The 230,686-nt window shown below is 65.1% G+C and carries 195 protein-coding genes, 1 tRNA gene, 1 pseudogene and 3 riboswitches (1 of these 200 running past the window's edge); of the genes and pseudogenes, 84 read left to right on the top strand and 113 right to left on the bottom strand.

What is annotated here, in order from left to right; genetic code table 11:
- Positions 1-3,584, bottom strand: the 5' portion of a protein-coding gene (gene purL, locus BVH73_RS15245) for a phosphoribosylformylglycinamidine synthase (protein ID WP_079420140.1). 424 nt of this gene lie to the left of the window's left edge; only the first 3,584 of its 4,008 coding nucleotides appear in the window; the start codon lies at positions 3,582-3,584; its stop codon lies beyond the left edge, outside the window.
- A 139-nt stretch (positions 3,585-3,723) separates the two neighbouring features.
- On the opposite strand from purL, the gene map reads away from it, so the two are divergent.
- From map to BVH73_RS15215, 6 genes are all read left to right on the top strand, one after another.
- The gene (gene map / locus BVH73_RS15240) at positions 3,724-4,542 is read left to right on the top strand and encodes a type I methionyl aminopeptidase (protein WP_079420138.1); all 819 of its coding nucleotides are present in this window, start codon (positions 3,724-3,726) and stop codon (positions 4,540-4,542) included.
- 46 nt (positions 4,543-4,588) lie between these two features.
- Entirely contained in the window at positions 4,589-7,207 is a 2,619-nt protein-coding gene (locus tag BVH73_RS15235; RefSeq protein WP_079420136.1) for a [protein-PII] uridylyltransferase, read from the top strand.
- A 28-nt stretch (positions 7,208-7,235) separates the two neighbouring features.
- The gene (locus tag BVH73_RS15230) at positions 7,236-7,550 is read left to right on the top strand and encodes a nucleotide pyrophosphohydrolase (RefSeq protein WP_079420134.1); all 315 of its coding nucleotides are present in this window, start codon (positions 7,236-7,238) and stop codon (positions 7,548-7,550) included.
- A 159-nt stretch (positions 7,551-7,709) separates the two neighbouring features.
- Entirely contained in the window at positions 7,710-8,249 is a 540-nt protein-coding gene (locus BVH73_RS15225) for a septation protein A (protein WP_079420132.1), read from the top strand.
- A complete protein-coding gene (locus BVH73_RS15220) occupies positions 8,249-8,563 on the top strand; it encodes a BolA family protein (protein WP_079420130.1) in 315 nt (104 codons plus the stop codon). Before BVH73_RS15225 ends, BVH73_RS15220 begins: the two co-directional genes overlap by 1 nt.
- 45 nt (positions 8,564-8,608) lie before the next feature.
- Positions 8,609-9,397 (top strand): peptidylprolyl isomerase, encoded by a 789-nt coding sequence (locus BVH73_RS15215; RefSeq protein WP_079420127.1) that lies wholly within the window; start codon positions 8,609-8,611, stop codon positions 9,395-9,397.
- Between the two features lie 155 nt (positions 9,398-9,552).
- Here the strand turns inward: BVH73_RS15215 and kch are convergent, their stop codons facing one another.
- Genes kch through BVH73_RS15195 form a run of 4 tightly spaced genes read right to left on the bottom strand, consistent with a single transcriptional unit; the run spans position 9,553 to position 14,518 of the window.
- Positions 9,553-10,800: a voltage-gated potassium channel protein gene (gene kch / locus BVH73_RS15210; RefSeq protein WP_079420125.1), complete on the bottom strand. Its 1,248-nt coding sequence runs from the start codon at positions 10,798-10,800 to the stop codon at positions 9,553-9,555.
- Between the two features lie 43 nt (positions 10,801-10,843).
- Positions 10,844-11,605, bottom strand: a complete 762-nt coding sequence (locus tag BVH73_RS15205; RefSeq protein WP_079420123.1) for an ABC transporter ATP-binding protein — start codon at positions 11,603-11,605, stop codon at positions 10,844-10,846.
- A complete protein-coding gene (locus BVH73_RS15200) occupies positions 11,602-12,555 on the bottom strand; it encodes a FecCD family ABC transporter permease (RefSeq protein WP_079420120.1) in 954 nt (317 codons plus the stop codon). The genes BVH73_RS15205 and BVH73_RS15200 overlap by 4 nt, the downstream gene beginning before the upstream one ends.
- Positions 12,556-12,574: 19 nt before the next feature.
- The gene (locus BVH73_RS15195) at positions 12,575-14,518 is read right to left on the bottom strand and encodes a TonB-dependent receptor plug domain-containing protein (RefSeq protein WP_079420118.1); all 1,944 of its coding nucleotides are present in this window, start codon (positions 14,516-14,518) and stop codon (positions 12,575-12,577) included.
- Positions 14,519-14,674: 156 nt separating this feature from the next.
- Positions 14,675-14,906, bottom strand: a riboswitch (cobalamin riboswitch).
- A gap of 51 nt (positions 14,907-14,957) precedes the next feature.
- Here BVH73_RS15195 and BVH73_RS15190 point away from each other — a divergent pair.
- From BVH73_RS15190 to BVH73_RS15180, 3 genes are all read left to right on the top strand, one after another.
- Entirely contained in the window at positions 14,958-15,200 is a 243-nt protein-coding gene (locus tag BVH73_RS15190; protein ID WP_169836788.1) for a hypothetical protein, read from the top strand.
- The gene (locus BVH73_RS15185) at positions 15,197-15,529 is read left to right on the top strand and encodes a cell division protein ZapA (protein ID WP_079420114.1); all 333 of its coding nucleotides are present in this window, start codon (positions 15,197-15,199) and stop codon (positions 15,527-15,529) included. Before BVH73_RS15190 ends, BVH73_RS15185 begins: the two co-directional genes overlap by 4 nt.
- A gap of 223 nt (positions 15,530-15,752) precedes the next feature.
- Positions 15,753-16,196 (top strand): PIN domain-containing protein, encoded by a 444-nt coding sequence (locus BVH73_RS15180; protein WP_079420112.1) that lies wholly within the window; start codon positions 15,753-15,755, stop codon positions 16,194-16,196.
- A 9-nt stretch (positions 16,197-16,205) separates the two neighbouring features.
- Here the strand turns inward: BVH73_RS15180 and lgt are convergent, their stop codons facing one another.
- Positions 16,206-17,033, bottom strand: a complete 828-nt coding sequence (gene lgt / locus BVH73_RS15175; RefSeq protein ID WP_079420110.1) for a prolipoprotein diacylglyceryl transferase — start codon at positions 17,031-17,033, stop codon at positions 16,206-16,208.
- A gap of 160 nt (positions 17,034-17,193) precedes the next feature.
- Between lgt and ilvD (BVH73_RS15170) the strand changes: the two genes are divergently transcribed.
- The gene (gene ilvD, locus BVH73_RS15170) at positions 17,194-18,879 is read left to right on the top strand and encodes a dihydroxy-acid dehydratase (RefSeq protein ID WP_079420108.1); all 1,686 of its coding nucleotides are present in this window, start codon (positions 17,194-17,196) and stop codon (positions 18,877-18,879) included.
- Between the two features lie 38 nt (positions 18,880-18,917).
- On the opposite strand, the gene BVH73_RS15165 is transcribed toward ilvD (BVH73_RS15170), so the two are convergent.
- The 3 genes from BVH73_RS15165 to BVH73_RS15155 are packed head-to-tail and all read right to left on the bottom strand — an operon-like array spanning position 18,918 to position 21,495.
- Entirely contained in the window at positions 18,918-19,733 is an 816-nt protein-coding gene (locus BVH73_RS15165; protein ID WP_079420106.1) for a metal ABC transporter permease, read from the bottom strand.
- Positions 19,730-20,605, bottom strand: a complete 876-nt coding sequence (locus BVH73_RS15160; protein WP_079420104.1) for a metal ABC transporter ATP-binding protein — start codon at positions 20,603-20,605, stop codon at positions 19,730-19,732. The genes BVH73_RS15165 and BVH73_RS15160 overlap by 4 nt, the downstream gene beginning before the upstream one ends.
- Before the next feature lie 2 nt (positions 20,606-20,607).
- A complete protein-coding gene (locus BVH73_RS15155) occupies positions 20,608-21,495 on the bottom strand; it encodes a metal ABC transporter solute-binding protein, Zn/Mn family (RefSeq protein WP_079420102.1) in 888 nt (295 codons plus the stop codon).
- Between the two features lie 130 nt (positions 21,496-21,625).
- Here BVH73_RS15155 and BVH73_RS15150 point away from each other — a divergent pair, with 130 nt between their 5' ends.
- Entirely contained in the window at positions 21,626-22,393 is a 768-nt protein-coding gene (locus BVH73_RS15150; protein ID WP_079420716.1) for an exodeoxyribonuclease III, read from the top strand.
- A 163-nt stretch (positions 22,394-22,556) separates the two neighbouring features.
- On the opposite strand, the gene ntrC is transcribed toward BVH73_RS15150, so the two are convergent.
- From ntrC to BVH73_RS15125, 5 genes are all read right to left on the bottom strand, one after another.
- Complete coding sequence (gene ntrC, locus BVH73_RS15145) at positions 22,557-24,029, bottom strand: nitrogen regulation protein NR(I) (RefSeq protein WP_079420100.1); 1,473 nt, start codon at positions 24,027-24,029, stop codon at positions 22,557-22,559.
- 31 nt (positions 24,030-24,060) lie between these two features.
- Positions 24,061-25,146 (bottom strand): nitrogen regulation protein NR(II), encoded by a 1,086-nt coding sequence (gene glnL / locus BVH73_RS15140; RefSeq protein ID WP_079420098.1) that lies wholly within the window; start codon positions 25,144-25,146, stop codon positions 24,061-24,063.
- A complete protein-coding gene (locus BVH73_RS15135) occupies positions 25,143-25,697 on the bottom strand; it encodes a hypothetical protein (protein WP_079420096.1) in 555 nt (184 codons plus the stop codon). Before BVH73_RS15135 ends, glnL begins: the two co-directional genes overlap by 4 nt.
- Positions 25,698-25,830: 133 nt before the next feature.
- A complete protein-coding gene (gene glnA / locus BVH73_RS15130) occupies positions 25,831-27,246 on the bottom strand; it encodes a type I glutamate--ammonia ligase (RefSeq protein ID WP_079420094.1) in 1,416 nt (471 codons plus the stop codon).
- A gap of 248 nt (positions 27,247-27,494) precedes the next feature.
- Positions 27,495-28,265, bottom strand: coding sequence for a competence/damage-inducible protein A (locus BVH73_RS15125; protein WP_079420092.1), 771 nt, complete (start codon positions 28,263-28,265; stop codon positions 27,495-27,497).
- A gap of 147 nt (positions 28,266-28,412) precedes the next feature.
- On the opposite strand from BVH73_RS15125, the gene BVH73_RS15120 reads away from it, so the two are divergent.
- The 8 genes from BVH73_RS15120 (at position 28,413) to mutS (ending at position 41,276) form a co-directional block, all read left to right on the top strand.
- Positions 28,413-29,960 carry a class I adenylate-forming enzyme family protein gene (locus BVH73_RS15120; protein WP_079420714.1) on the top strand — a complete coding sequence of 516 codons (1,548 nt, stop codon included), beginning with the start codon at positions 28,413-28,415 and terminating at the stop codon, positions 29,958-29,960.
- A gap of 45 nt (positions 29,961-30,005) precedes the next feature.
- Positions 30,006-30,257: an acyl carrier protein gene (locus BVH73_RS15115; RefSeq protein ID WP_079420090.1), complete on the top strand. Its 252-nt coding sequence runs from the start codon at positions 30,006-30,008 to the stop codon at positions 30,255-30,257.
- Between the two features lie 7 nt (positions 30,258-30,264).
- A complete protein-coding gene (gene nadE, locus BVH73_RS15110) occupies positions 30,265-31,260 on the top strand; it encodes an NAD(+) synthase (RefSeq protein ID WP_079420088.1) in 996 nt (331 codons plus the stop codon).
- Positions 31,257-32,216 (top strand): peptide chain release factor N(5)-glutamine methyltransferase, encoded by a 960-nt coding sequence (gene prmC, locus BVH73_RS15105; protein ID WP_079420086.1) that lies wholly within the window; start codon positions 31,257-31,259, stop codon positions 32,214-32,216. Before nadE ends, prmC begins: the two co-directional genes overlap by 4 nt.
- A 327-nt stretch (positions 32,217-32,543) precedes the next feature.
- Entirely contained in the window at positions 32,544-36,881 is a 4,338-nt protein-coding gene (locus BVH73_RS15100; RefSeq protein ID WP_079420084.1) for an EAL domain-containing protein, read from the top strand.
- Between the two features lie 128 nt (positions 36,882-37,009).
- Positions 37,010-37,636 carry a LysE family translocator gene (locus BVH73_RS15095; RefSeq protein WP_079420082.1) on the top strand — a complete coding sequence of 209 codons (627 nt, stop codon included), beginning with the start codon at positions 37,010-37,012 and terminating at the stop codon, positions 37,634-37,636.
- A gap of 43 nt (positions 37,637-37,679) precedes the next feature.
- Entirely contained in the window at positions 37,680-38,648 is a 969-nt protein-coding gene (locus BVH73_RS15090; RefSeq protein ID WP_079420712.1) for a threo-3-hydroxy-L-aspartate ammonia-lyase, read from the top strand.
- A 75-nt stretch (positions 38,649-38,723) separates the two neighbouring features.
- Positions 38,724-41,276 (top strand): DNA mismatch repair protein MutS, encoded by a 2,553-nt coding sequence (gene mutS, locus BVH73_RS15085; RefSeq protein ID WP_245800360.1) that lies wholly within the window; start codon positions 38,724-38,726, stop codon positions 41,274-41,276.
- 69 nt (positions 41,277-41,345) lie between these two features.
- On the opposite strand, the gene folE2 is transcribed toward mutS, so the two are convergent.
- From folE2 to BVH73_RS15070, 3 genes are all read right to left on the bottom strand, one after another.
- Positions 41,346-42,134, bottom strand: a complete 789-nt coding sequence (folE2, locus tag BVH73_RS15080; protein ID WP_079420708.1) for a GTP cyclohydrolase FolE2 — start codon at positions 42,132-42,134, stop codon at positions 41,346-41,348.
- Positions 42,135-42,257: 123 nt separating this feature from the next.
- Complete coding sequence (locus BVH73_RS15075; RefSeq protein ID WP_079420706.1) at positions 42,258-43,058, bottom strand: metal ABC transporter permease; 801 nt, start codon at positions 43,056-43,058, stop codon at positions 42,258-42,260.
- The gene (locus BVH73_RS15070; protein ID WP_079420080.1) at positions 43,051-43,854 is read right to left on the bottom strand and encodes an ATP-binding cassette domain-containing protein; all 804 of its coding nucleotides are present in this window, start codon (positions 43,852-43,854) and stop codon (positions 43,051-43,053) included. Before BVH73_RS15070 ends, BVH73_RS15075 begins: the two co-directional genes overlap by 8 nt.
- A gap of 48 nt (positions 43,855-43,902) precedes the next feature.
- Here BVH73_RS15070 and BVH73_RS15065 point away from each other — a divergent pair, with 48 nt between their 5' ends.
- Positions 43,903-44,877 carry a zinc ABC transporter substrate-binding protein gene (locus BVH73_RS15065; protein WP_079420078.1) on the top strand — a complete coding sequence of 325 codons (975 nt, stop codon included), beginning with the start codon at positions 43,903-43,905 and terminating at the stop codon, positions 44,875-44,877.
- A 4-nt stretch (positions 44,878-44,881) separates the two neighbouring features.
- Here the strand turns inward: BVH73_RS15065 and dxs are convergent, their stop codons facing one another.
- The 4 genes from dxs to BVH73_RS15045 are packed head-to-tail and all read right to left on the bottom strand — an operon-like array spanning position 44,882 to position 48,572.
- Entirely contained in the window at positions 44,882-46,798 is a 1,917-nt protein-coding gene (gene dxs, locus BVH73_RS15060; protein WP_169836786.1) for a 1-deoxy-D-xylulose-5-phosphate synthase, read from the bottom strand.
- The gene (locus BVH73_RS15055) at positions 46,792-47,301 is read right to left on the bottom strand and encodes a disulfide bond formation protein B (RefSeq protein WP_079420076.1); all 510 of its coding nucleotides are present in this window, start codon (positions 47,299-47,301) and stop codon (positions 46,792-46,794) included. The genes dxs and BVH73_RS15055 overlap by 7 nt, the downstream gene beginning before the upstream one ends.
- A 46-nt stretch (positions 47,302-47,347) precedes the next feature.
- Entirely contained in the window at positions 47,348-48,319 is a 972-nt protein-coding gene (locus tag BVH73_RS15050; RefSeq protein ID WP_079420074.1) for a polyprenyl synthetase family protein, read from the bottom strand.
- Complete coding sequence (locus BVH73_RS15045) at positions 48,306-48,572, bottom strand: exodeoxyribonuclease VII small subunit (RefSeq protein ID WP_079420071.1); 267 nt, start codon at positions 48,570-48,572, stop codon at positions 48,306-48,308. The genes BVH73_RS15050 and BVH73_RS15045 overlap by 14 nt, the downstream gene beginning before the upstream one ends.
- A 167-nt stretch (positions 48,573-48,739) precedes the next feature.
- Between BVH73_RS15045 and BVH73_RS15040 the strand changes: the two genes are divergently transcribed.
- From BVH73_RS15040 to BVH73_RS15025, 4 genes are all read left to right on the top strand, one after another.
- The gene (locus BVH73_RS15040) at positions 48,740-49,846 is read left to right on the top strand and encodes an aromatic ring-hydroxylating oxygenase subunit alpha (RefSeq protein ID WP_079420069.1); all 1,107 of its coding nucleotides are present in this window, start codon (positions 48,740-48,742) and stop codon (positions 49,844-49,846) included.
- Between the two features lie 105 nt (positions 49,847-49,951).
- A complete protein-coding gene (locus tag BVH73_RS15035; RefSeq protein ID WP_079420701.1) occupies positions 49,952-50,815 on the top strand; it encodes a sulfurtransferase in 864 nt (287 codons plus the stop codon).
- A 148-nt stretch (positions 50,816-50,963) separates the two neighbouring features.
- Complete coding sequence (locus tag BVH73_RS15030; RefSeq protein ID WP_079420067.1) at positions 50,964-51,398, top strand: universal stress protein; 435 nt, start codon at positions 50,964-50,966, stop codon at positions 51,396-51,398.
- Between the two features lie 73 nt (positions 51,399-51,471).
- Entirely contained in the window at positions 51,472-51,906 is a 435-nt protein-coding gene (locus BVH73_RS15025; protein ID WP_079420065.1) for a universal stress protein, read from the top strand.
- A gap of 7 nt (positions 51,907-51,913) precedes the next feature.
- Here the strand turns inward: BVH73_RS15025 and BVH73_RS15020 are convergent, their stop codons facing one another.
- From BVH73_RS15020 to BVH73_RS15005, 4 genes are all read right to left on the bottom strand, one after another.
- Positions 51,914-52,963 carry a purine-nucleoside phosphorylase gene (locus BVH73_RS15020; protein WP_079420062.1) on the bottom strand — a complete coding sequence of 350 codons (1,050 nt, stop codon included), beginning with the start codon at positions 52,961-52,963 and terminating at the stop codon, positions 51,914-51,916.
- Positions 52,964-53,114: 151 nt separating this feature from the next.
- A complete protein-coding gene (locus BVH73_RS15015) occupies positions 53,115-54,104 on the bottom strand; it encodes a dienelactone hydrolase family protein (RefSeq protein WP_079420059.1) in 990 nt (329 codons plus the stop codon).
- Between the two features lie 75 nt (positions 54,105-54,179).
- A complete protein-coding gene (locus BVH73_RS15010) occupies positions 54,180-54,752 on the bottom strand; it encodes a DUF1415 domain-containing protein (protein WP_079420057.1) in 573 nt (190 codons plus the stop codon).
- Positions 54,752-55,807: an adenosine deaminase gene (locus BVH73_RS15005; RefSeq protein ID WP_154048510.1), complete on the bottom strand. Its 1,056-nt coding sequence runs from the start codon at positions 55,805-55,807 to the stop codon at positions 54,752-54,754. Before BVH73_RS15005 ends, BVH73_RS15010 begins: the two co-directional genes overlap by 1 nt.
- A gap of 133 nt (positions 55,808-55,940) precedes the next feature.
- Between BVH73_RS15005 and BVH73_RS15000 the strand changes: the two genes are divergently transcribed.
- Complete coding sequence (locus BVH73_RS15000) at positions 55,941-56,642, top strand: pirin family protein (RefSeq protein ID WP_079420699.1); 702 nt, start codon at positions 55,941-55,943, stop codon at positions 56,640-56,642.
- 62 nt (positions 56,643-56,704) lie between these two features.
- On the opposite strand, the gene BVH73_RS14995 is transcribed toward BVH73_RS15000, so the two are convergent.
- The 7 genes from BVH73_RS14995 to BVH73_RS14965 all read right to left on the bottom strand — a co-directional run bounded on the left by BVH73_RS14995 (position 56,705) and on the right by BVH73_RS14965 (position 65,291).
- Positions 56,705-57,799 (bottom strand): BMP family ABC transporter substrate-binding protein, encoded by a 1,095-nt coding sequence (locus BVH73_RS14995; RefSeq protein WP_079420052.1) that lies wholly within the window; start codon positions 57,797-57,799, stop codon positions 56,705-56,707.
- 63 nt (positions 57,800-57,862) lie between these two features.
- The gene (locus tag BVH73_RS14990) at positions 57,863-58,783 is read right to left on the bottom strand and encodes an ABC transporter permease (RefSeq protein ID WP_079420049.1); all 921 of its coding nucleotides are present in this window, start codon (positions 58,781-58,783) and stop codon (positions 57,863-57,865) included.
- 86 nt (positions 58,784-58,869) lie between these two features.
- The gene (locus tag BVH73_RS14985; RefSeq protein WP_079420046.1) at positions 58,870-59,925 is read right to left on the bottom strand and encodes an ABC transporter permease; all 1,056 of its coding nucleotides are present in this window, start codon (positions 59,923-59,925) and stop codon (positions 58,870-58,872) included.
- Positions 59,912-61,456 (bottom strand): ABC transporter ATP-binding protein, encoded by a 1,545-nt coding sequence (locus tag BVH73_RS14980; RefSeq protein ID WP_079420044.1) that lies wholly within the window; start codon positions 61,454-61,456, stop codon positions 59,912-59,914. Before BVH73_RS14980 ends, BVH73_RS14985 begins: the two co-directional genes overlap by 14 nt.
- Before the next feature lie 115 nt (positions 61,457-61,571).
- A complete protein-coding gene (guaD, locus tag BVH73_RS14975; RefSeq protein WP_079420042.1) occupies positions 61,572-62,936 on the bottom strand; it encodes a guanine deaminase in 1,365 nt (454 codons plus the stop codon).
- Between the two features lie 34 nt (positions 62,937-62,970).
- Positions 62,971-64,278: an NCS2 family permease gene (locus tag BVH73_RS14970; RefSeq protein ID WP_079420039.1), complete on the bottom strand. Its 1,308-nt coding sequence runs from the start codon at positions 64,276-64,278 to the stop codon at positions 62,971-62,973.
- Between the two features lie 86 nt (positions 64,279-64,364).
- Complete coding sequence (locus BVH73_RS14965) at positions 64,365-65,291, bottom strand: LysR family transcriptional regulator (protein WP_079420037.1); 927 nt, start codon at positions 65,289-65,291, stop codon at positions 64,365-64,367.
- A gap of 144 nt (positions 65,292-65,435) precedes the next feature.
- On the opposite strand from BVH73_RS14965, the gene xdhA reads away from it, so the two are divergent.
- The 3 genes from xdhA (at position 65,436) to xdhC (ending at position 70,498) form a co-directional block, all read left to right on the top strand.
- Positions 65,436-67,028 carry a xanthine dehydrogenase small subunit gene (gene xdhA / locus BVH73_RS14960; protein WP_079420035.1) on the top strand — a complete coding sequence of 531 codons (1,593 nt, stop codon included), beginning with the start codon at positions 65,436-65,438 and terminating at the stop codon, positions 67,026-67,028.
- Positions 67,029-67,038: 10 nt separating this feature from the next.
- On the top strand, positions 67,039-69,462 hold the full coding sequence (xdhB, locus tag BVH73_RS14955; protein WP_079420033.1) for a xanthine dehydrogenase molybdopterin binding subunit: 2,424 nt from the start codon (positions 67,039-67,041) through the stop codon (positions 69,460-69,462).
- Positions 69,463-69,649: 187 nt separating this feature from the next.
- Complete coding sequence (xdhC, locus tag BVH73_RS14950; protein ID WP_079420030.1) at positions 69,650-70,498, top strand: xanthine dehydrogenase accessory protein XdhC; 849 nt, start codon at positions 69,650-69,652, stop codon at positions 70,496-70,498.
- A gap of 23 nt (positions 70,499-70,521) precedes the next feature.
- On the opposite strand, the gene ilvD (BVH73_RS14945) is transcribed toward xdhC, so the two are convergent.
- The gene (gene ilvD / locus BVH73_RS14945; protein ID WP_079420027.1) at positions 70,522-72,363 is read right to left on the bottom strand and encodes a dihydroxy-acid dehydratase; all 1,842 of its coding nucleotides are present in this window, start codon (positions 72,361-72,363) and stop codon (positions 70,522-70,524) included.
- 120 nt (positions 72,364-72,483) lie between these two features.
- Between ilvD (BVH73_RS14945) and BVH73_RS14940 the strand changes: the two genes are divergently transcribed.
- From BVH73_RS14940 to BVH73_RS14930, 3 genes are all read left to right on the top strand, one after another.
- On the top strand, positions 72,484-73,383 hold the full coding sequence (locus tag BVH73_RS14940) for a LysR family transcriptional regulator (protein WP_079420025.1): 900 nt from the start codon (positions 72,484-72,486) through the stop codon (positions 73,381-73,383).
- Positions 73,384-73,500: 117 nt separating this feature from the next.
- Entirely contained in the window at positions 73,501-73,779 is a 279-nt protein-coding gene (locus BVH73_RS14935; RefSeq protein ID WP_079420023.1) for a type II toxin-antitoxin system Phd/YefM family antitoxin, read from the top strand.
- Positions 73,779-74,099, top strand: a complete 321-nt coding sequence (locus BVH73_RS14930; RefSeq protein WP_079420021.1) for a type II toxin-antitoxin system RelE/ParE family toxin — start codon at positions 73,779-73,781, stop codon at positions 74,097-74,099. Before BVH73_RS14935 ends, BVH73_RS14930 begins: the two co-directional genes overlap by 1 nt.
- A 125-nt stretch (positions 74,100-74,224) precedes the next feature.
- On the opposite strand, the gene BVH73_RS15875 is transcribed toward BVH73_RS14930, so the two are convergent.
- The 4 genes and pseudogenes from BVH73_RS15875 to clpS form a co-directional block, all read right to left on the bottom strand.
- On the bottom strand, positions 74,225-74,758 hold the full coding sequence (locus tag BVH73_RS15875; protein WP_154048509.1) for a hypothetical protein: 534 nt from the start codon (positions 74,756-74,758) through the stop codon (positions 74,225-74,227).
- Positions 74,759-74,793: 35 nt separating this feature from the next.
- Entirely contained in the window at positions 74,794-75,120 is a 327-nt protein-coding gene (locus BVH73_RS14925; protein WP_218919037.1) for a DUF2845 domain-containing protein, read from the bottom strand.
- 247 nt (positions 75,121-75,367) lie between these two features.
- A pseudogene (gene clpA, locus BVH73_RS14920) lies at positions 75,368-77,676 on the bottom strand (ATP-dependent Clp protease ATP-binding subunit ClpA).
- Between the two features lie 10 nt (positions 77,677-77,686).
- Positions 77,687-78,013, bottom strand: coding sequence for an ATP-dependent Clp protease adapter ClpS (clpS, locus tag BVH73_RS14915; protein ID WP_055450246.1), 327 nt, complete (start codon positions 78,011-78,013; stop codon positions 77,687-77,689).
- Between the two features lie 319 nt (positions 78,014-78,332).
- On the opposite strand from clpS, the gene BVH73_RS14910 reads away from it, so the two are divergent.
- Positions 78,333-81,737 (top strand): EAL domain-containing protein, encoded by a 3,405-nt coding sequence (locus tag BVH73_RS14910; RefSeq protein WP_079420018.1) that lies wholly within the window; start codon positions 78,333-78,335, stop codon positions 81,735-81,737.
- A gap of 38 nt (positions 81,738-81,775) precedes the next feature.
- On the opposite strand, the gene icd is transcribed toward BVH73_RS14910, so the two are convergent.
- Positions 81,776-83,026: an NADP-dependent isocitrate dehydrogenase gene (gene icd / locus BVH73_RS14905; protein WP_079420015.1), complete on the bottom strand. Its 1,251-nt coding sequence runs from the start codon at positions 83,024-83,026 to the stop codon at positions 81,776-81,778.
- A 324-nt stretch (positions 83,027-83,350) separates the two neighbouring features.
- On the bottom strand, positions 83,351-89,296 hold the full coding sequence (gene uvrA, locus BVH73_RS14900) for an excinuclease ABC subunit UvrA (protein WP_079420013.1): 5,946 nt from the start codon (positions 89,294-89,296) through the stop codon (positions 83,351-83,353).
- A gap of 202 nt (positions 89,297-89,498) precedes the next feature.
- Between uvrA and BVH73_RS14895 the strand changes: the two genes are divergently transcribed.
- Genes BVH73_RS14895 through BVH73_RS14885 form a run of 3 tightly spaced genes read left to right on the top strand, consistent with a single transcriptional unit; the run spans position 89,499 to position 92,808 of the window.
- Complete coding sequence (locus BVH73_RS14895) at positions 89,499-90,467, top strand: M23 family metallopeptidase (RefSeq protein ID WP_079420010.1); 969 nt, start codon at positions 89,499-89,501, stop codon at positions 90,465-90,467.
- 9 nt (positions 90,468-90,476) lie between these two features.
- Complete coding sequence (locus BVH73_RS14890; RefSeq protein ID WP_079420008.1) at positions 90,477-90,959, top strand: bactofilin family protein; 483 nt, start codon at positions 90,477-90,479, stop codon at positions 90,957-90,959.
- Positions 90,960-91,002: 43 nt separating this feature from the next.
- Positions 91,003-92,808: an ABC transporter transmembrane domain-containing protein gene (locus BVH73_RS14885; RefSeq protein ID WP_079420006.1), complete on the top strand. Its 1,806-nt coding sequence runs from the start codon at positions 91,003-91,005 to the stop codon at positions 92,806-92,808.
- A gap of 36 nt (positions 92,809-92,844) precedes the next feature.
- Here the strand turns inward: BVH73_RS14885 and BVH73_RS14880 are convergent, their stop codons facing one another.
- Complete coding sequence (locus BVH73_RS14880; protein ID WP_079420002.1) at positions 92,845-93,465, bottom strand: LysE family translocator; 621 nt, start codon at positions 93,463-93,465, stop codon at positions 92,845-92,847.
- Positions 93,466-93,496: 31 nt separating this feature from the next.
- Positions 93,497-94,699: a tryptophan synthase subunit beta gene (trpB, locus tag BVH73_RS14875; RefSeq protein ID WP_079419999.1), complete on the bottom strand. Its 1,203-nt coding sequence runs from the start codon at positions 94,697-94,699 to the stop codon at positions 93,497-93,499.
- 111 nt (positions 94,700-94,810) lie between these two features.
- Between trpB and BVH73_RS14870 the strand changes: the two genes are divergently transcribed.
- From BVH73_RS14870 to BVH73_RS14855, 4 genes are all read left to right on the top strand, one after another.
- Positions 94,811-95,650, top strand: coding sequence for a thymidylate synthase (locus BVH73_RS14870; protein ID WP_079419996.1), 840 nt, complete (start codon positions 94,811-94,813; stop codon positions 95,648-95,650).
- 166 nt (positions 95,651-95,816) lie between these two features.
- Complete coding sequence (locus tag BVH73_RS14865) at positions 95,817-96,314, top strand: dihydrofolate reductase (RefSeq protein WP_079419993.1); 498 nt, start codon at positions 95,817-95,819, stop codon at positions 96,312-96,314.
- Positions 96,315-96,500: 186 nt separating this feature from the next.
- Entirely contained in the window at positions 96,501-97,808 is a 1,308-nt protein-coding gene (locus BVH73_RS14860; protein WP_079419990.1) for an MFS transporter, read from the top strand.
- A 44-nt stretch (positions 97,809-97,852) separates the two neighbouring features.
- Positions 97,853-98,299: a DUF3617 domain-containing protein gene (locus BVH73_RS14855; protein ID WP_079419987.1), complete on the top strand. Its 447-nt coding sequence runs from the start codon at positions 97,853-97,855 to the stop codon at positions 98,297-98,299.
- A gap of 111 nt (positions 98,300-98,410) precedes the next feature.
- Here the strand turns inward: BVH73_RS14855 and aceA are convergent, their stop codons facing one another.
- On the bottom strand, positions 98,411-99,718 hold the full coding sequence (aceA, locus tag BVH73_RS14850) for an isocitrate lyase (protein WP_079419984.1): 1,308 nt from the start codon (positions 99,716-99,718) through the stop codon (positions 98,411-98,413).
- A 241-nt stretch (positions 99,719-99,959) separates the two neighbouring features.
- Here aceA and BVH73_RS14845 point away from each other — a divergent pair, with 241 nt between their 5' ends.
- The 5 genes from BVH73_RS14845 to BVH73_RS14825 all read left to right on the top strand — a co-directional run bounded on the left by BVH73_RS14845 (position 99,960) and on the right by BVH73_RS14825 (position 105,925).
- Positions 99,960-100,574: a chromate transporter gene (locus BVH73_RS14845; RefSeq protein ID WP_079419981.1), complete on the top strand. Its 615-nt coding sequence runs from the start codon at positions 99,960-99,962 to the stop codon at positions 100,572-100,574.
- Positions 100,574-101,107 carry a chromate transporter gene (locus BVH73_RS14840; protein ID WP_079419979.1) on the top strand — a complete coding sequence of 178 codons (534 nt, stop codon included), beginning with the start codon at positions 100,574-100,576 and terminating at the stop codon, positions 101,105-101,107. The genes BVH73_RS14845 and BVH73_RS14840 overlap by 1 nt, the downstream gene beginning before the upstream one ends.
- Before the next feature lie 17 nt (positions 101,108-101,124).
- Positions 101,125-102,765, top strand: coding sequence for an NAD(P)H-hydrate dehydratase (locus tag BVH73_RS14835; RefSeq protein WP_079419977.1), 1,641 nt, complete (start codon positions 101,125-101,127; stop codon positions 102,763-102,765).
- 372 nt (positions 102,766-103,137) lie between these two features.
- Entirely contained in the window at positions 103,138-104,850 is a 1,713-nt protein-coding gene (gene leuA / locus BVH73_RS14830) for a 2-isopropylmalate synthase (RefSeq protein ID WP_079419975.1), read from the top strand.
- Positions 104,851-104,974: 124 nt separating this feature from the next.
- A complete protein-coding gene (locus tag BVH73_RS14825) occupies positions 104,975-105,925 on the top strand; it encodes an ion transporter (RefSeq protein WP_079419973.1) in 951 nt (316 codons plus the stop codon).
- On the opposite strand, the gene BVH73_RS14820 is transcribed toward BVH73_RS14825, so the two are convergent.
- The 3 genes from BVH73_RS14820 to wrbA (BVH73_RS14810) are packed head-to-tail and all read right to left on the bottom strand — an operon-like array spanning position 105,855 to position 108,285.
- Positions 105,855-107,297: an FAD-binding oxidoreductase gene (locus BVH73_RS14820; protein ID WP_079419970.1), complete on the bottom strand. Its 1,443-nt coding sequence runs from the start codon at positions 107,295-107,297 to the stop codon at positions 105,855-105,857. The genes BVH73_RS14825 and BVH73_RS14820 overlap by 71 nt on opposite strands.
- On the bottom strand, positions 107,284-107,673 hold the full coding sequence (locus BVH73_RS14815) for a DUF2069 domain-containing protein (RefSeq protein ID WP_079420695.1): 390 nt from the start codon (positions 107,671-107,673) through the stop codon (positions 107,284-107,286). Before BVH73_RS14815 ends, BVH73_RS14820 begins: the two co-directional genes overlap by 14 nt.
- A 12-nt stretch (positions 107,674-107,685) precedes the next feature.
- A complete protein-coding gene (gene wrbA / locus BVH73_RS14810) occupies positions 107,686-108,285 on the bottom strand; it encodes an NAD(P)H:quinone oxidoreductase (protein ID WP_079419968.1) in 600 nt (199 codons plus the stop codon).
- A gap of 17 nt (positions 108,286-108,302) precedes the next feature.
- Here wrbA (BVH73_RS14810) and BVH73_RS14805 point away from each other — a divergent pair, with 17 nt between their 5' ends.
- The 11 genes from BVH73_RS14805 (at position 108,303) to cobA (ending at position 121,717) form a co-directional block, all read left to right on the top strand.
- Positions 108,303-109,568: a YihY family inner membrane protein gene (locus BVH73_RS14805; RefSeq protein ID WP_079419965.1), complete on the top strand. Its 1,266-nt coding sequence runs from the start codon at positions 108,303-108,305 to the stop codon at positions 109,566-109,568.
- Positions 109,561-109,953 (top strand): sirohydrochlorin chelatase, encoded by a 393-nt coding sequence (locus tag BVH73_RS14800; RefSeq protein ID WP_079419962.1) that lies wholly within the window; start codon positions 109,561-109,563, stop codon positions 109,951-109,953. Before BVH73_RS14805 ends, BVH73_RS14800 begins: the two co-directional genes overlap by 8 nt.
- Before the next feature lie 72 nt (positions 109,954-110,025).
- Positions 110,026-110,661, top strand: a complete 636-nt coding sequence (locus tag BVH73_RS14795) for an ANTAR domain-containing response regulator (RefSeq protein ID WP_079419960.1) — start codon at positions 110,026-110,028, stop codon at positions 110,659-110,661.
- Positions 110,662-110,983: 322 nt separating this feature from the next.
- Positions 110,984-112,264 (top strand): CmpA/NrtA family ABC transporter substrate-binding protein, encoded by a 1,281-nt coding sequence (locus BVH73_RS14790; RefSeq protein WP_079419957.1) that lies wholly within the window; start codon positions 110,984-110,986, stop codon positions 112,262-112,264.
- Between the two features lie 27 nt (positions 112,265-112,291).
- The gene (gene ntrB, locus BVH73_RS14785; protein WP_079420693.1) at positions 112,292-113,221 is read left to right on the top strand and encodes a nitrate ABC transporter permease; all 930 of its coding nucleotides are present in this window, start codon (positions 112,292-112,294) and stop codon (positions 113,219-113,221) included.
- Between the two features lie 20 nt (positions 113,222-113,241).
- Positions 113,242-114,042: an ABC transporter ATP-binding protein gene (locus tag BVH73_RS14780; RefSeq protein ID WP_079419954.1), complete on the top strand. Its 801-nt coding sequence runs from the start codon at positions 113,242-113,244 to the stop codon at positions 114,040-114,042.
- 44 nt (positions 114,043-114,086) lie between these two features.
- Positions 114,087-116,546, top strand: coding sequence for a nitrite reductase large subunit NirB (nirB, locus tag BVH73_RS14775; RefSeq protein ID WP_079420691.1), 2,460 nt, complete (start codon positions 114,087-114,089; stop codon positions 116,544-116,546).
- Positions 116,543-116,947, top strand: coding sequence for a nitrite reductase small subunit NirD (gene nirD, locus BVH73_RS14770; protein WP_079419951.1), 405 nt, complete (start codon positions 116,543-116,545; stop codon positions 116,945-116,947). The genes nirB and nirD overlap by 4 nt, the downstream gene beginning before the upstream one ends.
- Complete coding sequence (locus BVH73_RS14765) at positions 116,947-119,802, top strand: nitrate reductase (RefSeq protein WP_245800359.1); 2,856 nt, start codon at positions 116,947-116,949, stop codon at positions 119,800-119,802. Before nirD ends, BVH73_RS14765 begins: the two co-directional genes overlap by 1 nt.
- Positions 119,803-119,835: 33 nt before the next feature.
- A complete protein-coding gene (gene ybiB / locus BVH73_RS14760) occupies positions 119,836-120,909 on the top strand; it encodes a DNA-binding protein YbiB (RefSeq protein ID WP_079419949.1) in 1,074 nt (357 codons plus the stop codon).
- Entirely contained in the window at positions 120,893-121,717 is an 825-nt protein-coding gene (cobA, locus tag BVH73_RS14755) for a uroporphyrinogen-III C-methyltransferase (protein WP_079419946.1), read from the top strand. Before ybiB ends, cobA begins: the two co-directional genes overlap by 17 nt.
- A gap of 27 nt (positions 121,718-121,744) precedes the next feature.
- Here cobA and BVH73_RS14750 read toward each other — a convergent pair whose 3' ends face one another.
- The 5 genes from BVH73_RS14750 to BVH73_RS14730 all read right to left on the bottom strand — a co-directional run bounded on the left by BVH73_RS14750 (position 121,745) and on the right by BVH73_RS14730 (position 126,727).
- Positions 121,745-122,107, bottom strand: a complete 363-nt coding sequence (locus BVH73_RS14750; protein ID WP_079419943.1) for an Mpo1-like protein — start codon at positions 122,105-122,107, stop codon at positions 121,745-121,747.
- Positions 122,108-122,164: 57 nt separating this feature from the next.
- A complete protein-coding gene (locus BVH73_RS14745) occupies positions 122,165-123,124 on the bottom strand; it encodes an NAD(P)H-dependent flavin oxidoreductase (protein ID WP_079419940.1) in 960 nt (319 codons plus the stop codon).
- Position 123,125: 1 nt separating this feature from the next.
- Positions 123,126-124,910 (bottom strand): acyl-CoA dehydrogenase, encoded by a 1,785-nt coding sequence (locus BVH73_RS14740; protein WP_079419938.1) that lies wholly within the window; start codon positions 124,908-124,910, stop codon positions 123,126-123,128.
- A gap of 97 nt (positions 124,911-125,007) precedes the next feature.
- Entirely contained in the window at positions 125,008-125,940 is a 933-nt protein-coding gene (locus BVH73_RS14735) for an electron transfer flavoprotein subunit alpha/FixB family protein (protein ID WP_079419936.1), read from the bottom strand.
- Positions 125,941-125,977: 37 nt separating this feature from the next.
- Entirely contained in the window at positions 125,978-126,727 is a 750-nt protein-coding gene (locus tag BVH73_RS14730) for an electron transfer flavoprotein subunit beta/FixA family protein (protein ID WP_079419934.1), read from the bottom strand.
- A gap of 166 nt (positions 126,728-126,893) precedes the next feature.
- Positions 126,894-127,082: riboswitch (yybP-ykoY riboswitch) on the top strand.
- A 9-nt stretch (positions 127,083-127,091) separates the two neighbouring features.
- On the opposite strand from BVH73_RS14730, the gene BVH73_RS14725 reads away from it, so the two are divergent.
- Entirely contained in the window at positions 127,092-127,664 is a 573-nt protein-coding gene (locus tag BVH73_RS14725) for a TMEM165/GDT1 family protein (RefSeq protein WP_079419932.1), read from the top strand.
- Between the two features lie 22 nt (positions 127,665-127,686).
- On the opposite strand, the gene BVH73_RS14720 is transcribed toward BVH73_RS14725, so the two are convergent.
- The 7 genes from BVH73_RS14720 to BVH73_RS14690 all read right to left on the bottom strand — a co-directional run bounded on the left by BVH73_RS14720 (position 127,687) and on the right by BVH73_RS14690 (position 138,435).
- Positions 127,687-129,330, bottom strand: a complete 1,644-nt coding sequence (locus BVH73_RS14720; protein WP_079419930.1) for an acyl-CoA synthetase — start codon at positions 129,328-129,330, stop codon at positions 127,687-127,689.
- Positions 129,331-129,386: 56 nt separating this feature from the next.
- Positions 129,387-130,727: a mechanosensitive ion channel family protein gene (locus BVH73_RS14715; protein WP_079419928.1), complete on the bottom strand. Its 1,341-nt coding sequence runs from the start codon at positions 130,725-130,727 to the stop codon at positions 129,387-129,389.
- A 70-nt stretch (positions 130,728-130,797) separates the two neighbouring features.
- Complete coding sequence (locus BVH73_RS14710; RefSeq protein ID WP_245800358.1) at positions 130,798-131,553, bottom strand: hypothetical protein; 756 nt, start codon at positions 131,551-131,553, stop codon at positions 130,798-130,800.
- Positions 131,550-132,647 (bottom strand): cell division protein ZapE, encoded by a 1,098-nt coding sequence (gene zapE / locus BVH73_RS14705; protein WP_079419925.1) that lies wholly within the window; start codon positions 132,645-132,647, stop codon positions 131,550-131,552. The genes BVH73_RS14710 and zapE overlap by 4 nt, the downstream gene beginning before the upstream one ends.
- Before the next feature lie 8 nt (positions 132,648-132,655).
- Positions 132,656-134,089: a dihydrolipoyl dehydrogenase gene (gene lpdA, locus BVH73_RS14700; RefSeq protein ID WP_079419923.1), complete on the bottom strand. Its 1,434-nt coding sequence runs from the start codon at positions 134,087-134,089 to the stop codon at positions 132,656-132,658.
- 84 nt (positions 134,090-134,173) lie between these two features.
- Positions 134,174-135,466 (bottom strand): 2-oxoglutarate dehydrogenase complex dihydrolipoyllysine-residue succinyltransferase, encoded by a 1,293-nt coding sequence (odhB, locus tag BVH73_RS14695; protein ID WP_079419920.1) that lies wholly within the window; start codon positions 135,464-135,466, stop codon positions 134,174-134,176.
- A 116-nt stretch (positions 135,467-135,582) separates the two neighbouring features.
- Positions 135,583-138,435, bottom strand: a complete 2,853-nt coding sequence (locus tag BVH73_RS14690) for a 2-oxoglutarate dehydrogenase E1 component (protein WP_079419917.1) — start codon at positions 138,433-138,435, stop codon at positions 135,583-135,585.
- Positions 138,436-138,660: 225 nt separating this feature from the next.
- Here BVH73_RS14690 and BVH73_RS16100 point away from each other — a divergent pair, with 225 nt between their 5' ends.
- Positions 138,661-139,602: a hypothetical protein gene (locus tag BVH73_RS16100; RefSeq protein ID WP_245800357.1), complete on the top strand. Its 942-nt coding sequence runs from the start codon at positions 138,661-138,663 to the stop codon at positions 139,600-139,602.
- Positions 139,603-139,605: 3 nt separating this feature from the next.
- Here the strand turns inward: BVH73_RS16100 and def are convergent, their stop codons facing one another.
- The 3 genes from def to murB form a co-directional block, all read right to left on the bottom strand.
- On the bottom strand, positions 139,606-140,139 hold the full coding sequence (gene def / locus BVH73_RS14675) for a peptide deformylase (protein ID WP_079419910.1): 534 nt from the start codon (positions 140,137-140,139) through the stop codon (positions 139,606-139,608).
- 172 nt (positions 140,140-140,311) lie between these two features.
- Positions 140,312-141,784 carry a hypothetical protein gene (locus BVH73_RS14670; RefSeq protein WP_169836785.1) on the bottom strand — a complete coding sequence of 491 codons (1,473 nt, stop codon included), beginning with the start codon at positions 141,782-141,784 and terminating at the stop codon, positions 140,312-140,314.
- 229 nt (positions 141,785-142,013) lie between these two features.
- Positions 142,014-143,039 carry a UDP-N-acetylmuramate dehydrogenase gene (gene murB / locus BVH73_RS14665; protein ID WP_079419907.1) on the bottom strand — a complete coding sequence of 342 codons (1,026 nt, stop codon included), beginning with the start codon at positions 143,037-143,039 and terminating at the stop codon, positions 142,014-142,016.
- A gap of 42 nt (positions 143,040-143,081) precedes the next feature.
- Between murB and BVH73_RS14660 the strand changes: the two genes are divergently transcribed.
- Positions 143,082-143,567 carry a YajQ family cyclic di-GMP-binding protein gene (locus BVH73_RS14660; protein ID WP_079419904.1) on the top strand — a complete coding sequence of 162 codons (486 nt, stop codon included), beginning with the start codon at positions 143,082-143,084 and terminating at the stop codon, positions 143,565-143,567.
- 9 nt (positions 143,568-143,576) lie between these two features.
- Here the strand turns inward: BVH73_RS14660 and plsY are convergent, their stop codons facing one another.
- A complete protein-coding gene (gene plsY / locus BVH73_RS14655) occupies positions 143,577-144,209 on the bottom strand; it encodes a glycerol-3-phosphate 1-O-acyltransferase PlsY (protein WP_079419901.1) in 633 nt (210 codons plus the stop codon).
- A gap of 63 nt (positions 144,210-144,272) precedes the next feature.
- The gene (locus BVH73_RS14650) at positions 144,273-144,767 is read right to left on the bottom strand and encodes an aminoacyl-tRNA deacylase (protein WP_079419899.1); all 495 of its coding nucleotides are present in this window, start codon (positions 144,765-144,767) and stop codon (positions 144,273-144,275) included.
- Between the two features lie 39 nt (positions 144,768-144,806).
- On the opposite strand from BVH73_RS14650, the gene BVH73_RS14645 reads away from it, so the two are divergent.
- The 4 genes from BVH73_RS14645 to BVH73_RS14630 all read left to right on the top strand — a co-directional run bounded on the left by BVH73_RS14645 (position 144,807) and on the right by BVH73_RS14630 (position 148,314).
- Positions 144,807-145,658 carry a 3',5'-nucleoside bisphosphate phosphatase gene (locus BVH73_RS14645; RefSeq protein WP_079419896.1) on the top strand — a complete coding sequence of 284 codons (852 nt, stop codon included), beginning with the start codon at positions 144,807-144,809 and terminating at the stop codon, positions 145,656-145,658.
- A gap of 9 nt (positions 145,659-145,667) precedes the next feature.
- Complete coding sequence (locus BVH73_RS14640) at positions 145,668-146,303, top strand: L-threonylcarbamoyladenylate synthase (protein ID WP_079419893.1); 636 nt, start codon at positions 145,668-145,670, stop codon at positions 146,301-146,303.
- Positions 146,304-146,383: 80 nt separating this feature from the next.
- The gene (locus BVH73_RS14635; RefSeq protein ID WP_079420683.1) at positions 146,384-147,043 is read left to right on the top strand and encodes a site-2 protease family protein; all 660 of its coding nucleotides are present in this window, start codon (positions 146,384-146,386) and stop codon (positions 147,041-147,043) included.
- A 101-nt stretch (positions 147,044-147,144) separates the two neighbouring features.
- Positions 147,145-148,314, top strand: a complete 1,170-nt coding sequence (locus BVH73_RS14630) for a tryptophan--tRNA ligase (protein WP_245800502.1) — start codon at positions 147,145-147,147, stop codon at positions 148,312-148,314.
- 29 nt (positions 148,315-148,343) lie between these two features.
- Here the strand turns inward: BVH73_RS14630 and BVH73_RS14625 are convergent, their stop codons facing one another.
- Both BVH73_RS14625 and BVH73_RS14620 read right to left on the bottom strand, forming a co-directional pair.
- Positions 148,344-148,901: a DedA family protein gene (locus tag BVH73_RS14625; RefSeq protein WP_079419888.1), complete on the bottom strand. Its 558-nt coding sequence runs from the start codon at positions 148,899-148,901 to the stop codon at positions 148,344-148,346.
- 96 nt (positions 148,902-148,997) lie between these two features.
- Positions 148,998-149,201, bottom strand: a complete 204-nt coding sequence (locus BVH73_RS14620; RefSeq protein WP_055450940.1) for a cold-shock protein — start codon at positions 149,199-149,201, stop codon at positions 148,998-149,000.
- Between the two features lie 370 nt (positions 149,202-149,571).
- Between BVH73_RS14620 and BVH73_RS14615 the strand changes: the two genes are divergently transcribed.
- The 4 genes from BVH73_RS14615 to BVH73_RS14600 all read left to right on the top strand — a co-directional run bounded on the left by BVH73_RS14615 (position 149,572) and on the right by BVH73_RS14600 (position 155,028).
- A complete protein-coding gene (locus BVH73_RS14615; RefSeq protein ID WP_079419885.1) occupies positions 149,572-150,543 on the top strand; it encodes a bifunctional riboflavin kinase/FAD synthetase in 972 nt (323 codons plus the stop codon).
- Positions 150,544-150,665: 122 nt separating this feature from the next.
- The gene (ileS, locus tag BVH73_RS14610; protein WP_079419883.1) at positions 150,666-153,545 is read left to right on the top strand and encodes an isoleucine--tRNA ligase; all 2,880 of its coding nucleotides are present in this window, start codon (positions 150,666-150,668) and stop codon (positions 153,543-153,545) included.
- Between the two features lie 8 nt (positions 153,546-153,553).
- Positions 153,554-154,081 carry a signal peptidase II gene (lspA, locus tag BVH73_RS14605; RefSeq protein ID WP_079419881.1) on the top strand — a complete coding sequence of 176 codons (528 nt, stop codon included), beginning with the start codon at positions 153,554-153,556 and terminating at the stop codon, positions 154,079-154,081.
- A 137-nt stretch (positions 154,082-154,218) separates the two neighbouring features.
- Positions 154,219-155,028 carry a DUF2189 domain-containing protein gene (locus tag BVH73_RS14600; RefSeq protein WP_079419878.1) on the top strand — a complete coding sequence of 270 codons (810 nt, stop codon included), beginning with the start codon at positions 154,219-154,221 and terminating at the stop codon, positions 155,026-155,028.
- A gap of 97 nt (positions 155,029-155,125) precedes the next feature.
- On the opposite strand, the gene BVH73_RS14595 is transcribed toward BVH73_RS14600, so the two are convergent.
- Complete coding sequence (locus BVH73_RS14595; RefSeq protein ID WP_079419876.1) at positions 155,126-156,742, bottom strand: peptide chain release factor 3; 1,617 nt, start codon at positions 156,740-156,742, stop codon at positions 155,126-155,128.
- Between the two features lie 183 nt (positions 156,743-156,925).
- Here BVH73_RS14595 and dnaQ point away from each other — a divergent pair, with 183 nt between their 5' ends.
- Together dnaQ and BVH73_RS14585 are read left to right on the top strand one after the other, a co-directional pair.
- Positions 156,926-157,645, top strand: coding sequence for a DNA polymerase III subunit epsilon (gene dnaQ / locus BVH73_RS14590; RefSeq protein WP_079419873.1), 720 nt, complete (start codon positions 156,926-156,928; stop codon positions 157,643-157,645).
- Between the two features lie 70 nt (positions 157,646-157,715).
- Positions 157,716-157,790 (top strand) — tRNA-Val (locus BVH73_RS14585).
- 322 nt (positions 157,791-158,112) lie between these two features.
- Here BVH73_RS14585 and BVH73_RS14580 read toward each other — a convergent pair.
- Positions 158,113-158,916, bottom strand: coding sequence for an exodeoxyribonuclease III (locus BVH73_RS14580; protein ID WP_079419870.1), 804 nt, complete (start codon positions 158,914-158,916; stop codon positions 158,113-158,115).
- Between the two features lie 174 nt (positions 158,917-159,090).
- On the opposite strand from BVH73_RS14580, the gene BVH73_RS14575 reads away from it, so the two are divergent.
- Positions 159,091-159,711, top strand: a complete 621-nt coding sequence (locus BVH73_RS14575; protein WP_154048508.1) for a DUF4124 domain-containing protein — start codon at positions 159,091-159,093, stop codon at positions 159,709-159,711.
- A 93-nt stretch (positions 159,712-159,804) separates the two neighbouring features.
- Here BVH73_RS14575 and BVH73_RS14570 read toward each other — a convergent pair whose 3' ends face one another.
- Together BVH73_RS14570 and BVH73_RS14565 are read right to left on the bottom strand one after the other, a co-directional pair.
- The gene (locus BVH73_RS14570) at positions 159,805-160,248 is read right to left on the bottom strand and encodes a DUF2844 domain-containing protein (RefSeq protein ID WP_079419865.1); all 444 of its coding nucleotides are present in this window, start codon (positions 160,246-160,248) and stop codon (positions 159,805-159,807) included.
- Positions 160,249-160,472: 224 nt separating this feature from the next.
- Positions 160,473-161,021, bottom strand: a complete 549-nt coding sequence (locus BVH73_RS14565; protein ID WP_079419863.1) for an acetate uptake transporter — start codon at positions 161,019-161,021, stop codon at positions 160,473-160,475.
- 243 nt (positions 161,022-161,264) lie between these two features.
- Here BVH73_RS14565 and BVH73_RS14560 point away from each other — a divergent pair, with 243 nt between their 5' ends.
- Together BVH73_RS14560 and BVH73_RS14555 are read left to right on the top strand one after the other, a co-directional pair.
- Positions 161,265-162,071 (top strand): sulfite exporter TauE/SafE family protein, encoded by an 807-nt coding sequence (locus tag BVH73_RS14560; protein WP_079419860.1) that lies wholly within the window; start codon positions 161,265-161,267, stop codon positions 162,069-162,071.
- A 134-nt stretch (positions 162,072-162,205) separates the two neighbouring features.
- Positions 162,206-162,694, top strand: a complete 489-nt coding sequence (locus tag BVH73_RS14555) for a hypothetical protein (protein ID WP_079420681.1) — start codon at positions 162,206-162,208, stop codon at positions 162,692-162,694.
- A gap of 21 nt (positions 162,695-162,715) precedes the next feature.
- Here the strand turns inward: BVH73_RS14555 and rimO are convergent, their stop codons facing one another.
- The 7 genes from rimO to BVH73_RS14520 all read right to left on the bottom strand — a co-directional run bounded on the left by rimO (position 162,716) and on the right by BVH73_RS14520 (position 170,589).
- On the bottom strand, positions 162,716-164,116 hold the full coding sequence (gene rimO, locus BVH73_RS14550) for a 30S ribosomal protein S12 methylthiotransferase RimO (RefSeq protein ID WP_079419858.1): 1,401 nt from the start codon (positions 164,114-164,116) through the stop codon (positions 162,716-162,718).
- A gap of 47 nt (positions 164,117-164,163) precedes the next feature.
- Complete coding sequence (gene phaR / locus BVH73_RS14545; protein ID WP_079419856.1) at positions 164,164-164,709, bottom strand: polyhydroxyalkanoate synthesis repressor PhaR; 546 nt, start codon at positions 164,707-164,709, stop codon at positions 164,164-164,166.
- Between the two features lie 110 nt (positions 164,710-164,819).
- The gene (gene phbB, locus BVH73_RS14540; RefSeq protein WP_079419853.1) at positions 164,820-165,560 is read right to left on the bottom strand and encodes an acetoacetyl-CoA reductase; all 741 of its coding nucleotides are present in this window, start codon (positions 165,558-165,560) and stop codon (positions 164,820-164,822) included.
- Between the two features lie 43 nt (positions 165,561-165,603).
- Complete coding sequence (locus tag BVH73_RS14535) at positions 165,604-166,782, bottom strand: acetyl-CoA C-acetyltransferase (RefSeq protein ID WP_079419849.1); 1,179 nt, start codon at positions 166,780-166,782, stop codon at positions 165,604-165,606.
- 53 nt (positions 166,783-166,835) lie between these two features.
- The gene (phaC, locus tag BVH73_RS14530) at positions 166,836-168,569 is read right to left on the bottom strand and encodes a class I poly(R)-hydroxyalkanoic acid synthase (RefSeq protein ID WP_079419847.1); all 1,734 of its coding nucleotides are present in this window, start codon (positions 168,567-168,569) and stop codon (positions 166,836-166,838) included.
- 119 nt (positions 168,570-168,688) lie between these two features.
- Entirely contained in the window at positions 168,689-169,546 is an 858-nt protein-coding gene (gene pgeF / locus BVH73_RS14525; RefSeq protein WP_079419845.1) for a peptidoglycan editing factor PgeF, read from the bottom strand.
- A 17-nt stretch (positions 169,547-169,563) separates the two neighbouring features.
- Complete coding sequence (locus BVH73_RS14520; protein ID WP_079419843.1) at positions 169,564-170,589, bottom strand: RluA family pseudouridine synthase; 1,026 nt, start codon at positions 170,587-170,589, stop codon at positions 169,564-169,566.
- A gap of 59 nt (positions 170,590-170,648) precedes the next feature.
- Between BVH73_RS14520 and BVH73_RS14515 the strand changes: the two genes are divergently transcribed.
- A complete protein-coding gene (locus tag BVH73_RS14515; RefSeq protein ID WP_079419840.1) occupies positions 170,649-171,470 on the top strand; it encodes an outer membrane protein assembly factor BamD in 822 nt (273 codons plus the stop codon).
- Positions 171,471-171,498: 28 nt separating this feature from the next.
- On the opposite strand, the gene yoaA is transcribed toward BVH73_RS14515, so the two are convergent.
- Complete coding sequence (yoaA, locus tag BVH73_RS14510; protein WP_079419838.1) at positions 171,499-173,532, bottom strand: DNA repair helicase YoaA; 2,034 nt, start codon at positions 173,530-173,532, stop codon at positions 171,499-171,501.
- A gap of 215 nt (positions 173,533-173,747) precedes the next feature.
- Here yoaA and BVH73_RS14505 point away from each other — a divergent pair, with 215 nt between their 5' ends.
- Positions 173,748-174,596 (top strand): PP2C family protein-serine/threonine phosphatase, encoded by an 849-nt coding sequence (locus BVH73_RS14505; RefSeq protein WP_079419836.1) that lies wholly within the window; start codon positions 173,748-173,750, stop codon positions 174,594-174,596.
- Here BVH73_RS14505 and BVH73_RS14500 read toward each other — a convergent pair.
- The 5 genes from BVH73_RS14500 to BVH73_RS14480 form a co-directional block, all read right to left on the bottom strand.
- Positions 174,585-175,391 carry an enoyl-CoA hydratase gene (locus tag BVH73_RS14500; RefSeq protein WP_079419833.1) on the bottom strand — a complete coding sequence of 269 codons (807 nt, stop codon included), beginning with the start codon at positions 175,389-175,391 and terminating at the stop codon, positions 174,585-174,587. The two genes, BVH73_RS14505 and BVH73_RS14500, sit on opposite strands and share 12 nt — an antisense overlap.
- A gap of 64 nt (positions 175,392-175,455) precedes the next feature.
- The gene (locus tag BVH73_RS14495; RefSeq protein ID WP_079419830.1) at positions 175,456-175,875 is read right to left on the bottom strand and encodes a lysozyme inhibitor LprI family protein; all 420 of its coding nucleotides are present in this window, start codon (positions 175,873-175,875) and stop codon (positions 175,456-175,458) included.
- Positions 175,876-175,945: 70 nt separating this feature from the next.
- Positions 175,946-176,878: a dimethyl sulfoxide reductase anchor subunit family protein gene (locus tag BVH73_RS14490; protein WP_079419828.1), complete on the bottom strand. Its 933-nt coding sequence runs from the start codon at positions 176,876-176,878 to the stop codon at positions 175,946-175,948.
- 2 nt (positions 176,879-176,880) lie between these two features.
- Complete coding sequence (locus tag BVH73_RS14485; RefSeq protein WP_245800356.1) at positions 176,881-177,708, bottom strand: 4Fe-4S dicluster domain-containing protein; 828 nt, start codon at positions 177,706-177,708, stop codon at positions 176,881-176,883.
- Complete coding sequence (locus BVH73_RS14480) at positions 177,705-180,566, bottom strand: molybdopterin oxidoreductase family protein (RefSeq protein WP_245800501.1); 2,862 nt, start codon at positions 180,564-180,566, stop codon at positions 177,705-177,707. The genes BVH73_RS14485 and BVH73_RS14480 overlap by 4 nt, the downstream gene beginning before the upstream one ends.
- Before the next feature lie 284 nt (positions 180,567-180,850).
- Here BVH73_RS14480 and BVH73_RS14475 point away from each other — a divergent pair, with 284 nt between their 5' ends.
- Entirely contained in the window at positions 180,851-181,963 is a 1,113-nt protein-coding gene (locus BVH73_RS14475) for an alkene reductase (RefSeq protein WP_079420679.1), read from the top strand.
- Positions 181,964-182,035: 72 nt separating this feature from the next.
- On the opposite strand, the gene BVH73_RS14470 is transcribed toward BVH73_RS14475, so the two are convergent.
- The 16 genes from BVH73_RS14470 to BVH73_RS14395 all read right to left on the bottom strand — a co-directional run bounded on the left by BVH73_RS14470 (position 182,036) and on the right by BVH73_RS14395 (position 203,974).
- Complete coding sequence (locus tag BVH73_RS14470; RefSeq protein ID WP_079419824.1) at positions 182,036-183,049, bottom strand: SDR family oxidoreductase; 1,014 nt, start codon at positions 183,047-183,049, stop codon at positions 182,036-182,038.
- Positions 183,050-183,055: 6 nt separating this feature from the next.
- Positions 183,056-184,336, bottom strand: coding sequence for a nucleotide sugar dehydrogenase (locus BVH73_RS14465; RefSeq protein ID WP_079419821.1), 1,281 nt, complete (start codon positions 184,334-184,336; stop codon positions 183,056-183,058).
- Positions 184,337-184,361: 25 nt separating this feature from the next.
- Positions 184,362-185,768 (bottom strand): TIGR03013 family XrtA/PEP-CTERM system glycosyltransferase, encoded by a 1,407-nt coding sequence (locus tag BVH73_RS14460; RefSeq protein ID WP_079419819.1) that lies wholly within the window; start codon positions 185,766-185,768, stop codon positions 184,362-184,364.
- Between the two features lie 260 nt (positions 185,769-186,028).
- Positions 186,029-187,615, bottom strand: a complete 1,587-nt coding sequence (locus BVH73_RS14455; RefSeq protein WP_079419817.1) for a GMC family oxidoreductase — start codon at positions 187,613-187,615, stop codon at positions 186,029-186,031.
- A gap of 36 nt (positions 187,616-187,651) precedes the next feature.
- The gene (locus BVH73_RS14450; RefSeq protein ID WP_245800355.1) at positions 187,652-188,599 is read right to left on the bottom strand and encodes a spherulation-specific family 4 protein; all 948 of its coding nucleotides are present in this window, start codon (positions 188,597-188,599) and stop codon (positions 187,652-187,654) included.
- Positions 188,572-189,468: a DMT family transporter gene (locus BVH73_RS14445; RefSeq protein ID WP_079419813.1), complete on the bottom strand. Its 897-nt coding sequence runs from the start codon at positions 189,466-189,468 to the stop codon at positions 188,572-188,574. Before BVH73_RS14445 ends, BVH73_RS14450 begins: the two co-directional genes overlap by 28 nt.
- A 188-nt stretch (positions 189,469-189,656) precedes the next feature.
- Entirely contained in the window at positions 189,657-191,483 is a 1,827-nt protein-coding gene (typA, locus tag BVH73_RS14440) for a translational GTPase TypA (protein WP_079419811.1), read from the bottom strand.
- Positions 191,480-192,508, bottom strand: coding sequence for a tRNA pseudouridine(55) synthase TruB (gene truB, locus BVH73_RS14435; protein WP_079419809.1), 1,029 nt, complete (start codon positions 192,506-192,508; stop codon positions 191,480-191,482). The genes typA and truB overlap by 4 nt, the downstream gene beginning before the upstream one ends.
- Positions 192,509-192,539: 31 nt before the next feature.
- A complete protein-coding gene (gene rbfA / locus BVH73_RS14430) occupies positions 192,540-192,902 on the bottom strand; it encodes a 30S ribosome-binding factor RbfA (RefSeq protein ID WP_055450971.1) in 363 nt (120 codons plus the stop codon).
- Between the two features lie 21 nt (positions 192,903-192,923).
- The gene (gene infB, locus BVH73_RS14425; RefSeq protein ID WP_079419807.1) at positions 192,924-195,821 is read right to left on the bottom strand and encodes a translation initiation factor IF-2; all 2,898 of its coding nucleotides are present in this window, start codon (positions 195,819-195,821) and stop codon (positions 192,924-192,926) included.
- Between the two features lie 62 nt (positions 195,822-195,883).
- Entirely contained in the window at positions 195,884-197,362 is a 1,479-nt protein-coding gene (gene nusA / locus BVH73_RS14420) for a transcription termination factor NusA (protein ID WP_079419805.1), read from the bottom strand.
- On the bottom strand, positions 197,359-197,922 hold the full coding sequence (gene rimP / locus BVH73_RS14415; protein WP_079419803.1) for a ribosome maturation factor RimP: 564 nt from the start codon (positions 197,920-197,922) through the stop codon (positions 197,359-197,361). Before rimP ends, nusA begins: the two co-directional genes overlap by 4 nt.
- A 382-nt stretch (positions 197,923-198,304) precedes the next feature.
- Positions 198,305-199,915 (bottom strand): ABC transporter ATP-binding protein, encoded by a 1,611-nt coding sequence (locus tag BVH73_RS14410; RefSeq protein ID WP_079419801.1) that lies wholly within the window; start codon positions 199,913-199,915, stop codon positions 198,305-198,307.
- The gene (locus tag BVH73_RS14405) at positions 199,912-200,979 is read right to left on the bottom strand and encodes an ABC transporter permease (protein ID WP_079419799.1); all 1,068 of its coding nucleotides are present in this window, start codon (positions 200,977-200,979) and stop codon (positions 199,912-199,914) included. Before BVH73_RS14405 ends, BVH73_RS14410 begins: the two co-directional genes overlap by 4 nt.
- Entirely contained in the window at positions 200,976-202,034 is a 1,059-nt protein-coding gene (locus BVH73_RS14400; RefSeq protein WP_079419797.1) for a microcin C ABC transporter permease YejB, read from the bottom strand. Before BVH73_RS14400 ends, BVH73_RS14405 begins: the two co-directional genes overlap by 4 nt.
- The gene (locus BVH73_RS14395) at positions 202,031-203,974 is read right to left on the bottom strand and encodes an extracellular solute-binding protein (protein ID WP_079419795.1); all 1,944 of its coding nucleotides are present in this window, start codon (positions 203,972-203,974) and stop codon (positions 202,031-202,033) included. Before BVH73_RS14395 ends, BVH73_RS14400 begins: the two co-directional genes overlap by 4 nt.
- Before the next feature lie 75 nt (positions 203,975-204,049).
- On the opposite strand from BVH73_RS14395, the gene fabI reads away from it, so the two are divergent.
- The 3 genes from fabI (at position 204,050) to BVH73_RS14380 (ending at position 206,590) form a co-directional block, all read left to right on the top strand.
- Positions 204,050-204,862, top strand: coding sequence for an enoyl-ACP reductase FabI (gene fabI, locus BVH73_RS14390; protein WP_079419793.1), 813 nt, complete (start codon positions 204,050-204,052; stop codon positions 204,860-204,862).
- Positions 204,863-204,898: 36 nt separating this feature from the next.
- Positions 204,899-205,654: a bestrophin-like domain gene (locus tag BVH73_RS14385; RefSeq protein ID WP_079419791.1), complete on the top strand. Its 756-nt coding sequence runs from the start codon at positions 204,899-204,901 to the stop codon at positions 205,652-205,654.
- Between the two features lie 99 nt (positions 205,655-205,753).
- A complete protein-coding gene (locus BVH73_RS14380) occupies positions 205,754-206,590 on the top strand; it encodes a hypothetical protein (RefSeq protein ID WP_218919036.1) in 837 nt (278 codons plus the stop codon).
- Positions 206,591-206,668: 78 nt separating this feature from the next.
- Here BVH73_RS14380 and BVH73_RS14375 read toward each other — a convergent pair whose 3' ends face one another.
- Entirely contained in the window at positions 206,669-207,685 is a 1,017-nt protein-coding gene (locus BVH73_RS14375; RefSeq protein ID WP_079419787.1) for a transporter, read from the bottom strand.
- Positions 207,686-207,820: 135 nt separating this feature from the next.
- Between BVH73_RS14375 and BVH73_RS14370 the strand changes: the two genes are divergently transcribed.
- Positions 207,821-209,467, top strand: coding sequence for a 3-(methylthio)propionyl-CoA ligase (locus BVH73_RS14370; protein ID WP_079419785.1), 1,647 nt, complete (start codon positions 207,821-207,823; stop codon positions 209,465-209,467).
- Between the two features lie 13 nt (positions 209,468-209,480).
- Here the strand turns inward: BVH73_RS14370 and BVH73_RS14365 are convergent, their stop codons facing one another.
- The 3 genes from BVH73_RS14365 to thiE all read right to left on the bottom strand — a co-directional run bounded on the left by BVH73_RS14365 (position 209,481) and on the right by thiE (position 213,083).
- Positions 209,481-210,002 carry a helical membrane plugin domain-containing protein gene (locus BVH73_RS14365; protein WP_079419783.1) on the bottom strand — a complete coding sequence of 174 codons (522 nt, stop codon included), beginning with the start codon at positions 210,000-210,002 and terminating at the stop codon, positions 209,481-209,483.
- A 22-nt stretch (positions 210,003-210,024) separates the two neighbouring features.
- Complete coding sequence (locus BVH73_RS14360; RefSeq protein ID WP_079419781.1) at positions 210,025-211,317, bottom strand: NAD(P)/FAD-dependent oxidoreductase; 1,293 nt, start codon at positions 211,315-211,317, stop codon at positions 210,025-210,027.
- 251 nt (positions 211,318-211,568) lie between these two features.
- Positions 211,569-213,083 carry a thiamine phosphate synthase gene (thiE, locus tag BVH73_RS14355; RefSeq protein WP_079419779.1) on the bottom strand — a complete coding sequence of 505 codons (1,515 nt, stop codon included), beginning with the start codon at positions 213,081-213,083 and terminating at the stop codon, positions 211,569-211,571.
- Positions 213,084-213,220: 137 nt separating this feature from the next.
- On the opposite strand from thiE, the gene BVH73_RS14350 reads away from it, so the two are divergent.
- Positions 213,221-213,844, top strand: coding sequence for a hypothetical protein (locus BVH73_RS14350; RefSeq protein WP_079419777.1), 624 nt, complete (start codon positions 213,221-213,223; stop codon positions 213,842-213,844).
- 68 nt (positions 213,845-213,912) lie between these two features.
- Here BVH73_RS14350 and BVH73_RS14345 read toward each other — a convergent pair whose 3' ends face one another.
- The 7 genes from BVH73_RS14345 to BVH73_RS14315 form a co-directional block, all read right to left on the bottom strand.
- Positions 213,913-214,491, bottom strand: coding sequence for a TMEM175 family protein (locus BVH73_RS14345; RefSeq protein ID WP_079419775.1), 579 nt, complete (start codon positions 214,489-214,491; stop codon positions 213,913-213,915).
- Between the two features lie 4 nt (positions 214,492-214,495).
- On the bottom strand, positions 214,496-215,323 hold the full coding sequence (locus BVH73_RS14340; protein WP_154048549.1) for a thiazole synthase: 828 nt from the start codon (positions 215,321-215,323) through the stop codon (positions 214,496-214,498).
- A 31-nt stretch (positions 215,324-215,354) separates the two neighbouring features.
- A complete protein-coding gene (gene thiS, locus BVH73_RS14335; protein WP_079419770.1) occupies positions 215,355-215,585 on the bottom strand; it encodes a sulfur carrier protein ThiS in 231 nt (76 codons plus the stop codon).
- A complete protein-coding gene (gene thiO / locus BVH73_RS14330; protein WP_079419768.1) occupies positions 215,582-216,697 on the bottom strand; it encodes a glycine oxidase ThiO in 1,116 nt (371 codons plus the stop codon). Before thiO ends, thiS begins: the two co-directional genes overlap by 4 nt.
- 2 nt (positions 216,698-216,699) lie before the next feature.
- Positions 216,700-218,628 carry a phosphomethylpyrimidine synthase ThiC gene (gene thiC, locus BVH73_RS14325; RefSeq protein WP_079419766.1) on the bottom strand — a complete coding sequence of 643 codons (1,929 nt, stop codon included), beginning with the start codon at positions 218,626-218,628 and terminating at the stop codon, positions 216,700-216,702.
- Positions 218,629-218,663: 35 nt separating this feature from the next.
- A riboswitch (TPP riboswitch) is annotated at positions 218,664-218,785 on the bottom strand.
- A 56-nt stretch (positions 218,786-218,841) separates the two neighbouring features.
- The gene (locus BVH73_RS14320; protein WP_079419764.1) at positions 218,842-219,435 is read right to left on the bottom strand and encodes an NADPH-dependent FMN reductase; all 594 of its coding nucleotides are present in this window, start codon (positions 219,433-219,435) and stop codon (positions 218,842-218,844) included.
- A 75-nt stretch (positions 219,436-219,510) separates the two neighbouring features.
- A complete protein-coding gene (locus BVH73_RS14315) occupies positions 219,511-220,377 on the bottom strand; it encodes a pirin family protein (RefSeq protein ID WP_079419762.1) in 867 nt (288 codons plus the stop codon).
- Between the two features lie 118 nt (positions 220,378-220,495).
- Between BVH73_RS14315 and BVH73_RS14310 the strand changes: the two genes are divergently transcribed.
- The 3 genes from BVH73_RS14310 (at position 220,496) to BVH73_RS14300 (ending at position 222,423) form a co-directional block, all read left to right on the top strand.
- A complete protein-coding gene (locus tag BVH73_RS14310; protein WP_079419760.1) occupies positions 220,496-221,404 on the top strand; it encodes a LysR family transcriptional regulator in 909 nt (302 codons plus the stop codon).
- 132 nt (positions 221,405-221,536) lie between these two features.
- Complete coding sequence (wrbA, locus tag BVH73_RS14305; protein ID WP_079419757.1) at positions 221,537-222,139, top strand: NAD(P)H:quinone oxidoreductase; 603 nt, start codon at positions 221,537-221,539, stop codon at positions 222,137-222,139.
- 5 nt (positions 222,140-222,144) lie between these two features.
- Positions 222,145-222,423, top strand: coding sequence for a YkgJ family cysteine cluster protein (locus BVH73_RS14300; RefSeq protein ID WP_079419755.1), 279 nt, complete (start codon positions 222,145-222,147; stop codon positions 222,421-222,423).
- Positions 222,424-222,445: 22 nt separating this feature from the next.
- Here BVH73_RS14300 and BVH73_RS14295 read toward each other — a convergent pair whose 3' ends face one another.
- From BVH73_RS14295 to BVH73_RS14280, 4 genes are all read right to left on the bottom strand, one after another.
- Positions 222,446-223,435, bottom strand: coding sequence for a potassium channel beta subunit family protein (locus BVH73_RS14295; protein ID WP_079420677.1), 990 nt, complete (start codon positions 223,433-223,435; stop codon positions 222,446-222,448).
- A 130-nt stretch (positions 223,436-223,565) separates the two neighbouring features.
- Complete coding sequence (locus tag BVH73_RS14290) at positions 223,566-223,874, bottom strand: FeoC-like transcriptional regulator (protein ID WP_079419753.1); 309 nt, start codon at positions 223,872-223,874, stop codon at positions 223,566-223,568.
- A gap of 58 nt (positions 223,875-223,932) precedes the next feature.
- Entirely contained in the window at positions 223,933-226,293 is a 2,361-nt protein-coding gene (gene feoB / locus BVH73_RS14285; protein WP_079419751.1) for a Fe(2+) transporter permease subunit FeoB, read from the bottom strand.
- On the bottom strand, positions 226,290-226,556 hold the full coding sequence (locus BVH73_RS14280) for a FeoA family protein (RefSeq protein WP_079419749.1): 267 nt from the start codon (positions 226,554-226,556) through the stop codon (positions 226,290-226,292). The genes feoB and BVH73_RS14280 overlap by 4 nt, the downstream gene beginning before the upstream one ends.
- Positions 226,557-226,799: 243 nt before the next feature.
- Between BVH73_RS14280 and BVH73_RS14275 the strand changes: the two genes are divergently transcribed.
- A complete protein-coding gene (locus tag BVH73_RS14275; protein ID WP_079419747.1) occupies positions 226,800-227,504 on the top strand; it encodes a fumarylacetoacetate hydrolase family protein in 705 nt (234 codons plus the stop codon).
- A gap of 10 nt (positions 227,505-227,514) precedes the next feature.
- Here the strand turns inward: BVH73_RS14275 and polA are convergent, their stop codons facing one another.
- Entirely contained in the window at positions 227,515-230,283 is a 2,769-nt protein-coding gene (gene polA / locus BVH73_RS14270) for a DNA polymerase I (RefSeq protein WP_154048548.1), read from the bottom strand.
- Between the two features lie 34 nt (positions 230,284-230,317).
- Between polA and BVH73_RS14265 the strand changes: the two genes are divergently transcribed.
- Entirely contained in the window at positions 230,318-230,665 is a 348-nt protein-coding gene (locus BVH73_RS14265) for a hypothetical protein (RefSeq protein ID WP_079419745.1), read from the top strand.
- The last annotated feature ends 21 nt before the right edge of the window (positions 230,666-230,686 follow it).

The raw sequence follows: 230,686 nt of genomic DNA, 5'->3' as shown, positions 1-230,686 counted from the left end.
GCGCCCGGAATCATGGGGGCGAGCGCGGCCAGCATCTGGCAGCCGTTGCACACGCCCAAGGCAAACGTGTCGGGGCGACCGAAGAAGCGTGCGAACTGATCGGCGAGCTCGGGGTTGAACAAAATGGACCGGGCCCAGCCCTCGCCCGCGCCGAGCACGTCGCCGTAGCTGAACCCGCCGCAGGCGACGAAGCCGCGGAAGTCGCCCAGCCGCGCCCGGCCCGCCATCAGATCGCTCATGTGCACGTCTACCGTGTCGAACCCGGCACGGTCCATGGCGTAGGCCATTTCCACCTGCGAATTGACACCCTGCTCGCGCAGGATGGCGACCTGCGGACGCGCGCCGCGGGCGACGAAGGGCGCGGCGATGTCGTGCTGCGGATCGAAGCTCAGGTGCTGGTGCAGCCCCGGATCGGCGGCGTCGGCCAGCGCATCGTGCTCGGCCTGGGCGCATTCAGGGTTGTCGCGCAGCATCGACATGCGCCACGAGACGCCGTCCCAGCTTTGCATCAGCGTGGCTCGCGGGGCGGTGTAAACACATTGCGTGTCGCGCCAGACTTCGATGACATCACGGTCGTTCACGGAGCCGACGGCATGGCTGTGCGCGGACAGGCCATGGCGCCGCAAAGTCTGCAGCACGGCATCGCGCCGCTCCGCCGCGACTTGCAGCAGCACGCCCGGCTCTTCGTTGAACAGCGCGCGCAAGGTCTGGATGTGACGACGCGGGCCGACCTGCTTGGCCCAGTCCTTGGCATCGCCCCAGTCGTCGGCTTCGCCGCCGTCCATCGTCAGCAGATCCAGATTCAGGCTGATCCCGCAATGCCCGGCGAAGGCCATTTCGCAGGCCGTGGCCCAAAGGCCGCCATCGGATCGGTCGTGATAGGCCCAGATCTGGCCCGCCGCGCGCAGTTCGGCCAGCGCCGCGGCCCACGATTTCAGCAACTCCGGGCTGTCGAGATCGGGCGTGACATCGCCGATCGCCCCCAAGGTCTGCGCCAGGATGCTCGCCCCCATGCGCTTCTTGCCCAGCCCCAGATCCACCAGAATCAGGCTGCTGGGCGCATCGCTGCGCAACTGCGGCGTGAGCGTGCCGCGCACATCGGGCAGCGTGGCGAAGGCGGACACCACCAGCGACACCGGCGAGGTCACGCTCTTGGCCTGCCCCGCGTCTTCCCAGCGCGTATGCATCGATAGCGAATCCTTCCCCACGGGCACCGAAATGCCCAGCGCGGGGCACAGTTCCATGCCGATGGCGTGCACGGTGTCGTACAGCGCGGCGTCCTGGCCGGGCTGGCCGCAGGCGGCCATCCAGTTGCACGACAGTTTGATGTCGCCCAGCTTTTGCACCGGCGCGGCGAGCAGGTTGAGCACCGCCTCGCTCACCGCAAGCCGGCCCGACGCGGCTGGATTGAGCACCGCGACGGGCGCACGCTCGGCCACGCTCATGGCCTCGCCGCGAAAACCGGCGTAGTCGGCCAGGGTGACGGCGCAGTCGGCCACCGGAACCTGCCAGGGGCCGACCATGGGATCGCGGTGGCTCAGGCCGCCCACCGTACGGTCGCCGATGGTGATGAGAAAGCGCTTGCTCGCCACCGTGGGGTGACGCAGCACCGCCTCGCAGGCCTGGGCGAGATCGACTTCGGCCAGATCGAGCGCCGCGCCTTGCGTGCTTTGCCGCTGCGCCTGACGGTGCACGCGCGGCGGCTTGCCCAGCAGCACGTCCAGCGGCAGATCGACCGGACGGGCCTGATCGGGCTGGTCGGCGTGCAGGCGGTCCTCGACGATCAGGGTCTGCTCCTGCGTCGCCACGCCCACGACCGCAAAGGGGCAGCGCTCGCGCTCGCACAAGGCCGCAAAAGCGTCACGCTGATCGGGCGCGATGGCCAGAACATAGCGTTCCTGACTTTCATTACTCCATATTTCACGAGGGCTTAGGCCAGTTTCCTCAAGTGGAACGTCACGCAACTCGAACACGGCGCCGCGCCCAGCGCCTTCCACCAGTTCGGGAAAGGCGTTGGACAGCCCACCGGCGCCGACATCGTGAATCGACAGGATGGGGTTGCCCTCGCCCAGCGCGCAGCAGGCGTTGATCACCTCCTGGGCGCGTCGCTGAATTTCAGGGTTGCCGCGCTGGACCGAGTCGAAATCGAGGTGGGTGGCATTGCTGCCGGTGGCCAGGCTCGACGCCGCGCCGCCGCCCAGGCCGATGCGCATGCCGGGGCCGCCAAGCTGAACCAGCAGCGTGCCGGCGGGAAAGGCCTTCTTGTGCGTGAGGCCGGCATCGATGGAGCCCAGACCGCCGGCGAGCATGATGGGTTTGTGATAGCCCCAGACCTTGCCGTCCACCGGCTGCTCGAACACGCGGAAGTACCCGGCCAGATTGGGTCGACCGAACTCGTTGTTGAACGCGGCGCCGCCCAGCGGCCCGTCGAGCATGATCTGCAGCGGGCTGGCGGTGTGGCCGGGCTTGCCCAGCTTGGCCGTATCGGCCTCCCAGGGCTCTTCCGCCCCGGGGAGGCGCAGATTGGAGACCGAGAATCCGGTCAACCCGGCTTTGGGGCGCGAACCCCGGCCGGTGGCGCCTTCGTCGCGGATTTCCCCGCCAGCCCCGGTTGCGGCGCCGGGAAACGGCGAAATGGCCGTGGGGTGATTGTGCGTTTCCACCTTCATCAGCACATGCCGCAACGCTTCCTGTGCGGCGTAGTGGTGCGTACCCGGCTCGGGCTGCCAGACCTGCACCGTGCCGCCCTCCATCACCGAAGCATTGTCGGCATAGGCCACCACGGTGCCCTGCGGCGCCAAGGCGTGGGTGTTGCGGATCATCTGGAACAGCGTGTGCGGCTGATCGACGCCGTCGATGGTGAAGCGGGCGTTGAAAATCTTGTGGCGGCAATGTTCGCTGTTGGCCTGGGCGAACATCATCAGTTCGACATCGGTGGGGTTGCGCCCCAGCTTGCGGTAGGCCTCCAGCAGATAGTCGATCTCGTCGTTCGACAGCGCCAGACCCTGCTCGGCATTGGCCCGCGCCAGTGCCGATCGCCCGGCATCGACGGAGCCCGTAAGCACATCCACATGCTGCAGGGGCTGGGGAGGCAGTTCGGCGAACAGGCGCTCCAGAACCTCGCGCCGCAGCGCCACCGACTCGGTCATGCGGTCGTGCAGCAGGTCAGCGAGGCGCAGCCATTCGTCATCGGACAAGGGTTTGGCCGCGCGCAACAAGCCGCTTTCCAATTCAAGGCGATACTCCACCGCCCGTTCCACCCGGTGCACCGGCGCGCCGCACAGACGGGCGATATCGGTGGCTTTCGAGGCCCAGGGAGACAACGTCCCCAGACGCGGCATGACGAAAAGCGTCTGCCCACTGCTGGGGCCGACATAGGGATCGCCATAGCGCAGCAGACCTTCGAGCTTGTCGCTCAGCGCCGATGACGGCGCGGCGTCGAGCGCGACGACGTGCACATAACGGGCGTGGATGCGACGCACCCTGGCGGCAATTTCCGGTTCGGACTGGCGCAGACGCGTCTGCAGGGCGTCCTGGCGAAAGGCGGACAAGGCGCTGGCGCCTTCGAAGAAAAGGATGTGCATGCGGGAACCCGGAATGGGCGAGGCGGGAGGAGGGAGATCAGCGCGAAATTATAGAAAGCGGCCAACGCGGCAATGCACCGCTGGCGACAACAGGGCTCTTCCGCCAACGCCGCCGGGGCGGCAGTGTGATAATTGCGCCATGAGCATCACCATCAAAACCCCTGAAGACATCGAGAAGATGCGCGTGGCCGGGCGACTGGCCTCCGAACTGCTCGATTACCTGACGCCGCACGTTCAGCCCGGCGTGACGACCAAGGCCATCGACAAGCTGGCCTACGACTACATCACCCAGGTGCAGCAGGCCATTCCGGCCCCGCTGAACTACGCGCCCCCAGGCTACACGCCCTACCCCGCGTCGATCTGCACCTCGGTCAACAACGTCATCTGCCACGGCATTCCGAACGACAAGGCGCTGAAAAGCGGCGATGTGGTGAACATCGACGTCACCGTGATCAAAGACGGCTTCCACGGCGATTGCAGCCGCATGTTCAGCATCGGCGCCGTGCCCAAGCACGTGCAGCGGCTGGTGGACATCACTTTCGAGGCCATGTGGCACGGCATCGCACTGGTCAAGCCCGGTGCGCGGCTGGGCGACATCGGCCACATCATTCAGACCTTTGCCGAGAGCGCGGGCTACAGCATCGTGCGGGAGTTCTGCGGACACGGCATCGGGCGCAAATTTCATGAAGATCCGCAGGTGCTGCACTACGGCAAGGCGGGCACGGGCGAGGTGCTGCGCGAAGGCATGACCTTCACCATCGAGCCCATGATCAATGCCGGGCGGCGCGACATCCGCGAAATGGCCGACGGCTGGACCATCGTCACCAAAGACCGCTCGCTCTCGGCGCAGTGGGAGCACACGGTGCTGGTCACGCCCACAGGCTTCGAGGTGCTGACCACCTCGGCAGGTTGCCAGCCGGCGCCCGGTTTCGTCCGCCAGCCTGCCGTCGCCGCCTGAGGGCGCGCCCTCAGGCCCTTCAACGCCGTCGCACGCATCCAGGCCCATGACTGCCGCCGCTGTCGTTGCCGCCAGCCCCGACGGGGGTCTGCTGAGCGACATCCGCCAGGGTTGGAAGCAGGGGCGGGCCGTCCTGCTCAACCACTTCGCCCGGCACCCGCGCCAAGTGGCACCGCTGTTGCACGGACTGACCCGCCTGGCCGACCAGACGCTGCAAACGCTCTGGACGGCAACCGGCATGCCGCCCGAAGCGGCGCTGATCGCGGTGGGCGGATATGGACGCGGCGAGCTGTTTCCGCACTCCGACATCGATCTGCTGCTGTTGCTGCCCCACGCCCAGGGCAGCGACCCCGCCACCGATGCGGCGGCCGAGGGCTTCATCACAGCCTGCTGGGACAGCGGCCTGGAGATCGGCGCCAGCGTGCGCACGGTCGAGGCCTGCATCGACGAGGCGGCCAAGGACATCACGGTACAGACGGCACTGCTGGAGTCGCGCTTTCTGTGCGGCCATCGCGCGCTGGCCGAGGCGATGCAGGCCAGGTTTTTCGAGCATCTCGACGCCCGCGCCTTCTTTCAGGCCAAGATGCGCGAGCAGCAGCAGCGGCATCTCAAGTTCGAGGACACCCCTTACGCGCTCGAACCCAACTGCAAGGAAAGTCCCGGCGGGCTGCGCGATCTGCAGGTCCTGCTCTGGGTGGCGCAGGCCAGTGGCATGGGCCGCACCTGGAAGGAGCTGGCCGCCTGTGGAATCATCCACGCCAACACCGTCCGCCAGATCCAGCGCAACGAGACGGTGATCAAGCGCATGCGTGCGCACCTGCACATGCTGGCGGGCCGACGCGAAGACCGCCTGGTGTTCGACCAGCAATCGGCGGTGGCCAAGGTGCTGGGATTTGCGCCAACGCCCAGCAAACGCGCCGGCGAACTCCTGATGCAGCGCTACTACTGGGCGGCCAAGGCCGTCGAGCAGATCAACCAGATCGTGCTGCTCGACATCGAAGGCCGGCTGTGGCCGCAATCGGTGGCCCAGGCCCAGCCCATCGTGGGCCTCGACGGCGTGGAAGACGGCCGATACGTGCTGCGCGACGGCATGATCGAGCCGGCCGATCTCCAACTGTTCCAGCAACAGCCCTGGACGCTGCTGGAGATCTTTGCGGTGTTTCAGCGCGCTCCGGGCGCCCGGGGACTGTCGGCTGCCGCGCTGCGCGCCATCTATCTGGCGCGCACGCGCATGGACAGCGCCTTCCGCCACGACCCGCGCAGCCGCGAGCAGTTCGTGCGCATTCTGCAGGCGCCCAACGGCATCGTCCATGCCCTGCGGCTGATGAACCGCACCAGCGTGCTCGGGCGCTATCTGTGGGCCTTCCGGCGCATCGTCGGGCAGATGCAGCACGACCTGTTCCATGTCTACACGGTGGATCAGCACATTCTGATGGTCGTGCGCAATATGCGGCGCTTTTTCATGCCCGAGCACGCGCACGAGTACCCCCTCTGCTCGGAGCTGGCCGCCCATTTCGACCCGCCCTGGGTGCTCATTCTGGCCGCCCTGTTCCACGACATCGCCAAGGGGCGCGGCGGCGACCACTCCGATCTGGGTGCCATCGAAACCCGTCATTTCTGCAAGGCTCACGGCATCGACGCCGCCAACACCGAGCTCGCCATCTTTCTCGTGCGCGAGCATCTGCAGATGTCCCGCGTGGCGCAGAAGGAAGACCTGAGCGACCCCGAAGTCATCGCCGCCTTTGCCCAGCGCGTGGGCGACGAGCGCCACCTCGTCGCGCTCTATCTGCTGACCGTTGCCGATATCCGCGGCACCAGTCCCAAGGTCTGGAACGCCTGGAAGGGAAAACTGCTCGAAAACCTCTACCGCGCCACGCTGCGCGCCCTCGGCGGCCAGACGCCGCAGCCCGAGGCCGAACTCCAGTTGCGGCAGCGCGAGGCCCAACGCATTCTCAACCTCTACGCCCTGCCCGAAGGTGCGCAGAAACCGCTTTGGGACACGCTGGACATGGGCTATTTCCTGCGCAACGATCCGCAGGACATCGCCTGGCACACCCGCAAGCTCTACGCCCGCGTCGCCAATGCCGGCCCGGTGGTCAGCGCACGACTGGCTCCCGAGGGCGAAGGACTGGAAGTGCTGGTCTATGCGCCCGACCGCCCCGATCTCTTTGCGCGCATCTGCGGCTATTTCGACAGTCAGAACTTCAATATTCTCGACGCCAAGATCCACACCACGAACAACGGCTGGGCGCTCGACAGCTTCGTCGTCGTCTCCCCGCACACCAAGGTGCACGACCGCGCCATGATCGGCGTGATCGAAACCTCCCTGCTGGGCGAACTGAGTGGCACCGGCCCGCTGCCGCCTGCGCATCACGGACGACTGTCGCGCCGGGTGCGCAACTTCCCGGTCAGCCCGCGCGTGGGCCTGCGCCCCGACGACCGCGGACAGCGCTGGATCCTCAGCGTGACGGCGCACGACAGGGCCGGTCTGCTGTTCGGCATCGCCCAGGTTCTGGCCAAACACCACATCGACCTCCAACTGGCCAAGATCACCACGCTGGGCGAACGGGTCGAAGACACTTTCCTCGTCTCCGGCCCGGGCTTGGGTGACGCAAGGATTCAGAACATCATCGAAAGCGAACTGCTTCAAACGATTGCAGACTGAGCCCGTACCCGGATTTCAGGAGCCCCGATTGGACATACCCGCCTTGCAGGCCCGCTTGCGACAGTTCGCGGCCGAGCGCAACTGGACGCCCTACCAGACGCCCAAGAATCTCGCGATGGCCATGATCGTGGAGGCCGCCGAGCTGGTGGAGCCCTTCCAGTGGATGACGCCCGAACAGTCGCAGCAGTCTGGCCTGGACCCCGACCTGCAGGGCCGGATTGCCGACGAGATTGCCGATGTGCTGATCTATCTCGTCCAGATCGCCGACCACACTGGCATCGACATAGACCAGGCGGTGGAAAACAAGATCGGCAAAAACGCCGTGAAATACCCGGCACCGTAAAGACATTGGACATCCCGGCGCCATCAAACATGGGACAATTTCGCCTCCGATGACTGCCGTACCACCCGGCGCTTGCCCTGCCGAGTCGACGCTCAAGTTAACGCTCAATGAGCTGGCGAGCTTCCTGAGCGCTCCGCCCCACCCCACATCACCGACACCTTGAAGATCCTTTTCGATTTTTTTCCCATCATCCTGTTTTTCATCGTGTTCAAGGTGGCGGGGATCTACGCCGCCACCGCGGTGACCATAGCGGCGACCTTCGCGCAGATCGGCTGGGTGTGGTTCAAGCACCGCAAGGTGGAACCGATGCTGTGGCTCAGTCTGGGGGTCGTGGTGATCTTCGGCGGGGCCACGCTGCTGTTCCACAACGACACCTTCATCAAGTGGAAGCCCACGGTGCTGTACTGGCTGTTCGCCATCATCCTCGCCGGCGCCCAACTGCTCCAGGGCAAGAACCTGATGCGCAGCCTCATGGGCAAGCAGATGCAGCTGCCCGACCCGATCTGGAACCGCGTCAACTGGTCGTGGGTGGTCTTCTTCGTCCTCATGGGCGTGCTCAACATCGTGATTGCCTACAACGTCTCCACCAACCTCTGGGTGGACTTCAAGCTGTTTGGCAGTCTGGCGCTGACGCTGGTGTTCGTCCTCGGGCAGTCGCTGCTGCTCGCCAAGCACATGAAGCTGGACGAAAACGCCTGATGCCCTCCCCGATGTCCCGTCGAGCGCGCATCGAAGCGCTGTTGCAGCAAGCTCTGAACCCCGAAACCCTGCAGGTGGCCGACGACTCCGCGGCCCATGCCGGACATGGCGGATTCGATGCCGAAGGCAGTCATTTCCGGGTGCGGATTGTCAGCGCGCGGTTTGCCGGCGCCTCGCGTCTGGCCAGACATCGCCTCGTGTATGATGCTTTGGCTTCGATGATGCACCATGAGATACATGCCCTGGTGCTCGATTGTCAGGCGCCTGGAGACGCACTCCAGGTCGGCCGCTCCGATAAACCAGAGACGGCCTGACGGCGCGCCCTGGCCATGTGTTCCCTCCCCCTTCTGGATGACTTCATGTTCAAACTCTCCCGCATTCTGGCCGTCACGGCAATGAGCTGCGTGCTGGCCGCCCCCGCCTGGGCCCAGAACATCGCCACCGTGAATGGCAAGCCCATTCCGCAGTCTTTGGCCGACTCCGTGGCCAACAGCATGGCCAAGCAGCAGGGCCAGCCGGTCACGCCCCAGCTCAAGGACATGGTCAAGAACGAGCTGATCAGCCGTGAAGTCATGGTTCAGGAAGCCGACAAGCTCGGGATCGACAAAGACCCGACCGTGCTGGATGAGGTCCGCATCTCCCGCCAGAACATCCTGATCCGCGCCCTGTTCAACGCGTATCTGCAAAAGCATCCCGTCACCGATGCGCAAGTCAAGGCCAAGTATGACGAGTTCGCCAAGAAATTCGGCAACACCGAGTACAAGGCCCAGCACATCCTCGTGCCCAGCGAGAAGGAAGCCCAGGACATCATCGCCCAGCTGAAGAAAGGTGCCAAGTTCTCCGATCTGGCGAAGAAATACTCCAAGGACACCGGCAGCGCGGCCAACGGCGGCGACCTGGGCTGGTCAACGCCCAGCAACTATGTGCCACCGTTCGCCAAGGCCCTGGAAGCCCTCAAGCCCGGCCAATACACACAGACCCCGGTGCAAAGCCAGTTTGGCTGGCATGTGATCAAGCTGGACGCCACCCGTCCCGCCAAGGCGCCCACGCTGGAGCAACTCAAGCCCCAGATCCAAGCCGAGCTGCAGCGCGAAGAAATCACCAAGTACCAGGACGAACTGCGCGCCAAGGCCAAGATCACGGAGTGATCGTGTCTGCACCGGCCCCCGGCCGATGCAACCTTCGAAACGCCCGCAGCTGCGGGCGTTTTTCATGGGCGCCGCCTCGACCGGGCGGCGGGGTCAGGATCGGGCCTTCAGCCGCGTGGCCCGCCGCGCATGCCCAGGCCAGCGGCCAGCGCTGGTCACGCCTGCGGGAACAGCAACTGATGCACCGTCTCGTTGTCGATCGGCTCGTCGAACAGATCGCGCGCGAGAAGTTGGCTGCCCAGCAACTGCGGGGCAAACAATACGTCGGGCTGGACGCGCCGGATCTTGTTGACATGCCGCACGTCGTTGACGCCGGCAATGGTCTTCACTCCGGGCGCCATTTCCTTCACGGCCAGCACGGCGAAGGCGTTTTCGGCATCGTCGTCGCGCAGGGTCAGCACGACCTTGGCGTGAGGCACTCCGGCCAGGCGGAGGGTTTCGTCGCGTGTGGCGTCCGCCGTGATCACGTCGGCCGTATCAGGATAGGGTGAGGGATGGCCGATCGGCGCAATGACGGTGACCGGCACACCGCGGCCGGTCAACTCTTTCCACATGGCGTAGGCCAGGCTCGATACCCCGATGATGACGTAATGGTTCCTGCGTCGTTCGCTGTGCATTCTTCCCTCCAGAGCCCGTTTGAGACTACCGCCGATCACCGGTCCGATCACGACGGACAGCGTGGTGGCGAACACCGAAATGCCCAGCACGATCATCGACACGGTGAACATCCGCGCGTGAAGCGTATGCGGCACGATGTCGCCATAACCCACCGTGGACATGGTCTCGATGGTGTAATAAAACGCGGTCGGCAGGCTGTGGATCGGAGGGGTGTAGCCCGCGCCGAACCAGAGACTGCCCAGCGTGCCGTAGATCAGCAAACTGCTCACGCCAAGCAGCGCGAACAGGGAACTGGCCGCCAGGCTGCTGCGGGTGAAGTGTCGGCCATACACCAGCAGAGCCAGCAGCAGCACCCCCGACAGAATGAACACCGCATCGGGCCGATGGGCCGCCCACAGCGCAAGCCCGGCCGACACGATGCCCAGAAATATCGCCAGCACCCAGGCCACCCGCGCGCGCATCAGCAGACCCGGCACCATCAGCACCAGGCCAATACCCACGATCACATGGGGAAAGGCGGCCAGATCCTCCAGCCCGGTGATGCCGTCGGCGCCGCTCTGGGCGATGCCCAGCAAGGTGACCCGCAGCGAAAGAAAATGCGGGCTGATCTGCGCCAATCCGTTGATCAAGGCCAGCAGCGCGATGAGCGCAGGTGGCCCGGCCTGCCGCCAGTCGGTCTTCAGCCATCGCGCCGATGTGGCGAGCCGGGCCTTGAATGCCCGCCACGCGCGGGCGCCGAGTTGCGGCGCAAGCGGCGCGCGTTGAGGGTCGTTGGAGGGCGGCATGACGTAAGTATCGGCGATTGCGCGGGCGCAACGTCTCGACGGGTCAGCGCGCCATCCAGGCGCGACGTCCATCGGCATGGTCAAGCGCCATCCACTCGCAGCCGTACAGGCTGCTCAGCAGGTCGGCCCGCAGTGCCTGCTCGCATCGCTCGAACGTCCAGCCCCGCACATCGTTCTGCAGACCCAGCCCCAGCACATGGGTGGCGAAGCGGGCGACCCAATTGACATCGTGGGCGCAGAACACCACGGCGTGATCGGGGAGGTTCGCCAGCACGGTGCCCACCAGAGACTGATGCCCCGGATCCTGAAAGGCGACGGGCTCATCGAGCAGCAGGATGGCTGCGCCCTGCACCAGGGCCTGCGCCAGCCCGACGCGCTGCCGCTCGCCCGCCGAAAGATGCAGCACCGACCGGTCGCGTAGCGACCAGGCGTCGACAAGCCGCAACGATTCGTGCGCCGTCAGGCCATCGGATCGATGTTGCGAGAGTTCGAGCAAGGCGAGTACCGGGAGATTGAAACGGTCTCGCGGCTGCGTTGGCATCAGGGTGCGCAGACCGGCCAGACGCTCCGGGCTCAGATCGGACAGCGACCGCCCGCCCAACCTGACGGCGGCGGCAGACCCGCCCAGCGGAAGCAGCCCGGCGAGTTGGCGCAGCAACGTGGACTTGCCGACGCCGTTGCGGCCGATGACGCCCAGACGCTCGCCCTGGCGCAGGCGAAAGGACAGTTGTCTCGCCAGCACCGGCTGCTGCGCCGCGGTAGCCACATCGAGGTTCTCCACCTCGAGACAGGGCGTCGCGATCACCGCGCCCGCCTCAGCATCAGAATGAACACTGGCGCGCCCACCAGCGCCGTCACGGCACCCACGGGCAGTTCGTAAGGCATGAATACACCGCGCGCCAGGGTATCCGCAGCGACCACGAGGGCAGCCCCCGCCAGGGGCGACGCCCAGGCTTGATCCCGCATGCGTTGAAGGCCGAGAAGTCGCAAGGCCTGCGGCACGACCAGACCGACGAAACCCACCGCGCCGGCTACGGCCACCGACGCCCCTGTGGCCACCGCCGCCAGGATCACGAGTTCCAGCCGCAGCCGTGCCACCGGCTCGCCCAGCAGCCAGGCCGTCTCGCTGCCGAGCAGCAAGCGGTCGTAGCGTCGCTGGCGCCACGACAGCCAGCCCGTAGCCAGCGCCGCCAGCGCGCATAGGCCCAGGCCGTGTTCGGCGCCAGAGAGATTGCCGACCAGCCAGAACATGGCGCCCCGAAGCTGCTGGTCGGGCACCAGACTCAACAGCAGCGTGGAGAGCGCGCCGGCGATGGCCGCCAGCATGGCGCCGATCAGAATGAGTTGCGCCGAGGCTTCGTCATCGCGGCTCGCCATGAAGCGCCGCCCCATCAACAGAAGCAGCAGCAGGACCAGGCCCGCACCAAGCACGCTGCCCAGCCACAGGGCGGCCCCCAGAAGAAGCGCCGCGATGGCGCCCAGCCCGGCGCCTCCCGAAGCGCCCAGCACATAGGGGTCAGCCAGCGGATTGCGCAGCAGAATCTGCATGCTCAATCCCGCCTGGGCCAGCAGCGCCCCCACCCCCATGCCAGCAAGCACCCGCGGCAGCCGGAGCTGCCAGACGATGTCCGCATTCCAGCCGCCCTCGCCCACCGACAACGCCACCGCCACGACGGCGGCCAGCAACAGGGGCAAGCCCCAGCGCAGGCGTGAGGCGCCTTGATCGGCGAGGCCCATCGTGGAATCAGCGGACATGGTGGATGCGTAATGCGGCTCAGAGCGCGGGCCGCCAGGTCAGGCCGAGAAAAATCCCCAGCGGTTCCCGGTTGTAGCCATAGACGGTCTGGTACTGCTTGTCGAACAGGTTCTGCACCCTCGCATTCCAGCGCCAGTTTTTCGACAGCGCACCGCTGGCGTTGAGATCGACCGTGGTGTAGCCGCCCAGAGTCACCTGTCCCGTCGGGCCGCTGTCCCATCTGGGGCCACTGTAATGCACGGTCGCGCCATAGAGCACCGACGCGAACGCTCGGCTGATCGAGATGTTCGCCAGGCTGCGGGCCTGGCGCTGCAGGGTCGGCTCATCGGGCTGGCTGGTATCCACGGGTTGCTGCAAGGTGAGGTTGGCGTCGTAAACCCAGCCCCTCCAGGCGCCGCGTCCGCTCAACTCCAGCCCGCGGGTGCTGCTGCTGGCGATGTTCTGGAAGGTGCTGGAGGTGAAGTCGTACTGCCATTTGTCGGTCATCTTGGTCTGGAACAGCGTGGCGCGCAGCACATTCACTCCTTGCGACCACTGCAGGCCGGCCTCTGCCGAATGCGCCTTTTCGGGTTTCAGATCCGGATTGCCATAGAACGGAGCGTAGAGGTAGCCCAAAGGCGCGGCATTGAAGGCCGTCGAGTAGCTGGCAATCGCCTTGAAGCCACCGCCCAGTTCGCGCCCATAGCCCAGATAGCCGGTGTTCTGGCCGCCATAGCCGTCGATCGCATCGTGCCGCAGATTGAGCTGGATCTCGTTGCTGCCGATGCGGCCATTCACCCCCGCGAACACGGCCCTGGCGTCGCGCTGCTCGTCGGGGATGGAGGCGGTGATCGAATGCACGGATTGGCGCTGAAACTCCAGCCCGGCCGTGGCCGTCCAGCCCGCCCCCAGCTGCATCACGTTGCGCCAGAGCCCTTGCTCGATCCGCGTGCGGTAGGTCGCACTGTAGGGAAAGGCGCTGAAATTCTCGGTGGTGTTGGTCGTGCTCTGCTGTGACACGCTGACATGCGACTTCCAGGCCGAGGTCACCTGGTTGTCGCTGAAGATCTGGTAGAGGTCCTGCGTGGTGCTGCTCAGATTGGTGTCGGTCGGGCTGGCATAGGCCCCATAGCTGTCGTAGCTGGCGCGGCCCTGGCTGCTGAAGGCGCGCAAGCCCAGCGATTGCCCAGGCGCCAGCGTCTGCACGATGGAGCCGTTCATCGTCGTGTTGCCATAGCCGTTGGTGTTCGGGTTGGCCTGGCTGAGCTGCGCGGGATTGATGGCGCTGATGCCTTGCGTGGTCGAGCGGCTGATGCCGGCCTGCAGCGCCGTGTTGCCGATCTGCCCGCTGGCGTTGGCCGAGACCGTGGCCGTATGGCGACTGCCCGCCGTTACCGAAACCGACGCTTCAGGCTTTTTGCTGCCCTTGCGGGTGGTGATGAGCACTACACCGCCAATCGCACCGGAGCCGTAGATGGCCGACACATTGCCGCGGATGATCTCCACGCGCTGGATCTGATCGGTGGTGAAGTTGTTGAGATACGACGTGCCCGTGGCGTCCTGGGCATTCATGGGCACGCCGTCGAGCAGCACCAGGACGTCGGCGCCACCGAATCCGCGTACGAACACATTGCTGGGTTGCCCCGGGCCGCCACTGTTGGTCACCTGGACTCCCGCAACCTGCTGCAGCAGTGTCACCAGATTCTGTGCGCCGCTTTGCTCGATCTGCTCGCGGGTGATGACGCTGACACTGGGCAGGGCACTCGCCAGCGGCTGCGGATAACCCGTCGCGGACACCACCACGGGGGGCAAAGCGGTGGCCTCCGCCGGGGCACTCTGTGCCTGGGCGTGGAGGGCGGTGAGCCCGAGCGCAACGACGCATGTGGCGCGTGCAACGGGTTTGATGGCCGCGCAAGAAAGCGCCGACGCGTGGGATCTGCGGTACGACGTACGGACGCCGTTGTGCGTGAACTGCTGAGACATGGCTCGATTTCCGGATGAATGAGCGCTGCCGTGTTCCCCCGCACGGCAAGCGCGGCTGAGGCGAGCAGCTCCAGACCTCCGAACGCATCTCGACCGTCGTGTGGCGATGCGATGGACACCACCGAGGTCTTGATGCGCCACGTCACCCCGAAGCTGCGCGTCCTCTCGTCGTTGGCCGGTATCCGGGCTGGCGACGCGATCCGGACATCCTTCCCAAACCCGTGGATTCAGTGGATGAAGCGTCCGAACGGAAGGCAGAGCCTTCGGTCGCTGACCGTTGCGGGGGCAGCACAGGCTGGAGCATTTGCCGCAGGCATGTCTCTTCCTGTTTCCCGTTTAACTGCGCGGCGTGAACCACCGCGCGGGCACCAACGCCTCACATGTTAGCCGTGCGGCAGCCCTGTTTGGCCGTAGCCGACACCGCCTTAGAATGCCCGTTATGGACGAACGACAGCCCTCCCCCGCCATCGCCCAGTTGCACGCGCGCGTCGAGCGGTTGCTGCTGCGTCACAACGAGCTGCTGCGCACCAATGCCCTGCTGACCGAGCGCCTGCACGGCCTCGAAGCCGAGCGCGACCAGATGCGACAGCGCCTGCACGACGCCACGCAGCGGATCGACAAACTGTTGGCCCGTCTGGATCAGACCCCTTCCCTTTCGGGCGAGCCCGACTCTCAAGCATGAGCACGACCACGCTGGATGTGAACATCATGGGCCAGATCTACACCCTGGCCTGCCCCGCTGACGAGCAGGCCGCGCTGCTGGCCGCCGTGCGTGAAGTCGACACGGAAATGTGCGCCATTCGCGATATGGGCAAGGTGCGCGCCCGGGAGCGTATTGCCGTGCTCGCCGCGCTCAATCTGGCGCACAGTCTGATCGAGTCGCGCCAAGCCGCGAAGACGGCGGGCGACTCCGTGCAGTCATCTCTGGCCTTCGAGGAAGACGCTCAGGCCGTCGCCCATCTCACCCGCCAACTCGACGAAGCCCTGGGCGCCGAGGGCAAATTGCTCTGAAGCCTTGCCCTGGCACGGGGTCGTCCTACAATGCTTCGGGTCTGTCGGGCTGGCTTGGGTCGGCATTTCCTGAACCGATAAATTTGTGCCTCGGGCTTGGAAATTCTGTGTGTGCGCGTGACGTCTCGCGCAGACGTCCCCAAATCGCAGTGACCTTGCCCACCTGTCCCAGTAGGGTTCAGGAATCAACGCTTAATCCGGTTCCGGCAGACACCTCCCCCGCATGACTCTCCCCCCTGATTCGATGCCTCGCTGCGTGCTGGATACGCAGGTGCTGCTCGACTGGGTGCTGTTCGACGATCCGCGAACGCGGGCCTGGGCCCAGGCCATCCAGCGAGGCCGCGTGGCATGGGTCTACTGCCCATCGATGCAGGACGAAGCCTTGCGCGTGATTCATTACCCGGCACTGACCCGGCGCTTCGATCCCGCGGATTCAGCCGCACGCGTCAACGCTGGCTTTGCACGCTGGGGACGATGCTGCGCCAGCCCTGCGGCTCAACGACGCCTGATCTGCGCCGACCCGGACGATCAGATGTTTCTCGATCTGGCGCTGTCGCAAACCGCCGTCACGCTGCTGAGCCGGGACCGCGCGGTCCAGCGTCTGGCCCTCAGCGCAAAGGCTTTGGGCCTGGCCATCGGCGCGCCGGAAAAAATCGACGCGCCTTGACCCTGTCGCTCAGGAGGCCGACTGCCCCAGCGCGGCCATGCGGTCTCTGCGCCGCAGCGACCAGCCAATCATGACGATGCCCAGCACGATGAGCGGAATCGACAGCAACTGCCCCATCGTGAGGTGGAACCACAGATAGCCGAGGAAGGCGTCGGGCTGGCGGAAGAACTCGGCAGTGAACCGCGCCAGGCCATATCCCAATGCAAAACACCCGGCAATGAAGCCGCGTGGCCGCTCCTTGCGCGACAACCACCACAGCACGGCGAACAGCACGATGCCTTCGAGAAACATCTCGTACAGCTCGGAAGGAAAACGCGGCACCATGCTGCCGGACTCGGGATAAATCATCGCCCCCGGCCACCATGCGGGCGCCGCCCGGCCCCATAGCTCGCCGTTGATGAAATTGCCGATGCGGCCGAACGCCAGGCCCGGGGGGATGAGCGGCGCGACAAAGTCCATGATCTGAAGCCACGAATAACGGCGGGTGCGCGCAAACCAATAGGCCGCGGCCATGACACCGAGCAGCCCGCCATGAAACGACATGCCGCCGTCCCACACCGCGACGATCTGCGCCGGATGGGCAAAGTAGTAGTCGGGCTGATAGAACAGCACATAGCCGGTGCGCCCCCCGAGAATGACTCCCAGTACCCCGGCGAACAACAAATCCTCGATGTCGCGCGAGGTCCAGCCCTGGCGCGCATAGGGCTGGTCTTTGAGGCGCTTTTGCGCCAGCAGCCAGAAAGTGATGAAGCCCAGCAGGTACATGATGCCGTACCAGTGCACCTTGATCGGGCCAAGCTGCAGGGCGATGGGATTGAAGTCGGGGTGGATCAGCATGGGCGTGAAGTGTACGGGGTCGGCTGCCGCATTCCTTTCAAGCGCCTGGAGCGCCGGTCAATATTTACCTTTGGATACCTCTGCACAAGCGTTCAGCCCGCAACGACGGCCCCTTGCCGCGCGACAATGGCCCTTCGTCGATTCGTACCCAATGCACGCCATGAGCCAGAAACTGCGTTCCGAAAACATCACCGTGGGGGCGTCCCGAGCCCCCAATCGTTCCATGTTCTATGCCATGGGCTACAAGAAGTCGGATTTCCAGAATCCGATGATCGGCATCGCCAATGCCCACTCGACCATCACCCCTTGCAATTCGGGCCTACAACGCCTGGCCGACGCTGCCATCGAAGGCGTGCGTGCCGCGGGGGGCAATCCCCAGATGTTTGGTACCCCGACCATTGCCGACGGCATGTCCATGGGCACCGAGGGCATGAAGTATTCGCTGGTCTCGCGGGAGGTCATAGCCGACTGCGTCGAGACCTGCGTGCAGGGACAGTGGATGGATGGCGTGGTCACCGTGGGCGGCTGCGACAAGAACATGCCCGGCGCCATGATCGGCATGCTTCGCTGCAATGTGCCGGGCATCTTCGTCTACGGCGGCACCATTCTGCCGGGCCATTACAAGGGCCGTGACCTGAACATCGTCTCGGTCTTCGAGGCGGTCGGCGAACATGCAGCCGGACGGATGAGCGATGCCGATTTCGACGCCATCGAACAATGCTCGGTGCCCACCAGCGGTTCCTGCGGCGGCATGTACACCGCCAACACCATGTCCAGCGCGATCGAGGCCATGGGCATGTCCCTGCCCTATTCGTCGACCATGGCGAATGTTCACGAGGAAAAGGTGCAATCGGCGCGAGACTCAGGCCAGGCGCTGCTCGCTGCGGTTCGAGCCGGGCTCAAGCCACGCGACATCGTCACCCGCAAGGCGCTGGAAAACGCCGTGGCCGTGGTCATGGCCACAGGCGGCTCGACCAATGCCGTACTGCACATGCTGGCCATCGCCCACGCGGCCGAAGTGCCCTTCTCCATCGAAGACTTCGAGGTCATTCGTCAACGCACCCCGGTGCTTTGCGACATGAAGCCCTCGGGACAGTACGTCGCCACCGATCTGCACCGCGCCGGCGGCATACCGCAAGTCATGAAGGTGCTGCTCGAAGCCGGGTTGCTGCATGGCGACTGCATCACCATCAACGGCAAGACCGTGGCCGAAAATCTCAGGGACGTTCCCGCCCGGCCCAGTGCCGAGCAAGACGTGATCCGCCCGATCGACAGGCCGATGTACGCCCACGGCCACCTCGCCATCCTCAAGGGCAATCTCGCTGCGGACGGCTGCGTGGCCAAGATCACCGGCTTGAAGAAACCCAGCATGACCGGCCCGGCGCGGGTCTTCGACGATGAGCAGAGCGCCCTGGAGGCCATTCTGGCCGGTGCCATCAAGGCCGGCGACATCATGGTGCTGCGCTATCTCGGCCCGAAGGGCGGCCCGGGCATGCCCGAGATGCTCGCGCCGACGTCGGCGCTGGTGGGCGCAGGGTTGGGGGAATCGGTCGGGCTGATTACCGACGGGCGGTTCTCCGGGGGAACCTGGGGCATGGTGGTCGGGCATGTCGCGCCCGAAGCCATGGTCGGCGGCCCCATCGCCCTGGTGCGGGAGGGCGACAGCATCACCATCGACGCGCCTTCGCAGAGCCTGACGCTGCATGTCGACGACGACGAACTGGCCCGGCGTCGCGCGGCCTGGACACCTCCGCCCAGGCGCTACACCCGCGGAGTCATGGCCAAGTTCGCCGCGCTGGTCGGCAGCTCACACCGTGGCGCCGTGCTGGATGCGGATCTGAGCTGATTCGGCCCGCGTTTTTCAATCGGGGGGCGGCACAGGATTCATCCTTGTGCCGTGCCGCCCCGCCAGGCGCGCCACGCGTGTCCGAGCAGATAGAAGCCAAAGCTCAGCGAGGCGATCCAGGTGCTGGCCGGAAAACCGATGTAATACGCCGCCGCCAGCCCGCCCCACGTCACCACCAGTCCCAGCGCGACAGACAGGCCGATGCCTCCGGCCACGCTGCGACTGAGGGTTTGCGCGGTGGCCGCGGGCCCGACCAACAAGGCGAAAATCAGCAATGCGCCGATCACCGGCACGGCGATCGCCACGGTGGCCGCGACGAGCAAGATGAACAGGACGTCGAGCCGGCGCGTGTTCACCCCCCGCGCCTGCGCCCCTTCCGGATTGAAGCTGGCGAAACATAGGGGGCGGTACAGCAGCGCCAGTCCGGCCAGCCCCGCCACGCAGACCAGCAGGGACAGCGCCGCCTGCTCGCTCGTGATGCCCACAATGCTGCCAAACAGAATGCTCATCGCCGACTGCGCGTTGGCGGTGTAAAGGTTGAGAAACAGCACACCGAGCCCCAGGGCGAACATGAGCACCATGCCGATGCCGACATCGCGCTGGCGAATGCGTCCGCCCGTCAGGGCCAGTGCCGCGCCGCTGGCCAAGGTGAAGGTGAACAGGCCCAGATAGGGGCTCAGGCCGAGAAGAATGGCGCCGGCCGCGCCGGTGAACCCGACGTGCGAGAGCGCATGCGCGGCAAAGGCCTGTCGCCGCAGAGTGATGAAATAGCCCACGGCGGCACTCAGAACGGCGATCGCGCTGCCGGCAGCGAGCGCGTGGCGCATGAAGCCGTATTCCAGCCCGAGAATCATGCGGCGCCTCCAAGACCTGCCTGGTCGGTGTGATCGTGATCGTGCCCGCAATGGGCCGCCCCTTCGGGCATGAAGCCGCCGGCGGGATGGATGAACACATAGGCGCCATCTCGCGCCACGGCCATGGGAATGCCGTAGAGCGCCGAGAGCGCAGGTCCGTTGACCACTTCGTCGACCGTACCCAGACGCCCGCGCCCGCCCGCGAGATACAGAACCTGATCCATGTGGGGAAGCAGCGGATTGATGTCGTGCGCAGTCATCAGCACGGACAGGCCCTGCTCCGTGCAAAGCCTGCGCGCCGTCTGGAGAATGCGCTGCTGGGCCTGGGGATCGAGGTTGGAGAGCGGCTCATCGAGCAGCAGAATGCGCACCGGGTTGACCAGCGCCTGGGCGATGCGCGCCCTCTGGCGTTGCCCCCCCGAGAGGCTGTCCATCCCGCGCTCGGCAAGACTTCCCATTTCCATGGCCCGCAGCGCGGCATCGACTGCCTGCCTGCGCTGACCGGCGTCGCGCAGACCCAGCCCCCAGCGTTCACCCTGCCAGGCCGCGGCCACATAGCTTCGGACCCGCAGAAAACTGTCGGCGCCGACGGGATCGCGCTGCGAGACATAGCCCATCTGCGTACGCTGGGACACGCCGTCCTGCCCAAGCAGCTGCAACCGCCCCGACTGCAGGGGCTGCAATCCGAGCAGGGCGCGAAGCAAGGTGGTCTTGCCTGCCCCATTGGCCCCAAACACGCCGACGAACTGCCCCGGACGGATGGCGAGATCCAGGCTGTCGAGCACGATGCGCCCGCCCAGCGAGCAGCGCAGGCCCTGCGCCTGCAAGGCCCACTCGCCGAAGTTCTTCGCCGCCGGTCTGTCGTTCGCCACGATCAGTGAGCCTTGCCCAGCGCATGTTCAATCGAGGCAAGAGTCTGCATTTGCCACTGAACGTAGTCGGTCTTCGGCGGCACGAATTCATCGACCCCCACGACCGGCACGCCGGAACTGCGAGCGAGCGCACGCAGCCGATCTGTCAGCGGATCGGTCACCTGCCGGTTGTAGAACAGCACGGCCACCTTGTGATGACGCAGATTGTCTTCGTAGCGCGCCACCTCGGCAGGGGACGGTTCAGTATCGTTCATCACGTCGAATTGAAATTTCTCGCCCAGGCTGGTCCATCCCAGTTGCCGCAGCAGATAGCCCACAACAGGCTCGGTGGCCGTGACCTTCAGCTGCGGATGACGCTTTGCCAATGCAGCTTGCGCTTCGTTCAGCCGGCTCAACTGCGCCTTGAATCGCTGAAGATTGTCGGCGAATACCTCGCGGTGGGTCGGGTCGGCCTGCTGGAGCAGTTGCGTCAGTTTTTCGGCCACCTTGAGCGCCACCAGAGGATCGTAAAACACATGCGGGTTGCGATCCGGCATGATCAGGGCCGGATCAAGCTCCGCGGCCACGATCACCTGCCGATGCGGCGCGGGATTCGCCGCCAGCATCTTGCTCATCCAGTCGTCATAGCCGATACCGTTGAGCAGTGCGATCTGGGCCTTGGCCACTTTGCGCGCCACGGCTGGCGTGGCCTCGAAGCTGTGCGGATCGACGTTAGGGTTGTTGATGATGCTGTCCACCTTCACCTGCTTTCCACCAATCGCCTGCGCAATGACGCCGTAAGTGCTTTCTGCAGCCACGATGGCAATCGGTGCCGCCCGTGCCGCATGGCTGGGCAGCAACGACAGAGGCAAGAGCATGAGTAGGGAAAGCAGCAAGGCACGCGTTTTCATGGCAGTGAGTCGAAGTTGAGGAGCTAAGAAAAGTTACTGTATAACATTTCAAATGGGCCGCATGTATCGAACTGCAACGAACCCATGCCAAGGCGCGCAGGCAGAATGCGGCTATTTGCACGCCATGACCATGAGAATCGCAACCTGGAACGTCAACTCCCTCGCCGTGCGCCTGCCCCAGGTGCTCGACTGGCTGCAAGCCCAGTCGGCCGATGTCCTGGCGCTGCAGGAAACCAAACTGACAGATGAACGATTTCCCCATGCCGCATTGCTGGCTGCGGGCTACCACAGCGTTTGCTTCGGCCAGCCTGCCTACAACGGCGTGGCCTTGCTCAGCCGAGTGCCGGCCACGGAGGTTCAGCGCGGCATTCCCGGTTTCGACGATCCGCAGGCGCGAGTGATCGCCGCGACGTTCGGTGAGGTTCGAGTGGTCGGTGCCTATTTCCCCAACGGACAGGCGCCGGACAGCGACAAGTTCGCCTACAAGATGCGATGGCTCGAGGCCTTGCAGACATGGCTGGCCACGGAGCTGGAACATCATGCGAACGTGGCATTGGTCGGCGACTTCAACATCGCCCCGGAAGATCGCGACGTCTACGATCCGGTCGCCTGGGCGGGACAGATCCACTGCACGCCAGAGGAGCGGGCACATTTCGCCTCACTGCTCGGGCTGGGGCTTTTCGATGCCTTCCGGGCCTTCGACCAGGCGCCCAGGAGCTGGAGTTGGTGGGACTATCGCAATCTGGCCTTTCGCAAGAACCAGGGGCTGCGCATCGACCACATTCTGCTGAGCCAGCCCTTGAGCGCTGCGCTGCGACATTGCGTCATCGACAAGGTTCCACGCAAGAACGAACGGCCCAGCGATCACGCGCCGGTTGTGGCCGACCTGGATCTCTGACCTGGCTTTTTTAGGGCCTGCTCAGGCCGTTCCGGCGTCGGGGGCTTGAGCGGAGGCCGTGCGAGGCGGGCCGCACCACAAGCGGACTGCGATGGGGCAGTGCACCGCCTTGCATCCCTCCGCGTCCGGGGGCTACGCGGGGGTCGAATGGCGTGAACGGGCCCTAGTCTTCCATCCCGAGTTCCTGGATCTTGCGCGTGATGGTGTTGCGCCCGATGCCCAGTTTCTGCGCGGCTTCGATGCGCCGCCCATGAGTCTGCGTCAGCGCAGCGGTGATCAGCGCTCGCTCGAAGCGCTGGGTGAGATGGTGCATGACGTCGGGCTCGCCGCTGCGAATCAGGCTCAAGGCCACCTGCTCCACATTGCGCTCCCAGTCGTCCTGGAACGTCTGCGCCGCGACAACAGCAGGCGCATCGGACGATGCCGCAGAAGCTGCCACAGGCGCCGCGGCCGTGGCGTTCAAAGGGACTTCAGCCGAAAGTGTGCCAGGCCGGAGTTCATCGGGCAGATCCTTGACCTGAATCGTCTGTGCGGGAGCCATGACGGTCAGCCACTGACACAGATTCTCCAACTGCCGGACGTTGCCGGGGAATGGAAACTGCTGCAGCACTCGCAGAGCTTCGGCAGAAATCCGCTTGGCCTCGACGCCAAGTTCCTGGGCGCTGCGCTGCAGGAAATGCTTGGTGAGCGGCGCGATGTCTTCGCTGCGCTCGCGCAGGGGCGGAAGACGCAGACGGATGACGTTGAGACGGTGGAACAGATCCTCGCGGAACTGACCCTGCGCCACGCGCTGCTCGAGGTTCTGGTGCGTGGCGGCTATCACGCGTACGTGCGCCTTGATCGCGCTGTGCCCGCCCACGCGGTAATAGTGGCCATCGGACAGCACGCGCAGCAGCCGGGTCTGCAGTTCCAGCGGCATGTCGCCGATTTCATCGAGGAAGAGCGTGCCGCCTTCGGCCTGCTCGAAGCGGCCGCGCCGCATGGTCTGCGCGCCGGTAAAGGCGCCGCGCTCGTGACCGAACAGCTCGCTTTCCAGTAGATCCTTGGGAATCGCCGCGGTGTTGATGGCGACAAACGGCCCGCCGGAGCGAGGGCTGTGCTTGTGCAGGGCGCGGGCGACGAGTTCCTTGCCCGAGCCGGATTCGCCGGTGATCAGCACGGTGACCTGAGAATGCGCCAGCCGCCCGATCGCGCGGAACACATCCTGCATGGCCGGAGCCTGGCCGAGGAGCTCGGGAGCTTCGTTGTGCGCCTCGTCGGCCAGCTCCTCACGCAGACTTTCATCGACGGCCCGCTGGATCAGTTCGACGGCCTTCTCCACGTCGAAGGGTTTGCTGAGGTAGTCGAAGGCGCCGCCTTGCAGCGACGCCACCGCGCTGTCGAGGTCGGAGTAGGCCGTCATGATGATCACGGGCAGGCCCGGATGAGACTGGCGGATCTGCTGCAGCAGGTCGATGCCGTTGCCACCGGGCATGCGAATGTCGCTGACGAGCACCTGCGGGCAGGATTCGGCCAAGGCGCTCAGCACGTCGCGCGGATTGGAAAAGCTGCGCACTTCCATGCCGGCCTTCTGCAGCGCCTTCTCCAGCACGAAGCGGATCGACGCATCGTCATCGACAACCCAGATCGGCTTCATCGCGAGCTCCCCTGCGGCGTAAGCCATGCGCTCAAGGCAGCGGTATGGTGATGCGGAATTCGGTATGGCCGGGCTGGCTGTCGCATTCGATGGTTCCCTGATGTTGCTGGACGAAGGTCTGGGCCAGGGTGAGCCCCAGTCCACTACCTCCTTCGCGGCCCGAGATCAGCGGAAAAAAGATGCGGTCCTTCAGTTCCGCAGGCACCCCGGGGCCGTTGTCCACGATATGCAAGACCAGTGCCAGCTTGTAGCGCTGACGGGCCACCGTCATCTGCCGCGCCACCCGGGTCCGGATGACGATGTGCGCGTCGCCCTGGGCGATGCGCGCCTGCAGCGCCTGCGCTGCATTGTGAGCGATGTTGAGCACCGCCTGAATGAGTTGCTCCTTGTCGCCGCGAAACTCGGGCAGACTGGCGTCGTAGTCCTGTTCGATGGCCAGTCCCTGCGGAAACTCGGCCTGCAGCAGGGTGCGTACATGCTCACACACTTCGTGGATGTTCACATCGCCCACGACATGCGGTTTGCGATGCGGCGCCAGCAGCCTATCCACCAGGGTTTGCAGACGATCAGCTTCAGCGATGATGACCTGGGTGTACTCCTGCAAGTCTGCCGAGGGCAGCTCGGCGTGCAGCAGTTGCGCGGCGCCCCGAATGCCGCCCAAAGGATTCTTGATCTCGTGCGCCAGGTTGCGGATCAGTTCCTTGTTCGCCTGCGCCTGGTTGTGCCACTGCTCCTCACGCTCCAGCCGTGACTGCTGGCTGATCTCGACCACCTCGACCAGCAGCAGCCCCTGCGGATGATCGGTGCGCGCCACGATGACCTGGACTTGCACCGCATCGCGCAAATCTCGCAGCCGCATCATGCAATCAAAGCGCATGCTGCTGAATGCGTTGCTGCGCACCTGGAGCAGAGACTCCTGCCAGAGGACCGGGCAATCCATCCACTGACCCAGGTTCTGCTCCTTCAACAGCCGGCGGGAGACGCCCAGCCCGTTCTCGATCGCCGGGTTGGCGTAGCAAATCAAACCGCCGTCATCCACCAGGGCCGCCATGGAGGCCAGCCATTCCAGGCCGAGATACTCGGGTACGCTCGGCAGACCGGCCTTGCCGTCGTTCATTGCGGGTACTTCAGCAATTCGCGCTGCAGGGCGGCAATATTGGCCTGCGTCATGGCGATCTGGTCTTTCATGGCGGCCACGCGCTGGGCATACTCACCGCCTTTGACCCCGCCCCCCACGATCCGCTCACTGGGCAGGTAATCGGGCTGGCCATTGTTGTAGGCCTTGGACTGCTGCTCCAGGCGGGCCTGTTGCTGTTGCAACTCCTGCTCCAGAATGCGCCGCGCCTCGGCATCGCGCTCTTTCTGGGTGGAGGGCGCGACCCGCGCGGCCTGGTTCACATTGGAACCGGCCTTCTGATCCTCGCTCCGTCCGCCCGAGCCCGCCGCCTTGGGTGCCACCATCGGGCTGGACAGGATGCTCACATTGGCGTTGTCGATGAGCTTGCAGTTCTTCTCTTTCACCTCGGAGAGATCATTGGTGTAGGAATTGTCGGGGCAGCGATAGACCCGCTGCGGGTCAGTCTGCGCCAGGGCGGCAGAGGCGCCCGCCACGGCTGCAAACACGGCAAACGCTGCATATCGAACGGTCAGACGGACAAACGGTGTCATGGTGCGCCAGGGTCAAGAGATCAGCGGTCAGTGTAAGTCTGGCAACGCATCCGCCACAGGACCGGCCGACAGGCCGTGGCGGAATTGCCAAAAAAAGAGCGGCCCGCAGGCCGCTCTTGAAAACCATGCCGCTTTACAGCGAGTAGTACATCTCGAACTCGACCGGATGGGTGGTCATGCGGAAACGCGTGACCTCTTCCATCTTCAGATCGATGTAGGCGCTGATGAAGTCGTCGCTGAAGACGCCGCCCTTGGTCAGGAAGGCGCGGTCCTTGTCCAGATAGTCCAGCGCCTGGTCGAGGCTGGAGCAGACGGTCGGGATCTTGGCCTCTTCTTCGGGCGGCAGGTCGTACAGGTTCTTGCTCGCGGCTTCGCCCGGGTGAATCTTGTTTTCCACGCCGTCCAGGCCGGCCATCATCATGGCGGAGAAGGCCAGGTACGGATTGGCCGTGGGATCGGGGAAGCGCACTTCGATGCGGCGGGCCTTGTCGCTCTGCACGAACGGCACGCGGATGGACGCCGAACGATTGCGGGCGGAGTAAGCCAGCATCACCGGAGCCTCAAAGCCAGGCACCAGACGCTTGTAGGAGTTGGTGCCCGGGTTGGTGATGGCGTTGAGCGCGCGGGCGTGCTTGATGATGCCGCCGATGTAGTACAGCGCGAATTCGCTCAGCCCGGCATAGCCATTGCCCGCAAACAGGTTCTTGCCGTCTTTCCAGATCGACTGGTGCACATGCATGCCCGAACCGTTGTCGCCGACGATGGGTTTGGGCATGAAGGTCGCCGTCTTGCCGTAGGCGTGCGAGACATTCTGCACCACGTACTTGAGGACCTGCGTCCAGTCGGCGCGCTGCACCAGGGTGGAGAACCGGGTGCCGATTTCGCACTGGCCGGCATTGGCCACTTCGTGGTGATGCACTTCGACCGGCACGCCCATTTGTTCGAGCAGCAGGCACATTTCCGAGCGGATGTCCTGCAGGCTGTCGACCGGGGGCACCGGGAAGTAGCCACCCTTCACCGAGGGACGGTGGCCCATGTTGCCACCTTCCATCTTGTCACCGGTAGCCCATGCGGCTTCGTTGGAATCGACCTTGACGAAACAGCCGGACATGTCGACGTTCCAGCGGACCTGATCGAAGATGAAGAACTCGGGTTCCGGACCAAAGTAGGCCGTATCACCGATGCCGGAAGCCTTGAGGTAGGCCTCGGCCTTCTTCGCGATGGAACGCGGATCGCGGTCGTAAGGTTTGCCATCACCCGGCTCGAGCACGTCGCAGCTCAGCAGCAGCGTGGTTTCTTCGTAGAACGGATCGATATTGGCGGTGTTGGGATCGGGCATGAGCAGCATGTCCGAGGCTTCGATGCCTTTCCAGCCGGCGATGGAGGAACCGTCGAAAGCATGGCCGTCGGTGAATTTGTCTTCATCGAAATGGGACACCGGCACCGAAACGTGTTGCTCTTTGCCGCGGGTGTCGGTGAAACGGAAATCCACGAATTTGACGTCGTGCTCTTTCACCATGCCCATCACGTCGGCGACTGTTTTGCTCATGAAAATCTCCTATCAGGTTGAAATGCGTGTGGGTGGCATCTTTGCGTCAAAAGATGGCACTCAACATCGTTTGCTGCAATGCTCCGAGCAGTACGGTGAATCTAGCAGAAAGCGTGCCCAGATCGGTCGGATGACACCCCACCTCCCGGGGCCTTGATGGAGCGGCCATCGGGGCGGGTTTTGCTCAGAGGGTGGCCGCCCTATCGTGGTGCGTCAATGCGATATGCACCATACATGTGCGTCCAGCGTCATTTCGGTGCGTACTCCCAACTGCCCGCTGGCAAGTGTGCACACAAATAAACGAATGCGGCCTCAACCCCCATGGCCTCGCCCTTGACGCCCAGTTCGATATGACGGCCCCAGACCGGATGATCCACGCTGGGCAGACTGAAGACTTTCACCCCTGGGTATCGGTGCTCGATGTCTTCCATGAGTGGCGTCAGATCGGACTCCATCGCCTTGCGGACGATGACCGCCTGCTCGACCTGATGGCCTTGTCCATGAAGGTCAGCAAGCGGGCCATCCAGCGCCCATTCGAGCATCGGCCAGGCCATGACCGGAAATCCCGGTACGAAGTAGTGCTGGCGGATGGAAAAACCCGGAATCTTGTTGTACGGGTTGGGAATGATGGCGCTGCCCTGGGGAAAACACCCCATTTGCAGGCGCTGCTGATTGGCGGGAGAGTCCAGGTCGCCCAGTCCCGCCTCCACAATGCGTTGCTGGATCAGTTCCTTCGCATCGGGGTGCAGAGCCAGAGGCACGCCCAGGGCGGCAGCGACACTTTGCCGGGTGTGATCGTCCGGCGTGGCGCCGATGCCGCCACAGCTCAGCGCCACGTCGCCGCGCTGGAAACTGGCGGCAAACGATGCCGCCAGCTGCGCGGGGTCGTCCCCCAAATATTGCACCCAGTCCACACGCATCTGCCTCGCCCTGAGCAAACCGAGCAGGTGGGGAAAATGTTTGTCCTGACGTTTTCCGGAGAGGATTTCGTCGCCGATGATGTAAAGCCCCAGTCCCATACCCGCATCCTGAATTTTGAAAGGTCAAGGATAGCGGCGGCGCGGCTCCAAATAAGTCACACAGTTGCGCTTTCCTTGTGTGGACGGGGGGCTGAAACCGCCAGCACCGCTCGTATGCTCGCAACCTCCACCTGCTCCATGCCGCCCATGCTCCTTCACCACACCTTCGAGACGACGGTCACCTCCCATGCGGAACATCGTGCGGTCGTGCGCGAGGGAGTGGCGACCCGCTACGCCGATCTGGCGGACCGCGTGGAAGGCATCGCCGCCGCGCTTCGTGCCGACGGAGTGCAGCGCGGCGAACGGGTGGCGCTGTTTCTCGACAACTGCGTGGAAATGATCGCGGCAATGTATGCCGTGCTCAAAATCGGCGCCGTGTTCATGCCGGTCAACACCTTGACCAAGGCCGACAAGCTGGCCTACATCCTCAACGACTCCGAAGCCAGCGCCCTGCTCACGCAGCAGGAACTGGCCGAAACCAGCCGCGCGGCACTGGCGCAGAACGGCAGTGTCCGTCATTGCTACATGCTGACGGCCTACGCGCTGGGCAAGCCCGACGAAGGCGCCCCGGATGCGCGCGAACGCCCCTTTCCTTCAGCCGTGAGCCAGGCGCCCTGCTCGCCCACGCATCCCGATCTGATCGACCAGGACCTGGCCGCCATCATTTACACCTCGGGCTCCACCGGCGATGCCAAGGGCGTGATGCTCACCCACCTGAACATGCTCACCGCGCTGCGCTCGGTGCGCGGCTATCTGGGCCTGCGGCAGGATGACCTCATCGTCTGCGCCCTGCCGCTGGCTTTCGATTACGGGCTCTATCAGGTGCTGATGGCTTTCAGCCTGGGCGCCACCGTGCTGCTGGAGCGCTCGTTCACCTTCCCAGTAAAGGTGCTGGCGACTATGGCGCAGGAGCGGGCCACCGTCTTCGCCGGTGTGCCCACCATGTTCACCCTGCTGACCAATCTCAAGGCCTTGAGCGAGTTCGACCTTTCCGCGCTGCGGCTGATCACCAACACCGCCGCAGCGCTGCCACAGACGCAGATTGCGCAGATCCGCGCGCTGTTTCCGCAAGCCACGCTGTTCTCCATGTACGGACTGACCGAGTGCAAGCGCGTCACCTACCTGCCCCCCGAACAGCTCGACCTGCGGCCCGGCAGCGTGGGGCGCGGCATGCCCAACGAGGAAGTCTGGCTGGTCGATGACGAGGGGCGCCGCCTGCCCTGGGGTTCCACGGGCGAGCTGGTCATCCGGGGCAGCCATGTGATGCGCGGCTACTGGCGCAAGCCGCAGCAGACCGAGCAGCGCCTGCGCCCGGGGCCGATCCCCGGCGAGACGGTGCTGTATTCGGGCGATCTGTTCCGCACCGATGACGAAGGCTGGCTGTATTTCGTGGCCAGACGCGACGACATCATCAAGAGCCGGGGCGAAAAAGTCAGCCCGCGCGAAGTCGAAAATGTGCTGCATGCGCTGGGCGGCGTGCTCGAAGCTGCCGTCATCGGCGTGGACGACCCGCTGCTCGGCCAGGCCGTGAAGGCCTTCGTGGTCTGCAAACCAGGCGTGAGCCTGACCGAACGCGACGTCATCAAACATTGCCTGGCCCACATCGAGAACTTCATGGCGCCGAAGTACGTCGAATTCGTCGATGCCCTGCCTCGCACCGATACCGGAAAAATCAAGAAAACGGGATTGCGCTGATGCCGCGCGCCCATCCGTCCTTCCCCTCACCGAGGTTTCCTTTCCATGGCTGACATGCACCAAAAGATCCGCGATTACATCGACAGCAACTTCCTGCTCGGTGCGCGCGACACCGCCTACGGCGATACCGATTCCCTGCTGGATCTGCACATCCTCGACTCCACCGGCGTGCTCGAACTCATCCTCTTCCTGGAGGAAACCTGGGGCATCCAGGTCGCCGACATCGAGATGGTGCCGGAGAACCTCGACAGCGTGGCTGCCATCGCGGCCTATGTGCAGCGCAAGCAGGCCGCCTGAGGCCGCCATGTCGCGCCCCGCACTCAATACCGATGTCCTCGCGCTCGACGGCGAGGCCGAGACCGCGCGCATCGGCGAGTTCTTCCTCCACACCCTGCGCGGCCTGAACAAGCGGGGCGTGGTGCTCGGCCTCTCGGGAGGCGTCGACAGCTCGGTGTGCGCTGCGCTGGCAGTGCGGGCCCTTGGGCCGCAGCGCGTGTTCGGCCTGCTCATGCCCGAGCGCGACTCCTCGCACGCCAGCGCCAGCCTGGGGGCACAAGTCGCGCAGCAGCTGGGCATTGAATACGCCGTGGAAGACATCGCCCCCGCCCTGGACGCCATCGGCTGCTACCGCTGGCGCGACGAGGCGGTGCGCACGGTACTGCCCGCCTACACCCCGCAGTGGAAAATCAAGCTCGCGATCTCGGGCGGACTGGCCGGCGGCATCAATCACTTCAAGCTCATCGCCCAGGCGCCCGACGGCGTCCTGTCCGAAACCCGGCTGCCGCTGCGCGCCTACCTGCAGATCGTCGCGGCGACCAACCACAAGCAGCGCCTGCGCAAGACCCTTGAATACTTCCACGCCGACCGCCTGAATTACGCCGTCATCGGCACGCCCAACCGGTTGGAATACGACCAGGGGTTTTTTGTGAAGAACGGCGACGGCTCCGCCGACCTCAAACCCATCGCCCACCTCTACAAGACCCAGGTCTACGCGCTCGCCCGCCACCTCGGTCTGCCCGACGCCGTATGCAGTGCGGCGCCAACCACCGACACCTACAGCCTGCCGCAGGGTCAGGACGAGTTCTATTTCGCCCTGCCCTGGCACCAGATGGACCTGGCGCTCTGGGCGCGCAACCACGGCTACGGCGATACCGAGCTTGCCCAGGCGCTCGGCACCACGCCGCAGGCCGCTGCCGCGGTTCTGGGCGATATCGACGCCAAGCGGCGCAGCACCCGCTATCTGCATGCCCGGCCGGCGCTGGTCGAGCCGGTCTTCCCCACCTCCGGAGATGACGCTTGAATACCCGTCCCGATGATGCCTCCGCACTCGACCAGGCCGATCTGCTGGCGCTTGGGTCCCACGGCCAGACCGCCTTTGCGCAACGCCTGGCGCGTCTGACTCAGGCGCTCGACATCCTGCCTGACAAGCCCGAAGAGACACCGGCCTCAGCCCTGCGCGCCCTCTGGCTGCTGGCCGCGGGGCAGCCGCTGTCGCTCCATGCCGCCCGCGAGACCGCGCTGCCTGTGCTCGACGCCCGGCAGCTCGGCGCCCTCGACGCACTGATCGCGCGGCGCATCGCCGGGGAGCCCATCGCATACCTGACCGGCCGCCAACACTTCATGGGACTCGAACTCCTGGCTTCGCCCGAGGCGCTGATCCCCCGCGCCGAGAGCGAAATGCTGGCCCGCGCCGCCATCGAGAAGCTGCGCGATGTCGCGGCCAGTCGGCCAACGCCGCCCCTGGCCATCGATGTGTGCTGCGGCTCGGGCAATCTCGCGCTGGCACTGGCTCATGCCGTGCCCAAGGCGCTGGTGCATGGCGCAGACATCTCCCCAACCGCCATCGACCTGGCCGTGGCCAACACCCGCCAACTGGGCCTGAGCGAGCGGGTCCAGTTGCACACCGGCGATCTGCTCGCCCCGTTCGGCGACGACTTTCATCGCAAGGTGGATCTGCTGGTTTCGCTGCCACCCTACATTTCCACCGCCAAGATGGACACCATGCCGCAGGAGATCGTGGGGCATGAGCCCCATCTCGCCTTCGATGGCGGGCCTTTCGGCGTGCGCATTCTCATGCGCCTCATCCGCGAAGCCCCGCCCCTGCTGCGTCCGGGGGGCTGGCTGGGCATGGAAGTCGGCCTGGGGCAAGGCCCCGCCATGACCCAGCTTCTGGAGAAAAGCCCGGCTTACGACCGGGTGGAAACCATCGCCGATGCCCAGGGCGCCGTGCGCGCCATTCTCGCCAGGGCTGTCTAAGGCGACGCTGAACAAATTCCCGCGATGGCGCGGCGGCACCGCGGCTGGAGCGGATGAGCCGATCCGGGAATTTGTCACGAAAGCGCCTCATTAGCGACATCTCCGGCTTGCTAAATTGCTAGGCCGACTTTACAAAGTCTCCGTCGCACTTCCCTCCCTTCCGCACTTCCCGCCCTGCTTACCGACTGGCTCCGGCACCGTACCGGACACCGCTGCAATGCCCTGGTCTCCAACTGGTCCTTTTCTTTCCGAACGCACGTTTCGCCCGAAGTTCAACGCCGCCCGGCCGCATCGACGATGCCACTCCGCGCCGCGCGGGACGGAACGATGAAACCGTCGCTGCGTCGCGTTTTCCTGCAGGGGCTGCTGTGGCTGCCCGTCGCCCTATCGGTGATCTGGTTTGTCAATCAGGAGCGCCTCGACTACCTGCATGCGAAAGAGCGCGTGCGCGAGCGCGCCCGTCACGCCGCACTGGCGGAGGGTCAGCTGATCCAGCTGAGGCTGATGCAGCAGTTCCAGCAGCTCGGGTTTGTCGCCAATGCCATCGTCGGCGGCCAAGACCCCGAAGCCCTCGACGACCGTACACGGCAGACTCTCCAGCGCTATGCGGGCGAACACCCGGAGCTGCTGGCCATCAATATCCTCTCGGCCGATGCCCGGCACATTGCCTGGTCCAACCATCCGCAGACCGACAGGCCGATCTTCCACGCGCAGGACTTCACGCCCATGCCCAGCCGCCCCACCGACCTGCTCGGCAAAGCGCGCTTCGCCCCTCGCTATCAGAGCGTCATCGTCGCCATGCGCTACCGCATGCAGGATACGCAGGGGCGCACCCTCTACTACGTTGGATCGCCCTATCGCCTGGAAGCGCTGCTGACCGGACTGTCCAGCGGCGGCTGGATCATGGCGCTGCGCGATCATCGCGAGAACATTCTGCTCGACGTTCCACGGCCGGGCGGGAACGCCGCCCTTCGCCTGGACGGCACCGATCGCATTGAAGAGCCGATCGGCTACCTCCCCATGGGGCTGGTGGTGAGCTGGCCATCGGCCAAGGTCTGGGCGCTTTACCGCGAAGGGCTGGCCGCGCGGCTGCTCGGGCGCAGCCTCGTGGTCGGGCTCTTCGTCCTGGCCGCGCTGGTGATCGGCCGCCTGTTGCGCAGTCGGCAGATGCTGCTGCAGAAGAATGCGCGCTTTGCCCGCTTCAACGCGCTCCTGGCCCATGTGAATCAGGCCATTGTCCAGTCCAGCGACGTGGCCGATCTGTTGCAGCGAACGTGCCGCCTCTTCGTGCGCGATCCGGGCATCGCCCTGGCCTGGATCGGCCGCCCCGACGAGCGTGCGCGGTTCGTTTTCCTGGCGAATGCGGGCACCGGCAGCCCATTCCTGAAGGATCTGATCATCACGGCAGATTCCGCCCACCCTGAACAGTGGTGCAGCGCAGGCCTGGCCTGGAATGAGGGACGTCCGGTCTTCGCCTTCGGAACCCAGTTCGCCGCCATGCCAGACGCCTGGCAGGCCCGCATGCAGGATCATGGGCTGAGTGCGGCGGCGGCCCTGCCCCTGTACCGGGGCAAACGGCTCTGGGCCCTGTTGCACCTCTATTTCCGCGGCACGAAAATCATCACGCCCGATCTCCAGCGCACCCTTCTGGATCTGGCCGAAGACCTGTCCAACGGCATCGATCGCCTGGACATCCTGCAGAGTCAGGCCTTGCTGCAGCGCCAGCACGCCAGCCTGCTGGGCAACGCGGTGTCGGGGGTCGTCATGGTGCGATATCCCGGCGCCATCATCGTCGAGGCCAATGCCGCCATCGCGCGCATTTTTGGCGTGAGCGACGTGCAGGACGTGCTGGGCCGGAGGATGGCCGAGGTCGCTCCTTCGTTGATCGAACACCACATGATCAAGACCACGCACACCGCGCTCAAGGCCGGGCAGGTCGATCTGGACGCGCTCGACATCGTGCGCGTCGACGGCCGGGCCGCCTGCATCGCCATCTCGGGCAAGCGCATCGAGGCCGACGCCGCCGATTCAACGCTCGTCGTCTGGACGGTGGTGGACGTGACCGAGCGTCAGCGCCTGATGCAGCAGATGGAACGCCTCAGCCGGGCCGATCCGCTCACCGGTCTTCCCAACCGCCGGGCGCTCGAACACCATCTCGACCGGGCGATCGCGCGTGCTCAGGCAGAGGGCAGCCTCGTCGCCGTCGGTCTGCTCGATCTCGACGACTTCAAGCCGGTCAACGACCGCTACGGCCACGAGGTGGGCGATCAGCTGCTCAAGCAGCTCGGCGAACGTCTGCTTGCACGCGCGAGCGGTTCGGACATGATCGCCCGCCTGGGCGGCGACGAATTCGTGGTGGTCATCGAAGATCTCGATGCCGATCACCTCCAGGCGCAGCTCGAAGTGATTCTCGCCCGCCTGCGGCGCGGCCTGGAACAACCCTTCGACCTGGGCGAGGGCCGCACGGCCAGCGTGGGCATGAGCATGGGCGTAGCCCTGGCGCCCAAGGACGGCAACAACGCCGACACCTTGCTGCGCCTGGCCGACGCCGCCATGTACCGCGTGAAGGCGCGCAAGGTCGCCCGGACCCAATGGTGGTATCTGGCGGGCAGCGAACCTCTGGAGACCGAGATCGAACCGCCCTTCGACCCCTTCGGTTCAGACGCCCAGATGCTGCTGGGCAGAATCCGCAACCTCTTCGAGACCGCGGAGCGGGAGTTTGTCGAGGCGTTCTACGGCGAACTCGGCCACCGCGACGACACCGCGGCCATCCTCACGGTGCTCGGCCCGGACGGCATTGCCCGTCTGAAGACGAAGCAGGCCGAGCACCTGACCTTTCTTCTCGACGTGGCCACCACGGCGCAGCAGATTCAGACGCGAGGGCGCCTTCTCGGCGACCTGCACGCCCTCGTGGGCGTGGCGCCCTCGTGGCTGAGCGCCTCGATGCAGCTTTACCGGGACCTGCTGCATTGGCATCTGGACGTCAGCGACATGCCGGCGCGCGAGCGCTACCGGCTGCAGCGCGTGTTCGACGCGCGCATCCAGATCGATCTGCAGAGTCAGCTCGACGCCATGCTCGTGGTGCAGAACACCTACAACGCCTACCTGGCCCGCCCCCTGCCGCGGCCGGGCCAGTCGTGGATCGAAGTCATCGATGACAAGCTGCGGGCACTCGGCCATCTGCCCGGCATGCGCGGCTGCGCCCTGCTGCGTCCCGGCGCTTCCGGCTTGTTCGTGATCCAGGCCAGCGGGGGGGAACTCGCAGAGCCGATCACCCGATTGCTGTCGACCCCCGATTTCCAGCCCTCGCTCGACATCAACAGCCCCACGGGCCATGGCCTGGCCGCGCAGGCGTGGCGCACCGAGTCCATCGTCACCGCCAAGGCCATCGAGCACTGCCAGGGGCTCGAACCCTGGACCGCCGCCGCCGCGCGCTCGGGGGTGCGCAGCATGGGGGCGATTCCGCTGCAGCGGGCCGGCCAGACCGATTCGATCATGCTGGTGTTCGGCGCCTACCCCAACCAGTTCGACACCCAGCAGGGCCGCACCTTTCTCACCGCGGTGCAGAACCGCTGGAACCTGATCGACGATCTGTTGCGCAAGCGCCAGCAGGTTATCGGCCAGCAGGACGCCGCGCATTACCGGCAGTGGCTCTACGCCGGGAGCCTGCGCATGTTCATGCAGCCCGTGGTGGAGCTGCGCGGCGGGCGGCTGAACAAGGTCGAAGCGCTGGCCCGTCTGGTCTCTCCCGAAGGCAAGATCATCGGGCCGGGCCAGTTTCTGCCCGCGTTGCGCGAGGCCGATCTCGACGCCCTGTTCCGCATGGGCCTGTCGCAAAGCCTGGCACAGCTCGCCCAGTGGCGCGCCGGCGGTCTTGAGGTCGACCTCTCGCTCAACCTTCCGCCGTCCACGCTGCTGCACGAAGACTGTGTGCAGTGGATTCAGCAGGCCCTGCGCGACAACGAAGTCGCACCGCGGCATCTGATCCTTGAGCTGCTGGAGTCGCAGGAAGTGGACGAGGCCCTGCGCGATGAAGCCATCGGCAAGCTCGGTCGTTTGGGGGTGCGCCTGGCCATCGACGACCTCGGCTCGGGTTTCAGCAGCCTCAAGCGCCTGGCCAGCCTGCCCTTCGACGTGATCAAGGTCGATCAGGGCATCATTCTGGACATCGAGCGCGATCCGGTCAAAGCCCTGAGTCTGGTGCGCACCGTGGTGCAGATCGGTCGCGACTTCGAAAAAGAGGTCGTGGTCGAGGGCGTGGAAAACGCGGGCATCGTCGAGGCCGTCACCCAGCTCGGCGCCCAGTTCGGGCAGGGCTACGGCATTGCCAAACCCATGCCGTCGGAAGAGTTTCAGTCCTGGGCAATCCTGCACGGCACCGGCCGCGAACCTTTGATGCAGACAGCCTCGCCGCGACTGTCCACCCCGCTAGGCGCACTGGCCTACCACTGGCTGCAGACGCACGACGATCCGCCGCACCGGGGGACGGTCTTGGCCCACTGCCCGCTGTCAGCCTATCTTCAGGGGCTGGGGCCGATCGCGGCCGAGGCGCGGGCGCTGCATCATGCCGTGCACCACGCCGAGACGCCGACCCAACAGAAGACCGCGGGCAAGGCGCTCACGGCCTGGCTGGCGGAGCGGGTGCGTCGGCAGCGCTTGCCCTAGAGCTTCGCGCCACAGCGCGCACTGTTCGGCGCGGCCCGAGCAAGAACGAATGCGAGAATCGGGCCCGTGACGTCGCGTCCCCTGGACACCCACGCTCGCTGCGACTGTGATCTCCTGGTTCCGTTCCCATGCACACTGCGTTGACCCTATTGAGCATTCTGGCGGTTCTGGCCCTTGGCGTGATGAGCCCGGGGCCGAGCTTTCTTCTCGTCGCACGCACCGCGGTCTGTGCCTCCCGAAGCGCCGCCGTGGCCTCGGCGCTGGGCATGGCGGCGGGCGCCACGCTGCTGTGCATCGCCGCCCTGTTCGGGCTGCATGCCTTGTTCGAGCGGATCCCCGAGCTGTTCGTGCTGCTCAAGCTGGTGGGCGGTGCCTATCTGCTCTATCTGGCCGTGCGCATCTGGCGCGGTGCCGGGAAGCCGCTCGCCCTCGACGGCGTACCGGACGAGGCGCAGACCGGCCTGGCCCGCAACGCGCTCATCGGCATTGGAACGATGCTCAGCAATCCCAAGGCGGCGGTGCAGTACGGTGTCATCTTCGCGGCCATGCTGCCGCAGTCGCCTTCCACGACCCTGCTGTTCCTGCTGCCGCCCGCGGTGTTCCTGCTGGAGGCGTCGTGGTACGTGTTCGTCGCCTTCGGCCTGTCGGCAGAGCAACCCCGTCGCCTCTACCTGTCCGCGAAGACCGGCATCGATCGCACGGTTGGCGTGGTGCTTGCGGCGCTCGGTCTGAAGCTGCTCTGGTCCAGCCGGTAAAGTGCACGGCGCCTCGCACATCACCCGTTCCATCGAAACCAAGATGCCCTCTTCTGCCCTTCCGACCTATGCCGATGTCGTCGACGCCGCCCGGCGTCTGGAGGGCCATGCACACCGCACCCCGGTGTTGACCTCGCGCACGGCCGATGCCGAGCTGGGTTGCTCGCTGTTCTTCAAGGCGGAAAATCTTCAACGCATGGGCGCCTTCAAGTTCCGCGGGGCGTTCAACGCGCTGTCGCGCCTGGACGACGCTCAGCGCCGGCGCGGCGTGGTGGCGTTCTCCTCGGGCAATCACGCGCAGGCCATCGCCCTCTCGGCCGGCGTGCTGGGCATGCCCGCCACCATCGTGATGCCGCACGACGCGCCCGAGGCCAAGGTTGCGGCCACCCGCGGCTACGGCGCCGAGGTCGTGATCTACAACCGTTACACCGAGGACAGGGAACAGATCAGCCGAGCCCTGGCCCAGGAGCGCGGCCTGACCCTGATTCCGCCGTACGACCATGCCGACGTGATCGCCGGGCAGGGCACGGCCGCCATGGAGCTGATCGAAGAGGTCGGTCCGCTCGACGTCCTGCTCGCTCCACTGGGTGGCGGCGGATTGCTGTCGGGCACGGCGCTCGCGGTGCGCGCCCTGTCGCCGCGATGCCGGATCTACGGCGTCGAACCCGAAGCCGGCAATGATGGCCAGCGCTCCTTGCGCTCGGGCCAGATCGTGCACATCGACACCCCCAGAACCCTCGCCGACGGCGCCCAGACCCAGCACCTCGGCACACTCACCTTCGCCATCATCCGCGACAAGGTCGACGACATCCTGACCGCCAGCGACGACGAACTGGTGAGCTGCATGCAGTTTTTCGCCACACGCATGAAGACGCTCGTCGAGCCGACAGGCTGCCTGGCGTTTGCCGCGGCGCGCTCGCACAAAAACAGCTTGCAAGGCCAGCGTGTCGGCATCGTGCTGAGCGGCGGAAACATTGATCTCAACCGTTTCTGTCAGTCGATGGCGTGTTGAAAATAGTTAACAAAAAGAATTAAATTGAGTTTTTAAGTGACTGATATAAAAAACATTTCTTCGCACACCCCTTTGATGCAGCAATACCTGCGCATGAAGGCGGATCATCCCGGCACCCTGCTGCTGTGCCGCATGGGCGATTTTTACGAGCTGTTCTATGACGATGCCGAAAAGGCCGCGCGCTTGCTCGACATCACCTTGACGCGGCGAGGCCAGTCCGCGGGCGAGCCGGTCATCATGGCCGGCGTCCCGGCACAGGCTCTCGACAGTTATCTGGCCAAGCTGGTGCGGCTCGGCGAATCGGCGGCGATCTGCGAGCAGATCGGCGACCCGGCGCAGGCCAAGGGTTTGGTGGAGCGCCGGGTGGTGCGCGTCGTCACGCCAGGCACGCTCACCGAACAGGCTTTGCTCGACGACAAGCGCGACGCCATCCTGCTGGCCATCGCGCCGCCGAAGTCGGCCCGCGGGGTCTGCGGGCTGGCGTGGATGGCCCTCACCGGCGGCGGCGTCACCCTGGCTCAGTGCGACATGGCGGCTCTGCCCGACTGGCTGGCCCGCATCGGCCCGGCCGAGGTCCTCTGGCCGCAGAACCAGTCCCTGCCCCAGGAGGTGGCCTGGCCCTGCACGACCGAACGGCCGGACTGGCATTTCGATGCGGCGCTGGGGCTGCGCAAGCTCTGCGCCCAGTTGCAGGTGGCGCATCTCGACGGCTTCGGCGCCCAGGATCTGGGCAGCGCGCAGGCCGCCGCCGCCGCGCTGCTGACCTATGCCGAGCAGACGCAGGGCGGCACCCTGCCTCTGCTGGCCGATCTGCGCGTCGAGCGCGCCGAACACAGCCTGCGTCTCGATGCCGTGGCCCGCCGCAACCTCGAAATCCTCCAGCCCCTGCGTGGCGATGACAGCCCGACGCTGTTTTCGCATCTGGACACCTGCCAGACCGCCGCGGGCAGCCGGTTGCTGCGCGACTGGCTGCAGGCCCCACCGTGCGACGCGGACGTCGCCCGCGCCCGGCATGCCGCGCTTCAGGGCCTGATGGACGGCGGCCTGGCCGGGTTGCGCGGCAGCCTGCGCGGCATGGCCGATCTGGAGCGCATCGCCGCGCGCATCGCCCTCAAGCAAGCCAAGCCGCGCGAGCTGTCCGCCTTGCGCGATGGCCTGCTGCGCCTGCCTGCGCTGCGCCGCCAGGCGGCCGCGTTCGAGCGCTGCGCCTTGCTGCAGACCGTCGATGCGCAGCTCGATCTGCCGCCCGAACCCGCGGCATTGCTGCAGCGAGCCATCGCGGCCGAACCCGCTCTGAACCTGCGCGACGGGGGCGTGATCGCCGCGGGTTTCGATGCCGAACTCGACGAGCTGCGCGCCATCGACACCGACTGCGGCAGCTTTCTCATGGAACTGGAGCAGCGCGAGCGCGCACGCACCGGCATCGCCAATCTGCGGGTGCAATACAACAAGGTTCACGGGTTTTTCATCGAAGTCACCCACGGCCAGACCGACAAGGTGCCCGACGACTACCGCCGGCGGCAGACGCTCAAAGGCGCCGAACGCTACATCACCCCCGAGCTCAAGGCCTTCGAGGACAAGGCGCTTTCGGCGCAGGATCGCGCGCTGGGCCGCGAGAAAGTTCTGTTCGAAGGCGTCATCGAGGCCCTGCAGGCCGAACTGGCGCCCATCCGCCGCAGCGCCCAGGCCATCGCCCTGCTCGACACGCTGGCGGCCCTGGCCGAACGCGCGAGCACCTTCGGCTGGGTCTGCCCCGAGTTCACGGAGGCGCCAGGCCTGGACATCGTCGGCGGCCGCCACCCGGTCATCGAGAGCCGCGTCGACCGCTTCATTCCCAACGACTGCCAGCTCGACGAACAGCGCCGCCTGCTCATTCTCACCGGGCCGAACATGGGCGGCAAATCCACCTATATGCGGCAGACCGCGCTGATCGCCCTGCTCGCCTACCTAGGCAGCTATGTACCGGCCCGCAGCGCCCGCATCGGTCCGCTGGACGCGATCTTCACCCGCATCGGCGCCTCCGACGATCTGGCCGGGGGGCAATCGACCTTCATGGTCGAAATGGCGGAAACCGCGGCGATTCTGCGGCAGGCCACGCCCCAAAGCCTGGTGTTGATGGACGAGGTGGGGCGCGGCACCTCCACCTTCGACGGTCTGGCGCTGGCCGCTGCCATCGCCGCGCAGTTGCACGACCGCAATCGCAGCCTCACCCTGTTCGCCACCCACTATTTCGAGCTGACGGAACTGCCCCTGCGCCATCCGCAGGCGGCCAATGTCCATGTGGGCGCGACGGAGACGCCACAGGGCATCGTGTTTCTGCACGAGGTGCGCGAGGGGCCAGCCAGCCGCAGCTACGGCGTGCAAGTCGCCCAGCTCGCGGGCGTGCCATCCGCCGTCATTCGCGATGCGCGCCGCCGGCTGGACGCGCTGGAGCGCAGGCAACAGCAGCAGGAAGCCCAGCTCGATCTGTTCGCCGCACCGCCCGAAGCCGTGGCGGCCGAGGCCCCGCAGGAGCGCTCGCACCCGGCGCTGATGGAAGCGCTCGACACCACTGAGCCCGACGCCCTGACCCCGCGCCAGGCCCTCGACGTGCTCTACCGCCTCAAGGCGCTGCGCGAAGCCGACTGAAACCAGGCGCAATCGAGCAAACACCGGGCCGCCCGCACGGGCAGGCGACGTCCGGGCTTGAACCTCGTCTCAAACCCGCTCGATCAAGGCGTAGGCCGAGTGGTTGTGGATGGATTCGAAGTTCTCCGCCTCGGCCACGTAGTGGCCGATCCGCGGATCGGCGTTGAGACGGGCGGCGACGTCACGCACCAGATCTTCGACGAATTTGGGATTTTCGTAGGCGTGCTCGGTGACGTACTTCTCGTCCGGGCGCTTGAGCAGCCCCCAGATCTCGCACGACGCCTCTTCCTCCGCAATGCGGATGAGTTCTTCCAGCGCCACCGGCTGCAGCAGCTCGGCCGTGATGGTGATGTGCGAACGCTGGTTGTGCGCGCCGTAATCCGAGATTTCCTTCGAGCACGGGCATAGCGATTTCACCGGCACCATGACCTTGGCCGTGAGCTTGACCTCATCGCCGCGCGCTTGCGCGATCCAGCCCGCCTCGTAGTCGAGCAGGCTTTGCACGCCCGAGACCGGCGCGGTCTTGCGCAGAAACAGCGTGAAGGCGAATTCCAGCCGTCCCGCCGCGGCACCCAGCTTGGGCAGCATCTGCCGCGTGATCTCGGCAAACGCCTGGGCATCCATCGCTGCGGGCATGGCTTCGAGCAGTTCGACGAAGCGCGACATATGCGTGCCCTTCTTCTCGGCGGGCAGCGCGACGTCGGCCGTCACCTGGGCAATACTCGGATGAATGCTGCCATCGCGCAGCCGTACGTTGACCGGGTAGCGCAAGCCCTTGACCCCGACCCGCTGGATCGCGATATGGCGCTCGTCCACAGTGCTCTGAATATCCGGAATGGCTTCGTAGGGTTTGTTCATGGGATGACGGGTGGGGCTGCGCCACAGCAATTCGGCACCGCCCGCCCGGGGCATAGTTGAGAAAAGTTCTCAGATTATCCCGGACTGTGCACATCCCTGCCCGGCTTGCGGAAATGGATGCGCTCAACCGCGCTGGGGCAGCGCCCGCGCCATCAGGAAAAGCAAGGCTGCGGCAACCACGATGGCCGGGCCTGTGGGCAGATCGGAATGCATCGAGGCGAGCAAACCCAGCAGCACGGCGAGAGCACCGATCACGGTGGCTCCAAAGGCCATCTGCAGCGGCGTGCGCGCCAGCCTGCGGGCCGCCGCCGCAGGGATGATGAGCATCGCCACCGTAAGGAGAATGCCCACCAGCTTCATCGCCAAGGCGACAAACACCGCCAGCAGCAGCATGAAGGCAAGCTGCAGGCCCCGCACGCGCCTTCCCTCGATGGCGGCCAGTTCCTCATGCACGGTCATCGCCAGCAAACCCCGCCACAGCAGGGCCAGCACGAACAGCCCGGCAACATCGAGCAGGGCAATCCACCCCAGATCCGCCGGCCTGAGGGCCAGGATGTCGCCGAAGAGATAGGCAAACAGATCGACCCGGACGTCTTCCATGAAAGCCAGCACCACCAGTCCCAAGGCCAGGCTGGTGTGCGCCAGCAAGCCCAGCAGCGTGTCTTCGGCCAGGCCTTCTGCGGGCTGCCGCCGCGCCAGGATCAGGGCCACCACCACGCCTACGGCGAGCACACCCAGGAGGGGATCGAGATGAAGCAACAACCCCAACCCCACGCCCAGGAAGGCCGAGTGCGCCAGCGTCTCTCCGAAATACGCCATGCGGCGCCAGACCACGAAGCAACCCAGCGGGCCCGCCAGCAGCGCCACGCCCACGCCGCCCAGCAGCGCGCGCCCGACGAATTCGGGCAAGCCCAGTTCATTCATGGCGGTGCTCTCCCGGTGCCCCATCTTGCGCGACATCGGGCACGATGCTGCCGTGCAAATCATGGTGATGGTCGTGATGATGCCGATACACGGCCAGCCCCGCCAGATCGCGCCCGAACAGGCGCAGGTATTCGGGATGCACGCCGATGTCCTCGGGCCGGCCGGCGCAGCAGACATGGCGCTCCAGGCAGATCACCTCGTCGGTGGCCGCCATGACCAGATGCAAATCGTGGGAGACCAGCAGGACGCCGCAGCCGGTCGCGTCGCGCAGCCGCACGATCAGGGCGTAGAACGACTGTTGCCCCTGGACGTCGAGACTTTGCGCCGGCTCGTCGAGCACGAGAAGTTCGGGCTGGCGCAGCATCGCCCGCGCGAGCAGAACGCGCTGCATCTCGCCTCCAGACAAGGCACGCAGCGGGCGCTGCAGCAGATCGCCGGCGCCGTTGTCATCGAGCACCTGCTGCCGCCGCGCCGCCGTGCTCGCGCCCGACAACCGGAGAAAATCATTCACGTCCATGGGCAGGCTCGGCGGCACGGTGAAGCGCTGCGGCACGTAGCCCACCTTCAACCGATGCATCCGCCGCACGCGTCCACCATCCGGGGCGAGCAGCCCCAGCAGCACGCGCACCAGCGTGGTCTTGCCCGCGCCGTTGGGACCGATCAGGGTGACGATCTGGCGCGGCAACACACGCAGGCTCACATCCTCAAGCAGGGGCTTGCCGTGGCGTATCAGACTGACGCGCTCAAGCGTGATGAGCGGATCGGCCGTGGGCGTGAAGGTCGCTATTTGTTTCATTTGTTATATAGTAACTTTCCGGCTTGTACCAACCCTCCCTCATTCATCATGATGACGTTAACCCGAATGGCCTTCGTTTACGCGCTCTTTGTGGCGGCATTCCTGGCTGCGCCCGCGCAGGCCGCGCCACCCACGGTGGCCGTCAGCATCAAACCCGTGGGCGATCTGGTTGCTGCCGTCATGGCGGGAGTGGGCACGCCGACCGTGCTGATTCCGCCGGGCCGTTCGCCGCACACCTACGCGCTCAAGCCCTCGGAGCGAGCCGCCGCGCAGCAGGCCCTGGTTCTGTTCTGGATCGGTCCCGACGTCGAGCCGGCGCTGGCTCCGGTCACCCGGGCGCTGCCGAAATCTGTGACCGTGGTCACACTCTCGACCGCCACAGGGCTGGACCTTCTGCCCGCGCGCACCGGCGGGGACTGGGAGCGCAAGCACCCCGCCGCTTCGCTCAAGCATGAGCACGATGGTCTCGCCGATGCCCACGATCACGCCCACACGGGCAGCTTCGACGGCCATCTCTGGCTTTCCCCGACGAATGCCAAGACCATCGTGCGCACCGCGGCGCGCGTCCTGGCGGCAAAAGATCCGCGGCACGCGGGGCAGTACCAGGCCAACGCGGACAAGGCCGTGCAAACCCTCGACGCCATGACGGCGGAACTCACCGTTCAGCTCGAACCCGTCAAGGACAAGCCCTTCATCGTGTTTCACGATGCCTATCAGTACTTCGAGCAGGCCTTCGGCCTGCGGGCCGTCGGCTCCCTGCTGGTCAACCCCGAAGCCATGGCCAACGCACGCCGCGTGAGCCAGTTGCGCAACAAGATTCAATCGCTGGGCGTAGTCTGCGTGTTTGCCGAGCCGCAGTTCGAACCGCGCATGGTGCAGACGCTGGTCGAGGGCACGCCCGCGCGCGTCGGCACGCTGGACCCGCTAGGCGCCAGGGGGCCGCTGGGCCTTCAGGGTTACACGCAGTTGATGCGCAATCTGGCCTCGAACCTCGGCCAGTGCCTATCGGCATCGGCCCGGTGATGCGCTACTCGTTGGCGGCGCGCTGACGCCCGGCCGGGCTGAGCATGGCGCCGAAGCGTTTGTGCACGCTTGCGGCGATGCCCGCCGCATCCAGCCCCAGATCGGCGGTGATCTGCGCCGGATCGCCGTGTTCGAGCCAGGCATCGGGCAGGCCGAGGGTGAGCACCGGGATCTGGACCCCAGCCTCCTGCAAAGCCTCCAGACAGGCCGAGCCCGCGCCGCCGCGGATGGCCCCCTCTTCGACCGTGACCAGTGCATCGTGGCTGCGCGCGGCGGCAAGAAGCGCGGCACTGTCGAGTGGTTTCACGAAGCGCATATTGATCACGCTGGCGTCAACCGTCTCGGCCGCCTGCAGCGCCGCATAGAGCACCGGCCCGAACGCCAGAATGGCAATGCGCTGACCCGGTTTGGCGCCGCTGGCGCGCCGGGGCTGGGCCTGCCCCCAGGGCAACTCGGCCAGAGCGGCCTGAACGGCCACGCCTGCACCACTGCCGCGCGGATAGCGCACCGCCGTGGGCGCGTCATGGCGGTAGGCGGTGGTGAGCATTTGCCGGCATTCGTTTTCGTCGGTCGGGGTCAGCACGCTCAGATTGGGCACGCAGCGCAGGAAAGGAATGTCGAAGGCGCCGGTATGGGTCGCGCCGTCCGCCCCCACCACGCCGGCACGGTCCACGGCGAACATCACCGGCAAATTCTGGATGGCAACGTCGTGAATCACCTGGTCGTAGCCGCGCTGCAGAAAGGTCGAATAGATGGCGACGACCGGCTTCAGACCCTCGCACGCCAGTCCGGCGGCAAAGGTCACCGCATGCTGCTCGGCGATGCCGACGTCGAAGTAGCGCTGCGGATAGCGCTCGGCGAATTCGACCAGGCCTGAACCCTCGCGCATGGCCGGCGTGATGCCCACCAGACGCGCGTCGGCCTGTGCCATGTCGCACAACCACTGGCCGAACACCTGGGTGAAGGTGGGCGCCTTGCCGGGTTTGCCGGGTGCCAGCCCCACGGCCGGGTCGAAGCGTCCCGGTCCGTGATAGGCCACCGGGTCGGCCTCGGCCAGCTTGTAGCCTTGCCCCTTCTTGGTCACCACATGCAGCAGGATGGGACCGTGCATGTCGCGAAGGTTGTGCAAAGTCGGGATGAGCGCATCGAGATCGTGACCATCGATCGGCCCGAAATACTTCACCCCGAGTTCCTCGAACAAAGGCGAAGGCGCCACGAGGCCCTTGGCATACTCCTCCAGGCGGCGCGCCAGGCCCAGCAAGGGCGGCGCGGCGCTGAGCACCTGCTTAGCGGTGCTGCGTGCGGCGGTGAACAGGCCGCCCGACAGCAGGCCGGTGAGGTGGCGATTGAGCGCACCCACCGGCGGGGAGATCGACATGTCGTTGTCGTTGAGCACGATGAGCAGATCGGCCTCGGGGTGCACGCCGGCGTTGTTGAGCGCCTCGAAAGCCATGCCGCCGGTCAGCGCGCCGTCGCCGATGATGGCGACCACGCGGCGCGATTCCCCCTTGCGCTGCGCCGCAAGCGCCATGCCCAGCGCGGCCGAAATGGACGTGGACGAGTGCGCAGTGCCGAAGGTGTCGAACGGCGATTCCTCGCGGCGCGGAAAGCCGGAAATGCCGCCCTTCTGGCGCAAGCCGCGCATGCCTTCCCTGCGCCCGGTCAGGATCTTGTGGGCATAAGTCTGGTGACCCACGTCCCACACCAGCCGGTCGTGCGGCGTGTTGAAAACGGCGTGTAGCGCCACGGTCAATTCGACGGTGCCCAGATTCGAGGACAGATGCCCGCCCGTCCGCGATACCGACTGGAGGATGAACTCGCGCAGTTCGACGGCGAGTTGCCGCAGATGCGCGCGGTCGAGCCCGCGCAGATCGGCGGGGGAGGCGATGCGGTTCAGCAGGGAAAACGAAGCAGTCACCATGAGTCAGCGCGTGTTGAAGAAGAGGTGCGGCAACGCATCGCAACCAGGAGCAGCACCGACGTCAGAACGAAACCGGCTGCCGACCAGAACGGCAAGGCCAGCCCGAAGACAGAGGGCGTATCGGCGCAAAGGCCGTCCGCGCGAAACATCCACGGCGCCCACTGCGTGACCTGCCAGTGATTGATGACTGCGGCCAGCGGGTCCAGGCCGCAGAGCTGGCCCGGATGCAGCACGAGCCAGATGTGCCGGGCCGCGAAACCCAGGCCGACCAGCCCGCTGAGCACGCCCAGGCTGAGCACGACCTGGCTGGCCAGCCTTGACCGCACCAGGCTGTTGGCCGACAGCGCGAAGACCAGCACGCCCAGATAGGCCATGCGCTGCAGGATGCAGAGCGGACAGGGCGCAAAACCCTTGCGCTGCAGCCAGAGCGCGCCACCCAGCGTGCCCAGCGCCGCTGCGGCGGCGAGAAGGGGCAAAGCAGTCGCGGCGCGTTCTCGGCTCATGGGGCTTTTCTCGAAAGGATCGGGTGTTGCGAAAGATACGCCGCGCTCAATGCCCGCGCAGCACGATCAGGTCAGCCAGTTCGCGCAGGCGCCGGCTGGCAGCGCGCTGCGGCGGGGGAAGCGTGTCGAGCGCAGCCTGAGCCTTGTCGCGCAAACCGTGGGCCAGCGTGCGCGCCGCATCGAGGCCGAGCGCCGAGACGTAGGTGGACTTGTTCTGCTGAGCGTCCTTGCCCGCGGTCTTTCCCAGGGTGTGGGAGTCGGCGGTCACGTCGAGAATGTCGTCGACCACCTGAAAAGCCAGACCCACGGCATCGCCATAGATTTCAAGCGCCTTGTACGTCGATGTCGCTGCCGTCGACGGGCCTACTCCGCCGCAAGCCGCGCCCATCAGCACGCTGGCCTTGAGAAGCGCCCCGGTCTTGCGGCGGTGCATATGCATCAGGTCGTCGCCGCTGACCGACCCGCCCGTGGCGAGAATGTCCAGAGTCTGCCCGCCCGCCATGCCGTCGGCACCTGAGGCCCGCGCCAGAAGAGCGCACAGGCGCGCCTGCAGCACCGGTGCGATCTCGTCGTCAGGCGTCAGCACTTCATAGGCCAGGGCTTGCAGCGCATCGCCCGCCAGCAGGGCGAGCGCCTCGCCAAACCGCACATGCGTGGTGGGCTGGCCACGTCGCAGCACATCGTCATCCATGCAGGGCAGATCGTCGTGGACCAGCGAATAGGCATGCACCAGCTCGACCGCACAGGCGGCACGGTCGAGCGCCTGCGCGTCGCCCTGCACGCACTCGCCTGCCGCCCAGACCAGCAAGGGACGCACGCGCTTGCCCCCCATCGCCGCGGCGTAGTGCATGGCTTCATGCAACTGCGGCACCAGCGGATGCTGGTGCGCGACGTGATGCTCGATCAAGGCTTGCGCACGTTCCTGGTGCTGACGCAGCCAGTCGTCGAATGAGGGCAGATCCGCGAGATCGGGCGCCACGAACGCACCTTCGAGGTGAGCGACATCAGACACGGTCATCCTCCTCGTCCGGCTCGGTACGCAAGGGCTGAAGCTGTTCGCCATCGAGAACCTGCACCTGCTGTTCGACGGCCTGCAGCTTGCTGCGGCAGTATTGCAGCAACAGGTTGCCGCGCTTGTAGGACGACAAGGTGTCGTCGAGGCTGAGTTGCCCGGCCTCCATCGCCTGCACGATCTGCTCCAGCTCGATCAGCGCCTGCTCATAACTGGTCGGGGCGGTGTCGGCATGGCGGGCTGATTTGGCGGCTGGCATCGGGTCGGGCCGGGGCCGAAAGCGTGGTCGGCAACCCGGGGGCAGGAACGGGAAAGCTGCGCATTTTAGGCGTCGCACCCCGGCTTGGCTGCAAGCATGGACTCTACAATCGGCCGCAGCGTTAGGTAGTGATCCTTTTCAACGAATTGTGGAGGTGCATCCCCATCATGTCCGATCTGAGCATTCGTCTGTCGCAAGATCATTTGCAATTGCCGGTTTCGACCTATTTCGATGACGACCTGTTCAAGCTGGAGCAGGAACAGATTTTCCGCTCGGGCCCACGCTATCTCGGACATGAACTCACGGTGCCCAAGATCGGCGACTACGCCGCACTCGCCCAGGAAGGCGAAGGTCGCGCGCTGATCCATGGCCCTTCTGGCATCGAACTCCTCTCCAACGTCTGCCGCCACCGGCAGGCCGTGATGCTGCGCGGCATGGGCAGCACGGGCAAGAACATCGTCTGCCCGCTGCATCGCTGGACCTACGGCCTCGACGGCCAGCTGGTCGGCGCCCCGCATTTTGAACAAGACCCCTGCCTGCATCTGCAGACCTACCCGCTGCAGCGATGGAACGGCATGCTCTTCGAAGACAACGGCTACCCCGTCGCCCAGACCATGCAGCAGCTGGCCGTGCTCAAGGAGTTCGATTTCAGCGGCTTCGTGCACGACCACACGGAGATGCACGTCTGCAACTACAACTGGAAGACCTTCATCGAGGTCTATCTGGAGGACTACCACGTCGTGCCCTTCCATCCCGGACTGGGCAAGTTCGTCGACTGCAACGTCCTGCAGTGGCAGTTCGCGCCGGAATGGAGCGTGCAGACCGTGGGCGTCCATGAAGGTCTGCAACACCCGGGCAGCGCGGTCTACAGCAAGTGGCATCAGGCCGTGCTCAACTTCCGGTCCGACAAGAAGATGCCCGAACATGGCGCCATCTGGCTCACCCTCTACCCCAACATCATGCTGGAGTGGTATCCGCATGTGCTCGTGGTGTCCACGCTCTATCCGCTGGGCCCGCAAAAGACCCTGAACATGGTGGAGTTTTTCTACCCCGAGGAAATCGCGGCGTTCGAGCGCGAGTTCATCATGGCTGAACGAGCGGCATACATGGAAACCTGCGCGGAAGACGACGAGATCGCCGAGCGCATGGACGCCGGCCGCAAGGCCCTGTTCGAGCGTGGCGACGACCAGCACGGCCCCTATCAGTCGCCGATGGAAGACGGCATGCGGCATTTCCATGCCTGGTATCGCAACAAGCTGCACATTCCAGCCTGAGGCTACGTCCGCGCACCGCCCGCCCCGCATCGGTAACCCCATGCGGGGTTTTTGTTTTATGGTTCGCTTTCCAATGTCTTTTGCATGCAGCTCCGCCCTCCCATCATGCCTACCCCGTACACCACCCTGATCTCCGCGCCTGAGCTGGCCAGGTTGAGCGCCCCCTTCATCGTCGACTGCAGCCACGATCTCGCCCAGCCCGATGCGGGGCGACAGGCGTATGCGCAAGCCCATATTCCTGGCGCGATCTTCCTCCACCTCGACGACGATCTCTCCGCGCCGAAAACCGGGCGCAACGGTCGACATCCTCTGCCCGACCCCGACGCCTTCGCCGCCCTGCTGGGGCGCCTTGGCCTGCATCAACATCAGCAGGTCGTCGCCTACGACCGCTCCGGCGGCAGTTTTGCGGTACGACTTTGGTGGATGCTGCGCTGGCTCGGCCACGATGCGGTGGCCGTCCTCGACGGTGGCTGGGCGGGCTGGGCCGCTGCGGGCGGCGCTCGTGAAATCGCGCCCCCCTCTGTCCGCGCGCCCGGCGATTTCATACGCAGCCCGGCAAGGGTCGGCGCCGTGTCGGCCGACAAGGTGCTCGACAACCTTCGCAACGCGCAACATCTGGTCCTGGATGCCCGGGCGCCTGAACGGTACGCGGGAGAAGTCGAACCGATCGACCCGGTCGGCGGTCACATTCCGGGCGCAAAGAACCGGTTCTTCCAGACCAATCTGCAGCCCGACGGCACCTTCAAGTCGCGCGAGCAATTGCGCGAGGAATACACCGCGCTGCTCGAAGACTGGGACCCGCGCGATGTGATCCATCATTGCGGCTCCGGCGTCACCGGGTGTCACAACGTGCTGGCCATGATGCATGCCGGCATGGACGGCAGCCTGCTCTACCCAGGCTCATGGAGCGAATGGTGCGCCGACCCGCAGCGCCCCGTCGCCACCGGACGCACACCGGGCGAAACATGACAGCCCGGCCGGTCCATACCCCCACGACTCCACCGGTTTGATCTGCAACAAGTCAGGCGATACATTCAAGGAGCAGCATAGGGTGAGTGGTTGAGGTTTCCACGAATCGCAACCCAGACCAGTCTTCCTACTCAAAACGGAGATCGCCATGTACAAGAAAATTCTCGTCCCCACCGATGGTTCCGAAACAGGCGGCAAAGTGATTCCGCACGCCGTCGCGCTGGCCAAGAGCTGCAACGCCGTGGTCGTCGGACTCAACGTCACCGACCCCTATCCCTATTCGGGTCTGGCCGAAACGGTTCCCATCACGGCCGATCAGTACCGCGTCCATGTGACCCAACTGGCCGAAGAAGCACTCAAGCCGCTGCAAGACGCCTGCAAGACTTCCGGCGTGATCTTCGAGCCGGTCATTGCCGAAGATGTCCATCCGTGGAAGGCCATGCTCGACGTCGCCAAGGACCGGGGCTGTGACGTGGTGGTCATCGCCTCGCACGGCCGCCGCGGTATGCAGGCCCTGCTGCTGGGCAGTGAAACCCAGAAACTGCTGACGCATTCCACCATACCCGTGCTGGTGCTTCGCTGAGCCACGCCGCCGGGTCTGCAAGCCCGCAAGGGGCGCGGCCCGGCGCCTTCAACCTATCAAGAGGCGCACTCCCATGTTCAATCACTTCCTGTTGTCCACAGACGGCTCCGAGCTCGCGGACAAGGCATTGCCCTATGCCATCGAGATGGCGAAAAAGTTCGGCTCCAGAATCACGGTCTGCTCCGTCATCGACCTCTACCCGTACATCGGCGCCATCGAGGTCATGCCCGTCGGCATGGACCAATGGCAGGACGAAGTGCGCAAGCAGGCCCAAACGGCCCTGCAGCGCGTCCATGATCGTCTGCGGGTCGCGGGCCTGAGCTGCGACACCGTGATCGAAGAAGACGCCCAGGCCTGGCGCGGCCTGCTCGCCGCCGCCGAAAAGCAGGGTTGCGATGCCATCGTCATCGCCTCGCACGGCCGCAGCGGCATGAGCTCGGCCATGCTGGGCAGCCAGACGTCGCGAGTGCTGTCCCACTCCAAGCTGCCGGTGCTGGTGGTGCGCTGAGGGCCTTTCAATCGGGAATGCCCGCACGCCAGACATCCCAATGGGCCAGAATGGCGTGCACCAGTGGCTCCCCTGTGAGATAGAGATTGTCCAGCGCAGGCATGAAGCCCCCCTGTTTCGGATAGTCCAGAAGATTCTCGGCCGCCGGCATGCCCGGCGGCGGCCGATCGAAATCCGATCCGGCACGCAGCACGGCCACACGATTCATATCCGCCCTTCCCGCCGCCGTGGCGCGTTTGAGCGCCTCGTAAGTCGCGTTGTCTTCCTGCTGGGTCGTGCAATAGGTGCCTTTGCCCAGCGTGAGCATTCGGGTCCATTGTTCGGCGCGCTGCCCGAGCAAGTCGCCCGACCACCAGGTGTCGCCTGAAAGCGTGTCGCATTGGGTGACATGCGGGGGCTGGTTTGCCGGCGCGTAAGGGTATTGGGCACGATAGGCGGTCATTTCCGCGCTGTCGACCAACTTCACGTTCCTGGACAAGGCATAAGCCTTGTTGACCAGCTTGGCATCGAGCGAAAAGACTTCGGTTCGATAGTCAAGCGGCGGAAACTGCTCCGGATCGCGGGTGTTGATGCCAAGATAACCGCTGGACCAGTTCGCCGGTTTCTCTCTCGCGTCAATCTCCCACTGAAGGCCAAAATCCACCAGATAAAGCGCCCAGGCCGTGGTGCCCAGAGTGCCTTCCCTGGGGTTGATGCCGGCAATGCCCGACACCAGAAAATAGGTGTGGCGCAGGTCGAAGCGCGGCGAGAACAGGACGGCCATCATCGATGCAGCCGCGTTGGCGTGCCCCATGCCCGTCGTCATCAGGCACAGACCGTCGGATTGGCAGGTGACATCGGGATGGTTTTCCGGCAAGCCCGGCACGGCAATGTTGCGTGGTTGATGGAAGTGTTTCAGCCAGGTCTGCGCCTCCGGTCCGAACATAGTGACGATCATCACCTTCACGGGAATGGGCCGCGGTGGCGCGGCCTGCGCAACGGGAATCGCCCCGCAGAGAAGCGCGAACAGGACTGCGCCCATGGCGCGGTGGAAAAACCGATGGATGACCGGATGCATTGGAGTCTTTCAGGCAGGCGGATGTCGCACCCATGGAGCAAACCGCGTGCCTGCCCGCCCGAACATTCCGAGGCGAGCAAGCACCCGCATGGTGCGAGCTCAGGGCGTGCGGCACCAAGAGTGGACCAGCCGCCTCAGTACAGCCTGCGGCTCAGCCGCTGAGCAGTTTGTCCACCGGAAAGATCTGCGGAAAACCCCGCTCGGTCTGGCACATGCCATCTTGCGGTGGTTCTTCGGCGGAGGCGACGGCGACGACCTGGTGCTGACGCAGCCAGGCCAGCGCCCGCTTCCAGCCGTCCTCGGCATCCTTGGCGTTGTAGCTGGGCCGGTAGTCGGCGTGGAAACCGTGACCGGCATCGGGATACACCACGATTTCCGACGCCTTGGCCGCGGCGCTGCCGCTGGCCAGCGCCTTGCGCATCTGCTCCACGGATTCCTGCGTGATGCCCTGGTCTTTGCCGCCGTATAGACCGAGCACCGGCGCCTTGAGATCCTTGGCGATGTCCACCGGGTTTTTGGGCGACAGCTCGGATGGCGTGCCGACCAGGCGGCCGTACCAGGCCACGCCAGCCTGCACCGGGGCGTGAGCGCAGTAGAGCCAGACGAAGCGCCCACCCCAGCAGAACCCGGTGATGCCGACATGGCCCGCCTTGCCGCCGTTGGCGAGCGCCCAGCTGCGGCAGGCGTCCAGATCCTGCAGCACCTGGGCATCGGGCACCTTGGAGATGACGTTGCTCATCACTTCGGCAATGCTGCCGTAGGCCATCGGATCGCCCTGCCGCACGAACAGATCGGGCGCCAGCGCGAGATAGCCCTGGTGCGCGAAGCGCCGCGCGACATCCGCGATGTACTCGTGCACCCCGAAGATTTCCGACACCACCAGCACCACGGGAAGGTCGGTCTTGCCTTTGGGTTGCGCACGATAGACCGGAATCTTCTGGCCGCCAGACTCGATCTGCACGTCTCCGGCGAGCAGGCCGTCTGCTGAGGTCTGCACGACGGTCTGCGCCATCACCGGCCCTGCGGCGACGGCAAACCCCACGCCAAGCGCGGTGCGCACGAAGTCGCGCCTGGACAGCTCGCCATCCGGACGACCCGGGGCAAGACTCTGGAATTCCGCTTTCAGATTCTCATTCCACATCACAGTCTCCTTGCTTGGAAATGTGAGCAAATGCTACAGCGCGGCAATCCTTCGATGGGCGTGGGGATAAACGCCCTACCCGTTCGCCTCGCGGCACTGAGTCATCAAGTCGGCAATGCCCCGCTTGCCCAGGCGGCGCATGGTGGCTTGGTTCGCCCGGTAAATCGAAGCGGTATCGGGCCGTGCGGCCACGGCGCGGTCGATGCTGGATTCGCGAATCAGATGCAGCATGGGAAAGGGCGATCGATTGGTGGCGTTGGTCACGTCGTCCGGGCGGGTGCCGGCGAACCGATAGTGCGGGTGAAAGCTCGCGATCTGCAGCGTGCCGAGCAGACCAAGGCGCGCCAGCAAGGCTTCGGCCTCGTCGAGAAAAGCGTTGTAGTGAGCAAAGTGCGTGAGAGACTGCGGGTGGATGAGCAGCGTGGTTTCCACCTCTTCGGGCGCGGTGCGCGCCAGGCGCTGGAGTTCATCACCGAGGGTCTGCAGCAGGCCCTCGGTTGTCGCCGCGGCGCAGTGCACATAGCGGATGCGCCCTTTGACCTGCGGCGCCTTGGCAAAGGGGCAGAGGTTCAAGCCGATCACCATGCGGTCCACCCAGGCGCGGGTCTGCGCCACGACGGCATCGTCTGGGGTGGCCAAGGCTGCCATCACGCGCGCGCCGCGGATTGCCACTGTGCGTCGAGCTGGGCGATCCAGAGCGCCTTGTCGCCGTCGGCGGCAAAGCTGGCCTCCAGGCTGTTGCGCAGCAGGGCATAGGCCTGGGGTGCGCCCAACGCGGGTTGGGCTGCGAACAGCTGGGTGAGGTTGTCGTTCACATAGCCGCCGAAGTACGCCGGGTCGTCCGAATTGACGGTGACCTTCAGCCCTGCATCGAGCAACTGCGGCAGGTTGTGCTGAGCCAGATTGGGCACCACGCACAGCCGCACGTTCGACAGCGGGCAGACCGTGAGAGCTACCTGCTCGCGCGCCAGGCGCTGCATCAGGGCCGGATCTTCGCTGGCACGCACACCGTGGTCGATGCGCTCGACTTCGAGCACATCCAGCGCGTCGCGCACGTAGGCCGGCGGCCCCTCCTCGCCCGCATGCGCCACGGCGTGCAGCCCAAGCTGGCGGGCGCGGGCGAATACCCGGGCAAACTTCTCGGGCGGGTTGCCGCGCTCGGACGAATCGAGCCCGATGCTGATCAGATGATCGAGCCAGGGCTCGGCCGCTTCGAGGGTCTGCAAGGCATCTTCCTCGGGCAGATGGCGCAGCACGCTCACGATCCAGCCGACGCTCAAGCCCAGCTCGTCCTGCGCGCGCCGCGCGGCCTGGATGAAGGCCGGCATGAACACCTCGAAACCGATGCCGCGTGCCGTATGGCTCTGCGGGTCGAAAAACGGCTCCACGCGCACCACGTGATCTTGCGCGGCACGCAGGAAGTAGGCCCAGGCCAGATCGAAAAAGTCCTGTTCGGTGCGCAGCACATCGCATCCGGCGTAATACAGATCGAGGAAGGACTGCAGGTCGGTGAAGGCATAGGCCTTGCGCAGCGCTTCCACATCTGCATAGGGCAGCGTCACGCCGTTGCGCCGGGCCAGCGCGAAGATCAGCTCGGGCTCAAGCGTCCCCTCGATATGCACATGCAATTCGGCTTTCGGGCTGGCGCGGAGCAAGTCAGCAACGCGCGATGCGGGCCATAGGGAGATGTCTGGGAGGGGCATGATGAAGGTCTCTGAAAACGGATGGATGAGTGTAGACCGCCCAAGGGCTTTCTCCCGCGACCCGCACCCGGCAAAGCCGCCATCCTTGCACTATGTTGCGCTTTACAACAAGGTCTTCCAACAGGAGCACGACATGATCGAACGCAGACCGCTTGCACAACTCGGTGGCGACCACCTCGACTGGCTGGACACGCGACACCACTTTTCGTTCGCCGGCTATCACGACCCCCGGCGGATGAACTGGGGCGCACTGCGCGTCTGGAACGACGACACCATCGCCCCCTCGACCGGTTTTGCGCCGCACCCGCATGCCGATATGGAAATCATCACCTATGTGCGCGAAGGGGCCATCACCCACGAAGACAGTCTGGGCAATCGCGGGCGCACCGAGGCGGGCGACGTCCAGGTGATGAGCGCGGGCACCGGCATCCGCCATTCCGAATACAACCGCGAAGCCGGACCGACCACTATTTTTCAGATCTGGATTTTGCCCAACCGGCGCGGCGAGCCCCCCGCCTGGGGCGCCAAGCCTTTCCCGAAAGGCGAGCGCTCCGGCCGCTTCATCGCCCTGGCCAGCGGCCTGCCGAACGATGCTGAGGCGCTGCCGATTCGCGCCGATGCAAGGGTGCTGGGTGCCACCCTCAAGGCGGGCGACTCGGCCGACTACGCCCTGGGGGCGGGCCGCATGGCCTATCTCGTCCCGGCCCGGGGCAAGGTCGAGGTCAACGGCGTGGGGCTGGACGCGCGCGATGGCGCGGCCATTCGCGATGAAGCGGTGCTGCGCGTGACGGCGATCGACGACGCGGAGGTCGTGCTGGTCGATGCAGCGCCCTGAATGAAACCGGGCCGGTTCATCACGCAACCGGCCCGGCTTCAGGAGGCGAAAGCCCTGGCTGTTTACTGCCCGGGCACCTTGCCTTCCACGCCCTTGACGTAGAACATGATGCCGTGGAGGAACTTGTCGTCGGCCACTTTGCCAGCGGCGACCACGGTCTTGCCCGACTGATCGACGATGGGGCCCTTCCAGATGTTGAAGCTGCCGTTCTTCAGACCCGCCTCGCGTTCGAGCACGATTTTCTTCAGCGACTCCGGCACCGCGGCGTTGATGTCCTGCAGCTGGATGGTGTCGTGCTTCATGCCCCACCAGTATTGCTGCGACTTCCAGGTGCCCTTGAGCACTTCGCCGGTCAGCATTTCATAGAGCGGCGCCCAGTTGATGGTGGCCGAGGCCAGGTGGGCCTTGGGACCGAACTTGCTCATATTGCTGTCCCAGCCGAAACCATACTTGCCCATCTTCTCGGCGGTCTGCAGCACGGCGGGCGAGTCGGTATTCTGGAACAGCACGTCGGCGCCCTGATTGATGAGGGAGGTCGCCGCTTCGGTTTCCTTCGGCGGATCGAACCACTTGTTCACCCAGACCACCTTGGTCGTGATCTTCGGGTTGACGGACTGCGCGCCCAGGGTGAACGAATCGATGTTGCGGATCACTTCGGGAATGGGCACCGAGCCGACCACGCCGATCACGTTGGTCTTGCTCATACCGCCCGCCAGCACGCCGGCGAGATAGGCGCCTTCGTAGGTGCGGGCGTCGTAGGTGCCGACGTTCTTCGCGGTCTTGTAGCCCGTGGCGTGTTCGAACTTGACGTTCGGGAATTCCTTGGCCACCTTGAGCGTGGGCTCCATATAGCCGAAGCTCGTGGTGAAGATCAGGCCGTCGCCTTGCTGCGCCAGATCGCGGATCACGCGCGCGGCGTCGGGGCCTTCGGGCACGTTCTCGACGAATTGCGTCTTGATCTTGTCGCCGAACTTGGCCTGCAGCGCCTTGCGCGCCAGATCGTGCGCATAGGTCCAGCCGGCATCGCCCACGGGGCCGATATAGACGAAGCCGACCTTCAGCGGATCAGCCGCATGCGCTGGCGCGGTGGCCATCGCCAACACGCTGGCGACCGCCGCCAGCGCAACCAGGGGTTTTTTCAACACGGTTTTGAACATGGAGTCCTCCTTAAAAATGATCTGAAACTGTATACAAAAATCGTGCCTGCTTGGTCGGCCCGCTCATCCCCCCGGGGTGAACGGCTTGCCGATGGACGACGGCATGTTGATGCGAATCCAGAGTGGATTGCGCGACATCAGCGCCAGCACCACGATGGTGGCGATATACGGCAGCATCGACAGAAACTGCGACGGCACCTGCATACCGCTGCCCTGGAAGAAAAACTGCAGCATGGTCACGCCGCCGAACAGATAGGCGCCGAGCAGCACGCGGGCGGGCCGCCAGGTTGCGAACGTGGTCAGCGCCAGGGCGATCCAGCCCCGCCCCGCCGTCATGCCCTGCACCCACAAGGGTGTGTAGATCACCGACAGATAGGCACCGGCCACGCCCACCAGCGCCCCGCCGCACATCAGGGCCAGCAGGCGGATGCGCCGCACCGGATAGCCCAGAGCATGCGCCGACTCGGGGGACTCGCCCACCGCGCGCAGCACCAAGCCCGCGCGCGTCCGGTCGAAGAACCAGATCAAGCCGATCGCCAGCACGATGGTCAGATACACCATGAGGTGGTGGCGAAACAGCGCCGGCCCGAAGAAGGGAAGCTGGCTGAGCACCGGAATGTCCAGCGGCTGGAAGTTGGGCAGCGTCTTGCCCACGTAATCGATGCCGATGAAGGCCGACAGCCCCGCGCCGAACAGCGTGAGCGCCAGGCCCGTGGCGTACTGATTGGTGTTCAGCCAGATCACCAGCAGACCCAGCGCCCCCGCCAGCAGCGCCCCGGCCACCGCGCCAGCCCCAAAGGCGACCCACTGATTGCCCGTATGCAAGGCCACGGCAAAGCCGATGACCGCGGCCATCAGCATCATGCCCTCGGCGCCGAGGTTGACCACGCCTGATTTTTCGTTGATGAGCAGACCCAGCGCCGCCAGCGCCAGCGGCGTGCCCGCGCTCAGCGTAGTCGCGATGAGAGAAGCCGTCATGTCCATGTCAGTTCGCGCCGGGCCGCCCCAAGAGAACTGCGGCCCCCTCGGGGGGCAGCGAGCAAAGCGAGCGTGGGGGCATAGGCGTCTCCTCAGCGTTTAAAGCGGATGCGGTGGTGGATCAAGGTATCGCAGGCCAGCAGCGAAAACAGCAGCAAGCCCTGGAAGACGCCCGTCATCGCATTGGGCAGACCCAGGCGCGACTGCGCCAGCTCGCCGCCAATGTAGAACATCGCCATCAGCGCGCCCGAGAGCACGATGCCCACCGGATTGAGGCGGCCGACGAAAGCCACGATGATGGCCGCGAAGCCGTAGCCCTGCGACACCTGCGGCGTGAGCTGCTGCAGCGGCCCGATGGCATCGAGCGACCCGGCCAGGCCGGCAAAACCGCCCGACATCAGCAGCACCGTCCAGAGCGCCTTGCGCGACGAATAACCGGCATAGCGCGCCGCACCGGGTGCCAGCCCGCCCACCTGAAGCCGGAAGCCCTGCACGCTGCGGAACAGAAACACCCACACCAGCGCCACCGCGACCAGCGCGATCGGAAAGCCCCAGTTCAGCCGCGTGCCTTCGATCAGATGGCCCAACAGCGCCGGATCGGCGAATATCTTGGTCTGCGGAAAGTTGTAGCCCTCCGGATCTTTCCACGGGCCGTACACCAGGTAGTCGAGCAAGTATTGCGCGACATAGACCAGCATCAGGCTCACCAGGATCTCGTTCGCGTTGAACCAGTCGCGAAGCGCGGCCACCAGCGCCGCCCACACCATGCCGCCCACCACGCCGGCCAGCAGAATGGGCAGCACGATGGCGTGCGAGGTGTTGTCGCCGGCCAGCAGCGCCACGCCGCCGCCGAAGATCGCGCCGACGATGTATTGCCCTTCGGCGCCGATATTCCAGACATTGCTGCGATAACAGGCCGCCAGTCCCAGGCCGATGAGAATGAGCGGACTGGCCTTGAGCGCCAGCTCCGACAGGCTGTAGGCGTTCTTGAGCGGCTCCCAGAAAAACATGCTCAGGCCGTGCAGCGGGCTCTTGCCCATGGCCAGAAAGATGGCCACGCCGAAGGCCACCGTGATCACCAGCGCCAGCAGCGGCGACAGCCACACCATGGCTCTCGAAGGGGCGCTTCGGGGTTCAAGCCGCAGCATGGCTGACCTCCGTGGCGGCTTGCGCGCCGTCCATCGGGCCCTGCGGCCACAGCCCGCTCATCCAAACCCCGATCTGCTCGACCGTCGCGTCGGCGCGGGCGATGGAGGGCGACAGCTTGCCGCGCGCCATCACCTGCAGCCGGTCGGCGATCTCGAACAGTTCGTCAAGCTCTTCCGAGATGACCAGCACGGCGCAGCCCGCATCGCGCAGGCCCAGAAGCTCGGCCCGGATCTGCGCCGCGGCGCCCACGTCCACGCCCCAGGTCGGTTGCGCCACCAGCAGCACGCGGGGCTGGCCGAGAATTTCCCGGCCCACGATGTACTTCTGCAGATTGCCGCCCGACAGGCTGCGCGCCGCGGCCTGCGGACCGCCGGCCTTCACGCCGAAGCGGGCGATCACCGCCTGCGCCTGCTCGCGCAGGGTCTGGCGCTGGATCAGACCGTGCGAAACAACCTCGGCGGGGCGCGCGGTCAGCAAAATGTTCTGCTCCAGCGACAGGACCGGCACCGTCGCCCGCCCCAGACGCTCTTCCGGGATGAAATGCAGGCCGCGCTTGCGGCGCTCACCCGGCCCGAGCGCGCCCACGGGCTCGCCCGCCAGCCGCACGGCTGCGGGGCGAGCGCGCCGGTCTTCGCCCGACAGCGCGGCGAGCAATTCCTGCTGGCCATTGCCCGACACGCCGGCGATGCCCAGAATTTCCCCGGCGCGCACCTCCAGCGAGAGATGGTCGATGGCCACGCTGAATTCGCCATCGCCCGGCAGTTCCAGATCGTCCACCTTCAGCAGCACCTCGCCGAGCTGGGACGGCCGGTGCTGCAGCGCGGGCGGATCGGCGCCGATCATCAGCCGCGACAGGCTGGCCTCGGTTTCCTGGGCCGGATCGACGCGCCCGCTCACCCGACCGCCGCGCAACACCGTGCAGTTGTGGCAGAGCTTGCGAATCTCGTCGAGCTTGTGGCTGATGTAGAGAATGCTGCAGCCGTCCGCGGCGAGCTGGCGCAGCACGACAAACAGCTTTTCGACGGCCTGCGGCGTGAGCACCGAGGTCGGCTCGTCGAGGATGAGCAGCGTGGGATCGGCCAGCAGGCAGCGGATGATCTCCACCCGCTGGCGTTCGCCGACCGACAGGGTGTGCACCGGACGGCGGGGCGCGCAGTCCAGCCCGTACCGATGCGCGATGGCATTGATGCGGGTCTCCACTTCGGACAAGCTGATGCGGCGCCCCAGACCCAGCCAGATGTTCTCCGCCGCAGTGAGGGTGTCGAACAGCGAGAAGTGCTGATACACCATGGCGATGCCCAGGTCGCGGGCCATGCCGGGGTTTTTCATGCGAACCGGCGCGCCGTTCCAGACGATCTGACCGGCATCGGGCTGCACCGCGCCGTAGATGATTTTCATCAGCGTGGACTTGCCCGCGCCGTTCTCGCCCAGCACCGCATGGATTTCCCCGGGCTGCACCGCCAGGCTGATGTCGTCGTTGGCCTTGACGCCGGGATAGGACTTGCTGATGTGTTCGAGCGCGAGCCGCATGTAAGAAGAGAAGCCGAATGAAGCGGGGAAACGGAATGACGCGGGAATGACGCGGGAATGCCGGATTGTCCTATACCTGACCGCGCGCAGATGCGGCACCCCGTCGTTCAACGCTTCACGGTCGATACCGCAACTGCCCGCTCACATACGTTGCTGCGACATTGCGTTCGTCCGCGAGAGTCATCCACGCGAACAAACGCTCATGCAAGCTACGTGCCATCTCCTGGCGCCGCTGCTGCACCGCGCCCTCGGCCCAGCGCCACACCACCACGTCGGCCGCGGTGCCCGGGGCGAAGTGGCCGATCTCGTGCTCAAGATCGAGGGCGCGCGCCGCGCCCCGGGTGGCGGCGTAAAGCCCCTGCCAGGCCGTCATGCGCTGGCCTTGGAGCGCGAGCACCTTGTAGCCATCGGCCAGGGTGCGCAACTGGCACAGGCTGGTGCCGCCGCCCACGTCGCTGGCCGGCGCCACGCCCACACCGGCGGCCTCGGCCCGGGCCCAGTCGAACAGGCCGCTGCCCAGAAAGAGGTTGGACGAAGGCGAGAAGGCGATGCTGCTGCCGGCCTGGGCCATGCGCTCGCGGTCGGCGTCGTCGAGCCAGATGCCGTGCGCCAGAACGCTGCGGCGGGTGAGCAGGCCCCGGCGGTCATACACGTCGAGGTAGCTGCGGCTGTCGGGAAACAGCTCGGCGATCCATCGCACCTCGTCTCGGTTCTCGGCCACATGCGTCTGCATGTAGAGGCCGCCGGCCTGCTTCGCGTAGCGCTGCAACAGGCCGCCGGCCATGGTCAGTTGCGCGTCGCTGCTGGTGGCGGCGAAACGGGGCGTCACGGCGTAGGCCAGGCGGTCGACACCGTGCCAGCGCTCGATCAGCTCGATGCAGTCGTGTTCGGCCTGCACGACGTCATCGCGCAGATCGGCCGGGCAGTTGCTGTCCATCAGCACCTTGCCGGTGATGAGCCGCATGCCGAGTTGCCGTCCCGCTTCGAACAGCGCCTCGCTGCTGGTCTTGTGCACCGTGGCAAACACCAGCGCCGACGTGGTGCCGTGCGCCAACAGCGCGTGCAGAAAACGCTCGGCGCCAAGACGGCTCTGCTCTGGGTCGGCGTAGCGCGCCTCGGCGGGGAAGGTGTAGCGCTCCAGCCAGTCGAGCAGCGCGGCCCCGAAGGAGGCGATGACATCGACCTGCGGCGCGTGCACATGCGGATCGATGAAACCCGGCATCACCAGATGGCCCCGCCAGTCCTGCCGCGCCCAGCTCGCGTCGGGCGGGTCGTCTGCGGCGCGCACCGCCAGAACCCGCCCCTGTTCGATCAGCAGCCAGCCGTCGGGCTCGAAGCGCACGGCGCCGGTGGCATCCTCGCTCCAGCCGGGATCGCGCAGGAAGTAGAGGATGTCGCCGCGCAGGGCCGTGCGCGCCGGGCTGGCACCCGGCGACGGGCTGGAATGGAGGGAGGTCGGCAAGGGCGTGGCAGCAGTCATGGGGGATCGTTCGGTCATTCAGTCATTCGCTCATTCAGTCGGTGGGAAACAGCGCATAGCGCAGCAGGAACAGCGCCGCCACCACCCACAGCGCCGGATGCACGTCCCGTGCCCGCCCGGTCAGCAGCTTGAGCGCCGCGTAGGCGATGAAGCCGAAGGCCAGGCCGTTGGCGATGGAATAGGTGAATGGCATGATCAACGCGGCCAGCGCCGAGGGCACCGATTCGGTGATGTCGCCCCAGTCGATTTCCAGCAGCTCGCGCATCATCAGCCCGGCCACGTAGAGCAGCGCCGGGGCCGTGGCATAGGCGGGCACCACAGCGGCCAGCGGCGCGATGAACAGCGCGGCGAGAAACAGCAGGCCCACGGTCAGCGCCGTCAGGCCCGTGCGCCCGCCGGCCTGCACCCCAGAGGCGCTTTCGATATAGGCCGTGGTGCTGCTGGTGCCCAGCAGCGAGCCGGAGAAGATGGCCAGGCTGTCGGCAAACAGCGCGCGCCCCAGGCCACGCTGGTCGCCCTTGGCGCCCTCCTTCAGCAACCCGGCCTTGCGGGCCACGCCCGTCAAGGTGCCGGTGGCATCAAAAATTTCCACCAGCACGAACACCAGAATGATGTGAAAAAAACCGGCATGCAGCGCCCCGAGAATGTCGAGCTTGAGAAAGGTCGGCGCCATGCTCGGCGGCATGGAGATGATGCCCTGGTAATGCGTCAGCCCGAGCGCCATGCTCGCCAGTGTCACCGCCACGATGCCGATGAGAATGGCGCCGCGCACCCGCCAGTAGTCGAGCAGGGCGATGAGCAGAAAGCCGCACGCCGCCAGCACCACGGGCAGCGTGGCCAGATTGCCCAGCCCCACCTTGGTCGCCGGATTGGCCACCACGACGCCCGCGTTCGACAGCGCGATGATGGCCAGAAACATGCCAATGCCTGCCGCAATGGCGCTGCGCAAGGACTTCGGAATGCCCGCCACCAGCCACGATCGCACGCCGGTGATGGTCAGCAGAATGAACAGGCAGCCCGAGATGAACACGGCGCCCAGGGCCTGCTCCCAGGTGAAGCCCATGCCCTTGACCACGGTGAAGGCGAAAAAGGCGTTCAACCCCATGCCCGGCGCCAGGCCGATGGGCCAGTTGGCGACGAAGGCCATGATGAAAGTGCCCAGGGCCGCCGCCAGACAGGTGGCGACGAACACGGCGTTCTTGTCCATGCCGGTGGTGGACAGGATGTCGGGGTTGACGAAGATGATGTACGACATGGTGAGAAACGTCGTCACCCCCGCCAGGATCTCGGTGCGCACATCGGTGCCGTGCGCATCGAGCTTGAACAAGGTTCGCAGATTCATGGACAGTCTCCTCGGGTTTTCACGCCTCGCTCAGGGTGGCGAAGTCGATGCCCCGCGCCAGGTCGGACACGGGATTCAAGAACGGTTCAGCCGTGCGCCTGCGTCGCAGCCTCCCGGACGTGCGCACGCAGCCAGCGGTGCGCCGCGTCGAGATGCACGCGGGCATGCCACAGCAGGTAGTAGGTCAGCGGGGGGAACGGCACCGGACAAGGCAGGATGCGCACGGCCATGCCCGATTCCACATAGCGTTGACAGAACCGGCGCCCCGTCGTCAGCACCAGCAGGCTGCGCGCCACCAGGCCCGGAATCAGGTTGAAAAAGGCGCAGTGCACCGTGACGTTGCGCTGCAGCCCCAGATGATGCAGGTGCTGGTCGATCACCCCCTCGCCCACGGCGCGCAGCGGTGACGGCGCCACATGCTCGGCCTGCAGATACTGATCCAGATCCAGACCGCGACGCAGCGCGGGGTGGCTTGCTGCGACCAGGCAGACGATGTCGTCTTCGATCAGCGGCGCAAGGTGCAGATCCTGGGGCGGCTCCAGCCAGTTGCCCAAGACGGCATCGACGTCCCCGGCCGCCAGCGCGTGGCGATAGTCCAGAGTGGCCGACAGCGGCAGCACGTCGACGCCACACTGCGGTGCCTCGCGTTTGAGCGTGGCGATGAGATGTGGCAGAAAAGCCGGGTCCATGTAGTCGGCCGCCGCCAGACGGAACTGACGCGTGCTGTGCATCGCATCGAACGGCCCCGTGCCCCCGAGCAGGCGCTGCGCCTCCCGCAGAATGCAGGCACTGGGCTCGATCAGGCTTGCGCCAAACGCGGTCGGCACCATGGCATTGCCGCTGCGCACCAGCAGTTCATCGCCGGTGATGGCGCGCAGGCGGCGCAGCGCCCCGCTCACGGCGGGCTGGGTCGAGCCCAGGCGCATGGCGGCTCGGGAAACGTTCGATTCGGTCAGCACGGTATGCAGGATCCGGATGAGGTGCAGGTCGATGGAGTCCAGCGCATTGTTCATGGTGCAGCCCCTTGCGGCATCAGCCGTCTCGCATGTTTTGTATACAGTTCAGCATATGTCAATCGCGCCGGATCGTGGCCCAATACTTGCAGCATCTCGCGCCCGCCCCTTTTCTTTCCACCGCCTGATGGCCCGCAACCCGTCATGAACGCCCAACCCATCCGCTTCGTCCATCGCGGCCAGATCACCGAAGTCAGCGGTCTGCCCGTCACCACCACCGTGCTGCAATGGCTGCGCGAGCATGCGCACCATTGCGGCACCAAGGAAGGCTGCGCCGAAGGCGACTGCGGCGCCTGCACCGTGGTCGTGGCGGAGCTGGCCGATGACGGCCTTCAAGACCGTGCGGCAATCACCGTGGGCGCGTTGCAGCTGCGCCCGGTCAACGCCTGCATCCGCTACCTGCCCACCCTGCACGGCAAGGCGCTGCTGACCGTCGAAGACCTGCAAGGCCTCGCCCCCGGTCGCGCGCTGCACCCCGTGCAGCAGGCCCTGGTCGACTGCCATGGCTCGCAATGTGGCTTCTGCACCCCCGGCTTCGCCATGTCGCTTTACGCAAGCTACGAGCGCCACCAGGGCGCGGGCACCCGGCCCACGCGCCAGCAGCTTGCCGACGACCTGTCGGGCAACCTCTGCCGCTGCACCGGCTACCGACCCATTCTCGATGCGGGCCAGGCCATGTTCGAGGCCCCAGCGGCCCGGCTCGATCCCGAGCCCATCGTCGCACTGCTGCGCCAGATCGCCGAGCGCACGCCCGAGCCTTTTGTCCACGCCGCGCCCAACCCCGCCTACCCCGACGCGCAGGGTCAACCGCGCATCGACCATTTCATCGCGCCACGCACCCTTGCGGAATTTGCCTCAGTCCGGGTTGAACGGCCAGAGGCAAGACTTCTTGCCGGCGCCACCGACATCGGCCTGTGGACCCACAAACAGTTCCGCGACGTGGGCGATCTGCTCTACCTGGGCGACGTGCGCGAGCTGCATGCCGTGGAGCGCGACGGTGCCCTGCTTCGCATCGGCGCGGCCGTGCCGCTGGAAGATGCCTGGGCCGCGCTGGTCCACCACTGGCCCGAACTGCGCGAGATGGCGCTGCGCTTCGCCGGCCCGCCCGTGCGCCATGCCGGCACCCTCGGCGGCAATGTGGCCAACGGCTCGCCCATCGGCGACGGCGCGCCCGTGCTGCTTGCGCTCGATGCGGTGCTCGAATTGCAGAAGGGCGACGCGGTGCGTCGACTGCCGTTGGCCGAGTTCTATCTCGACTACATGAAGAACGCCCTGCAGCCCGGCGAATTCCTGCGCGCCATCGACGTGCCGCTGCCCGCGGCGGACGTGCCCCAGGCGCAGGCGCTGCGGCTGCGAGCCTACAAACTCTCCAAGCGCTACGACTGCGACATCTCGGCGGTGAGCTGCGGCCTGGCCCTGCGGCTGGACGCGCAAGGCCACGTCAGTCACGCGCGTCTGGCGTTTGGCGGCATGGCGGCGGTGGTCAAGCGTGCCGCGCAGGCCGAGGCCGCCCTGTTGGGGCAGCCCTGGAGCGAGGCCAGCGTGCGCGCGGCCATGCGGGCGCTCGACACCGACTTCCAGCCCTTGACCGATCTGCGCGCCAGCAGCGCCCACCGGCAGCGCGTGGCGCGCAATCTGCTGTGGCGATTCTGGCTGGAAACCCGTCTCGATGCGCCCCTGCCTGCCAGCGTGACCAGCGTCTGGTCAGGCCAGATTCCCGCGCTGCATGCCGTTTGAAGAGCGCCTCATGAACAAACCTTTCGATCCCCTGCCGACGGCCCCCGCGACGGGTCCAGAAATCGCCGACTTTGCGCGATCAGGCGCCCATCCCTGGCCCGAGGCCGAATGGCCCGCGCTGCGCCAGGGTGCCCGCGTGGGCGTCAGCCCGCCGCACGAATCGGCGCACCTGCACGTCAGCGGGCAGGCCGCCTACACCGATGACGCCCCCGAGCTGCACGGCACGCTGCACGCGGCGCTGGGACTTTCGCACCTGGCCCATGGCAAGCTGCTGGGCCTCGACCTCGCGCGACTGCGCGCACAGCCGGGCGTGGTCGCCGTCCTGACGGCGGCCGATATTCCCGCAGTGAACGACTGCGGCCCCGTGGTGCACGACGACCCCATTCTGGCCACCGACCTCCTGCGTTTCGTCGGCCAGCCGGTCTTCGTCGTCGTGGCCACCACGCAAACCCTCGCGCGCCGCGCGGCGGCCCTGGCCCGCGAGGTCATCCGCGCCGAAGCCCTGCCCGCGCTGCTCACCGCCCGCGAAGCCCATGCCCAGGGCCAGTATGTGCTGCCCCCCATGCACCTCACGCGCGAGACGGCGCCCGGCGAACTCGAACGGGCGATGGGCTCGGCCCCGCATCGCCTGCAGGGCAGCCTGAGCGTGGGCGGACAGGAGCAGTTCTACCTCGAAGGCCAGGTGGCCTATGCCATGCCCTCCGAGAATGCGGGCATGCGCGTGCTCTGCTCCACCCAGCACCCCAGCGAGATGCAGCATGTCGTGGCCCACATGCTGGGGTGGATGCTGCACCAGGTGCAGGTGGAATGCAGGCGCATGGGTGGCGGCTTCGGCGGCAAGGAATCGCAGTCGGCGCAGTTCGCCTGCTGCGCGGCGCTGGCCGCCCATCTGCTGCAGCGGCCGGTGAAGCTGCGGCTCGACCGCGACGACGACTTCCTAATCACCGGCCGGCGCCACGGCTTCGAGTACGACTACGCCGTGGGCTTCGATGATGAGGGCCGCATCCTCGCCTACGACGTCACGCTCATCGCCAATGCCGGGCATTCCGCCGACCTCTCCGGCGCGGTGCTCACCCGGGCCATCTGCCACGTGGACAACGCCTACTGGCTGCCCAATGTCGCCATCCACGGATTCGTGGCCAAGACCAACACCCAGAGCAACACCGCCTTCCGCGGCTTCGGCGGGCCGCAAGGCGCCCTCGTCACCGAGTTCGTGCTCGACTCCATCGCCCGAAAATTGGGGCATGACGCCCTTCAGGTGCGCCGCGCCAACTTCTACGGCATCGGCCAGAACCACCACACGCCCTACGGCCAGGGCGTGACCGACAACGTCATCACCCCGTTGGTGGACCAGCTCGCGCACAGCGCCGACCACGCCGCGCGCCGCGCCGCCATCGCCCGCTTCAACGCCCACAGCCCGGTGCTCAAAAAGGGGCTGGCGCTCACCCCGGTCAAGTTCGGCATCTCGTTCAATGTCGTGCACCTGAACCAGGCGGGCGCGCTCGTCCACATCTACACCGATGGCAGCGTGCTGGTGAACCACGGCGGCACCGAAATGGGGCAAGGGCTGAACACCAAGGTGGCGCAAGTCGTCGCCGAGGAACTGGGGCTCGATTTCGCCGCCGTGCGCTGCACCGCCACCGACACCCACAAAGTGGCCAACACCTCGGCCACCGCCGCCTCCACCGGGGCCGACCTCAACGGCATGGCCGCGCTCGATGCCGCCCGCACCCTGCGCCAGCGCCTGGCCGCCTTCGCCGCCGAACGGCACGGCGGCCGCGCCGAGTTGGTGCGTTTCAGCGGCGGCATGGTGCACACCGGCGACGCCGCCCTGCCCTTCGCCACCCTGGTGCAACAGGCCTATCTCGCCCGGGTGCAGTTGTGGAGCGACGGCTTCTACACCACGCCCGACCTGCACTGGAATGCCGAGACGCTCACCGGCCACCCGTTCTACTACTTCGCCTACGGCGCCGCGGCCAGCGAAGTGCTGGTCGACACCCTCACCGGCGAGTGGCGCCTGCTTCGCGCCGACCTGCTGCACGACGCCGGCAAGTCGCTCAATCCGGCCCTCGACATCGGACAGGTCGAAGGCGCCTTCATTCAGGGCATGGGCTGGCTCACCCTGGAAGAACTGGTGTGGCACCCGAAAACCGGGCTTCTGCTCACCCATGCCCCCAGCACCTACAAGATTCCCACCGCCAACGACTGCCCGGCGGAGCTGCACACCGCGCTGTTCGACAACCCCAACGCCCAGCCCACGGTGCATCGCTCCAAGGCCGTGGGCGAGCCGCCGCTGCTGTTGCCGTTTTCGGTGCTGCTCGCGATTCGGGACGCCATTTCGGCCGTGGGCGAACATCGCATCGACCCGCCACTGCGCGCCCCGGCCACGCCCGAAGCCATACTCGACGCCATCGACGCGGTACGCGCTCAATAGATCTGGCACATTGAAGTATGAAACTCCCCTTTCCCCGCCCCAACCCTCCCCACATGCGGGGAGGGAGCAAAACGGCCCCTCTCCCGCCTGCGGGGGAGGTTGGAAGGGGGATGGCATGGAGAAAGGCCGTGGCATGGCCTTGCCCATGACTCGACCCTCTCTCTCCCCTGATCCATCTTCTTGAGCCATGAAACGCGAACCCGCACCGCTCACCCTGCACGAAGGCGAACCCGCGCAGGCGCCCTGGGTGCGCGTCACCTTGAGCCGCGTGCGCGGCTCGGCGCCCCGCGAACAGGGCGCCAGCATGCTGGTCGGCACCACGCAAACCCGCGGCAGCATCGGCGGCGGACATCTGGAATACAAGGCCATCGCCACCGCGCGGCAACTGCGTGCGCGCTGGGCCAATGGGGAGGCCGCCGAGCCGCATTTTGAGAATCACGCTCTCGGCCCCGCGCTCGGGCAATGCTGCGGCGGTCACGTCGAGCTTCGCTTTGATCCCGCCGCCAGCGGCGCGCTCCCGGTTCCCGAACCGCTGTTCCATCTGCAGCTCTTCGGCGCGGGCCATGTCGGCCGGGCGCTGGTGCGCGCCCTGCGCCCCCTGCCCTGCACCCTCGACTGGATCGATGAACGCGAGCAGGAGTTCCCGCCCGACGCCCTCGCCGCCGACGCTGGTGCCTCATGGCCCTCCACCCTGCGCGTCCTGGCGGTGGACGCCCCGGAAGCCGAAATCGCCACGGCGCCGCCCGGCGCCTTCTATCTGGTCATGACCCACAGCCACGACCTTGACTTCCGACTCGGCGAAACCATCCTGCGGAGAAGCGACCTCGCCTGGTTCGGCCTCATCGGCTCGGCCACCAAGCGCGCCCGCTTTGTGCGCCGCTGGCGCGAACGCGGCGTTTCCGACGCGGCGCTGAAGCGGCTGGTCTGCCCGGTGGGCATCCCCGGCATTCCCGGCAAGGCGCCCGAAGTGATCGCCGCTTCGGTGGCGGCGCAGTTGCTTCAAATCGCCGGACAGAGCGGCGGACCGGGAGGCTGAGCAGACGCCAGCCTGACCCCTCGTCAGTCTTCCAGCAGATCGACGTTGCGCACCGCGCCCTTGTCGGCGCTGGTCACCAGCTTGGCATAGGCCTTGAGCGCCTGGCTCACTTTGCGGGGGCGCGGAGCGGCGGGCTTCCAGCCGCGGGCGTCCTGCTCGGCGCGGCGGCGGGCCAGTTCGTCGTCGCTCACGTCCACGCGCACCACGCGGTTCGGAATGTCGATGACGATGCGGTCGCCCGTCTGCACCAGACCGATGGCGCCGCCCTCGGCCGCTTCGGGCGACACATGGCCGAGCGACAGCCCCGCCGTTCCGCCCGAAAAGCGGCCATCCGTGATGAGCGCACAGGCCTTGCCCAGGCCCTTGGACTTCAGATAGCTCGTGGGGTAGAGCATTTCCTGCATGCCGGGGCCGCCGCGCGGGCCCTCGTAGCGGATGACGACCACGTCGCCCGGCTTGATCTGGTCGCCCAGAATGGCTTCAACGGCCGCGTCCTGGCTTTCCAGCACCACGGCGGGGCCGGAGAAAGTGAGAATGCTCTTGTCCACTCCGGCCGTCTTGACGATGCAGCCGCGCTCGGCCAGATTGCCAAACAGAATCGCCAGGCCGCCGTCAGCGCTGTAGGCGTGTTCGAGATTGCGGATGCAGCCCGCCGCGCGGTCGACGTCCAGCGTGTCGTAGCGGCAGCTCTGCGAAAACGCCTTCGTGCTGCGCACGCCGGCCGGGCCCGCACGGTAGAACGTCTGCACGTCATCGGCGGGCTGGCGCGCCACGTCCCAGGTGTCGAGCGCGGCGGCCAGCGTGGGCGCATGCACCGTCGGCACGCTGGTATCGAGCAGCTTGGCGCGGTCGAGCTCGCCCAGAATGGCCGCCACGCCGCCGGCGCGGTGCACGTCTTCGAGGTGGTAGTGACTCGACGGCGCCACCTTGCACAGCGTGGGTACCTTGCGCGACAGGCGGTCGATGTCGCCCATGCCGAAATCGACGCCGCCTTCCTGCGCCGCCGCCAGCAGGTGCAGCACCGTGTTGGTCGAACCGCCCATGGCGATGTCCAGCGACATCGCGTTCTCGAACGCCGCCTTGCAGGCGATACGGCGCGGCAGCACGCTTTCGTCGTTGCCCTCGTAGTAACGGCGGGCCAGATCGACGATGGTGCGCCCGGCGCGGCGGAACAGTTGCTCGCGGTCGGCATGCGTGGCCACCAGCGAGCCATTGCCCGGCAGCGACAGGCCCAGCGCTTCGGTGAGACAGTTCATCGAGTTGGCGGTAAACATGCCCGAGCACGAGCCGCAGGTCGGGCAGGCCGAGCGTTCGATGGCCTGCACATCGTCATCCGACACCTTGTCGTCGGCGGCGGCCACCATGGCGTCGATCAGGTCGAGCGAGATCACCTTGCCGGCCAGCTGCGTCTTGCCGGCCTCCATCGGCCCGCCCGACACGAAGATCACCGGAATGTTCAGCCGCAGCGCGGCCATCAGCATGCCCGGCGTGATCTTGTCGCAATTGGAAATGCACACCAGCGCATCGGCCGTGTGCGCGTTGCACATGTACTCCACGCTGTCGGCGATGATGTCGCGCGAAGGCAGGCTGTAGAGCATGCCGTCGTGGCCCATGGCGATGCCGTCGTCCACCGCGATGGTGTTGAACTCCTTGCCCACGCCGCCGGCGCGCTCGATTTCCTCGATGACGAGCTGCCCCAGATTCTGCAGGTGCACATGGCCGGGCACGAACTGCGTGAACGAATTGGCCACCGCGATGATGGGCTTGCCGAAGTCGCCATCCTGCATGCCGGTGGCGCGCCACAGCGCGCGGGCCCCGGCCATATTGCGGCCGGCAGTGCTGGTACGGGAACGGTAGGCGGGCATGGGACGTTTCTCCTGCGTGGAATGATGGGTTGCGGCCCCGCATTGTCCGAACCCTCGGCTATATTGAACAATACATTTTTGAGGGAGGCGCCATACGCCTGACGTATCGCCAAACGAAACATGGAACTGCGGCAACTCCGGTACTTCATCGCCATTGCGGAACAAGGCAGCTTCTCGCGCGCGGCCGAGCGCCTGCACATCTCGCAACCGCCGCTCTCCACCCAGATCAAGGCGCTCGAAGACGAAATCGGCGCCCGGCTGCTTGAGCGCAGCAACCGCGGAGTGGCGCTTACCGCCGCAGGCGCGGCGTTCTTTGAGGACATCCGCTCCGTCCTCGCCCAGCTCGAACACGCCGTCGAGCGCGTGCGCCAGAGCGAGCGCGGCGAGGCCGGCACCCTGTCCATCGGCTTCGTCTCCATCGCCGACTTCGGCATCCTGCCGCCCACCCTCAAGAGCTTTCGTGCGCGGTATCCGCAGGTGGACGTGCAGCTGCACGAACTCACCACCGACGCCCAGATCCGCGAGCTTCGCGCCGCCGAACTCGACCTGAGCATCGGCCTGGCCCCCGTGGACGAGCCCGGACTGACCTTCACCCACCTGCTCCACGAGCCGTTGGTGCTCGCCGCCCCGACGGCGCACCCCGTGCTGAAAGGCAGCGGCGCCGTCGATCTCCACGCTCTCGCCAAAGAGCCCTTCATCGTGCCGCCTCGCAGCATCGGCCCCGGGCTGTACGACCTCACCCTCAGCCTGTGTCAGGCCGCCGGATTCGCTCCCCGCATCACCCAACACGCCCGGCAGATGCAGACCGTCATCGGCCTGGTTTCCTGCGGCATGGGCGTGGCCCTCGTGCCGTCTTCACTGCGCCACCTCAAGCGCCCCGGCGTGCAGTACCGCCCCCTGCTCGGCCAACCCGCCACCATCGAGCTCGGCATTCTTCAACCGGCCCAGACGCCCAATCCGCTGAGGGACAACTTCATCCAAGCGCTCCGAGAGGCGGCGCAGCGGCTTGAGCAGACATAAGCCGGTCGCGTGACCGAGTCAACCCGCTCCTTCACCTTGAAGCTTGGCTAGTCCGAGAGTATTGACCAAGACCGAATTCGGCTCTAAATTCAGTCCCACTGAACCTTGGAGGCCGTCATGCCATCCGTCAACCACATCAAGTCCATTTCCTATCTGAAAAGCCACGCAGCACAGATTTCGGAAGATCTTGAAATGAATGGCAATCCTTATGTCATCACCCAAAATGGCGAAGCCAGCATGGTGATCGAGAACATCAAGCAATTCCAGGAAAAGGAAAGCCTCATCGCCGCCCTGAAAATCATCGCCCTCGGCGAAAAAGACCGGCAAGAAGGGAAAGGGCTGTCAGTCGAAGCCTCGCGCGCCCAATTGAAAGCTGCCCGCCTAAGCCGCAAATAATGACCATCATCGTCCTCCCCGATGCGCAGCAAGACCTGCTTGCACTTCAGGACTACATGCTCGACCAATGGGGCGAATCAGCGTGGGAGCAGGCTGAAAATGAAATTTTCGAGCAACTGCGCAGGGTTGAAAGCGGCATTCTGGATGGCACGCCCATTCCAGAACTCGCTGCGATTGGATTGACGAATTATCGGAACATCCTCACATCCCACCATAAACTGCTGTACCAGAGGCTGGATGGAACGATCTATCTCTACCTTGCCGCAAGCCACCGGCAGTATTATCCAACACTTCTGATGAATCGCTTGCTTCGCAGGTGAAAAGGTGTCGCACTCAGAAATCATTGGCTCTCAGGTAGTACGAAGCCAAACCTGACCCCATTTGAGCCTGATTTACTCCACTGCCCCATACGCCATTAAATTCGGCTCGCCGGAGGACGCTAATTTCAGGGTTGATCCGTCGATGCGACGCATGAGAACCGAACCATAGCCGTGGATGGGATGCCGTGATGTACGAAGCCACCAAACATCCCCGCAGACCTCGATGATTCCGCCGCAGCTGCACCCGCAGCTGATCCAAATGGACCACGGTAGGCGCTTGCGGCGGCTGCCGCAGCATGGGAATTGTCAAAGCCATTAACTGCGGCCACGGACCCCGAAACGCCGGTTGTTGACGATTGCCCCAGAACATGAACAAGAAGGCCTTTATCCCGGCAAAAGGCATCGGCCTTACGCAGCGCGTCAACTTGAAGATTTGGCGCAGCGTCACGCCAGGCCTTTCCACTCGCCGCGATCTCGTAGACGCCTGGATCTACTTGTGCAACCTGCGAAACAGACTCACAGCCAACGAGACTAAACGTCAACAATGCGACAGTGGATATAACACAAATAAAGCGCAGACTAAATATTGACTTGTGCATTATATATCCATTAATTTTTTGAACGCATCCATAATAATAATAAAGAAGAAAAATATCCAAAGATGAGATGCTGAAAAGTCGTAAAACCTCGGTTTTCAGGCAGATTTTTGATCGAAATTGGTCACAACACCATCATCGAGCGTGACGCGAAGGGAATATCGGTTCTTCCCAGTTTTGTTGTACTTCCAGACTTCGCGCTTCTTGGTTTTTAGAGACTTATGGCCAATACCTGCAGGAGAACCGAGCGAATCTTTAAGCTGATCGGCAGTTTGTCCGACCCAGAATCTTTTTTTCAGAATATTTTCTGCGACGGTAGAGTCACCATGTTTTGCAATGAGCTGGGCCAGCCGCCTTGTCCGCAAATATGATTTTGTGACAAACCAAGCGATGATTAGCGAAATCAGGACGGCGGCAACTGACATGATGTCCTCGCAATTGAAGTGTCTTGTTTCAGTAACTGGGCTAGTAAGTTTCAAGCACGCCCACAGCCACTAGCATTTCATAATTAGAAAAACTGGCTTTAGATGTGGCTATCTTGCAATCTTTTGCTCAGTATGTACTAACTCTATCAATCATCCCCCTTCACTTCATGTCAAATAAGAAACATCCGCATCAAAAAGTAAAACGCCCCGATAACGGGGCGTTTTACTAAACCGATGCTTGCGAACGTCAGGCTGCGGCGTCCTCGGCTTCTTTTTTCTTCGGTCGCGGCTCGGGCGGGGTGATGTCGAGTTTGATCTTGTCTTTCTCGGCGGCCTCGTCGATATCCACCGATACCCGCCCGCCATCGACCAGGCGGCCGAACAGCAGTTCGTCGGCCAGAGCGCGGCGCAGGGTGTCTTGAATGAGGCGCTGCATGGGGCGGGCACCCATGAGGGGGTCGAAACCGGCCTTGGCCAGATGTTGCGCAGGGCGTCGGAGAAGGTGATGTCCACCTTCTTTTCGGCGAGCTGGGCTTCGAGCTGGAGCAGGAATTTGTCGACCACGCGCAGGATGATGGTTTCGTCCAGCGGCTTGAAGCTGATGGTCGCGTCGAGCCGGTTGCGGAACTCGGGGGTGAACAGCCGCTTGATGTCGGCCATCTCATCGCCCTGCTCGCGCTTGGTGGTGAAGCCGATGGTGGATTTCTGCATGGCTTCCGCGCCGGCATTCGTGGTCATGATGAGAATGATGTTGCGGAAGTCGGCCTTGCGCCCGTTGTTGTCGGTGAGGGTGCCGTTGTCCATGACCTGCAGCAGCACGTTGAACACGTCGGGGTGGGCTTTCTCGATCTCGTCGAGCAGCAGCACGGCATGCGGCTTCTTGGTCACGGCCTCGGTGAGCAGGCCGCCCTGGTCGAAGCCCACATAGCCGGGCGGCGCACCGATGAGGCGCGAGACGGTGTGGCGCTCCATGTATTCCGACATGTCGAAGCGGATGAGTTCGACGCCCAGGGTGAACGCCAATTGCTTGGCCACTTCGGTCTTGCCGACGCCCGTGGGGCCGCTGAACAGGAAGGCGCCGATGGGTTTGTCGGGCTTGCCCAGGCCGGAGCGGGCCATCTTGATGGCGGCGGCCAGCGCGTCGATGGCGGCTTCTTGCCCGAACACGACGTTCTTGAGGTCGCGGTCGAGGTTCTTGAGCTTGGAGCGGTCGTCGGTGGTGACGCTGTGCACCGGCACCCGGGCGATCTTGGAGATGATCTCCTCGATCTCGATCTTGCCGATGGTTTTTTTCTGCTTGCTCTTGGGCAGAATGCGCTGCGCCGCGCCAGCTTCGTCGATGACGTCGATGGCTTTGTCGGGCAGGTGGCGGTCGTTGATGTATTTGGCCGAGAGTTCGGCCGCGGCCGACAGCGCCCCGGGCGAATACTTCACGCCGTGATGCTCTTCAAAGCGCGACTTGAGGCCGCGCAGAATTTCGACGGTCTGCTGCACGCTGGGCTCGACCACGTCGATTTTCTGGAAGCGGCGCGACAGCGCAGCGTCTTTCTCGAAAATGCCGCGATACTCGGTGAAGGTCGTGGCACCGATGCAGCGCAACTGACCCGAAGACAGCGCGGGCTTGAGCAGATTGCTGGCGTCGAGCGTGCCCCCCGAGGCCGAACCGGCGCCGATGAGGGTGTGGATCTCGTCGATGAACAGCACGGCGTGCGGCTTTTCTTTCAGCTGCTTGAGCACCGCCTTGAGGCGCTGCTCGAAATCGCCGCGATACTTGGTGCCAGCCAGCAGCGCGCCCATGTCGAGCGAATAGACCACGGCATCTTCGAGAATGGCCGGCACCTGACCTTCGGTGATGCGCCAGGCCAGGCCCTCGGCAATGGCGGTCTTGCCCACGCCGGCTTCGCCCACCAGCAGCGGGTTGTTTTTGCGGCGGCGGCACAGCACCTGAATGACGCGCTCGACTTCATGCTCGCGCCCGATGAGCGGATCGATCTTGCCCTGCTGCGCCAGCGCGTTGAGGTTGAGCGTGAACTGATCGAGCGGCGACTCCTTGCCCTCTTTCTCGTCCCCGGCGTCTTCACTCGCGGCCGAGGCCGACTTGGCCGGCTCGACCGGCTCGGACTTGCGGATGCCGTGCGAGAGGAAGTTCACCACATCGAGCCGGGTCACGCCCTGCTGGTGCAGGTAATAGACAGCGTGGGAGTCCTTCTCGCTGAAGATGGCCACCAGCACATTGGCGCCCGTCACCTCTTTCTTGCCGTTGGAGGTGGACTGCACGTGCATGATGGCGCGCTGGATCACCCGCTGGAAACCCAGCGTGGGCTGGGTGTCCACATCGTCCGAACCTGGCACGATGGGGGTGTTTTCCTTGATGAACGCGGTCAGGCTCTTGCGCAGATCGTCCAGATTGGCCGAACACGCGCGCAGCACCTCGGCGGCGGAGGGATTGTCGAGCAGGGCCAGAAGCAGATGCTCGACGGTAATGAATTCGTGGCGCTGTTGGCGCGCCTCGACAAAAGCCATGTGCAGGCTGACTTCCAGTTCTTGCGCAATCATCACGAGCCTCCTAGATGGCTTCCATCACACACTGCAAAGGGTGACCGGCCTGACGGGCCGCTCCGATCACCTGTTCCACTTTGGTGGCCGCGATGTCGCGGGTGTAAACCCCGCATACGCCGCGACCGTCCTGATGCACTTTTAACATGATTTGAGTCGCCGTTTCGCGGTCTTTATTGAAATAGTGCTGAATCACGACAACCACGAATTCCATCGGCGTGAAGTTGTCGTTGAGCAGGATGACCTGATACATCGCCGGCGGCTTGAGCCGCAGCGTCTGACGCTCCACAACGACGGCGCCGCCGTCTGCGGGATGGGGGGATTGGGGTGCTGCCATAGTGCAATCGATTGTAGGGAGCGGTGCACATCACCGTAGGGCTCCGGTTGATTTCCTCCCCAGACTTGCAGGGGTGTTTTGACGATACGGCCTCCGGGTGAGCGCGCCTCCTCCAACTGCGGTGCAATTGCCAGGAATCAAGGGCCCGGCGGAAGTTCGGCCGACGCTGCCGCGTCCGCAGTGACGGCTGAGGCGCGCGACATGGCGATGTCCCATCGAGGTGCGCCGATGCGACCTCCTGTATCCTTTTCGCATCCCGCCCTGGAGCGGGTCTCGGAAGCTCTGGCCATTCCAGAGCGCTGCAGGGATTCCCCGCGACATGCCCGAATCTGCTGATTTGCCGCAACAACGCGCCGCGCGCCCGCATCGGCTGCTGGGGCGGCTGAGTACGTGGAACGCCCTGGTCCTGACGCTGGTGTTGCTGGTGCTGCTGATCGCGACATTGGAGTGGCGTGAATACCGGCGCGCGCAGGACGATCTTCAGCTTCGCGCGCACACGGCGGCCACGCTCTACGCCGGACGGCTGGCCAGCCGTCTCGATGCGCAGTTTGCCGCGCTGCGGTTTCTGGCCAGCACGCTGCGCGAAAACGTTGCAGAAGCCCCGCCCGAGCCGAATCCGCAGATTTCGCAGACCCTGAGGGAATTCCTGCGCCTGAGTCCGGGCTTGCTGTCGGTGGCCGTGCTTTCACCCACCGGCAGTGCGGTCATCGATTCTTCCGGAGCGATACCCAAATCCGCGGCCTTGACCGCCGCGGATTTCACCCCGCTCTGGGGCCAGGCGAATGCGGCGCTGGGCATCGCCAGCCAGGGCGCCTCCGATACCGTGAGTCTGCGATACCGGGAGACCGATGCCGCGGACCGGCCGATCTTTCTGCTCAGCGCCCAATACCGGACCGCCGCCCTGCTGGGCTCGACCAACGACTTCTCGCCGCCGTGGACCCTGAGCACGGTCAATCCGCGCGATGACCGAAGCCTCGGCTACTGGAAGGCGGGAGACGTGTTCCTGGACGGCCCAAAAGGCACAGGGCAAAGCCAAAAAATGGCGCAGGAAGAGGTGCGCGGCTACCCACTGCGGGTGATTGCCGCGCTGCCCCCGGGCTATGTCACGACAAGCTGGATGAACGCCAGCCTCAAGCGCTGGGGCATCGAGGCGCTGTTGCTCATCAGCATCGCGGCTCTGCTCTTGCTGGTTCGGCGCAACCGACGACAGAACGAGCAGCAGCGTCGCAACATGCTGGCGGCCGCGGAACGTGATCCGCTCACCGGATTGTTCAATCGCGAGGGTTTTGAGGCCCAGGCTGTGGCCCTGAGCGAGAACCTGCCGCCATCGCGGCAGTTGGCTGTCATCGTGCTCGATCTCTACCGGTTTTCCGAAATCAACACCCGCTGGGGACGCGTCACGGGCGACAGCGTGCTGCTGCAGATGGCCGAGCGCCTGCGCAAGCTGCCGGAGGTCAAGGTTCTCGCGCGCGTCGGCGCGGATGCCTTTGCCCTGATCTATCACGACATTGCGCTGGAAAACGTGCAGGCCCGCATGGAAACGGTGATCCGCTCGGTGACGTCTCCCTTCCTCTTGCAGCAGGACTTCAGACGCAAGATCACGGCCTCGGTGGGCTGCGCCCTGTTCCCGGAGGACACCGCGCAGCCCGAGGCGCTTCTCGGTCTGGCCGAGGCCGCGCTGTTCACCCGCACCGAGCGCGAAAACACCGTCCGCGTCACCGAGATCGACGCCTACGGGCCCAGCAGTGCGGTGCTGCTCGCCTGGGCCGAGCGCTTTCTGGCCCGCCGCGCCGCGTCGATGGCCGAGACTTTCTACAAGCAGATCGCGCTCGACCCGCAGAACGCCCATATTCTCGGCTTGCTCAACCCGGAAGAATTCGCCTTGCTCAAGGGCCGCCAGGCGCACTATCTGCGCCAGTTCACCAGCCCATCGCTGACCGCGGAGACCCACCGCAAGCGCGCCTTGCATCTTGGCGAGGTCCATGCCCTGGTCGGGGTGTCCACCCGGGCCCTGATCAGTGCCAACAGCGCGCACTATCGCTCGCTCGTCGATCTGTCCAAACGCATTCCGGGCCGACTGAGCCAGCAGCAGTTCCTCAACCGGGTGCTCTACCTGCGCCTGGAGAACGATCTCTCCCTTCAAGCCGAGGCGGCGCTTGCACTGCAACTGCGCCTGCAGAAGCAGGTGCGCGAACTGTCGCAGACCCTGCACGCCACACGGCAGTGGACGGACGTGATGGATCGCATTCTCGAGCACCTCGAGAAGTGGCCCTTCATCGCCGGGTGCGCCATCTACTCGCAGAATGTCGCAGGCGAATTCGTGATCGAGGCGCAGAGCACCGGCCATGGCGACCTGAGCGCAAGCTGGCTGTCCTCAACGCCCGAGGCCGACCCCTTGCCCGCGGCAAACATCCTCGAAGCCGCCTGGCTGAACAACGATGTGGCGAGCCTGCCCACGCTGCGCAACGCCGGCCTGGCACGTAGCGCGGCCGCGGTGCCCTTACTCGATGCGCAGTCGCATGCCCACGCTCTGCTTGTCCTTTATGGAAGGCTGCCCAATCAGTTCGAGACGCCCTGGATGCGCGACTTGCTCGGCAGCGTGCGCGGCGTCTTCACCGAATCGCTGCAACGCCTGCGCACCGAGCCTTCGCAGCATCTGAGCGCAGACGAGCGCGCACAGTGGCGCGCACGGCTGTTTTCCGGCGGACTGCAGATGTATATGCAGCCCATCATCAACCTCAAGCATGGCCGTTGCACGAAAGTCGAAGCGCTCGCGCGCCTGCAGCTCGAAGATGGCCGCATCATCGGTCCCGGCGCCTTCCTGCCCGCGCTCAGCGAGCAGGAGCTCAATCGCCTGTTCATCGAAGGTTTGCAGCAGGCCATCGCCGCGCTGGCGAAATGGGATGCGATGGGCTTCGAGCTGGACCTCTCGTTCAACCTTCCGCCCAGCAGCCTGCGCCATCCTGATTGCGTGCGCTGGATTCGCGCGGCCCTCGCGCCCTACACGCTGGCGCCCCAGCGTCTGACCTTCGAGCTGCTGGAAAACGAAGAGATCGGCGACATCACGCGCTACACCGAAGCGATCTTCGATCTGCATGCGCTGGGTGTGCGGCTCGCGATGGACGATCTGGGCTCGGGCTACAGCAGCCTGCTGCGTTTGCGCAATCTGCCCTTCGATCTGATCAAGATCGATCAGGGCCTGCTGTACGAGGCGGACAAGGCGCCGCACCGCACCATCTCGCTGGTGGGATCTCTCATCAAAATGGCGCACAGCATGGATCTGCAAATCGCCATGGAAGGCCTGCAGAACGCCGATCTCGTCGAAACGGCGCGTCTCCTGGGCACCGATCTGGCGCAGGGCTATGCCCTGGCGCAGCCGATGCCGGCTGCTGACATCCCGGGCTGGATCGCCCGTTTCCTGCGCCTGCCCGACCAGGAGGCGCCGAGAACCGTGATGGGCGTGATGGCCACGCACTGGCTTTGGGAGCAAGGCGTGCAGGACCGGTTTTCACCCGATCCCGCAAACGCCCATCTGCAATGCAGCCTCGGGCAGTTTCTCGCCCGCCGTGGGCTCGCCAATTCGGAAGCCGCAGCCCTCCACCGCCAGATGCACCAGACGGCCCAGAAGCAGGGCACCGGGAACATGGCCTACCAGCAGGTGCGCAACCGGTTCTACGAACTGTTCACCGCCGAAGCATTGCAGAACGTCGCGCCCCCCGCCTGAGCCCGGAAGGCGAGTGGGCTTTCAGAGCGGCCTTTCACTCACATGTGGTCGATCATCACCTGCCCGAAGCCGGAGCAGCTCACCTGCGTGGCGCCGGGCAGCAGACGGGCGAAGTCGTAGGTCACCTGTTTGGACAGGATGGATTTTTCCATGCTGGCGATGATGCGGTCGGCCGCCTCCACCCAGCCCATGTGACGCAGCATCATTTCGGCGGAGAGAATTTCCGAGCCGGGGTTCACATAGTCTTTCCCGGCGTACTTCGGCGCGGTGCCGTGGGTGGCCTCGAACATCGCCACACTGTCCGACAGGTTGGCACCGGGCGCAATGCCGATGCCGCCCACCTGGGCCGCCAGCGCGTCGGAGACATAGTCGCCGTTGAGGTTGAGCGTGGCGATCACGTCGTATTCGTCGGGCCGCAGCAGAATCTGCTGCAGGAAGGCGTCGGCGATCATGTCCTTGACCACGATGTCTCGGCCGGTGCGCGGGTTCTTGAACGTCATCCATGGGCCGCCATCGAGCAACTGGGCGCCGAACTCCTTGGCCGCCAGGGCATAACCCCAGTCGCGGAAGGCGCCCTCGGTGAACTTCATGATGTTGCCCTTGTGCACCAGCGTGACTGACTTGCGGTCATTGTCGATGGCGTACTGCATGGCCTTGCGCACCAGGCGCTCGGTGCCCTCGCGCGACACCGGCTTGATGCCGATGCCCGAGGTCTGGGGAAAGCGGATCTTCTTCACGCCCATTTCGTTGATGAGGAAATGGATGACCTTCTTCGCACCTTCCGATTCGGCGGCCCATTCGATGCCGGCGTAGATGTCTTCGGAGTTCTCGCGGAAGATGACCATATCGGTCTTCTCCGGCTGTTTCAGCGGCGAGGGCACGCCCTGGAAATAACGCACCGGGCGCAGGCAGACGTAGAGGTCGAGTTCCTGCCGCAGCGCCACGTTGAGCGAGCGAATGCCGCCGCCCACCGGCGTGGTCAGCGGGCCCTTGATGGAGACGACATAGTCGCGCAGGATCTGCAGGGTGATCTCGGGGAGCCACACGTCGGGGCCGTACACCCGGGTCGCCTTCTCGCCGGCGAAAATTTCCATCCAGGCGATCTTGCGCTTGCCGCCATAGGCCTTCTCAACCGCCGCGTCCACCACCTTGATCATCACCGGGGTGATGTCGAAACCCGTACCGTCACCCTCGATGTAGGGAATGATGGGATGGTCGGGAACGTTGAGCGAAAAGTCCGGGTTGACCGTGATCTTTTCGCCGGCAGGCACGCGGATGTGTTGATCCATGAGGGGTCTCCTTCGGTAGTAACCCGAGCATTCTATGCCCCAAGCGGGCTGAATAGGTAAGGTCTTGTATATGACATAAGAGTTGTCTTTGTGCGCATCAACGTTGTCTTGTTGATTGATCAGGCAGGTAGAAGGCAGGGACTGCGCGCCCCACCCTGACCCTCCCCACAACTGGGGAGGGGGAAACCACTCCTCCCCCTCGCTGTGGGCGAGGCTGGAAGGGGCATCCATCCGAAGGAAGCGCGTAGCGCCGTTCTCTCCTCCCCCACGCGTGGGGGAGGCTGGGAGGGGGAGTCCCTTGCGCCCGCTCAATGCCGGGTCGGGTCAACCGGCAGACTGGGAACGCGTCGCCCGGTGGTCTGCCCAGGCCGTGCGCAGCGCCTGTGCCGTGTGGCCCGGCGCATCGGCTTCGAGGAAGGCCGGTGTCGCCCCCTGCATCACCAGGCGGCCGCCACCCTTGCCTCCTTCGGGGCCGAGGTCGATCAGCCAATCGGCATTGGCCATCATGTCGAGATCATGCTCGATCACGACCACGGTATGACCACTGTCGGTCAGGCGGTGCAGCACCCGGATGAGTTTCTCGGTATCGGTCTTGTGCAGACCGACGGTTGGCTCGTCGAGCACGTACACCGTCGGCCGGGTTCCGGCGGTGGCCAGCTCGGTGACCAGCTTGATGCGCTGCGCCTCGCCGCCCGACAGGAAGGGGCTGGGCTGGCCGAGTTGCAAGTACCCCAGCCCCACGTCCTGCAGCAGTTGCAGGGCGTGATGGATTTTGCGGTGCGCCGCGAAAAACTCGACGGCTTCGTCCACCTCCATCTGCAGCACCTCGCCGGCGTTGCGGCCGCGCAGCCGCACGGCGAGCGTTTCGGGGTTGAAGCGCAGGCCGTTGCAATCGGTGCAAGGCACGGTGACGTCGGGCAGGAAATTCATCGCCACCTTCACCGCGCCCTGCCCCTCGCAGGTCGGGCAGCGGCCCGGGCCGGTGTTGAAGGAGAAGCGGCTGGCGGTATAGCCGCGGATGCGGGCTTCCTCGGTGTCGGCGAACAACTGACGGATGGCGTCCCAGATGCCCAGATAGGTCGCCGCGCAGGAACGGGGCGTCTTGCCGATCGGGGCCTGATCGACTTCGAGCACGCGCTCCAGGCCTTCCCAACCGCTCAGCTCGCCCGCGCCTTCGAGTTCGCCCGCGTCTCCCGCGAGCCGCTGGCGCAGCGCGGGCACGAGCACTTCGCGGGCCAGCGTGGATTTGCCCGAACCCGACACGCCCGTGACCACGGTGAGCCGGCCTCGCGGAAACTGCGCGCTCAAGCCCTGCAGATTGTGCAGATGCGCGCTGCGAAGATGCAAGGCGGGCTGGTCGGCCTGGGTGATCGGACGAGGCTGCAAGGGCCAGGGCATGGGATCGCGCAGGCTGCGCGCGGTGGCCGTGTCGGCATGGGCCATGACCTCCGCCAGCGCGCCACTGGCCACGACCTGACCGCCGCGCCGTCCCGCTCCCGGACCGATGTCGATGAGGTGATCGGCCCGGCGCATGGTGTCTTCATCGTGCTCCACCACCACCAGGGTGTTGCCCTTGGCCTTGAGCAGGGCCAGCGCGTCGAGCAGGATGCGATTGTCCCGGGGATGCAGGCCGATGGTCGGCTCGTCGAGCACATAGCACACGCCGCGCAGATTGCTGCCGAGTTGCGCCGCCAGCCGGATGCGCTGCGCCTCGCCGCCGGAGAGCGTGGGCGCGCCGCGGTCCAACCCCAGATAGCCGAGGCCCACCTGCTGCATGAAGGCCAGGCGCGCGCGGATTTCGGTCAGGGCGTCGCGGACGATCTCGGCCTCGCGCGGCGTGAGGGCCAGCGCGCCGAACCAGGCGGCCGCGGCATCGATGTCACGCGCGGCAAGCTGGGCGATCGACTGATCGCGCAGCCGAACGGCCAGACTGTCGCGGTTCAGCCGCGCGCCCTGACAGCTCGGGCAGATGCTCGGCGCGCTGGCTTGTGCCGCCGGTGCGGCTTTACGGCCCCGCCCGGCAGCGCCGCGCTGCGCGGGCTTGTCGCCGTCGGCCTCGACCCAGGCGGCTTCCTCGCCGGTCTGCTCGGCATCGAAGCCCGCGATCAGCTCCCCGGTACCGAAGCAGCTGCCGCACCACCCGGTGGGCGAGTTGTAGGAAAACTGGCGCGGATCGAGCTCCCGGAAGCTGCGCCCGCAGCCCGGGCAGGCGCGCTTGGTGGACAGCAGCAGGCTCTTCATCCCGGCAGTCGCCTGCCCCGACGCCATCGCTTCTTTCAGGCCATCCAGCGGGGCCAGCACCAGCACCACGCCTTTGCCCAGCGCCAGCGCGCGCCGCAGCAGATCGCGCAGCGCCTCCTCGTTGTCGGCCCGCACCACCACGTCGCCCACGGGGAGTTCGATGCTGTGCTCCTTGAAGCGGTCGAGACGCGGCCAGGAATCGGTCGGTACGAACTCGCCGTCCACCCGCAGATGGGTGTAGCCCATGCTTCGCGCCCACACCGCCAGATCGGTGTAGTAACCCTTGCGCTGCACCACCAGCGGCGCCAGCAGACCGATATGCTGACCGCGCCAGTCGCGCAGCAATTGCGCGGCAATGGCCTCGGGGCTCTGCGGCTCGATGGGGATGTCGCAATCGGGGCAGTATTGCGTGCCGCACTTGGCGTAGATCAGACGCAGAAAGTGGTAGGCCTCGGTGAGCGTGCCCACGGTGCTCTTGCGTCCGCCGCGACTGGTGCGCTGCTCGATGGCCACCGTGGGCGGAATGCCGACGATGGCGTCCACATCGGGCCGCGCCGCGGGCTGCACGAACTGCCGCGCATAGGCATTGATCGACTCCAGATAGCGCCGCTGGCCTTCGGTGAACAGCACGTCGAAGGCCAGGGTCGATTTGCCAGACCCGGACACGCCGGTGATCACCGTCATCTCGCCACGCGGAATATCCACATCGACCCCGCGCAGATTGTGTTCGCGCGCCTGGCGGATGGCGATGAATCCGGCCTTGCCCGCCCGCAGCGCGCTGGCAAGGTGGGGCCCGACGGGTTCGTCGGTGGCTTCGGCGCCGGCGAGGGCATACGCCGCCGCGGGCTCGGCGGCCTGGAGGAGCACAGGGGCGTTCGCCGCTTCCCCCTCCCGGCCTCCCCCACGCATGGGGGAGGTGAGAAATGCGCTCCGCACCTCATCGGCATGCCCCTCCCGGCCTCCCCCACGCATGGGGGAGGAGAACACTCCCTCCCCATTCAATGGGGAGGGTTGGGGTGGGGAGAGGTTCTGCTCCGCGCCACGCTGCGCCGCGTCCCGCGCCAGCGCCTGGCCGGTGAACGAGGCCGCGCAGGCGGCCAGTTCGTCCGGCGGACCGGCGAACACCAGCCGCCCCCCGGCGTCGCCCCCTTCGGGGCCGAGGTCGATGACCCAGTCCGACGAGGCGATGACATCGAGGTTGTGCTCGATCACCAGCACGGTGTGCCCGGCGTCCAGCAGTTTGCGCAGGGCCCGCAGCAGTTTGGCCACGTCGTCGAAATGCAGGCCGGTGGTCGGCTCGTCGAACAGGAACAGGGTGCCCTTGCGCGCCAGTCCGGCACGGGTCTTGGCGGCCTCGGCCAGAAAACCCGCGAGTTTGAGCCGCTGCGCCTCGCCGCCCGACAGCGTCGGCGTGGGCTGGCCCAGGCGCAGATAGTCCAGCCCCACATCCACCAGGGCCTGCAGCGCCCGGGTGATGTCGGACTGCCCGCGAAAGCGCTGCAGGGCCTCGGCCACGGTGAGATCGAGCACCTCGGCCATGTTCAGCGGGGCGAACCCGGCCTGCGCCGGCAGTTGCACTTCGAGCACTTCGGCACGGTAGCGCTTGCCGTCGCAGTCGGGGCAACGCAGATACACGTCCGACAGGAACTGCATCTCCACATGCTCGAAGCCCGAACCGCCGCAGGTGGGGCAACGGCCGTCGCCGCTGTTGAAGCTGAAGGTTCCCGCGGTGTAGCTGCGCTCGTGTGCGGCGGGCAAGGCGGCGAACAGGGCTCGCAGGCCGTCGAAGGCGCCGACGAAACTCACCGGATTGGACCGGGCCGTCTTGCCGACGGGCGACTGATCGACCAGGATCACATCGCCCACCTGATCGGCACCGAGCAGGCGGTCGAAGGCGCCGGGCACGGGCGCGGTCTTGCCCAGCGCGCGGGCCAGCGCCGGATACAGCACGTCGCCGATGAGGGTGGACTTGCCGCAGCCGGACACGCCGGTGAGCGCCGTCATGGCGCCCAGCGGAATCTCGACGGTCAGCGCCTTGAGGTTGTGCTCGCGCGCGCCTTCCAGAATGAGGCGCGGCGTCAGCAGGCCGCCCTGCGCGTCGCGGCGCGGGGTGCGTCGGCGCGGCAAGGACTGGCTCACCTGCAGCTCGCCGCTGAGGTAACGCCCGGTCAGCGTGCCCGATCGCTGCGCCTGATCCAGCGTGCCCTCGAAGACCAGGTTCCCGCCGCGCTCGCCCGGACCGGGACCGATCTCCAGCATCCAGTCGGCGGTGCGCATGAGCTGGGGGTCATGCTCGACGAGGAGCAGCGAATTGCCCGCCTCCTTGAGCCGATGCAGCACACCGCCCAGGCGGTCGAGATCGCGCGGGTGCAGGCCGATGGAAGGCTCGTCGAGCACGAACAGGGTCTGCGTCAGCGCCGTGCCCAGCGCGGTCGTGAGGTTGATGCGCTGCACCTCGCCGCCCGACAAAGTACGCGACTGGCGGTCGAGCGTGAGATAGCCCAGGCCGACATCACGCAGATAGCGCAGGCGCGAACGGATGTTGTCGAGCAGGATGCTGCTGGCCGCCTGCGCCATTTCAGGCAGCACGAGATCGGCGAACAGCCGCTGCAGGCGCTCGATCGGCAGCGAGTTGACGTCGTGCAGATTCAGACCCGGCAGGCCGGTCAGCGCGGCGTCGCTCCACGACGCCCCCATCGGGCGGAACCTGACATAGCCGCCGTCGCCTTTGAACGCCGCTTCGGCCTGCTCCCGCGAGCCGATGCGCCACAGCAGCGCTTCGGTCTTGAGCCTCGCGCCCTGACAGGTGGGACAGGCGGTGTAGCTCCGGTACTTGGAGAGCAGCACGCGCACATGCATCTTGTAGGCGCGGCTCTCCAGCCAGTCGAAATAGCGCCGCACCCCGTAAAACTGTTTCTGCCAGTTGCCGCGCCAGTTGGAGTCGCCCTCGATGACCCAGGTGCGCTCGCGTTCGCTGAGCTCGGCCCAGGGCACGTCGAGCCTGACCTCGGCCTGCGCGGCGTAACGCTCCAGATCGGTCTGGCATTCGGCAAAGCTCTGCGTCAGCCAGGGCTTGACCGCCCCCGCCCGCAGCGTCTTGCGGGCATCGGGAATCACCAGATCGAGATCGACGCCGATCACCCGGCCAAAGCCGCGGCAGGTCTCGCAGGCCCCGACGGGCGAATTGAAGCTGAACAGGCCGGGACTGGCGTCGCGGTAATGGATATCGCAATCGGGACAGTGCAGATCCGACGAATATCGCCACACCGCCCCCTTCCCGCCGCCTTCGGGCGATAGATCGTGCACTTCCATGCGGCCCTGACCGAGCCGCAGGGCCGACTCGACGGCCTCGCTGAGCCGCGCGGGCTCTTCGGCCGGCAGACGCAATCGGTCCTGCACCACGTCGAGCACCCTGCCCTGCGGTGTCTCGCGCTCGCCCAGCAGGCGGGTGTAGCCCTGCGCGGCGAGTTGCTGGGTGATGTGCTCCACGCTCATGCCCTGCGGCACCGCCACCGCGAACACGACGGCGGCGCGCAGCCCTTGGGGCAGCCCCCGGGCGCGCCGCTGCACGTCGTCGACGATGCTCTGCGCCGAATCCCGCCGCACCACCGCGCCGCAACCCCGGCAGTGCAGCGTGGCCGCGCGGGCGAACAGCAGCTTGAGATGGTCGGCCAATTCCGTCATCGTGCCCACGGTGGAGCGGGAGGTGCGCACCGGATTGGTCTGATCGATGGCGATCGCCGGCGGAATGCCTTCGATGCGATCGACCTGCGGACGGTCCATGCGATCGAGAAACTGCCGCGCATACGGCGAGAACGTCTCGACATAGCGCCGCTGGCCCTCGGCATACACCGTGTCGAACACCAGCGAGCTCTTGCCCGATCCCGAAACGCCGGTGACGACGACGATGCGTCCCAAAGGAATGTCCAGGTCGAGATTCTTGAGATTGTTCTGCCTCGCGCCGTGGATGCGGATCGCGTCGCCGCTCTCGGTGGATGTCGACGAAGGGCTGGGGAAATGTGCAGTCATCCGGCCACTATACCGGCTGAACTTGATCGCTGCCGCCGCCCGGCATTTGCACCCATCGCTACGGCCATGCCGTGCACAAATCGTCCCTTCAGAAAGGCGCAAGGGTGTCGTTTCAAGAGGTAACGCCCCACCCGCGTTTGCGGGGGTTCAGCCTCGGCGCTCGATAGAATTCGTCGACGCCTTTCCCGCAGACTTTCCTCCCATGCGACCGTTCCAGCGCCCCGCCCTGCTTGCCGCCCTGCTCGGCAAGCCTGCCCATGCGCGCACCGCGGCGCACTCGCGGCATCTGGAAATTCTCATCACCCGGCCAGGCCATCAGGTTCACCACCTGCGCATCGATCTCGACACCTTGCGACGCGTCGCGCTCTGGGCCGTGGCCGCCGTAGCGCTGTGGCTGGCCATCACGGTCTTCATGGCCTGGGGCCAGATCGCCAGCAGCGGCGATCAGCGACGCGCCCAGCGCCTCGCCGCCCAGGCCGCCGCCACCTGGGAAGACAACGCCCGGCTCCAGGCCGAGAACGGCGCCATGGCCAACACCCTGCTCGCGCTCAAGCAGCGGGTGGACGGCCTGGCCAGCACCCTGCACGGGTTTGTGCAGAAGCGTGCCGAGCAGTTTCCGGTCGAGGCGAAAAGCGGCAGCCAGGGCGGCATCGCAGAGCCGCTGAGCGCGGCGAACGCACCGGCGCTCCTGGGCGAGGAGGCCGATCTGATCACCTCGCGCCTGAATCTGTTGCTGCCCCAGGCGCGTTATCTGGCCTCGCTGGAAGCCGCTCGGCCCATGGGCGAGCCCGTGGCAGGCAACGTCGCCATCACCTCGGATTACGGTCTGCGTCCCAACCCGATGGGGGGCGGCGTGGAATTCCACAACGGTATCGATTTCGGCGTCAACGTGGGCACCGCCGTCCACGCCACGGCCCATGGCGTGGTGGCGAGCGCCGGCTGGAAGGCGGGCTACGGCGATTGCGTGGTCATCGATCATCCTTTCGGCTACCGCAGCCTGTTCGGCCATCTGAGCAAGATCCTGGTCAAGCCTGGCGATGCCGTCACACGCGGACAGATCATCGCGCTGTCGGGCAATACCGGCCGGTCCACCGGCCCGCATCTGCACTACACCCTGTTTTACGGCACCAAGACACTCGACCCCGCCACCTACCTGCTTGCCAACCGCTAGGACGCCACCATGTTCAAACCGAAATCCCCGAAGACTGCCGATGTCTGGTCCAAGGACGCCAGCTCGGCGGGTGCATCAGCCGCCGTCACCCCGTCTGCGCTGACCTATGTCGGCGCGGGCAGCGAGTTGCGCGGCGATCTGCGCGCGGCGGGCAATCTGCGCATCGACGGCGCCATCTTCGGCACCGTGCAGGTCGATGGCGATCTGGAAGTCTCCTCCACCGGCGTCATCGAAGGCGAGCAGGTCAGCGCCGTCAACGTGCTGGTGCACGGACGCATCAAGGCCAAGGTGCATGCCGCCGAGCAGTTGCGCATTCATGGACAGGGCCGGGTCGAGGGCGACGTGACGGCGCAATCGCTCGACATCGAGGCGGGAGCACATTTCATCGGCTACAGCCGTACCGGCGTGGAGCCTCAGGCCGAAGTGCTGCAACTCGATCACGCCGAAAACCCTGGGGCGGAAGATGAAGCCCGGGCCGAGCCCGAGGACTGACTTCGGCCCAGCGCACTCCAGGGCGGCATGCTGTAATGACCGCATGTCTGCCGAATACGCCGCACCCCAAGCCCTTTCCCAAACCGCCACCGACCCGCGGGGCCGCTCGATGCGTTCGCTGAGCGGCCTGCTGCCATTCCTGCGCCCCTACCGCGGGCGAATCGCGGTGGCGCTGCTCTTTCTGCTGCTCGCCGCGGGCAGCACGCTGGCGTTTCCGATGGCCCTGCGCTGGCTGATCGACGCCGGCCTGCTCCACACGCAGGCCAGCCGCGCCAGCCTGGGCTGGCATTTCGCCGGATTGTTCGGCCTGGCCGTAACGCTGGGCGTGTTTTCGGCCGCGCGTTTCTATATGGTGAGCTGGCTGGGCGAACGCATCACCGCCGATGTGCGCAGCGCCGTGTACGCCCATGTGCTGCGCCAGAGCCCGCAGTTCTTCGAACACACGCAGACTGGCGAAGTGCTGTCCCGCCTCACCACCGACACCACCCTGGTGCAGACCGTCGTGGGCACCAGTTTTTCCATGGGCTTGCGCAACGTGGTGGTGCTGATCGGCGGCATGACCATGCTGGTCATCACCAATCCCGGACTGATGCTGGGCGTGGGCGTGGTCATCGCCCTGGTGGTTGCCCCGGCCGTGTTCATCGGCCGCCGCGTGCGTCGCCTCTCGCGCGCCAGCCAGGACCGCATCGCCGACGCCAGCGCACTGGCCTCCGAGGTGCTGGCGGCCATGCCCGTGGTGCAGAGCTATGCGCGCGAAGACGACGAGGCCCGGCGGTTCTCGGGCTCGGCAGAAACCGCCTTCCGCACCGCCATCAGCCGCAACAAGGTGCGCGCGCTGCTCACCGCCTTCATCATCGTCGCCCTGTTCGGCGCCTTGCTCTATGGTTTGTATCTGGGCACTGTGTCGGTCATGGAAGGCCGCATGAGCGCAGGCGTGCTGGGGCAGACGGTGCTCTACATCGGGCTGGTGGCCGGTTCAGCCGCGGCGCTGGCCGAAGTGTTCGGCGATCTGCTGCGGGCCGCCGGGGCCACCGAAAGGCTGATGGAACTGCTGGCCGAGCAGTCGCCGGTACGCAATCCGGCCCACCCGGTCGACCTGCCCCTCGCGCACACCGGCTCTGCCGTAGTGCTCGACAGGGTGCGGTTCTTCTACCCGTCCCGGCCCGACAAACCGGCGCTCGACGATTTTTCGCTGCGCATCGAACCCGGCGAAACCGTGGCGCTGGTCGGCCCCAGCGGCGCCGGCAAGACCACGGTGCTGCAACTGCTGCTGCGGTTCTACGACGTCCAGCAGGGAAGCCTCCGCATCGACGGCGTGGAGGTGCAGCAAGCCGACTTCAAGGCGCTGCGTCGGCGCATCGGCCTGGTGCCGCAGGACGCGGTGATCTTCTCCGCCAGCGCCGCCGACAACATCCGCTACGGCCGCCCCGAGGCCACGGACGCCGAGGTGCAGGCCGCGGCCCGGGCGGCACAGGCCGATGGATTCCTGCGGGAACTGCCCCAGGGCGACGCCACCTATCTGGGCGAACGCGGCGTGCGCCTGAGCGGCGGGCAGCGCCAGCGCATCAGCATCGCCCGCGCCATCTTGAAGAACGCCCCGCTGCTCTTGCTCGATGAGGCCACCAGCGCCCTCGACGCCGCCAGCGAACGCGATGTGCAGGCCGCGCTGGAGCACGCCATGCGCGACCGCACCACCCTGGTCATCGCCCACCGCCTCGCCACGGTGCAGCGCGCCGATCGCATCGTGGTGATGGACAGCGGCCGCATCGTCGACATCGGCACCCACGCCGAACTCATGGCCCGTGAAGGCCTCTACGCCCGCCTGGCGGCGCTGCAGTTCATGCAGTGAGGTGGCCATGGGGCCGGGTGGGTGAGTGCCTGTCCGTCAACGGTCCAGCGCCAGCCGTAGCCCCAGGCCGACCAGAATGGTGCCCATCAGGGCATCGATGGGACGCCGTACCCGCGCGTAGGCCGTGCGCATCCGCGCTGTGGACAGCAGCAGCGCCACCGCGACGAACCAGGAGCACGACACCGACGCCACGATGAGCACAGTCGTGCCATGCACCCAGAGCGGGGCGTGAGCAGGCAGTATGGTCACGAACAGGCTGCCGAAGAACGCAGCCCCTTTTGGATTGGTGATGCCCACCAGGAAGCCCTTGCGCCATGCCGCAGAAAAAGACTTCCGCGCGGCCGGGATGGGCGCGCTTTGCACCGCGGCATGGCGAAGGCCGAGCAGGATGCGCGCGCCGAGGTAAAGCAGATAAAGCGCCCCGGCAAATCGAATGGCCTCATAAAGCCAGGCCAGCTCGGAGACGATGACGCCCAGACCGAACACCGCCAAAATCGCCCAAGCCATGTGCGATGCGGCCACTCCCAGCGCAACCCCAACGCCTGCGCGCTTGCCATGCAGAGCATGCGACGTGACGGCGAGCAGATCCGGCCCTGGGCTGATGCACGCCAGAAGCATGACCCCGGCAATCGTGAAAAGCTGCGGCACATAGGACATGACTGTCTCCTTTCATCCGGCATGAATCGTTTCAGAGTCCCAGCTTTTCCGCCACGAAATCCGCGTCCTTGTCGCCGCGGCCGGAGAGGTTGACGAGAATATCGGCGCCTTGTCCGAGGGCCGCGGCATTCTGCATCGCCCAGGCAACGGCATGGGCCGATTCGAGCGCGGGAATGAGGCCTTCGGTGCGCGACAGGGTCATGAAGGCATCCAGGCAGGCCGCGTCGTCCACCGCGTAGTACTCGGCACGGCCCAGATCCTTGAGATAGGCATGCTGCGGGCCCACGCCGGGGTAGTCGAGCCCGGAGGCGATGGAATACACCGGGTCGGGCTCGCCCTGCTTCACCTCCTGCAGCAGATAGGAATGGAATCCGTGCAGCGTGCCGGGCTTGCCGTAGGTGAGCGTGGCCGCGTGCTTGCCCGTTTCACGGCCCACGCCCGACGGCTCCACCCCCACCAGACGCACGCCCGGATCGGCGATGAAGCCGGCAAACAGGCCCATGGCGTTCGATCCACCGCCCACGCAGGCCGCGACCACGTCGGGCAGCTTGCCCGCCTGTTTCGGGAATTGCTCGCGCGCTTCGCGCCCGACGATGGACTGGAACTCGGCCACCATCATCGGGAAGGGGTGCGGACCCACCACCGAGCCGATGGCGTAGAAGTAGTGCTCGGGGTCGCGCAGGTATTCGTCGAAGGCACTGTCCACCGCGTCCTTGAGCGTCCTGGTGCCGCGATCGACGCTCACCACGTTGGCGCCGAGAATCTTCATCTTGGTGACGTTGGGGTGTTCCTTGGCGACGTCGATCTCGCCCATATGAATTTCGCACGGCAGGCCGACCAGCGCGCAGGCCGTGGCCAGGGCCACGCCGTGCTGCCCGGCGCCGGTTTCCGCCAGTACCTTGGTCTTGCCCATGTGCTTGGCCAGAAGCGCCTCGCCCAGACAGTGATTGATCTTGTGCGCGCCGGTATGGTTGAGGTCTTCACGCTTGAACCAGATGCGCGCCCCGCCGCACTGCGCAGTCAGCCGCTTGGCGAGATAGATGGGGCTGGGACGGCCGACGTAGTGGGTGTAGAGGTCGTCCAGCTCGCTGCGGTAGGCCTTGGTGTCGCGGATGGACAGATAGGCACGGCCAATGTCGTCCATGATGGCCTTGAGGTGCGGCGGCAGATACTGGCCGCCGTAGGGCCCGAAATTTCCGTTGACGTCCGGTTGCAGATCGATGGCTTGCTGCATGAAAGGTCTCCTGAAAGTCGTCGAACGCGTTGCAGGGCGCCGGCCCGGCCGAGCCTCGTCGCCGCCGAACCGATAGTATCCCGGTCCAAGTCGCGCCTTTTGATCAGATTCATGCCTTCCATTTCCACTCCTTACGAAGACCTGATGCGTCACGTCTTCACCCACGGCCAGGACAAGACCGACCGCACGGGCACGGGCACGCGCAGCGTGTTCGGCCACCAGATGCGCTTTGATCTGTCGGCCGGTTTTCCGCTGATCACCACCAAGCGGGTGCATTTCAAGAGCATCGCCTACGAGCTGTTGTGGTTTCTGCGCGGCGAGTCGAACGTGCGCTGGCTGCAGGAGCATGGCGTGACGATCTGGGACGAGTGGGCGCGCGAAGACGGCGAGCTGGGGCCGGTCTACGGCGTGCAATGGCGTTCGTGGCCGGCGCCGACGCCCGCCGATCCGCATCGCGCCATCGACCAGATCAGCGAGGTGCTGCGCCAACTGCGCACCCAGCCGGATTCGCGCCGCATCATCGTCAGCGCCTGGAACGTCGGCCAGATCGCCGACATGGCCCTGCCGCCCTGCCATGCGTTTTTCCAGTTCTACGTCGCCCCGCCGCGCGCGCCGGGAGAGCCGGGGCGTCTGAGCTGCCAGCTGTATCAGCGCAGCGCGGATATTTTTCTCGGCGTGCCGTTCAACATCGCCAGCTATGCGCTGCTCACCCTGATGATCGCGCAGCAGACCGACCTGCTGCCTGGCGATTTCGTGTGGACCGGAGGCGACTGCCATCTCTACAGCAACCATTTCGCCCAGGTGCAGGAGCAACTCAGCCGCGCGCCCTACCCCTATCCGACCCTGTCGTTCGCGCGCAAGCCCGAGAGCCTGTTCGACTACACCTTCGACGATTTCGTGCTGAGCAACTATCAGCACCATCCGGCGATCAAGGCGCCTGTCGCGGTATGAAAAGGGCCCCCACGCTCACTGCGTTCGCTCCCACCTCGCGGCTTGCAAGCCGCTCGGATTCGGCAGGCGTACTCGGGCGAGCAGTCGCCCGAGTATGTCCGGCCTCATCCCCCCGAGGGGGCGCTCGCGCCCTTCGGGCGGCCGGGCGGACGCTCGGTGCTTCGCTATGACCCAACTCATTCTCATCGCCGCCGTGGCGCGCAACGGCATGATCGGCAAGGACGGCGGCATGCCCTGGCATCTGCCGGCCGATCTGCAGCACTTCAAACGTCTGACCTTGGGACATCCCATCCTGATGGGGCGGCGCACCTGGGATTCGCTGGGACGCCCCCTGCCGGGTCGGCGCAATATCGTCGTCAGTCGCCAGCCCGGCTGGCAGGCGGCGGGAGCTGAGCATGCCGAGTCGCTGGAGGCCGCTCTGCAACGGGTGGCTGGTGATGCGCTGGCCTTCGTGATTGGCGGCGCGCAGCTCTATGCCCAGGCGCTGCCCCTGGCCGATGCACTCGAACTCACCGAGATCGACCAGGCTTTCGAGGGCGACACGCGCTTTCCAGACTGGGATCGCAGCCGCTTCGTCGAAACGGCCCGCGAGTCGCACATCGCGCCTGAAGGCTGGGCTTATCACTTCGTCACCTACACCGCCAAGATCGCGCCTTCGCCCTGAATCATGGCCTTTTGCGCCGTTGCGCTCCACGGCGTCTCAATGATCCGGCAAGTCGAAGTTGAGGCTACGGCCACCAAGCCGCGGCCCGGGCGCCGTACCGGCAGGATCTCCTCACTCCGCTTGCATTCTGAAACAAGCCACCCGCCCGCCTTCCGGTAGATTCCTCGCCAACAACGAGGAGACCCCATGCACGCCCAGCCTGCTGCCGCGACACCCAACCGCACATCACACATCGCCGTTGCCAGCTTCATAGGCACGGCCATCGAGTTCTACGACTTCTACGTCTATGCCATCGCCGCCGCGCTGGTCATCGGGCCGGTGTTCTTTCCCAGTTCGTCGCCGACGGCGCAGACGCTGAACGCCTTTGCCACCTTCGGCATCGCGTTCCTCGCGCGGCCAGTCGGCTCCTTCCTGTTCGGTCATTTCGGCGATCGATTCGGGCGTAAATCCACCCTGGTCGCCACGCTGCTGACCATGGGCGCCTGCACCACGCTCATCGGTCTTCTGCCGGGCCATGCCCGCATTGGCGACCTTGCCCCCTGGCTGCTGGTCATTCTGCGCATTGGACAGGGACTGGGGCTGGGCGGTGAATGGGGCGGCGCGGCGCTGCTGGCCACGGAAAATGCGCCCAAACATCGCCGCGGCCTGTTCGGCATGTTTCCGCAGTTGGGCCCCTCCATCGGCTTTCTCGTGGCCAACGGACTGTTCCTGCTGCTGGGCCTGCTGCTGAGCCACGAACAGTTCATGGCCTGGGGCTGGCGCATCCCCTTCCTGGTCAGTGCCGTGCTGGTGCTCATTGGCTTGTATGCGCGCCTTAAACTGACCGAAACGCCTCTGTTCAAAGCCTCCGCCAGCCAGGTCCGGCGCGTCCCGCTGACCGAATTGCTCGCCGGTCATCTCAAGCCGCTGATTCTCGGTTCGCTCTCCATCGTCGTCTGCTACGCCCTGTTCTATATCAGCGCGGTCTTCGTGCTGAGCTATGGCATCGGCACGCTGCATCTGCCCAAACCAACTCTACAGGCCTGGCTGATGATGGCCATTGTGTGCATGGCGCTGGCCACCGTGCTGTCGGCCTGGGCCAGCGATATCCTGGGACGTCGCGCCGTGCTGGTCGCGTCCGCCGTGGCCGCCGTGATCTGGGGCTTTGCCATGGCGCCGCTTCTGGGCTCCGCCACCACCACGGGCGTAGGCATTTTCCTCTGCGGCGCCCTCTTTCTCATGGGCATGACCTATGCGCCTCTGGGCGCGATGCTGCCCGAGATCTTTCCCACGACGGTACGCTACACCGGCTCGGGCGCGGCCTATAACCTCGGCGGCATTCTCGGGGCTTCGCTTGCGCCGTACATGGCCCAGGTTCTGGTCGCACACGGCGGTCTGACCTGGGTGGGCGGGTACATTTCGGTTGCCGCCCTCATCAGCCTGTTGGCCGTATGGGGTCTGGGCGAAACCCGCCATCGCGATCTGGCCCAGATCAAGCCGACTTCTCTTTCCTGATTTTTCCCCATGAACAGCGGGCCCCGCGCCCCGGAGGACTCACGATGCGTTACGCCACTCTCGGATTCATGCTTGTCATTGCCGGATTGAGCTCCGCCGCCAGCGCCAAGGATGCGCCGATGCAGCCTGGGCTGTGGAGCATGGACATCCAGGGCAAGACCCAGATCGCCCCGAATCAATCGGCCCCCATCCAGCGCACGATAAAAATCTGCGTCAAGCCGGGGCAGAAGCCTGAGACTGTGGTGGTGCCCATGGACGGCAAACAGTGCACGCGCGAGCAAAGCCCCGCAGCCGACGGCGGGACTCAGTGGACCTTCCACTGCGATCTGCCGCAGGCCAAGGTCACCCAAACCGGCACCCTGCACTACGGCCCGACGACCTTCGAGTCGCAATGGACCATCGAAAGCGTCACGCCCTCAGGCGCGACGACCCATTCCGACGTGCAGGTGAATGGCAAGCGGCTGGGGAGCGACTGCGGCAATCTGAAGTAATCCGCCGGCGTCCCGCCGCGCCATAAAAAAACCGCCTCGAGACATCTCGAAGCGGTTTCGTCTCCTCGGCGGGTACGGATCGTCGCGATCCGCCCTCCTTCTGCTTGATGTTCAGGCCACCTTGCGGTCGAAGAACTGCTCGTCTTCGGTCGAGCCCTTGAGCGCGGCGGTGGAGGCCTCGTTCTCGATGGTCGTCGTGACCGCATCGAAATAGCCCGTACCGACCTCGCGCTGATGCTTGACCGCAGTGAAGCCCTTGGGTGCCGCGGCGAACTCGGCCTCCTGCAGCTCGACGAAGGCGCTCATCTGGTTGCGGGCGTAGCCATAGGCCAGGTTGAACATGGAGTAGTTCAGCGCATGGAAGCCCGCCAGGGTGATGAACTGGAACTTGTAGCCCATGGCGCCCAATTCCTTCTGGAACTTGGCGATGGTGGCATCGTCGAGGTTCTTCTTCCAGTTGAAGGACGGCGAGCAGTTGTAGGCCAGCATCTTGCCGGGGAACTTGGCATGAATGGCTTCGGCGAAGGCCTTGGCATAGGCCAGATCGGGCTTGCCGGTTTCGCACCACACCAGATCGGCGTAGGGCGCATAGGCCAGACCGCGGGAGATCGCCTGGTCCAGGCCGGGCTTGGTGCGATAGAACCCCTCGACCGTACGCTCGCCGGTACAGAAGGGCTTGTCGTTGTCGTCGACATCGGAGGTGATCAGGTCGGCAGCCTCGGCGTCGGTGCGCGCCACCAGCACGGTAGGCACGCCCATGACGTCGGCCGCCAGACGGGCTGCGACGAGCTTGGCCACGGCTTCGCGCGTCGGCACCAGCACCTTGCCGCCCATGTGGCCGCATTTCTTCACCGAGGCCAGCTGGTCTTCGAAGTGCACGCCGGCCGCTCCGGCCTCGATCATGGCTTTCATCAGCTCGAAGGCGTTGAGCACGCCGCCGAAACCGGCTTCGGCATCCGCCACGATGGGGGCGAAATAGTCGATGAAGCCCTCGTCCCCGGGCTGCTTGCCTTCCATCCACTGGATCTGGTCAGCGCGGGTGAGGGTGTTGTTGATGCGCTTGACCACGCTGGGCACCGAGTTGGCCGGGTACAGCGACTGGTCGGGGTACATTTCGCCAGCCAGGTTGGCGTCGCCCGCGACCTGCCAGCCCGACAGGTAGATGGCCTGCAGGCCGGCCTTGACCTGCTGCATGGCCTGGTTGCCGGTCAAGGCGCCCAGGGCATTGACGAACGGCATGTCGTGCATCTGCTTCCACAGGCGATCCGCGCCACGGCTGGCCAGCGTATGCTCGACCATCACCGAGCCGCGCAGGCGCACCACTTCTTCCGCGCCATAGCCACGCTTGATGCCTTTCCAACGCGCGTTCTGCGACCACTGCTGCTCCAACTGCGCCACTTGCTGTTTGCGATCTGCCATCTGTTTCTCCGGTGAATGAAAAATCGATGCCTCAGCGTAGTTGACTTTTGCGGCGCAGCATAGTCTTATGTCTTATATAAGATATAATTTTATCTTGTTATATTTCAACAACTTGGTCATATTTTTTTGCAATGCGGAATATTTTTTTGCTCCATGAAAGCGGGTTGGCCTGCATTGCAGCAGGTTTTTTCATATCCCGAATTTGCAATTCCATATTGTGAAAATCAACAGGAAGGGACTCATGCTTTCCATGCCGCGCCGCCCGCGATCGCAAGACGAGCGCATCGAACGTAGCGGTCCCTCCGTGCCGCCCCAGCAGACCCCGCGCCACCTCGCCGAATTGTTCTGGGTGTTCAACCACCTCACGCTGCTGGGCGTGGGCGGTGTGCTGCCTTTTGCGCAGCGCATTCTGGTGGAAGACAAGCGCTGGCTGCGCACCGAGCAGTTCGTCGAGATGCTCAGCCTGGGTCAGGTCCTTCCCGGACCGAACCTGATCAATCTCGCCCTGATGGTCGGCCAGCATTTCTTCGGCTGGCGCGGTGCGGCCGTGGCTCTGGCGGGCATGCTCGCCGCGCCGCTGGTGCTGATCTTTCTCGTCGCCATGGCGTACGCGCAATACGCCAGCACTCCCGCGGTGGTCCATGCCTTGCAGGGCATGTCGGCGGTGGTGGCCGGCATGGTGATTGCCATGGCGATCAAGCTCTTCCCGGCCATCCGCCACGACCTGACCAATTGGGGCTGGGCCGGATTGGCGTTCGCCGGTGTGGGCCTGTTGCGCCTCGACCTGCTGTGGGTGCTGATCGCGCTCGGCCCGATCGCCGTGGCCTTGGCCTGGTGGCGCCTTCGGAGAGCGTGATGCACTCACTCGCCTCGGGGCTGGCCCTCTTCGGCCACTTTCTGCTGTGGTCCCTGCTGTCGGTCGGCGGCGCCATTGGACTGCTGCCCGACATGCACCGCTATCTGGTCGTGGAACAGCATTGGTTGACCGACGCGGCCTTCACGTCGGCACTGGCGCTGGGTCAGGCGTCGCCCGGCCCCAACATGATTCTGTTCTCAGCCTTGCTGGGCTGGCAGGTCCTGGGCCTGCCAGGCGCGCTGCTGGCCACGATCGGGCTGATTCTGCCGTCGTCGCTCATCACGGTGGCGTACTTCCGTTACAGCCGCATCCACAAGGATCGTCACTGGGTGCGTGCCATGCATGACGGCATGGCGCCGATCACCGTCGGCCTGCTGCTGTCCTCGGGCTGGCTTCTGGCGCGACAGGAAGCGAGCAGTTGGCAGCGTATGGTGCTGATCGTGCTGACCGTCGTCCTGGTCGTGCGCACGCGGATCAACCCGCTGTGGCTGCTCCTCGCCGGCGCGGGCCTGGGACTGGCCGGCGTCATCTGAAGCTCTGGAGATCAGCCATGCTCGCACGCATCGGAAGTCTGCATGCCGCGCCGGTCTACGGCGTGGACGCACTGCGGCGGATCGAAACCGCAGCCGCCCTGGACCTGCCGCCGCACAGCCTCATGCAGCGCGCCGGTGCTGCCGTTGCGCGGCTGACGCAAGCCGTGTTTCCGCATGCGCGCCGCATCGTGGTGCTCGCTGGCGCGGGCAACAACGGCGGCGATGGCCTCGTGGCAGCGGCACTGTTGCAGCGGGCCGGACGGGACGTGAGCATTCTCGCCTGTGGCGGCGACACGTTGAACGACTGGGCCTCGCGCCTGCCGACAGATGCCGCGTGGGCCTGGACACAGGCGCAGGCCGCACAAGTCCGCTGCGCCGTCGCCGATCAAGGCGACCTTCCCACGGCCGATCTCTATCTCGATGCCCTGCTGGGCATCGGTCTGCGCGGAGGGGTGCGGGCGCAGACGATTCACCTCATTCATAGCCTCAACGCCCGGCATGACGCCGCGGTGCTCAGCGTGGATCTGCCCTCCGGCATCGATGCGCAAACCGGCGTCGCCCAAGAAGCCTGCGTGCGTGCAAACACCACCCTCAGCCTGCTCGGCCTCAAGCCGGGGCTGTGCACCGGCCCGGCAGCCCACCTCTGCGGCGATCTGTGGCTGGACGACCTCGACGTTCACCCTGCAGCCGAAGGGTCGCTACCGGCGCCCGATGCCACCTGGCTCGGCGCCGATCTGATCCGCCCCCTGCTGCCCGATCTCGCGCGGGCCGCCCACAAGGGCAAACGCGGCGACGTACGGGTGATTGGCGGCGCAACAGGCATGGCGGGCGCAGCCCTGCTCGCCGCTCGCGCCGCCGCACATCTCGGCGCGGGAAGGGTCTTCGTCGGCCTGCTCGACGCTCACGCACCCACGGTGGACCAGCAAGCGCCCGAGCTGATGCTGCGCTCCGCAGCCGCGCTGCTCGACGCCTCTGGAGACCGAGCCTGCCTCCTGATCGGACCCGGTGCTGGCATCGACGACCCGGCCCGCGCCTGCCTGGCCCGGACACTGGCGTCCTCCAACCCCCTTGTCCTCGACGCGGATGCGCTCAATCTCCTGGCCATGCCCGATCCGTCGCTGGACTTGCAGGGCCTGTTGCGGCAGCGCCGGGCCATCACCGTGCTGACGCCGCACCCGCTGGAGGCCGCCAGGCTGCTCGGCGCCACGGTTCAGGCGGTCGAATCGGACCGCCTGCGCGCCGCGCGTGATCTGGCTGCGCGATTCGCCTGCTGGATCGTGCTCAAAGGTCGCGGCACCATCATCGCCTCGCCACAACGAGACGTCTGGATCAATGCTACGGGCAACGGCCTGCTGGCCACAGCGGGAAGTGGCGATGTGCTGGCAGGCAGCGCGGCCGCCCTGATCGCGGCCACCGGTCAGGCTTCGTCCGTGCTTGCCGCAGTCTGGTTGCACGGGCAGGCCGCCGATCAATACGCCGCGCAGCGCGGGCCCTGTGGACTGACAGCAGCACAGCTTCCCAGGTGGATGGCCGCAAGCTGGGCCGATCTGGCGGCAGCCCCTGAGAGCCGAACCCGTTCCAGTCCCAACCCGATCGGCGACGGGCAAACGCCTCCTCCGAAAACCCTTCGCGTTGACGCGCAGACCGATTTTTGCTAACTTGCGCTCATGCTTTCCCTCATGTCGTGCTCCGCTTTCAAACCTCAGCTTGCGCCTTCTTCTGGCGCCGAGGCGAGCGTGTATGCCGAGCAAGCCAGCGGGGTTGCCCGTGATGGGCTGCTACGGGGTTGCCTACGACTGGCCTTGCCCAGCGAACCCGTGCGCGACTGAACCAACGTCTTCCCCAAATACCCAAGCGCCCGCGGCTTCGCCACCGGGCGCTTTTTCATATGCGCTTTGTCATGACACCTTTTTGCCCCGTTCCGAAACGACTACCCATCGGTGGATGGGCCATGCACCTGCGACAGCCCACCCGCCCCGTCGTCGCGAGCCCTTTGCGCTGAACAAACCCCTTCGTTCCTGGAGATCCTCATGTTGAAGCAACCGCACACCAAATACCGCGCCTTCCCGCCCATTGATCTGAAAAACCGCACCTGGCCCGATCGGGTGATCACCCATCCGCCCATCTGGATGAGCACCGATCTGCGCGATGGCAATCAGGCGCTTTTCGAGCCCATGGACGCGCAGCGCAAGATGCGCATGTTCAAGATGCTCTGCGCCGTCGGCGTCAAACAGATCGAAGTGGCGTTTCCCTCGGCCTCGCAGACCGATTTCGACTTCGTGCGTGAGCTGATCGAAGGCGGCCACATTCCCGACGACGTGACCATCGAAGTGCTGACCCAGGCGCGCGAAGACCTCATCCGCCGCACCTTCGACTCGCTGCGCGGCGCCAAGAAGGCCATCGTGCACGTCTACAACGCGACGGCGCCCAACTTCCGCCGCATCGTTTTCAACGTCGATGAGGCCGGCTGCACCCAGATCGCCGTGAACGCCGCCAGGCTCATCAAGCAGATCGCCGCCGAGCGCCCTGAAACCCAGTGGACCTTCCAGTACAGCCCCGAAGTGTTCAGCGGCACCGAGCTTCCTTTCGCCGTCTCGGTCTGCAATGCGGTGACCGAAGTCTGGCAGCCCACCCCCGAGAACAAGATCATCTTCAACCTGCCGGCCACGGTGGAGATGAGCACCCCCAACATCTACGCCGACCAGATCGAGTGGATGCACCGCCACCTCGACAGGCGTGACAGCATCATCCTGTCGCTGCATCCGCACAACGATCGGGGCTGCGCCGTCGCCGCCGCCGAGCTGGGCGTGATGGCCGGTGCCGACCGCGTGGAAGGCTGCCTCTTCGGCAACGGCGAGCGCACCGGCAACGTCGATCTGGTCACGCTGGCGCTCAATCTCTATTCGCAGGGGGTGCACCCCGGTCTCGACTTCTCGAACATCAACGCCGTGGCGCGCACCGTGGAGGAATGCACCCAGCTGCCCGTGCATCCCCGCCATCCCTACGCGGGCGATCTGGTCTTCACGGCCTTTTCAGGCTCTCACCAGGACGCGATCAAGAAGGGGCTGGCCGCGCAGCGCCACGATGCCCTGTGGGAAGTGCCGTACCTGCCCGTCGATCCGGCCGATCTCGGTCGCGCCTACGACTCGGTCATCCGTGTCAACAGCCAGTCCGGCAAAGGGGGCATCGCCTATCTGCTCGAAGCCACCTATGGGCTGGTCATGCCGCGAAGGCTGCAGGTCGAATTCAGCGGTGTGGTGCAAAAACACACCGACGCCACCGGCGCCGAGGTGACCGCGCAGCAGCTCTGGCAAATGTTCAGTGAAGAGTACGTCCAGAGCGCGCAACCTCTGCATCTGCACAGCTACCACCTCAGCGACCATGGCGAACGCCAGGGCATCCGCCTCGAGCTGGATGTCGACGGCAAGCGACTGAGCCTCACCGGCGAGGGCAACGGCCCCATCGATGCCGCCATTCACGCGCTGCGCCTGCCTGTGGCGGTGCACAGCTACGAGGAACGGGCCCTGGGCCTGGGCGCCGATGCCAAGGCCTCGGCCATCGTCGAAATGGCCATTGAAGGGCTCGCGACCAGCACCTATGGCGTCGGCCTGGATGCGAACATCGTGACCGCCTCGGTGCGCGCCCTCGTTTCCGGCGCGAACCGTCTGCTGCAACGTCTGCCCGACGAGGCCGCCCGGCAGCACGTGCAGGCGATGCAAGCGCCCTTGCGGGCCGTGGCCTGATCGGCACAGGCCTGCGCATCGAGCCATGAACCGCCCTTCAAGGGCGGTTTTTTCTTGCGGCAATGCAGGCCTTGCAGATCGTCCTCTTTCTAGAATCGCCTCGTTGTCTTTCCTCAGAACCGCCATGCAGAACCGTCAGTCCAGTACCCAGCTCGCTCCACGCTCCGAGGAGGGCTGGCGCGGCTATTGGTATCGGGTGATGTATTTCCATGATGCGAGGGATGAAAAACTGTTCGATCTGGTGCTGATCGGCTTCATTCTGCTCAGCGTGCTGATTACCGTGCTCGACTCGGTGCAGTCCGTACATGCCCGCGCGCATGGCGCCCTATACGTCCTGGAATGGATTTTCACGCTGGCCTTCACGGTGGAATACGTGCTTCGGCTGTCGGTAGTACAAAACCCCTGGCGCTATGCGCGCAGCTTCTTCGGCATCATCGATCTGCTGTCGTTCCTGCCGGCGTACCTGGAATTGCTGTTTCTCGGCTCGGGCCATCTCACGGTCATCCGCACCTTCCGGGTGCTGCGGATATTCCGCATCCTCAAGCTGATGGAATACACCAGCGCCTCCAACCAGATGCTGGACGCGCTTTCTCGCGCCAAGAACAAGATCTTCGTGTTCGTACTGAGCGTGCTCACCCTGACCACCATCTTCGGCTCGATCATGTATCTGGTCGAAGGGCCGCAGAACGGCTTCACCAGCATTCCCCGCGGCATCTACTGGGCCATCGTCACCATGGCCACGGTCGGCTTCGGCGACATCACGCCCAAGACGGCCCTCGGACAGATCATCACCTCGGGCATCATCATCGTCGGCTACGGCATCATCGCCGTGCCTACGGGCATCTACTCTGCCGAGTTGATCAATTCGTACCGAAACCAGCGCCGCCTTGAAGAGCATCGTGAGGCCCTGGCCGAGGACCACACAAGTTGCGTGCGCTGCGGTCTGGTCGGGCACACGGCCGATGCCCGCTACTGCCGCCGTTGCGGCGAAGCGCTTCCCCGCGTCAGTGCGGCGGAGCCTCCGAAAGCAGTTTGCCCGGATTCATCAGATCGCGTGGATCGAGCGCCTGTTTGATGGCCCGCATCTGCACCAGGGCCACCGGGTGTCCATAGCGCAGCAGATCATCGCGCTTGAGTTGGCCGACCCCATGCTCGGCCGAAAACGTCCCGCCGCACGCCACGGCCGCATCGTGCACGATGCGGTTGCACAGCGCATGGTGATCGGCGAGAAAACGGGCCGCATCCGCACCCTGGGGCGCCTGGACGTTGTAGTGGAGATTGCCATCGCCCAGATGGCCGAAGACGACCAGACGCGCCCCGGGCAGCGCCTGTGTCACCAGTTCGGCGGTGGATTCGACAAAGGCGACCATGCGCGACATGGGCACACCGATGTCATGTTTGATGTTCAAGCCTTCCTGCGCCTGCGCCAGCGGAATCGATTCGCGCAAATGCCAGAGTGCCCGGCTTTGCGCCAGGTTTTGCGCCACCGTGGCCGTGACGATCTGGCCCGCGTCCAACGCGGCCTCCAGCATGGCTTCCAGACGCGCCCTGCCCTGCGGCTCGCCTTCGGCTTCACTCGACTCCAGCAGCACGCACCAGGCACTCGGCAGTTCAAAGGGCAAGGACAACTGCGGAAAATGATGCTGCACCAGCTGCAGGCTATGCGCGCTCATCAGCTCGAAGCCCGTCAGGCCGCATCCGAGCCGGCTCTGCGCCCGCCTGAGCAGCGCAATCGCAGCAGCCACATCGTGCACCGCCACCAGGGCGGTGATCTGCGCCGCCGGCTGGGGGAACAACTTGAGCGTTGCGGCCGTGATGATGCCCAAAGTGCCTTCTGCACCGACGTAGAGATCGCGCAGGCTGTAGCCCACATTGTTCTTGCGCAGCAGGTTGAGCGCATCGAGCACTTCGCCCTGCGCCGTAACGACTTCGAGACCGAGGCACAGATCACGGGCATTGCCGTAGCGCAGCACCGCGGTGCCGCCGGCGTTGGTCGAGAGGTTGCCGCCAATGGTGCAACTGCCTTCCGCGGCCAGTGAAAGCGGGAACAGCAAGCCCTCGGCCTCGGCCGCCTGCTGCACCTCCGCCAGCACGCACCCGGCCTCCGCAATGAGCACACCGCCAGCGGCGTCGATGGCCCGAATGCGGTTGAGACGCCGCGTGCTCAGAACGATCTGCTCGCCACGGCCGTTCGGTGTGGCGCCGCCGACGAGTCCCGTATTGCCGCCTTGCGGCACCACGCCAACGCCGTGCAGCGCGCAGAGCTGCACCACCGCAGCAACCTGCGCCGCATCGCCAGGCAGCACCACCGCCAGCGCCTGCCCGGTATAGCGTTTGCGCCAATCGGTCAGGTACGGGGCCACATCCTGCGGCTGATGCAGCACGTGCGCAGGCCCCAGAATGGCGCGCAGGGCCTCCAGAAAACGGCGACGCTCATCGCTCAGCATGACGCGCCGCCCCCGCACGCAGAAAGCCAGCAACGCAGACAAACAGCAACAAGGCAAGCAGGAGCTCGATCCAGCCCAGCCCGCGCGACGCAGCGTTGGGATCGGTCAAGGCGCGTGTAATGCCCTCGGCCGCATAAAACCACAGCAGCAGACTCAGCCAGCGAAACGTCGCCGCGCGCCCGCGCAACACACCGGGTACGGCGGGCAGAAGGGGCAGCACCTTGAGCACCAGCAACGATCCTCCAGGATGAAGAGGTGCCACCCACATCTCCCAGACCAGACCCAGCAGGATGAGCGCCAGCAGGCAGAACACCGCGCCGCGATGCCAGACATGCTGCCAGAACACAGCAGATGACGAAGGACGGGAACCGTTCATGGTGCGCCAGACTCAATCCGCGGCGAGCTTGAGGGCCGCACGAGCAAGTCGCTGCCCGAGCGCGGTCGCAAGACGCTTTTCCTCCTCGCTGACCGGCAGGCTGCCATCAGGGGCGGCATGATGACTCGCGCCATAAGGCGTGCCGCCGCTGCGCGTCGTCATCAGATCGGTCTGACCCGCAAAGGGCAGGCCGACGATCAGCATGCCGTGATGCAGCAGCGGCAGCATCATCGACAGCAAAGTGCTTTCCTGCCCGCCATGCAGCGTACCCGTGGAGGTGAACACCGACGCCGGCTTGCCTGCCAGCGCGCCAGAGAGCCAAAGGGCCGATGTCTGATCGAGGAAATATTTGAGCGGCGCAGCCATATTGCCAAACCGTGTGGGCGAGCCCAGCGCCAGACCCGCGCATTCCTCCAGATCGCGCAGTTCCACATAAGGTGGGCCGTCATCGGGAATGACCGGCTGGCTTTGCTCCACCACCGTGCTAACCCTGGGCACCGTGCGCACCCTCGGTAGCGCACCGGGCACCTGCGCCACACCTTGCGCGATGCACTCAGCCAGAGTGCGGGTACCGCCGTGTACGCTGTAATAGAGAACCAAGACGTCTTTCATACCGCTATCGTATTGCCATGCCCCGCCTTCGCCCCTCCGAGACCCTGATCGCCAGCCTGCGCACCCTGGCCAGGCGGTTTGCGCAGGACAACCTGGCGCAGACAGCCGGCAGCCTCACTTTCACCACCCTGATCTCCCTGGTGCCGCTGCTCACCGTCATGCTGGCGGTGTTCACCGCGTTTCCGGCGTTCGACAAAATGCAGGGACAAATTCAGGCGCATCTGGCACAGTCGATGCTGCCCGAGGGCCTCTCCGACAGGGTCTATCGCTATCTGAGTGACTTTGCCTCCAAGGCCAAAAGTCTGGGCGTGGTCAGCGTGGCCTTTCTCATCGTCACGGCGACGTCGATGATGCTCACCGTCGACCGGGCGCTCAACGCCATCTGGCGCACGTCCAGGCCGCGCCCGCTGGCGCAGCGCGTCCTGCTTTACTGGGCTGGCTTCACGCTCGGCCCGCTCGTGCTCGGTGCCAGCCTGGGCCTGATGAGCTATGTCGCCGGTGCCCACCGCGGGCTGCTGCACCAGTTGCCCGGCGGTGCCAGCGTCGTACTCAGCGTGGCCTCGTGGGCGGTCATGGCCATCGCGCTGGCGGCGCTGTTCCGGTTCATCCCCAACACCGATGTGCGCTGGCGCGATGCGCTGATCGGCGGTTTCATGGCCGCGCTGGCGTTCAGCCTGACCGGAAAAGGGCTGGCCTGGTACTTCTCCAGCGTGACCACCTATACCGCCGTCTACGGCACCTTCGCCACCCTGCCGCTGCTGCTGCTGTGGATCTACTTCAGCTGGATTGCCGTGCTGGTGGGCGCCATGATTGCCGCCTACCTTCCCTCGCTGCGCGTACGCGCCATCCGGCTCGACGGCTATGCGGGCGCCGAATTTCTCAGCGCCGTGGGCGTGCTCAAGCTGCTGCATGGCGCTCGACAGGCGCCCGATTGCGGCGTACCCGCGGCCGAGCTTTCGCGCCGCCTGCGCATCGATCCGCTGCAGTTGCAGGAACTGCTTACCGTACTGGAGCATCTGGGCTGGGCGGGCAAAGCGGCGGCCCCACGACCCCGAAGCCCCTCGCGCTGGGCGCTGCTCTGCGATCCGCTGACCACCCCACTCGGGCCGCTGATCGACGCCCTGCTGCTCGACAAGCAACAGGCCACCCTCACCTCCGCCCTGCTTGGTCACATGCTCAGCGACGAAGAACGCGACTGGAGCCTGGCGCAATTGCTGGGCGATACGCTCGCCTATACAACGTCCGTCCCGGCCACACCCCGCACGGAATCGCACGATGAATAAGCCCCCGCCGGTCCTGCTCCTTCTACTGGCCCACGGCTCGCGGCAGCCCGAGTGGGCGCGGCCTTTCGAGGCAGTTCGAGACCAGGTGCAGCAGGCTCACCCCGAGTTGACCGTTCGACTCGCCTTCCTGGAATTCATGCAGCCCTCGCTGCGTCAAACCTTGCTGGATGCTGGCGAGCATGGATACTCGCAGGTGCAGATCGCCCCCCTGTTTCTCGGCTCGGGTGGCCACCTTCAGCGCGATATACCGCAGATGGCGCAAGCGGTGCAGGCGCACTATCCAGATCTCAACATCGATGTTGCCGCCGCAGCGGGAGAGCAAGCGGAAGTGATCGAGGCGCTGGCCCGCTTCGCCGCGCGGGTCGTGACCCGCACGGCCGATTGAGGTGAATCCAGTATTCCTCTCGCTCGGACGGCTGATTGGGGCTCAGGGCATGGAATTTGCACCTTTCCCGCCATGTCCAACCTCGCCCGCACCCTGACCGTTGCCGTCATCTCGCCCGATCCCGCCCTGGCATCAGGCGAGGATTCGGAAAGTCATCAACGACAGGCCGAACGCTGCGCGCTGCTCGAGAAGGCCATGCTGGAGGCAGGGTACAAGGTCGTGGCCATTCTGCCGGCCAGCCTGGACCTGGACGAGCGCATTGCTTCGCTCAAGCCCGATCTCATCATTGTGGACGCCGAGTCCGGGGTGCGCGATCTGCTCGAACACGTCGTTCTGGCCTCGCGCGATACCCAGCGGCCCATCGTGCTGTTCACCGATGAAGACGACACTGAAACCGCGCAACTCGCCATCACTGCCGGTGTGAGCGCGTATATCGTCGACGGCCTCAAGCCCAGCCGCGTCAAGCCCGTGATCGAAGTCGCACTGGCGCGGTTCGAGCGCGAGCAACATCTCCGGGCTGAACTGGACGCGGCCCGCACCCAACTCGCCGAGCGCAAAGTGCTGGAGCGGGCCAAGGGCATCGTGATGCAGCGCCAGAACTGCAGTGAAGAAGAGGCCTTCAGCCGCATGCGCAAACTGGCCATGGAGAAAGGACTGAAGCTCAGCGACGTGGCCCAGCGCATCCTCGACACCGTCGGGCTGATTTGAGAGGGTGCGAACCCATCCGCCACGACCGTGCAGTGCGCCATGCGGGTGCAATCCCGCACCAGCCTGGCGCACTCGCGACGCGTGTTGCACCACGCCTTCTCCGCCCTGAAGTCATACACCCCAGGGTTTTCCTCTGAGCCCTACTGTCGAACAGGCTGGCACGTCGTTTGCTTTGAACAAGGCGTAGATCAACGGCGGTCTATGTGAAACCACTGACCGGGAGTCTCCCCCGGATCAGCTCGGCAATGATGCCTTCGTGTGCCTCGCCTCGTGCGACGTGCCCGGAGGCTTTTTTTTCGCCCGACTTTTTTCAGGACTTGTCATGCGCCCTCAAGACGACACTACGCCCCAGAGCAACAACCCGGCACAGCCCTTGCGCCGCACCCTCATCAAGTCAGGCGCCGCAGCGGCACTCTCCGGACTGCTTCCCGGTTTGCAACCCGCAACGCGCGCCGCCACTCTGGGAAAACCTGAAATGGAAGAAGTGAAGATCGGATTCATCCCGTTGACCGACTGCGCCCCCGTGGTGATGGCCTCGGTACTCGGCTTCGACAAAAAGTACGGCGTCAAGATCATCCCGAGCAAGCAGGCCTCGTGGGCCGCAGTGCGCGACAACCTGCTCACTGGCGGCATCCACATGGCGCATGCGCTCTACGGCCTGCCCTACGGCGTGCAGCTCGGCGTCGGCGGCCCCAAGCGCGACATGGCCATCCTCATGGGCCTGAACCGAAATGGCCAGGCCATCAGCCTGTCGGACGCGCTGGCCAAGCAGGGCGTCACCACCGGCGAAGCACTGGCCAAGGCCGTGCTCGCCAAGACCCGCACCTTCACCTTCGCCCAGACCTTCCCCACCAGCACCCATGCCATGTGGCTGTACTACTGGCTGGCCACCTACGGCATCAACCCGCTGAAGGACGACAAGGTGATTACCGTGCCGCCGCCGCAAATGGTGGCGAACATGCGCGTGGGATCCATGGACGGTTTCTGCGTTGGCGAGCCGTGGAACGCGGTGGCCATCGCGCAGAAGATCGGCTTCACCGCAGCGACCAGCCAGGACATCTGGCCCGACCACCCCGAGAAGGCGCTGGGCACCACCGCCGAGTTCGTGCAGAAATACCCCAACACCACCAAGGCGGTGATGGCTGCGGTGCTCGAAGCCTGCCAGTGGATCGACGCCTCGCTGGCCAACAAGACCAAGATGGCCAACGTCATCGCCGAGCCGGGCTATGTGAACACCTCGGTGGAAACCATTCTGCCGCGCATCCTCGGACGCTACACCAACGGTCTGGGCAAGAGCTGGGACGACAAGCATCCGATGGCCTTCTATGAAGACGGTCAGGTGAACTACCCCTGGTTGTCCGACGGCATGTGGTTCCTCACCCAGTTCCGTCGCTGGGGCCTGATCAAGACCGACCCCGACTACCTCGCCGTGGCCAAGGCGGTGAACCGTACCGACCTCTACACCGAAGTGGCCACCGCGCTCAAGGTGCCCGTGCCCAAGAACCCGATGCGCACCTCCAAGCTGATCGACGGCGTGATATGGGACGGCAAGGACCCCAAAACCTACGCCCACGGCTTCAAGATCAACGACATGGTGTCGTGAGCCGAACCCGCCATGCAGGAGAACACCATGAACACCGTAGTCCTCCCGACCACCGCGACCTATGACCGCGCCACGCCGACCGACGGCAGCGCAGCCCACGCAGCCGCGGCTGCCGCCGCACACGCTGCGGCGCCTCATCCCAAGGTGCGCCCGGCCACACCACAGGAACGCCAGCGCGCGCGCAATCGTCGCGTGCTGGTGGCTGGGCTCGCCCCGCTACTGGGCCTCGGCCTGTTGCTGTTGCTGTGGGAAATTGCCTCCGAACGCAGCCAGCAGTTCCCCTCGCCGCTGGCCACCTGGATGTCGGCACAGAAGGTGTTCGCCCATCCTTTCTACGATAACGGCCCGAACGACGTGGGCATCGGCTGGAACTTGCTGGCCTCGCTGCAACGCGTGGCCTATGGCTTCGGCCTGGCGGCGCTGGTGGGCATTCCGCTGGGTTTCGCCATCGGCCGCATGCCGTTTCTCAACCGCATGTTCGCACCCATCATCAGCCTGCTGCGGCCTGTGTCTCCGCTGGCCTGGTTGCCGATCGGCCTCTACGTGTTCAGCAATGCCCCGGCGGCGGCGATCTACACCATTTTCATCTGTTCGATCTGGCCGATGATGATCAATACTGCCATCGGCGTGCAGCGCATCCCGGCCGACTACCTGAACGTCGCACGCGTGCTCGATCTCTCCGGCTGGCAGACCTTCACCAAGATCCTGCTGCCTTCGGTCATGCCCTACATGATGACTGGGGTGCGGCTGTCGGTGGGGACGGCCTGGCTGGTCATCGTCGCCGCGGAAATGCTCACCGGCGGTACCGGCATCGGCTTCTGGCTCTGGAACGAGTGGAACAACCTCAACCTCGCCCACATCCTGATCGCCATTCTGGTCATCGGCATCACCGGCATGGCGCTCGAAGGCCTGCTCATGCTGCTGGCCCGCCGCTTCGCCTACGACGAACGCTCCTGAACCCGGAAGAGGAGAACGATATGGAACGCTTTATTTCCGTCGAACAAGTGGACATGGTGTTCGACACCACCCGCGGTCCCTTTCACGCCCTCAAGGGCATCGACCTGGGCATTGCCCGCGGCGAATTCATCAGCCTGATCGGCCATTCCGGCTGCGGCAAGAGCACCCTGCTCAATCTCATCGCCGGGCTCACCCTGCCCAGCGAGGGGGTGCTGCTGTGCGACGGTCGCGAAATCCACGCCCCCGGCCCCGACCGCGCGGTGGTGTTCCAGAACCACTCGCTGCTGCCCTGGCTGAGCTGCTTTGACAACATCCACCTCGGTGTGGCGCGCGTGTTCGGCAAAACCGATGGCAGCGCGCAGTTGCAGGCCCGCACCCTTGCCGCGCTGGAGCTCGTCGGCCTGCCGCACGCCGCGCACAAGAAACCGAGCGAAATCTCCGGCGGCATGAAGCAGCGCGTGGGCATCGCCCGGGCGTTGGCGATGGAGCCCAAGGTGCTGCTGATGGACGAGCCCTTCGGCGCCCTCGACGCGCTCACCCGCGCCAAGCTGCAGGACGAACTGCAGGGCATCGTCGCCAAGAGCGGAGCCACCGTGGTGATGGTGACCCACGACGTGGACGAGGCCGTACTGCTGTCCGACCGCATCATCATGCTGACCAACGGCCCGGCGGCGACCATCGGCGAGATTCTTCACGTCGACCTGCCGCGCCCGCGCGACCGCCTCGCGCTCAGCGAAGACCCGCACTACGCCCACCTGCGCGCCCAGGTTCTGGAGTTTCTCTACAAGCGCCAGGCGCATCCGCAAGCCAAGGCTGCGTGATGGACTCGGCGATGCAAGCTGCCCAGCAACAGGAAACCCGCATCATGAACAAACCCAGACTCGTGCTCATCGGCAACGGCATGGCCGGGGTGCGTGCGCTCGAAGAACTGCTCAAGCTCGACCCCGAGCTGTACGACATCACCGTGTTCGGCGCCGAGCCGCATCCCAACTACAACCGCATTCTGTTGTCACCGGTGCTCGCCGACGAGCAGACGGTGGAGGAGATCATCCTCAACCCGCTGACCTGGTATGCCGACAACGGCATCACCCTGCATACCAGCAAGAAGGTGGTCGAGATCGATCGCATCAAGCGCGTGGTGCGTGCCGACGACGGCACGCAAGCAAAGTATGACCGCCTGCTCATCGCCACCGGCTCGCTGCCCTTCATCCTGCCGGTGCCGGGCAAGGAGCTTCAGGGCGTGATCGCCTATCGCGACATCGCCGACACTGAAACGATGATCGAAGCAGCCAAGGTGCACAAGCACGCGGTGGTCATCGGCGGCGGTTTGCTCGGGCTGGAAGCCGCCAACGGCCTGATGCTTCGGGGCATGGACGTCACGGTGGTGCACATCATGCCCTGGCTGATGGAACGCCAGCTCGACGAGGTGGCGGGCAAGCTGCTGCAGAAATCGCTGGAGGATCGCGGCCTCAAGTTCCTCATGGGCGCGCAGACCCAGGCCTTGCTGAGCAACGACCAAGGCCGCGTGTGCGCAGTGCAGTTCAAGGATGGCAGGAAGATTCCCGCCGATCTGGTGGTGATGGCCGCGGGCATCCGCCCCAACACCGCCCTGGCCGAAAGTGCGGGCATCCACTGCAACCGCGGCATCGTGGTCACGGACACCCTGCAGACCGTGACCGACCCGCGGATCTACGCCGTGGGCGAATGCGCCGCGCATCGTGGCATCGCCTACGGCCTGGTGGCGCCGCTGTTCGAGCAGGGCAAGGTGGCGGCCAACCATCTGGCGCAGATGGGCATCGGCCGCTACACCGGCAGCCAGACCAGCACCAAGCTCAAGGTGACGGGCATCGACCTGTTCTCCGCGGGCGACTTCATGGGCGGCGAGGGCTGCGAAGACATCGTGCTGTCCGACCCCTTTTCCGGCGTCTACAAGCGGCTGGTGGTGAAGGGCGACAAGCTGGTCGGCGCCTGCCTCTATGGCGACACAGTGGACGGCTCCTGGTACTTCAAGCTGTTGCGCGAAGGCCGCAAGGTACACGACATCCGCGACAAGTTGATGTTCGGCGAAAGCCACCTCGGCGATGCCGGCCACCAGGGTCAGAGCAAGGCGCAACTCATGGCCGACGCCGACGAGGTCTGCGGCTGCAACGGCGTGAACAAAGGGGCCATCTGCAAGGCCATCAAGGACAAGGGCCTGTTCACCCTGGAAGAAGTGCGCAAGCACACCAAGGCCAGCGCGAGCTGCGGCTCGTGCACCGGTCTGGTCGAGCAGATCCTGATGTTCACCGCGGGTGGCGACTACTCGGCCGCGCCGAAGAAAAAGGCGATGTGCGGCTGCACCGACTCCAGCCACCAGGACGTGCGCGACGCCATCCGCGAGCAGCATCTGTTGAGCATTCCCGAGGTCTACGCCAAGCTCGGCTGGCGCACGCCCAACGGCTGCTCGTCATGCCGCCCCGCGGTCAACTACTACCTCATCTCCACCTGGCCGCACGAGGCGAAGGACGACCCGCAGAGTCGCTTCATTAACGAGCGCAGTCACGCCAATATCCAGAAGAACGGCACCTACTCGGTAATTCCGCGCATGTGGGGCGGCGAGACCTCGGCTGCCGAACTGCGCCGCATCGCCGACGTGGTGGACCAGTTCAACATCCCCACGGTCAAGGTCACGGGTGGCCAGCGCATCGACCTGCTCGGGGTGAAGAAGGAAGACCTTCAGGCGGTGTGGAACGCCATCGGCATGCCCAGCGGCCATGCCTACGCCAAGGCGCTGCGCACGGTGAAAACCTGCGTGGGCAGCGAGTGGTGCCGCTTCGGCACCCAGGACAGCACCGCAATGGGCAAGGCGCTGGAGCGCGCCACCTGGCGCATGTACGCGCCGCACAAGGTGAAGTACGCGGTGAGCGGCTGCCCGCGCAACTGTGCCGAGGCCGGCATCAAGGACGTGGGCATTATCGGCGTCGATTCCGGGTGGGAGATGTATGTGGCGGGCAACGGCGGCATCAAGACCGAGGTCGCGCAGTTCCTGGTCAAGCTCAAGACCGCCGACGAGGTGCTCGAATACACCGGCGCCTTCACCCAGCTCTACCGTGAGGAAGGCTGGTATCTGGAGCGTACTGTGCACTATGTGGCGCGCGTCGGCCTCGACTATGTGAAGCAGCGCATCGTCGACGATGCCGAAGGCCGCAAGGCGCTGTGGGAGCGGCTGCAGTTCGCGCTGCAAGGCGAGCCCGACCCGTGGTCCGACATCGACAAGGCACAGGTCGATACCCGCCAATTCATCCCCATCGTTCCGGCGGCCACCACCTCAGGAGTGTCGGCATGAACGCACCCCGCAATACAGAGTTCATCTGGACCGCGGTGTGCGCCGTGGCCGACATCCCCTCGCTGGGCGCACGCCGCGTGCGCCGCACGGACGGCGCGGACATTGCGCTGTTCCGCGCCGAGTCCGATCGCATCTACGCCCTGCTCGACCGCTGCCCGCACAAAGGCGGGCCGCTGAGCCAGGGCATCGTGTTTGGCGAATCAGTGGCCTGCCCGCTGCACAACTGGACCATCCGCCTTCATGACGGCCACGCCCAGGCGCCCGACGAGGGCTGCACTCCAGCCTTCGCCGTGAAGCTAGAAGACGGCCAGGTGTATCTGCGCAGCGACCAGTTGCTGGCGCCGATTGCCGCGCTGAAGACCGCAAGCTGCGATGGTGCAGCCTGCTCGGACGCCGCGTGATGAGCGCCGCCGACCTGCCCGCGGAATCCATCGCCATCGTGCCCGAGGGCGCGGTGCGCGAAACCCGATCGACCTGCCCTTATTGCGGCGTGGGCTGCGGGGTCATCATCCAGAGCCAGGGCGGCCGCATCGCCGGTGTGCGCGGCGACCCCGACCATCCGGCCAACTACGGCAAGCTCTGCACCAAGGGTGGGGCACTGCACTGGAGCGCGAAGCCGGAACTGCTGCCGCAAGTGCGCGCGCTGCGCCCCGAGCTGCGCACGCAGCGCGATGCATCGCGCCAGCCCGTGCGCTGGGATCAGGCGTTGGATCACGCCGCACAGCGCTTCGCCGCGATCATCGCCGAACACGGCCCCGACAGTGTCGGCTTCTATATCTCAGGTCAGTTGCTGACCGAGGACTACTACGTCTTCAACAAACTGGCCAAGGGTCTGATCGGCACCAACAATGTCGACACCAACTCGCGCGTCTGCATGAGCAGCGCGGTGGCCGGCTACAAGGTCACGCTGGGCGCCGACTCTCCGCCCTGCAGCTACGACGACATAGACTCCGCCGCCAGCCTGTTCCTCGTCGGCAGCAACGCCGCGTGGTCGCACCCCATCGCCTTCCGCCGCATCGAAAAAGCCAAGGCCAAACGGCCGGACCTGCGCATCGTGGTCATCGACCCGCGCCGCACCGAAACCGCCGAACTCGCCGACCTGCACCTGCAACTCCTGCCCGGGACCGACGTGGCGCTGTTTCACGCCATGCTGCACGTGATGATCTGGGAAAACCTGATCGACCCCGGCTACATCGCTGCCCACACAACGGGCTACGCCATGTTGCGCGAGCTGGTGCGCGACATGAGCCCGGCGGTAGCCGCCAACCTCTGCGGCCTGCAGGCGCAGGACATCGTCACCGCCGCGCGCTGGTTCGCGCTCGGCGCGCCGAGGGCCACGGTGGACACGCGCCAAGCCACGCTGTCGATGTACTGCCAGGGCCTGAACCAGTCCAGCAGCGGCACGGCGAAAAACGCCGGGCTGATCAACCTGCATCTGGCCTGCGGCCAGATCGGCAAGCCCGGCGCCGGGCCGTTCTCGCTCACCGGCCAGCCCAACGCCATGGGCGGACGCGAAGTCGGCGGCATGGCCAATCTGCTGTCCGCCCACCGCGACCTCGCCAACCCGACGCACCGCGACGAAGTCGCCAAACTCTGGGGCGTAGCCGACGTGCCTGCGGTGCGCGGCAAGACCGCCGTCGAGATGTTCCAGGCCGCGGCCGACGGCGAGGTCAAGGCGCTGTGGATCGCCTGCACCAACCCGGCGCAGTCGCTGCCCGACCAGGCGCTGATCCGCCGCGCGCTGGAACACACCGAGTTCGTCGTGGTGCAGGAGGCCTACACCACCGCGGCCACCGTGCCCTATGCCGACGTGCTGCTGCCTGCCACCACCTGGGGCGAAAAGTGCGGCACGGTGACCAACTCCGAGCGCCGCATCAGCCGTGTGCGCGCCGCTACCGCCGCCCCCGGCGAAGCACGCGACGACTGGGCCATCGCCGTGGACTTCGCCCACCGCCTCGAAACCCTGCTGCCTGATCGGTTGAACGGCCAGCTCACACTGTTTCCCTACCTCACGCCCGAAGCGGTGTGGAACGAGCACCGCGAAAGCACCCGCGGCCGCGACCTCGACATCACCGGCCTGAGCTGGGCCACGCTTGAGCGCGACGGCCCGCAGCAATGGCCCTACCCCGAAGGGGAAAGCAATGGCCGCCTCCGGTTGTACGAAGACTGCGTTTTCCCCACCGCCGACTGCCGCGCCAAATTCTTCGCCCAGCCCTTCAAGCCGGTGGCCGAGCCCTGCGATGCGCGTTACCCCATCGCTCTAACCACCGGCCGCCTGCGCGACCAATGGCACGGCATGAGCCGCACCGGCTCGGTACCGCGGCTGTTCAGCCACGCCCCCGAACCCTGCATCGACCTGCACCCCAGCGAACTCGCGCGACGCGGCCTGAGCGATGGCGAACTACTTCGCGTGGCCTCGCGCCGTGGCGACCTGGTGCTGCCCGCTCGCGCCACCAATACCGTACGCCCCGGCCAGGCCTTCATCGCCATGCACTGGGGCGCCGAATACCTCGCCGGGCGGAACGCCGAGGGCGTGCCGCGGCTGGGCGTCAACGGCCTCACCCAGCCGGTCATCGACCCCTACTCCTTCCAGCCCGAACTCAAGCACAGCGCGGTGCGTGTGGAAGCCGCCAACCTGTCCTGGCACCTCGCCGCCTTCGGCTGGATGCACGAGGCCAGTGCCCAGGCCCTGCGCGCCACGCTGATGCAGGAACTCGCCACCCTGCCCTTCGTCGCCTGCGTGCCCTTCGGCCGCGAGCGTACCGGTCTGCTGCTGCGCGCCGCGGCGCGCGGCGCGCCCGACGCCGCGCTGCTGACACACATTGAGGCGCACTTCGGCGTGCAGGGCGACGCCGCGCTGCATTACGCCGACCCCGGACGCAGCGTGCGCCGCGCCGTGCGGCTGCACGGCGAACAAATCGGCGCCGCGCTGCTCGCCGGCCCTGCCGACAGCGTGGTAGCGCAAGGCTGGTTGCGCGAACTGCTGCAAAGCGAGACCAGCGCCAAGCCCTACGGCCGCTGGTTGCTGCTGCCCTCCACCACGCCGCCATCCAATCTGCCCAGCCCCGGCCACCAGGTATGCAACTGCTTCGATGTCTCGCAAAGCCAGATCGATGCCCTGATGTCCACCCTGGAAGGCGACGCCGACGCCCAACTCGTCTCTCTCCAGAAGCAACTCAAGTGCGGCACCAACTGCGGCTCCTGCCTGCCGGAGTTGCGCCGCATCGTGCGTGAGCGCGCACAGGTTCCAGCCTGATTCTTGCGTCACTGATGCCAAGGAGCATCCATCATGTTTCACGCAGCCATCCAACATCCCGTTGTCCTGCAAACAGGGCCGGGCCGGTTCAACCCAGAGGCCGTCTCGCTGCTGCGCACGCTGGGCCGCGGCGCGGCGGGCAGCCGCAGCATCAATCTGGAGCAGGCGCGCACCTTGATGGGCTGGCTACTGCGGCGCGAACTCTCCGACGCCCAGATCGGCGGCCTGCTACTGGCCCTGCGGATGAAGGGTGAAAGCGCTGATGAGCTCGAAGGCTTCACCCGCGCCGTCCGCGACAGCCTGCCGCCGATGAAGGTGAAAACCCGCCGCCCGGTCGTGGTCATCCCCAGCGCCAACGGCGCGCGCCGACTGCCCAACCAGTTGCCCTTGCTCGCCACCTTGCTCAGCGAACAGGGCATGCCCGTCCTGGTGATCGACGCGGCCACCCAGGAGCCCGGACGCCTGCCCACGGCAGCGCTGTGGCGTGCGCTGGGCCTGCACATCGCCACCAGCACCGAGCAGGCCGAACATTGGCTAGAACAGAACGAGCCAGTGTTGCTACCGCTGTCCGCACTCAGCCCGGCACTCGACCGCCTGCTGCAATGGCGCCAGGTGCTGGGTGTGCGCAACGGTGGGCATTCGGTGGTCAAGATGCTCAACCCGCTGCAGTCGCCCAGCCTGCTGGTCACCGCCTACACACACCCGGAATATGCCCAATTGATGCAGCAAGTGCTGCAGGCGCTACTCCAACCCGCGCTGCTGCTGCGCGGCTGCGAGGGCGAGGCCGTGGCCCATCCCCACCGTGATACCGAGCGCCTTGGCCTGCATGCCGACGGCACGGTGCAGACCTGGTCCGCTGGCGCGGCGATCACGCCGCCTTCGCACTTACCCGACGGCCTCGACCTGCACGCCTGCGCCGAATGGAACCATGCGGTGCTCGACGGCTATCTGCCCCCACCGGAAACCCTGGGACGGCAAGTCGCCCACATTCGCGCCCTGTGCGAAGCCATCACCCAGACGACGGCGACGGCCAGTTCCTCTGCGCTCGCTGCGCGACCCACCCTTTTCGACCTGCCCGCTCCCACTCGCCATGCACAAGTCTTCTGAAGCCCTGCTGCCCATGGTTCATCTCGTCGGCGCTGGCCCGGGCGATCCGGAACTGCTCACCCTCAAGGCGGTGCGTGTGCTGCAGCAAGCCACGGTGGCGCTGGTCGATGACCTGGCGAACCCCGGCTGTCTGGCGCACCTCGGCGTCGACTGCCGCGTCATCCCCGTAGGCAAGCGCGGCGGCTGCGCAAGCACGCCACAAGCGTTCATCGAACGCCTGATGGTGAGCGAGGCGCTGCGCGGCGAGCGCGTCGTGCGCCTCAAAGGCGGCGATCCGCTGGTATTCGGCCGAGCCGGCGAGGAAATCGCGGCGCTGCGTGCTGCCAACGTGCACGTCGAGATCGTTCCGGGTATCACCGCCGGTGTGGCCGCGGCTGCGGCCGTCGGCGTGTCGCTCACCCATCGGCGCCATGCGCCGGGCGTGGCCCTGGTGACGGGTCATCGTCAACCTGGCGGCAGTCCGCCCAATTGGGAGGCGCTGGCCCAGTCCGGTCTGACGCTGGTGATTTACATGGGAGTGGCCGAAGCCTCGACCCTCGAATCCGGCTTGTTGGAAGGCGGCCTTTCAGCCGGCACGCCGGTACTGCTGGTCCAGGGTGCGAGCAGCCCACAGGAGCGTCGCATCGCCACGCGGCTGGGCACGCTCTGCCGCGCGATACACGACGAACAAGTGGGTTCCCCCTGCGTCATGCTGATCGGCGAGGCCATGCAGGTGGCCTTGTCCAGCCTGCCGGAATGGTCTGACACCTTGCCGCCACAAAAGGCTGCAGACGTGGGAGAAGCCCGATGGCGCAAGGTGGCTGTTTGATCTGCCGTGCGGGCGGCCGTGTCCCGCCTACTTGATTCTCCGCGTCAGCGTCTGCCACCACATCACCCAGTCCCCCATCAGGCTGAACAGCGGACGTTTGAAGGTGGCCGGCCGGTTGCGTTCGACGAAAAAATGCCCCACCCAGGCGAAGGCATAACCGCAGACCAAGGCTGCGGGAAACCACCAGAGATCGCCCGTGAACAGCAGAAAAAACAGACAGATCAGCGCCAGGGTCGAGCCGATGAAATGCAGTTTGCGATTGCGCGGCTGGCGGTGCTCGGCCAGATACAGCGGGTAGAACTCGGCAAAGGTCTTGGCCCGGGCAAGTCGTTCAGGGTCAGGAGGACGGTCGGCAATCGCCTGGGATGAAATAGGGTGATGCGCACGCATGGCTCGCCTCCGGTCTGTCGTGGCTGACCTATTCACTATAGGCGACGCTTCGAAGCCTCAGGCGCCGCACAGACGCGCTCTGGCCGTCTGGTACTCCTGCTGCCATCGTTTCACCATTTCGGCTGCCGACTGCACCTGGGTCACCGCGCCGATGCCTTGACCGCAGCCCCAGATGTCTTTCCAGGCCTTGGCGCCGCCGATGGCTGCGGCGAAATCCATCTTGGTCGGATCACCTTCCGGCAAATGATCGGGGTCCATGCCCGATGCGGCAATGGAGCCGCGCAGATAGTTGCCATGCACGCCGGTGAAGAGGCTGGAATAGACGATGTCCTGCGCATGGCTGGAGACGATCATGTCCTTGTAAGCCGCCACGGCCCGCGCTTCCTCAGTGGCAATGAAGGCACTGCCGATATAGGCCAGATCGGCGCCCATGGCCTGCGCGGCCAACACCGAATCACCACGGGCGATGGCGCCCGACAGCACGAGGGGGCCGTCGAACCACTGCCGCGTCTCCTGCACCAGCGCGAAGGGCGACTGCGTGCCGGCATGGCCCCCCGCCCCCGCGGCGACAAGAATCAGGCCGTCCGCGCCCTTCTCCACCGCTTTGTGGGCAAAGGTCTGGTTGATTACGTCGTGGAGCACGATGCCGCCCCAGCCGTGCACGCCCTGATTCACCTCAGGCCGGGCGCCGAGCGAGGTGATGACGATGGGCACCTTGTATTTGGCGCAGAGCACCATGTCCTGCTCCAACCGGTCGTTGCTGCGATGGACGATCTGGTTCACTGCAAAGGGCGCCGCCGGTTGATCGGGATGGGCCGTATTCCACGCGGCCAATGCCTCGGTGATTTCCGCCAGCCATTCGTCGAGCTGCGACGCTGGCCGCGCATTCAGCGCCGGAAAGCTGCCCACGACGCCCGCGGTGCACTGGGCGATGACCAGTTTGGGGTTGGAGATGATGAACAACGGCGAACCGATGACCGGCAGCCGCAGCTTGGACAGGATTGCGGGCAGTGCCATCTCAGAAGGCCTCCACTGGCAGAGCCATCACGCTTTCGGCACCGCTCAGCGCGGCATCGCGCAGGGCACCGCAACGCGGCAGGATGTGGCTGCAATAGAAAGCCGCGGTCGCGCGCTTGGCGCTGGCGAAGCCGGCATCGTCGGCCGGCAGTTCGGCCGTCGCCAGCCAGCTCTGTCCCATTTGCCATCCGACCATCAGATTGCCGGCCAGCATGAGGTAAGGCACGCTGGCGGCAAAGGCGGCGTTCGGGTCGGCCTTGCCGCGCTCGGCCACGAAACGCACCACGGCTTCGTAGGCTTCGCGCGCCGCAGCCAACTGCCTGGCCATGCCCTCGGCCTGCCCATCCCCCGTGGCCATCAACGCGGCCTCGGTCTTGCCCACGCGCGACGCAAACTGCAAGGCCAGCGCGCCGCCGTCGCGCAATGTCTTGCGACCCACCAGGTCGTTGGCCTGAATGGCCGTCGTGCCTTCGTAAATGGTCAGAATGCGCGCATCGCGATAGTGCTGGGCGGCCCCTGTTTCCTCGATGAAGCCCATGCCGCCATGCACCTGCACGCCCAGGCTGGCCACCTCGATGCTCATCTCGGTCGAATAGCCCTTCACCAGCGGCACGAGAAACTCGTAGGCCGCCTGATGCGCGGCACGCTGACCCGCATCCGGGTGGGCGTGGCCCACGTCGTGCAGGCTGGCGGCCACCAGCGCCAGGGCGCGGCTGCCTTCGGTCAGCGCCCGCATGGTCATGAGCATGCGACGCACGTCCGGGTGGTGAATGATGGCCACGGCCTGCGCGGCGCTGCCGTCCACCGGGCGGGACTGCACGCGGTCCTTCGCGTACGCGGCGGCCTGCTGATAGGCGCGCTCGGCCACCGCGATGCCCTGCACGCCCACCGCGTAGCGGGCGGCGTTCATCATGATGAACATGTATTCCAGCCCGCGATTGGCCTCGCCGATCAGTTCACCGATGGCGCCCGCCCCGACCTCGCCTTTGCCGTCGCCATACACCAGCACCGCGGTCGGGCTGGCCTTGATGCCCAGCTTGTGTTCGATGGAGGCGCACCACACGTCGTTGCGACGGCCGTCCTCGAGCACCTTGGGCACGATGAACAGCGAAATGCCTTTCACACCCGCCGGCGCATCAGGCAGGCGCGCCAACACCAGGTGGACGATGTTGTCCGCCATGTCGTGCTCACCGTAGGTGATGAAGATCTTCTGCCCGAAGATGCGATAGGTGCCGTCGCCTTGCGGCTCGGCGCGGCTGCGCACCAGCGCCAGATCCGAGCCCGCCTGAGGCTCGGTGAGATTCATGGTGCCGGTCCACTCGCCGGAGATCAGCCTGGGGATGTAGCGCTGTTTCTGCGCGTCGCTGCCTGCGGTGAGCAGCGCCTCGATGGCACCATCGGACAACAGCGGGCACAGCGCAAAGCTCAGGTTGGCGCTGTTGAGCATCTCGGTACAGGCGGCGGAAAGGCTCTTGGGGAGACCCTGGCCACCGAAATCGGCCGGGTGCGACAAACCCTGCCATCCGGCCTCGACAAACTGACGGAACGCTTGCTTGAACCCCGGGGTGGTCGTCACCTTGCCATCGGCCCAGATGCTCGGCTTGAGATCGCCCTCGCGATTCAGCGGCGCGACCACGTCACGGTTGAACTTGCCGCACTCCTGCAGAACCGCCGCCGCCGTGTCGGGGGTGGCGTCCTCGAAGCCCGGAAGTCCGGAGATGGACTCCAGTCCAGCAAGATGCTCGAGGTCGAACATCATGTCGCGAATCGGGGCGGTATAGCTCATGCGAGTCTCCGTATGGGGTTGGGAATCGGCCGTCTTCGCGGCCGTCAGACAGGCCGTACAGACGGCCTGATGAGGGTGAACGGGCTGGCCCGAAGCCTCAGATCTGCTTGACCATCTCGGGCACGGCGGTGAACAGGTCGGCCACCAGTCCGTAATCGGCCACGCCGAAGATCGGTGCCTCCTCATCCTTGTTGATGGCAACGATGACCTTGCTGTCCTTCATGCCGGCCAGATGCTGGATGGCGCCGGAAATGCCCACGGCCACATAGAGCTGCGGCGCGACGATCTTGCCGGTCTGGCCGACCTGCCAGTCGTTCGGGGCGTAGCCCGCATCCACTGCGGCGCGGCTGGCCCCCATCGCCGCGCCGAGCGCGTCGGCCAGCGGGGTCATCACGGCGTCGAAGTTCTCCTTGCTGCCCAAACCGCGGCCGCCGGAGACGACGATCTTCGCGGCGGTGAGCTCCGGTCGTTCGCTCTTGGTGGTTTCGCGCCCGACCAGACTGGACAGGCCCGCGTCGGCTACGGCGTCGACCTCGACGATCTCGGCGGTCCCGCCGCTTGCCGCGACCGGGTCGAAACCCGTGGTGCGCACGGTGATCACCAGGGTCTTGTCGCTGCTCTGCACCGTGGCAATGGCATTGCCGGCGTAGATGGGGCGATCGAAGGTGTCGGGACCGTGCACATGGATGATGTCGGACACCTGGGCCACGTCGAGCAGGGCCGCAACGCGCGGCGCAATGTTCTTGCCGAAGGCCGTCGCCGGCGCCAGGATGTGGGTGTAGGACGACGCCAGCGCCAACACTTGCGCCGCCGTGGTTTCGGCCAGGCCCTCGGCCAGTTGCGGCGCGTCGGCGCACAGCACCTTGCTCACGCCAAACACCTGCGCCGCGGCCTGAGCGACACCGCCGCAGTTGTGACCGGCGACAAGCACATGCACTTGCGGGTTGCAGAACAGGGCGGCAGCAATCGTGTTGAGGGTGGCGGGCTTGAGCCCGTGGTTGTCGTGTTCGGCGATGACGAGTGCGGTCATGGAATGGTCCTTGAATGATGAGACTTGGAGCGGCGGCTCAGATGACCTTGGCTTCGGTCTTCAGACGGGCGACCAACGTGGCCACGTCGGGCACCTTGACACCGGCCCCGCGCTTGGGCGGCTCGGCGACCTTCAGCGTCTTCAGGCGCGGGCTCACCTCCACGCCGAGCTCCTCGGGCTTGAGGGTATCGAGAGGCTTCTTTTTCGCCTTCATGATGTTGGGCAGCGTGACATAGCGCGGCTCGTTCAGACGCAGATCCGTGGTGATGACCGCGGGCAGTTTGACCGCGATCGTCTCCAGCCCGCCGTCCACCTCGCGCGTGACCTTCGCCTGAGTGCCGTCGAGCTCGACCTTGGAGGCAAAAGTGGCCTGCGACCAGCCCATCAGCGCGGCCAGCATCTGTCCGGTCTGGTTGGCATCGTCGTCGATGGCCTGTTTGCCCAGAATGATCAGTTGAACGCCTTCCTTCTCGACCACGGCCTTGAGCAGCTTGGCAACCGCAAGGGGCTGGAGCTCGGCCGCGGTCTCGACCAGCACGGCACGGTCCGCGCCAATCGCCATGGCCGTGCGCAACGTCTCGCCGCAGGCCGCAGCGCCGCAGCTCACCGCGACAATCTCCGACACGGTGCCCTGCTCCTTGAGACGGACGGCCTCTTCCACCGCGATCTCGTCGAACGGATTCATGCTCATCTTCACGCCGGCGGTGTCAACTCCGCTGCCATCGGACTTGACCCGGACCTTGACGTTGTAATCCACCACGCGCTTGACCGCGACCAGCACTTTCATGCAATGACTCCATTGGGTTTGTTGTGTGGCGTCAGTATAGGCAGCGCACTGTCCGTCAACGGCTGAGCGCCACATAAAAGAACGACCGTTCGTTTTTGAAGTGTAATGATGGATACGGCCGCAGATCAAGCCCTTTCAGAGAGCCCACACGTCGCCGTGTTAGAGTTGCTCCCGCATTGGGGAGTAGCCGCCCGCCTTCTTCACCGGCGGGGCTTGCGTCAACATACTCAGCCGTCAACGTCGCCTCGCGACTGACGACTGTGGCGCCAGCAGCAACCGCCTGGCAAGACCGATGCATCATGCCTGCTGGCTGCGGGGGCGTGGTGCATCGTTCATTCGCCGCAGCCGCTCTTGCAACCCAGACATGTCAGCATTCCTACTCAGCACCGGACTGGTCGCCCTGGCCGAAATCGGTGACAAAACCCAGCTCCTCTCCCTGACTCTGGCAGCGCGCTATCGCAAGCCGTGGCCGATCATTCTTGGCGTCCTCGTCGCCACGCTGCTGAACCACGGCGTCGCGGCCGCGCTGGGCGATGCGCTGGCCCATGTGCTCACCCCCCGCATCCTCGACTGGGTGGTCGTGTTCTCCTTCCTGATCATGGGCCTGTGGATTCTGGTTCCCGACAAGGCCGACGAGGAGGACAAATCGCCACGCGGTTTCGGCATTTTCGCGACGACCGTTGTGGTGTTCTTTCTCGCCGAGATGGGCGACAAGACCCAGGTTGCCACGGTCGCCCTCGCCGCGCGCTATCAGGAATGGCTGCCCGTGGTGGCTGGCACCACGGTGGGCATGATGTTGGCGAACGTGCCGGCCGTCTTGTTCGGCCATCGCTTCGCCGATCGCCTGCCCACCCGACTCGTGCACGGCATCGCGGCGCTGCTGTTCATCGTGATGGGGGCTTTTTCCCTGCATCAGGCCCTTCAGGCCTCGGCTTGAACGCCGGCCGAACCGGGCTGCGCTATGAATCGATGGCGTCGCGCGAGCGGGCCTGGGCGCGCAGTGCGTACTTCTGGATCTTGCCCGTGGAGGTCTTGGGCAGTTCGCCGAAAACCACTTTTCGGGGGGTCTTGAAGCCCGCAAGGTGGGTCTTGCAGAACGCGATGATCTCGTCTTCGGTCGCGGTGCGGTCTTGTTTGAGCTCGACGAACGCGCAAGGTGTCTCGCCCCACTTCGGATCGGGCATGGCCACCACGGCGGCAACCATGACGGCGGGGTGCCGGTAGAGCACGTCTTCCACCTCGATGCTGGAAATGTTCTCTCCGCCCGAAATGATGACGTCCTTGCTCCGGTCCTTGATCTTGATGTAGCCATCGGGATCGACCACGGCGAGGTCGCCACTGTGAAACCAGCCGCCTCGTAACGCCTGGGCGGTGTCCTCGGGGCTGCCCAGATACCCCTTCATCATGATGTTGCCGCGGAACATGATCTCGCCCAGGGTCTGTCCGTCGTGCGGCACCTCCTGCAGGGTTGCCGGGTCGCGCACCGTGGCGGCATTCTGCAGGTGATAGCGCACGCCCTGGCGTGCGTTTAGCCGCGCCCGCTCAGACAAGGGCAACGCGGTCCAGGCGTCTTGCTTGGCGCAGACGGTCGCCGGTCCGTACACCTCGGTGAGGCCGTAGGTATGGGTCAGCTCAAAACCCATGGCCTCGAGGCCTTCAATCATCGCCGCGGGCGGTGCGGCGCCCGCCACCATGGCGCGGACGGTATGCGCGATGCCGCCTTTCAACTCGGCAGGAGCATTGACCAGCAGACTGTGGACGATCGGCGCGCCGCAGTAATGCGTTACCTCATACCGGGAGATGCGCTCCAGTATGGCCGATGCCTCGACCTTGCGCAGGCAGACATTCACCCCGGCCCGGGCTGCCACGGTCCAGGGAAAGCACCAGCCGTTGCAGTGGAACATGGGCAGAGTCCAGAGATAAACCGGATGCCTGGGCATGTCCCATTCGAGAACATTGGAGATCGCGTTGATGTAGGCGCCTCGATGCGAATAGACCACGCCCTTGGGTTTGCCCGTCGTCCCCGAGGTGTAGTTCAAGGAAAGGGCGTCCCACTCATCCTGCACCTCGGGCAACGACTCATCCGCGTCGCCCTCTGCGAGCAGGGCCTCGTAATCCAGATTGCCTATCCCTGGCAGATCGGCAACGAACTCCGCATCGGGGACATCGACGACCCAAGGCGGCGCCAACCCCTGGTCCACGGCCAGCGCAATCGCCTGCCTCATGGTGGCCGAGAGTTCCGGATCGACCAGCACGGCCTTGGCCCCGCCGTGTTGCAGCATATAGGCCAGCGCCTCGGCATCGAGCCGGGTGTTCAAGGTGTTGAGCACCAGACCGGCCATGGGCACCCCGAAATGCACCTCCACCATGGCCGGCACATTGGGAAGCATGACCGCGACGACATCGCCGCGCACCAGCCCCCGACGCCGCAGCGCCGAGGCCAGACGTCGGCAGCGCTCGCGGGTTTGCGCCCAGTTGCGCTGCAGGCTGCCGTGAATGACGGCCACATGGTTGGGATAAACGTCAGCGGCGTGATCGAGAAAGATCAGGGGTGTCAGCGGCGCGTGGTTCGCGGCATTGGGGGTCAGGTCGGCGTCCTGCATATCAGTCTCCTTGTGTCGTGAGGATGCTGCCTAAGCCGCCTTGCACCAGGCTTGCGTCAGTCGCCCCCATCCTCAGGTTCAGGACGTGACGTCTGTTCCGGCGCAAGGCGTGTCGACCTTCGCGCCTCCGGTACCGGAGGCTCTTTTCCTGCGGCCCATTGCAAGACCCGTTGCGGGAAAGGAATATCGATGCCGTGGTCTTTGAGCGTATGCCAGATGGCCAGGTTGACCTGGCCGCGCACACCCAGGGTGCCATTCTGCGGATCTGCGATCCAGTAGCCGACCGTGATGTTGAGCGCACTGTCGCCGAAGCCTTCGAGCACGGCACTGGGCGCCGGGCTGTGCAACACGCGAGGCACCGACTGAACCGCCTCCTTGATCAGCGCCAGCGCCCGCTCGATATCGGTGTCGTACGACACCCCGACCGTGGTCGAGAGCCAGACATTGGGGTCGTTGTAGGAGAGATTCTCGATGCGGTTGGCGATCAGCATCTCATTGGGAACGATGGAATCCGTACCTCCCGCGCTGCGCACCAGGGTGTAGCGGGTTTTGATGTCGATGATCTGCCCCTGAAACGTATCCACGCGGACGTTGTCGCCCACGCGCAGACTGCGTTCCAGCAGAATGACAAAACCCGAAACATAGTTCGCGGCAATCTTCTGCAGACCCAGCCCCAGCCCCACCCCCAGAGCGCCCCCGAACACGCTCAACACGGTGAGATCGATGCCCACGAACTGCAAGGCCGTGAGGATGGCCACCAGCAGCACCACCGAACGCAGCAGACGGGTGAAGACCAGGCGCAGACTGGCGTCCAGCGGCGAACGCATCAGGCGCGCTTCCAGAATGGAGGAAATCCACAACGCCAGCAGCAGCGTGACAGCGATGGAAGCCGCGCCCTTGAGCAGCGTCCATCCCGACAGTCGCTGCCTGCCCAGGGTGATCGACAGGGCGTCGAGCGCCTCCCGGATTTCCGGCAGCACCCCGGCCAGATGCAAGGCCAGCGTCACCCACAGGCCAATGCTGACCACGCGCACCAGATAGCGTATGCCGCCGTCCTTGGAAAACCGATGCCGGGACACGGAATTGGCCAGCCGGACAAGGAGCAGAACCGCCAGGGCTGGCAGCGCCAGTTTGAGCAAAGGCAGTTTGACCAGCATGATCGACCCATGCCGCACCAGAACCAGCGCCAGAAACGCCACAAACGGAAACCCCAGGCCGTAACGCCAACTGGCCCGAAACGCCTCCTTCCAGGTCGGCAGCTTGCGCACCTGCTTCTCAAGCGCCGAACCGAGCAAGGCGCCCAACACCACGACCCCCAGCAGAATGCCGAACTGCAGCCGCAACTGTTCCGGCGTCTGGCGATAGAACGCTTCGATGAGGGGGGATTCGATCAGCATGCGCGTGGATCAGAGTGAACAGGCGGGCATGGTAGCCCGCCGAACACGCTCTCCGATGAATCTTGGCGTCTCAGCGCACGGGAAGCGCAGTGCTTGCCGACGGCACCGGCAACGGGGCCACGGGTGCCTGCGTCGCCCGCTGGCGCGCCTGCTCGGCCTGCTTCTCCGCATAGGCCTTCTGCTTGGCCGCGAAATCGGCCTGGGCCTTCTCCGCATCGGCGGCGCGTTGCGCCGGGCTTGGCGCCGGGGGCGTCACCGGGCCCGGAAACAGTCGGCTCGCCGGGATGGCTTCGGAGGAGGAAGGCGTCGTTGCCTTGCCGGACAAGACGGAAGGCGCTTGCGCTGCCTTCTGCGCCGCGTTTTGCGCCGCCTGCTGCTCGCGCTGCGCGAGATCGGCCTCGCGCGCCGCACTCTGGCGCTCCAGGGCAGCGCGATCGGGCTGCCCGGCCTGCGCATCCACGATGTTGGCCTGCACCCGTTGAAGTTCTTCTTCAGCAGCCCGCAGACGGCCGCGCATCGCAACGGCCTGCAGTTCGTCGTCGATGGGCACCAGTGCGGCACGTTCCTGCTTGCGCGCCGTGTCGAGACAATCGTTGACAAAAAAGCGCTTCAGGCACACGCCACGTTGCGCGGCGTACTGCGCCAGCACCTGGACTCGCTGGTCTTGCAGGACCGAGCGCCGGGCCGCGTCCTGCTCGGGTGTCGCTTGTGTCGTCGCGGCGAGGGCCGAGGCTGCGCCCAGATGAACGAACGCGACCCAACGAGCCGCCGACCAAGCAGAGCGGCCAGCGGCCGTCCAGATCCGTCGATGAATGCGCAAGCTCATACCAGCGCGACCTCGCCTTGCCGCCGCCCCTCGCGCAGGTAGTCCACGCTCTGCATTTCGTTCAACCGCGACACGGTGCGCGTGAATTCATAGTCCAGCGGACCGCGCCTGTAGAGCTGCTCGGGCGGGACCGCGGCCGACAGGATGAGCTTGATGCGACGGTCGTAGAGCACGTCCACCAAAAGCGTGAAACGACGCGCGGCACTCGCCATGGCCTCAGTCATCTGCGGCACGTCGGAGACGAGCACGGTATGAAAGCGACTGGCCAATTCGAGGTAGTCGTTCTGCGAGCGAGCGGTCTCGCACAGTTCGTGGAAGCTGAACCAGACCACGCCACCCGCGCGCTGCAACGCCTGGACCTCGCGGCCCTCGATGGTCAACATCGGCTCTTCCTCGGCGCTGGAGGCCATGCGTTCAAAGGCTTGCTCCATGCGGGCCTGGGCGTCGTCTCCCAGCGGGGTGATGTAGAGGTTGAGTTCGCGCAGGGCCTTGTGGCGGTAGTCCGTACCGGCATCGATCTTGATCACGTCCATTTTCTGCTTGATGAGTTCGATGGCGGGAAGGATGCGGTCGCGGTGCAGTCCATCGGGGTAAAGGTCGTCGGGATGAAAATTGGATGTCGCCACCAGTTGCACGCCATTGTCGAACAATCCCTCGAGCAGGCGATGCAGAATCATGGCGTCGGTCACGTCGCTGATGTGGAACTCGTCGAAGCAGATGAGCCGAAAGCGCCGGGCGATCCGACGCGAAAGCTCGGTCAGGGGATCCACCGTGCCTTGAAGCGCCGCCATCTCGCGCTGCACTTCGTGCATGAACTCATGGAAGTGCAGTCGCGTCTTGCGCAGCAGCGGCAGTGTGACGAAGAACGCGTCCATCAACATCGACTTGCCGCGCCCCACGCCGCCATACAGGTAGACACCGCGCGGCAACTCCGGGTGGATGAGCGCCCGGCGAATGGCGTTGGAACGCCGCGATTTGTAAGCCACCCATTCGTCATAACACTGCTGCAGCCGGGCCACCCCGGCGCGCTGCGCGTCGTCGGCGACGAAGCCGCGTTCGGACAATGACTGCTCAAAGTACTCGCTGACGTTCATGCTGAAGGTCAGAGATTCAAGGTTCGTCCGGCAACGCTCAGCGCGGCCTCTTTCAGACTCTCGGACAGCGTGGGATGCGCGTGGCAGATGCGCGCAATGTCTTCGCTCGACGCCTTGAATTCCATCGCCACGGCGGCCTCGGCGATCAGCTCCGAGGCCATCGGGCCGATGATGTGCACCCCGAGGATTTCGTCGGTCTGCGCGTCGGCCAGCATCTTGACGAAGCCCGTGGTATTGCCCAGCGCGCGGGCGCGGCCATTGGCCATGAAAGGAAAGCTGCCGGCCTTGTAGGCACGCCCCGAGGCCTTGAGTTGCTGCTCGGTCTGGCCGACCCAGGCGATCTCGGGCGCGGTGTAGATGACCCAGGGCACGGTGTTGAAGTCCACATGCGGCTTTTGTCCGGCGATGCGCTCGGCCACGGCAACGCCCTCCTCCTCGGCCTTGTGCGCCAGCATGGGGCCGCGCACCACGTCACCCACGGCCCAGATGCCCGGCAGGTTGGTACGGCAATCGCCGTCCACCTCGATGAAGCCGCGCTCGTCGAGCTTCAGCCCCACGGCCTCGGCACCAAGGTGATCGGTGTTCGGCTTGCGGCCCACCGAGACGACGAGCCGGTCGACCTTGAGCGTCTGCGCCTCGCCCTTGGCGTTGGTCCAGTCGATGGAGACGCCATTCTTCAGCACTTTCGTGGCGGTGATCCTGGCCCCCAGATGAATGGCCAAACCCTGCTTGGTCAATTGCTTGAGCGCCTCCTTGGCCACTTGCGCATCGGCTGCGGCGAGAAAATCGGGCATGGCCTCCAGCAGCGTCACCTGAGCGCCCAGCCTGCGCCACACGCTGCCCATCTCCAGGCCGATCACGCCGGCACCGATCACGCCCAGGGTCTTGGGCACGCCGTCGATGGCCAGCGCGCCATCGTTGGAGAGCACGCGCTGCTCATCGAAGTCAAGACCAGGCAGGCTGCGCGGCACAGAGCCCGTCGCAATGATGATCTGCCTGGCCGCAAGCGCCTGCTCGGCCTCCCCGCCGCTCACGGTGACCTGCCAGCCGGCGTCGGCGTCCCCGCCCTTGAGCGAGGCCATACCGTGAAAGAACGTGACTTTGTTCTTCTTGAACAGGTAGAGGATGCCCTCGTTGTTCTGCTTGACCACCTGGGCCTTGCGCTGCTGCATGGTGGGCACGTCGATGGACAGGCCATTCAGGCCGATGCCATGGGTGGCGAACTCATGCCCCGCCTGCTCGAAATGCTCGCTGGATTGCAGCAGCGCCTTGGAGGGAATGCAGCCGACATTGGTGCAGGTGCCGCCGGGCGCGGGGCCGCCCTGGGCGTTGCGCCAGGCGTCGACGCAGGCCACCTTGAGGCCGAGTTGGGCCGCACGGATGGCGGCAATATATCCGCCGGGTCCTGCGCCGATGACGATGAGATCAAAAACCGAAGCCATGATGAAGTCCTCGATGCGCGTGGCGCCGGGCGCCCGCGCGAAAAAGTCGGATGAAGTCTTGGATGTTGACGGCCAGTCGCTGCGTCACAGGTCGAGCAGCAGACGCGCCGGGTCTTCCAGCGCCTCCTTCATGGCGACCAGACCCAGCACCGCCTCGCGCCCGTCGATCAGGCGATGGTCGTAGCTCATGGCCAGATAGTTCATCGGCCGGATCACGATCTCCCCGTTCTCGACGACAGGGCGATCCTTGGTCGCATGAATACCCAGAATGGCCGACTGCGGCGGGTTGATGATGGGCGTGGACAGCATCGAGCCGAACACCCCGCCGTTGCTGATGGAGAAGGTGCCTCCCGTCAGTTCTTCCAGCGTGAGCTTGCCGTCGCGCGCCTTGGCGCCGAAGTCGGCGATGGTCTTCTCGATATCGGCAAAACTCATCTGATCGGCATTGCGCAAGATGGGCACGACCAGCCCGCGCGGGCTGCCCACGGCGATGCCGATGTCGAAATAGCCGTGATACACGATGTCGTTGCCGTCGATCGAAGCGTTGAGCAGCGGGAACTTGCGCAGGGCGTGCACCGCCGCGCGGACGAAAAAGCTCATGAAGCCCAGTTTCACGCCGTGCTGCTTCTCGAACTTGTCCTTGTAGAGATTGCGCAGGTCCATCACCGGCTTCATGTTCACTTCGTTGAAGGTGGTGAGGATGGCATTGGTCGCCTGCGATTGCAGCAGCCTCTCGGCGATACGCGCGCGCAGGCGGCTCATCGGCACGCGCTGCTCGGGACGGTCGGTGTAGGCGGCCAGGTCGAGATCGGCGTCCACAGGCTGCAGCGCGGGAATGGTGAGCGAAGGCATGGGCGCTGAGGACGCGGGCTTGGCGACGGAGGGTGCTGCCGGCGCTGCCGGCGGTTTGGGCGCTGCCGCGGCCTGAATCGCATCGGCCTTGGTGATCCGTCCGCCGCGCCCGGTGCCTGCCACATCAGCCGGGTTCAGACCTTGCTCGGCCATGAGCTTCGCCGCGGCCGGCATGGCCACGGCGCCTGCAGGTGTTGCCGCGCTTGCCACAGCCGATGCCGCCGCGGCCGCAGTCGGCGCGGCCTGCGGGGTTGTGACGGGCAGTGGGCTGGTCTGGGGCTTGGCCTCGGTATCGATCTTGGCGATGACTTCGTCACTGATCACCGAATCCCCGTCGTTCTTCACGAGTTGGGCCATCACTCCCGCAGCCGGGGCGGGCACTTCGAGAACGACCTTGTCGGTCTCGATTTCGATGACGATTTCGTCCTGCGCCACGGCTTCGCCGGGCTTTTTCTTCCAGGACAGCAAGGTGGCTTCAGCCACGGATTCGGAGAGTTGAGGAACTTTGATATCAATCAGCGCCATGATGGAGTCCGGTAGGTCGGTGCAGCCACGGAGACACGCCGTCGCTGCCAGTGAACGGTAGATGAGTTGTGTAGATGGGGTTTTGGGTGGTCCGTACAGGCACCACCCGTGGCCGGTCAGCGCGTCAGCACATAGCCCTTGAGCTTGCCAAACGCGGCCGAGAGCAGATCTTTGAGCTGCTCGGCATGTTTGGCGTAGTAACCCACGGCCGTCGATGCCGAGGCTGGACGGCCGGCGTAGCCGAGCTTCTGTCCCTCAATCATGTTCTCGTGTATGTGGTGCTGCACGAAGAACCAGGCGCCCTGGTTCTGCGGCTCGTCCTGGCACCACACGATGTCGCGCGCATTGGGATAGCGCTTGACCTCGGCGGCAAACGCCTTGTGCGGGAAGGGATAGATCTGCTCGAGCCGCACGATGGCCACGTCGTCGATCTTGCGTTCGGTGCGGGCCGCCAGCAGGTCGTAATACACCCGCCCCGAGCAGGCGACGATGCGCTTGACCTTGCTGGCATCGAGATCTTCGACCTCGGGCAACACCACCTCGAAGCGTCCGTTGGCCAGATCGGACAGCGGCGACTTGGCCTGCGGATGCCGCAGCAGACTCTTGGGCGTCATGATGACCAGCGGCTTGCGGAACGATCGCAGCATCTGGCGGCGCAACAGGTGGAAGATCTGCGACGGATTGGTCGGCTGACACACCTGCATATTGGTCTCGGCGCACAACTGCAGATAGCGCTCCAGACGTGCCGAGGAATGCTCGGGCCCCTGGCCTTCATAGCCGTGCGGCAGCATCAGGGTCAGGCCGCAGGCCCGCCCCCACTTCACTTCACCGGCCGAGATGAACTGGTCGATGAGGACCTGCGCGCCGTTGGCGAAGTCGCCGAACTGCGCTTCCCAGATCACCAGGGTGCGCGGGTCGGCCGTGGAATAGCCGTACTCGAAGCCGAGCACCGCCTCCTCGGACAGGATGGAGTCGATGACGGTGAACGGCGCCTGGCCTTCGGCCACGTTCTGCAGCGGAATATAGGTGCCGACATCCCACTTCTCGCGGCTTTGGTCGTGCAGCACGGCGTGGCGATGGCTGAACGTGCCACGACCGCTGTCTTCGCCCGACAGCCGCACCGGAAACCCGTTGGCCACCAACGAGGCGAACGCCATGTGTTCGCCCATGCCCCAGTCCAGCGGCAGCTCGCCGCGGCCCATCTTGGCCCGGTCGGCAATGACTTTCTCCACCAGGGGGTGCAGCTTGAAATTCTCGGGAACCGTGGTGATGCGCTTGGCCAGCCGCTTGAGATCGGTCATCGGCAGGGCGGTGTCGGCACTGTCCGTCCAGCGGCGATTGAGATAGGGCGACCAGTCGACCGCGTGCTTGCTCTTGTAATTGGTGAGCACCGGCTCCAGGCTGACGCCCGACTCCATCTCGGTGCGAAACGCATGCACCATCTGATCGGCGTCTTCAGCCGCGATCACGCCCTGGCTCACCAGCCGGTCGGCGTAGACCTTGCGGGTGCCGGGGTGAGCGGTGATCTTCTTGTACATCAGCGGCTGTGTGACGGCCGGGGTGTCCTGTTCGTTGTGGCCCAGCTTGCGGAAGCACACGATGTCCACCACCACGTCGTGATGGAACTGCTTGCGATAGTCGAGCGCCAGACTGGTCGCAAACGCCACGCTTTCCGGATCGTCGCCGTTGACGTGCAGGATGGGCGCCTCGATCATCTTCGCCACATCGGTGCAATACAGCGTGGAGCGCGCGTCGCGCGGATCGGAGGTGGTGAAGCCGATCTGGTTGTTGATGACGATGTGCACCGTGCCCCCGGTGGTATAGCCGCGGGTCTGCGCCAGCGCCAGCGTCTCCATGACCACGCCCTGCCCCGTAAAGGAAGCATCGCCATGGACCAGCACGGGAACGACCGTCTCGCCCAGCGCGTCGCCACGGCGGTCGAGGCGCGCACGGGTGGAGCCTTCGATCACCGGATTGACGATTTCCAGATGCGAAGGGTTGAAGGCCAGGCTCAGATGGACCGGACCCCCCGGCGTGGACACGTCGCTCGAGAAACCCTGGTGATACTTCACATCCCCCGACGGGAGATCGTCGGCATGCTTGCCTTCGAACTCGTCGAACAGATCCTGAGGACGCTTGCCCAAAGTGTTGACCAGCACATTCAGGCGACCCCGATGCGCCATGCCGATCACGACTTCCTGGACACCGAGTTGGCCGGCGCGCTGCACCAAGGTGTCCATCGAGACGATGAAACTCTCGCCGCCTTCCAGCGAGAACCGCTTCTGACCGACGTATTTCGTCGCCAGATAGCGCTCCAGACCTTCGGCGGCCGTCAGCCGTTCGAGCAGATGCTTCTTGGCCTCGGTATCGACATCAGGACGGGTCCGTGTGGACTCCAGCCGCTGTTGCCACCAGCGTTTCTGATCCTGGTCGCTGAGGTACATGAATTCGGCCCCCAGCGAGCCACAGTAGGTTTCGCGCAGGTTGTTGATCAACTCACGCAGCGACAGATTCTCGCGGTCGAAAAACGTATTGCTGACGTTGAAGACCGTTTCCAGGTCGGCGTCGGTGAACCCGTAGAACGCGGGATCCAGGTCGGGAATGTTCGGTCGTTCGGTGCGCTTGAGGGGATCGAGATCCGCCCAGCGCACACCCACATTGCGATAGGCGGCGATCAGTTGCTGTGCAGCAACACGCTTGCGCGCCAGTTCACCATCGGCGACGGCCTGAAGGGTACGAATGGGACCGGATTTGGCGCGCTCGGCGAAGGCTGACACCACCGGGGCATGCGGCACGTCGCGGGCATTGCTGCCGTCGAGCGCGGGCACATGCTGGAGCGCGTCAAAGTATTCGCGCCAATGATCCGGCACCGACCCTGGGTTGGAGAGATAACTCTCGTACATCTCTTCGACATAGGGAGCATTCCCGCCAAAGAGATAGGAATTGGCTTTGAATTTCTGCATCAACATACGCGCTCACAGTCTGCCGGGCATCCCGGCGCTCAGTGGGAAAACATCCTTCCGCGGCTCGGGCTGCCCGATTGGCGGATTGCGGCTTTAGAAGGGCCTGACAACACTCTAGCACGCCATTTTGATGCAGCGCAAAGCAAGGTTGGATGCGCTCCGATGGGCTTGCCTGTCATGCGGATTGCGTAGCATCCCGTCCTGGCTGCCATCGAATGCCAGGAGATCGATATGCTCACCAACGCCTCGACACGTTACCGCGCCGTTCAGTTTTCAACGGTGTTGCTCAGCGCAGTCCTCCTCGCCGGGTGCGGTGGAGGCTCCGGGTCGGCGGCCAGCGCACAGGCCGATCAGGCCACGCCTATCGTGACACCGGACGATTCCAGTGTCCAGGCGGGTACGACGGTCACATCGTCGGCTCCATCCACGAGCAGTGCCACCAATGGAGGCAGTTCCGGCAGCACGACGGGTTCGGGCGGTACTTCGTCGCCCAGCAACCCTGTCGGCGCCGTCACAATAGCCGCGCACACCTTGAAGGTCGATGTCTCCGGAATCGGCAAGTCTCCCATGACCACGCCCGCGGTGAGCACACCGGCATCCGGCTCCATCATCTTGGTGCAAGTCCTCACGCAAAACACCGGCACCTTCTCCGGCCTCACCGACAACAAGGGCAACACCTATACGCGCATCGGCAATGCACAGACCTACGCCGGTGTCGGCGCCGGCAGTTACCTCTATGCCTGCGTCAACGCCAAGGGCGGTACAGGCCAGACCTGGAGCCTGATCAAAACCCCCAGCTATGAGGACAACGAGGCGACCCTGTTCGTCACCGTGCTCTCGGGGGCGAGTGGGTTGGGCGCTTGGACCTACAGCGATACCCATGCGAACGACAGCGCGAAGCCTTTGACCACCACGGGTCCGAACAGTCTGGTGATTTCCTTCTGGGGCCCTGCCGACTTCACCGGGTCTTCGAGCGACCCGACCAACGTCTACACCCCGCCTTCGGGCTGGACCCGGCTGGACATGGGCAACAACTCGCTGAATTCCAACAGCGGTGCCGACGCCTGGCAGACCGTGCCCGTAGCGGGCACGTCCGTCAATCCGATGTGGTCGGCCGAAGATGCGATCGATAACCCCACCAGCTCGATGTGGTTGGTCGAAGTCAAACCCTGACGCTCAATCGTCCTGCAGTTCCTGCCCTGGAAACAATGCCTCGGCGAAACCGAAGCCGCTGAAATCGCGGATGCGCATGGGATAGAGCTTGCCGATCAGGTGGTCACATTCATGCTGCACCACGCGGGCATGAAAGCCGTCCGCCTCGCGGTCGATGGGCTGGCCCTGCGCATCCAGGCCGCGGTAGCGGATACGCCGGAAACGCGGGACGCGGCCTCGCAGTCCCGGCACGGACAGACAGCCTTCCCAGTCTTCGTCCTCCGCATCGTCGAGAACCGCAATTTCCGGGTTGATCAGGACCGTCTGAGGAACGGGAGACGCCTCGGGATAGCGCGCACTCTGCGTAAACCCAAAGATCACGACCGCCAGATCAACGCCGATCTGAGGCGCAGCAAGCCCCACACCACTCGCCGCGTGCATGGTCTCGAACATGTCGACGATCAGCGTGCGGATTTCAGGCGCGTCCGGCTGCGTCACAGGTCGAGCCACACGCAAAAGGCGAGGATCGCCCATGCGCAGAATACGGTGAAGGGTCATTGGAATCGTCGAGTCAGAAATTCAGGCCAGCGTTGAACGCTGCCCCCTGCAGATAGCAACACCGCGAATGTCCTACGGCGCGAACAGCTTCTATGCTAGGCCGAATACGACGACTCTTCAGCCTTGAGAGGGAAAACCAGGCAGCCTTCCCAGTTGTCTGCCTGGCCCCCCTTCACTGACCCCGATAGGCGGGCAGTTCGATGACGTAGGTATCGACGGCGGCGCTGGGGTTGATCACCGGGCTGTTGGGGTTGGCATCGCCCCAGTCGCTGGCCACCAGGATGCGGGTGCCGCTGGGGCTGATCACCAGATTGGGCTGGGCCCAGTAGTTGCTGGTCTTGGCGTTGCTGTAGTTGCCCGTGCTGCGGTGATGGGCCACGCGGTAGACCTTGCCCGTGTCGATATTGGCCAGCACGATCTCCTGGTCCAGGTAGGTCTGGGCCGCGCCGGAGACGGTGGGCTGGTAGCCGTTGCAGTTGCCCGTGCTGCCTGCCGGACAGCCGGTGATGGCCAGCGCCACCCAGCCCGGCGCGCGGCTGCGCCCGGACAGCAACCCGCCCGTGCGCGGGTAGCCGTCGCCAGTGGATTCGCCAATGATGGTGCTGACCACGCCGGTGGTGAGGTTGGCCGCCATCAGGTTGCCGCTGCCCGCCGGACCGTCGAACTGCACGGCCACGAAGACGTCGTTGCCCGCGGCGTTCTGCAGCAGGTCGCCGTGCTCGGTGCCGCCAAAGGCGATCTGGCGCTGCACGGCACCGGCCTCGCTGAGCACGCTCACCTTGGTGTCGTCGCCCAGCATGAGGCCGCGTCCGCTGGGCAGGGCCTGGGCGACATTGCCTTCGTGGGTGCCGTAGGTGGAGATCTTGTTGGTGCTCAGGCGATAGCTGAACTGGCCTTGGAGGGCCGCGCCGCCGGGACCGTTCTTCTCTTGATACACGCCGAAGCCGAACAGGTCGCCGTCGGCACTGGCGGCGAAGGGGTCGCCGCCGCCGCCGATCTTGCCGCTGGTGGGGGTCAGCGCGGCGTTGCCGGTGAAGCTCTTGAGCACGGTCTTCTGTCCGGTGTTGACGTTGTAGGCGACGAGCTCGCGCAGGTAGGTGCCGCCACTCTCGCGGTTGTCCACGTAGCGCAGCAGCGCGGGATTCACGGGATCCCAGTAGACCTGCTCGACGTCGGCGGGGTTGATGTCGATGAATTTGATGAATTTGTAGGTCTTGCCGTCAAACAGGGCATGCCCGCTCTGCCCGCCCGACTGCGGCGAGGTGATGTAGAGAAAGAGCAGGGATTCGTCGCAGTTCCAGGACTGGATGGTGGGGTACACGGGCACGGCCACGCCGGCCTTGAAATCAGACGCCACGTCGGTCACGCGCACGATGCGGGTGTTGCCGGGAAAATCAGGGTCGGCCACGCTCACGCCCTTGGCGGGCTTGGCCAGCGCCGTGTACGGCCGCAGGGCCTTGCCGTAGTCCACCAGACCCGACGCAGGATTCGAGGAGGCGGTGCCGCCTGTCCCTTGCGAGGGAGTCTGAGCAGAGGTGGGATCTGTTTGGGCGGTTACCGAAGCCCCGCCTCCGCCGCCACATGCCGACAGGGATGCACCGCAGATCAAGGCTAGGAAACTGAATTTGAAAACACGTCGAATCATGGAAAGCTCTCCTGGACAATCGGCAGGTCAGTTACCCACCGGGCAACTCCCAGGCCATTGCGTCATGCTGAGACGAAATAGACAGTCTCAATCGGAGGGCCCCGCCCCTGTGATTCGGATGTTTCAACGCAATGCGGCCTAACGCCCTCATTGCGAAATGTCTCTCTTAATTACCGATTGATACATTCGGATTGTCGCAGACTTTGCTGAGCACCAACCCCAACCTCGCTCAAACCAAGACCGGCTCGGTCTCCAGACTCAATCCGAACTTCCGTCGCACGCTGTCTTGTATGGCGTGCGCCAGGGCCATGATCTCGGCACCACTGGCGCCGCCTCGGTTGACCAGAACCAGCGGCTGCTGCTCATGCACACCAGCCTTGCCGAGATGCTGTCCCTTCCAGCCGCAAGCCGCAATCATCCACGCTGCGGCGAGTTTGTAGGTGCCGTCGTCGAGCGGATAGCTGACGATGTCCGGGTGTTCCTCGAGAATTTCGTTGCGGATGGTCCGGTTGACCACCGGGTTCTTGAAAAAACTCCCCGCATTGCCCCATTGGGCCGGGTCTGGCAATTTGCTGCGCCGAATGGCGCATACCGCGTCGAAGATCGCCTGGGGACTCGGCTCGTCAACGCCTTCGCGCTGCAACCACCGTGCCACATCGGCATAGCCCGCAACAGGCGCCCAGGGTTTGGGCAGACGCAGTCGAATGGAGGTGATCGCCGACTTTCCCGCAAGCTCTCGCTTGAAGATGCTGTCCCGGTAGCCGAAACGGCAGTGGGCTGCAGGAAGCGTGGCACTGCGGCCGGTCACGAAGTCGACCAAGTCGACCGATTCCAGGCGATCGGAGAGTTCCAGGCCATAGGCGCCGATGTTCTGAACCGGAGCGGCACCGGCCGTACCCGGAATGAGAGCGAGATTCTCGAGTCCGGCAAAACCCTGCGCGAGCGTCCAGGTCACGACACCATGCCAGGGCTCGCCGGCACCCACTTCGATCAGGGTGGAATGGGCGTCGTCCTCCAGCACCCGCAGTCCTTGCACCTCCATCTTGACCACCAAGGCGTCGCGAATATCGCCAGTGAACAACACATTGCTGCCGCCGCCCAAAATGAACTTCGGCGCCCTTCCCCATTGCGGATGATCGACCACCTGACGCACATCGCGCGCACTGCGAACCCGCACCAGGCTCCAGGCGCTCGCATCAATGCCGAAGGTGTTCAGCGCGAGCAGCGGCACATCGCTTTCAATTTCCAGGCTCATAAAATCCCAACGATCAAAATTTCATTATCTCCAGGTTGCCCTATGCCCTCATTCGATACCGTTCTCGAACCCGATCTCGTTGAAGTGCGCAATGCATGCGATCAGGCCACCAAGGAAATCACCACGCGCTTCGATTTCAAGGGAAGCTCGGCCCAGGTGGAGCAAAACGACAAGACCCTCACGCTGACGGCCGACAGCGAGTTCCAGTTGAGCCAGGTCCGCGACGTCTTGATGACCAAGGCCGCCAAGCGAAAGATCGATCCTCGCTTTTTCGATCCGGGCAAGATCGAAAAAATCTCGGGCGACAAAGTCAAACAGGCCATCACGGTGAAGTTCGGCATTCCCCAGGACCTCGCCAAGAAAATCACGGCAGCCATCAAAGGCTCCAAACTCAAACTGACCTCGGCCATTCAGGGCGACGTCGTACGCATCACCGGCGCCAAACGGGACGATCTGCAGGCCGCCATGGCCCTGCTGCGCAAAGACCTGCAGGACGCACCACTGTCGTTCAACAACTTCCGCGATTGAGGCGTACCTCTATTTCTTGCGTCCGATCCGGCTTTCTTCACCGCGCATCAGCTTGCCAATATTGTTCTTGTGGCGCCAGATCAGCAATGCACTGACGATCACCAGAGCGAGCAGCAATGCCGGGTCCGCATTCCACGCCAGACCGCCGCCGAACCAGTAGTAGAAAGGCGCAAACACGGCGGCCACCAGCGCGGCCAGTGAGGAATAGCGGAAGAACACCGCCACGATGAGCCAGGTCAGCAGCGTGGCCAGACCCAGCCAAGGCTGAATCGCCAGCAGAACCCCCGCCGCCGTGGCTACGCCCTTGCCACCCTTGAAATGGAAAAAGACCGGGTACAGGTGACCGAGAAACACGGCCACGGCCACCAGTGCCACACCCGGAGCCCCCAGGCCGAAGCCCGGACCCAGCACCACGGCGAGCCAGACCGCGAGCCAGCCTTTGAAGGCGTCGAGCAGCAAGGTGAGAATGGCTGCGGTCTTGTTGCCACTGCGCAGCACATTGGTGGCGCCCGGGTTGCCGGAACCGTAGGTGCGAGGATCGGCCATGCCCATGGCGCGGCTGACCAACACCGCAAACGACAACGATCCAAGAAGGTAGGCCAACCCGGCGAAAACAAGTGCCACGACACTGGATGTATTCATGGCGCTGATTGTATTGAGCCGACCCAAACCGGCGGTTGGCCCTTTCGTGCTCCAGTGGGCGGATCAATAGGATACGAGCGCGCAATCCACCGGCCGGGCTTGCAGCAGCGAATCCAGAACGCTAGGCGCAAGGCCCAGCAAGTATCCTCGCCTCCCGCCATTGATATAGATGCGATCCAGGGCGAGCACGGATCGCTCGACATAGATCGGCATCGGCTTGCGCAGCGCGAACGGCGATGTTCCCCCGACCTGATAGCCACTATGCCGCTGCGCCACTTCGGGTTTGCAGGGTTCGACATGCCGCGTGCCTATGGCGCGGGCCAATTGCTTGGTCGAGACCTCGCGGTCGCCGTGCATCAAGACCACCAGCGGGCGGGACGCCTCGTTTTGCATCACCAGGGTCTTGACGACGGCGTGCAGCACCAATCCGAGCGACTCCGCGCCCCATGCGGCACCACCGCGATCGACGTAGTCATAGACGTGTTCGGTGTATGCCACGCCGCGCGCGCTCAACCACTGCGTTGCCGACGTTTGGCTGACATGATGCGATTGCCCCATCCGACGCAGTTTAGACGCGCTCCCTACAATGCACAGGCCATGTCCAGCCCTTCGCCCCGCAACCCCGACCTGCACTGTCATTCCAACGTGTCAGACGGCACGCTTGCCCCAGACGAACTGGCACGGCGTGCGCATGCGCAGGGGGTCGATCTCTGGGCCCTCACCGATCACGACGAACTTAGCGGCCTGCCCGAGGCGCAACGGACAGCCGAGGCCCTGGGCATGCGATTCGTCCCTGGTGTGGAGATCTCGGTCTCGTTTGCCGCCCAGACGGTTCACATCGTTGCACTGGACATCGACCCCACTCACACCGAACTCGTGAACGGTCTGCAGCAGATTCGGGCCGGGCGCGACCAACGGGCCAGGGACATGGCCGCCGCACTTGAAAACCATCTGGGCATCGACGATGTCTACGCCGGAGCCCTGCGCTATGCCGGAAACCCGGCCTTGTTGTCGCGCACTCACTTCGCACGACTCCTGGTGGAGCAAGGCATCTGCCGTCAGACTCACGAAGTTTTCGGCCGGTTTCTCACGCCAGGCAAACCCGGCTACGTCGAGCACGAGTGGGCATGTCTCGACGATGCTCTGACCTGGATCAGGGCTGCGGGCGGGGTGGCCGTCATCGCCCATCCGGGGCGCTACCGGTTCAGCGCGGCCGAGGAATGGGCCCTGTTCGATCGGTTCAAGTCACTCGGTGGCCAGGGCATTGAAGTGGTCACGGGCAGCCACACCGCATCGCAAGCCCGAAAATATGCCAGGCTTTCCCTGGAATTCGGCTTCTATGCTTCGCGCGGCTCTGACTTTCACAGCCCCGGGGAAAGCATCTGCGACCTCGGTCGGCTCGCCACCCTCCCCGCTGATCTCGCCCCGGTCTGGGATCTGCTGCATTGAGACTCTCGCATGGCGCAATACTTCAACCTGCACCCGGACAACCCCCAGCTTCGACTGATCAAGCAAGCCGTCACGGTTCTGCACGGGGGCGGCGTGGCGGCCATCCCCACCGATTCGTCCTACGCCCTGGTTTGCCATCTGGATGACAAGGCCGCCGTGCAACGTCTGCGGCAGATCCGGCAGGTGGACGAACGCCATCACCTGACCCTGCTATGCAGCGATCTGTCGGAACTCGGCAACTACGCCCGAGTCGACAATCGTCAATACCGGCTGATCCGCGCTTGCACGCCCGGCCCCTACACCTTCATTCTGGAAGCGACCAAGGAAGTCCCTCGCCGCGTGTCGCATCCCTCGCGCAAGACCATCGGGGTACGCGTTCCGCAAAACGCCGTGGCCCACACCCTGCTGATGGAAATGGCCCAGCCCTTGTTGGCCACGACCTTGATTCTGCCTGGCGACGAACACGCCCTCAACGATGCCGTCGATATCCGCGACCGCCTTGAACATCACCTCGATCTCGTCCTCGATGCCGGCCCCTGCCCGAGCGAGCCCACCACGGTCGTCGATCTTTGTGGCGCCGAGCCCGTCGTGGTCCGCATAGGCCGCGGCCCGCTCGACGCGCTCGGCCTTCCGGCCTTGCAGTAATCAGGGCGCATCGCCACCCGCGCGTGGCAGATCTGGCCGCTCCCTCCATCCCGTCGTATCGCTCTTTCTACAATCTCCGCATGGATCAACTCATTCAGGCCGTCACCGTCTACGCCTTGCCGGTGCTTTTTGCCATCACCCTTCACGAAGCGGCGCATGGCTACGCGGCACGCTACTTTGGTGACAACACGGCCTACATGATGGGGCGTGTTTCCCTGAACCCGGTACGGCATATCGACCCCATCGGCACCATTCTGGTCCCCCTCATTCTGTATTTCGCCACTGCCGGGGCATTTCTGTTTGGCTATGCCAAACCCGTCCCGGTCAATTTCGGACGGCTGCGCAACCCCAAGAGCGACATGATCTGGGTGGCATTGGCGGGGCCCGCCTCCAATTTTTTCCAGGCTTTTCTGTGGGGACTCGTGCTGGTTGCGCTGCACGCCTTTTCGGTCGACGAAGTGTATTTTTACGATGTCGCGCAGGCTGGCATCCTGGTGAATCTGGTGATGTTTGTGTTCAACCTGTTTCCGCTGCCGCCGCTCGACGGAGGACGCATCCTGGTTGGATTGCTGCCTGTTCGCCAAGCCATTGCTCTCTCCCGTGTCGAGCCCTACGGCTTCTTCATCGTGATGGCACTTGTGCTCACCGGCATCGTCAGCAATTTCTGGCTCTCCCCCTTGATGGCCATTTCCATGCAGGTGCTCAAAATCCTGCTCAGCCCGTTTCAGATGCTGTTCTGAGCCCCGGACGCCGCCCCCACTCCACCATTCATCGCCCCATGACTTTTACCGAACAGGCCCCGGAAACTTCCCGCAGCACCGATGATCGCGTTCTGTCAGGCATGCGCCCCACGGGTGCCCTACACCTTGGTCATTACCACGGCGCCCTGAAAAATTGGGCCCAGCTGCAGAACACGCATGACTGCTATTTTTTTGTCGCCGACTGGCATGCGCTCACCACCCATTACGAAACCCCCGAAGCCATCTCGGCCCACACGACCGAGATGGTCATCGACTGGCTGGCCGTCGGCGTCGATCCGAACAAGGCCACGCTTTTTGTTCAGAGCCGCGTGCTGGAGCATGCCGAACTGTTTCTTCTTCTCGGCATGGGCACGCCCCTGTCGTGGCTGGAGCGCGTGCCCACCTACAAGGACCAGATAGCCAATCTGAAAGACAAGGATCTGACGACCTATGGTTTTCTCGGCTATCCGCTACTGCAGGCCGCCGACATCCTGATCTATCTGGCACGTTATGTTCCGGTAGGTGCCGATCAGGTGCCGCATATTGAGATGAGCCGGGAAATCGCCCGGCGTTTCAACAATCTGTACGGCAAGGATCCTCACATCGAGGCGCAGGCCCATGCGGCCGCGGCCAAGCTGCCGGAAAGCATTCGCGCCCAACTCGTCGCGCTGCGCCGCGCGGCCGATCAAGACGGGCTGACCGAAAAGCGCGATGAAGCGCGCGAACTGATTGCGGCGAGCAAATTGTCACGGACCGAAAAAGACGCCCTGCGCGCCCAGCTCAGCGGCGGACGCCGGCAGATCTTGCGCGAGCCCGAAGCGTTGCTGACCCCAGAGTCCAAACTTCCCGGCCTGGACGGCCGCAAGATGTCCAAGAGCTATGGCAACGCCATCGCCATTCGGGAAGAGCGCGCCAGTGTCGAGCAGAAGGTCAAACGCATGCCCACGGACCCCGCGCGCGTCAAGCGCACCGATCCTGGCTCGCCCGAGCGATGCCCGGTATGGCAGTTTCATCTGGCCTATTCCGACGAGACCACGCGCGACTGGGTCCAACGCGGCTGCACCACGGCTGGCATTGGCTGCCTGGAATGCAAACAACCCGTGATCGACGCCATCCTGCGCGAACAACAACCGATGTTGGAACGCGCGCAACCCTACGTCGACCATCCCGCCCTTGTGCGAGATATTCTTGCCGATGGTTGCGACAAGGCCCGGTCGGCAGCGCGCGACACCATGCACGCGGTCCGTGAGGCGATGGGGCTGAAGATCTAGAGCCATCTCACTCCGGTTGGGCGCACACCCTAGTCTTGAGCCCGGTGTCGCCACCGCCAGATTCCCCAGACGATCAGCGCGGCAACCGAAGCGACCAACAGCAGGATTTCCTCAGCTTGCTGCAGTCGCGAGGCCAGTTGCACCATCGCCGCGCCAAAGGCCCACCCCAGGCTCACGATGAGCGGCGCCCAGATCAAAGCGCCTATCGCGTTGAATACGATGAAACGCCACGGCGCAACGCCGACCATCCCCATCAGTACGGGGCCCGCGATCCGAAAACCATAAAGAAACCGGACACTCACAATCGCCCAAGGGGCTCCGCGCTGCAGTAAGCGCTCAACCTGCGGCAACCCCTTGTTCAATCTGGGAAAGCGATTGATGAGTTGCGGTCCATACCATCGGCCCAAAAAGAAGAAAACCTGATCTCCAAGCGTGGCTGCGATGGCAGCCACCGCGACGACCAGAGGCCATTGCAACCAGCCCCGATGGGCGCCGTACCCGGCAATGAGCAGAAACGACTCGCCCTCGGCCAATGCTCCCAGCGCAACCGCTGCATAGCCGTAGTGTCGAACGCAGTCCTCGATCATGTCGGGGAAGGTTTGCTATGGATTGGGCGAAAAAAAACCGGCCCAAGGCCGGTTGATTTTGCGGCACCCAGCCGAGGCTAAGGCGCAGCAACCCGCTTACAGCGGGCGAATGGCAGAAGCCTGCGGACCCTTCGGGCCGGCCTTCACCGTGAACTCAACGCGTTGGTTTTCCTGCAGGGTGCGGAAACCTTTGGCCTGAATTTCAGAAAAATGCGCGAACAGATCTTCGCCGCCTTCATCAGGCTTGATGAAACCAAAGCCCTTGGACTCGTTAAACCATTTCACAGTACCGGTAGCCATGAATCAACCTTTAAAGAAAAAATAGATAAGTGCAAATCTTCAACAAGCCCGGAAAATCACAACTGTGAAACCGTCACAAGCCAATCCAAGCAAACGAAGGACAGGCTCTTGTTTCGACTGCGCTTCAACTATACACGCAAAAAACCAGCGCGCGCGACAATTCGGCGCAGGGCCTACCCCGCATCGGACACCGAGTGTCGCCTGATGTCCAATGGCGCGGAAAATGCACGCTTCGGATGGCCGTCTGCTTAGGTCAGCGTCGTGACGACAGCCTCAATGTAGTGCATCGCGCACCACAAGGCATACGCTGTGACGCGACCGACCGCAGATTCCCAACCACCCCACATGAGCAATCTAAACCACTGTTTTTATGCACGTTTTTCGAGGATTTCATCACAGATTGCTGGCACCACGAACAGCTTTGACCATCGGAAATTTCGATGGCGTGCACCGCGGACACCAAGCGATGTTGCAGCAGTTGGTGCAGACCGCTCGATCTCGGGCGTTGATACCTACGGTCCTTACCTTCGAACCCCATCCACGTGATTTTTTTGCAACACTTCAGGGCCACACCGAGTTTGCTCCCCGCCATATCTCGACCCTGCGTGACAAGTTGTGTGCGCTTCGCGACGCCGGCGTGCAGCAGGTTGTGGTTTTGCGTTTTGACCGAAACCTCGCGGCACTTTCTCCGGCGGATTTTGTCGAGCGCATTGTCCTTGATGGCCTGAAGGCCCAATATGTGCTGGTTGGCGACGATTTTCGTTTTGGCGCCAAACGTGCCGGTGATTTCAGTCAACTGGAGACCCTGTTGCGCCAATCGGGCGCCGAGGCGCAGCAGATGCCTGTGGTGATGGAGACCTCTCTGCGGATATCGAGTTCGGCCGTGCGCGATGCGCTCAAGCGCGGCGATATGGAAGCGGCCGAACGCCTGCTTGGCCGCTCCTATGCCATCTCGGGGCATGTCATGCACGGAGCCAAGCTGGGCAGACAGCTGGGTTTCCCGACCTTGAATCTGCGGTTTGACAGCGCGCGCCCGGCGCTTGGCGGCATTTTTGTTGCCCGTGTCTTCGGCCTGCAGGATTCGCCGCTCCAGGCGGTTGCCAGCCTCGGCACTCGGCCTGCGGTGGAGGCCCAGGGTCGCGTGCTGTTGGAAACTCATGTGTTCGATTGGCGCGGGGATGCCTACGGTAAACTGGTTCGAGTGGACCTATTGCACAAACTGCGCGATGAAGCGCACTACCCGGATCTTGATCAATTGACCGCGGCCATTCAAAAGGACAGCGATCAGGCACGCGCTTGGTTCGCCCAGCTCGCCAGACAGACCACGCGCGACCGAATTTGACGGCGATCTGTCCAACACGCCTCATTCGCCCGCCGCTTGGCGATGGGTCGCCGAGCTGACCTAGCCGTTTTCTCCCATCTGCTGAGCCGTTAGTCGATGGCTTCAGCCCTGCCAAGAATCTCATGGATCAACCCGTTTCTCCCGACGCCGGAAAGCCCGATTACCGGGCCACTTTGAATCTGCCCGACACGCCATTCCCGATGCGCGGCGATTTGCCCAAGCGCGAGCCGCAGTGGATCAAGACCTGGAACGAAGAAGGGCTTTACCAGCGGCTGAGGCTCTCTCGTGCGGGCGCGCCCAAATTCGTGCTTCACGATGGCCCGCCGTATGCGAACGGCCAGATTCACATGGGACATGCGGTCAACAAGATTCTCAAGGACATGATCGTCAAGGCCCGACAGCTCGCCGGTTTCGATGCAGCCTACATCCCCGGTTGGGACTGCCACGGTCTGCCGATCGAGAACGCCATCGAAAAGCAGTTCGGCCGCAATCTGCCCCGCGACGAAATGCAGGCCAAGAGCCGCGCCTATGCCGCCGCACAGATCGACCAGCAAAGGGCAGACTTCAAGCGGCTGGGCGTGCTGGGCGATTGGGACCATCCTTACAGGACGATGGATTTCGTCAACGAAGCGGCTGAAATTCGCGCCTTCAAGCGGGTGATCGAGCGCGGTTTCGTCTATCGCGGGCTGAAGCCGGTCTATTGGTGCTTCGACTGTGGCTCCTCGCTGGCCGAGTTCGAGATTGAGTACGCTGACAAGAAATCTCAGACACTGGATGTCGCTTTCGAGTCGAACGATGGGGCGGCTCTGGCTGCGGCATTCGGGCTGCCTTCGCTTCCCGACGCGGCCAAACCAGCTTTTGCCGTCATCTGGACGACGACGGCATGGACCTTGCCCGCCAATCAGGCCCTCAATCTCAACCCTGAGATCGAGTACGCCCTGGTCGATACGCCGCGCGGCTATCTGGTGCTCGCCGACAGCCTGGTGACCGCCTGTCTGAGCCGCTATGGGCTCGAGGGCGCTGTGGTGGCCACCGCGCCAGGCAAGGCACTCGGGGGGCTGGCATTCCGTCACCCACTGTATGACGTGGATGCCGGTTATCGTCGGCTGTCCCCGGTGTATCTGGCCGACTACGCCACCGCGGACGATGGCACCGGCATCGTTCACTCGTCGCCGGCCTACGGTGTCGACGACTTCAATTCCTGCATCGCACACGGCATGGCGTACGAGGACATCCTCAATCCTGTGCAGGGCGACGGCAGCTACGCCCCGGATTTCCCGCTGTTCGGCGGTCAGAACATCTGGAAGGCGGTGCCTCACATCATCGAGACGTTGCGCGAGGCCGGTCGGCTGATGGCGACCCACACCATCACCCACAGCTACCCGCACTGCTGGCGCCACAAGGTGCCGGTCATCTACCGCGCCGCCGCGCAGTGGTTCATCCGCATGGATGAAGGCGAAGGCGTGTTCACCCAAGACAAGGCACCGAAGACGCTTCGCCAGATGGCGCTCGATGCCATCGAAGACACCAGCTTCTATCCGGAGAATGGCAAGGCCCGCCTGCACGACATGATCGCCAATCGGCCCGACTGGTGCATCAGCCGCCAGCGCAGCTGGGGCGTGCCCATCCCCTTCTTTCTTCACCAGGACAGCGGCGAACTGCATCCCCGCACCATGGACATTCTCGATGTCGCAGCCGAGATGGTGGAGCAAGGCGGCATCGAGGCCTGGAGCAAGGCCAGCGCCACCGCCATCCTAGCCCGCGTGGGGTGCGAGGCTGACGCGGCACACTACACCAAGAGCACCGACATCCTCGAAGTCTGGTTCGATTCCGGCACCACGCACACCACGGTGCTCATGGGCAGTCATGCAGGCGCGGGCCATGCCGAAGGCCCTCAGGCGGACCTCTATCTGGAAGGCCATGACCAACATCGTGGCTGGTTTCATTCCTCCTTGCTCACCTCATGTGCGATGTACGGCCGTGCGCCCTACAAGGGGCTGTTGACCCACGGCTTCACCGTGGACAGCCAGGGCCGCAAGATGAGCAAGTCGCTGGGCAATGGTATCGATCCGCTTCAGACCTGCAACAAGCTCGGGGCCGAGATCATCCGTCTGTGGGTGGCCGCATCCGACTACTCCGGCGACATTGCGGGGGACGACAAGATCCTCGCTCGCGTGGTCGATGGCTATCGCCGCATCCGCAACACCTTGCGATTCCTGCTGGCCAATACCAGCGATTTCGATCCTGCCCAGCATGCCGTACCGCTGAACCAGATGTTCGAGCTCGATCGCTGGGCGCTGGCGCATGCGCAGGGTCTGCAGTCAGTCATTTTGGCGCATTACGACAAGTACGAATTTCACCCGGTCGTGGCCAAGCTCCAGGTCTATTGTTCAGAAGACCTGGGAGCGTTCTATCTCGATGTCCTCAAAGATCGTCTCTACACGACCGCGCCCGACAGTCTCGCGCGCCGAAGCGCGCAGACCGCGCTGTGGCAGATCACGCAAGGCATGCTGCGCTGGATGGCGCCCTTCATGAGTTTCACGGCCGAGGAGACCTGGGCGCTGATCGGCAAGAGCGAAAGCATCTTTACCGAGACCTACTGGCAGTGGCCCGAGCAGCCAGACTGCGCGCCCATACTTGAACAATGGGCGCGCGTCCGAGCCATTCGGGAGGCCGTCAACAAGGAAATCGAAGCTCTGCGCGAACAAGGCCGGATTGGCGCCTCGCTCCAGGCGGAAGTCGACCTTTACGCGCCGCCCGCCGAGCACGCCCTGCTTGCCCGGCTGCAAGACGATCTCCGCTTCGTGCTGATCACCTCCAGGGCCACGCTGCACCCTGGCGAAGGCGATTTGCGCATTGTCGTCGCCCCGACCAGCCACCTTAAGTGCGAGCGCTGCTGGCACTGGCGAGACGATGTCGGCGCCGACCCGGCCCATCCCGGTCTCTGCGCCCGGTGTGTGAGCAATCTGTACGGTGCCGGCGAACCGCGCCATATCGCCTGAGCGTGACCATGCCCTCTGCCCTTTCCCACGCTGCCCTCAACCCACGCCGCTCACCCGTCTGGCCGTGGCTGCTGGTCTCGCTGGTCGTCATTCTTTCGGACCAGTTCAGCAAGGCCTGGGTGCGGCAGACCTTGCCGCTTGACAGCAGCCGTCCGGTCACTGATTTCTTCAACCTCGTCTACATCCACAACCCCGGTGCCGCCTTCTCGTTTCTCGCGAATGCGCCGGGCTGGCAACGCTGGTTCTTTACCGGCCTGAGTCTCGCCGCGTCGGCTTTCATTTTGTGGCTGATGTTCAAAAACCGCGGCAAAACCCTGTTCAGCCTGGGTCTGTCGTTCATTCTCGGCGGGGCCTTGGGCAATGTGATCGACCGAGTGCTCTGGGGCAAGGTCACGGATTTCCTCGACTTTTATCTCACCCTCCACGGCCAGCAGTGGCATTGGCCGGCGTTCAATCTGGCCGACTCGGCCATCTTTGTTGGGGCGGTCCTGCTGATCGTCGACGAGTTCCGGCGCAGTCGTCAGCACCGAGCCTGACGTCACCTTGGATAGGTTTATTGGGATATCACGATAAACACCCCGTGGTATCCCGGGTTGTGCGGCCGTTTGTCGCACCGTAGTCTCCCGTTTGACGGGCTCCCCAAGCAGGCGCCCCACCAAGGAGGAGAACTGGGATGACCCCCGAAGAAGCACAGCGTCACCCGCTGGCGGCGGAAACCCGCACGCGCGTGAGCGTATGCGCGCTGCAATGGAATACCCCCTTTCGATGGCTTGCCGCCGGGTGGCGCGACTTCGCCCGCTGCCCGGTGGTCGGATTGACCTACGGCGTCATCTTCACCGCACTGGGCTGGCTCCTGGCGTGGACCTTGGCCAGCACGCCGGAATACACCTTGATGCTGGCCGCCGGACTGCTGCTGGTCGGCCCCGCTCTGGCCATGGGGTTGATGGAAGCCAGCCGCCGCTGCGAGATCAATCTCAAGGCGCGATTGAATTTCTGCATCCGCTGCTGGTGGCCTCATCGCGGCAGTGTGGCCATCTTCGCCGGATTGCTGCTGGTCATCGAGCTGCTTTGGGGACGCACCGCCCTGGTGGTCTTCGCCCTGTTCTTCGATGCCGGGATGCCCGAGACAGGCGGGGTCCTGCGACTGCTGCTCGACCCTGCCAATCTCACCTTCGTTACGGTCTATCTGGGAGTCGCCCTGCTTTTTGGCGGACTGGTGTTTGCCATCAGTGTGATCTCGATCCCCATGATGCTCGACCGTCCGGTGGACGCCATCACCGCGGCGTTGACCAGCCTGCGGGTCTGCCTCGAACATCCAGTTGCCATGATCTGCTGGGCCGCACTGATCGGCTTCATCAGCCTGCTGGCCATGCTGCCTTTCGGCCTGGGGTGGATCATCGTGCTGCCCGTCATCGGGCACGCCAGCTGGCATGCCTACCGCGGGGTGGTCTGCCCCAGTCTCCAACAGCCTTTGCCCGGCTGATCGAGGGTCAGTTCACGCTAAGGCGACGCTGAACAGGTTCCCGCGATGGCGCGCGCCAGGCTGCGGAAGGGGATGCAAGGCGCAGACAGCAACACGGTCAGGGTTGCATCGACGCCTTGAAGACCTGACCGGCATGCTCGCGCAGGGTATGGAACTGGATCTTGGGAGCCAGTTCCTGCATCACGCGCAACTCGCTTGCGTGCGTCAGCAGCACGGCCGGTGCCTCGACCACGTCGTAGGCAATGCGGTGCGCATTGGCGTCGATGAAGCGCCTGAGCGCCTGCGGATCGTCACAGGTGAACCACCGCGCCATGCGGTACTTACTGCCCTCCATGCGCGCATCCACGCCATACTCCGACTTCAGGCGGTGCTGCACCACGTCGAACTGCAAGGTGCCCACGGCCCCCAGCAGCAGACTGCCGCCGGCCATAGGGCGGAAAACCTGGATCGCCCCTTCCTCGCCCAATTGCTGCAGACCGGTGCGCAACTGTTTGCTGCGCATCGGATCGGCAATCTCGACCGCGCGAAACATCTCGGGTGCGAAAAACGGCAGGCCCGTGAACTGCAGCTCCTCCCCCTCGCTCAGGCTGTCTCCGAGGTGGAGCGTGCCATGATTGGGAATGCCGACGATGTCGCCAGCGAAAGCCTCGTCCAGCAACTCGCGCCGCTGTGACATGAAGGTGACGACGCTGCCAGGACGGATGTCTTTGCCCGTGCGCCCCACCCGGATTTTCATGCCGCGCTCGAAATGCCCCGACACAATACGGACAAAGGCAATGCGGTCGCGGTGGGCCGGGTCCATATTGGCCTGAATCTTGAATACCACGCCGGTGAACGCGCTTTCCTCCGGCTGCACGACGCGCGTGGTCGCGGCACGCGGCAAGGGCGACGGCGCCAGTTCCACAAGCGCATCGAGCACCTCCTGCACGCCGAAGTTATTGATGGCCGAACCAAAGAACAACGGCGACTGGCGTCCGGCGAGAAATTCCGCCGCATCGAAGGCCGGCGCCGCGTCGCGCAGCAAACCGATCTCACCCTGAGCCTGTTCGTAGGCTTGGCCGAAGCGGCGCACCGACTCCGGGTTGTCCAGCCCGGTCAGCATCTGATCGTCGTCCCTCACCCGCTCCTCGCCAGGCCGGAAGACCCGCATGCGGTCGAGGCGCAGGTCGAAGACACCATGGAAGTCGCGCCCCATGCCCACTGGCCAGGTAAACGGGACCACGGCCATGCCCAGGTTGCGCTCGATCTCATCCATCAGATCGAGCGGCTGACGCACCTCGCGGTCCATCTTGTTCACGAAGGTCAGAATGGGCGTGTTGCGCGCCCGGCAGACTTCGAGCAGGCGCAAGGTCTGCTCTTCGACGCCGTTGGCCGCGTCGATCACCATCAACGCAGCATCCACTGCGGTCAGCACCCGGTAAGTATCTTCAGAAAAGTCCTGGTGGCCTGGCGTGTCCAGCAAATTGATCACGCAGTCGCGCCATTCCATCTGCATGACGGACGACGCCACCGAGATGCCCCGCTGCTTTTCGATCTCCATCCAGTCAGAAGTGGCATGGCGGCTGGCCTTGCGCGCCTTCACACTCCCCGCGATCTGAATCGCGCCGGAGAACAGCAACAGCTTCTCGGTCAGCGTGGTTTTGCCCGCGTCCGGGTGGGAAATGATGGCGAAAGTACGCCGCCTGCGGATCTGCTCGGAGTCGTTTGTGCTCATGGTCGGGCCGGCTCGCGGTTCGCGGCGGCTGGCAACTGGGGTAGGCTTTCGGCTGCGCGGCGAGCAATGAGATCAACCCATTCGGCCTCTGATCGAGGCCTCGCGGCTCACCCTAACGCATGCGTTCTGGCCGCCCATCGGGCGGCGCAGCAAAGACACTATTCTGCCTGAGACCTATCCCGCATGACACGCCAAATCGTCCTTGACACCGAGACTACCGGACTCAACCCGGCGAGCGGAGATCGCATCATCGAAGTCGCCGGCGTGGAACTGTTCAACCGCAGGCTCACCGGCAAGCGTTACCACACCTACCTCAACCCGGATCGGGCCAGCCACCCGGACGCCCTCAAAGTCCACGGACTTACCGAAGAATTTCTCTCGGACAAACCCAGGTTTGTGCAGATCGCAGATGGTCTGCTGGAATTCGTACGCGATGCCGAAATCATCATTCACAACGCCCCATTCGACTGCGCATTCCTAGATGCCGAGCTTGAACGGATGAATCTCCCCACGTTCAGAAAACACGTCCCACTGGTCACCGACACCCTGGTCATGGCCAAGTTGCAGTTTCCAGGCAAGTTCAACAATCTCGACGCGCTCTGTAAGCGGTTCGGCATCGACAACGCCCACCGAACCCTGCACGGCGCGCTGCTCGATGCCGAACTCCTCGCCGAGGTCTATCTCAGCCTGACACGGGGACAGGACAGCCTCGTCATTGATCTGGAAACCCCCCAGCAACAATTGACGGTAGCTGCGCGCGCGCTTGATGGCTTTGCCCTGCCCGTTTTCGCGCCCCGTCCGGACGAGCAGGCCGCACATGAATCATTTCTCAGGCTGCTCGACAAGAAGAGCAATGGCAACAGCATCTGGCGCCCACAGCCGGTACAAGACGCCGTGCAATGATCGAAAAAAGTGTGCAATAATTGCCGACTTTGCTGAATGCGATTTCCCAACCAGAGTGGGAACACGATTCGGGCGGTTAACTCAGCGGTAGAGTGCCACCTTCACACGGTGGAAGCCACTGGTTCGATCCCAGTACCGCCCACCAGTTCATTGTTCAGCAAAGTTCACAGAAGGCCGTAAAGCATTAGGAAATCAATGCTTTACGGCTTTTTTTATTCCGTAGCAGTTCACCGCTGTTCTTTGAGATGCCCCGGAAAGCGGGGCAAGATTTGGGGGCATGTCGCGAAGGTACGGGGCAAGCAAAATTTCTCAAGGAGAAAGCATGCCCCTAAGCGACACGCATGGGGCACATGCGTGTAGGGAGTGAACCTATGCCGCTGAACGATTCCGACCAGTTCATTCAGCCATCACATCAAGCAGCCACAATGGCTGCTTTTTTTGTGGGTCACGCTCAGCGCCCTTCCACCTCACGCGTAGTCGATGGTCAGGGGCGCATGATCGGAGAATCGCTGCTCGGTATAGATCCATGCACTTCCAGGCTTGGCATGGGCGGCCAGCGCAGGTGTGGCGAGGTGATAGTCGATTCGCCAGCCCACGTTCTTCGCACGTGCCTGGCCGCGGTTGCTCCACCAGGTGTATCGATCCGGCGCGGGGTCAAGTTGGCGAAACACATCCACATAGCCGACTTCGTCAAGGAGACGCGTCATCCAGGCACGCTCTTCCGGGAGAAAACCGCTGTTCTTGAGGTTGCCCTTCCAGTTCTTGAGATCGATTTCCTTGTGTGCAATATTCACATCGCCGCACAGAAGAACGTCACCAGCCGACTTCAGGGCGCGCAGATGCTCGTAGAAGTCCGCCAGGAAGCGGAACTTCGCGCTTTGACGCTCTTCCGAGCTGGAGCCGGAGGGAAAGTAGACCGACACGATGGACAGGCGCCCACCAGCTGGCCGCTTGTAGATGGCTTCGACATATCGGCCCTCGGCATCAAACTCACCATGACCAAATCCGATACGCACCTCATCGGGTTCGTGCTTCCAGTAGAGGCCAACGCCGCTGTAGCCCGCCTTCTCGGCGTGTTGGAAGGCGGCGCCTGGCAGGGCGCCCAGCGTACGAAGTGCGGGCGTCATGTCGGCATCGAGCGCCTTGAGTTCCTGCACGCACAGCACGTCGGGCCGTGCGTGCTCGCGCAGCCAGCCATCGACACCCTTGTTGGCCGCAGAGCGCACGCCGTTGAGATTGAGAGAAGTCACACGCAAGGGGAAAGGCAACATCGGAGTCATGTCCTCCATTGAAGTCATCGAAAGGCGGGCGAAAGCCCACCGGCGAGGCAGGCGGAAAACCACACGCGGAGTGCCTGTGCAGCCGCAAAGCAAGGCACAATGAGCATCGTCGTCATCTGATGCCACTCCACCGCATTGTTGCAGCAACCCACGTCCCTGCAGTCCATGAAATTGACCGTGTGTCGCCTTCGCCCCGTACTCTTAGGTCTCTTGTTGTGCTTGGCACAGGGGGCGCACGCCGACATCTACCTCTGTCGTGATGCGAACGGTACGCTGGTATCGAGTGATCGCATGACGAACGACTGCCTGACCTACGGCGGCAAGGTGATTGGATCTGACGGCACCGTGCGCCGTCGCATTCTGACGATCAAGGAACAGGCGGCACAGGCCCAGGCGCAAGAGGCCGCGCAAAACCTTGCCAGGCAGCAGCGTGACCGGCAGCGTGAGGATCGCGCGCTCTTGTTGCGTTATCCCAATGAAACTGCGCTCGAAGCGTCTCGAATCAACGACCTGAATCGCCCTCAGACCATGATTCAGGATGCGCGCAAGCAGCTGGAGATGCTGGGTCGCCAGCTCAAGCAACTGCACATCGATGCGCAGTTCTATCCGCAAGGTCCTCTGCCACTGGAATTGCGCACCAAACTGGACGAAAACAAGGTGCTGACCCAGCAGGAGAACGACCTGATCGTGGGCCAGAACGCCGAGATCACGCGGATCAACCGGGAATATGAAACGCTGCGCATCCGGCTCAAGCCGCTCTGGGCCAGAACCACAACGGGCCCGTGAAGAGATTGCTCAAGTCTTGCCCTGCCCTACTCAGGGCCTGCGCTGATCGGCGCTCTTTGAACCCTTGATGGGCTCGAAGAGCGCGGCAAACGCTCAGGGCGCCAACGTATTCGGATCGAAATCCATCGGCATCAAAGCCGGAAGATAGGCAACCCCTTCGTTACCCCAGGGTTGTGTGGCACTTCGGACCACCGCCTGCAGTTCGTGCGCAGCATGACCGTTGTCGGCCGAGGCGTGGGGGAAAAAATGTTGCACCATGGCCTGCGCCTGGACACGTTGCGGCCCGGCCCAGGTGATGGCGAACAGCGACCCATCCGCCCCGATGTACTCTTGCACCGGCATCCCATCCGGGCCCTTTGCGGCGCGGATCTGCAGATTGTCGGGCATGGAGCGCGCCACGATTCTGGCCGAAGCGGTGGGCATGCTCGGGCGTGTGACTTGTGACGGTGGGGTCGGGTTGACTTGGCCCAGACTGGCCCAGGCGAACGGCGCGGACAGGGTCACCACCGCGCCAAGAATGATCCAGCGATTTTTCATGATGTGAACAGGCTCTTGGTCCGAGTGCCCGGTCTGCCAGATCGGGCAGCCGCGCCTCGTGGCAGCGTCCGGCCGAATAGATCTCGGACCGGACGCAGCACTTGTGCCCGAATGCTGCAGTGCAAAACTGACGTAATCCTGAATCAGTTTATGCTGATTCAGGTGTATTCATGTTGCACAACAGCACCGCCCCGGACGCGAGCACACGGTCACATCGCGCATGTTCAAACCGGCAAAACCACCCGGCCCCAGGCTTCGTTAATGATTTCGGCAGCGGCTAGGTAAAACGCCAATGCCGCCGTAATCAACCCCAGATAGCCACCGAAGATGCTCAGACCTCCATTTCCGGTGATTGCACCGGCCGCCAGCAGGAAAAAGGTGGGAACCAGCGCAGTGAAAACAAGCATCAAGGCTCGCCCTTTCTTCCAGGTGGCAATCCACAGATAGGTGGTGAACACACCCCAGAGCAACAGATACCAGCCGACGAACGGGCCGCCGACCCCCTTGGCGAAAAAGTCGACAAACAGCGCGAAACTCCACCAGAAAGCGCCGTACCCGCAAAAGGCCACAAAGCCGAAGCCGTTACCCACGACGGCTTCCATCACACCGGCCACAAACTGGGCAGTTCCGCCAAAGGCAAACGCGGCCGCCAGCACCATCGGCACGTCGGCTCCGGGAAACCAGCCGGCATTCACCATGCTCAATAGCCAGGTCGTCAGGGCGAAACCAGATAATCCCAGTGGAGCGGGATTGATCGCTTTTTTCTCAGCCATTTCATTCTCCTCGTTGTTTTCAGGGAGCACGACGGTTTGCCCGTCATGCGGGCCAGCGTTGTCGTCGACCCGCGCGAAGCATCGGCAATCCGGCTGACGGCTCGCCTACATGTCACAAACTTCTTGCAGGCTTTACGCCTTGTCACCTCAATCACCCGCTGGCGACATCCATCATCGCCTCGCCACAAATCAGCACAAATCCTCACAGACCCCATAAGAGTGTTCTTATATGCTGTGCTCACCATGCTCGCAGACCTGGCCCTGACCCAACATATTCTGTCCGTCATTTCCGGCGCGGCAGTCGGCTTCACGCTTGGCCTGATCGGCGGCGGCGGCTCCATCCTCGCCGTGCCGCTTCTGCTGTATCTGGTCGGCTACCCCAACCCCCATGTGGTCATCGGCACCACCGCACTGGCAGTCTCGATCAACGCTTATCTGAATTTGATTCCGCATGCGCGAGCTGGCAATGTGCGCTGGAAGGAAGCGGTGATCTTCGCCGTGGTCGGTGCCGTGGCGGCCTTCGTGGGCTCCACGCTTGGCAAGGCCGTGGACGGCAAGAAGCTGCTGTTCCTCTTCGCCATCCTGATGCTGGTGATCGCCGCGCTGATGGCTCGCCCCAAGAAGGTCAAGCCCGGCGACCTGGAGGGTCACCCTGGCCAGTTCTCTCTCTGGAAGTTGATTCTGTCAGCCGCGATCGTAGGTACGCTGTCGGGCTTCTTCGGCATTGGCGGCGGCTTTCTCATCGTGCCCGGACTGGTGTTTGCCACCGGCATGCCGATGCTGGCCGCGGTCGGCTCGTCCCTGTTTTCCGTGGGCACTTTCGGCCTGACCACAGCCATCAATTACGCCAGCTCCGGTCTGCTCGACTGGACGGTTGCCGGGCTCTACATCGCCGGAGGCATTGCCGGCGGCGTGTTCGGAGCCCGCCTGGCCACGCATCTGGGCAAGAGCAGCAAGGGAACGCTCAACTTCATTTTCGCGGCCCTGGTGGCGGTGGTGGCCGTCTACATGATTTACAAGAACATGTCGGCCTTCGGCATTCATCTGTGAGATAGCAGCGCGTCGGCAAGCTGACGCGCTGCGCAGATTGATCGCTCGCAATCGCGAACGCAACTTGCTGAGACCGTGAGGGAACCCGGCGGCTGGCTTCTGTTCTGATGGCGCATCTGCTCACAGGAGTCTGCATGCAACGCCGCACTTTCATCATCGCCACCGCCCTGGGGGCCACACTGGCCTGGCCCGGTATGGCCACCGCCACCCCGCTGGGAGCGGGAGACACGCTTCCGCAAACGTCCTTCGAGGATCAACACGGCAAGACAGAGACGTTTCCGGGCGCCGACACCCGGGTCGTGTTGTTCGCGGTGGAGAAAGCGCCTTCAGATGTGGTCAACGACTATCTCACCACGCTGGGCGCGGAGGCCATGCGTCAGCGAGGCATCGTCTTTCTGGCCAACATCAGCGGCATGCCTGGGTTCGTGACACAGACCTTTGCCTTGCCGAAGATGCGTAAGCGGCCTTACGCCATCCTTCTCGCCACCAAGGCGGAACAGTGCGCCTTTATGCCTCACGAGAAAAATGCCGTCACGGTGGTGCAACTGCGCCAGGGCAAAATCACCCAGATCCAATTTGCCCGCGATGCGGCGGCGCTCAAATCCGCCATCGGCGGGAACTGAGCGGCAAGGCGACCGTCTTGTTCAGACCAGTTCGCCCACCAGATCATGCCCGTCCGTGCGAACGATGCGCGCACGGACGAACTGCCCCCCGCTTTGCGCCAGCCGCATCTTGAGCGAGGGTTTGTCGGGCGGGAGAAGATGCACCTTACCGTCGATCTCCGGTGCGTCGGCGTAGGTTCGGCCGACACCGCCCTCGCGGCTCGCCTGATCGACCAAAACCCGCATCACCTGGCCCACGCGCTTCTGCAGCTTGCGGGTGGAAACCTCCTCGGCTACCGCCATGAAGCGAGCGCGGCGTTCCTCACGAACCGCCTCGGGCACAGGGTTTGCGATCGCGTTGGCCGCAGCACCTTCCACCGGCGAATAGGCGAAGCAGCCCACCCGGTCGAGCTCGGCCTCCTGAACGAAATCGAGCAAGGTCTGGAACTCTGCTTCGGTCTCGCCCGGAAATCCCGCGATGAAGGTGGACCGAACCACCAATTCGGGGCAGATCTCGCGCCACCTTGCGATGCGCTCGAGGTTGCGCTCGCCGCTGGCCGGACGCTTCATGCGTTTGAGCACATCCGGATGCGCGTGCTGCAGCGGCACATCGAGATAAGGAAGAATGCGGCCCTGCGCCATGAGGGGCAGAACCTCGTCGACGTGTGGATAGGGATAAACGTAATGCAGCCGCACCCAGGCATCGTGTTCTGCCGCCAACCCGCCCAAGGCATCGACCAGTTCGGTCATGCGGGTGCGTAGGGGACGGCCATCCCAGAACCCGGTGCGGTACTTCACATCCACACCGTAGGCCGAAGTGTCCTGACTGACGACCAGCAGTTCTTTCACCCCGGAGGCAAAAAGCGCGCGCGCCTCGTTCAAAACATCACCTATCGGGCGCGACACCAGATCGCCACGCATGGCCGGGATGATGCAGAAGGTGCAGCGATGATTGCAGCCTTCGCTGATCTTCAGATAGGCAAAATGCTTGGGGGTGAGTTTGATGCCCGCGGCGGGAACGAGATCGACGAAGGGGTCATGCGGCTTGGGCAAGGTGGCATGCACATGGTGCAGCACTTCATCAGTGGCGTGCGGTCCCGTGACCGCGAGCACCTTGGGATGCACTTCGCGCACCAGGTTGTTGCCCGTCGCCGCATCGTTGCGCGCTCCCAGGCATCCGGTGACGATGACCTTGCCGTTTTCGGCCAGAGCCTCGCCAATGGCGTCAAGGCTTTCCTGAACGGCCGCATCGATGAAGCCGCAGGTGTTGACGATGACCAGATCGGCCCCGGCGTAGCTCTTCGAGGTGTCATACCCCTGGGCTCGCAGTTCGGTCAGGATGCGCTCGGAGTCCACCAGCGCCTTGGGGCAACCGAGTGAAACAAAACCGATTTTTGGCGCCGCGGATGCGGCAGGGGACATTGGTGTGAGGGATGTTTCCATCCTGCCATTGTCGCTGAAGCCCACCAGGGATCAGTTCACCGGGGGCTTCACTTCTTGGCCGCAGGCGGCTGGAAAGCGCCGAGCATCTGCTTGGCCTGCTCCTGCATCTGCTCCTGCATCTGCATATACAGATTCTTGCTCTGCTCAAGGTAGTTGCCCATCATGTTTTGCAACATGGGACTCTGCACATTGAGAAACTGGGTCCACGCCTCCGGGTTCAGCGCCGCGTTGTCGTAGACGCCGCGCGACTGTTCGCTCAGCCGGTTCTGGATGTCGATGAAGGCCTGCACATTCTTTTCCAGGTAGCTGCCCATCATGCCCTGCATCGCATGCCCATAGAAACGGATGATCTGCTCGAGCATCACCGTGCTGAACATGGGTACGCCACCGCTTTCCTCCTCCAGAATGATCTGCAGAAGAATGCTCCGGGTCAGGTCTTCCCCCGTCTTGGCATCCTGCACCACGAAGCGCGTGCCGTCCATGACCAGTTGCTTGACGTCACTCAGGGTGATATAGGCGCTGGCCTCGCTGTCATAGAGACGGCGATTGGGGTACTTCTTGATGATGCGCTGAGGAGAATCGGCTTTGGGCATGTCGTTGCAATCCGGTCAGGGAAAAAGGAGCGGGCATGTTTTGGGCCGATTGAACCATATTCCCCGCCCAACGCCACTGTGGCTTGCCCACCCCCTTCCGCCCGGGACTATCAGCTCATGTGCAAGCCACCATTGCAGCTGAACTCGGCGCCTGTGGTGAATCCGGCATCTTCGCTGGCCAGCCACACCACGATCGAGGCGATCTCCTCGGGCGTGCCCAGGCGCTTGACCGGGATGGACGACACGATCTTGTCGAGCACATCCTGACGAATGGCCTTGACCATGTCGGTAAGGATGTAGCCCGGCGAGACGGTATTGACGGTCACCCCCTTGGAGGCCACTTCCAGGGCGAGCGACATGGCAAATCCATGCATGCCCGCCTTGGCCGCGGCGTAATTGGTCTGACCGAACTGACCCTTCTCCCCATTCACCGAAGCGATGTTGATGATGCGGCCCCAGCCCCGCTCGACCATGCCGTCAATCACCTGTTTGGTCACGTTGAACATGGAATAGAGATTGGTGCGCAGCACCAGATCCCAGTCTTCGTAGGTCATTTTGCGCAGCACGGCGTCGCGCGTGATGCCGGCGTTGTTCACCAGAATGTCCACCTGACCGTGCTCGGCAAAGACCTTCTGGAAAGCCGCCTTGGTCGACTCCCAGTCGGCCACATTGCCCTCGGAGGCGTAGACGTCGAAACCCTGGGCGCGCATGGCCTCCAGCCAACTCTCCTTGCGGCTTGAATGGGGTCCACAACCCGCGATCACCTTGTGTCCGGCTTCACACAGCCGTTTGCAGATCCCGGTGCCGATGCCCCCCATGCCGCCCGTGACGTAAGCCACTTTCTTGTTCATGCCATTCTCCTCGTTTTGGTTTCTGATGGATCGATATCCGGCATCACCGCTCCAGCGCCATGGCCACGCCCATGCCGCCGCCTATGCACAGCGAGGCCAGGCCCTTCTTGGCATCGCGCCGGTTCATTTCATGCAATAGCGTCACCAGAATGCGGCAACCACTGGCGCCAATCGGGTGGCCGATGGCAATGGCCCCGCCGTTGACGTTGACCTTGGCCGTATCCCACCCCATCTGCTGGTTCACGGCAATGGCCTGTGCGGCGAAGGCCTCGTTGATCTCCATGAGGTCGAGTTCCTGCGGCGTCCAACCGGCGCGCGACAGGCAACGCGTGGACGCCGGAACCGGCCCCATGCCCATATAGGCCGGATCGAGACCGGCGTTGGCATAGGCGCGGATGGTTGCAAGCGGCTTGAGGCCGAGTTCGGCGGCGCGCCTGGCCGTCATGACCACCACCGCAGCGGCGCCATCGTTGAGGCCGGAGGCATTGCCCGCGGTGACCGAACCGGTCTTGTCGAACGCGGGGCGCAGACCGCCGAGGCTTTCCGCCGTCACACCATGACGCACGAATTCGTCGGTGGCGAAGGCCATCGGATCGCCCTTCTTCTGCGGCAGCATCACCGGCACGATTTCATCGGCAAAGCGCCCGGCCTTCTGGGCCGCCTCGGCCTTGTTCTGGCTGGCCGCGGCGAAGGCATCCTGCATCTCGCGGGTGACGCCATATTTCTTGGCCACATTCTCGGCCGTGGTGCCCATGTGGTACTGGTTGAACGCATCCCAGAGGCCATCGACGATCATGGTATCGATCAGTTTCCAGTCGCCCATGCGCTGGCCCTCGCGCGACCCCGGCAGGACATGCGCCGAAGCGCTCATGTTCTCCTGGCCGCCGGCCACCACGATGTCGGCATCGCCATCGCGGATGGCCTGTGCCGCCAGCATCACGGCCTTCAGGCCGGAGCCGCAGACCTTGTTGATGGTCATCGCGGGCACCATGTCGGGCAGTCCCGCCTTGATGCTGGCCTGCCGGGCCGGATTCTGGCCGCACCCCGCCTGCAACACCTGGCCAAAGATGACTTCGGAGACCTGCCCTGGTTCCAGATTGGCGCGAACCACGGCCTCCTGAATGACCCGCGCGCCCAGATCGACGGCCGACACTTTCGAGAGCGAGCCCCCGAATTTCCCCACCGCCGTGCGCACGGCGGACACGATGACGATATCAGTCATGATCGAATTTCCTTTGGATTGAATGGATCGCCCGCCCGGCCTCAGCCGCCGGATCAGGCTCGCACCTTGACGTAGCGCCCCGGTGCCGGTTCGATGCCTTTATAGCGCGCATTGCCGGGCTTCTTTGGCGCGGCGATTTCAGGCCCTGCCTGCTTGTCCAGCCATTTCGCCCAATCGGTCCACCAGCTTCCTGGCTGCTCCGATGCCGCGTCAAGCCAGTCTTGCGCCTTCGATGGCAGCTTGCGCTGCCCTGCGGGCGACGTCCAATGGCTGCGCTTGTTGCGTTTGGCCGGATTGATGACCCCGGCAATATGCCCGGAAGCCCCGAGCACGAAGCGCATCGGCCCGCCCAGTATCTGGGTGGTTTCATAGGCCGTCTTCCAGGGCACGATGTGATCTTCGCGAGAGGCGTACACATAGGCCGGCAGCTTGAGGGCCTGCAGATTCAAAGGCGTTGCGGCGATGGTGAGCGCGCCAGGTTGCCGCATCTTGTTTTCGAGGTAGGTGTTGCGCAAATACCAGGCAAACAAGGGCCCCGGCAGATTGGTCGAGTCGGCATTCCAGTACAGCAGATCGAAGGGTGGCGGGGTTTCTCCCTTCAGGTAATTGCCGACGACATAGTTCCAGACCAGATCATTCGGTCGCAGGCTGGAAAAGGCCGAAGCCAGTTCGCGCCCCGTCATCAGCCCGCCCTGCCCCAGGGTGGCTTCGCGCAGGGCGACCGACGCCTCGTCGATATAGACGCCCAGAACCCCCGTGTCGCTGAAATCGAGCATCGTGGTGAGCAGAGTGACGCTGTGCGCGCACGATTCGCCCCGGGCCTGCAACACGGCCAGCGCATTGGCCAGCAGGGTGCCCCCGACGCAGAATCCCAGCGTGTTGATCGAACCCTCACTGTGCTGCGCGGCGACGTCGCGCACCACCGACATCGCGCGGATCACGCCGTCCTGCACATAGTCGTCCCAGGTCAGATGCCCCATGCCGGCGTCCGGGTTGCGCCACGACACGACGAAGGTGCGATGCCCCTGCTCCACGGCAAACCGCACCAGGGAGTTGTCGGGCTGCAGATCGAGGATGTAGTACTTGTTGATCGAGGGCGGCACGAACAGCAGCGGCCGCGCATGCACGCGCCCGGTCAGCGGCGCGTATTCGATGAGCTGGAACAGCGCGTTCTCGAAAATCACCTGCCCGGCCGTGGTCGCCACGTTGCGCCCCACTTCGAAGACCGATTCATCGGTCTGGGTCAGACGGCCCTGCTTCAGATCACGAAGCCAGTTGTCCACCCCGGCGCGCAGGCTTTCCCCCTGCGTCTGCACGGCTTTGGCGAGCGCCTCGGGATTGAGGGCGAGAAAATTGGACGGCGCGGCCGCATCGACCCACTGCTGCACCGCGAATCGCAGCTTCTGCCGCGTCGCTTCATCGGCCTGCACGCTATCGGCCAGATCAAACAGGGCGCGCGCGCCCAGCAGATAAAGCGCCGCGGTGTAACGCGACACCCGGTTCTCGCCCCAGGCCCCATGGGAGAACCGCCGGTCAGCCTCCAGCGCTGAGGCCTCGCCGCCCGTTTCGGCCTGCAGAAGGCTGCTCCACAATTGGCGGAACTCATCCAGATAACGCTGCTGCAGAGTGCGCAGCCGTTCCGGCTCGATCTGGACGGTCGCTGCTTGAGTCGCCTCGCCCAGCAACCCCGACCACCGCTGCGGCGCCTCGGCCCAGGCAGCCCAGAAATCGGCCGGGCCCGTGAATGACGGCGGTGCCGCGCGGCCCGTCGAAGTGGAATATGCCATGGGGAGTTGAGACGGCGGGAGGAGAGGGAAGAGTCGCCGACTCGGAGAATCGGCGACCAGTCACGGCATTCTTGAACACGCCGCAAGCCCTGTCAACGGCGCTTGTGCGACAGGCCCCGCTACTCCACCCAGATGCAGCCCGCCTGTCGGCCCGTGATCGGTTGACGGCGATAGGAATAGAAGCGTTGCGCAAGGCCCAAGGTGCAGAGCCCGCCACCCGCCACATGCTCCGCCAGCACACCGGCCGTCTGCAGCCGAATCCGGGCGAGTGCCCAGAGATCGGCCCACCATTTCCCTGGCCTTCCTGGCGTGAACGCCCCCGACGTCTGCGGGTGCCAACTCACGAACGCCGCCCTCACTTCATCGCCGACCTCGAACGCCGCAGGCCCGATTGCCGGACCCAGGGCCACCTGCACCTCGGCCGCATCGCATCCGGCGCGCGTGCAGACCGACTCAAGCGCGGCCTCCAGCACGCCCCCGGCCAGTCCGCGCCAGCCCGCATGGGCCGCCGCGACCGCTCGCCCCTGCGGCGCGGCAAACAGCACCGGCAGACAATCCGCCACCAGAACGGTGGCGGCGATGTGTGCCCGGGTGGTGCAGGCGGCGTCGGCCACAGGCTCCGGCGAATGGCCATCTGACAGGTCGAGATCGGCCACCGCCACGCCATGCACCTGCTGCAGATAGAGCGGCTCGGCACCGCGGAGCGCCTTGCGCAGCAACAGCCGGTTCTGCGCAACGGCGGACGGTGCGTCCGCCACATGAGTGCCCAGATTCATGCCCAGGCCCGGCGCGGCGGCGGCACCGCCGTAGTCCCCGGCACTCACCCCGCCCACGCGACTGGTGAACACTGCGCGAACCCGCGGGTTGCCGGGCCACACGACCTGCAGCCACGGTGCCTGGTCGAACGCGGGATCAAGCGCCCGTACCGCAGACAGCGATTCGGGCATGAAGTCCTTCAAGATCGGCGTTTGCGACATTCGCTTGTCCAAGGTTTTCACCAGCTTCGCGGATCGATCTCGTCCGGCTCGCCGCCGCACAGCGCCCAGAAATCGGCGATGTCGTCGGGGATGGGCGCGACGTGATCGAGCGGCTTGTCGCCGATGGGATGCAGAAAGGCCAGGCGCGCGGCATGCAGTGCCTGGCGGCCCAGCGGCAGATCGGGCCGCGCCCGCCCGCCGTAAACCGGATCGGCCACCATCTCCAGCTTGGCAAACTGCAGATGCACCCGAATCTGGTGGGTTCGGCCGCTGTGCAGCTTGCAGCGCAGCGCCGTCAGTGGGCCCCAGTCGGTATCCAGTTCGGCCAGGGGTGTGAAATCGGTGCGCGCGGGCTTGCCGCCCTGGACCACCGCCATGCGCAGGCGATCGCGCGGATGGCGGCCGATGGGCGCATCGACGTTGAACGCACGCCCCACCGATCCCCAGGCCAGCGCGAGATACTGCCGCTGCAGGGTGCGGGCCTGCAGTCGCCGCACCAGTTCGGTCTGCGCCTCCAGCGTGCGCGCCGTGACCATCAAGCCGCTGGTGTCCTTGTCCAGTCGATGGACGATGCCCGCGCGGGGCAGACAGGCGGTCTCGGGATACCGGGCCAGCAGGCCGTTGAGCAAGGTGCCGCTCCAGTTGCCCGCCGCCGGGTGCACCACCAGCCCGGCCGGCTTGTTGAGAATGGCCAGATCAACATCTTCATACACCACGTTCAGCGGCACATCCTCGGCAGCGAACGCCGTCTCTTCCGGCAGATCGGGCACGGCGATGTGCAGGGCCGCGCCTGGCAGCGCCTTGTCCCGCACACCCGCGACTTTTCCGTCCATGCGAACCAGACCCGCGTCGCACCACTGCTGCAGGCGGCTGCGCGAATACTGGCTGAACAGCGCGGCGAGAACCTTGTCGAGCCGCTGCCCGGCATCGGTCTCGGGCACCACGGCTTGCAGCACCTTGGTGACGGCTGCGTCGTCTTCGTCGAGATCGGTTTCGGGCTCTGCCGCGGTGCGTTGGGGGGAATGAGGGGAAGGAGGGGTCATGTGGGGCGAGCAAGGGCTCCCTATAATCTGCGAGCTTTACACCACCCTGGGCGATTGATATGCGTGTTGCGTTGTACCGTCTCTGGACGCTGCGATTGTTGGGCACCGCGGCGGCGGCCGTGCTGCTGGGACTTGCAGGCTGTGCCACCTCGCCGTCGAAAGACGAGACCCTGGGTTGGTCTTCGGCCAAATTGTATGCAGAGGCCAAGGACGAGATGAACAGCGGCAACACCGACAAGGGTGTGAAGCTGTACGAGAAGCTCGAGTCGCGCTATCCCTACGGGCTGCTAGCGCAGCAGGCGCTGATCGAGATCGCCTACGGCAACTACAAGCAAGGCGAGCGCGCCCAGGCCCTGGCTGCCGCTGATCGCTTTCTCAAGCTCTACCCCAACAACCCCTATACCGACTATGTGCTCTATCTGAAGGGCCTGATCAACTTCAACACCGATCAGGGCTGGTTCTCCTTCCTGTCGGATCAGAAGCTGTACGAGCGCGATCAGGCTGCCGCGAAACAGTCCTTCGAAAGCTTCAAGGAACTCGTGACCCGCTTCCCCGACAGCAAGTACGCACCCGACGCCCGCCAGCGCATGCGCTACATCGTCAACTCGCTGGCCGAGTATGAAACGCACGTCGCGCTGTTCTATTACCGCCGCGGGGCCTATGTGGCCGCCGCCGATCGGGCCCAGCGCGCCATCGAGCACTATCAGAACGCACCCGCCAATCAACTGGCCCTGGCCATCCTGGTCGACGCCTACGGCAAACTGGGCATGACCCAGTTGCGCGACGATGCCCAGCGCGTGCTCAAGCTCAACTATCCGCAAAGCACCTATCTCACCGAAGGTCTGCCCGCACGCGACGAGCCTTTCTGGAAGCTCTGGTAAGCGTGGACTCAGATGCGGCGGCTCAAGGTCACCGCATCTGCTGCAGAAAGGCCTGCGCATCGGCGGTCTGGGTCACCCGCGTGAACGGCGGCAGGCTTGCGAGCAACTGACGGCCCCAGCCCGTGGCGGTCAGGCGGCGGTCACACACCACCAGCACGCCGCGGTCGCTTTCGGTGCGAATCAGGCGCCCTGCTCCCTGCTGCAGCGACAGCGCCGCCTGGGGCATGCTGTAGTCGGAAAAACCGCTGCGTCCCTCGGCCTCAATCTGCTTGAGACGTGCCGCGGTCAACGGGTCATCCGGCGGGGCGAACGGCAGCTTGTCGATGATCACCAGGGTCAGGCGATCACCGGGCAGATCCACTCCCTCCCAAAAACTCTGGCTGCCGACAAGAACCGACTGCGACGTTCTGGCAAACCGGTCGAGCAAGGCCGCCTTGGATTCGTCGAACTGCTCCAGCACCGTCCGGCCGGGCAGCAGCGCGCGGAGAGTCTGCGCGATCAGCTTGGCGGCCCTCAGTGTGGTGGTGAGCACGAAGGTGCCGCCACCATTGTTGGCCGCAAGCTGGGCCGCGAGCGCAGCCACCGACTCTGAATGGCCCGGCTGATTCGGCAGCGGCAGATCCTGGGGGACCAGCAGCCGCCCTTGTTCGGCATAGTCGAACGGACTGGCCACGCGCAATTCGCGGCAGCGCGGCGCCACCCCGTCTTCCACCGGCGCGCAGCCGCCCTGCTCCGGGGTCAGCCCAAGCGCGGCGCGGGCGTGGCGAAAGCTGCCGCCCACGCTCAAGGTCGCCGAGGTGAAGATCCAGGCCTGGCTGCGCTGGGCCAGCAGCGCGGCGAAGGCCGGCGCAATCGACAGCGGCGCCGCCTGCAGACGCAGATGGGCGCTGCCCACGTCGGCCCAGCGCACCTGCGCGGCCTCATCCGCCTCGTCGCCATCGGACGAGGCGGTCTGCCAACGGGAGAATGCCTCGTGCAGGCCGGTGCAGCGATCCATCAGCCGCTCGAATTCGGGCGCTGCCTCGGTATGCGCCGACAGCACTTGCGCGGTGTGCGCCAAGCGGACCTGCAGATCGTGCATGGCCACATCCCAGCCTGGCAGATCGAGAACCTGGGGCTGACTCAGCCGCCCCGGATTCGGCGGTGCCGCCAGACGCAGATCGCGCGCGGCACGCTCCAGCGATGCGCTGAGCATCTGCCAGTCGGCCAGGCCCTTGGCGTGCTGCAGCCCGGCGGCCAGCAGATCGCGGCTGAGATCGACGACCTGCGCCGTGCCGCAGCGGGCGCCGAGAAACTGCACCCCGATCTCGGCGAGCTGGTGGGCCTCGTCGAGTATGAGGGTGTCGGCGGTCGGCAGCAATTCGTTCACGCCTTCGCCGCGTAGCGCCAGATCGGCGAAAAACAGATGGTGGTTGATGATCACCACGTCGGAAGCCAGGGCCTCGCGGCGGGCTTTCATCACAAAGCAGGCCTTGTAGTCCGGGCAATCGGCCCCCAGGCAGTTGTCGGTCGTGGAGGTGACGAGAAAGTTGAGCGCCGAGTTTTCCTCCAGCCCGGACAGGGCCGACAGATCACCGCGCGCATCGCTGCGGGCAAACTGCTCGATGCGCCGCAACTGCGCATGCGCATGGCGCCCGTGCACCCACTCCGCGGCACGCTGCAAGCGGTAGAGGCACACATAGTTGGAACGGCCCTTGAGCACGCAGGTGCTCACCGCCGCCCCCAGTGCGCGGCGCGCGGCGGGGAGATCTTTCTGATCGAGCTGATCCTGCAGATTGCGCGTGGCCGTGGAAATGATCACGCGCCCGCCATGCAGCAGCACGGGAATGAGGTAGGCCAGCGTCTTGCCGGTGCCCGTGCCGGCCTCGGCCATGAGGATGGCGCGATCGGCGATGGCATCGGCCACGGCCATGGCCAGCGCGCGCTGGCCCTCCCGCACCGACCATTGCGGCAGCTCCGTCTGCAGCGGGCTTCCGGGCGAGAACAAGGCATCGCAATGCTCGGCCAGCGCCGTGACCGACCCGGACCGCGCCTCTTGCGAAACTGCGGAATCAGCAACCATGCGAACCCAGGCGCTGGTGCCCCGAAGGACTGGCCGTCCTTTGCGCGACAGCCTTGGGGCCAGCGGCAGCCAAGCGCGCGGCCGATCGGCGCAGGCGCGGCCAGGCGTGCCCCCTAGAATCCCGTGTCAGCAACTCTTTGTCCATACCTACCTTCCGCATCGATTCACCGCCTCCACGGATACGTCCGCCGTACCCAGGCTCCTCAGCCGATTCTATGGACCCCACCGATCACTACCCGCCTTCCCGATTGCCGCCGCTGCCCAAGCCGGTCCAGCACCAGGCGGAAACGCGCTGGCGGCTCAGCGCGGCCAGCGGTCTGCACAAGGGCGACCGTCCCTATCAGCAGGATCAGCTGCGGGTGATCGCCCATCCGCGCGTGCAGGGTTGTGTGCTGGCGGTGATTGCCGATGGCATGGGCGGCAAAAGCGGAGGCCGCAAGGCGGCTGACCAGGTGATGCTCACCGCTCAGCAGCTTTTCGAGCGCTACCACCCCGATGCCGATGATCCTCACGCGCTGATGCAGCAGATCGTGCAGGAAAGCCACAGCATGATCCGGCTCACCGCCCTGTCCACCGAGCAGGAGCCGCATTCCACCATCGTCTGCGCGCTTTTTCATGCCGACGAGGGCCGCTGCTACTGGTCGCATGTGGGCGACAGCCGGCTCTACATCTTCCGCGACGACCGGCTGCTGCTGCGATCCAAGGACGACTCCTATGTCCAGACCCTGGTCGACAAGGGCGAGATCACCGAAGCCAAGGCCCGCAACCATCCCATGAGCAACGTGCTGACCTGCAGCCTGGGCATGTCGGAGCTGCCGCTCAAGCCCGTCGAAGAAAGTTCGCTGATGCCCGGCGACGTGCTCATGCTGTGCAGCGACGGGGTCTGGCACTATTTCACCGATCAGGACCTGGAGATCGCCACGTCCAAGCTTCAGGCGCGCGAATGCTGCCAGTACCTGATCGACAAGGCGCGCACCCGCGCGGGGGGACGCGGGGACAACCTGTCCATCATCGTCATCGAACTCGTGCGCCTGCCCACGCCGGGCGAGAAATCAAGCGTCTGAGCCGACCCGCCAACTCGGCTCGCGTTTCTCGATGAAGGCCTGCACGCCTTCCAGGGCGCAGTCGTCGAGCATATTGCAGGTCATGGTCTGCGCTGCGAGCTGATAGGCCGCGTCGATGCCGGTCTCGATCTGGCGATAGAACAGGGCCTTGCCCATACGCACGGCGGCCGCGGGCTTGTTCAGAATGCTCGCAACGAGGCGCCCCACTTCGGCATCCAGCGCATCCGCGGGGGCCACCCGGTTGATGAGGGCGCGCTGCTGGGCTGTGGAGGCATCGATGAAGTCGCCGGTCAGGAGCATTTCCATCGCCTGCTTGCGCGGCAGATTGCGCGACAGCGCCACTCCCGGCGTGGAGCAGAACAGCCCATAGTTGACACCTGAGACGGCAAAGCGCGCATCGGCGCTGGCCACGGCCAGGTCGCAACTGGCGACCAACTGGCAACCCGCGGCGGTGGCGATACCATGCACCTGCGCAATGACGGGCTGGGGCAGACGCATCAAGCCGGTCATCACCTTGCCACAGCGCGCAAAAAGCGACTGGTAATACGCCTGCGAGGGCTGGGCACGCATTTCCTTGAGATCGTGTCCCGCGCAGAAGGCGCGCCCCGCCCCGCGCAGGATGACCACGCGGGCGGTGTCGTCTTCCATCAGGCTGTCGATCTGCGCCTGCAGCGCATCGAGCAGCGCCTCCGACAGCGCGTTGAACGCCTGCGGGCGATTGAGCGTCAGGGTGACCACGCCACGCGTATCGCGCTCGTGGAGAAGGGCGTCGGTGGGGTTCGACGGTTGCGGCATGTCAGTCTCCTTTTTCTGGCAACGAGGATGTTGCCATCGCAGGCTGATCCCTATCTGACGAGGGTCATCGTGGCGGGCAGGTGGCGCCGGAACAATGCACAAAGCCGTCGAGCTGGGCGATGCGGGCGCGGATCATGCCCGACAGACAGGCATCCTGGCGCTGACTCCAGTCGGCGCCGCCGCGGTCGGGCGGGCCGTCGCGGAACAGACACTCCGCGTTCGCCCAGCGTCGCCAGAGGTTCTGCGCGTGGTCCAGCCTTCGCTCGGTATAGGTGCCCATCACCTTTTGCAGTTCCAGACGGTAAAGATGCGTCAGACGGTCGTTGAGCGCGTGACGGGTCTGCGCGGCGCAGGCAGGGCCTTGCGGCTGCGACTGGCAGATGGGCGGGGGCGCTGCAGCAGGATCGGCCTGCGCCGCCACCGCCCCCCACGCCATGATGGCCAGCACCACCGCCCCGCTGCACAACACGCCGCGACCTCGCATCCTTCGCCTCTCTCATCAAAAGAAGGATGGAGCCCCGCCGCGCCCGGCCGTTCCCCGGGGTTTCAATCGGTCACAACGCCGCCTGGTAATAGCGGTTCTGCGGGTGCCGCACCTGGGCGAAAAAGTCCCAGCGCTCGGCGATCATACCCAGCAGATTGCTGGCCAGCGCCAGCGTCCAGCCTGCGGCGCGCAAGGGTTCGGGCGTCAGGCTCATCAACAGCATCGGCAGCACGAAACCCAGCATGACGAAACCCCAGCGCGCGTTCGCCACCCAGCGCACGCTGCGCCCGTGAAAGAACTCGTGGGTGTTGAACGCCCCCGCCGTGAACCCCTTGGACGTCTGCCGGATCACCGGGTTCGACACCCCGAGGGCCGACTGCATCGACCCCGCAGGCACCAGACGACGCACGCGCAGCAGCGCGGCCAGACGTCCCACCAGGGCCGCGCCGAGCAAGGCCGCGGCGGCACGCGCATAAAGTGCCGCCTGCGGCGGCAGCCGCCACAAGGCGAGCACGGCAGCCAGCAGACAACCGCTGGCCAGGCCCATGAGCATGAAGTTCAGCACGGTCAGCGGCGTGGCCCATTCGCGCAGGAATCGCACGCCGGCATAGATCATCGCGGTACAGACCCAGAGCGCGAGCGCTCCGGCGATCAAGACCGCGGCCAGCAGAGCGGGCCAAGCCTGCACCCGCCACAGGCTCAGCAGACACAGCCCGCTCAACCCCAGAAACGCAGGCAGGGCGATGACCTCGCGTGAGAGCCAGGACGTGCGCCACATGGCCGCGGCGCGCCAGGCGCGCTCGGGGCGCCCGAGGTGGCCGAAGGAGGCAACCAGGCCGATGACGCCCAGCCCCAGAATGATCCAGAGACTCAGACGCCAGAACACCAGCCAGGCTTCGGGCTGCGCGGCGCCCAGAAGCGCCGGCAGTGCCACCACGACCGCAAGCCCCTGGGCGCAGCCGATCAGGGTGGTGAGCAGCAAGACGGAAAAGGCGGGCCGCATGGTCAGTGGCTCTCCAGTTGGCTGGCCGCAGGCGCGCCGTGCGTCTGCTTGGCTGCGGGACGATCTTTCCCCAACGTGCCGAAGATCCGGGCGAACAGGCCTCGCGCCTCAACCTCCAGCGCCGCCTCGTTCGACACCGGACGCGGGGACGCGGCCTGACGGGCCGTGGCCTGAGGCGACGGTTTTTGCATCTCGTCGGCCGGCGCGGCGCCCTGGGGCAACTGGCGTGGCAGATAGTGGTTGGCCGGGCGGGTGCCGAGCTCGGGCATCAGGGCGTAGCCGCCGCGTTCGCGGATGGCGCGGGACACCTCCGATTCAGGATCGTGCACGTCCCCGAACAGGCGCGCGTTGGTCGGGCAGGCGTTGACGCAGGCAGGACGGCGCTGGGGAGCCGGGATGGATTCGTCGTAGATCCGGTCCACGCACAGGGTGCACTTGGTCATCACCCCGCGGTCCTCGTCGTATTCGCGCGCGCCGTAAGGACAGGCCCACGAGCAATACTTGCAGCCGATGCACTTGTCGCTGTCCACCAGCACGATGCCGTCTTCCTTGCGCTTGTATGACGCGCCGGTCGGGCACACCGGCACGCACGGCGGCTCTTCGCAGTGCAGGCAGCTCTTGGGAAAGTGCACCGTCTGCGTCTGCGGAAACTGGCCGACCTCGTAAGTCTGGACGCGGTTGAAGAACACGCCCAGCGGGTTTTCGCCGTAAGGCTCAAGATCGCTGAGCGGGCCCGCGGGCCCGGAGGTGTTCCATTGCTTGCACGACGTGACGCAGGCGTGGCAGCCCACGCACACATTGAGGTCGATGACCAGCGCGAGTTGAGTCATGTGGATTTTCCTTGACGTGACGAAGCCCCGGCGACATAGCGCAGCACGCGAGGCTGCGATGTCTGATCGGGCAGCGCGGCAGCTGGTGCAAACTGGGGCCAGCTCTGCGCGGACGAATGCGGCACGGGTTCGCCGGTCTCGGGCGGCGCTTCGGCCGGATCGAGCCGCACGCGCACGTCATACCAGCCGGCCTGACCGGTGACGGGATCGCTGTTGGAGATCTGTCCCTGCCCCGCCCCCAAAGCGTTGGCCGGCAACTCCTCGCGGATGAGGTGGTTGAGCAGAAAGCCGGTCTGCGACTCCTCGGCACGCGGGTGCAGTCCCCAGAAGCCGCTGGCCTTGCCGACGGCATTCCAGGTCCAGACCGTGCCGGGCTCGACGGCCTCGCTGAACTGACAGCGCGCGCGCACCCGGCCCCACGGCGAAGTGATCCACAGCCAGTCGCCGTCGGCAATGCCGCGCTCCTGGGCCACGGCAGGATTGACGTAGAGACGATTGTGACCGTGAATCTGCCGCAGCCAGGCGTTCTGCGAGTCCCAGGCGTGATACATCGCCATGGGCCGCTGGGTCACGGCGGCCAGCGGGTAGCGCGAGAGGTCGGTGGCCGCATGTTCCAGGGGCGGCTCCCAGAAGGGCAGTGGATCGAAGTGATGCGCCACCCTGGCCCGCAGGGCTTCGGGCGGCTGCCGCCCAGCCCGCTGGCCGCGCGCCGCCAGCCTGAAGGACTGCAGCACGTCGGAGTAGAGCGCGATGATGATGGGCGTGTTGCGCGAGCGCCAGCCGTGCTCCTGCGCGAAATCGAGGTAGCCCCGGTTCCAGTTGCGCATGTAGCGCATCGATTCGGGCAGGTGGTGAAAATGCACGCAGTCGTTCTTCGCATACATCTCCCATTGCCGCGGATTGGGCTCGCCCTTGAGCGACTGAGTGCCGTCCTTGCCGCGCCAGCCCGACAGAAAGCCGATACCCGAGCCGGGTGCGGTTTCATAGTTCACGACGAAGTCGGGGTAGTCCTTGTACTTGCGGCTGCCATCGGCGTTCACGAAAGCCGGTAGCCCGAGGCGACCTGCAAGCTCGACCAGCACTTCCTGGAACGGCCGCGTCTGCGCGAGGGGCGGCAGCACGGGTACGCGCACCGAGTCCACCGGGCCGTCGAACTCGGAGATGGGCCGGTCGAGCAGCGACATGGCATCAAACCGCTCCAGATAACTGGTATCGGGCAGCAGCAGATCGGCAAAGGCGGTCATCTCGCTCTGGAAGGCATCGCACACCACGAGAAAGGGAATGCGGTAGCCGCCGTCTTCCCGCTTGTCGCGCAGCATCTGCCGCACGTCCACGGTGTTCATGGCCGAGTTCCACGCCATGTTGGACATGAAGATGAGCAAGGTGTCGATCGGGTAAGGATCGCCGCGCCAGGCGTTGGTGATGACGTTGTGCATCAGGCCATGCACGGCCAGCGGGTGCTCCCACGAAAACGCCTTGTCGATGCGCAGCGGACTGCCGTCGTCCATCAGCGCGAGATCGTCGGGCGAAGTCGGCCAACCCAGCGGCGCACCGCCCAGCGGGGTGTCGGGCCGCACGTCCTGCGGGCCGCGCGGGTTGCGCACCTCGGGCGGAACGTCCTTGGGGTACGGCGCCTTGTGGCGAAATCCGCCGGGCGCATCGATCGTGCCCAGCAGACTCATCAGAATGGACAGGGCGCGGATGGCCTGAAAACCGTTGGAATGCGCCGCGAGACCCCGCATGGCGTGAAAGGCCAGCGGTTTGCTGCGCACCGTGGCGTGTTCGCGGCCGAGCCAGTCCGTCCAGGCGATGGGCAGGTCTTCGCCCTGATCGAGCGCGGCCTGCGCCATCTCCTGCGCCAGTTGGCGTATGCGCCCGGCGCTCACGCCGGTGATCTGCGCCGCCCATTCGGGCGTGCTGTCGGCCAGTTGCTCGCGCAACAACTGCAGCGCGGGGGCCACCGGCGTGCCGTCGGCCAGACGGTAGTGCCCGGAAAGCGCGGGCTGCGCGCCTTCGGTCCAGGCGGGCACGGGCCGCTGCGTCACTGCATCCCACCACATCCGGTCCTGCGATGACGCCGTGCCGCTGGCATCGGGGATGAACAGGCCGTCCTGCGCGTCGCCGGGCTGCACCCGCACGAGCTGCGCACCATTGGTGTAGTGGGCGGAGAACCCGGTGTCGAACCGTCCGGTGCGCAGCAGTTCATGCACCAGCGCCAGAAGCAGGGCGCCATCGGTACCCGGACGAATCGGGATCCACTCGTCGGCGATGGCGGAGTAACCGGTGCGCACCGGATTGATGGAGATGAAACGCCCCCCCGCCCGCTTGAACTTGGACAGGGCGATTTTCATCGGGTTGCTGTGGTGATCCTCGGCGGTGCCGATCATCACGAACAGCCGGGCCCGATCCAGATCCGGCCCGCCGAATTCCCAGAAACTGCCGCCGAAGGTGTAGATCATGCCGGCGGCCATGTTCACCGAGCAGAAGCCGCCGTGCGCGGCGTAGTTGGGCGTGCCGTACTGCCGGGCGAACAGGCCGGTAAGCGCCTGCATCTGATCACGGCCGGTGAACAGAGCGAACTGTTTGGGATCGGTGGCACGCAGGTGGCGCAGGCGGTCTTCCAGGGTCTGCAGAGCCTCATCCCACGAAATCGGTTCGAACTCGCCCTCGCCGCGTTCGGTGCCGGGTTTGCGGCGCAGCGGCTGCGTGAGCCGGGCCGGCGACACCTGTTTCATGATGCCCGCAGAGCCCTTGGCGCAGATCACGCCCTGGTTGAGCGGATGATTCGGATTGCCTTCGATGAAGCGGACCTGGCCGTCGCGCAGATGCACATTGATGCCGCAGCGGCAGGCGCACATATAACAGGTGGTCGTCTTCACCTCCACGGCGCCGGGCTGCGGTGTGATCGGGTCGTGCAGCGGGGTGCCGTTGGAGAAAAATCGATCGAGCGGTTTGAACAGGGAGGACATGGTGGCCTTCGAGTGCGGGCTTGCTGCAACCCTAGTCCTGCCCCATTCATTGAACAAATGAATAGTTTGAGTCTTACATATCAGAAACCTCGATGCACGGCGATTCCCCAGGCCTGCAAACCCGCGCCAACCTGCTTACGATCATTCTTGCATTGCAACAAACAAGGATCTCCATGACCACACCCACCCTGCTTACCCCTCTGCAACTCGGCCGCCTCCAACTGCCCAACCGGATGGTGATGGCGCCGCTCACGCGCTCGCGCGCGCTGCAGCCCAGCGACATTCCCGGCGAGATGAATGCCCGCTATTACGCGCAGCGCGCCACCGCCGGGCTGATCGTGAGCGAAGCCACCCAGATTTCCCGGCAGGGACAGGGCTACGCCTTCACCCCAGGCATCTACACGGACGCGCAGGTCGCCGGATGGAAGCTCGTCACCGACGCGGTCCACGCCGCGGGCGGACGCATGGCGATGCAACTCTGGCATGTGGGGCGCATTTCCCACCATCTGCTGCAGGAGAACGGCCAGGCACCGGTGGCGCCCAGTGCGATCCGCAGCGATACGGGCGAATCTTTCGTGGTGCTGCCCGAGGGCCCCAAGCGCGTGCCGTGCGACATGCCGCGCGCACTCGAAACCGGGGAAATCCCCGGCATCATCGCCGACTACCGCCGCGCTGCCGAACGGGCGCTGACGGCGGGCTTCGACATGCTGGAGCTGCACAGCGCCAACGGCTACCTGCTGCAGCAATTCCTCTCGACGAACACCAACCAGCGCACCGACGGCTACGGCGGCAGCCTGGAAAACAGGGCGCGCATCGTGCTTGAAGCGATCGATGCCCTGATTGACGTGGCCGGTGCGGACCGCGTGGGGGTGCGCATTTCCCCGCATTTCATCCGCCACGACATCCAGGACGCGCAGACCGAGGAGATTCACCTCTACCTGGCGCGAGAATTCAACCGCCGTGGCATCGCCTACATCCACATCGCCGAGCCGGATTGGGCGGGCGGGCCGGCGCTGAGTGAGGCTTTCCGCCAGCAACTGCGCTCCGCCTACGGTGGGCGCATCATCGTGTGCGGCAACTACACCCGCGAATCCGCCGAAGCCCGTCTGGGCTCGGGCACGGCAGACGCCGTGGCCTTCGGCCGCCCCTACATCGCGAACCCGGATCTGGTCGCCCGTTTCGAACAGGGCGCGGAGTTGAACAAACCGAATCCGGCCACCTTCTATGGCGGCGGCGAGGAAGGCTATACCGACTACCCCTTGGTGGGCGCGACAGTCGCTGCCTGATCTAGGGTCTCATGAGCACAGCCCCTCCGATCAGCGCCTGGCCGATTGAAGGGGCTGGCTGTGATGCCCGGTTTACGTTCGCGCGGCGTACCAGGGCATCGCGGTTTTCAAACCCGCGCGCACGCTGAAGTCGGGGCTGTAGCCCAGCAGGCGCCTGGCCTTGCCGATGTCGGCCAGCGAATGCCTCACATCGCCTTTGCGGAAATCGCGATAAACCGGCGGCGTGAAGATCACCTTGGCGTCCAGTGCCATGATTTCCTGGCTCAACAACTGGTGTAGGGTGTTCAGGCTGGTCTGCTCGCCAAACGCCACGTTGTAAACCTGCCCGACGGCCTCGGGATTCGTACTCATTCCCGCCAGAATGTTGGCCTGCACCACATTGTCGACATAGCAGAAATCACGCGTGGTCTCGCCGTCGCCGTTGATGAAGCAGGGCTGATTGCCGCGGATGGCTTTGGCCCAGTTGGGAATCACCGCCGCGTAGGGACCGTTCGGGTCCTGCCGGGTGCCGAACACATTGAAGTAGCGCAGGCCGAGGGTCTGCAGGCCATAGACCCGGCCGAACACATCGGCATACAGCTCGTTGAGATACTTGGTCACCGCATAGGGCGAAAGCGGCTTGCCGATCAGGTCTTCAACCTTGGGCAGACCCGGATGATCGCCGTAGGTCGAACTGGACGCGGCGTAGACAAAGCGATTCACCCCCGCATCGCGCGCCGCCACCAGCATGTTCAGAAAGCCTGTGGCGTTGACCGCATGCGTCGCCAGCGGATTCTCGATGGAGCGCGGCACCGAGCCGAGCGCGGCCTCGTGCAGCACGATGTCCACGCCCTGGCAGGCGCGCTGGCAAGCCGCCAGATCGACGATGTCGCCCTCGATGAAAGTGTGCCGCTTCCAGGCCTCTTCACCCACAAGGCGTCGCACCTCGTCCAGGTTGGACTGATGACCGGTCGAAAAATTGTCCAGGCTGACCACGGTTTGCCCATGGGTCAGCAGGGTCTCGATCAGATGGGAGCCGATGAACCCGGCGCTCCCCGTGACCAGCCAGCGCTGGGGCTTCTCAGATAGCAGTTGCTCGATCGACATGGCGGCTCAAAGTCTCCAGACCTTGGCGCCTTGCGATTCCAGCGCGGCGGCGTCGTATTGGCACTTGATGTCCATGAAGATGCCGCTGGGCTGCAGCTTATCGAGCGTCTGCTGCACCGACATCTCCTGGTAAGCCTGGTGCGCCACCGCAGCCACGACGGCCTGGGCGCGCGGCAACTCGGCCCAGGGCGTGAGCTGGACGCCATACTCGTGCATGGCCTCGCCGGCATCGGCAATCGGATCGTGAACGAGCACATTCACCCCATACGAGGCCAGCTCACGGATCACGTCGATCACCTTGGAATTGCGCAGATCGGGGCAGTCCTCCTTGAAGGTCAAACCCAGCACGATGACATCGCTGCCCTTGATCGGCAGGCCGGCCTGACTCATCTGCTTGATCGTCTGCTCGGCGATGTACTTACCCATGCCGTCGTTGATGCGGCGCCCCGCCAGGATGACCTGCGGGTGGTAACCGAGCATGTCGGCCTTGTGCGTCAGGTAGTAAGGATCGACGCCGATGCAATGCCCGCCGACCAACCCCGGTCGGAACGGCAGGAAATTCCACTTCGTGCCCGCCGCCTTGAGAACCTCCAGCGTGTCGATGCCAATGCGATGGAAGATCAGCGACAGCTCGTTCATCAAGGCGATATTGAGATCGCGCTGCGTGTTCTCGATGACTTTCGCCGCCTCGGCCACCTTGATGCTCTGGGCGCGATGCACCCCCGCCGTGATGACCGCGCTGTAAACCTCAGCCACGGTGTCGAGGGTTTCGGCGGTGTCGCCCGAGACCACCTTGACGATCCTGGTCAGCGTGTGTTCCTTGTCGCCGGGATTGATACGCTCGGGCGAATAGCCGACGAAAAAATCCTTCTTCCATTTCAGGCCGGACTGCTTCTCGAGAATGGGCACGCAGATTTCTTCCGTGGCCCCCGGATACACCGTGGACTCGTACACCACGATGGCGCCGGGCTTGAGATACTTGCCGACCGATGTGCTGGCGCCGACCAAGGGGCTGAAATCGGGATTGTGGGCCTCGTCGACGGGGGTCGGCACGGCCACGATCACAAAATCCGCCTCTTTCAGTTTCGAGGCATCGGTCGTCGGTTCGAGCAAGGTGGCCTGCCTGAGATTCTCCTGGCTGACCTCCCCCGTCGGATCGACATGCTTGCAATAAGCCGCAATCTTCTCGACGGACAGATCAAAACCGATGGTGCGATATTTTTTCCCGAATTCGACGGCCAAGGGAAGGCCGACATACCCCAATCCAACTACAGCAACTACTGTCATCGTTCTCTTTCTTAAAAAAATAATATTATCTTGCGCCTTCACCAAAAATCACGACGCGCACTGTTTCGAACAAAATAAAAAAATCGAGAAAGACACTATTGTTCTTGACGTAATAAAGGTCGAACTGCAATTTTCTTCTGGAGTCCTCGACGGACGCTCCATAAGCGTAGCGTACCTGCGCCCATCCGGTGACCCCTGGCTTCACGCTATGGCGAATGGCGTAGAACGGAATATCTCGCTCGAGCATATCGACAAACGTCGGTCGCTCCGGTCGTGGGCCGACCATACTCATTTCTCCGCGCAAGACATTGATCAATTGCGGCAGTTCGTCGATTCGGGTTTTTCGCATGAAAGCACCCACGCGGGTGATCCGGTTGTCATTCGTGCTCGCCCACCTGGCCACGCCGTCTTTTTCAGCATCGGTTCGCATGCTGCGGAACTTCATGCAATGAAATGTCTTGCCAAAAAGACCCACTCGTTCCTGCTGAAAAAATACAGGGCCGCGATCCTCGATTTTGATCGCCAACGCGGCCAGAAGCATGATGGGCCACAGGGTGAGCAGCAGGATACAGGCGCTGAAAAGGTCGAATAGACGTTTTGCCAGGGCCCGGATATAGCCCTGGGTAAATCCTCCACCGTAGATCAACCAGCTGGCCTTCATGCTTTCAAGTGGAACCTCGCCCTTGAGGCGCTCGTAAAACGTGGGCAGATTGTGCACGGGGGTGCCAAGAATCCGCGCTTCGAGCAATTGGCGTATCGGCAGCACGCCGCCGCGCTGCTCGCGCACAGCGATGATGATTTCATCCACCCGCATTTCCAGCACGACCTGCTCGAGCGGCGTCGTGCCGTCGAAAACATCGCCATTCAGTTGAACCTGCGCCTGCTCACCGCTCTCAGTCGGATAAAAGCCGACGATGGTATACGAGGCACCATGCCGTTCCTGAACCTGGCGCGAAAGCGACTGGGCTTCACGGCCATTGCCCACGATCAGGATGCGCCGCGTCATGCCCGACAGCGCAGACTGGCGCAGAAGAATATAGCGAAACAGAATCAGAAAACCCATCTGATAAAGATAGGCAAAAGCCAGAACCCTGAATGAACTTCCCGCCTCGGTGAACATCAGCGTGAACCAATAAACCGGGAAAAATGCAAACGCAAAAGCTACTGAAGTGCGTCCAAGAAGGTCGCGCAGGCTGTTTTCTGCATCGATTCTGTAGACCCCGAGCGCCGTATAAAGAAGTGCCGACAGACCGGTATAAATAACGAGTGGATAGGAGCCTTGTCTCACCCAATACGAAAAATCATGGCTGCCCGGAGTCAAAAGATAGACCGTCCAGGTTGCGAGTCCGAATGCCAGAATGGAAATTGCCACATCCACCAGCAACTCCAGGGTCATTTTCGCGGGAATATAAAGATTAAAAATCTTGAACATATTTCACTCTGATCGTTGGGGTTCGCTGGCAAGCGATCTCGGGGCGCTTCAAGATGAGGTTTCCCATCGCACTTCGGTGGGTTTATTTTGCGCCGGTATGCAGGAGAACTGATGTGAAGTTTTTGGCAATTCAGGCGACAAATCCATGTTTGCCAGGCTGCGTGCAGCATTGTTGTCATTCGGGAATGACAGGTCCATCCCCGAGGGCAGGCCTTCCCCCCCCCGATTCACAGGGTGGTGCCCAGACGCCGTCCAAGGCGCTAGGCGCCGTGCCTGAGCCAGACGCTGGCCCTCTCGGCGATCATGAGGGTGGGCGCGTTGGTATTGCCGGTGGGCACTTCGGGCATGATGGCGGCGTCGACCACATACAGCCCTTCCAGGCCGCGCACGCGCAGTTGCGGATCGACCACGCTGCCTACATCGGCGCCCATGCGGCAGGTGCCCACGGGGTGGTAGACGGTCTCGGCTTTGCTGCGGATGAATTCGCGCAGATCGCCGTCCGCCCCCAGGAGCTTTCCAGGAAAGAGGTTGTCGCCCCGCCAGGGATCGAAAGCCGATTGCGCCAGGATGTCGCGGGAGGCACGCGCGGCCTCACACATGCGTTGCAGATCGCTGCCCTCCGGGTCGCTCAGGTAGTTGGGCCGAATCATGGGGGGCGCCGCAGGGTCGGCGCTGCGCAGCCGAATGTGCCCGCGGCTTTGGGGATGCAGCACGCAGGCATGCAGGGTGTAACCGTAACCGGGCAGACGCCCTCGACCATGATCGTCGAGCAAGGCGGGCACGAAATGGAACTGCAGATCGCAGCGGCCATCGTTGGCGAGCCGCGAGCGCATGAAGCCGCCGCCTTCGGCGGCATTGGAGGTGCCGACGCCCTGCCGCGTCAGCCAGAATTGCAGCCCCGCGGAGACGACGTTGACCTTGTCGTAGCTCACCGGCCGGGTGCAGGCCGTCAAGGTGCAGATGTCGAGATGATCCTGCAGATTCTCGCCCACCGCCGGGAGGTCGAGCGCCACGGGGATGCCCATGTCGCGAAGGTGGTCGGCCGGGCCTATGCCGGAAAGCAGGAGCAGTTGCGGCGAGTTGATCGCGCCGCCGCTGAGCACCACGCGGCCGGCCTCGATGCGCTGGCTCGGCCGACCGCGTCGGCGCACCGTCACGCCTACGGCACGTCCCCGCTCGATCAGGACTCGCTCGGTCAGGGTGTGGGTCATCACCGTGAGATTGCCGCGGTCACGAACGGGCCTCAGGAAGGCGGCCGCACTCGAATGCCGAAGCCCGTCGTGCTGGGTGACCTGATAGAGCCCGACGCCCTCCTGCTCGGGGCCGTTGAAATCAGGATTGCGGCTCAGTCCGTAGGAGACCCCTGCGGCCACAAAGGCGTCGGTCAGCACGTTGTGGTGGCGCAGATCGCTCACGCCCAGCTCACCCTGATCGCCATGCCAGGCGTCGGCGCCTCGCGTATTGCGCTCCATGGCGCGAAACAGCGGCAGTACCGACGACCAGGACCAGGCGGTCTCGCCGGTCTGGGCCGCCCACCGGTCATAGTCTTGCGCCGCGCCGCGCACGTAGCACATGGCGTTGATCGAACTCGAACCCCCGAGCACCTTCCCGCGTGGCCACCACAGGCGCCGGCCATGCAGTTGCGGCTCGGGCTCGGTGGTGTAGTTCCAGTTGAAGCGGGGCTGGCCCGCCAGCTTGGCAATGCCCGCAGGCATGCGGATGTAGGGATGCCAATCCGAGCCACCGGCTTCGACCAGCAAGACCTGATGGCTGGGATCGGCGCTCAGACGATTCGCCAGAACACAGCCTGCCGAACCGGCGCCGACGATCACGGTGTCGTACTTCATCGCCCTCCCCTTCTTCGTCCTGGCGCTACCGCGGCCTCAGTTCTGTTCCTGGTTCAACTGCTGGAGGGTCTGGATCATCGCCGTGTACTGCGTACTCAGTGCGGCCCAGGGGTCGCCGCCAGCCCCCTGGTCCGTCAGATCGACATAGCCGAAACCTTGCCGGTACAGGCTGGACAGCATGCTGGCTTGAAGTTGCGGCAGATTGCTCAGCCCAAGCGCCAGGTAGGCGAACCTGGCAGGCGCATAGCGGCTCAGACCGGCGGGCACCGCCGCAAGATTGAGATCGGCGCTTTCGTGCATGACCGTGATGTCGGCCGTAGCGGCAATCGTGCTGTCGGGATAAGTGCCCGGATTGATGGCGACCAGCGCCGTCTCGCCACGGATCGGCCTGATGTCTGCGCGCGCGGCAGCCGCGGCCTGGCCGTAATAGCCCGCCTGGCTGGCCTGACTCGATACCTCGTCGAAAAACACACCGTCGACGCCGTAGCACTGCGCATACGTCTGCACATCGGCCTCCACCTGAGCCAGATCGCGCTGGCCATAGGAGGTGCGGACATAGCCCAGCACGGTCACGCCTGCTGCGTGCAATATGCCGATGCCGTGCGCAAACGCACTCAGCGTGGCGGACGGCGGTGAACTGCAGGCGACCGGGCCATTGCTCGGGTTGATGATGGCCACCGTGGGCACCACGGCCGCACCGGCCGCGACCTGCGTCCAGGCCGGGCTGTCCGCAGTCGCGTACGAGGCGCCGCTGCCGCTCGAAACCAGCGGATAGCCGTAAAGCGGCACCAGCACGCCCATGGGCGTGCTGCGCGCCGCCGTGGTCGCCGTCGTTTGCGAGGTCTGCTGCTCGGCCGTCGGGCTCGATCCCGGAGAACCGCCGCCGCCGCAAGCCGTCATCAACAGTCCCGTCAACAGGGCCGACAGACTCCACTTTCCGAATGCTTCGAACCTGCCTAGGTAGCCCATCTCAGTCGCCGCCATCCCCACCATTCGTTGCCGACGAGCGCGAACAGAATCAGCCCGCCGCCGATCAGCGTTCCCAGTGCCGGTTGCTCCCCCGCGCCGAGCCACGCCCAGAGGATACCGAACACCACCTCCAGCAATCCGAGCAGTCCCACTTCGGCGGGCGCCAGACGCTGTGCCGCCCAGACCGCCAACAGCCCCGGGATGGCCAACTGGAAAACGCCCAGAAAGGCGAGCCAGAGGAAATCGTGCAGGTCCACCGCCACGGGCCAGGCGGGAAACACCACGGCCAGCACGGAGAACAAGGCGCCGAACATCACCGCCGCCTGCATCGGCACCGCCGTGCCGGCACGGCGCAGGCTGACCCAGTTGGAGGCCGCGCTGAACGGCACGGCCAACGCCACCAGCATGCCGAGAAGCTGCGTCGATCCATTCGCATGATGCAGGTTCTGCCAGCCGATCCATCCCATGCCGGCGATCGCAAGCGCGATGGCCAGCCAGGTGCGAGCCGGCAAGGCGTGGCGCAGGATCAGCCAGCCCAGCAAGGCGGCAATCAAGGGACTGAGACTGTCGGCAATCAGGGTCTGCGCCACGGTGGTGAGCGTCAGGGCAACCATGAAGGCGGTGAACATCACCGCCCAGAACACGGCTGAAAGCCACAGCAGCGGCGAGGCGTACCGCACATCGCGCGCCAGACCGCGGGGCCCCTGGCGCCAGAGCAGCCAGGCCAGCACCCCGAGCGCGGCAAAGCCGCTGCGCCAGAACACCAGATCGAGTCCGTTCTGATGATGGAGATGGCGCGTGACCACGCCCGCCACGCTCCAAAGCAGCGTGGCGCCGACCATGGCGAGCACGGCACGCGAATGGGGCCGAGAGCTTGTGAACATTTCAGCCGTGCCCGCCTTGCACGTCAAAACGCCCCAGCTCGTCGTTGCAAATGCTCGCCATAGCCCGCGCTATGGCTGTGCTTTGCGCCTCGATCGGGAGCGGTTTGACGCGCCTTTCGGACATGTCCGAAAAATTCACTAGCTCTGGGTCGGGTCGCCATGATCCGCGCGCCGGGTTCGAGCGTCGATCAGGCCGAGCGGCCAGCGCGCTTGCGCTCGTTCTCGGTGAGATGGCGCTTGCGCAGACGAACGCTCTTGGGGGTGATTTCGACCAACTCATCGTCTTCGATGAATTCCACGCCGTACTCCAGCGTGAGGTCGATGGGCGGGGTGATCTTGATGGCGTCTTCCTTGCCCGAGACGCGGAAATTGGTGAGCTGCTTGGTGCGGGTTGCGTTGACCACCAGGTCGTTGTCGCGGCTGTGGATGCCCACGATCATGCCTTCGTACACCGGATCGCCCGCCTTGACGAACATGCGTCCGCGGTCATCGAGCTTGCCCAGGGCGTAGGTGAAGATTTCCCCGTCGTCCATGGAGATGAGCACGCCGTTCTTGCGCCCGGCAATCTCGCCCTTGTGCGCCTCGTAGCCGTCGAAGATGTTGGAGATCAGCCCGGAGCCACGGGTCAGGTTGAGGAATTCGTTGGTGAAGCCGATCAGGCCGCGCGCCGGAATACGGTATTCGAGACGCACGCGGCCGCGGCCGTCCGGCTCCATATTGACCAGCTCGCCCTTGCGCTCGCCCAGGGCCTGCATCACCCCGCCCTGATGGCCTTCTTCGATGTCGGCCGTCACCAGTTCGATGGGCTCCTGGCGCACGCCGTCCACGTCCTTGAACACCACGCGCGGCTTGGACACGGCCAGCTCATAGCCTTCGCGGCGCATGTTCTCCAGCAGAATGGTCAGGTGCAGTTCGCCGCGGCCCGACACTTCGAAAATGCCGTCCTCGTCGGTTTCCTTCACGCGCAGCGCCACATTGGACTGCAACTCCTTCTGCAGCCGATCCCAGATCTGGCGGCTGGTCACGAACTTGCCCTCACGGCCGGCCAGCGGGCTGGTGTTGACGCAGAAGTTCATGGTCAGCGTCGGCTCGTCCACCTTGAGCATGGGCAGCGGCGCGGGGGTGAGCGGGTCGGTCACGGTCACGCCAATGCCGATCTCGGCAATGCCGTTGATCAGCACGATGTCGCCGGGGCCGGCTTCAGTCACCTGCACGCGATCCAGCCCCTGGAACGTCAGCACCTGATTGATGCGCCCCTTGAGCGACTTGCCCTCCGGGCCTTCCATCACCAGCACGTCCATGCCGGGCTTGATCGTGCCCGCATTGATGCGGCCCACGCCGATACGGCCGACGAAGTTGTTGTAGTCGAGGGCCGAGATCTGCAGTTGCAGCGGTGCTGCCGGATCGCCGCTGTGCGGGTGCACGTGCTTAAGGATGGTGTTGAACAGGGCCGACATGTCCGGGCCCCACTGCTGGCCCGGTTCGCCCTCGTCGAGCGAGGTCCAGCCGTTGATGCCCGAGGCATAGACCACGGGGAAGTCGAGCTGCTCGTCGGTCGCGCCCAGTTTGTCGAACAGGTCGAAGGCGGCGTTGACCACGGCATCGGGCTTGGCGCCCGGTTTGTCCACCTTGTTCACCACGACGATGGGCTTGAGCCCCAGGGCCAGCGCCTTCTTGGTGACGAAGCGCGTCTGCGGCATCGGGCCTTCCTGGGCGTCGATCAGCAGCACCACGCCGTCGACCATCGACAGCGCACGCTCGACTTCACCGCCGAAGTCGGCGTGGCCGGGGGTATCGACGATGTTGATGTGCGTGCCTTCCCAGCTCACCGCGCAGTTCTTGGCCAGGATGGTGATGCCGCGCTCGCGTTCGATGGCGTTGTTGTCCATCACCGTATCCACGACTTTCTCGTGTTCGGCGAAGGTGCCAGACTGGCGCAGCAGCTGGTCAACCATGGTGGTCTTGCCGTGGTCGACGTGGGCGATGATGGCGATGTTGCGGATGGATTTGCTCATGGTGTGGCGTCCTGATGGAGGGATTCGGTTCGAAAGGGTGAAATGGGGATCGATGAGGCTGTTTCTGGCTGAGCCGGGGCCGCGTCGAGCGCGAGCTCATCGGCGCACAGCAGGCGACGCGGCGCCAACACGCCGGACTCCAAGGCGCCGATGCCCAGCAGCACCGCCGCCTGTCCGGCCGCCAGCGGTCCGTAGATGCGCACGTCCTCGCCGGGCTTGATCAGCCCGCCGCACGGCAGCCCACTGAGGCGGGCGCCGTGCAAGAACCGCTGCGTCTGCGCGGCGTCGAGGTCCAGTCTGGGTGAAGCCTGCAGCAGGACATCGGTCGGCAGCAACTGACGGCGCAAACCGACTTGATCCAGGGCCTCGGCCGCATCGAGCCCCAGGGCCTGTTCCAGTTGGAATGCACCGCTCGCCGTACGGGTGAGCGCCGCCAGATGGGCACCACAGCCCAGGGCCTCGCCGATATCGCGCGCCAGGGCGCGAATGTAGGTGCCCTTGCCGCAATGCACGGCCAGCGTCATCCTGTCGTCCTGCAGGGATGACAGCTCGATGGCATGGATCTGCACGGTGCGCGGCGCAACCTCGACCGACTCTCCCGCCCGGGCATACGCATAGAGCGGTCGGCCGTCGCGCTTGAGCGCGCTGTAGACAGGCGGTGTCTGGCTGATGGCACCAAGGAAGCGCGGCAGAACGGCATCAACCTGCGCCCGGTCCACGCGCACGGCGCGGCGCTCGACGACCTCGCCCTCGGCATCATCCGTCGTCGTACGGGCACCGAGCTGCAGCACGGCGACATAGCGCTTGTCGGCTTCGAGGTGCCGCTGGGCGAACTTGGTCGCGGCGCCGAAGCACAGCATCAGCAAGCCGTCGGCCAGGGGATCGAGGGTGCCGCCATGCCCGGCCTTCGCCGCCCGCAGGCGTCGGCGCACGCGAAACAAGGCCTGCTGCGAGGTCAGCCCGCGAGGCTTGTTCAGCAGAAGCACTCCGTTGACCGCCTCCCAGGGCGCTTTCTGAACATTCATGGTGGTCGGAACCCGAGCGCAAAGCGCCGGGTCAGTCGTCTTTGGCTTGATGCGACAAGGCCTGCTTGATCAGCCCATCCATCTCGGCGGCCTTCTCGGTCGTCGGATCGAACAGGAAATGCAGCGTGGGCACGGTGTGGATCTGCAGGCGCTTGAACAACAGGCTGTGCAGGTAGCCGGCCTTGTCGCTCAGCAACTGACGCGCCGTCTCGGGCTCGGCGCCGATCACGCTGAAATACACCTTGGCATGGGCGTAATCCGGCGTGAGCTGCACGTCAGTGAGGGTCACCAGACCGAGCTTGGGGTTGCGCAGCTCGCGCTGGATCAGCTCGGCCAGATCGCGCTGGATCTGGTCGGCGATACGCTGGGTCCGGTTGGGCGTGGCGCGCTTCATCTCAGTCTGGCTGCGGCCCCCTTACAGGGTGCGGGCCACTTCCTTGATTTCGAAGACTTCGAGCTGATCGCCCTCTTCGATGTCCTGGTAGTTCTTCAGCGACAGACCGCATTCGAAGCCTTCCTTGACTTCGCGCGCATCGTCCTTGAAGCGCTTGAGCGAATCGAGATCTCCGGTATGGATGACCACGTTGTTGCGCAGCAGGCGCACATGCGCCGAACGGCGCACCAGGCCCGACAACACCATACAGCCGGCCACCGCGCCCACCTTCGGGATGCGGAACACCTGACGGATCTCGACCAGACCCAGGACCTCTTCCTTCTTCTCGGGCGTCAACATGCCCGACATGGCCGCCTTGATCTCGTCGACCGCCTCGTAAATGATGTTGTAGTAACGAATGTCGATGCCGTTGTTCTCGGCCAGTTTGCGGCCCCCCGTATCGGCGCGCGTATTGAAGCCGATGATCACCGCATTGGATGCGATGGCCAGATTGACGTCGCTCTCGGAAATGCCACCCACGGCCGCATGCACCACCTGCACCTTGATCTCGCTGGTCGAGAGCTTGGTGAGGGCGTGGATGAGCGCCTCCTGCGAGCCCTGCACGTCGGCCTTGATGATGAGGGGCAGGTTCTTGCTGTTCTCGTCCATCTGCTCGAACATGTTTTCGAGCTTGGCAGCCTGCTGGCGGGCCAGCTTGACGTCGCGGTACTTGCCCTGGCGGAACAACGCGATCTCGCGCGCCTTGCGCTCGTCGAGCAGCACCATGATTTCCTCACCGGCGCTGGGCACTTCGGTGAGACCTTGAATTTCCACCGGAATGGACGGGCCAGCCTCGGTGACGGGCTTGCCCACTTCATCGAGCATGGCGCGCACCCGGCCAAACGCCGCGCCGGCCAGCACCACGTCGCCACGCTTGAGCGTGCCCGACTGCACCAGAATCGTGGCGACCGGGCCGCGGCCCTTGTCGAGCCGCGATTCGATCACCAGTCCCTTGGCGGGGGCCTCGACCGGCGCCTTCAGCTCCAGCACTTCGGCCTGCAGCAGAATCTGTTCGAGCAGATCATCCACCCCCTGCCCGGTCTTGGCCGATACCGGCACGAAGGGCGAATCGCCGCCGTACTCTTCAGGTACCACGCTTTCAGCGATCAGCTCCTGGCGAACGCGATCGGGATTGGCCCCGGGCTTATCGATCTTGTTGAGTGCCACGACGAGCGGAACCCCGGCCGCCTTGGCGTGCGCGATCGCTTCCTTGGTCTGCGGCATCACGCCGTCGTCCGCGGCCACCACCAGAATGACGATGTCCGTGGCCTTCGCCCCACGCGCCCGCATGGCCGTGAAGGCTTCGTGGCCCGGGGTGTCGAGGAAGGTGATGATGCCGCGCGGCGTTTCGACGTGATAGGCGCCGATGTGCTGCGTGATGCCACCGGCCTCGCCTGCCGCCACTTTGGCGCGGCGAATGTAGTCGAGCAGCGAGGTCTTGCCGTGATCGACGTGTCCCATGACCGTGACCACCGGCGCGCGCGGAAACTGCTCCACGTCGGCCTGCGCGCCTTCGCCGTCTTCCGTCAGGAAATTCTCGGGATCGTCGAGCTTGGCGGCAATGGCGGTATGGCCCAGTTCCTCGACCACGATCATCGCCGTCTCCTGATCGAGCACCTGGTTGATGGTGACCATCTGGCCGAGCTTCATCAGACTCTTGATCACCTCGGCGGCCTTGACGGACATCTTGTGCGCCAACTCGGCCACGGTAATCGTTTCAGGCACATGCACTTCGCGCACGATCATCTCGGCGGGCGCCGCGGGCGCTTGGTGTTCGGCGCCCCGGTCGTTGCGGCCACCGCGGCGGCCTGCCGTGGTCTTCGGCCCGCGCCAGCCTCCCGGCGCTCCGGTCGGGTTGCCGCGAGGCTTGATCGCTGCGCCGCGCTTCTTCGCGGCGTCGTCGGCCCAGGAGGAGGAGAGCTTTTCGGACTTGACTTGCTTGTCGTCCTTCTTCGCCGTGCCCGGCGCGGCGGCCGCACCAGGTCCTGCCGCCTTGGCACCAGCCGCAGGCTTATGAATCGTGCCCTTGATGGTTCCGCTGGCAGGCGCGGCCTCGGTCGTCTTGGGCGCCGGCTTCTCGGCACGCAGCACAGTGCGCGGGCGCGCCATCATGTCGCGAATGGCGGCCGCTTCCGCCTCCGCGGCCTTGCGACGCTTCTCGATCTGCTGCAGCTTGGCGGCTTCTTCCGCATCCTGCTTCTTCTGGGCGACAGCGCGCTCGGTCGCGGCCGCCTGTGCCTGAGAGGCGACATCCGCGGCTTGCTGCGCGGCACCTTCGGCAACGGCAGACGGCGCGGCCTCAGAGGTCACAACGGCGGCCTGCTGCGCCTTTGCAGCAGCTTCCCGGGCGGCTTGCGCCTCGCGCTCGGCCTGCTCGCGCGCCTCCTGCTCCTGGCGTTCCTGGGCTGCGCGACGCTCCTGTTCGGCTGCGCGCTGTGCGGCCAGTTCCTCGGCCTGCCGCGCCAGCAGATCGGCCTGACGCTGAGCCTCGGCCTCGCGACGCTGCAGTTCAGCGTCGTCGATGACCGGTTCTTCAGTCTCCGGCGATGCATGCGCATCGCTTCCGGGCGCGGATTCATCGCGCTTGACGAACACCCGCTTCTTGCGCACTTCCACATGGATGGTGCGCGCCTTGCCGGTGGCATCCGCCTGCTTGATCTCGCTGGTCTGCTTGCGTGTCAGGGTGATTTTCTTGCGCTCGCCGCCCGCCGCGCCGCCATGTGCCGCGCGCAGGTGCTCGAGCAGGCGTGCCTTGTCGGCTTCGCTGATGACATCGTCCGCAGCGCGCGACCCGACTCCCGCCTGTTGCAGTTGCTCTTGCAAGAGGTTCAAGGGTTTGCCGAGTTCTGCGGCGAGTTGTGCGACGGTATGACTGGCCATTGATGGAGTGTCCTAGTACGGCTTGAAACGTATGAAGATTGGGCGGCGGGTTCGTCTGGGTTTCAGGCGTCGAACCAATGCGCGCGGGCCTTCAAGATGAGCGCGGCGGCCCTGGCGTCGTCGGTGCGGAGGATGCCCGCAAGCTCGTCGGTGGCCAGATCGCCCAGATCATCCAGGGTCAACACGCCGGCTTCGGCGAGCAGGGCCAGATCCTCGGTGCCCAGACCCTCGAGGGATTTGAGCGCCGGATCGACTTCATCGAGCTTCTGCTCGCGCGCGATTTCCTGCGTAAGAAGGGCGTTGCGTGCGCGTTCGCGCAACTCGTTGACGGTGTCCTCGTCGAAGGCCTCGATTTCCAGCATTTCGTTGATCGGCACATAGGCCAGTTCTTCGAGGCTGGTGAACCCTTCGGCGATGAGGATGTCGGCCACTTCCTGATCGACATCGAGCTTTTCGACAAACAGGCTGCGCATCTTCTCGACTTCCTGCGTGTTGCGGGCGTCGGATTCTTCGGCGCTGAGAATGTTGATCTTCCAGCCTGTCAGCTCGGATGCCAGGCGCACGTTCTGACCCGTGCGGCCGATGGCCAGCGCCAGATTTTCCTCGTCCACGGCCACATCCATGGCGTGCTTTTCTTCGTCCACCACGATGGACGAGACGTTCGCCGGCGCCAGCGCCCCGATCACAAACTGCGCCGGATCTTCCGACCACAGCACGATGTCCACGCGCTCGCCGCCCAGCTCATTGGTCACCGCGGTGACGCGCGAACCGCGAATGCCCACACAAGTACCGATGGGATCGACGCGACGGTCGTGCGACACGACCGCGATCTTGGCGCGCACGCCCGGCTCACGGGCGCACGACTTGATCTCCAGCAGCCCCTGCTCGATCTCGGGAACTTCCAGACGGAACAACTCGATCATGAACTCGGGCGCGGTGCGCGAGATCTCGATCTGCGGGCCGCGCGCGGTGCGGTCGATCTTGGTGATCACCGCGCGCACACGGTCGCCCACGCGCAGGTTTTCCTTCGGGATCAAATCGCCGCGACGCAGTCGCGCATCGACCTTGCCCGATTCGACGATGATGTCGCCCTTGTCGAGGCGCTTGACCGAGCCGTTGAAAATCTTGTCGTTGCGGGCGAGAAAGTCGTTGAGGATCTGTTCGCGCTCGGCATCACGGATTTTCTGCAGAATGACCTGTTTGGCCGCCTGCGCGCCAATCCGGCCAAAGGCGATGCTCTCGATCGGCTCTTCGATGTAGTCATCCAACTCGATGTCGGGGATTTGCTCACGCGCCTCGAACAGCAAAATTTCGCTGTCGGGCAATTGCAGACCCGCCTCGTCGGGCACAACATGCCAGCGACGGAAACTTTCGTACTCGCCGGTGTCGCGGTCGATCTGCACCCGCACGTCGGCCTCGCCTTCGTACAACCGCTTGGTGGCCGACGCCAGCGCAGCCTCGACGGCGCCGAAGACGACTTCGCGATCGACATTCTTTTCACGCGCCAAGGCGTCCACCAGCATCAAAATCTCGCGACTCATTTTCGACCACTCCCAAAATCGACAACAGGCACCAGGCGCACATCGCGCACCTCGGCCAGACTGAAATTCATGACGGACACCGTGTCCTCCCCCAGGGCCAGACCCGCAGCGAGCGGCTCGGCGGCCTTGACCTTCTTCTTGGCGGCGCCGGGTTTGCGCTTGCCATCCACCTCAGGGGGCGACAAGGCCATGGAGAAGCGACCCTGCGCATCGTCTTCGCCGCGCGCCAGCAAGACGCCGCGGTATTTCTTGCGCCCCTGAAACGGCGCACGCAGCACGACATCGATCTCAAGGCCGGCGAAACGCACGAAATCTTCCGGCTTGCGCAGAGGCCGATCCAGCCCGGGCGACGAAACCTCCAGCCGACCATAGTCGACGTTCTCCACCTCAAACACGTACTGCAGCTGACGCGTGACCCGCTCGCAGTCTTCGACGGTCACCGGGGCGCCATCGGCGTGATCGATTGTCACGCGCAGCAATCCGCGCGGCAGGTGTTCCACCTCCACGAGTTCCAGTCCAAGACTGGTGACTGCCGTCTCAATTGCCTGTGCTGCACTCATGCGCTTGCCCGCTTGCCAATGAAAAATCCGTTCAAAAACACTTCAAAAATTCGGCGCAACTTCGCGCCCTTCGACACGCCGCCCGCACTCTCAAACTACGCAAGCAAAAAAAAAGGGCGATAACGTCGCCCAGTTGTTGCTCACTGCAGTGGACAGGCTCATGCGCTGCGCCCCGGTTTCGCCCCGGCCGCACAGCGCCCAAATGACACCAATCGCGACTCTTGGGCACGGCACACGCCGCGCTTCACCACACGTCCTACCACGGCCAAGCGACTGCTTTTCTTCTCGACTGCTCTTTTTCTAGGATTTCGAGGAAATTCTTGCGGCCAGCAAAAAAGTGGATTATAGGGAGAGGCCATCTTCTTGGCAACCACTCGAGGGGTCAGGCTGCGCTGTTGTCCAGGTCGGATGCGGCGAGCAGGGCCTGTGTGTAGGGTTGCTGCGGCGTGCGGAGGATGGCCTCTGCCGGGCCTTCTTCCACCACCACGCCGCGGTGCAGCACCAGGACGCGATGCGCAAGTGCGCCGATCACCGCCAGATCGTGACTGATGAGCACATACGACAGCCCATGCCGGCGCTGCAGCGCGCTGAGCAGATCAAGCACCTGCTGCTGGACGGACACGTCCAACGCACTGGTGGGTTCGTCGAGAATGAGGATTCTGGGCTCAAGGATCAAGGCGCGCGCCATGGCGATGCGTTGCCTTTGCCCCCCGGAAAACGCATGGGGGTACCGCTGCAGTTCAGCCGCGGACAGGGGCAGCCCGACTTCCGCCAGCATCTGCTCGACCCGTTCGCGGCGCTGTTCGGCGCTCCACGCGGGCCGATGAATCTCCAGCCCTTCCTCGACGATCTGCGCCACGTTGCGCCTGGGTGAAAGACTGGCGAACGGGTCTTGAAACACGATCTGGGCCTGCGCGCGCAAGGGGCGCAGCGCCGCGGCGGCCAGCCTGCCCGGATCGTGCCCCAGCAGGCTGACCTCGCCGCCCTGCCTGGGAAGCAGCCCCAGCAAGGCCAGCGCGAGGGTCGACTTTCCGCTTCCCGACTCGCCGACGACGCCCAGGGTCTGTCCAGCCGGCAACTCCAGCGAGATGTTCTGCAAGACGGTATGCCAGCGCTTGCGCCAGAATCCGCCGCTCTGCGCAAACCGCACATTCAGCTCCCTGGCCCGGAGCAGCACCGCGGGGGGCGGTACGGCTTCGGGCGTCGCGACCTGGCGCCGCGGTCGGCTGTTCAGCAGCATCTGCGTGTAGGGATGGCGCGGCGCCGAAAACACCTCGGCGACCGCCCCCGCCTCGACCACCCTACCCTTTTGCAGCACGGCCACCCGATGCATGTAGCGCCGCACCAGAGGAAGATCGTGGGTGATGAACAGCAGGGCCAGGCCGTATTCGGCCTGCAGGGCATCGAGCAGATCCAGGATCTGGCGCCGCACGGTCACATCGAGCGCCGTGGTCGGTTCATCGGCCAGCAGCAGGCGCGGCCGACAGGCCAGCGCCATGGCGATCATCACCCGCTGGCGCTGGCCGCCGGAGAGCTGATGCGGATAATCGGCCGCCCGGCGCGCGGGCTGGTCGAGGCCCATCTGGGCCAGCAGGTCCACCGCGCGGGCCCAGGCCGCGCGCCGCGGCAGTGCCTCGTGCCATTCCAGCACCTCGGCAATCTGCCGCCCGACGGGATGCAGCGGATTGAGCGCGGTCATCGGCTCCTGAAAGATCATGGCGATGTCTTTGCCGCGCAGAGCCCGCATGGCGCGCTCGCTCAGGCTGCTCAGCTCGCGGCCATCGAAACGCACGCTGCCCGTCTGCCGGGCGTCGCTCAGCAGACGCAGCACGGCCAGCGCCGACACGGTCTTGCCCGATCCGGATTCGCCGACGAGTGCGACCTTCTCACCGGCGGCGACATCGAGATCGAGGTCGTGCACCACGGTCTGGTCGCCAAACCGCACCTGCAGACCACGCACGCTGAGCAAGGGCGTTGACGCCATAGGGTTCATTCCAATCCGGTGCGGGTGTGACGAGGGTCGAGGGCGTCGCGCAGCGCCTCGCCGATGAAGGTGAGCAGCAGCAGGATGGTGACCAGCGCGCCGAAGGCCGCCGCGGAAATCCACCAGGCGTCCAGATTGGCCTTGCCCTGGGCCAGCAGCTCGCCCAGGCTGGGCGTGGGCGGCGGCACACCCAGGCCCAGAAAATCCAGGCTGGTCAGGGCCAGCAAGGCGCCACTCATGCGAAACGGCAGGAAGGTCACGACCGGCGTGAGGCTGTTGGGCAGGATGTGCCGCCACATGATGCGCCCATGCGACAGCCCCAGCGCCTGGGCCGCGCGGACATAGTCCATCTGGCGGTTTCGCAAAAATTCGGCGCGCACATAATCGGCCAGACCCATCCAGCCGAAAAGCGACAGCAGCACCAGCAGCAAGGCCAGACCGGGCGCGAACACGGCAGAGAAAATGATGAGCAGATACAACTCGGGCATCGCCCCCCAGACTTCCATGACGCGCTGCACCGACAGGTCGATGCGCCCGCCGAAATAGCCCTGAACGGCGCCGATGAGCATGCCCAGCACCGTGCCGGTTGCGGTCAGCGCCAGGGCGAACAGCACCGAAAGGCGGAAGCCGTAGATCAGCCGCGCGAGCACATCGCGTCCGCGATCGTCGGTACCCAGCCAGTGCCGCGCGGACGGCGAGGAGGGGAACGGTCGCTGCGCATAGTAGTCGATGCTGGTCGCGCTGAACGGAATGGGCGGATACAGCGCGAAGTTGCCGGGCGCCGACAAGCGGCTGCGGATGTAGGGGTCGAGGTAGTCGGTCGGGGTGTGAAAGTCGCCACCAAAAGTGGTTTCAGGATAGCTGTGCAGCAGCGGCAGGTAGAACCGTCCGTCGTAACGCACCAGCAAGGGCTGGTCGTTGCTGATCAGCGGCGCCATCAGGCTCAGACCGAACAGCAGCAGAAACAGCCAAAGACTCCAGCGCCCCAGGCGATGAGCTTTGAACCTGCGCCATCCCTGGCTCAGAAAGGGATGCCGACCTGGCGTGGCCCGAGTCGTGGCCGCTGTGCTCACCGCAGCGCTCCGAACTGAATGCGCGGATCGACCCAGACGTAGCTCAGATCGGCCAGCAGCTTGGTGAACAACCCGATCAGGGTGAACAGGTAGAGCGAACCCATCACCACGGGATAGTCGCGCCGCATCACGGCCTCGTAGGACAAAAGGCCCAGTCCCGGCAGCGAGAACAAGGTCTCGATGAGCAGCGAGCTGGCAAAAAAGGCGCCGACGAAGGCCGCCGGAAATCCGGTCACCAGCGGCACCAGCGCATTGCGCAGCACATGTCGCCACAGCACGGTGCGCTCGCCCAGCCCCTTCGCCCGGGCCGTGAGAACGTATTGCTTGCGGATCTCTTCGAGAAAGGCGTTCTTGGTCAGCATGGTGATGATGGCGAAACTCCCGGCCGTGGACGCGAGCACCGGCAAGGTGATATGCCACAAGTAGTCGGTGATCTTGTGCCACAGGCCGAACTGGGCCCAGTTGTCCGACACCAGACCGCGCAGCGGGAACCACTGCAGCCACGTTCCTCCGGCGAACAGCACCAGCAACAGCACGCCGAGCACGAAGCCCGGTATGGCATAGCCCACCAGCACGACGATGCTGGTGGAGACATCGAAGCGGCTGCCATGCCGCACCGCCTTGGCAATGCCCAGCGGGATCGAGATCAGGTAGGTCAGGAGGAAATTCCACAACCCAAGCGAAATGGACACGGGCAGGCGTTCCTTGATCAGCGTCCACACCGCCTCGTGGTGGTAGTAGCTGCGTCCCAGGTCGAAATGCGCGAACTGCCACAGCATCTGCCCATAGCGCTCCAGCGGTGGCTTGTCGAAGCCGTAAAGCTGGCGCAACTCCGCCAGCTGCCTGGGCGATATGCCCTGCGCCCCGCGGTAGATGCCCTGCGCTGCCGCGGCCTCGCCCGCCGCCCCGCCGTCCTTGCCGCGCAGTTGCGACACCATCTGTTCCACCGGCCCGCCCGGTACGAACTGCACCACGATGAAGGTGATCGTGAGCACGCCCAGCAGCGTGGGGATCATCAACAGCACGCGCTTGAGTAGGTAAGCCCAGAGATTCATGCGGACCCTCCGTTTGGGGCTGTGGGATCGGACCACCAACATTGCGCCGCCCAGCCCTCGGGCTGGTAGTAGAGCGGCAGGGTCTTGGGCCAGGCAAACTTGTGCGCGGCAATCGCCACGCGGAAGGTGTTGCTGTACCACTGCGGCACCGAGTACCAGCCGCAGACCAGCACGCGGTCGAGCGCGCGGCAGGCCGTCTGCAGGGCCTGCATGGTCGTGGCCGCCACGACGTGTTCGATCAGTGCATCCACCGCGGCATCGCGCAAGCCCCAGACATTGTCGGAACCCTGCACCGCTGCCGCGCGGGAGCCGAAACGGTCGAACAACTCATTGCCCGGACTGGTGCTGCCACCGAAACGCACGGTGGTCATGTCGAAGTCGAAGGTGTCCATGCGCTGCTGATAGAGCGCGACATCCACCAGCCGGTAGTTGAGCTGGATGCCCAGACGCTGCAGCGCCTGGGCATAGATCGAAATGATGCGCGACATCGAGCCCTGATTGTCGAGATAGTCGATGACCAGGGCACGCCCCGCAGCATTGCGCAGTGCGCCATCGCGCCAATGCCATCCCGCCTGCTCCAGCAGCGCGCGCGCCTTGAGCAGATTGCCGCGCAGACTGTTCGGTGGGCATGTTTGCCCCCACGCTCCGGCTTCGCCTGCGCTGCCCCCAGAGGGGGCGCACCCCGCCTTGGGGCGGCCCGGCGGCGGCGCCGTCGATGGCATCCTCGGCAAGGCACCAAAGACCTCAGGCGGCAACTTGGCGCGCAGGGGCTCCAGCAAGGCCAACTCGTCCGCCCCCGGGAGGCCGTGCGCCTCGAAGGGCGAATTGGCGAAATAGCCTTCGATGCGCTTGTAGGCGCCGTAGAACAGCATGCGGTTGAGCCACTGGAAGTCGAGCGCCAGGACCAACGCCTGCCGGACCCTCACGTCCTGAAACTGCGCCCGCCGCAGATTGACCACGAAGCCCTGGAATCCCGCCGGATTGTGGTTGGGCAGTTCCAGCTTTTTCAGCGCCCCGCTGTCGAAACCCGGACCGCGATATTGCCGCGCCCAGTTGCGGGCGATGAATTCCTGCAGCAGGTCGTACTCACCGGCCTTGAAGGCCTCCAGTCTTGCCGTGCCGTCGAGGTACAGCTTGTAGACCACTTCGGAGAAATTGAACTGCCCGCGCCGCGCCGGCAACTGCCATCCCCAGTAATCGCTGCGGCGCGCGTAGGTGATGTCGCGCTGCTGCGCGGTGCGGGCCACGCGGTAAGGCCCGCTGGCGATGGGGGCGTCGATCACGTCGTTGAACGCCCGCCGCCCCGCCCACTTGGGCGAAAACACCGGCAGGCCGGCCAGCAGAATGGGCATCTCGTGATTGCGCCGCCTGAACCTGAAGCGCACCAGCCGCGGAGCGAGCACATTCACCCCGGCGACATCGGCATAGATGCTGGCGAACTGCGGCGCGGCCGCGGCGCTCACCAGGGTGTTGAAGCTGTAGGCCACGTCCGACGCGGTCACGGGGTCGCCGTTCGAGAACCGGGCCAGGGCGTTGAGATGGAACTGCACGGACAGGCCGTCGTCCGCCACGGCGATGTCGTCAGCCAGCAGGCCGTAAACGGTGTTGGGCTCGTCCCAGCTGGAGGTCATCAGCGTTTCGAACACCAGCGTGTTCAGGCCGGGCGCGGCCATGCCTTTGAGGGTAAAAGGATTGAGCTTGTCGAAACTGGCACCGACCGTCGGCGGCGTCAGCACGATGCGCCCGCCCACGGGGGCCGCGGGGTCGACGTAGTCGAAATGGGTGAAATCCGGCGGGTACTTCGGCTGGTCGTACAGCGCGTAGGCCGGATGCAAAGGCTCAGCGCCCCAGACTGCGGCCATGGGGAACAGGCCTGCGGGCAGACTTTGCAGCAGGCGGCGGCGCGCGGGCGACAGCGGACGGGACAGAGCGTGGGCCATGCGAGAATTCTGCACGACTTGCCGCTGGCTGCGGCAAACCCTGCAACACGGCTTCACCCTCGAAAGCACCCGATCATGGCATTCCTTCAAGGCAAACGCATTCTCATCACCGGCCTGCTGTCCAACCGTTCCATCGCCTACGGCATTGCTCAGGCCTGCCACCGCGAGGGCGCCGAGCTGGCGTTCACCTATGTGGGCGAACGGTTCAAGCAGCGCATCACCGAATTCGCCGCCGAGTTCGGCAGCGCTCTGGTGTTCGACTGCGATGTGAGCGACGACGCCCAGATCGACGCCACCTTCAGCGGTCTGGCCGCCCATTGGCCCCAGCTCGATGGCCTGGTGCACTCCATTGGCTTCGCACCGCGCGAGGCGATTGCCGGCGATTTCATGGACGGCCTCTCCCGCGAAGGCTTCCGCATCGCCCACGACATTTCGGCCTATTCCTTTCCCGCGCTGGCCAAGGCCGCGCTGCCGCTGCTGACCAAATCGGTCGAGGCCGGGAACATGCCCTCGCTCATCACCATGACCTATCTCGGCGCCGAACGCGTGGTGCCCAACTACAACACCATGGGCGTGGCCAAGGCCGCCCTCGAAGCCACGGTGCGCTTCATGGCCGAATCGCTGGGCCCCCGTGGCATGCGGGTGAACGGCGTAAGCGCCGGACCGATCAAGACCCTGGCTGCCTCGGGCATTGCCGACTTCGGCAAGATGCTCAAGTTCAACGAATCCAACGCCCCCTTGCGCCGCAATGTCGATACCGTGCAGGTCGGCAACGCCTCGGCCTTCCTGCTCTCCGAGCTGGCCGCGGGCATCACCGCCGAGATCCTGCACGTCGATGCGGGCATGCACGCCGTGGTCGGCGGCATGGCGGCGCTGGGCTCCGACTAAGCACACGCCGGTTCCCAATCAGCTCAGGTGAACGAGATGAACAGCAACTGGCTCTACTCCGCGCTCTTGCTGGTGGGCCTGCTTGTCAGCGTGCAACTGGGTTTCGTGCTTGGCAAGCGCCTCGGGCGTGGGGCGGATGCCGGTGCGCTCAGTGGTGCGGTATTCGGACTTCTGGGCCTGCTGCTCGCCTTCGCCTTCTCGGGCGCCACGTCCCGCTTTGAAGAACGCCGGGCGCTCATCACCCAAGAGGCCAACGCCATCGGCACGGCCTATCTGAGACTGGATCTGTTGCCGCCGGATCGCCAGGCTGGCCTGCGCCTGGCGATGCAGCAGTATGTGCAGTCCCGGATCGACAGCTATCAGGCTGAATCCCCCGAGGCACGGCGCAAGGCAGCCATGCAAAGCGCGCAACTGCAGCAAAAAATCTGGACCGAGGCCACGGGTGCCGCGCTGGCCACGGGCAACACCGCTGTCCTGAGTCTGGTGGCCAGCGCGCTCAACGAAATGTTCGACATCACCACCACCCGGATGGCCGCCACGCACAACCATCCTCCCCGCATCATTGACCTGATGCTCTTTGTGCTCGCCCTCATGTCGGCGCTGCTTGCCGGCGTGTCCATGTCCTCCGAGAGCCGCCTTCCCTGGCTGCAGATCGTGGTGTTCGCGGGTGTGCTGGTGGTCACCGTGTTTGTCATTCACGACATTGAATACCCCCGCCTGGGCTTCATTCGCGTTGATGCCGCCGACCAATTGCTGATCGACACCCTGCACAGTTTTCGGACGGCACGTTGAGACTGTGCAGGCCAGTCTCGCAAGGGGCTGGCACTTTCTTGGAATGCGCGCCGTTGCGCCTGGCGCACGCCCACTGGCCAGATGAACAAGGAGCTCGCTGTGCCGTTTCCCAGCCGACCGCTGCGTGGCCTTTTCGTCGCACTCATGACCATCACCCTGGCTGCCTGCGGCAACCGTTCCGCAACGCCATCCATCGCCGGAGCCGCGGGTGTGCCAGGCTATCTGGCTGCGGCGACCGCCTACACCCAGGCCCCGGCATCATCGTCGGCACGCCCCGCCGCCGTGGTCGCACAGGCCTACGCGGCGAACTCCGCAGGCACCGAACTCCCCGTGTTGACGACTCCGCCGGTGACGATCCCGGCGCAAGGCGCTCTGGCGCTGGTGCAGGTGCTGGCGCAGTCCCCCGCGACGCTCCAGGCGGTGCAGGACAACCAGGGCAACGTCTATTCGCGCCTCGGTCCCATGCAGACCTATTCCGACCAGAAGGCCGGCACGGCGCTGTTTGTGGGCCGCGACGTCAAAGGCGGCCCCGGGCAGACCTGGAGTCTGGTGAAAGCCCAAGGCCACGGTGCCGATGAGGCCAGCCTCTATGTCGTCGTCCTCAGTGGCGCCAGCGGCATCGGCGCCTGGGGTTTCAGCAACACGACGCCTTACGGCCTGCGCACTCCGCTGGAAACCACCGCTGCGGGCAGCATCGTGGTGTCGTTCTGGGGCCCGGCCGACTACAGCAGCTCCGCGCGCGATCCCTACAACCCGTACTTCGCCCCGTCCGGCTGGACGCTGGGGGGGCAGAACGACAACGGCTACAACCAGTGCTCCGGCGCCTATGCGTGGGTTCGAGTGGCCGCCGCGCGCACCGTGCTCGACCCGCAGTGGTCCTCGAAGAAGAGTGTGAAAGCCAACGGGTCGATGTGGCTGGTCGAAGTGCGGCGCTGAACACCGCCCCCCAGAGCAGTGGAGAAATCGTCTCTCCCCTGCCCGGCGCTGACCTGGCACGCGAAGCAAGCCTCTCACTCAGTCATCGCGACGACGAAACAGCAGCCACGCCAGAACGGCCGAAGCCAGCAGCACCACGGCCACCATGGTCCAGAATCCTGCCTTGTCGTCGGCAAAGGGAATGCCGCCCACATTCATGCCGAACAGGCCGGCGATCACATTCATCGGCAGCGCCACCACCGTTACGGCGGTTAGCACGAACAGGGTGCGGCCGGTGCGCTCTTCCAGACTGGCGGCGATCTCCTCCTGCAAGAGTTTGATGCGCTCCTGCTGTGCCACCAGATCGCGCAGCACCAGCGAGAACTCTTCGGTCGAATGCCGCAGCTCCTCCCAGTCCTGAACGCCCAGACTGCGAGGTGGTCGGCTGAGCAGACGGAATATCGCCGCCGGTTCGGGCGCCAGCAGTCGCTGCAGTCGCAGCAGATTGCGGCGCAGCGCACCGAGCTGAACCCGGCGCCGCCCGAGTCGGCCCGCCAGCAACCGATCCTCGATGGCATCGACCTTGGTGGCCGCCTCGCGAAGAATGGCGATGAGCTCGTCGGCCTGGTCCCGCAGGAGATGATCGACGAGCGACAGCGGCGACGCAAACTCCTCGCCGGCCTTGACCGCGATGCGCAGGCGATCGATTGCGCGCAACGGCTGCATGCGCACGCTGATGACGCGGTGGCGCTCCACGCTCATCCAGAGCGTGGCCACCTGCAACGATTCCCGCTGCGCAAAGTCGTACACCACATCGTTCACCACGGCCACGAGCGCCTGGTCCACCACCTCCAGCCGCGTGGAGCGCACCCCTTCACGCAGCGTCTCGAAACAATGATCGGCCAGGGGAAGATGCGCCAGCAGCCACTTTTCCGCGGCAACGTTGGCGGCGTTGAAGTGCAGCCAGACGAAGGCGCCGTCCTGCGTGGCCGTGTCACCGAGCCAGTGCGAGGCTTCCAGAAGATCCATCGCCCGCCCCTGGCCCTGGGCATCGAATAGATAGCCGCAGATCAGGCCGGACTGGCCCTGGGCGAACAGCGAAACGGCAAGCGTCATGGCAGCGGAGAAAGTGGGGCTGGCCGCCATGATCGCAGACGTCTGTGACGATTGCGCAAGGCGGACAAGCCTCCTTCCGGCGGCCCCGACTCTGGTGCAACAATGGCCCGCAACACCTCACAACAGGAGACTGCCATGCTGGGCCTGATGCAAGACCATCCCTTGTTGATTTCCAGCCTGCTCGATTTCGCCACCCGCTACCACGGCGACAGTGAAATCGTCTCGCGCCGGGTGGAGGGCGACATCCACCGCACCAGCTATGCCCAGATTCAGCAGCGTGCCGCGCAAGGCGCCCACGCGCTCGACGCGCTGGGCATTGCGGTCCAGGACCGCGTGGGCACGCTGGCCTGGAACGGCTACCGGCATTTCGAGCTGTATTACGCGGTCTCGGGCAGCAAACGCATCCTGCACACCCTCAATCCCCGCCTGCATCCCGACCAGATCGCCTGGATCATTAACCACGCCGACGACCGTGCGGTCTGCTTCGATCTCACCTTTGCCCCGATCGTCAAGGCGGTTGCCGCGCGCTGCCCCGGGGTCAGGCATTGGGTCGCGCTGTGCGAACCCGACGCCCTGCCCGCCGAACTCGCGGCGACCCTGCCGGGCCTTCTGAGCTACGACGCCCTGCTCGCGGCCCAGCCCACCCCCTACCCCTGGCCCGTGTTCGACGAGCACACCGCCTCGTCGCTCTGCTACACCAGCGGCACCACGGGCAACCCGAAAGGCGTGCTCTACAGCCATCGCTCCACCGTGCTGCACGCCTACGCGGCAGCGCTGCCCGATGTGATGAATCTGTCGGCGCGCGACAGCGTGCTGCCCGTGGTGCCCATGTTCCACGTCAACGCCTGGGGCATTCCGTACGCGGCAGCGCTGACGGGCGCCAAGCTGGTGTTCCCCGGCCCGGCGCTCGATGGCAAGTCGCTGTTCGAGCTGATGCGCGACGAAGGCGTGACCCTGGCCGCGGGGGTGCCCACCGTCTGGCTGGGACTGCTCAACTTCATGCGCGAGCAGAAGGTCCGCATTCCCTCGCTCCAGCGCACGGTGATCGGCGGCGCGGCGGCGGCACCGGCCATGATCCGCGCGTTCGAGGAAGAGCTCGGCATCCATGTCCTGCACGCCTGGGGCATGACCGAAATGAGCCCGCTGGGCACCCTGTGCAGTCTGAAGAACAAACATCTGAAGCTGGACCAGGCCTCGCAGTTCGCGGTGCAGATCAAGCAGGGCCGGCCGATTTTCGGGGTGGATGTGCGGGTGGTCGACGGCCACGGCGCCGACCTGCCCTGGGACGGCAAGTCCGCAGGCAATCTGCTGGTGCGCGGCCCGTGGATTGCTAGCGATTACTTCCGCAGCGAGACGCCCAGCCCGCTGCTGGACGGCTGGTTCCCGACAGGCGACGTCGTCACCATCGACGCCGACGGCTACATCCAGATCACCGACCGCACCAAGGACGTGATCAAGTCAGGTGGCGAGTGGATCAGTTCCATCGAACTGGAAAACATTGCCATGGCGCACCCGGGGGTGTCCATGGCGGCCTGCATCGCCCGTCCCGACCCCAAATGGGACGAACGGCCGCTGCTGGTCGTGGTCAGGCGCGAGGGCAGCACGCTGGATCGCGACGAACTGCTGCGCTTCTACTCCGGCAAGGTGGCCAAATGGATGATCCCCGACGATGTGGTGTTCGTCCCCGCCATCCCCCTGGGCGCCACCGGCAAGATTCTCAAAAACCGGCTGCGCGAGCAGTTCTCCACACCCGTACCACCCGGACACCAGCCGACCGCCTGAGCCCGAGGCGCCGTCAGTGTGCGGTCTTCTCAGAAGGCGGGCTGAGTGCCCCGGCCATGCGAGCCAGGGTCTGGATGCCGTGCTGCACGTCCTTGTCGCGCAGCATGTGCATCAAGCCGCCGAAGCCGCCCAAGGCCTTGTCGGAAGAACCCTGCGTGGCCTGATCGATCACCGAGCCGATCTTGTCGGGCAGCTTGAGCATCTGCGTCATGGTGGCGTTGAGATCGGTATCGCGCAGCCCTTCGGCGGCAAGAATGGCGTTGTCGCGGAGTTGCCTTAGCGCGCCCACTTCGTGCAGCGTCACCAGCGTCGACAGCAGCTCGCGCAACGCAGGCAGCAGCTTGGGGTCCTTGAACAAATCGCTCAGTGTCAGCACGGCCTCCGTCATCTCGCCGCCGAGATGCTTCACCGCGAAACTGCCCAGTTCTTCGGCCTGCGCATAGCGGTCGGCCATGCGGCCCAGCGCAGCCCACTGCGAGGCGTTGAGTGCTGGCGGGGTTGCGGTGGGGGTCTTCATTCCATCGGTCATGTCCATTGTCGTCTCCCGGGGGTTCGGCTCAGGCCGCGATCTTTTCGGCCATGACGCGGGCTGCGTCCAGCCCCCACGGGGGCATCTTGCCCTTGGTGCGGAAGAACAGGTTCTTGTACTGCATCTTCAGCATGTAGGGAATGTGTCCCAGCTTGAGAACCTGGGTGTCGCCGCCGAACCAGGAGTTCGAACGGATGTAGAACGCCTGGCTGTTGCCGATGTCGCCAATGCAATAGACCACGGGCTGCAGCGCGGCATCGGCCTGTTCCGCGGTGAGGCGCTTCATGTCCTTGGCGATCTGCTTGCCGACGATCTCGGCCTGCTGGTGGCCGATGGCGCCCAGTTTGGGCACGGTCACCGCAGCGCAGTCGCCAGCCGCGAAAACGGTGGGGTACTTGGGGTTGCGCATCAGCAGGTCGGTGATGATGAAGCCTTCGCTGTCGCTGATCGGCAAGCCCTTGAGAAAGGCATGTGGCGTCCAGTCGGGAAAGATGATCTTCAACTCGGCCTCGACCGACTGCCCGTTGGCGAACTCGACGCCATCGGCCGTCAGCCGCGTGATATCGTGAGTCTTGTTCAGGTAGTGAAAGCCCATGCCGCTGGCGATGTCCAGCAACTGACCGACGACCTTTTCGCCAGCATCCTCGGCGATCAGCGCCGCGGGCGTGAACACGGTGATCTTGTCCGGCCCGCCCTTGCCGTGCTGCCCCAGCCAGGTGGCGCAGGCCAGCATGGTTTCCACTGGCGGACCTTCGCAGGCCGCTTCAGCCGCCGGAATGCTGCCGCCTGGATACGGCGCCAGCCCCTTGGCGCCGTCGCCCTGGGTGAACCGCGCCGAGCCGATGGCGATGGGGCCGCCCTTGTAGTCGTGCATCAAGAACTGGCGCAGCGCCTCGCCATAGGTGTTGTCGGTGACGGTGTGGCCGAACTGCGCGAAACCCTCGATTTTGTCGAAGGCCAGCCGGTTGCCCAGCGCGACCACCAGATAGTCATAAGTCGTGGCGGTCGGGGCCGCGCCCGGCCGCTCGCTCGGCACATAGTCCACCCGTTTGGCGTCCACATCGAGTGCGGTGACCTCACCCTGGATGAAGCGCGCGCCAATGTCGTGCAGCGGCTCGAGGATGTCCATGGTCATGGTCAGTTGCGGGTTGCGGTTCTCGAACACCTCGGCCGGAATATTGGGCACATACAGCAGATAGGGCTTGCGGTCGATCACGGTGATGTCGACGCTGTCGCCCGCGTACTTCCGGATCTCTTGTGCACTGCCCAGGCCGGCGAAATTGCCGCCCAGAATCAGAACCCGCGGTTTGGCTGCACTCATGTCGTTCTCCTCGTGTGAGTTATCGATCCGAAGCCAGAGAAGCCCGGCCCCGGCGACCGCAATCACCGCAATGCAAGGTCAGCGCGGCTGAGCGATCCTGAAACGACGATAGTCCAGCGAGTATGTCAATGCAAACCAAACCTCCGGTTTATTGCATTCGTTTACGCGAGCGACCTGATCTCACAATTCTGACGCGAAGAACCTGCTGAATTTCAGCGGAGCTTCATCTTTGAACCGCAGAATCGCGCGCTTCAGACCATCGCCTGCGCCACCGCCTCGTCGGCACAGGCCGGCCAGATATGCAGGGCTTCACGCACGGCAAGCCGCGGATTGAGCGCCTGCGTCACGGCGCTGACCACCGCCGCGCCCGACACGCCAGTGGCCCGCACCGCGGCCATCTGATCGAGGCTGATGCCGCCAATCGCCACCACCGGGTAACGCGGGGACAGCCACTGACGCCATTGCGACAGACGCTCCAGGCCCAGCGGGCGATAGGGCATGGCCTTCAACGTCGTGGGAAACACCGGCCCGAGCGCGATGTACGACGGCCGCAGCGCATGGGCACGGGCCATCTCGGCCGGCGTGTGGGTGCTCAGCCCAAGCCGCAGCCCGGCCGCGTGCAGCGCGCTCAGGTCGGCCGTGTGCACATCGTCCTGCCCGAGATGCACGCCATAGGCACCGACCTCGATCGCTTCGCGCCAGTGATCGTTGATGAACAGTTGCGTGCCCGGAACCTCCCGCGCGGCCTGCACCGCTGCGCGGATCTGCATGCGCAGGACGGCGCCCTCGGCCTCCTTGATGCGAAGCTGGATGGTGCAGACGCCCCATTCCAGCAGCCGCAGCACCCAGTCCACATCGGGCACCACGGGATAGAAGCCGATCTGGCCCGAAAGTCGGGCGAAATCGGGAAACGGTTCTTCGGATTGCCCAGGCAGCGGCTGCCAGGGCAGATCGTCGCTGTCGGCCCTGGCGTCGGTGCGCGTCATCGGCCGGCCCGGCCCGGCGGCAATCGCCTGATCGATGCCCGCATGCGTGCGCAATTGAGCCTCCGACGCCGCGTCGAGCACGCTCCAGCCCTCGGCCAGACGCGCGGCGCTCACGCTCGCATGGACGCAGCCCGAACCCTGCGCGCTGCGCGGCAGGCGCCGGCTGACCAGAGGCAGGACCGTGTTGCGCGTGATGGTCCAGTCGGTGCTGTGCGCGCCCCAGGCATTGCCGCCCTTCACCACCACGGCGCGGTGGGGCGCGCCGACGTCGAGCCAGCGACTACGGATGGCGGTGACCCAGGTGGCCGGGGGCGGCCCCATGTCCCAGACCGGTAGATCGAGCAGGGCACTGGCCTCCGTGCGATTGGGCGTGATGAGGTCGGCACGCTTGGCCAGACGCATGGCGAGCCCGCCGCCATGTGCCTTGGTCCAGGGCTCGGCTGCGTCGGCCGAAGCCAGTTGCGGATCCCACACCACAGGGCACTGACGCGCCTCGACAAACTGTGCCACCTCCTCGGCCAGCGCGGCGTGGCCGATCATGCCGATCTTCACGGCCGCGGGCTCGCCATCGGCGAGCAAGGTTCGCAGACTGCCGCGCAAGATGCCGACCTCGGCTGCCTGCACAGCCTGCGAACCGTAGGAACTCTGCGCCGTCATCGACGTGACGATGCTCGCCCCGCGCCAGCCCAGTGCACGCCAGGTCGCCAGATCCGCCGACAGCCCGGCGCCCCCCGTGGGATCGTGGCCGGCTATGGTGAGAAGGTAAGGGGTCGTGGTCATTGTCGAGTTCTCCCAGATCGTTGCAGTGTAAGGACGTCCGTCGTGTGGGGCCGATTCAGTTCTTTTGCTAGGCTAGGCTGGCACACCGCAGTTGACCCCGCTGTCAACGTTCCGCCAACCCATCCGTTGGAATCCCCATGAAACCTAAACTCGTTGTCTCCACTGTCCTCCTGAGCGCGTGCGCATGGACTCTGTCTGCGCATGCCGAAGGCCCTCCCGTCAGCGTGCAGCTCACCATTGGCACACCGCCTCCGCCCGTGTACGTGGCGCCGCAGGCGGTCTATGCGCCCCCCCCGGTGGTCGTGGCGGCACCGCCCACCATGGTGTGGCTGCCGGAGTTCAGCGGCTATGTCGCGCTGGGCGTGGCGCAACCCTTGTTCTACCTGAGCGGGGTGTACTACTACAACAGCGGTGGCCGCTGGTACACCGGTCCGCATTACGGCGGCCCGTGGCATCCGGCCGCTCGCATTCCGCCGGGTTTGCGCAAGTTCCACGACCGCGACTGGGAGCGCGCCCAGGCTCATGCGCACCGCTATGACCACGATCCGCACTGGAAGCGTTTTCATGCCGCCCCCGGGCGACCGCCCGTCCACGCTGCAGCGCCTGGGCGCCCGCCCTACCATCCGGCTCCGCCCCATCATGGTCCTCAGGGCGGACCTCCCGGCCCGCACCCTGGCGAGGGACATGGCGCCGGCCCAGGTCGGCCCGACCATGAACACGGCAATCGCCCCGACAGCCGCTATCCCTACAACCATCCCTGATCCTCGGACGTCGCGTTGACCGGTTCTAGACAAGCCACTGACCGCCCAGGAACGCTAGCGCTTTGTGGTCAGTGGCTGTTGAGTGTGCGCTCGATGCGGCGGTCGGGCACCAGCCAGAGCAAGGCGACCGCCACATACAGCGCCAATGACAGCCACGGCTGCCACAGCGTCAGCCCGATGCCTGCGATGTAGAGCACAGGCGACAGCTTGCCCTTCCAGTCCTGACCCAGGGCGCGCCGAAGCACCGAGCGCTCGCCCTCCACGGCGATCAGCGTCTTTTGCAGCAGCCAGTAGGCCACCGCGGCCATGAGCAGAGCCACGCCATACACCGCCGCCGGCCATGCGGCGAAGTGGTTCTCGCCCATCCAGCCGGTGACGAAGGGAAACAGCGACAGCCAGAACAGAAGGTGCAGATTGGCCCAAAGCACCCGTCCCGAGACATGGTCACACGCCTGAAACAGGTGATGATGGTTGTTCCAGTAAATGCCCACGTAGACGAAGCTGAGCACATAGCTGAGAAAGACCGGCCAGAGCGGCAGCAGGGCCTCGAGCCGCTCGCCATGCGGCACTTTCAGTTCGAGCACCATGATGGTGATGATGATGGCGAACACGCCATCGCTGAAGGCTTCCAGACGTCCTTTTTTCACGCGTTCAACTCCCTTGATGCCAGAACGGCACACCCACCATGGGCGTCGACGCCTGGGCCACCTCGCGCATGCGCATGGGCAGCGCGCGGTGGGCCAGACGGCCGGCCCGCACACTCAGTGTAAAAGCGCGTGCCATGGCCACCGGGTCGCCGGCCTCGGCCACCGCGGTGTTCACCAGCACGGCATCAAAGCCCAGCTCCATCACCTGCGCCGCATGATGGGGCGCGCCGATGCCGGCATCGACCACCAGCACACTGTCGGGCAGACGCTCGCGCAGGGTGCGCAGTGCCGGCAGGTTGCGCGGGCCGGCGCCGGTGCCGATGGGGGCGGCCCAGGGCATGATGGCGGCGACCCCCGCGTCGCGCAGCTTCATCGCCGTGACCAGATCGTCCGTGGTGTAGGCAAACACGGCGAAACCCTCGCGCACCAAGGTCTGCGCCGCCGCCACGGTGCCCCAGGGGTCGGGCTGCAGGGTGTAGTCGTCGCCGATCACTTCGAGCTTGATCCAGGGCGTGCCGAAAATTTCGCGCGCCATGTGCGCCAGCGTGATGGCCTCGTCGGCACTGTGACAGCCCGCGGTGTTGGGCAGCAGATGCGCCCCGAGCGACTGAATGCGCTGCCACCAGGCCTGTCCGGACTGGCTCTGCGGGGCCAGTCGCCGCAGCGATACCGTGAGCACCTCGACCTGCGCGGCCTGGGCGGCATCCGCCAGCACGCTGGGGGACGGATAACGCGCCGTGCCCAGAAAGAGACGGCTGTTCAGGCCGACACCGCCCACCTGCAAGAGATCGGGCTGAGTCAGCAAGGCCGAGCCCGGCGTTGCTGCGCTCATGGCGGATCGCGCCGGATCGTTCAAAATCATGTCACCCTCCCACCACAGGACAGACGACCTCGATCCGATCCCCCGCATTCAGCGGCAGACCCGCCCAGCCGGTGCGCGGCACGAACTGCTGGTTCACGGCGCAGGCCATGGCGCGGGTCGTGTCGTAACCGCGCTCGGCGAGCAGCTCGGCCAGTGTGGCGCAGTGCGTGGCCAGCGCCTCGCCATTGAGGTGCAGCCTCAGGCCGGCCAGGGGTTCGGTGGGTGTATTCATCGCCTCATCTCCACATCGTGCGCGGGCTCGGTGGCCAGCAAGTTCAGCAAGGTGCGCTCGGCCTGTTGCACCATGGCCGGCGCGACGAGAAATCCATGGCGGTAAAGGCCATTGAGGTGCCACACGCCGTCGCGCTGCGCCCACACCGGTTGATGGTCGTCGGTGGCCGGACGCAGACTGGTCGCCGCGCGCACGATGTGTCCTTCACCGAAGGCCGGATGCACGCTGTAGAGCGCGCTGGCGAGTTCGAGCATCGAGCGCACCGTGATCGGCCCGGTGTCCTGCGACTCCAGTTCGGTGGCGCCGATGACAAAGCGGCCGCCGCTGCGCGGCACGATGTAGAGCATGTAGCGCGGATGGATCAGCCGCACCGGGCGGCGCAGCGTCACCTCGGGACACGACACGGTGAGCACTTCGCCGCGCACCCCCCGCAGGCCCGGCCAGTCGGCGTACACGCCACGACAGTCCACCACCGCATCGGCCCCTAGCACCGCGCCGTTGCGGGTGTGGATGGTTTGCGCCTCCACGCGATCCACGGTCGTGCGCTCCAGCCACTGCCCTCCGACCCGCGCCATGCCTTGCAGAATGGCGTCCTCCAGCGCGTCGAGCAGCTGTCCGTTGTCGAGCTGGCCCTCCTGCGGCAACCACAGGCCGCGTTCGAAACGCCCTGCCATCGACGGTTCCAACTCGGCGATACCCGCGCGATCCAGCGACCGCACCGCCTCGCGCCGATCACCGGCGGGCAGGCGGTAGCGGATCAGATCGGCATAGTGCGCGAGCCCGGCATGGTCGGGCGCATGGGCCACCACCAGCGAGCCTTCGTGGCGGAAATCCACCGTCTTGCCGGTCTGCGCCCGAAGCTCGGCCAGCCACTGCGGCCAGAGGGCCAGCGCTTGTTCGCCCAGCGCGAACAGATGGGCGTCGCTGACCACCAGCTCGGCATAAGGCGCCAGCATGGCCGCGGCCACACCGGCCGCGTGATCGCTATCGGTGCGCGCCCGCGCGTCGACGAGCGTGACCGACACCCCCGCGCCGAGCAGCCGCCACGCCAGCAGCCGCCCCGCAAGGCCTGCTCCGGCAACAGCCACCCTGGCCGAAGTCGGGTTCGCCATGCTCAGACCGCGGGATCGATGACGGCGCTCGCACGGGTGCCCGGCAGGGGCGCGTGCACATACACCTCGCCCCCGCCCGCGCGAAACTCGGCCGACATCTCCGCCATGCCCACCGAGGCAGCACGCCCAGCGTCCACGCCCTTGGCCGCGGCGTACTCGCGCACTTCCTGGGTGATTTTCATCGAGCAGAACTTGGGCCCGCACATCGAGCAGAAATGCGCGGTCTTGAACGCCTCTTTCGGCAGGGTTTCGTCGTGGAATTCCTTGGCTTTCTCCGGGTCGAGGCCGAGGTTGAACTGGTCGTCCCAGCGGAACTCGAAGCGCGCTTTGCTCAAAGCGTTGTCGCGCGCCTGCGCGCCGGGGTGGCCCTTGGCCAGATCGGCCGCGTGGGCGGCGATCTTGTAGGTGACGATGCCGTCGCGCACGTCCTGCTTGTCGGGCAGGCCGAGGTGTTCCTTCGGCGTGACGTAGCAGAGCATCGCCGTGCCGTACCAGCCGATCATCGCCGCGCCGATGGCGCTGGTGATGTGGTCGTAACCCGGTGCGATGTCGGTGGTCAGCGGGCCGAGGGTGTAGAACGGGGCCTCGCCGCACTTCTCCAGCTGCCGGTCCATGTTTTCCTTGATGAGCTGCATGGGCACGTGACCGGGGCCTTCGATCATGGTCTGCACGTCGTGCTTCCACGCGATCTGCGTGAGCTCACCCAGCGTATCGAGTTCGGCGAACTGGGCTTCGTCGTTGGCGTCGGCAATGCTGCCGGGGCGCAGGCCGTCGCCCAGGCTGAAGGCCACGTCGTAGGCCTTCATGATGTCGCAGATGTCCTCGAAGTGTTCGTAGAGAAAGCTCTCGCGGTGATGCGCCAGGCACCACTTGGCCATGATCGAACCACCGCGCGAGACGATGCCGGTGACGCGCTTCGCGCTCATCGGAATGAACGGCAGACGCACCCCGGCGTGGATGGTGAAGTAGTCCACGCCTTGCTCGGCCTGCTCGATGAGGGTGTCGCGGAACAGCGCCCAGGTGAGATCTTCCGCCACGCCGCCGACTTTTTCCAGCGCCTGATAGATCGGCACCGTGCCGATGGGCACCGGCGAGTTGCGCAGAATCCATTCGCGGGTTTCGTGGATGTGTTTGCCGGTGGACAGATCCATCACCGTGTCGGCGCCCCAGCGGATGGCCCAGACCATCTTCTCCACTTCCTCGGCGATGGAACTGGTGACGGCCGAGTTGCCGATATTGGCGTTGATCTTCACCAGGAAGTTGCGGCCGATGATCATCGGTTCGCTTTCCGGGTGGTTGATGTTGTTGGGGATGATGGCGCGGCCGCGCGCCACTTCGTCGCGCACGAACTCGGGCGTGATGCGCGCCGGAATACCCGCGCCGAAGCGCTGGCCCGGGTGCTGCTTGAGCAGCGCGGCATCGGCGAGCGCATCGAGGCGCTGGTTCTCGCGGATGGCGATGAACTCCATCTCGGGCGTGACGATGCCGCGGCGCGCGTAATGCATCTGCGTCACGTTGGCGCCGGCCTTCGCGCGGCGCGGCAGCGGCAGTTGCGGAAAACGCACCGCGTCGAGCGCGGCGTCGGCATTGTGGCGGCGCGTGGTCTCGGAGCTGAAAGCGGCGAGGCGCTCGGTGTCACCGCGCTCGGCAATCCACGCCGCGCGCAGCGGCGCCAGGCCGCGGGCCAGGTCGATGTCGGCCTGCGGGTCGGTGTAGGGGCCGGAGGTGTCGTAGACGGCAAAGGGCGCATTCTTCTCCACCCCGAAGACGGCCGGCGTGTCGGCCAGCGCCACTTCGCGCAGCGGCACGCGAAGATCAGGACGGCTACCCGGCAAATAAATTTTGCGGGAGGCGGCGAAAGGAGTGCGGGTGATGCGCTCGGCCAACGCGGCAGCGTCGACCTTCTGGCGGGACTCGGGCAGTGCAGACATGGCTCCTCCGAAGATGGATGGATGAATGCCTGCCGTAGCACCGGCGCCTGGTTTCCTACGCGGGTTGGAGGTCTCCCCCCTAGCCCGATCAGGTTCAGCGGATTCTGCGTTACGCAGTCTCAGCCGGGAATTGCACCCGGCGCTCCGACAAGCTCGGCGCGCAGTATAGGCGCTGCCTGCATCGCCATGGCCGCTCAGGGGACGCAGCGGCGCTCACACCTGGCGCAGGGCGCGAGCCAGGTTGCTCAGGGCGTCGAGCACGCCCTGCACGCTTTGCGCCGCACGCACGTCGGCCAGCGCGCCCTGCTCGTCGAAGGCCTCGTGCGCCCGGCCCAGGGCGTATTGCTGGGGCACGACCAGCATGGCAAAGGCCATCTGCAGATATTGCCGCAGCGTGTTCATCGCCCGCAGACCGCCCAACGGTCCGGGCGAGGTCGACAGCAGGGCCACCGGCTTGTTGGCCGTGGCCGCCAGCCCGGCCGGATGCTGCTCGGAGGCCGGAATGCGCGAAAGCCAGTCGAAGGCGTTGATCACCAGCGGGGTCGGAAAGCCGTTGTATTCCGGCGTGACCAGCAGCACGGCGTCGCTTTCGAGCAGCGCGGCCTGCAAGGCCAGTGCGCCGACGGGCACGCCATGCGCCGCCTCCAGATCGCCGTCGTAGAGCGGCAGATCCAGCGCGCGCAAATCGAACACGCGGGCCTGCAAACCCTGTTGCCCGGCCGCCCGCGCCGCAAAGGCCGCCAGTCGGCCGCTGAGCGCGCCGGTACGCGCGCTGCCGGGAAGAATGAGAAGTCGCAATGTGTCCATGCTCGTCACCGTTTTGTTGACCGATTGGGCGCGGCCCCTGGAATCCCTCCAGGGCCGCGCGTCGTGCCAGGGCGCTTACGCCGCGATCTGACCGAAACGGCCGCTGTTGAAGTCCTGCATGGCCTGATGGATCTCGGCCTGGGTGTTCATCACGAACGGCCCGTAGCCGACGATGGGCTCGTCGATCGGCTCGCCGCTGAGCAGCAGCACCGTGGCATCGTCCTGCGCCTCAACCAGCACGCCTTCGCCTTCACGGCTGAGCAGCCCGAACTGCGCCGCACGCACCACCGCGTCACCGTTCACCTTCACCGCGCCATGCAGCACCACCAGCGCCAGCGTGCGCCCGGCGGCAATGTCGAAGCGGGTCTGCGCGCCGGCGTTGAGCCGCACGTCCCACACGTCCATCGGCGTGAAGGTCCGCGCCGGACCGCGGTGCCCGTCATAGGCCCCGGCGATGACGCGCACCCGCCCGGCCGATTCGGGCAAGGCCACGTCGGGGATGTCGCGGCTGAGCAGGGTCTGATAGCCCGGCTGCGACAGCTTGTCCCTGGCCGGCAGGTTGACCCAGAGCTGCACCATCTCCAGCGTGCCGCCTCGCTCGGTGAACGCCTGGGAGTGAAACTCGTCATGCAGGATGCCTGCGGCAGCGGTCATCCACTGCACGTCGCCCGGGCCGATGTGGCCACCGGCCCCGGTCGAGTCGCGATGGTCCACCTCGCCCTGATAGACGATGGTCACGGTCTCGAAGCCCCGGTGCGGGTGCTCGCCCACGCCGCGCGGCTGCGTGCCGGGCGCGAACTGCGCAGGGCCGGCGTAGTCGAGCAGCAGAAAGGGACTGAGTTGCACGCCATGGCTGCTGTAGCTGAACAGCGAACGCACGGGAAAGCCGTCGCCAACCCAATGTTGGCGCGGGTTGCTGTAAATGCCTTGAAGCGTTTTCACCCTGTTTCTCCTGGAATCCGGGGCCCTGCCCCGTGATGACGCAAGCATAGGGATGGAACAATGTCTCCGGTAGTCACAAAAATTGCCTTCATCGTTCTATTGGTGGAACAATTGCCCCATGCGTGATTTGAACGATCTGTATTACTTCGTGCAGGTGGTCGAGCAAGGCGGGTTCGCGCCGGCCGGGCGTGCGCTGGGTCTGCCGAAATCGACGCTGAGTCGCCGGATCGCCCGGCTTGAGGCCCAACTCGGGGCCCGGCTGATCCAGCGTTCCACCCGCAGCTTTGCCGTCACCGAACTCGGCCAGACCTATTACACCCATTGCAAGGCCATGCTCGTCGAGGCGGAAGCCGCCGACGAAGCCATCGCGCGCACCCACGCCGAGCCCTGTGGCGCGGTGCGCATGACCTGCCCGGTGGCCCTGCTCGATGCGCAGGTCGGCGCCATGGTGGCGGCCTTCCTGGTGCGCTACCCGCAGGTGCAATTGCAGCTCGACGCCACGAACCGGCGCGTGGACGTGGTGGCCGAAGGTATCGACGTGGCCTTGCGCGTGCGCCCCCCGCCGCTCGACGACAGCGATCTCGTGCTGCGCACCCTCGCCGAGAGGGTGCAGGTGCTGGTGGCCAGTCCGGCCCTGCTGGCCCATACGCAGGTGCCGCAGGCACCCGCCGGCCTGGCCGGTCTGCCCAGCCTGGCACTGGGCAGCCAGCTCGGCGTGACCCAGACTTGGGAATTGCATGGACCGGAAGGGGCACAAGCCGCGATCCGCCATCAGCCGCGGCTGGTGTCGTCGAGCATGCCCGCGCTGCGCGAGGCGGCCGTGGCCGGTGCGGGCATCGTGCAGCTTCCGCTGATGATGGTGCAGGCGCAGCTCGCCCAGGGCCAGCTCAGCCATGTGCTGCCCGGCTGGGCGCCGCGGCCTGAAATCATCCACGCGGTGTTCGCCTCGCGCCGGGGTCTGCTGCCGGCCGTGCGGGCGCTGGTGGACTTTCTGGCCGAGCGCCTGGGCAAGGATCTACCGGCATGAAGGGTTCGATTCGGGCCGACCCCGCATGATCACCCCTGCCCTGCACAAACACCACCGGCAGACCACAATGCCGAGCAGCGTGCCGAACCGGCCTGCTCCCCCTGCTCACACCCTTTCATGAGGAGATCAACGATGGCGAAGATTCTTGTTCTTTACTACAGCACCTGGGGCCATGTGGAAACCATGGCCCAGGCCGTGGCCGAAGGCGCCCGCAGCGTCTCGGGCTGCACCGTGGACATCAAGCGCGTGCCCGAAACCATGCCGGCCGAAACCGTGGCCGCCATCCATGCCAAGACCGATCAGGTGGCCCCCATCGCCCAGCCCGCCGATCTGGCGGACTACGACGCGGTGATCTTCGGCACGCCCACGCGCTTCGGCAATATGTGCGGCCAGATGCGCAACTTCCTCGACCAGACCGGCGCGCTGTGGCAGCAAGGCAAGCTGGTGGGCAAGGTCGGCAGCGTGTTCGCCAGCACCGCCACGCAGCATGGCGGTCAGGAAACCACCATCACCTCCTTCCACACCACGCTGTTCCATCACGGCATGGTGGTCGTGGGCGTGCCCTACGCCTGCGCCGGGCTGACATACATGGACGCCGTCAGCGGCGGCTCGCCCTACGGCGCCACGACGCTGAGCAAAGGCGACGGCAGCCGCCAGCCGAGCGCCAACGAACTCGACATCGCCCGCTATCAGGGCAAGCACGTCGCCGAAATCACCCGCAAGCTGTTCGGCTGATCGACGTGCCCGGTCACACCTCAAGCGCGGCTGAGTGCAGGCCGGGCTGCGCGGCCTGCTGCATCGCACCGTCGATCAGCAGTCCCATTCCCGGCATGCCCCAGGGCAAGCCCGCAGGCGTGCCCTGCGTGCAGCTCCTGGACGATCTGCGCTGCGCCCTGTTCGGCAAGCCGGAACGGCCGAGCGTCTGCAGCGGCCTGCAGCCCGGCGCCGAGATGTGCGGCGACCATCGCGAGCACGCCTTGCGCTGGCTGAGCGCGCTGGAGCGCGACACGGCGCCCTGAGATGGCGCGTGGCGGCAGCCGATCAGGCTGCCAGTGGCGCGGAAATGGCATCCATCTGGCTGAGCACGTCCGGCGTGAGCCTGGGCAGTACGTTCAGCGCGCCCAGGTTCTCCTCCAGTTGCGACAGCCGCGACGCGCCCAGAATCACCGAACTCACCCGCGGGTTGTGCGCCACCCAGGCCAGTGCGAGCTGGGCCACGCTGCAATCGATCTGCTTCGCAAGGGCCTCGAAGCGCTGCACCGCGGCGTTGCGGTCGGCGTCGAGCAGGCCATCGCGCAGAAAGCTCACGCTCTGCATGGCGCCACGGCTGCCTGCGGGCGCGCCGTTCCGGTACTTGCCCGTCAGCAGACCCGAAGCCAGAGGACTCCAGGTGGTGAGTCCAAGGCCGAGGTCGGTGTAGAGGCGGGCGTACTCCTGTTCCACGCGCGAACGATGAAACAGGTGGTACTGCGGCTGCTCCATCACGGGCTTGTGCAGGTGATGCCGCTCGGCGATCTCGTAAGCGGCGCGGATTTCGTCGGCGCTCCACTCGCTGGTGCCCCAATAGAGCGCCTTGCCCTGCTCGATGACGTTGTGCAGCGCCCAGACGGTTTCCTCGATCGGGGTATGCGGATCGGGCCGATGGCAGTAGATCAGGTCGATGAAATCGAGCTTCAGCCGCTGCAGACTGCCGTCCACCGCCTGCATCAGGTATTTGCGGTTGAGGGTGTTGCGGCCGTTGATCCGCGGCTTCTCGGCCGTGCCCGCGTCCAGGCCCCAGAAGAACTTGCTCGAAACCACGTAATCGAGGCGGTGCCACTTGAGCTGGGCCAGCGCCTCGCCCATCAGGCTTTCGCTCTGGCCGTTGGCATAGACCTCGGCGTTGTCGAAGAAGTTGACGCCGGCATCACGCGCGGCAGCCATCATCTCCCGCACGCCGGAGGCATCGACCTGGTTGTGAAACGTCACCCAGGAACCGAGCGAGAACAGACTGACTTGCAGGCCACTGCGGCCGAGATGGCGATAGATCATGGGGGTGTGCATGGGACTCTCCGGTCAATGACAAAGCGCGCCCACCGGGTGCGCAAAAAAGACATCACCGAAAGCCTAGACCCTGATGCAAGACCTTGCAGCCGCGCGCCCGTGTGCGCCGTGGTAGGCGTCAGGCGGCGGGCCGCAGAGCGAACACCGGATGCGGCGCAGACTGGAGTTTGCCCGGCCCCTGCCACACATAGAGCGCCTGGGCCGGCGAAGGCGAGGCGCACTGGCCGCACCCCCCGCAGGCGCCACTGCCGCAGCCGCCCCCCGTCGCTCCCGACGCGACTTCAGCCGCCAGACCCCTGCGCACCCAGTGGGCAAGCATGTCCTGCACGGCACTCGTCGGCAGGCTCAAATCGGCGGCGATCTGAGCGACCGAAGCCATCTGCCGCGCCTTCAGCGCATCGCGCACATCGAACAGAACCGCGCTCATAAGGCAATCCTCCGCGCTGCGCGCTGCGGGATGAGCGCTTGGGAGCGGCCCGGCGCGCTCATGCCGATGCGCCTTCCAAAGCCGGGGTCGAACCCAGGCCGCCATGGCGGCCATACTGCCGCAGGCCGATGACGAGCAGGGCGAACGCCAGCAGGCATCCGCCGATCCAGCCGGCCGAGCTGGCCGGGTGCTGCGCGAACGTGCCGGCCTGGTAGATCACCGTGGCCGCCGCCCAGGCCAGCCCGATGCCGTAGGCGATGGAGAACACCATCCACCCCCAGCCCACCTCGCGGCGCAGCGCGCCCATGGTGCTGGCGCAGGGCACATAAAGCAGCACGAAGACCAGGTAGGCGAAAGCGGAAAGCGGCGTGAACGCGGCGGCCAGTCCCGCCAGGGTTTCGTTGGTCGCACCCGACGCCGCCTCGGCGTCCTTGGTGGAGTTCAGATCGTGCAGGCCCAGGGGGTCGGTCAGCGTGCTGATGAAGGTTTTGGCGTTGTCGGGAATGGTCATCAGTGCCGCGCCCAGCTTGTTCAAGACATCCGGGTGGCGATAGGTCTGCATCGCGTCGGCCGCCTGCTGGCGCTGGTAGATGCCGTTGAGCGTGCCGATCACCACCTCCTTGGCCGCCGCACCGGCCACCAACCCGGACACCGCCGGCCAGTTGTCGCGGGTGATGCCCATGGGCGCGAACAGCGGCGTGAGCGCCTGGCTGCCCTGCGCCAGCAGGGAATGGTCGATGTCCGTGGTCTTGAGCCCCTGGCTGGTCCAGCCGACGCCCGGAAGTATGAACAGCACCAGGCCAATGGCGGCGATCACCTTGCCCACGCGGAACATGAAAACCTTCAGCCGCTGCCAGCTCTGCAGCACCACGCTGCGCACGCTGGGCAGGCGATAGGGCGGCAGCTCCATGACAAAGGGCATGGGCTCGCCCTTCATGGCCGTGCGCCCCAACATCCACGCCGTCAACAGGGCCACCACGATGCCGAGCACGTAGAGCAGGAACACCACCTGCCCCCCGCTTTCGCGGAAGAACACCACGGCGAAGGCCATGTAGATGGTGAGCCGGGCCGAACAGGACATGAAGGGCTGCATCAGCACGGTCAACGCCCGCCCGCGCGGGTCTTCGATGATGCGCGAACCCATGATGGCCGGCACATTGCAGCCGAAGCCGATGACCATGGGCACGAGGGCATTGCCCGGCAGACCCATGCGCCGCATGAATCGATCCATCGCATAGGCGGCGCGCGCCATATAGCCCGAATCGTCGAGCAGGGCGAGAAAGAGGAAGGTCAGGCCGATCGGCGGAATGAAGGCGATGACCAGATTGAGTCCGCCTCCAACCCCTCCCGCCGCCACCTGCACCACCCAGTCCGGCAGACCGAGCTGCAGCAGCACATGACCGACGCCGCCGATCAGCAAGGCCGAGGACGCCTGATCGAAAAAATCGAGAAAGATATTGCCGCCCGAGAAGCTCACCACGAACACGAGATAGAGCACCAACAAAAAGATCGGTACGCCCAGCCATTCGTTGAGCACCACCCGGTCGAGCACTTCAGTGAAGCGCTGGCGCAAGCCGGGCTGGCCACGGCGCTGCAGCGCTGCCGACGCCACCTCGTGCGCCCAGCCGAAGCGCGCCGCGGCAATGCAGTCCACTGCGGCCTCGCCTTCGGCCGCTTCCACCGCCGCTTGCTCGCGCTGCACCACGGCCTGCAACGCCTGAGTCGGCGGCTCGGCCAGATCCTGCAGAAGTCGCAGCGCCTCGAACCGCCGCGCGGCCGTGCCGGTCTGCGCCCCCGGCAGTGCAGACGCAACGGTCTCCAGCGCCTGCGTCACCGCCGCGCCGTAGCCGGGAGCCCGTGCTGCTACGGCCTCACTCAGAGCGCGGTCCATGGTGTGGAGCAATTCCTTGCGACCACGCCCCTTGCGGGCGACCAGCGCCACCACGGGAATGCCCAGATGCTCCGACAAAGCCTGAACCTGCGGCTCCAGCCCCAGGGCCTGAGCCTCGTCCACCATGTTCAGCGCCAGCACCATGGGCTTGCCGACTTCGAGCAATTCGGCGGTCAGCGCCAGATGTCGTTCGAGGTTGGAGGCATCGACGATGTTGACCACCAGATCCACCTCGTCGCCCAGCAGATACTCCCGGGCGACGCGCTGATCGACGCCGCCGCCCCCGAGCAGGCTGTAGACGCCCGGCAGATCGACCACGGACAGCTTGCGGCCCGCCACACTGGCAGAACCCGCTCGGCGCTCCACCGTCACGCCGGGCCAATTGCCCACATGCTGATGCGCCCCCGTGAGCAGATTGAAGATGGTGGTCTTGCCGCAGTTGGGATTGCCCGCCAGCGCCACGACCTGACGCCCGCGCTGCGTCTGCTGAACTTCGGGCGCGCAGCCGCCATCGTGACAGGCGCTCATGCAACCTCCCCGGTGCGTGCGGCCCCAGGCTGCACGCGAATCTGCTCGGTCACGCCGCGCCCCAGAGCGATGCGCGCCCCGCCGACGCGCACGACCACGCCGCGCTTGCTCGGCCCCTGCACCACGCACAGCCCGGTGCCGCGCCGGATGCCGAGCATGAGCATGCGCTGGGTCATGGCACGCCCGCCGTCGACTTCGACGACTTCGGCACATTGACCCGGCGTGAGTTGCGCCAGGGAAATGATCTCAGAGAGGGTGGACATGGCAGAAACGGAGAGATGGAGTGGGGCGGACGGGCTTGATGGCATTCTACGGATCGAATACGGATCTAAATAGGAATGTTTATCGTTACCCAAATCCTAGGCGTCCGTACTGACATGAATCAAGCGCTTTGCTGAAACGCTTTACTCGCAGCTGTAACAGGGCGTGAACCACGCTCGAAAAGCCCGCACCGCATCGCCTGCGCTGCCTACACTGAGTCCATTCTTTTCTTGCCAGCTCTTGCCATGCAGACTGTCTTTCCGCCCCACTCCCCCGCCCTGTTGCCCGTCGTAGGCAGCGCTCAGACCTATCCCGTGCGTCGTGTGTATTGCGTCGGACGCAACTACGCCGCCCACGCCCGCGAGATGGGTTCCGATCCGAACCGCGAGCCGCCCTTCTTCTTCTGCAAGCCCGGCGATGCCGATGCAGTGATCGCTATCCCTGCTGGGCAGACAGGCGGCATTGCCTACCCGAGCGCCACCCAGGATCTGCACCATGAGATCGAACTCGTCGTCGCCCTGGGCAAGGGGGGAAGCGACATCCCGGTGGACCAGGCCGCCGGGCATATCTACGGCTACGCCGTCGGCCTCGACCTGACCCGACGCGATCTGCAGGGACAGATGAAGGCGCAGGGCCGCCCGTGGGAAATCGGCAAGGCCTTCGATCAGTCGGCGCCCGTCGGCCCGATCACCCCGCGTCAACCCGACGCCCCGCCCATGACCGGCGCCATAGCACTGACGGTCGATGGCGCCCTGCGCCAGCAGGGTCGCCTGGAACAGATGATCTGGTCGGTGGATGAAACCATCGCCCGGCTCTCGACCCTGTTCGCCTTGAAGCCCGGCGACCTGATCTTCACCGGCACGCCCGATGGCGTCGGCGCCCTCACCCGCGGCCAGGTGCTGCACGGCTCGATCGACGGCCTGGCGCCGCTTCAGGTGCGCATCGTCTGAGCGAGGGCGATCAGTGCGCCAGCTCCCAGTTGGCGCCCATGCCCAGTTCGGCCAGCAGAGGCACGTCGAGCTGGGCGACGCCCGCCATCAGGCGGGGAATGTGCTCGCGCACCCAATGCGTCTCGTCCTCGGGCACTTCGAGCACCAGTTCGTCGTGAACCTGCATCACCATGCGGGTGCGCAGCTTTTCGCGGACGAGCGCGGCGTCGACGGCGATCATCGCCATTTTGATGAGGTCGGCCGCGGTGCCCTGCATGGGCGCGTTGATGGCGGCGCGCTCGGCCGCGGCCCGGCGAGGCCCGCTGGCGTGAATGTCGGCCAGCCACAGGCGACGGCCGAACACGGTTTCGACATAGCCCTGCTCCGCCGCCAGCTTGCGGGTGCGGTCCATATAGGCCGCAACGCCCGGATAACGGGCGAAGTAGCGGTCGATGTAGAGCTGGGCCGCACTGCGCTCCAGGCCGAGGTTGCGTGCCAGGCCGAAGGCGCTCATGCCGTAGATCAGCCCGAAGTTGATGACCTTGGCCATGCGGCGCTGGTCGGGGCTGACTTCCAGCGGCGTGACGCCGAAAATCTCGGCCGCGGTAGCGCGGTGAATATCTTCACCTGCGGCGAACGCGGCGAGCAGACCGGCGTCCTGGGAGATGTGGGCCATGATGCGCAGCTCGATCTGCGAGTAGTCGCTCGACGCGATCAGCCAGCCCTTGGGCGCGACGAACGCCTCGCGGATGCGCCGCCCCTCCGCCGTGCGCACCGGAATGTTCTGCAGATTCGGATCGTTGGAGGCCAGCCGCCCGGTCACCGCCACGGCTTGCGCGTAGTTGGTGTGCACCCGGCCGGTGTCGGGGTTGATCATCTGCGGCAGTTTTTCGGTGTAGGTGCTCTTGAGTTTGGAGAGGCTGCGGTGGTCGAGGATGACGCGGGGCAGCGGATAGTCTTCGGCCAGTTTCTCCAGCACTTCCTCGTCGGTGGACGGGGCGCCGGAGGCGGTCTTTTTCTGCACCGGCAGTTGCAGGCGCTCGAACAGAATTTCCCCGATCTGCTTGGGGCTGCCCAGATTGAAGGCGCCTCCGGCCAGCTCGAAGGCCTGGGCTTCCAGGGCCTGCATCTTGGCGCCGAGCTCGCCGCTCTGCGCCCGCAGCAGATCGCCGTCCACCAGCACGCCGGTGCGCTCGATGCGCTGCAGGATCTCGCTGACCTGCAGCTCCAGCGCGTAGATGCGCGCCAGCCCCTCGTCCGCTTCGATGCGCGGCCAGAGCCTGCGATGCACCTGCAGGGTGAGATCGGCATCTTCGCCGCTGTAGCGCGTGGCCACGTCAAGAGCCACCTGATCGAAGGTGATGGCCTTGGCGCCCTTGCCGCAGACCTGCTCGTAGCTCAGCGTGTCGTCGCGGCCGAGGTGACGGCTCACCAGGCTGTCGAGGCTGTGCGGCTTGTGCGCCTCCAGCACATAGCTCTGCAGCAGGGTGTCGTGGGCATAGCCTCGCACGGTGAGGCCGGCGTTGGCCAAGACATGGCGGTCGTACTTGGCGTTCTGCCCGAGCTTGGGTTTGTCGGCGTTCTCCAGCCAGGGCCGCAGGCGTTCGAGCACCTCGGCCAGCGGCAACTGCTCGGGCGCGCCGGGGTAGGCGTGGGCCAGAGGCAGATAGGCGGCCTCGCCTGGCGTGACGCTCAAGGACATGCCGACCAGGCGCGCGCGCATCGGATCGAGCGAGTCGGTTTCGGTGTCGAGGGCGGTGAGTTCGGCTGCGTCGATGCGGGCCAGCCAGGCCTCGAAGCGGGCCCAGTCGAGAATGGTCTCGTAAGTGCCTGGCGCGCTCTTCTCCGCGGGCGGATCGTCTTCCAGCAGCGACACCTGGCGGGCGGCTTCCTCGCTCACGGTCTGCGCCTTCATCTCGGCGCTAAAGCGGCGCATGCCGTTGCGGGTGAAGAAGGGCAGCAGCGCCTGCGCATCTTCCGGTGCCGGGCGCAGATCCGGGTCGAAGGACTGGGCGTAGCCGTCCAGGTCGCAATCGGTGTGGATGGTCACCAGCTTGCGCGCGGTGGGCAGCCACTCGAGCGCGGCGCGCAGGTTCTTGCCCGCGGCGCCGCTCACGGTTTCGGCCTGCGCAACCAAGGCATCGAGCGAGCCATACTCCGCCAGCCACTTGGCCGCGGTCTTGGGGCCGACCTTGTCCACGCCGGGCACATTGTCCACCGCATCGCCGACCAGGGTGAGATAGTCGACGATGCGGTTCGGCGCCACGCCGAACTTGGCCAGCACCCCGGCCTCGTCGAGCATCTCGTTGCTCATGGTGTTGACCAGGGTGATGTGGTCGTTGACGAGCTGGGCCATGTCCTTGTCGCCCGTAGAGACCAGGGTGCGGATGCCCTGCGCGTGCGCCCGCACGGCCAGGGTGCCGATCACGTCGTCGGCTTCCACCCCCGGCACCTCCAGCAGCGGCCAGCCCATCAGCCGCACGGCCTCAAAGATCAGCTCGATCTGCGCCACCAGCTCGGGAGGCATCGGTGGACGGTGAGCCTTGTACTGGTCGTACAGGGCGTTGCGGAAGGTCGGCCCCTTGGCATCGAACACACAGGCGGCGTAGCGGTAGCCCTTGGCGACCGGATACTGCTCGCGCAGCCGCCGCAACATGGCCACCATGCCGTAGAGCGCGCCGGTGGGCTGGCCCTCCGGGCCGCGCAGGTCGGGCATGGCATGGAAGGCACGGTAGAGGTAGCTGGAGCCGTCCACCAGCAGCAGGATGGGGGCAGTGTCGGAGTGCGCATCGGAATTCATCCGCGCATTATCGGGCGCGCCGTAAAATCGACGCATGAAGACGCTCCGCTCCGCTCCAGTCCTTTGCGCCCTTGGCGTGTCCTCCTTGCTTGCCGGCGTTTTTCCAGCGCAGGTCGCTCACGCGCAGTCCAAGCCTGCTGCACCGCTGACGGATACCCAACCCAAGCCCAAGTTTCCCGAACCGCTTGTGCGCGAGAACGTCACCCAGGATCGCGCCGTGCGCATTCAGGAACAACAGGTGCGCGGAGCCACCACCTCCATTAAGGTCCAACCCCTGCATGGCGGCGCGGCCTACAACGTGGTGCCGCCATCGGTCTCGTCCAACACCGATCCGGCCCACATGGAAGGGCAGGCGCAGTGGAAGGTGTTCACCTTCAAGTAACCCCGACGGGCCGTCCCTTCG

Origin of the sequence: Thiomonas intermedia (assembly GCF_002028405.1) — a bacterium.
Lineage (GTDB): Bacteria > Pseudomonadota > Gammaproteobacteria > Burkholderiales > Burkholderiaceae_C > Thiomonas > Thiomonas intermedia.
Note: the sequence above shows the minus strand (reverse complement) of the source record. Positions and strands in the feature narration are given on the sequence as shown.

Coding starts and splice junctions, on each gene's coding strand:
- map (WP_079420138.1), top strand. CDS start 3,724: ATGAGCATCACCATCAAAACCCCTGAAGACATCGAGAAGATGCGCGTG.
- BVH73_RS15235 (WP_079420136.1), top strand. CDS start 4,589: ATGACTGCCGCCGCTGTCGTTGCCGCCAGCCCCGACGGGGGTCTGCTG.
- BVH73_RS15220 (WP_079420130.1), top strand. CDS start 8,249: ATGCCCTCCCCGATGTCCCGTCGAGCGCGCATCGAAGCGCTGTTGCAG.
- BVH73_RS15215 (WP_079420127.1), top strand. CDS start 8,609: ATGTTCAAACTCTCCCGCATTCTGGCCGTCACGGCAATGAGCTGCGTG.
- kch (WP_079420125.1), bottom strand. CDS start 10,800: ATGCCGCCCTCCAACGACCCTCAACGCGCGCCGCTTGCGCCGCAACTC.
- BVH73_RS15200 (WP_079420120.1), bottom strand. CDS start 12,555: ATGTCCGCTGATTCCACGATGGGCCTCGCCGATCAAGGCGCCTCACGC.
- BVH73_RS15195 (WP_079420118.1), bottom strand. CDS start 14,518: ATGTCTCAGCAGTTCACGCACAACGGCGTCCGTACGTCGTACCGCAGA.
- BVH73_RS15190 (WP_169836788.1), top strand. CDS start 14,958: ATGGACGAACGACAGCCCTCCCCCGCCATCGCCCAGTTGCACGCGCGC.
- BVH73_RS15185 (WP_079420114.1), top strand. CDS start 15,197: ATGAGCACGACCACGCTGGATGTGAACATCATGGGCCAGATCTACACC.
- BVH73_RS15180 (WP_079420112.1), top strand. CDS start 15,753: ATGACTCTCCCCCCTGATTCGATGCCTCGCTGCGTGCTGGATACGCAG.
- lgt (WP_079420110.1), bottom strand. CDS start 17,033: ATGCTGATCCACCCCGACTTCAATCCCATCGCCCTGCAGCTTGGCCCG.
- ilvD (WP_079420108.1), top strand. CDS start 17,194: ATGAGCCAGAAACTGCGTTCCGAAAACATCACCGTGGGGGCGTCCCGA.
- BVH73_RS15165 (WP_079420106.1), bottom strand. CDS start 19,733: ATGATTCTCGGGCTGGAATACGGCTTCATGCGCCACGCGCTCGCTGCC.
- BVH73_RS15155 (WP_079420102.1), bottom strand. CDS start 21,495: ATGAAAACGCGTGCCTTGCTGCTTTCCCTACTCATGCTCTTGCCTCTG.
- BVH73_RS15150 (WP_079420716.1), top strand. CDS start 21,626: ATGAGAATCGCAACCTGGAACGTCAACTCCCTCGCCGTGCGCCTGCCC.
- ntrC (WP_079420100.1), bottom strand. CDS start 24,029: ATGAAGCCGATCTGGGTTGTCGATGACGATGCGTCGATCCGCTTCGTG.
- glnL (WP_079420098.1), bottom strand. CDS start 25,146: ATGAACGACGGCAAGGCCGGTCTGCCGAGCGTACCCGAGTATCTCGGC.
- BVH73_RS15135 (WP_079420096.1), bottom strand. CDS start 25,697: ATGACACCGTTTGTCCGTCTGACCGTTCGATATGCAGCGTTTGCCGTG.
- glnA (WP_079420094.1), bottom strand. CDS start 27,246: ATGAGCAAAACAGTCGCCGACGTGATGGGCATGGTGAAAGAGCACGAC.
- BVH73_RS15125 (WP_079420092.1), bottom strand. CDS start 28,265: ATGGGACTGGGGCTTTACATCATCGGCGACGAAATCCTCTCCGGAAAA.
- BVH73_RS15120 (WP_079420714.1), top strand. CDS start 28,413: ATGCTCCTTCACCACACCTTCGAGACGACGGTCACCTCCCATGCGGAA.
- BVH73_RS15115 (WP_079420090.1), top strand. CDS start 30,006: ATGGCTGACATGCACCAAAAGATCCGCGATTACATCGACAGCAACTTC.
- nadE (WP_079420088.1), top strand. CDS start 30,265: ATGTCGCGCCCCGCACTCAATACCGATGTCCTCGCGCTCGACGGCGAG.
- BVH73_RS15100 (WP_079420084.1), top strand. CDS start 32,544: ATGAAACCGTCGCTGCGTCGCGTTTTCCTGCAGGGGCTGCTGTGGCTG.
- BVH73_RS15095 (WP_079420082.1), top strand. CDS start 37,010: ATGCACACTGCGTTGACCCTATTGAGCATTCTGGCGGTTCTGGCCCTT.
- BVH73_RS15090 (WP_079420712.1), top strand. CDS start 37,680: ATGCCCTCTTCTGCCCTTCCGACCTATGCCGATGTCGTCGACGCCGCC.
- mutS (WP_245800360.1), top strand. CDS start 38,724: ATGCAGCAATACCTGCGCATGAAGGCGGATCATCCCGGCACCCTGCTG.
- folE2 (WP_079420708.1), bottom strand. CDS start 42,134: ATGAACAAACCCTACGAAGCCATTCCGGATATTCAGAGCACTGTGGAC.
- BVH73_RS15075 (WP_079420706.1), bottom strand. CDS start 43,058: ATGAATGAACTGGGCTTGCCCGAATTCGTCGGGCGCGCGCTGCTGGGC.
- BVH73_RS15070 (WP_079420080.1), bottom strand. CDS start 43,854: ATGAAACAAATAGCGACCTTCACGCCCACGGCCGATCCGCTCATCACG.
- BVH73_RS15065 (WP_079420078.1), top strand. CDS start 43,903: ATGATGACGTTAACCCGAATGGCCTTCGTTTACGCGCTCTTTGTGGCG.
- dxs (WP_169836786.1), bottom strand. CDS start 46,798: ATGGTGACTGCTTCGTTTTCCCTGCTGAACCGCATCGCCTCCCCCGCC.
- BVH73_RS15055 (WP_079420076.1), bottom strand. CDS start 47,301: ATGAGCCGAGAACGCGCCGCGACTGCTTTGCCCCTTCTCGCCGCCGCA.
- BVH73_RS15050 (WP_079420074.1), bottom strand. CDS start 48,319: ATGACCGTGTCTGATGTCGCTCACCTCGAAGGTGCGTTCGTGGCGCCC.
- BVH73_RS15045 (WP_079420071.1), bottom strand. CDS start 48,572: ATGCCAGCCGCCAAATCAGCCCGCCATGCCGACACCGCCCCGACCAGT.
- BVH73_RS15040 (WP_079420069.1), top strand. CDS start 48,740: ATGTCCGATCTGAGCATTCGTCTGTCGCAAGATCATTTGCAATTGCCG.
- BVH73_RS15035 (WP_079420701.1), top strand. CDS start 49,952: ATGCCTACCCCGTACACCACCCTGATCTCCGCGCCTGAGCTGGCCAGG.
- BVH73_RS15030 (WP_079420067.1), top strand. CDS start 50,964: ATGTACAAGAAAATTCTCGTCCCCACCGATGGTTCCGAAACAGGCGGC.
- BVH73_RS15025 (WP_079420065.1), top strand. CDS start 51,472: ATGTTCAATCACTTCCTGTTGTCCACAGACGGCTCCGAGCTCGCGGAC.
- BVH73_RS15020 (WP_079420062.1), bottom strand. CDS start 52,963: ATGCATCCGGTCATCCATCGGTTTTTCCACCGCGCCATGGGCGCAGTC.
- BVH73_RS15015 (WP_079420059.1), bottom strand. CDS start 54,104: ATGTGGAATGAGAATCTGAAAGCGGAATTCCAGAGTCTTGCCCCGGGT.
- BVH73_RS15010 (WP_079420057.1), bottom strand. CDS start 54,752: ATGGCAGCCTTGGCCACCCCAGACGATGCCGTCGTGGCGCAGACCCGC.
- BVH73_RS15005 (WP_154048510.1), bottom strand. CDS start 55,807: ATGCCCCTCCCAGACATCTCCCTATGGCCCGCATCGCGCGTTGCTGAC.
- BVH73_RS15000 (WP_079420699.1), top strand. CDS start 55,941: ATGATCGAACGCAGACCGCTTGCACAACTCGGTGGCGACCACCTCGAC.
- BVH73_RS14995 (WP_079420052.1), bottom strand. CDS start 57,799: ATGTTCAAAACCGTGTTGAAAAAACCCCTGGTTGCGCTGGCGGCGGTC.
- BVH73_RS14990 (WP_079420049.1), bottom strand. CDS start 58,783: ATGGACATGACGGCTTCTCTCATCGCGACTACGCTGAGCGCGGGCACG.
- BVH73_RS14985 (WP_079420046.1), bottom strand. CDS start 59,925: ATGCTGCGGCTTGAACCCCGAAGCGCCCCTTCGAGAGCCATGGTGTGG.
- BVH73_RS14980 (WP_079420044.1), bottom strand. CDS start 61,456: ATGCGGCTCGCGCTCGAACACATCAGCAAGTCCTATCCCGGCGTCAAG.
- guaD (WP_079420042.1), bottom strand. CDS start 62,936: ATGACTGCTGCCACGCCCTTGCCGACCTCCCTCCATTCCAGCCCGTCG.
- BVH73_RS14970 (WP_079420039.1), bottom strand. CDS start 64,278: ATGAATCTGCGAACCTTGTTCAAGCTCGATGCGCACGGCACCGATGTG.
- BVH73_RS14965 (WP_079420037.1), bottom strand. CDS start 65,291: ATGAACAATGCGCTGGACTCCATCGACCTGCACCTCATCCGGATCCTG.
- xdhA (WP_079420035.1), top strand. CDS start 65,436: ATGAACGCCCAACCCATCCGCTTCGTCCATCGCGGCCAGATCACCGAA.
- xdhB (WP_079420033.1), top strand. CDS start 67,039: ATGAACAAACCTTTCGATCCCCTGCCGACGGCCCCCGCGACGGGTCCA.
- xdhC (WP_079420030.1), top strand. CDS start 69,650: ATGAAACGCGAACCCGCACCGCTCACCCTGCACGAAGGCGAACCCGCG.
- ilvD (WP_079420027.1), bottom strand. CDS start 72,363: ATGCCCGCCTACCGTTCCCGTACCAGCACTGCCGGCCGCAATATGGCC.
- BVH73_RS14940 (WP_079420025.1), top strand. CDS start 72,484: ATGGAACTGCGGCAACTCCGGTACTTCATCGCCATTGCGGAACAAGGC.
- BVH73_RS14935 (WP_079420023.1), top strand. CDS start 73,501: ATGCCATCCGTCAACCACATCAAGTCCATTTCCTATCTGAAAAGCCAC.
- BVH73_RS14930 (WP_079420021.1), top strand. CDS start 73,779: ATGACCATCATCGTCCTCCCCGATGCGCAGCAAGACCTGCTTGCACTT.
- BVH73_RS14925 (WP_218919037.1), bottom strand. CDS start 75,120: ATGTCAGTTGCCGCCGTCCTGATTTCGCTAATCATCGCTTGGTTTGTC.
- clpS (WP_055450246.1), bottom strand. CDS start 78,013: ATGGCAGCACCCCAATCCCCCCATCCCGCAGACGGCGGCGCCGTCGTT.
- BVH73_RS14910 (WP_079420018.1), top strand. CDS start 78,333: ATGCCCGAATCTGCTGATTTGCCGCAACAACGCGCCGCGCGCCCGCAT.
- icd (WP_079420015.1), bottom strand. CDS start 83,026: ATGGATCAACACATCCGCGTGCCTGCCGGCGAAAAGATCACGGTCAAC.
- uvrA (WP_079420013.1), bottom strand. CDS start 89,296: ATGACTGCACATTTCCCCAGCCCTTCGTCGACATCCACCGAGAGCGGC.
- BVH73_RS14895 (WP_079420010.1), top strand. CDS start 89,499: ATGCGACCGTTCCAGCGCCCCGCCCTGCTTGCCGCCCTGCTCGGCAAG.
- BVH73_RS14890 (WP_079420008.1), top strand. CDS start 90,477: ATGTTCAAACCGAAATCCCCGAAGACTGCCGATGTCTGGTCCAAGGAC.
- BVH73_RS14885 (WP_079420006.1), top strand. CDS start 91,003: ATGTCTGCCGAATACGCCGCACCCCAAGCCCTTTCCCAAACCGCCACC.
- BVH73_RS14880 (WP_079420002.1), bottom strand. CDS start 93,465: ATGTCCTATGTGCCGCAGCTTTTCACGATTGCCGGGGTCATGCTTCTG.
- trpB (WP_079419999.1), bottom strand. CDS start 94,699: ATGCAGCAAGCCATCGATCTGCAACCGGACGTCAACGGAAATTTCGGG.
- BVH73_RS14870 (WP_079419996.1), top strand. CDS start 94,811: ATGCCTTCCATTTCCACTCCTTACGAAGACCTGATGCGTCACGTCTTC.
- BVH73_RS14865 (WP_079419993.1), top strand. CDS start 95,817: ATGACCCAACTCATTCTCATCGCCGCCGTGGCGCGCAACGGCATGATC.
- BVH73_RS14860 (WP_079419990.1), top strand. CDS start 96,501: ATGCACGCCCAGCCTGCTGCCGCGACACCCAACCGCACATCACACATC.
- BVH73_RS14855 (WP_079419987.1), top strand. CDS start 97,853: ATGCGTTACGCCACTCTCGGATTCATGCTTGTCATTGCCGGATTGAGC.
- aceA (WP_079419984.1), bottom strand. CDS start 99,718: ATGGCAGATCGCAAACAGCAAGTGGCGCAGTTGGAGCAGCAGTGGTCG.
- BVH73_RS14845 (WP_079419981.1), top strand. CDS start 99,960: ATGCTTTCCATGCCGCGCCGCCCGCGATCGCAAGACGAGCGCATCGAA.
- BVH73_RS14840 (WP_079419979.1), top strand. CDS start 100,574: ATGCACTCACTCGCCTCGGGGCTGGCCCTCTTCGGCCACTTTCTGCTG.
- BVH73_RS14835 (WP_079419977.1), top strand. CDS start 101,125: ATGCTCGCACGCATCGGAAGTCTGCATGCCGCGCCGGTCTACGGCGTG.
- leuA (WP_079419975.1), top strand. CDS start 103,138: ATGTTGAAGCAACCGCACACCAAATACCGCGCCTTCCCGCCCATTGAT.
- BVH73_RS14825 (WP_079419973.1), top strand. CDS start 104,975: ATGCAGAACCGTCAGTCCAGTACCCAGCTCGCTCCACGCTCCGAGGAG.
- BVH73_RS14820 (WP_079419970.1), bottom strand. CDS start 107,297: ATGCTGAGCGATGAGCGTCGCCGTTTTCTGGAGGCCCTGCGCGCCATT.
- BVH73_RS14815 (WP_079420695.1), bottom strand. CDS start 107,673: ATGAACGGTTCCCGTCCTTCGTCATCTGCTGTGTTCTGGCAGCATGTC.
- wrbA (WP_079419968.1), bottom strand. CDS start 108,285: ATGAAAGACGTCTTGGTTCTCTATTACAGCGTACACGGCGGTACCCGC.
- BVH73_RS14805 (WP_079419965.1), top strand. CDS start 108,303: ATGCCCCGCCTTCGCCCCTCCGAGACCCTGATCGCCAGCCTGCGCACC.
- BVH73_RS14800 (WP_079419962.1), top strand. CDS start 109,561: ATGAATAAGCCCCCGCCGGTCCTGCTCCTTCTACTGGCCCACGGCTCG.
- BVH73_RS14795 (WP_079419960.1), top strand. CDS start 110,026: ATGTCCAACCTCGCCCGCACCCTGACCGTTGCCGTCATCTCGCCCGAT.
- BVH73_RS14790 (WP_079419957.1), top strand. CDS start 110,984: ATGCGCCCTCAAGACGACACTACGCCCCAGAGCAACAACCCGGCACAG.
- ntrB (WP_079420693.1), top strand. CDS start 112,292: ATGAACACCGTAGTCCTCCCGACCACCGCGACCTATGACCGCGCCACG.
- BVH73_RS14780 (WP_079419954.1), top strand. CDS start 113,242: ATGGAACGCTTTATTTCCGTCGAACAAGTGGACATGGTGTTCGACACC.
- nirB (WP_079420691.1), top strand. CDS start 114,087: ATGAACAAACCCAGACTCGTGCTCATCGGCAACGGCATGGCCGGGGTG.
- nirD (WP_079419951.1), top strand. CDS start 116,543: ATGAACGCACCCCGCAATACAGAGTTCATCTGGACCGCGGTGTGCGCC.
- BVH73_RS14765 (WP_245800359.1), top strand. CDS start 116,947: ATGAGCGCCGCCGACCTGCCCGCGGAATCCATCGCCATCGTGCCCGAG.
- ybiB (WP_079419949.1), top strand. CDS start 119,836: ATGTTTCACGCAGCCATCCAACATCCCGTTGTCCTGCAAACAGGGCCG.
- cobA (WP_079419946.1), top strand. CDS start 120,893: ATGCACAAGTCTTCTGAAGCCCTGCTGCCCATGGTTCATCTCGTCGGC.
- BVH73_RS14750 (WP_079419943.1), bottom strand. CDS start 122,107: ATGCGTGCGCATCACCCTATTTCATCCCAGGCGATTGCCGACCGTCCT.
- BVH73_RS14745 (WP_079419940.1), bottom strand. CDS start 123,124: ATGGCACTGCCCGCAATCCTGTCCAAGCTGCGGCTGCCGGTCATCGGT.
- BVH73_RS14740 (WP_079419938.1), bottom strand. CDS start 124,910: ATGAGCTATACCGCCCCGATTCGCGACATGATGTTCGACCTCGAGCAT.
- BVH73_RS14735 (WP_079419936.1), bottom strand. CDS start 125,940: ATGACCGCACTCGTCATCGCCGAACACGACAACCACGGGCTCAAGCCC.
- BVH73_RS14730 (WP_079419934.1), bottom strand. CDS start 126,727: ATGAAAGTGCTGGTCGCGGTCAAGCGCGTGGTGGATTACAACGTCAAG.
- BVH73_RS14725 (WP_079419932.1), top strand. CDS start 127,092: ATGTCAGCATTCCTACTCAGCACCGGACTGGTCGCCCTGGCCGAAATC.
- BVH73_RS14720 (WP_079419930.1), bottom strand. CDS start 129,330: ATGCAGGACGCCGACCTGACCCCCAATGCCGCGAACCACGCGCCGCTG.
- BVH73_RS14715 (WP_079419928.1), bottom strand. CDS start 130,727: ATGCTGATCGAATCCCCCCTCATCGAAGCGTTCTATCGCCAGACGCCG.
- BVH73_RS14710 (WP_245800358.1), bottom strand. CDS start 131,553: ATGAGCTTGCGCATTCATCGACGGATCTGGACGGCCGCTGGCCGCTCT.
- zapE (WP_079419925.1), bottom strand. CDS start 132,647: ATGAACGTCAGCGAGTACTTTGAGCAGTCATTGTCCGAACGCGGCTTC.
- lpdA (WP_079419923.1), bottom strand. CDS start 134,089: ATGGCTTCGGTTTTTGATCTCATCGTCATCGGCGCAGGACCCGGCGGA.
- odhB (WP_079419920.1), bottom strand. CDS start 135,466: ATGGCGCTGATTGATATCAAAGTTCCTCAACTCTCCGAATCCGTGGCT.
- BVH73_RS14690 (WP_079419917.1), bottom strand. CDS start 138,435: ATGTTGATGCAGAAATTCAAAGCCAATTCCTATCTCTTTGGCGGGAAT.
- BVH73_RS16100 (WP_245800357.1), top strand. CDS start 138,661: ATGCTCACCAACGCCTCGACACGTTACCGCGCCGTTCAGTTTTCAACG.
- def (WP_079419910.1), bottom strand. CDS start 140,139: ATGACCCTTCACCGTATTCTGCGCATGGGCGATCCTCGCCTTTTGCGT.
- BVH73_RS14670 (WP_169836785.1), bottom strand. CDS start 141,784: ATGATTCGACGTGTTTTCAAATTCAGTTTCCTAGCCTTGATCTGCGGT.
- murB (WP_079419907.1), bottom strand. CDS start 143,039: ATGAGCCTGGAAATTGAAAGCGATGTGCCGCTGCTCGCGCTGAACACC.
- BVH73_RS14660 (WP_079419904.1), top strand. CDS start 143,082: ATGCCCTCATTCGATACCGTTCTCGAACCCGATCTCGTTGAAGTGCGC.
- plsY (WP_079419901.1), bottom strand. CDS start 144,209: ATGAATACATCCAGTGTCGTGGCACTTGTTTTCGCCGGGTTGGCCTAC.
- BVH73_RS14650 (WP_079419899.1), bottom strand. CDS start 144,767: ATGGGGCAATCGCATCATGTCAGCCAAACGTCGGCAACGCAGTGGTTG.
- BVH73_RS14645 (WP_079419896.1), top strand. CDS start 144,807: ATGTCCAGCCCTTCGCCCCGCAACCCCGACCTGCACTGTCATTCCAAC.
- BVH73_RS14640 (WP_079419893.1), top strand. CDS start 145,668: ATGGCGCAATACTTCAACCTGCACCCGGACAACCCCCAGCTTCGACTG.
- BVH73_RS14635 (WP_079420683.1), top strand. CDS start 146,384: ATGGATCAACTCATTCAGGCCGTCACCGTCTACGCCTTGCCGGTGCTT.
- BVH73_RS14630 (WP_245800502.1), top strand. CDS start 147,145: ATGCGCCCCACGGGTGCCCTACACCTTGGTCATTACCACGGCGCCCTG.
- BVH73_RS14625 (WP_079419888.1), bottom strand. CDS start 148,901: ATGATCGAGGACTGCGTTCGACACTACGGCTATGCAGCGGTTGCGCTG.
- BVH73_RS14620 (WP_055450940.1), bottom strand. CDS start 149,201: ATGGCTACCGGTACTGTGAAATGGTTTAACGAGTCCAAGGGCTTTGGT.
- BVH73_RS14615 (WP_079419885.1), top strand. CDS start 149,572: ATGCACGTTTTTCGAGGATTTCATCACAGATTGCTGGCACCACGAACA.
- ileS (WP_079419883.1), top strand. CDS start 150,666: ATGGATCAACCCGTTTCTCCCGACGCCGGAAAGCCCGATTACCGGGCC.
- lspA (WP_079419881.1), top strand. CDS start 153,554: ATGCCCTCTGCCCTTTCCCACGCTGCCCTCAACCCACGCCGCTCACCC.
- BVH73_RS14600 (WP_079419878.1), top strand. CDS start 154,219: ATGACCCCCGAAGAAGCACAGCGTCACCCGCTGGCGGCGGAAACCCGC.
- BVH73_RS14595 (WP_079419876.1), bottom strand. CDS start 156,742: ATGAGCACAAACGACTCCGAGCAGATCCGCAGGCGGCGTACTTTCGCC.
- dnaQ (WP_079419873.1), top strand. CDS start 156,926: ATGACACGCCAAATCGTCCTTGACACCGAGACTACCGGACTCAACCCG.
- BVH73_RS14580 (WP_079419870.1), bottom strand. CDS start 158,916: ATGTTGCCTTTCCCCTTGCGTGTGACTTCTCTCAATCTCAACGGCGTG.
- BVH73_RS14575 (WP_154048508.1), top strand. CDS start 159,091: ATGAAATTGACCGTGTGTCGCCTTCGCCCCGTACTCTTAGGTCTCTTG.
- BVH73_RS14570 (WP_079419865.1), bottom strand. CDS start 160,248: ATGAAAAATCGCTGGATCATTCTTGGCGCGGTGGTGACCCTGTCCGCG.
- BVH73_RS14565 (WP_079419863.1), bottom strand. CDS start 161,021: ATGGCTGAGAAAAAAGCGATCAATCCCGCTCCACTGGGATTATCTGGT.
- BVH73_RS14560 (WP_079419860.1), top strand. CDS start 161,265: ATGCTCGCAGACCTGGCCCTGACCCAACATATTCTGTCCGTCATTTCC.
- BVH73_RS14555 (WP_079420681.1), top strand. CDS start 162,206: ATGCAACGCCGCACTTTCATCATCGCCACCGCCCTGGGGGCCACACTG.
- rimO (WP_079419858.1), bottom strand. CDS start 164,116: ATGGAAACATCCCTCACACCAATGTCCCCTGCCGCATCCGCGGCGCCA.
- phaR (WP_079419856.1), bottom strand. CDS start 164,709: ATGCCCAAAGCCGATTCTCCTCAGCGCATCATCAAGAAGTACCCCAAT.
- phbB (WP_079419853.1), bottom strand. CDS start 165,560: ATGAACAAGAAAGTGGCTTACGTCACGGGCGGCATGGGGGGCATCGGC.
- BVH73_RS14535 (WP_079419849.1), bottom strand. CDS start 166,782: ATGACTGATATCGTCATCGTGTCCGCCGTGCGCACGGCGGTGGGGAAA.
- phaC (WP_079419847.1), bottom strand. CDS start 168,569: ATGGCATATTCCACTTCGACGGGCCGCGCGGCACCGCCGTCATTCACG.
- pgeF (WP_079419845.1), bottom strand. CDS start 169,546: ATGTCGCAAACGCCGATCTTGAAGGACTTCATGCCCGAATCGCTGTCT.
- BVH73_RS14520 (WP_079419843.1), bottom strand. CDS start 170,589: ATGACCCCTCCTTCCCCTCATTCCCCCCAACGCACCGCGGCAGAGCCC.
- BVH73_RS14515 (WP_079419840.1), top strand. CDS start 170,649: ATGCGTGTTGCGTTGTACCGTCTCTGGACGCTGCGATTGTTGGGCACC.
- yoaA (WP_079419838.1), bottom strand. CDS start 173,532: ATGGTTGCTGATTCCGCAGTTTCGCAAGAGGCGCGGTCCGGGTCGGTC.
- BVH73_RS14505 (WP_079419836.1), top strand. CDS start 173,748: ATGGACCCCACCGATCACTACCCGCCTTCCCGATTGCCGCCGCTGCCC.
- BVH73_RS14500 (WP_079419833.1), bottom strand. CDS start 175,391: ATGCCGCAACCGTCGAACCCCACCGACGCCCTTCTCCACGAGCGCGAT.
- BVH73_RS14495 (WP_079419830.1), bottom strand. CDS start 175,875: ATGCGAGGTCGCGGCGTGTTGTGCAGCGGGGCGGTGGTGCTGGCCATC.
- BVH73_RS14490 (WP_079419828.1), bottom strand. CDS start 176,878: ATGCGGCCCGCCTTTTCCGTCTTGCTGCTCACCACCCTGATCGGCTGC.
- BVH73_RS14485 (WP_245800356.1), bottom strand. CDS start 177,708: ATGACTCAACTCGCGCTGGTCATCGACCTCAATGTGTGCGTGGGCTGC.
- BVH73_RS14480 (WP_245800501.1), bottom strand. CDS start 180,566: ATGTGCGCCTGCCGCTGCGGCATCAATGTGCATCTGCGCGACGGCCAG.
- BVH73_RS14475 (WP_079420679.1), top strand. CDS start 180,851: ATGACCACACCCACCCTGCTTACCCCTCTGCAACTCGGCCGCCTCCAA.
- BVH73_RS14470 (WP_079419824.1), bottom strand. CDS start 183,049: ATGTCGATCGAGCAACTGCTATCTGAGAAGCCCCAGCGCTGGCTGGTC.
- BVH73_RS14465 (WP_079419821.1), bottom strand. CDS start 184,336: ATGACAGTAGTTGCTGTAGTTGGATTGGGGTATGTCGGCCTTCCCTTG.
- BVH73_RS14460 (WP_079419819.1), bottom strand. CDS start 185,768: ATGTTCAAGATTTTTAATCTTTATATTCCCGCGAAAATGACCCTGGAG.
- BVH73_RS14455 (WP_079419817.1), bottom strand. CDS start 187,615: ATGAAGTACGACACCGTGATCGTCGGCGCCGGTTCGGCAGGCTGTGTT.
- BVH73_RS14450 (WP_245800355.1), bottom strand. CDS start 188,599: ATGGCGGCGACTGAGATGGGCTACCTAGGCAGGTTCGAAGCATTCGGA.
- BVH73_RS14445 (WP_079419813.1), bottom strand. CDS start 189,468: ATGTTCACAAGCTCTCGGCCCCATTCGCGTGCCGTGCTCGCCATGGTC.
- typA (WP_079419811.1), bottom strand. CDS start 191,483: ATGAGCAAATCCATCCGCAACATCGCCATCATCGCCCACGTCGACCAC.
- truB (WP_079419809.1), bottom strand. CDS start 192,508: ATGAATGTTCAGAAAGCGCCCTGGGAGGCGGTCAACGGAGTGCTTCTG.
- rbfA (WP_055450971.1), bottom strand. CDS start 192,902: ATGAAGCGCGCCACGCCCAACCGGACCCAGCGTATCGCCGACCAGATC.
- infB (WP_079419807.1), bottom strand. CDS start 195,821: ATGGCCAGTCATACCGTCGCACAACTCGCCGCAGAACTCGGCAAACCC.
- nusA (WP_079419805.1), bottom strand. CDS start 197,362: ATGAGTCGCGAGATTTTGATGCTGGTGGACGCCTTGGCGCGTGAAAAG.
- rimP (WP_079419803.1), bottom strand. CDS start 197,922: ATGAGTGCAGCACAGGCAATTGAGACGGCAGTCACCAGTCTTGGACTG.
- BVH73_RS14410 (WP_079419801.1), bottom strand. CDS start 199,915: ATGAACCCTATGGCGTCAACGCCCTTGCTCAGCGTGCGTGGTCTGCAG.
- BVH73_RS14400 (WP_079419797.1), bottom strand. CDS start 202,034: ATGAATCTCTGGGCTTACCTACTCAAGCGCGTGCTGTTGATGATCCCC.
- BVH73_RS14395 (WP_079419795.1), bottom strand. CDS start 203,974: ATGGCCCACGCTCTGTCCCGTCCGCTGTCGCCCGCGCGCCGCCGCCTG.
- fabI (WP_079419793.1), top strand. CDS start 204,050: ATGGCATTCCTTCAAGGCAAACGCATTCTCATCACCGGCCTGCTGTCC.
- BVH73_RS14385 (WP_079419791.1), top strand. CDS start 204,899: ATGAACAGCAACTGGCTCTACTCCGCGCTCTTGCTGGTGGGCCTGCTT.
- BVH73_RS14375 (WP_079419787.1), bottom strand. CDS start 207,685: ATGACGCTTGCCGTTTCGCTGTTCGCCCAGGGCCAGTCCGGCCTGATC.
- BVH73_RS14370 (WP_079419785.1), top strand. CDS start 207,821: ATGCTGGGCCTGATGCAAGACCATCCCTTGTTGATTTCCAGCCTGCTC.
- BVH73_RS14365 (WP_079419783.1), bottom strand. CDS start 210,002: ATGGACATGACCGATGGAATGAAGACCCCCACCGCAACCCCGCCAGCA.
- BVH73_RS14360 (WP_079419781.1), bottom strand. CDS start 211,317: ATGAGTGCAGCCAAACCGCGGGTTCTGATTCTGGGCGGCAATTTCGCC.
- thiE (WP_079419779.1), bottom strand. CDS start 213,083: ATGACCACGACCCCTTACCTTCTCACCATAGCCGGCCACGATCCCACG.
- BVH73_RS14350 (WP_079419777.1), top strand. CDS start 213,221: ATGAAACCTAAACTCGTTGTCTCCACTGTCCTCCTGAGCGCGTGCGCA.
- BVH73_RS14340 (WP_154048549.1), bottom strand. CDS start 215,323: ATGAGCGCAGCAACGCCGGGCTCGGCCTTGCTGACTCAGCCCGATCTC.
- thiS (WP_079419770.1), bottom strand. CDS start 215,585: ATGAATACACCCACCGAACCCCTGGCCGGCCTGAGGCTGCACCTCAAT.
- thiO (WP_079419768.1), bottom strand. CDS start 216,697: ATGGCGAACCCGACTTCGGCCAGGGTGGCTGTTGCCGGAGCAGGCCTT.
- thiC (WP_079419766.1), bottom strand. CDS start 218,628: ATGTCTGCACTGCCCGAGTCCCGCCAGAAGGTCGACGCTGCCGCGTTG.
- BVH73_RS14320 (WP_079419764.1), bottom strand. CDS start 219,435: ATGGACACATTGCGACTTCTCATTCTTCCCGGCAGCGCGCGTACCGGC.
- BVH73_RS14310 (WP_079419760.1), top strand. CDS start 220,496: ATGCGTGATTTGAACGATCTGTATTACTTCGTGCAGGTGGTCGAGCAA.
- wrbA (WP_079419757.1), top strand. CDS start 221,537: ATGGCGAAGATTCTTGTTCTTTACTACAGCACCTGGGGCCATGTGGAA.
- BVH73_RS14295 (WP_079420677.1), bottom strand. CDS start 223,435: ATGATCTATCGCCATCTCGGCCGCAGTGGCCTGCAAGTCAGTCTGTTC.
- BVH73_RS14290 (WP_079419753.1), bottom strand. CDS start 223,874: ATGAGCGCGGTTCTGTTCGATGTGCGCGATGCGCTGAAGGCGCGGCAG.
- feoB (WP_079419751.1), bottom strand. CDS start 226,293: ATGAGCGCCTGTCACGATGGCGGCTGCGCGCCCGAAGTTCAGCAGACG.
- BVH73_RS14280 (WP_079419749.1), bottom strand. CDS start 226,556: ATGTCCACCCTCTCTGAGATCATTTCCCTGGCGCAACTCACGCCGGGT.
- BVH73_RS14275 (WP_079419747.1), top strand. CDS start 226,800: ATGCAGACTGTCTTTCCGCCCCACTCCCCCGCCCTGTTGCCCGTCGTA.
- polA (WP_154048548.1), bottom strand. CDS start 230,283: ATGAATTCCGATGCGCACTCCGACACTGCCCCCATCCTGCTGCTGGTG.
- BVH73_RS14265 (WP_079419745.1), top strand. CDS start 230,318: ATGAAGACGCTCCGCTCCGCTCCAGTCCTTTGCGCCCTTGGCGTGTCC.